This is a genomic window from Rhizomicrobium sp., from assembly GCA_037200045.1.
Classification (GTDB): domain Bacteria; phylum Pseudomonadota; class Alphaproteobacteria; order Micropepsales; family Micropepsaceae; genus Rhizomicrobium.
Window position 1 is genome coordinate 1754322 of the sequence record JBBCHM010000001.1, and the last position, 227618, is coordinate 1981939.

General features: G+C 64.0%; 225 protein-coding genes and 2 tRNA genes (2 of these 227 cut by a window edge). 109 read left to right on the forward strand and 118 right to left on the reverse strand.

Annotated elements, in window-relative coordinates; translation table 11 throughout:
* Positions 1 to 711 (reverse strand): IS5 family transposase gene (locus WDM86_08260; GenBank protein MEI9990015.1). Its coding sequence is split into 2 segments (ribosomal slippage): positions 1 to 339 and positions 339 to 711, totalling 849 coding nucleotides (it extends 137 nt beyond the left edge of the window); the frame shifts between segments, so codons are not numbered across the junction.
* A 261-nt stretch (positions 712 to 972) separates the two neighbouring features.
* On the opposite strand from WDM86_08260, the gene WDM86_08265 reads away from it, so the two are divergent.
* Positions 973 to 1461 carry a tetratricopeptide repeat protein gene (locus tag WDM86_08265; GenBank protein ID MEI9990016.1) on the forward strand — a complete coding sequence of 163 codons (489 nt, stop codon included), beginning with the start codon at positions 973 to 975 and terminating at the stop codon, positions 1459 to 1461.
* A gap of 106 nt (positions 1462 to 1567) precedes the next feature.
* Positions 1568 to 2230 carry a cell cycle transcriptional regulator TrcR gene (locus WDM86_08270; GenBank protein MEI9990017.1) on the forward strand — a complete coding sequence of 221 codons (663 nt, stop codon included), beginning with the start codon at positions 1568 to 1570 and terminating at the stop codon, positions 2228 to 2230.
* Here the strand turns inward: WDM86_08270 and WDM86_08275 are convergent.
* Both WDM86_08275 and WDM86_08280 read right to left on the reverse strand, forming a co-directional pair.
* Positions 2227 to 3471, reverse strand: a complete 1245-nt coding sequence (locus tag WDM86_08275) for an MFS transporter (GenBank protein ID MEI9990018.1) — start codon at positions 3469 to 3471, stop codon at positions 2227 to 2229. The genes WDM86_08270 and WDM86_08275 overlap by 4 nt on opposite strands.
* A 131-nt stretch (positions 3472 to 3602) precedes the next feature.
* Positions 3603 to 4214, reverse strand: coding sequence for a hypothetical protein (locus WDM86_08280; GenBank protein MEI9990019.1), 612 nt, complete (start codon positions 4212 to 4214; stop codon positions 3603 to 3605).
* Positions 4215 to 4338: 124 nt separating this feature from the next.
* On the opposite strand from WDM86_08280, the gene WDM86_08285 reads away from it, so the two are divergent.
* Both WDM86_08285 and WDM86_08290 read left to right on the forward strand, forming a co-directional pair.
* Positions 4339 to 6207 carry an acyl-CoA synthetase gene (locus tag WDM86_08285; GenBank protein MEI9990020.1) on the forward strand — a complete coding sequence of 623 codons (1869 nt, stop codon included), beginning with the start codon at positions 4339 to 4341 and terminating at the stop codon, positions 6205 to 6207.
* 152 nt (positions 6208 to 6359) lie between these two features.
* Entirely contained in the window at positions 6360 to 6545 is a 186-nt protein-coding gene (locus WDM86_08290; GenBank protein ID MEI9990021.1) for a hypothetical protein, read from the forward strand.
* Positions 6546 to 6569: 24 nt separating this feature from the next.
* Here WDM86_08290 and WDM86_08295 read toward each other — a convergent pair whose 3' ends face one another.
* Positions 6570 to 7835 (reverse strand): hypothetical protein, encoded by a 1266-nt coding sequence (locus WDM86_08295; GenBank protein MEI9990022.1) that lies wholly within the window; start codon positions 7833 to 7835, stop codon positions 6570 to 6572.
* A gap of 221 nt (positions 7836 to 8056) precedes the next feature.
* Between WDM86_08295 and WDM86_08300 the strand changes: the two genes are divergently transcribed.
* Positions 8057 to 9313: a TCR/Tet family MFS transporter gene (locus tag WDM86_08300; GenBank protein MEI9990023.1), complete on the forward strand. Its 1257-nt coding sequence runs from the start codon at positions 8057 to 8059 to the stop codon at positions 9311 to 9313.
* 6 nt (positions 9314 to 9319) lie between these two features.
* Here WDM86_08300 and WDM86_08305 read toward each other — a convergent pair whose 3' ends face one another.
* Complete coding sequence (locus tag WDM86_08305; protein MEI9990024.1) at positions 9320 to 9493, reverse strand: DUF465 domain-containing protein; 174 nt, start codon at positions 9491 to 9493, stop codon at positions 9320 to 9322.
* Positions 9494 to 9592: 99 nt separating this feature from the next.
* Here WDM86_08305 and WDM86_08310 point away from each other — a divergent pair, with 99 nt between their 5' ends.
* The 3 genes from WDM86_08310 to WDM86_08320 all read left to right on the forward strand — a co-directional run bounded on the left by WDM86_08310 (position 9593) and on the right by WDM86_08320 (position 11513).
* Positions 9593 to 10192 (forward strand): UbiX family flavin prenyltransferase, encoded by a 600-nt coding sequence (locus tag WDM86_08310; GenBank protein MEI9990025.1) that lies wholly within the window; start codon positions 9593 to 9595, stop codon positions 10190 to 10192.
* On the forward strand, positions 10189 to 10407 hold the full coding sequence (locus WDM86_08315) for a DUF465 domain-containing protein (GenBank protein MEI9990026.1): 219 nt from the start codon (positions 10189 to 10191) through the stop codon (positions 10405 to 10407). The genes WDM86_08310 and WDM86_08315 overlap by 4 nt, the downstream gene beginning before the upstream one ends.
* A 62-nt stretch (positions 10408 to 10469) precedes the next feature.
* Positions 10470 to 11513: an amidohydrolase family protein gene (locus WDM86_08320; GenBank protein MEI9990027.1), complete on the forward strand. Its 1044-nt coding sequence runs from the start codon at positions 10470 to 10472 to the stop codon at positions 11511 to 11513.
* Between the two features lie 186 nt (positions 11514 to 11699).
* On the opposite strand, the gene WDM86_08325 is transcribed toward WDM86_08320, so the two are convergent.
* A complete protein-coding gene (locus WDM86_08325) occupies positions 11700 to 12422 on the reverse strand; it encodes a GGDEF domain-containing protein (protein MEI9990028.1) in 723 nt (240 codons plus the stop codon).
* Between the two features lie 178 nt (positions 12423 to 12600).
* Between WDM86_08325 and purE the strand changes: the two genes are divergently transcribed.
* From purE to WDM86_08340, 3 genes are all read left to right on the forward strand, one after another.
* A complete protein-coding gene (gene purE, locus WDM86_08330; GenBank protein MEI9990029.1) occupies positions 12601 to 13092 on the forward strand; it encodes a 5-(carboxyamino)imidazole ribonucleotide mutase in 492 nt (163 codons plus the stop codon).
* Positions 13089 to 14186: a 5-(carboxyamino)imidazole ribonucleotide synthase gene (locus WDM86_08335; protein MEI9990030.1), complete on the forward strand. Its 1098-nt coding sequence runs from the start codon at positions 13089 to 13091 to the stop codon at positions 14184 to 14186. The genes purE and WDM86_08335 overlap by 4 nt, the downstream gene beginning before the upstream one ends.
* Positions 14187 to 14347: 161 nt before the next feature.
* A complete protein-coding gene (locus tag WDM86_08340) occupies positions 14348 to 15358 on the forward strand; it encodes an aspartate-semialdehyde dehydrogenase (GenBank protein ID MEI9990031.1) in 1011 nt (336 codons plus the stop codon).
* On the opposite strand, the gene WDM86_08345 is transcribed toward WDM86_08340, so the two are convergent.
* The 3 genes from WDM86_08345 to def form a co-directional block, all read right to left on the reverse strand.
* Positions 15355 to 15555 (reverse strand): DUF2283 domain-containing protein, encoded by a 201-nt coding sequence (locus tag WDM86_08345; GenBank protein MEI9990032.1) that lies wholly within the window; start codon positions 15553 to 15555, stop codon positions 15355 to 15357. The two genes, WDM86_08340 and WDM86_08345, sit on opposite strands and share 4 nt — an antisense overlap.
* Before the next feature lie 4 nt (positions 15556 to 15559).
* Positions 15560 to 16222, reverse strand: a complete 663-nt coding sequence (locus WDM86_08350) for a COQ9 family protein (GenBank protein ID MEI9990033.1) — start codon at positions 16220 to 16222, stop codon at positions 15560 to 15562.
* 64 nt (positions 16223 to 16286) lie between these two features.
* Complete coding sequence (def, locus tag WDM86_08355; protein ID MEI9990034.1) at positions 16287 to 16835, reverse strand: peptide deformylase; 549 nt, start codon at positions 16833 to 16835, stop codon at positions 16287 to 16289.
* A gap of 203 nt (positions 16836 to 17038) precedes the next feature.
* On the opposite strand from def, the gene rpsU reads away from it, so the two are divergent.
* Together rpsU and WDM86_08365 are read left to right on the forward strand one after the other, a co-directional pair.
* Positions 17039 to 17251, forward strand: coding sequence for a 30S ribosomal protein S21 (gene rpsU, locus WDM86_08360; protein MEI9990035.1), 213 nt, complete (start codon positions 17039 to 17041; stop codon positions 17249 to 17251).
* 74 nt (positions 17252 to 17325) lie between these two features.
* Complete coding sequence (locus tag WDM86_08365) at positions 17326 to 17919, forward strand: NUDIX domain-containing protein (GenBank protein ID MEI9990036.1); 594 nt, start codon at positions 17326 to 17328, stop codon at positions 17917 to 17919.
* A 5-nt stretch (positions 17920 to 17924) separates the two neighbouring features.
* On the opposite strand, the gene WDM86_08370 is transcribed toward WDM86_08365, so the two are convergent.
* From WDM86_08370 to WDM86_08410, 9 genes are all read right to left on the reverse strand, one after another.
* Positions 17925 to 18587 carry a DUF6629 family protein gene (locus tag WDM86_08370; protein ID MEI9990037.1) on the reverse strand — a complete coding sequence of 221 codons (663 nt, stop codon included), beginning with the start codon at positions 18585 to 18587 and terminating at the stop codon, positions 17925 to 17927.
* Between the two features lie 164 nt (positions 18588 to 18751).
* Positions 18752 to 20134, reverse strand: coding sequence for an efflux transporter outer membrane subunit (locus WDM86_08375; GenBank protein MEI9990038.1), 1383 nt, complete (start codon positions 20132 to 20134; stop codon positions 18752 to 18754).
* Positions 20131 to 21186: an HlyD family secretion protein gene (locus tag WDM86_08380; protein MEI9990039.1), complete on the reverse strand. Its 1056-nt coding sequence runs from the start codon at positions 21184 to 21186 to the stop codon at positions 20131 to 20133. Before WDM86_08380 ends, WDM86_08375 begins: the two co-directional genes overlap by 4 nt.
* Entirely contained in the window at positions 21183 to 22817 is a 1635-nt protein-coding gene (locus WDM86_08385; GenBank protein MEI9990040.1) for a hypothetical protein, read from the reverse strand. The genes WDM86_08380 and WDM86_08385 overlap by 4 nt, the downstream gene beginning before the upstream one ends.
* Positions 22818 to 23217: 400 nt before the next feature.
* Positions 23218 to 23973, reverse strand: coding sequence for a glutathione S-transferase family protein (locus tag WDM86_08390; GenBank protein ID MEI9990041.1), 756 nt, complete (start codon positions 23971 to 23973; stop codon positions 23218 to 23220).
* A 25-nt stretch (positions 23974 to 23998) separates the two neighbouring features.
* Positions 23999 to 24928 carry an SDR family NAD(P)-dependent oxidoreductase gene (locus WDM86_08395; protein MEI9990042.1) on the reverse strand — a complete coding sequence of 310 codons (930 nt, stop codon included), beginning with the start codon at positions 24926 to 24928 and terminating at the stop codon, positions 23999 to 24001.
* On the reverse strand, positions 24925 to 25839 hold the full coding sequence (locus WDM86_08400; GenBank protein ID MEI9990043.1) for an SDR family NAD(P)-dependent oxidoreductase: 915 nt from the start codon (positions 25837 to 25839) through the stop codon (positions 24925 to 24927). The genes WDM86_08395 and WDM86_08400 overlap by 4 nt, the downstream gene beginning before the upstream one ends.
* Positions 25840 to 25939: 100 nt before the next feature.
* Positions 25940 to 27511 carry an ABC transporter permease gene (locus tag WDM86_08405; protein ID MEI9990044.1) on the reverse strand — a complete coding sequence of 524 codons (1572 nt, stop codon included), beginning with the start codon at positions 27509 to 27511 and terminating at the stop codon, positions 25940 to 25942.
* Positions 27508 to 28434, reverse strand: a complete 927-nt coding sequence (locus WDM86_08410; protein ID MEI9990045.1) for an ATP-binding cassette domain-containing protein — start codon at positions 28432 to 28434, stop codon at positions 27508 to 27510. The genes WDM86_08405 and WDM86_08410 overlap by 4 nt, the downstream gene beginning before the upstream one ends.
* A gap of 231 nt (positions 28435 to 28665) precedes the next feature.
* On the opposite strand from WDM86_08410, the gene WDM86_08415 reads away from it, so the two are divergent.
* The 3 genes from WDM86_08415 to WDM86_08425 are packed head-to-tail and all read left to right on the forward strand — an operon-like array spanning position 28666 to position 32267.
* Positions 28666 to 30129 carry a CHASE2 domain-containing protein gene (locus WDM86_08415; protein MEI9990046.1) on the forward strand — a complete coding sequence of 488 codons (1464 nt, stop codon included), beginning with the start codon at positions 28666 to 28668 and terminating at the stop codon, positions 30127 to 30129.
* Positions 30113 to 30553 (forward strand): hypothetical protein, encoded by a 441-nt coding sequence (locus WDM86_08420; protein MEI9990047.1) that lies wholly within the window; start codon positions 30113 to 30115, stop codon positions 30551 to 30553. Before WDM86_08415 ends, WDM86_08420 begins: the two co-directional genes overlap by 17 nt.
* Positions 30554 to 30566: 13 nt before the next feature.
* On the forward strand, positions 30567 to 32267 hold the full coding sequence (locus tag WDM86_08425) for a M48 family metalloprotease (GenBank protein MEI9990048.1): 1701 nt from the start codon (positions 30567 to 30569) through the stop codon (positions 32265 to 32267).
* A 60-nt stretch (positions 32268 to 32327) separates the two neighbouring features.
* Here WDM86_08425 and dmeF read toward each other — a convergent pair whose 3' ends face one another.
* From dmeF to WDM86_08455, 6 genes are all read right to left on the reverse strand, one after another.
* Complete coding sequence (gene dmeF / locus WDM86_08430; protein MEI9990049.1) at positions 32328 to 33281, reverse strand: CDF family Co(II)/Ni(II) efflux transporter DmeF; 954 nt, start codon at positions 33279 to 33281, stop codon at positions 32328 to 32330.
* Between the two features lie 90 nt (positions 33282 to 33371).
* Positions 33372 to 33704: a hypothetical protein gene (locus tag WDM86_08435; GenBank protein MEI9990050.1), complete on the reverse strand. Its 333-nt coding sequence runs from the start codon at positions 33702 to 33704 to the stop codon at positions 33372 to 33374.
* 265 nt (positions 33705 to 33969) lie between these two features.
* Entirely contained in the window at positions 33970 to 34629 is a 660-nt protein-coding gene (locus tag WDM86_08440; GenBank protein MEI9990051.1) for a peroxiredoxin, read from the reverse strand.
* A gap of 42 nt (positions 34630 to 34671) precedes the next feature.
* Positions 34672 to 35361, reverse strand: coding sequence for an MIP/aquaporin family protein (locus tag WDM86_08445; protein ID MEI9990052.1), 690 nt, complete (start codon positions 35359 to 35361; stop codon positions 34672 to 34674).
* Positions 35354 to 35848 carry an arsenate reductase ArsC gene (locus tag WDM86_08450; GenBank protein ID MEI9990053.1) on the reverse strand — a complete coding sequence of 165 codons (495 nt, stop codon included), beginning with the start codon at positions 35846 to 35848 and terminating at the stop codon, positions 35354 to 35356. The genes WDM86_08445 and WDM86_08450 overlap by 8 nt, the downstream gene beginning before the upstream one ends.
* A 2-nt stretch (positions 35849 to 35850) precedes the next feature.
* Entirely contained in the window at positions 35851 to 36195 is a 345-nt protein-coding gene (locus WDM86_08455) for a metalloregulator ArsR/SmtB family transcription factor (protein MEI9990054.1), read from the reverse strand.
* A 123-nt stretch (positions 36196 to 36318) separates the two neighbouring features.
* Here WDM86_08455 and WDM86_08460 point away from each other — a divergent pair, with 123 nt between their 5' ends.
* Together WDM86_08460 and tauD are read left to right on the forward strand one after the other, a co-directional pair.
* Positions 36319 to 38382: a M13-type metalloendopeptidase gene (locus tag WDM86_08460; GenBank protein ID MEI9990055.1), complete on the forward strand. Its 2064-nt coding sequence runs from the start codon at positions 36319 to 36321 to the stop codon at positions 38380 to 38382.
* A gap of 184 nt (positions 38383 to 38566) precedes the next feature.
* On the forward strand, positions 38567 to 39445 hold the full coding sequence (gene tauD, locus WDM86_08465) for a taurine dioxygenase (protein ID MEI9990056.1): 879 nt from the start codon (positions 38567 to 38569) through the stop codon (positions 39443 to 39445).
* A 129-nt stretch (positions 39446 to 39574) separates the two neighbouring features.
* Here the strand turns inward: tauD and fliP are convergent, their stop codons facing one another.
* Positions 39575 to 40387 (reverse strand): flagellar type III secretion system pore protein FliP, encoded by an 813-nt coding sequence (gene fliP, locus WDM86_08470; GenBank protein ID MEI9990057.1) that lies wholly within the window; start codon positions 40385 to 40387, stop codon positions 39575 to 39577.
* Positions 40384 to 40692 (reverse strand): flagellar biosynthetic protein FliO, encoded by a 309-nt coding sequence (locus tag WDM86_08475; GenBank protein ID MEI9990058.1) that lies wholly within the window; start codon positions 40690 to 40692, stop codon positions 40384 to 40386. The genes fliP and WDM86_08475 overlap by 4 nt, the downstream gene beginning before the upstream one ends.
* Before the next feature lie 151 nt (positions 40693 to 40843).
* On the opposite strand from WDM86_08475, the gene flgB reads away from it, so the two are divergent.
* From flgB to flhB, 6 genes are read left to right on the forward strand one after another with little or no spacing between them, the layout of a single operon-like run.
* On the forward strand, positions 40844 to 41266 hold the full coding sequence (flgB, locus tag WDM86_08480) for a flagellar basal body rod protein FlgB (protein MEI9990059.1): 423 nt from the start codon (positions 40844 to 40846) through the stop codon (positions 41264 to 41266).
* Between the two features lie 11 nt (positions 41267 to 41277).
* Complete coding sequence (gene flgC / locus WDM86_08485) at positions 41278 to 41688, forward strand: flagellar basal body rod protein FlgC (GenBank protein MEI9990060.1); 411 nt, start codon at positions 41278 to 41280, stop codon at positions 41686 to 41688.
* Positions 41689 to 41699: 11 nt separating this feature from the next.
* Positions 41700 to 42026 (forward strand): flagellar hook-basal body complex protein FliE, encoded by a 327-nt coding sequence (locus tag WDM86_08490; protein MEI9990061.1) that lies wholly within the window; start codon positions 41700 to 41702, stop codon positions 42024 to 42026.
* A 24-nt stretch (positions 42027 to 42050) separates the two neighbouring features.
* Positions 42051 to 42314: a flagellar biosynthetic protein FliQ gene (locus WDM86_08495; GenBank protein ID MEI9990062.1), complete on the forward strand. Its 264-nt coding sequence runs from the start codon at positions 42051 to 42053 to the stop codon at positions 42312 to 42314.
* 2 nt (positions 42315 to 42316) lie between these two features.
* A complete protein-coding gene (gene fliR / locus WDM86_08500; protein MEI9990063.1) occupies positions 42317 to 43081 on the forward strand; it encodes a flagellar biosynthetic protein FliR in 765 nt (254 codons plus the stop codon).
* Between the two features lie 59 nt (positions 43082 to 43140).
* Positions 43141 to 44220, forward strand: a complete 1080-nt coding sequence (flhB, locus tag WDM86_08505; GenBank protein ID MEI9990064.1) for a flagellar biosynthesis protein FlhB — start codon at positions 43141 to 43143, stop codon at positions 44218 to 44220.
* Positions 44221 to 44435: 215 nt separating this feature from the next.
* Here the strand turns inward: flhB and WDM86_08510 are convergent, their stop codons facing one another.
* Positions 44436 to 45338: a polysaccharide deacetylase family protein gene (locus WDM86_08510; protein ID MEI9990065.1), complete on the reverse strand. Its 903-nt coding sequence runs from the start codon at positions 45336 to 45338 to the stop codon at positions 44436 to 44438.
* Positions 45335 to 46651, reverse strand: a complete 1317-nt coding sequence (locus WDM86_08515) for an SGNH/GDSL hydrolase family protein (GenBank protein ID MEI9990066.1) — start codon at positions 46649 to 46651, stop codon at positions 45335 to 45337. The genes WDM86_08510 and WDM86_08515 overlap by 4 nt, the downstream gene beginning before the upstream one ends.
* Before the next feature lie 142 nt (positions 46652 to 46793).
* Here WDM86_08515 and WDM86_08520 point away from each other — a divergent pair, with 142 nt between their 5' ends.
* The 3 genes from WDM86_08520 to WDM86_08530 are packed head-to-tail and all read left to right on the forward strand — an operon-like array spanning position 46794 to position 51442.
* Positions 46794 to 48911 carry an ATP-binding protein gene (locus WDM86_08520; protein ID MEI9990067.1) on the forward strand — a complete coding sequence of 706 codons (2118 nt, stop codon included), beginning with the start codon at positions 46794 to 46796 and terminating at the stop codon, positions 48909 to 48911.
* Between the two features lie 4 nt (positions 48912 to 48915).
* On the forward strand, positions 48916 to 49881 hold the full coding sequence (locus tag WDM86_08525; GenBank protein MEI9990068.1) for a 2OG-Fe(II) oxygenase family protein: 966 nt from the start codon (positions 48916 to 48918) through the stop codon (positions 49879 to 49881).
* Between the two features lie 43 nt (positions 49882 to 49924).
* Complete coding sequence (locus tag WDM86_08530) at positions 49925 to 51442, forward strand: hypothetical protein (protein ID MEI9990069.1); 1518 nt, start codon at positions 49925 to 49927, stop codon at positions 51440 to 51442.
* Positions 51443 to 51459: 17 nt separating this feature from the next.
* Here the strand turns inward: WDM86_08530 and WDM86_08535 are convergent, their stop codons facing one another.
* On the reverse strand, positions 51460 to 52155 hold the full coding sequence (locus WDM86_08535; GenBank protein ID MEI9990070.1) for an AraC family transcriptional regulator: 696 nt from the start codon (positions 52153 to 52155) through the stop codon (positions 51460 to 51462).
* A gap of 102 nt (positions 52156 to 52257) precedes the next feature.
* On the opposite strand from WDM86_08535, the gene WDM86_08540 reads away from it, so the two are divergent.
* From WDM86_08540 to WDM86_08555, 4 genes are all read left to right on the forward strand, one after another.
* Complete coding sequence (locus WDM86_08540; GenBank protein MEI9990071.1) at positions 52258 to 52473, forward strand: hypothetical protein; 216 nt, start codon at positions 52258 to 52260, stop codon at positions 52471 to 52473.
* Positions 52474 to 52635: 162 nt separating this feature from the next.
* Positions 52636 to 53721 carry a recombinase RecA gene (recA, locus tag WDM86_08545; GenBank protein MEI9990072.1) on the forward strand — a complete coding sequence of 362 codons (1086 nt, stop codon included), beginning with the start codon at positions 52636 to 52638 and terminating at the stop codon, positions 53719 to 53721.
* 227 nt (positions 53722 to 53948) lie between these two features.
* Positions 53949 to 56609: an alanine--tRNA ligase gene (gene alaS, locus WDM86_08550; GenBank protein ID MEI9990073.1), complete on the forward strand. Its 2661-nt coding sequence runs from the start codon at positions 53949 to 53951 to the stop codon at positions 56607 to 56609.
* A complete protein-coding gene (locus WDM86_08555; GenBank protein MEI9990074.1) occupies positions 56606 to 57829 on the forward strand; it encodes a cyclic nucleotide-gated ion channel in 1224 nt (407 codons plus the stop codon). Before alaS ends, WDM86_08555 begins: the two co-directional genes overlap by 4 nt.
* A 49-nt stretch (positions 57830 to 57878) precedes the next feature.
* On the opposite strand, the gene WDM86_08560 is transcribed toward WDM86_08555, so the two are convergent.
* From WDM86_08560 to WDM86_08570, 3 genes are all read right to left on the reverse strand, one after another.
* Positions 57879 to 58259 carry a VOC family protein gene (locus tag WDM86_08560; GenBank protein ID MEI9990075.1) on the reverse strand — a complete coding sequence of 127 codons (381 nt, stop codon included), beginning with the start codon at positions 58257 to 58259 and terminating at the stop codon, positions 57879 to 57881.
* A 107-nt stretch (positions 58260 to 58366) separates the two neighbouring features.
* The gene (locus WDM86_08565; protein MEI9990076.1) at positions 58367 to 59599 is read right to left on the reverse strand and encodes an ATP-binding protein; all 1233 of its coding nucleotides are present in this window, start codon (positions 59597 to 59599) and stop codon (positions 58367 to 58369) included.
* A 125-nt stretch (positions 59600 to 59724) separates the two neighbouring features.
* Positions 59725 to 60936 carry an NADP-dependent isocitrate dehydrogenase gene (locus WDM86_08570; protein ID MEI9990077.1) on the reverse strand — a complete coding sequence of 404 codons (1212 nt, stop codon included), beginning with the start codon at positions 60934 to 60936 and terminating at the stop codon, positions 59725 to 59727.
* Between the two features lie 65 nt (positions 60937 to 61001).
* Between WDM86_08570 and WDM86_08575 the strand changes: the two genes are divergently transcribed.
* Together WDM86_08575 and WDM86_08580 are read left to right on the forward strand one after the other, a co-directional pair.
* Positions 61002 to 61751, forward strand: coding sequence for an RNA methyltransferase (locus tag WDM86_08575; GenBank protein ID MEI9990078.1), 750 nt, complete (start codon positions 61002 to 61004; stop codon positions 61749 to 61751).
* Entirely contained in the window at positions 61748 to 62623 is an 876-nt protein-coding gene (locus tag WDM86_08580; GenBank protein MEI9990079.1) for a tetratricopeptide repeat protein, read from the forward strand. Before WDM86_08575 ends, WDM86_08580 begins: the two co-directional genes overlap by 4 nt.
* Here the strand turns inward: WDM86_08580 and WDM86_08585 are convergent.
* The 4 genes from WDM86_08585 to WDM86_08600 all read right to left on the reverse strand — a co-directional run bounded on the left by WDM86_08585 (position 62620) and on the right by WDM86_08600 (position 64628).
* The gene (locus tag WDM86_08585; protein MEI9990080.1) at positions 62620 to 62910 is read right to left on the reverse strand and encodes a hypothetical protein; all 291 of its coding nucleotides are present in this window, start codon (positions 62908 to 62910) and stop codon (positions 62620 to 62622) included. The genes WDM86_08580 and WDM86_08585 overlap by 4 nt on opposite strands.
* Positions 62911 to 63076: 166 nt before the next feature.
* Positions 63077 to 63346 carry a hypothetical protein gene (locus WDM86_08590; GenBank protein ID MEI9990081.1) on the reverse strand — a complete coding sequence of 90 codons (270 nt, stop codon included), beginning with the start codon at positions 63344 to 63346 and terminating at the stop codon, positions 63077 to 63079.
* Between the two features lie 222 nt (positions 63347 to 63568).
* Entirely contained in the window at positions 63569 to 64324 is a 756-nt protein-coding gene (locus WDM86_08595) for a molybdopterin-binding protein (GenBank protein ID MEI9990082.1), read from the reverse strand.
* A gap of 67 nt (positions 64325 to 64391) precedes the next feature.
* Entirely contained in the window at positions 64392 to 64628 is a 237-nt protein-coding gene (locus tag WDM86_08600; protein ID MEI9990083.1) for a hypothetical protein, read from the reverse strand.
* Here WDM86_08600 and map point away from each other — a divergent pair.
* The gene (map, locus tag WDM86_08605) at positions 64627 to 65259 is read left to right on the forward strand and encodes a type I methionyl aminopeptidase (protein ID MEI9990084.1); all 633 of its coding nucleotides are present in this window, start codon (positions 64627 to 64629) and stop codon (positions 65257 to 65259) included. The genes WDM86_08600 and map overlap by 2 nt on opposite strands.
* An 80-nt stretch (positions 65260 to 65339) precedes the next feature.
* Positions 65340 to 66095 carry a DNA repair protein RadC gene (gene radC, locus WDM86_08610; GenBank protein ID MEI9990085.1) on the forward strand — a complete coding sequence of 252 codons (756 nt, stop codon included), beginning with the start codon at positions 65340 to 65342 and terminating at the stop codon, positions 66093 to 66095.
* Positions 66096 to 66104: 9 nt separating this feature from the next.
* Here radC and WDM86_08615 read toward each other — a convergent pair whose 3' ends face one another.
* Positions 66105 to 66806, reverse strand: a complete 702-nt coding sequence (locus WDM86_08615) for a hypothetical protein (GenBank protein MEI9990086.1) — start codon at positions 66804 to 66806, stop codon at positions 66105 to 66107.
* Positions 66807 to 66896: 90 nt separating this feature from the next.
* A complete protein-coding gene (locus tag WDM86_08620) occupies positions 66897 to 67121 on the reverse strand; it encodes a hypothetical protein (GenBank protein ID MEI9990087.1) in 225 nt (74 codons plus the stop codon).
* A gap of 207 nt (positions 67122 to 67328) precedes the next feature.
* Between WDM86_08620 and WDM86_08625 the strand changes: the two genes are divergently transcribed.
* The 6 genes from WDM86_08625 (at position 67329) to WDM86_08650 (ending at position 73531) form a co-directional block, all read left to right on the forward strand.
* On the forward strand, positions 67329 to 68219 hold the full coding sequence (locus WDM86_08625; protein ID MEI9990088.1) for an ABC transporter permease subunit: 891 nt from the start codon (positions 67329 to 67331) through the stop codon (positions 68217 to 68219).
* The gene (locus tag WDM86_08630; GenBank protein MEI9990089.1) at positions 68216 to 69046 is read left to right on the forward strand and encodes an ABC transporter permease subunit; all 831 of its coding nucleotides are present in this window, start codon (positions 68216 to 68218) and stop codon (positions 69044 to 69046) included. Before WDM86_08625 ends, WDM86_08630 begins: the two co-directional genes overlap by 4 nt.
* Positions 69043 to 70602, forward strand: a complete 1560-nt coding sequence (locus WDM86_08635; GenBank protein MEI9990090.1) for an ATP-binding cassette domain-containing protein — start codon at positions 69043 to 69045, stop codon at positions 70600 to 70602. Before WDM86_08630 ends, WDM86_08635 begins: the two co-directional genes overlap by 4 nt.
* Positions 70603 to 70673: 71 nt before the next feature.
* On the forward strand, positions 70674 to 71975 hold the full coding sequence (gene purB / locus WDM86_08640; GenBank protein MEI9990091.1) for an adenylosuccinate lyase: 1302 nt from the start codon (positions 70674 to 70676) through the stop codon (positions 71973 to 71975).
* Between the two features lie 62 nt (positions 71976 to 72037).
* A complete protein-coding gene (locus tag WDM86_08645; protein MEI9990092.1) occupies positions 72038 to 72754 on the forward strand; it encodes a hypothetical protein in 717 nt (238 codons plus the stop codon).
* 57 nt (positions 72755 to 72811) lie between these two features.
* On the forward strand, positions 72812 to 73531 hold the full coding sequence (locus tag WDM86_08650; protein MEI9990093.1) for a hypothetical protein: 720 nt from the start codon (positions 72812 to 72814) through the stop codon (positions 73529 to 73531).
* Here WDM86_08650 and WDM86_08655 read toward each other — a convergent pair.
* The 3 genes from WDM86_08655 to WDM86_08665 all read right to left on the reverse strand — a co-directional run bounded on the left by WDM86_08655 (position 73490) and on the right by WDM86_08665 (position 77134).
* Positions 73490 to 73744 (reverse strand): SemiSWEET transporter, encoded by a 255-nt coding sequence (locus WDM86_08655; GenBank protein MEI9990094.1) that lies wholly within the window; start codon positions 73742 to 73744, stop codon positions 73490 to 73492. The two genes, WDM86_08650 and WDM86_08655, sit on opposite strands and share 42 nt — an antisense overlap.
* Complete coding sequence (locus tag WDM86_08660; GenBank protein ID MEI9990095.1) at positions 73741 to 75009, reverse strand: cytochrome P450; 1269 nt, start codon at positions 75007 to 75009, stop codon at positions 73741 to 73743. Before WDM86_08660 ends, WDM86_08655 begins: the two co-directional genes overlap by 4 nt.
* 208 nt (positions 75010 to 75217) lie before the next feature.
* Entirely contained in the window at positions 75218 to 77134 is a 1917-nt protein-coding gene (locus WDM86_08665) for a pyrroloquinoline quinone-dependent dehydrogenase (protein MEI9990096.1), read from the reverse strand.
* A 212-nt stretch (positions 77135 to 77346) separates the two neighbouring features.
* Here WDM86_08665 and WDM86_08670 point away from each other — a divergent pair, with 212 nt between their 5' ends.
* A complete protein-coding gene (locus WDM86_08670) occupies positions 77347 to 78099 on the forward strand; it encodes a LytTR family DNA-binding domain-containing protein (protein MEI9990097.1) in 753 nt (250 codons plus the stop codon).
* 27 nt (positions 78100 to 78126) lie between these two features.
* On the opposite strand, the gene WDM86_08675 is transcribed toward WDM86_08670, so the two are convergent.
* Positions 78127 to 78447, reverse strand: coding sequence for a DUF1476 domain-containing protein (locus WDM86_08675; GenBank protein ID MEI9990098.1), 321 nt, complete (start codon positions 78445 to 78447; stop codon positions 78127 to 78129).
* A gap of 195 nt (positions 78448 to 78642) precedes the next feature.
* Here WDM86_08675 and purC point away from each other — a divergent pair, with 195 nt between their 5' ends.
* From purC to WDM86_08705, 6 genes are all read left to right on the forward strand, one after another.
* Positions 78643 to 79407, forward strand: a complete 765-nt coding sequence (gene purC / locus WDM86_08680; GenBank protein MEI9990099.1) for a phosphoribosylaminoimidazolesuccinocarboxamide synthase — start codon at positions 78643 to 78645, stop codon at positions 79405 to 79407.
* A 15-nt stretch (positions 79408 to 79422) separates the two neighbouring features.
* On the forward strand, positions 79423 to 79665 hold the full coding sequence (gene purS, locus WDM86_08685) for a phosphoribosylformylglycinamidine synthase subunit PurS (protein MEI9990100.1): 243 nt from the start codon (positions 79423 to 79425) through the stop codon (positions 79663 to 79665).
* A gap of 163 nt (positions 79666 to 79828) precedes the next feature.
* Positions 79829 to 80497 carry a phosphoribosylformylglycinamidine synthase subunit PurQ gene (gene purQ, locus WDM86_08690; protein ID MEI9990101.1) on the forward strand — a complete coding sequence of 223 codons (669 nt, stop codon included), beginning with the start codon at positions 79829 to 79831 and terminating at the stop codon, positions 80495 to 80497.
* A complete protein-coding gene (gene purL, locus WDM86_08695) occupies positions 80494 to 82698 on the forward strand; it encodes a phosphoribosylformylglycinamidine synthase subunit PurL (protein MEI9990102.1) in 2205 nt (734 codons plus the stop codon). Before purQ ends, purL begins: the two co-directional genes overlap by 4 nt.
* Before the next feature lie 9 nt (positions 82699 to 82707).
* Entirely contained in the window at positions 82708 to 82941 is a 234-nt protein-coding gene (locus tag WDM86_08700) for a BolA family transcriptional regulator (protein MEI9990103.1), read from the forward strand.
* A 66-nt stretch (positions 82942 to 83007) separates the two neighbouring features.
* Positions 83008 to 83634: a hypothetical protein gene (locus WDM86_08705; protein MEI9990104.1), complete on the forward strand. Its 627-nt coding sequence runs from the start codon at positions 83008 to 83010 to the stop codon at positions 83632 to 83634.
* Here WDM86_08705 and WDM86_08710 read toward each other — a convergent pair.
* Positions 83631 to 84584 (reverse strand): small ribosomal subunit Rsm22 family protein, encoded by a 954-nt coding sequence (locus WDM86_08710; protein MEI9990105.1) that lies wholly within the window; start codon positions 84582 to 84584, stop codon positions 83631 to 83633. The two genes, WDM86_08705 and WDM86_08710, sit on opposite strands and share 4 nt — an antisense overlap.
* Before the next feature lie 105 nt (positions 84585 to 84689).
* On the opposite strand from WDM86_08710, the gene grxD reads away from it, so the two are divergent.
* Positions 84690 to 85022, forward strand: coding sequence for a Grx4 family monothiol glutaredoxin (gene grxD / locus WDM86_08715; GenBank protein ID MEI9990106.1), 333 nt, complete (start codon positions 84690 to 84692; stop codon positions 85020 to 85022).
* Here grxD and WDM86_08720 read toward each other — a convergent pair.
* The 3 genes from WDM86_08720 to rpsD form a co-directional block, all read right to left on the reverse strand.
* Positions 85019 to 86200: a hypothetical protein gene (locus WDM86_08720; protein ID MEI9990107.1), complete on the reverse strand. Its 1182-nt coding sequence runs from the start codon at positions 86198 to 86200 to the stop codon at positions 85019 to 85021. The two genes, grxD and WDM86_08720, sit on opposite strands and share 4 nt — an antisense overlap.
* Positions 86201 to 86306: 106 nt before the next feature.
* Complete coding sequence (locus WDM86_08725; protein MEI9990108.1) at positions 86307 to 86930, reverse strand: glutathione S-transferase family protein; 624 nt, start codon at positions 86928 to 86930, stop codon at positions 86307 to 86309.
* A gap of 131 nt (positions 86931 to 87061) precedes the next feature.
* Positions 87062 to 87679, reverse strand: coding sequence for a 30S ribosomal protein S4 (gene rpsD / locus WDM86_08730; GenBank protein MEI9990109.1), 618 nt, complete (start codon positions 87677 to 87679; stop codon positions 87062 to 87064).
* Positions 87680 to 88195: 516 nt separating this feature from the next.
* On the opposite strand from rpsD, the gene WDM86_08735 reads away from it, so the two are divergent.
* The 6 genes from WDM86_08735 to WDM86_08760 all read left to right on the forward strand — a co-directional run bounded on the left by WDM86_08735 (position 88196) and on the right by WDM86_08760 (position 93906).
* Positions 88196 to 89578 (forward strand): hypothetical protein, encoded by a 1383-nt coding sequence (locus WDM86_08735; GenBank protein ID MEI9990110.1) that lies wholly within the window; start codon positions 88196 to 88198, stop codon positions 89576 to 89578.
* 444 nt (positions 89579 to 90022) lie between these two features.
* Positions 90023 to 91132, forward strand: a complete 1110-nt coding sequence (locus tag WDM86_08740) for a DUF262 domain-containing protein (protein ID MEI9990111.1) — start codon at positions 90023 to 90025, stop codon at positions 91130 to 91132.
* Entirely contained in the window at positions 91133 to 91597 is a 465-nt protein-coding gene (locus tag WDM86_08745; protein ID MEI9990112.1) for a HEPN domain-containing protein, read from the forward strand.
* A gap of 740 nt (positions 91598 to 92337) precedes the next feature.
* Positions 92338 to 92559, forward strand: coding sequence for a hypothetical protein (locus WDM86_08750; protein MEI9990113.1), 222 nt, complete (start codon positions 92338 to 92340; stop codon positions 92557 to 92559).
* A complete protein-coding gene (locus tag WDM86_08755; GenBank protein MEI9990114.1) occupies positions 92556 to 92894 on the forward strand; it encodes a DUF3768 domain-containing protein in 339 nt (112 codons plus the stop codon). The genes WDM86_08750 and WDM86_08755 overlap by 4 nt, the downstream gene beginning before the upstream one ends.
* 211 nt (positions 92895 to 93105) lie before the next feature.
* Positions 93106 to 93906 (forward strand): hypothetical protein, encoded by an 801-nt coding sequence (locus tag WDM86_08760; protein MEI9990115.1) that lies wholly within the window; start codon positions 93106 to 93108, stop codon positions 93904 to 93906.
* Here the strand turns inward: WDM86_08760 and WDM86_08765 are convergent.
* Positions 93903 to 94286 carry a hypothetical protein gene (locus tag WDM86_08765; GenBank protein ID MEI9990116.1) on the reverse strand — a complete coding sequence of 128 codons (384 nt, stop codon included), beginning with the start codon at positions 94284 to 94286 and terminating at the stop codon, positions 93903 to 93905. The genes WDM86_08760 and WDM86_08765 overlap by 4 nt on opposite strands.
* Positions 94287 to 94289: 3 nt before the next feature.
* Positions 94290 to 94484 carry a hypothetical protein gene (locus WDM86_08770; GenBank protein ID MEI9990117.1) on the reverse strand — a complete coding sequence of 65 codons (195 nt, stop codon included), beginning with the start codon at positions 94482 to 94484 and terminating at the stop codon, positions 94290 to 94292.
* Between the two features lie 40 nt (positions 94485 to 94524).
* Here WDM86_08770 and WDM86_08775 point away from each other — a divergent pair, with 40 nt between their 5' ends.
* Positions 94525 to 95283: a site-specific integrase gene (locus WDM86_08775; GenBank protein MEI9990118.1), complete on the forward strand. Its 759-nt coding sequence runs from the start codon at positions 94525 to 94527 to the stop codon at positions 95281 to 95283.
* On the opposite strand, the gene WDM86_08780 is transcribed toward WDM86_08775, so the two are convergent.
* The 4 genes from WDM86_08780 to WDM86_08795 form a co-directional block, all read right to left on the reverse strand.
* Complete coding sequence (locus WDM86_08780; protein MEI9990119.1) at positions 95273 to 95614, reverse strand: hypothetical protein; 342 nt, start codon at positions 95612 to 95614, stop codon at positions 95273 to 95275. The two genes, WDM86_08775 and WDM86_08780, sit on opposite strands and share 11 nt — an antisense overlap.
* Positions 95615 to 95712: 98 nt before the next feature.
* Positions 95713 to 96132: a hypothetical protein gene (locus WDM86_08785; GenBank protein MEI9990120.1), complete on the reverse strand. Its 420-nt coding sequence runs from the start codon at positions 96130 to 96132 to the stop codon at positions 95713 to 95715.
* Positions 96133 to 96220: 88 nt separating this feature from the next.
* A complete protein-coding gene (locus tag WDM86_08790) occupies positions 96221 to 97192 on the reverse strand; it encodes a hypothetical protein (protein MEI9990121.1) in 972 nt (323 codons plus the stop codon).
* 17 nt (positions 97193 to 97209) lie between these two features.
* A complete protein-coding gene (locus tag WDM86_08795) occupies positions 97210 to 97521 on the reverse strand; it encodes a hypothetical protein (GenBank protein ID MEI9990122.1) in 312 nt (103 codons plus the stop codon).
* Between the two features lie 64 nt (positions 97522 to 97585).
* On the opposite strand from WDM86_08795, the gene WDM86_08800 reads away from it, so the two are divergent.
* The 4 genes from WDM86_08800 (at position 97586) to WDM86_08815 (ending at position 101257) form a co-directional block, all read left to right on the forward strand.
* A complete protein-coding gene (locus WDM86_08800) occupies positions 97586 to 99205 on the forward strand; it encodes a type IV secretory system conjugative DNA transfer family protein (protein ID MEI9990123.1) in 1620 nt (539 codons plus the stop codon).
* On the forward strand, positions 99202 to 99795 hold the full coding sequence (locus WDM86_08805; GenBank protein MEI9990124.1) for a hypothetical protein: 594 nt from the start codon (positions 99202 to 99204) through the stop codon (positions 99793 to 99795). The genes WDM86_08800 and WDM86_08805 overlap by 4 nt, the downstream gene beginning before the upstream one ends.
* A 151-nt stretch (positions 99796 to 99946) precedes the next feature.
* Complete coding sequence (locus tag WDM86_08810; protein ID MEI9990125.1) at positions 99947 to 100912, forward strand: hypothetical protein; 966 nt, start codon at positions 99947 to 99949, stop codon at positions 100910 to 100912.
* A 132-nt stretch (positions 100913 to 101044) separates the two neighbouring features.
* Positions 101045 to 101257, forward strand: coding sequence for a hypothetical protein (locus WDM86_08815; GenBank protein MEI9990126.1), 213 nt, complete (start codon positions 101045 to 101047; stop codon positions 101255 to 101257).
* 54 nt (positions 101258 to 101311) lie between these two features.
* On the opposite strand, the gene WDM86_08820 is transcribed toward WDM86_08815, so the two are convergent.
* Both WDM86_08820 and mobQ read right to left on the reverse strand, forming a co-directional pair.
* Positions 101312 to 101794: a hypothetical protein gene (locus WDM86_08820; protein ID MEI9990127.1), complete on the reverse strand. Its 483-nt coding sequence runs from the start codon at positions 101792 to 101794 to the stop codon at positions 101312 to 101314.
* Positions 101784 to 102758: a MobQ family relaxase gene (gene mobQ, locus WDM86_08825; GenBank protein MEI9990128.1), complete on the reverse strand. Its 975-nt coding sequence runs from the start codon at positions 102756 to 102758 to the stop codon at positions 101784 to 101786. The genes WDM86_08820 and mobQ overlap by 11 nt, the downstream gene beginning before the upstream one ends.
* A gap of 821 nt (positions 102759 to 103579) precedes the next feature.
* Here mobQ and WDM86_08830 point away from each other — a divergent pair.
* The 5 genes from WDM86_08830 to WDM86_08850 all read left to right on the forward strand — a co-directional run bounded on the left by WDM86_08830 (position 103580) and on the right by WDM86_08850 (position 111084).
* On the forward strand, positions 103580 to 104176 hold the full coding sequence (locus WDM86_08830) for a hypothetical protein (protein MEI9990129.1): 597 nt from the start codon (positions 103580 to 103582) through the stop codon (positions 104174 to 104176).
* Positions 104166 to 105128 (forward strand): nucleotidyl transferase AbiEii/AbiGii toxin family protein, encoded by a 963-nt coding sequence (locus WDM86_08835; GenBank protein MEI9990130.1) that lies wholly within the window; start codon positions 104166 to 104168, stop codon positions 105126 to 105128. Before WDM86_08830 ends, WDM86_08835 begins: the two co-directional genes overlap by 11 nt.
* 168 nt (positions 105129 to 105296) lie before the next feature.
* Entirely contained in the window at positions 105297 to 106751 is a 1455-nt protein-coding gene (locus WDM86_08840; protein MEI9990131.1) for an N-6 DNA methylase, read from the forward strand.
* Positions 106748 to 108745 (forward strand): restriction endonuclease subunit S, encoded by a 1998-nt coding sequence (locus tag WDM86_08845; GenBank protein MEI9990132.1) that lies wholly within the window; start codon positions 106748 to 106750, stop codon positions 108743 to 108745. The genes WDM86_08840 and WDM86_08845 overlap by 4 nt, the downstream gene beginning before the upstream one ends.
* Positions 108742 to 111084, forward strand: a complete 2343-nt coding sequence (locus WDM86_08850) for a DEAD/DEAH box helicase family protein (GenBank protein ID MEI9990133.1) — start codon at positions 108742 to 108744, stop codon at positions 111082 to 111084. Before WDM86_08845 ends, WDM86_08850 begins: the two co-directional genes overlap by 4 nt.
* 89 nt (positions 111085 to 111173) lie before the next feature.
* Here the strand turns inward: WDM86_08850 and WDM86_08855 are convergent, their stop codons facing one another.
* The gene (locus tag WDM86_08855) at positions 111174 to 113213 is read right to left on the reverse strand and encodes a DUF87 domain-containing protein (protein MEI9990134.1); all 2040 of its coding nucleotides are present in this window, start codon (positions 113211 to 113213) and stop codon (positions 111174 to 111176) included.
* Positions 113214 to 113235: 22 nt separating this feature from the next.
* Positions 113236 to 114624: an SIR2 family protein gene (locus tag WDM86_08860; protein ID MEI9990135.1), complete on the reverse strand. Its 1389-nt coding sequence runs from the start codon at positions 114622 to 114624 to the stop codon at positions 113236 to 113238.
* Between the two features lie 275 nt (positions 114625 to 114899).
* On the opposite strand from WDM86_08860, the gene WDM86_08865 reads away from it, so the two are divergent.
* Together WDM86_08865 and WDM86_08870 are read left to right on the forward strand one after the other, a co-directional pair.
* Complete coding sequence (locus WDM86_08865) at positions 114900 to 115205, forward strand: hypothetical protein (protein MEI9990136.1); 306 nt, start codon at positions 114900 to 114902, stop codon at positions 115203 to 115205.
* A gap of 80 nt (positions 115206 to 115285) precedes the next feature.
* The gene (locus WDM86_08870; GenBank protein MEI9990137.1) at positions 115286 to 115522 is read left to right on the forward strand and encodes a hypothetical protein; all 237 of its coding nucleotides are present in this window, start codon (positions 115286 to 115288) and stop codon (positions 115520 to 115522) included.
* 330 nt (positions 115523 to 115852) lie between these two features.
* On the opposite strand, the gene WDM86_08875 is transcribed toward WDM86_08870, so the two are convergent.
* The 3 genes from WDM86_08875 to WDM86_08885 form a co-directional block, all read right to left on the reverse strand.
* Positions 115853 to 116785: a TMEM43 family protein gene (locus WDM86_08875; protein ID MEI9990138.1), complete on the reverse strand. Its 933-nt coding sequence runs from the start codon at positions 116783 to 116785 to the stop codon at positions 115853 to 115855.
* Positions 116786 to 117129: 344 nt separating this feature from the next.
* Positions 117130 to 119202 (reverse strand): M13 family metallopeptidase, encoded by a 2073-nt coding sequence (locus tag WDM86_08880; GenBank protein ID MEI9990139.1) that lies wholly within the window; start codon positions 119200 to 119202, stop codon positions 117130 to 117132.
* Between the two features lie 314 nt (positions 119203 to 119516).
* On the reverse strand, positions 119517 to 120269 hold the full coding sequence (locus WDM86_08885) for an aldolase/citrate lyase family protein (protein ID MEI9990140.1): 753 nt from the start codon (positions 120267 to 120269) through the stop codon (positions 119517 to 119519).
* 111 nt (positions 120270 to 120380) lie between these two features.
* Between WDM86_08885 and WDM86_08890 the strand changes: the two genes are divergently transcribed.
* A complete protein-coding gene (locus WDM86_08890; GenBank protein MEI9990141.1) occupies positions 120381 to 121619 on the forward strand; it encodes an FAD-dependent oxidoreductase in 1239 nt (412 codons plus the stop codon).
* Here the strand turns inward: WDM86_08890 and WDM86_08895 are convergent.
* From WDM86_08895 to WDM86_08925, 7 genes are all read right to left on the reverse strand, one after another.
* Positions 121591 to 122073: a GNAT family N-acetyltransferase gene (locus WDM86_08895; GenBank protein MEI9990142.1), complete on the reverse strand. Its 483-nt coding sequence runs from the start codon at positions 122071 to 122073 to the stop codon at positions 121591 to 121593. The two genes, WDM86_08890 and WDM86_08895, sit on opposite strands and share 29 nt — an antisense overlap.
* Positions 122055 to 122300, reverse strand: coding sequence for a hypothetical protein (locus WDM86_08900; protein MEI9990143.1), 246 nt, complete (start codon positions 122298 to 122300; stop codon positions 122055 to 122057). The genes WDM86_08895 and WDM86_08900 overlap by 19 nt, the downstream gene beginning before the upstream one ends.
* A 21-nt stretch (positions 122301 to 122321) precedes the next feature.
* Positions 122322 to 123725, reverse strand: a complete 1404-nt coding sequence (lpdA, locus tag WDM86_08905) for a dihydrolipoyl dehydrogenase (protein MEI9990144.1) — start codon at positions 123723 to 123725, stop codon at positions 122322 to 122324.
* 133 nt (positions 123726 to 123858) lie between these two features.
* The gene (locus WDM86_08910; GenBank protein ID MEI9990145.1) at positions 123859 to 124035 is read right to left on the reverse strand and encodes a hypothetical protein; all 177 of its coding nucleotides are present in this window, start codon (positions 124033 to 124035) and stop codon (positions 123859 to 123861) included.
* 64 nt (positions 124036 to 124099) lie between these two features.
* Positions 124100 to 125839: a sensor histidine kinase gene (locus tag WDM86_08915; GenBank protein MEI9990146.1), complete on the reverse strand. Its 1740-nt coding sequence runs from the start codon at positions 125837 to 125839 to the stop codon at positions 124100 to 124102.
* Positions 125802 to 126464, reverse strand: a complete 663-nt coding sequence (locus tag WDM86_08920) for a sigma-70 family RNA polymerase sigma factor (protein MEI9990147.1) — start codon at positions 126462 to 126464, stop codon at positions 125802 to 125804. The genes WDM86_08915 and WDM86_08920 overlap by 38 nt, the downstream gene beginning before the upstream one ends.
* The gene (locus WDM86_08925; protein MEI9990148.1) at positions 126461 to 126643 is read right to left on the reverse strand and encodes a NepR family anti-sigma factor; all 183 of its coding nucleotides are present in this window, start codon (positions 126641 to 126643) and stop codon (positions 126461 to 126463) included. The genes WDM86_08920 and WDM86_08925 overlap by 4 nt, the downstream gene beginning before the upstream one ends.
* A gap of 228 nt (positions 126644 to 126871) precedes the next feature.
* Between WDM86_08925 and WDM86_08930 the strand changes: the two genes are divergently transcribed.
* The 5 genes from WDM86_08930 to WDM86_08950 all read left to right on the forward strand — a co-directional run bounded on the left by WDM86_08930 (position 126872) and on the right by WDM86_08950 (position 128884).
* Positions 126872 to 127669, forward strand: a complete 798-nt coding sequence (locus WDM86_08930; protein ID MEI9990149.1) for a response regulator — start codon at positions 126872 to 126874, stop codon at positions 127667 to 127669.
* A 78-nt stretch (positions 127670 to 127747) separates the two neighbouring features.
* Positions 127748 to 128101, forward strand: a complete 354-nt coding sequence (locus WDM86_08935; protein ID MEI9990150.1) for a hypothetical protein — start codon at positions 127748 to 127750, stop codon at positions 128099 to 128101.
* Between the two features lie 11 nt (positions 128102 to 128112).
* Positions 128113 to 128463, forward strand: coding sequence for a hypothetical protein (locus WDM86_08940; GenBank protein ID MEI9990151.1), 351 nt, complete (start codon positions 128113 to 128115; stop codon positions 128461 to 128463).
* A 56-nt stretch (positions 128464 to 128519) separates the two neighbouring features.
* Positions 128520 to 128693 (forward strand): DUF1328 domain-containing protein, encoded by a 174-nt coding sequence (locus WDM86_08945; GenBank protein ID MEI9990152.1) that lies wholly within the window; start codon positions 128520 to 128522, stop codon positions 128691 to 128693.
* A gap of 2 nt (positions 128694 to 128695) precedes the next feature.
* On the forward strand, positions 128696 to 128884 hold the full coding sequence (locus WDM86_08950; protein MEI9990153.1) for a hypothetical protein: 189 nt from the start codon (positions 128696 to 128698) through the stop codon (positions 128882 to 128884).
* Between the two features lie 112 nt (positions 128885 to 128996).
* Here WDM86_08950 and WDM86_08955 read toward each other — a convergent pair whose 3' ends face one another.
* From WDM86_08955 to WDM86_08980, 6 genes are all read right to left on the reverse strand, one after another.
* Positions 128997 to 130457 (reverse strand): glycosyltransferase family 39 protein, encoded by a 1461-nt coding sequence (locus tag WDM86_08955; GenBank protein ID MEI9990154.1) that lies wholly within the window; start codon positions 130455 to 130457, stop codon positions 128997 to 128999.
* Positions 130454 to 131542 (reverse strand): glycosyltransferase family 2 protein, encoded by a 1089-nt coding sequence (locus WDM86_08960; GenBank protein MEI9990155.1) that lies wholly within the window; start codon positions 131540 to 131542, stop codon positions 130454 to 130456. Before WDM86_08960 ends, WDM86_08955 begins: the two co-directional genes overlap by 4 nt.
* 58 nt (positions 131543 to 131600) lie before the next feature.
* Positions 131601 to 131762 (reverse strand): hypothetical protein, encoded by a 162-nt coding sequence (locus tag WDM86_08965; GenBank protein MEI9990156.1) that lies wholly within the window; start codon positions 131760 to 131762, stop codon positions 131601 to 131603.
* Between the two features lies 1 nt (position 131763).
* The gene (locus WDM86_08970; protein ID MEI9990157.1) at positions 131764 to 132006 is read right to left on the reverse strand and encodes a hypothetical protein; all 243 of its coding nucleotides are present in this window, start codon (positions 132004 to 132006) and stop codon (positions 131764 to 131766) included.
* 17 nt (positions 132007 to 132023) lie between these two features.
* Positions 132024 to 132179, reverse strand: a complete 156-nt coding sequence (locus tag WDM86_08975; protein MEI9990158.1) for a DUF3309 family protein — start codon at positions 132177 to 132179, stop codon at positions 132024 to 132026.
* A gap of 64 nt (positions 132180 to 132243) precedes the next feature.
* A complete protein-coding gene (locus WDM86_08980) occupies positions 132244 to 132546 on the reverse strand; it encodes a hypothetical protein (GenBank protein MEI9990159.1) in 303 nt (100 codons plus the stop codon).
* 146 nt (positions 132547 to 132692) lie between these two features.
* Here WDM86_08980 and WDM86_08985 point away from each other — a divergent pair, with 146 nt between their 5' ends.
* Positions 132693 to 133049 (forward strand): hypothetical protein, encoded by a 357-nt coding sequence (locus WDM86_08985; protein ID MEI9990160.1) that lies wholly within the window; start codon positions 132693 to 132695, stop codon positions 133047 to 133049.
* Between the two features lie 118 nt (positions 133050 to 133167).
* A complete protein-coding gene (locus WDM86_08990) occupies positions 133168 to 134418 on the forward strand; it encodes a TCR/Tet family MFS transporter (protein ID MEI9990161.1) in 1251 nt (416 codons plus the stop codon).
* A 54-nt stretch (positions 134419 to 134472) separates the two neighbouring features.
* Here the strand turns inward: WDM86_08990 and WDM86_08995 are convergent, their stop codons facing one another.
* From WDM86_08995 to WDM86_09040, 10 genes are all read right to left on the reverse strand, one after another.
* Positions 134473 to 136008, reverse strand: a complete 1536-nt coding sequence (locus tag WDM86_08995) for a DHA2 family efflux MFS transporter permease subunit (protein MEI9990162.1) — start codon at positions 136006 to 136008, stop codon at positions 134473 to 134475.
* Positions 136009 to 136014: 6 nt separating this feature from the next.
* On the reverse strand, positions 136015 to 137037 hold the full coding sequence (locus WDM86_09000) for an alkane 1-monooxygenase (protein ID MEI9990163.1): 1023 nt from the start codon (positions 137035 to 137037) through the stop codon (positions 136015 to 136017).
* 8 nt (positions 137038 to 137045) lie between these two features.
* The gene (locus WDM86_09005; GenBank protein ID MEI9990164.1) at positions 137046 to 137564 is read right to left on the reverse strand and encodes an isoprenylcysteine carboxylmethyltransferase family protein; all 519 of its coding nucleotides are present in this window, start codon (positions 137562 to 137564) and stop codon (positions 137046 to 137048) included.
* Positions 137561 to 138592 (reverse strand): hypothetical protein, encoded by a 1032-nt coding sequence (locus tag WDM86_09010; GenBank protein ID MEI9990165.1) that lies wholly within the window; start codon positions 138590 to 138592, stop codon positions 137561 to 137563. Before WDM86_09010 ends, WDM86_09005 begins: the two co-directional genes overlap by 4 nt.
* Positions 138593 to 138697: 105 nt before the next feature.
* Positions 138698 to 139378 (reverse strand): acyl-homoserine-lactone synthase, encoded by a 681-nt coding sequence (locus WDM86_09015; protein MEI9990166.1) that lies wholly within the window; start codon positions 139376 to 139378, stop codon positions 138698 to 138700.
* 82 nt (positions 139379 to 139460) lie between these two features.
* Complete coding sequence (locus WDM86_09020) at positions 139461 to 140177, reverse strand: LuxR family transcriptional regulator (protein MEI9990167.1); 717 nt, start codon at positions 140175 to 140177, stop codon at positions 139461 to 139463.
* 57 nt (positions 140178 to 140234) lie between these two features.
* Entirely contained in the window at positions 140235 to 141134 is a 900-nt protein-coding gene (locus tag WDM86_09025; GenBank protein MEI9990168.1) for a phytanoyl-CoA dioxygenase family protein, read from the reverse strand.
* Between the two features lie 33 nt (positions 141135 to 141167).
* A complete protein-coding gene (locus WDM86_09030) occupies positions 141168 to 141794 on the reverse strand; it encodes an acyl-homoserine-lactone synthase (protein MEI9990169.1) in 627 nt (208 codons plus the stop codon).
* Positions 141795 to 141873: 79 nt separating this feature from the next.
* Positions 141874 to 142638 (reverse strand): LuxR family transcriptional regulator, encoded by a 765-nt coding sequence (locus WDM86_09035; GenBank protein ID MEI9990170.1) that lies wholly within the window; start codon positions 142636 to 142638, stop codon positions 141874 to 141876.
* A gap of 221 nt (positions 142639 to 142859) precedes the next feature.
* Complete coding sequence (locus WDM86_09040; GenBank protein ID MEI9990171.1) at positions 142860 to 143822, reverse strand: zinc-binding alcohol dehydrogenase family protein; 963 nt, start codon at positions 143820 to 143822, stop codon at positions 142860 to 142862.
* A gap of 216 nt (positions 143823 to 144038) precedes the next feature.
* Between WDM86_09040 and pcaF the strand changes: the two genes are divergently transcribed.
* Both pcaF and WDM86_09050 read left to right on the forward strand, forming a co-directional pair.
* Positions 144039 to 145253 carry a 3-oxoadipyl-CoA thiolase gene (gene pcaF, locus WDM86_09045; protein MEI9990172.1) on the forward strand — a complete coding sequence of 405 codons (1215 nt, stop codon included), beginning with the start codon at positions 144039 to 144041 and terminating at the stop codon, positions 145251 to 145253.
* 2 nt (positions 145254 to 145255) lie between these two features.
* The gene (locus tag WDM86_09050; GenBank protein MEI9990173.1) at positions 145256 to 145684 is read left to right on the forward strand and encodes a cupin domain-containing protein; all 429 of its coding nucleotides are present in this window, start codon (positions 145256 to 145258) and stop codon (positions 145682 to 145684) included.
* Positions 145685 to 145703: 19 nt separating this feature from the next.
* Here WDM86_09050 and WDM86_09055 read toward each other — a convergent pair whose 3' ends face one another.
* From WDM86_09055 to gltB, 6 genes are all read right to left on the reverse strand, one after another.
* Positions 145704 to 146831 carry an acyl-CoA dehydrogenase family protein gene (locus WDM86_09055; GenBank protein ID MEI9990174.1) on the reverse strand — a complete coding sequence of 376 codons (1128 nt, stop codon included), beginning with the start codon at positions 146829 to 146831 and terminating at the stop codon, positions 145704 to 145706.
* Positions 146832 to 146855: 24 nt separating this feature from the next.
* Positions 146856 to 148073 carry an acyl-CoA dehydrogenase family protein gene (locus WDM86_09060; GenBank protein MEI9990175.1) on the reverse strand — a complete coding sequence of 406 codons (1218 nt, stop codon included), beginning with the start codon at positions 148071 to 148073 and terminating at the stop codon, positions 146856 to 146858.
* Positions 148074 to 148123: 50 nt separating this feature from the next.
* On the reverse strand, positions 148124 to 149329 hold the full coding sequence (locus tag WDM86_09065; GenBank protein ID MEI9990176.1) for an acyl-CoA dehydrogenase family protein: 1206 nt from the start codon (positions 149327 to 149329) through the stop codon (positions 148124 to 148126).
* A gap of 165 nt (positions 149330 to 149494) precedes the next feature.
* Positions 149495 to 152344: an insulinase family protein gene (locus WDM86_09070; protein ID MEI9990177.1), complete on the reverse strand. Its 2850-nt coding sequence runs from the start codon at positions 152342 to 152344 to the stop codon at positions 149495 to 149497.
* 123 nt (positions 152345 to 152467) lie between these two features.
* Complete coding sequence (locus WDM86_09075; protein MEI9990178.1) at positions 152468 to 153919, reverse strand: glutamate synthase subunit beta; 1452 nt, start codon at positions 153917 to 153919, stop codon at positions 152468 to 152470.
* A 2-nt stretch (positions 153920 to 153921) separates the two neighbouring features.
* Entirely contained in the window at positions 153922 to 158562 is a 4641-nt protein-coding gene (gene gltB / locus WDM86_09080; GenBank protein ID MEI9990179.1) for a glutamate synthase large subunit, read from the reverse strand.
* Positions 158563 to 158932: 370 nt separating this feature from the next.
* On the opposite strand from gltB, the gene WDM86_09085 reads away from it, so the two are divergent.
* Positions 158933 to 159009: transfer RNA gene (locus tag WDM86_09085), tRNA-Met, on the forward strand.
* 234 nt (positions 159010 to 159243) lie between these two features.
* Entirely contained in the window at positions 159244 to 160578 is a 1335-nt protein-coding gene (locus WDM86_09090) for a hypothetical protein (protein MEI9990180.1), read from the forward strand.
* A gap of 843 nt (positions 160579 to 161421) precedes the next feature.
* Here the strand turns inward: WDM86_09090 and WDM86_09095 are convergent.
* On the reverse strand, positions 161422 to 162180 hold the full coding sequence (locus WDM86_09095; GenBank protein ID MEI9990181.1) for a hypothetical protein: 759 nt from the start codon (positions 162178 to 162180) through the stop codon (positions 161422 to 161424).
* 323 nt (positions 162181 to 162503) lie between these two features.
* Here WDM86_09095 and WDM86_09100 point away from each other — a divergent pair, with 323 nt between their 5' ends.
* From WDM86_09100 to WDM86_09110, 3 genes are all read left to right on the forward strand, one after another.
* Complete coding sequence (locus WDM86_09100; protein ID MEI9990182.1) at positions 162504 to 162824, forward strand: hypothetical protein; 321 nt, start codon at positions 162504 to 162506, stop codon at positions 162822 to 162824.
* Positions 162825 to 163156: 332 nt separating this feature from the next.
* Entirely contained in the window at positions 163157 to 163576 is a 420-nt protein-coding gene (locus WDM86_09105) for a DUF3768 domain-containing protein (GenBank protein MEI9990183.1), read from the forward strand.
* A 103-nt stretch (positions 163577 to 163679) separates the two neighbouring features.
* The gene (locus WDM86_09110; protein MEI9990184.1) at positions 163680 to 164048 is read left to right on the forward strand and encodes a helix-turn-helix transcriptional regulator; all 369 of its coding nucleotides are present in this window, start codon (positions 163680 to 163682) and stop codon (positions 164046 to 164048) included.
* A gap of 449 nt (positions 164049 to 164497) precedes the next feature.
* On the opposite strand, the gene WDM86_09115 is transcribed toward WDM86_09110, so the two are convergent.
* The gene (locus WDM86_09115; GenBank protein ID MEI9990185.1) at positions 164498 to 166294 is read right to left on the reverse strand and encodes a DUF3422 family protein; all 1797 of its coding nucleotides are present in this window, start codon (positions 166292 to 166294) and stop codon (positions 164498 to 164500) included.
* A gap of 611 nt (positions 166295 to 166905) precedes the next feature.
* On the opposite strand from WDM86_09115, the gene WDM86_09120 reads away from it, so the two are divergent.
* On the forward strand, positions 166906 to 167121 hold the full coding sequence (locus WDM86_09120) for a hypothetical protein (protein MEI9990186.1): 216 nt from the start codon (positions 166906 to 166908) through the stop codon (positions 167119 to 167121).
* A gap of 38 nt (positions 167122 to 167159) precedes the next feature.
* On the opposite strand, the gene WDM86_09125 is transcribed toward WDM86_09120, so the two are convergent.
* Both WDM86_09125 and WDM86_09130 read right to left on the reverse strand, forming a co-directional pair.
* The gene (locus tag WDM86_09125) at positions 167160 to 167519 is read right to left on the reverse strand and encodes a hypothetical protein (protein ID MEI9990187.1); all 360 of its coding nucleotides are present in this window, start codon (positions 167517 to 167519) and stop codon (positions 167160 to 167162) included.
* Between the two features lie 520 nt (positions 167520 to 168039).
* On the reverse strand, positions 168040 to 168465 hold the full coding sequence (locus WDM86_09130; protein MEI9990188.1) for a hypothetical protein: 426 nt from the start codon (positions 168463 to 168465) through the stop codon (positions 168040 to 168042).
* 680 nt (positions 168466 to 169145) lie between these two features.
* On the opposite strand from WDM86_09130, the gene WDM86_09135 reads away from it, so the two are divergent.
* Positions 169146 to 169367 carry a hypothetical protein gene (locus WDM86_09135; GenBank protein MEI9990189.1) on the forward strand — a complete coding sequence of 74 codons (222 nt, stop codon included), beginning with the start codon at positions 169146 to 169148 and terminating at the stop codon, positions 169365 to 169367.
* Complete coding sequence (locus WDM86_09140) at positions 169364 to 169729, forward strand: hypothetical protein (GenBank protein ID MEI9990190.1); 366 nt, start codon at positions 169364 to 169366, stop codon at positions 169727 to 169729. The genes WDM86_09135 and WDM86_09140 overlap by 4 nt, the downstream gene beginning before the upstream one ends.
* Before the next feature lie 427 nt (positions 169730 to 170156).
* On the opposite strand, the gene WDM86_09145 is transcribed toward WDM86_09140, so the two are convergent.
* Together WDM86_09145 and WDM86_09150 are read right to left on the reverse strand one after the other, a co-directional pair.
* Positions 170157 to 171524: a type IV secretory system conjugative DNA transfer family protein gene (locus WDM86_09145; protein ID MEI9990191.1), complete on the reverse strand. Its 1368-nt coding sequence runs from the start codon at positions 171522 to 171524 to the stop codon at positions 170157 to 170159.
* A gap of 2 nt (positions 171525 to 171526) precedes the next feature.
* Entirely contained in the window at positions 171527 to 172162 is a 636-nt protein-coding gene (locus WDM86_09150; protein MEI9990192.1) for a twin-arginine translocation signal domain-containing protein, read from the reverse strand.
* Between the two features lie 507 nt (positions 172163 to 172669).
* Here WDM86_09150 and mobC point away from each other — a divergent pair.
* Together mobC and WDM86_09160 are read left to right on the forward strand one after the other, a co-directional pair.
* Positions 172670 to 173026: a plasmid mobilization relaxosome protein MobC gene (mobC, locus tag WDM86_09155; protein ID MEI9990193.1), complete on the forward strand. Its 357-nt coding sequence runs from the start codon at positions 172670 to 172672 to the stop codon at positions 173024 to 173026.
* The gene (locus tag WDM86_09160; GenBank protein ID MEI9990194.1) at positions 173023 to 174276 is read left to right on the forward strand and encodes a relaxase/mobilization nuclease domain-containing protein; all 1254 of its coding nucleotides are present in this window, start codon (positions 173023 to 173025) and stop codon (positions 174274 to 174276) included. The genes mobC and WDM86_09160 overlap by 4 nt, the downstream gene beginning before the upstream one ends.
* Before the next feature lie 882 nt (positions 174277 to 175158).
* Here WDM86_09160 and WDM86_09165 read toward each other — a convergent pair.
* The gene (locus tag WDM86_09165; protein MEI9990195.1) at positions 175159 to 176127 is read right to left on the reverse strand and encodes a hypothetical protein; all 969 of its coding nucleotides are present in this window, start codon (positions 176125 to 176127) and stop codon (positions 175159 to 175161) included.
* 174 nt (positions 176128 to 176301) lie between these two features.
* On the opposite strand from WDM86_09165, the gene WDM86_09170 reads away from it, so the two are divergent.
* From WDM86_09170 to WDM86_09180, 3 genes are all read left to right on the forward strand, one after another.
* On the forward strand, positions 176302 to 176793 hold the full coding sequence (locus WDM86_09170; protein ID MEI9990196.1) for a hypothetical protein: 492 nt from the start codon (positions 176302 to 176304) through the stop codon (positions 176791 to 176793).
* Between the two features lie 324 nt (positions 176794 to 177117).
* Positions 177118 to 177978: a hypothetical protein gene (locus WDM86_09175; GenBank protein ID MEI9990197.1), complete on the forward strand. Its 861-nt coding sequence runs from the start codon at positions 177118 to 177120 to the stop codon at positions 177976 to 177978.
* A 216-nt stretch (positions 177979 to 178194) separates the two neighbouring features.
* Positions 178195 to 179685, forward strand: a complete 1491-nt coding sequence (locus WDM86_09180) for a Fic family protein (protein MEI9990198.1) — start codon at positions 178195 to 178197, stop codon at positions 179683 to 179685.
* 228 nt (positions 179686 to 179913) lie between these two features.
* On the opposite strand, the gene WDM86_09185 is transcribed toward WDM86_09180, so the two are convergent.
* Positions 179914 to 180201 carry a hypothetical protein gene (locus WDM86_09185; protein ID MEI9990199.1) on the reverse strand — a complete coding sequence of 96 codons (288 nt, stop codon included), beginning with the start codon at positions 180199 to 180201 and terminating at the stop codon, positions 179914 to 179916.
* 223 nt (positions 180202 to 180424) lie between these two features.
* Complete coding sequence (locus WDM86_09190; GenBank protein MEI9990200.1) at positions 180425 to 180799, reverse strand: hypothetical protein; 375 nt, start codon at positions 180797 to 180799, stop codon at positions 180425 to 180427.
* Between WDM86_09190 and dcm the strand changes: the two genes are divergently transcribed.
* The 5 genes from dcm to WDM86_09215 all read left to right on the forward strand — a co-directional run bounded on the left by dcm (position 180707) and on the right by WDM86_09215 (position 189273).
* Positions 180707 to 181942 (forward strand): DNA (cytosine-5-)-methyltransferase, encoded by a 1236-nt coding sequence (gene dcm / locus WDM86_09195; GenBank protein ID MEI9990201.1) that lies wholly within the window; start codon positions 180707 to 180709, stop codon positions 181940 to 181942. The genes WDM86_09190 and dcm overlap by 93 nt on opposite strands.
* An 89-nt stretch (positions 181943 to 182031) precedes the next feature.
* Positions 182032 to 183513, forward strand: coding sequence for an ATP-binding protein (locus WDM86_09200; protein MEI9990202.1), 1482 nt, complete (start codon positions 182032 to 182034; stop codon positions 183511 to 183513).
* On the forward strand, positions 183506 to 186214 hold the full coding sequence (locus WDM86_09205; protein MEI9990203.1) for a Z1 domain-containing protein: 2709 nt from the start codon (positions 183506 to 183508) through the stop codon (positions 186212 to 186214). Before WDM86_09200 ends, WDM86_09205 begins: the two co-directional genes overlap by 8 nt.
* The gene (locus WDM86_09210) at positions 186201 to 187205 is read left to right on the forward strand and encodes a PD-(D/E)XK motif protein (protein ID MEI9990204.1); all 1005 of its coding nucleotides are present in this window, start codon (positions 186201 to 186203) and stop codon (positions 187203 to 187205) included. Before WDM86_09205 ends, WDM86_09210 begins: the two co-directional genes overlap by 14 nt.
* Positions 187195 to 189273 carry an AIPR family protein gene (locus WDM86_09215; protein MEI9990205.1) on the forward strand — a complete coding sequence of 693 codons (2079 nt, stop codon included), beginning with the start codon at positions 187195 to 187197 and terminating at the stop codon, positions 189271 to 189273. The genes WDM86_09210 and WDM86_09215 overlap by 11 nt, the downstream gene beginning before the upstream one ends.
* Positions 189274 to 189523: 250 nt before the next feature.
* Here WDM86_09215 and WDM86_09220 read toward each other — a convergent pair whose 3' ends face one another.
* The 5 genes from WDM86_09220 to WDM86_09240 all read right to left on the reverse strand — a co-directional run bounded on the left by WDM86_09220 (position 189524) and on the right by WDM86_09240 (position 195985).
* Positions 189524 to 190975 carry a helicase-related protein gene (locus tag WDM86_09220; GenBank protein MEI9990206.1) on the reverse strand — a complete coding sequence of 484 codons (1452 nt, stop codon included), beginning with the start codon at positions 190973 to 190975 and terminating at the stop codon, positions 189524 to 189526.
* A complete protein-coding gene (locus WDM86_09225) occupies positions 190944 to 192779 on the reverse strand; it encodes a DEAD/DEAH box helicase (GenBank protein ID MEI9990207.1) in 1836 nt (611 codons plus the stop codon). Before WDM86_09225 ends, WDM86_09220 begins: the two co-directional genes overlap by 32 nt.
* Entirely contained in the window at positions 192772 to 193575 is an 804-nt protein-coding gene (locus WDM86_09230) for a hypothetical protein (protein MEI9990208.1), read from the reverse strand. Before WDM86_09230 ends, WDM86_09225 begins: the two co-directional genes overlap by 8 nt.
* Positions 193576 to 193713: 138 nt before the next feature.
* Positions 193714 to 194474 (reverse strand): IS5 family transposase gene (locus tag WDM86_09235; protein MEI9990209.1). Its coding sequence is split into 2 segments (ribosomal slippage): positions 193714 to 194147 and positions 194147 to 194474, totalling 762 coding nucleotides; the frame shifts between segments, so codons are not numbered across the junction.
* A gap of 425 nt (positions 194475 to 194899) precedes the next feature.
* Complete coding sequence (locus tag WDM86_09240; GenBank protein MEI9990210.1) at positions 194900 to 195985, reverse strand: hypothetical protein; 1086 nt, start codon at positions 195983 to 195985, stop codon at positions 194900 to 194902.
* A 257-nt stretch (positions 195986 to 196242) separates the two neighbouring features.
* Here WDM86_09240 and WDM86_09245 point away from each other — a divergent pair.
* Positions 196243 to 196319, forward strand: a tRNA-Met gene (locus WDM86_09245).
* Positions 196320 to 196416: 97 nt separating this feature from the next.
* On the opposite strand, the gene WDM86_09250 is transcribed toward WDM86_09245, so the two are convergent.
* The 4 genes from WDM86_09250 to WDM86_09265 all read right to left on the reverse strand — a co-directional run bounded on the left by WDM86_09250 (position 196417) and on the right by WDM86_09265 (position 200901).
* A complete protein-coding gene (locus WDM86_09250; GenBank protein MEI9990211.1) occupies positions 196417 to 196803 on the reverse strand; it encodes a hypothetical protein in 387 nt (128 codons plus the stop codon).
* 103 nt (positions 196804 to 196906) lie between these two features.
* A complete protein-coding gene (hisS, locus tag WDM86_09255; GenBank protein ID MEI9990212.1) occupies positions 196907 to 198391 on the reverse strand; it encodes a histidine--tRNA ligase in 1485 nt (494 codons plus the stop codon).
* 6 nt (positions 198392 to 198397) lie between these two features.
* Entirely contained in the window at positions 198398 to 199408 is a 1011-nt protein-coding gene (gene hisG / locus WDM86_09260; protein ID MEI9990213.1) for an ATP phosphoribosyltransferase, read from the reverse strand.
* Positions 199405 to 200901 carry an ATP phosphoribosyltransferase regulatory subunit gene (locus WDM86_09265; GenBank protein ID MEI9990214.1) on the reverse strand — a complete coding sequence of 499 codons (1497 nt, stop codon included), beginning with the start codon at positions 200899 to 200901 and terminating at the stop codon, positions 199405 to 199407. The genes hisG and WDM86_09265 overlap by 4 nt, the downstream gene beginning before the upstream one ends.
* A 312-nt stretch (positions 200902 to 201213) precedes the next feature.
* Here WDM86_09265 and WDM86_09270 point away from each other — a divergent pair, with 312 nt between their 5' ends.
* From WDM86_09270 to dksA, 3 genes are all read left to right on the forward strand, one after another.
* Positions 201214 to 201615 (forward strand): DUF4260 domain-containing protein, encoded by a 402-nt coding sequence (locus WDM86_09270; protein MEI9990215.1) that lies wholly within the window; start codon positions 201214 to 201216, stop codon positions 201613 to 201615.
* Positions 201616 to 202317: a hypothetical protein gene (locus WDM86_09275; GenBank protein MEI9990216.1), complete on the forward strand. Its 702-nt coding sequence runs from the start codon at positions 201616 to 201618 to the stop codon at positions 202315 to 202317.
* Positions 202318 to 202455: 138 nt separating this feature from the next.
* Positions 202456 to 202821 carry an RNA polymerase-binding protein DksA gene (gene dksA, locus WDM86_09280; GenBank protein ID MEI9990217.1) on the forward strand — a complete coding sequence of 122 codons (366 nt, stop codon included), beginning with the start codon at positions 202456 to 202458 and terminating at the stop codon, positions 202819 to 202821.
* Between the two features lie 126 nt (positions 202822 to 202947).
* Here dksA and flgH read toward each other — a convergent pair whose 3' ends face one another.
* Genes flgH through flgF form a run of 4 tightly spaced genes read right to left on the reverse strand, consistent with a single transcriptional unit; the run spans position 202948 to position 205722 of the window.
* The gene (flgH, locus tag WDM86_09285) at positions 202948 to 203688 is read right to left on the reverse strand and encodes a flagellar basal body L-ring protein FlgH (protein MEI9990218.1); all 741 of its coding nucleotides are present in this window, start codon (positions 203686 to 203688) and stop codon (positions 202948 to 202950) included.
* An 11-nt stretch (positions 203689 to 203699) separates the two neighbouring features.
* Positions 203700 to 204176, reverse strand: a complete 477-nt coding sequence (flgA, locus tag WDM86_09290) for a flagellar basal body P-ring formation chaperone FlgA (protein MEI9990219.1) — start codon at positions 204174 to 204176, stop codon at positions 203700 to 203702.
* Positions 204177 to 204178: 2 nt separating this feature from the next.
* Positions 204179 to 204970, reverse strand: coding sequence for a flagellar basal-body rod protein FlgG (gene flgG / locus WDM86_09295; protein MEI9990220.1), 792 nt, complete (start codon positions 204968 to 204970; stop codon positions 204179 to 204181).
* 11 nt (positions 204971 to 204981) lie between these two features.
* Entirely contained in the window at positions 204982 to 205722 is a 741-nt protein-coding gene (flgF, locus tag WDM86_09300) for a flagellar basal-body rod protein FlgF (GenBank protein MEI9990221.1), read from the reverse strand.
* A gap of 228 nt (positions 205723 to 205950) precedes the next feature.
* Between flgF and WDM86_09305 the strand changes: the two genes are divergently transcribed.
* The 5 genes from WDM86_09305 (at position 205951) to WDM86_09325 (ending at position 212424) form a co-directional block, all read left to right on the forward strand.
* Positions 205951 to 206508, forward strand: coding sequence for a flagellar basal body-associated FliL family protein (locus WDM86_09305; protein MEI9990222.1), 558 nt, complete (start codon positions 205951 to 205953; stop codon positions 206506 to 206508).
* A gap of 11 nt (positions 206509 to 206519) precedes the next feature.
* The gene (fliM, locus tag WDM86_09310; GenBank protein MEI9990223.1) at positions 206520 to 207578 is read left to right on the forward strand and encodes a flagellar motor switch protein FliM; all 1059 of its coding nucleotides are present in this window, start codon (positions 206520 to 206522) and stop codon (positions 207576 to 207578) included.
* A 9-nt stretch (positions 207579 to 207587) separates the two neighbouring features.
* Positions 207588 to 208001 carry a DUF6468 domain-containing protein gene (locus tag WDM86_09315; protein MEI9990224.1) on the forward strand — a complete coding sequence of 138 codons (414 nt, stop codon included), beginning with the start codon at positions 207588 to 207590 and terminating at the stop codon, positions 207999 to 208001.
* A complete protein-coding gene (locus WDM86_09320) occupies positions 207998 to 209032 on the forward strand; it encodes a hypothetical protein (protein ID MEI9990225.1) in 1035 nt (344 codons plus the stop codon). The genes WDM86_09315 and WDM86_09320 overlap by 4 nt, the downstream gene beginning before the upstream one ends.
* A gap of 71 nt (positions 209033 to 209103) precedes the next feature.
* The gene (locus WDM86_09325; protein ID MEI9990226.1) at positions 209104 to 212424 is read left to right on the forward strand and encodes a hypothetical protein; all 3321 of its coding nucleotides are present in this window, start codon (positions 209104 to 209106) and stop codon (positions 212422 to 212424) included.
* A gap of 196 nt (positions 212425 to 212620) precedes the next feature.
* On the opposite strand, the gene WDM86_09330 is transcribed toward WDM86_09325, so the two are convergent.
* Genes WDM86_09330 through gpmI form a run of 7 tightly spaced genes read right to left on the reverse strand, consistent with a single transcriptional unit; the run spans position 212621 to position 220595 of the window.
* Entirely contained in the window at positions 212621 to 213418 is a 798-nt protein-coding gene (locus WDM86_09330; GenBank protein MEI9990227.1) for an alpha/beta hydrolase, read from the reverse strand.
* A complete protein-coding gene (locus WDM86_09335) occupies positions 213415 to 213909 on the reverse strand; it encodes an RNA pyrophosphohydrolase (GenBank protein ID MEI9990228.1) in 495 nt (164 codons plus the stop codon). Before WDM86_09335 ends, WDM86_09330 begins: the two co-directional genes overlap by 4 nt.
* An 11-nt stretch (positions 213910 to 213920) precedes the next feature.
* A complete protein-coding gene (locus tag WDM86_09340) occupies positions 213921 to 215021 on the reverse strand; it encodes a divergent polysaccharide deacetylase family protein (GenBank protein ID MEI9990229.1) in 1101 nt (366 codons plus the stop codon).
* A 51-nt stretch (positions 215022 to 215072) separates the two neighbouring features.
* Positions 215073 to 216362 (reverse strand): S41 family peptidase, encoded by a 1290-nt coding sequence (locus WDM86_09345; protein MEI9990230.1) that lies wholly within the window; start codon positions 216360 to 216362, stop codon positions 215073 to 215075.
* Positions 216363 to 216382: 20 nt separating this feature from the next.
* Positions 216383 to 217714 (reverse strand): S41 family peptidase, encoded by a 1332-nt coding sequence (locus tag WDM86_09350; GenBank protein ID MEI9990231.1) that lies wholly within the window; start codon positions 217712 to 217714, stop codon positions 216383 to 216385.
* Positions 217711 to 219003: a peptidoglycan DD-metalloendopeptidase family protein gene (locus WDM86_09355; GenBank protein ID MEI9990232.1), complete on the reverse strand. Its 1293-nt coding sequence runs from the start codon at positions 219001 to 219003 to the stop codon at positions 217711 to 217713. The genes WDM86_09350 and WDM86_09355 overlap by 4 nt, the downstream gene beginning before the upstream one ends.
* Positions 219004 to 219023: 20 nt before the next feature.
* A complete protein-coding gene (gene gpmI, locus WDM86_09360) occupies positions 219024 to 220595 on the reverse strand; it encodes a 2,3-bisphosphoglycerate-independent phosphoglycerate mutase (GenBank protein MEI9990233.1) in 1572 nt (523 codons plus the stop codon).
* Between the two features lie 135 nt (positions 220596 to 220730).
* Here gpmI and WDM86_09365 point away from each other — a divergent pair, with 135 nt between their 5' ends.
* The 4 genes from WDM86_09365 (at position 220731) to WDM86_09380 (ending at position 224025) form a co-directional block, all read left to right on the forward strand.
* Positions 220731 to 222002 carry an MFS transporter gene (locus WDM86_09365; protein MEI9990234.1) on the forward strand — a complete coding sequence of 424 codons (1272 nt, stop codon included), beginning with the start codon at positions 220731 to 220733 and terminating at the stop codon, positions 222000 to 222002.
* Positions 222003 to 222167: 165 nt separating this feature from the next.
* Complete coding sequence (locus WDM86_09370) at positions 222168 to 223295, forward strand: flagellar basal body P-ring protein FlgI (protein MEI9990235.1); 1128 nt, start codon at positions 222168 to 222170, stop codon at positions 223293 to 223295.
* Positions 223292 to 223606, forward strand: a complete 315-nt coding sequence (locus tag WDM86_09375; protein ID MEI9990236.1) for a rod-binding protein — start codon at positions 223292 to 223294, stop codon at positions 223604 to 223606. Before WDM86_09370 ends, WDM86_09375 begins: the two co-directional genes overlap by 4 nt.
* Positions 223603 to 224025: a hypothetical protein gene (locus WDM86_09380; protein MEI9990237.1), complete on the forward strand. Its 423-nt coding sequence runs from the start codon at positions 223603 to 223605 to the stop codon at positions 224023 to 224025. The genes WDM86_09375 and WDM86_09380 overlap by 4 nt, the downstream gene beginning before the upstream one ends.
* A gap of 6 nt (positions 224026 to 224031) precedes the next feature.
* Here the strand turns inward: WDM86_09380 and WDM86_09385 are convergent, their stop codons facing one another.
* Positions 224032 to 226893 carry a hypothetical protein gene (locus WDM86_09385; protein ID MEI9990238.1) on the reverse strand — a complete coding sequence of 954 codons (2862 nt, stop codon included), beginning with the start codon at positions 226891 to 226893 and terminating at the stop codon, positions 224032 to 224034.
* 114 nt (positions 226894 to 227007) lie between these two features.
* Here WDM86_09385 and WDM86_09390 point away from each other — a divergent pair, with 114 nt between their 5' ends.
* Positions 227008 to 227618: the beginning of a tetratricopeptide repeat protein gene (locus WDM86_09390; protein ID MEI9990239.1), read on the forward strand. The gene runs 910 nt beyond the window's last position; only the first 611 of its 1521 coding nucleotides appear in the window; its start codon is at positions 227008 to 227010; its stop codon lies beyond the right edge, outside the window.

The window sequence follows — 227618 nt, forward strand, 5'->3', positions numbered from 1 at the left end:
TTCTCTCGACCACCCATCGTTTGGGCAAGACAACGAAGCCCTTTGCGATGTCGGATCGTTTGACGATCTCGATCTTCCACGTGCCGGTTCTTGCGGCAGCGGCGCGAACGCGTGGCCCCCGATAACCGCCATCGGCGTAGATGCGCTCGATGAAGGGAAACAGCGCCCGCGTCCGTTTGTCGAGCACCAGCGCCGCGCCGTCGCGGTCCTGGATGCCGGCGGAATGAACGGCAACGCTCAGCAACAGACCGAGCGTGTCGACAAGGATGTGGCGCTTGCGGTCCGTAACCTTCTTGCCCGCATCGAAGCCCTGCGGATCGAGGCTTTTGCCCCTTTTTGAGCCGCCTTGGCGCTCTGGCTGTCGATGATGGCCGCGGTCGGGCTGGCCTCGCGGCCTTCCTTCTCGCGCACCGCCACATAGAGCGCATGGTGGATGCGCTCCAGCGTGCCGTCCCAATCCCACAGCATGAAATAGAAATGCGCCGTGCTCTTCGGCGGCAGGTCTTTGGGCAGCGCCTTCCACTGGCAACCGGTCGAGAGCACATAGAAGATCGCGTTCAGAACTTCACGAACATCGATCTCGCGCCGACGGCCGCCGCGCTTGGCGGGCGGAATCAGCGGCGCGATCAACGCCCACTCCGCATCCGTCAAATCGTTGGGATACCGCAATCCAACCAGCGCCGCCGCCCGGCGATGCTCCGGCTTCCACATCTGGTGCCTCCTTCCGAATCAGGCACCGTCACAGAATCACAACCGATTCCCTCGATTCAATAACTTCCTGGATTGGCTCTAAAGGAACGACGTCTTGAGCGAGTGCCCTTCCAATGGGCAGCAATTCAAAACAATTTGGGCAATGCACTTACAAGTCTAGGTGAGATCGAGAACGGAACGACTCGACTGACGGATGCTCTAGCCGCATATCGTGAGGCGTTAAGAGTACGCACGAGCGAAAGCGCGCCTCTTCAGTGGGCAATGACGCTGAACAATCTAGCGACAGCACTCACAAGCTTTGGAGAACGGTCGGAAGGCACTGCAATGCTTGAGGAGGCTGTTGACGCATGCCGCTGTGCATTGACGGTGTACACGCCTCAGCAAATGCCCCTCCAGTGGGCTGCCACTCAGAATAATTTGGGAACCGCGCTTTTGAGCTTAGGAGAACGGGTGGACGATCCTGAAATCCTGCTCGAAGCCGTCCAGGCCTTCCGCATGGCGCTGGGAAAGTATGCCCTCACGAATAACCCTCTTGACTGGGCGATGACCCAAAATAACCTGGGATTCGCCCTTCTGAGCCTTGGCGAACGCGAACCGGGAACGGCAAAATTAGACGCAGCGGCCAAGGCATTTTGCGAAGCACAATGGGTGTACGCTCACGAAAAAGCGGCCAGTCATTTGGAAATAGTTGCGGAAAACCTTGGACGAACAAAGGCTTTGATTGCCGCCCGACAAGCACAAAAACCCTAGCCAAACCGTCCCTTCCCCGCTAAAACCCCTGCCATTCCTCGAAAAGCTTGGCGCTTTAAGAGGTCGGTGGGTGCGGTGAACGCTCCCCCGGCAAGGGAGAAGATTTATGGCCGTCGATACCAAGCCCCTCATGCCCAAGGCGACCGCCGTCTGGCTGGTCGACAACACCTCGCTTACCTTCGAGCAGATCGCCGATTTCTGCGGCCTGCACCCGCTCGAGGTGAAGGGCATCGCCGACGAGGACGTCGCCAAGGGCATCAAGGGCCAGGACCCGGTGTCCTCCGGCCAGCTCACGCGCGAGAGCATCGAGGCGGCGGAGCAGAATCCCAAGCTGCGCCTCAAGATGGCGCCGCCCAAGCACAAGATGCCCAGCGTCAAGCAGAAGAAGGCGCCGCGCTACACGCCGGTCAGCAAGCGCCAGGACAAGCCCGATGCGGTCTATTGGATCCTGCGCAACCATCCCGAATTCGCCGACGCCGACATCATCCGCCTGATCGGCACCACCAAGGCGACGATCCAGAAGATCCGCGAGCGCAGCCATTGGAACGCGACCAACATCAAGGCGGTCGATCCGGTGACGCTGGGGCTTTGCTCGCAGCTCGAACTCGACCTCGCGGTCTCCCGCGCCGGCGCCAAGCGCGACCGGGCGGAGCAGCGCGCGGTCAAGCGCGGCGACACGCTGAAGCCGATCTCCGAGACGGTGTCGGCCGATTCCGCGCCGGAACCCGATGCGCTGGAATTCCCGGCCGACGACGACAGCCCGGGTTAAGCCGCCGCCTGTTCGTCGGCGCCACGCGGGTCGAGCGCGGCTTCGGCCTGGGTCGATTGCGGCGGGATCGGTTCGTAGCGCTCGCGCGATGTCGGCGATGCCGCCTCCTTCATCGTGATGCGGACAAGCGCGAACACCGCCATCGCGGCATGGATCGTCGCCGTGTAGAAGAACAGCGCGCTCGTCCCGAACCAGCCCATCGCCAGCGCCGCCAATGTCGGCCCGCTGACCGAGGCCAGCGAATTGATCATCAGCAGCGTCGCGGAGGTCTCCACGAACTCGTCGCGCGCGATGCGGTCGTTGGTGTGGGCGACCGACAGGCCGTAGAGCGGCAGTGCCATCAGGCCGAACAACCCGATCAGCGGCAGGATCGTCCAGCGATGCGCGCCGCCGAAGGTCGCCAGCGCGACGCCGAGCGCCGCCGCCACGACGCTGACGAAGGCGATGATGTAGCGCCGGTCCATCCGGTCGGAGATGCGCCCGAGCGGCAATTGCACGATGGCGCCGCCGAAGGTGAACACGCTCATGAACACCGCGATCCAGCCCTTGGCCAGGCCGTGCGCGTCGGCATAAACCGGCGCCAGCGTCCACACCGCGCTGTTGGCGAAGCCGACCGCGATGCAGCCCATCACGCCCACCGGCGAGATGCGATAGAGGCGGAGCGGCCGCAGCACCGGCACGGCCGCGGCGTTCGGCTGCGGCAGCCGCGTCAGCCCCATCGGAATCAGGCAGAGCGCATAGAACACCGCCGCCAGGCTGAACAGCGAGAAGCTGGTGGGCCTGGCCGTGCCGGACAGCATCTGGCCCACGATGATCGCCGAGAAATTGACCGTCAGATAGGCAGAGAAGATGCGGCCGCGATTCTCGTTGGTCGCGCGGTCGTTCAGCCAGCTCTCGATCACCATGTAGATGCAGGCCGCCGCCACGCCGAAGGCGCCGCGCAGCAGGATCCAGACGGGTATCGTCACGATCATCGATTGCAGAAGGATGGCGGCGGCCGAAATACCGGCGCCGACGCCGAAGGTCCGGCTGTGCCCGACGCGCGCCAGCAGGCGCGGTCCCAGGAAACAGCCCAGCACGAAGCCGGCGAAATAGAACGAGCCGATGACGCCCAGGGCCAGGTTGGAGAAGCCGCTGGCATGGCCGCGCACCGGAATGAGCACGCCGATCAGGCCGTTGCCCATGATGTAGAGCGCGGTGGAGAACAGGATGGCGCCGACGGCCAGGATTTGCTTGCGCATGGGGCTCTCGCGAGCCTCGCGGTATGACGCGCGATTGTGGCCAAGTCAAAGCAGGGCCGCGTTGCAAAAACGCAAGGCGCGGCGGCTAAATTGGCGATATGCGCCACTCTCCCGCAAGGGGAGGGTGGTTCTTACAGATATTTCAGCGCCACGAAGCCCAGCACGACCAGGACCAGGACCGCGATCAGCACCGCTTCCATGTAACGTTCCAGGAAGGCCTGGGCCTTGTCGCCGAAGACGTAGACCAGGATACCCTCCAGCACGATGAAGCGCAGGCTGCGCGTGATCGCGGAATAGAGCATGAACGCCGCGAAGGGCACGTTGGCGAGGCCGGCGGAGATCGTCACCAGCTTGTAGGGCACCGGCGTCAGGCCCTGGACGACGATCAGATAGGCGTGCTCGCTGTATTTCAGCCGCAGCGCCTCGACCTCGGCCAGCGGGATATGCAGCAGGCCGATCAGCCACACCCCGGCGGTGTCCCAGAACAAGGCGCCGATCGCGTAGCCGAGCATGCCGCCCATCACCGACCAGAAGGTGCACCAGGCCGCCAGCGCCAAGGCGCGCTCGCGATGCGCCAGCATCATCGGCAGCAGCATGACGTCGGGCGGGATCGGGAAAAATGACGCTTCCGCGAAGGCGAAGGCCGCGAGCGCCGCCCAGGCATGGCGGCCGCGCGCGTTCTCCATCATCCAGGCATAGAGGCGGCGTAGGCCGCGCGGCGCGGGTTGGACCTGTTCGGACATCGGATTTCTCTGAGGCGCCCGCATTCCTAGCAATCGCGCCTTGGCCCGTCCATCGCCCGCGCTTGCTGGTTAATGCGGCATTCTTTAGCGTTCGCGCGACTGTGGAAATTCCGGGCGTTCGAAGATGGCCAAGAGCAAAAACAAGAAGAAATCCGTGAAAGCCGCCAAGGCCAAAGCGCCGAAAAAGCGGATCGCGAAGACGGCGGCGAAGAAGAAGCCCGTCGCGAAAAAGGCCGTGGCGAAACCGGCCCAGCCGGTCACGCGCCTGCCCGTCGCCAAGCCGGGGATGCAGCGGCGGCCGAAATCGCTCGTCCGCCGCGCCGTCGAAGGAGCGATGCGCGCCGCGCCGCGGCTCGCCCCGCGCCGCGGCAAATACGACACCGATCTCGACCGCAACCCGGCGAACTACCAGCCGCTGACGCCGCTCTCCTTCCTGGAACGCGCCGCCTATGTCTTTCCCAACTACACCGCGATCATCCACGGACGGCAGACCGTCACCTATGCCGAGTTCTATGCGCGGTCGCGCCGGCTCGCTTCCTCGCTCGCCAAGGCGGGCGTGAAGAAGGGCGACACGGTCGCCGCCATGCTGGCCAACACGCCGCCGATGCTGGAAGCCCATTACGGCGTGCCGATGGCGGGCGGCGTGCTGAACGCGCTGAACACCAGGCTCGATCCCGCCGGGCTGGCCTTCATCCTCGACCATGGCGAGGCGAAGGTCCTGATCACCGACCGCGAATTCGCGGGCGTGATGGCCGAGGCGCTGACGCTCGCCAAGGTGAAGCCCATCGTCATCGACTATGACGATCCGGAATTCCCGCAGACCGGCGCGCGCCTCGGCCATATCGACTACGAGGCCTTCGTCAGCGACGGCGACCCGGATTTCCCCTGGGCCTATCCGGGCGATGAGTGGGACGCGATCTCGCTCAACTACACCTCGGGCACGACGGGCAATCCGAAGGGCGTGGTGTTCCATCACCGCGGCGCGGCGCTGATGGGCTACGGCAATATCCTGGCGGCACGGATGCGGTATCATCCGATCCTTCTGTGGACGCTGCCGATGTTCCACTGCAACGGCTGGTGCTTTCCCTGGTCGCTGTCGGTCGTGGCCGGCACGCATGTCTGCCTGCGCTGGGTGCGCGCCAAGGCGATGTTCGACGCCATCGCCGACCACAAGGTCACGCATCTGTGCGGCGCGCCCATCGTGATGTCGACCTTCGTCAACGCCAAACCGGAAGATCGCCGGCCGCTGCCGCATACGGTGGAGTTCATCACCGCCGCGGCGCCGCCGCCCGAAGCGGTGCTCGCCGCGATGAGCGATGCCGGGTTCAACGTCACCCATGTCTACGGCCTGACCGAGACCTATGGCCCGGCGGTGGTGAACGAGTGGAGCATGGACTGGGACGCGCTCGACAACAGCCACCGCGCGGCGAAGAAGGCGCGCCAGGGCGTGCGCTATCACGCGCTCGACGCGCTGACCGTGATGGATCCCGAGACGATGGAGCCGGTGCCGGCCGACGGCGAGACGATGGGCGAGGTGATGTTCCGCGGCAATGTCGTGATGAAGGGCTATCTGAAGAATCCGACCGCGACCAAGGAAGCCTTCGCGGGCGGCTGGTTCCATTCCGGCGATCTGGGCGTGATGTATCCCGACGGCTATGTGCAGCTCAAGGACCGCTCCAAGGACATCATCATCTCGGGCGGCGAGAACATCTCCTCCATCGAGGTCGAGGACGTGCTGAACAAGCATCCGGCCGTGATGTTCGCCGCCGTGGTCGCCAAGGAGGACGACAAATGGGGCGAGACGCCCTGCGCCTTCGTCGAGCTGAAGCCGGGCTATGAGACCGTCACCGCCGAGGAGCTGCTCGAATATTGCCGCGCCCATCTCGCGCGCTACAAATGCCCGCGCTACATCGTCTTCGTCGAGCTGCCCAAGACCTCCACCGGCAAGATCCAGAAATTCCGGCTGCGGGAGATGACCAAGGAGGTAAGCTGACGGCGGCGGAACCGAATTGGGTACACCTCATCGACGATGCGAAAGTTGCATTACTCAACCTGATGGCCATGCACGAAGTACCCCCGATTCAGTGGGGTTGGTTCGCGCGGCGGTAGTGGGATGCTCGTCCCAACTCTGTCTGGGGAGTGTGCATGTCATCCCGTCGCGTGCCCAAAACCGCCGCCCACGGCGGCGATCTGCTGCAGCGCCTGCAGGACATGCTCTATGAGTATCACGATCTCGGACACTTCGAGGAAGCGCGGCCGCACATCCTCTGGCTGATGGAAATCGCCGAGCGCGAAACGGCAATGGCCGATTCCTGCCCAGCCGTATCCTGATACGCCGAGGCCCGCGCGTTCGCGTCAGGTGCCGCGGCCGCTGCGTTTTTCCTCTTCGTGCAGCTGGGCGTGCTTTTCCTGGAACATGAATTCCTCGATCGCTTCGTGGAATTTGGAGTCCTTGGACCCCTTCATGTCGTTGGTCCGCAGGGTCCGCTCGACCAGATCGAAATCGGGCAGATAGGTCCGATAGGACATCAGCGCGAGCGCGAACAGCACCAGCGCGGCCATCAGATCGGCGAGGCCGAGTTCGGCCGCCGGAGCGCCCCACGGCAGGGCGAGCGCGAGATATTCCAGGATCGCGAGCGAGACCAGGAAGATCGCCGTCGACAGGCCGAGACCGATCAGCCTTGTCCAGGCATGGATCCGCCGGATCCGCCACATCTCGACCTGCATGAAGAATTCCAGATATTGCACGCGCATCGCCATCCAGAACGCCAGCCGCGACCACTTGCGCACCTCGTCGGGCCATTGCTTGAGCAGGTCGTCCTTCTTCAGTTCGAACTTGTCGCGGTCGATGCGGTGGAAGATCAGCGGGATGATGGCGACCAGTTCCTGCAGGCGGGTCTGCAATCCGGTGCGCACATTGCTGCAGGATTTCTCCACGGCATCGCCGTACTCGTTGTTGCTCCAGAACCGATAGATAAAGAACGTCGCGACGGTCAGGACCGCGACGAGGCCGGCAAGGCCCATGCTCAGCAGGCGCAGCATATGGCCGGTCACCGCCATGCCGGGCGGAAAGAAGGCCGCCGGATCGAACGAGACCGCGAAACAGGCGAAGGCGAGGAGCACGATCGCGGACACGAAGGCGCACCAGACGCGGCGCACCCAGACCAGCTGGCTGAAATTCCGCGCGAAGACGTAGCGCAGGCATGAAATCAGGTCGCGGATGTCGCTGTCGCCGATGGTTTGGTTCCGGCCGCCGGGAAAGCGGCGCTTGATCAGGTCCGCCTGGATTTGGAAGAAGCGGGCGGGAATCGCGAGATTGAGGCTGCGGTCGAGCGTGCGCCACCACAGGCCGCGCCGCCAGACGTCGCCCTGCGGCGTCGCCGCATCCTTCTCGCGCCGCTCCACGCCGCCCTCATAGGGAAACATGTCGATCGGATCGTCGAAATATTCGTCGAGCAGCTCGGCCTTGAGCGTGGCCCAGCGCGCCGGATCGCGCACGATCTCGCGATATTCGTCGATCGATCGCGTCCGCGATTTCTGCGGCGCGATTTCGACGAAGCCCCGGTGATCGTCGACCATGAAACCGGAGAATGTCCGGCGCTCCGCTTTGCTCCAGAACAAGCGACGCCCCCTCTGCTTCAATCCCGCCAAGTCCCCGAAGCTTATACGGTTGCAAGGCCCCGTGGCGACATGCGGCGATCATTCGATCCAGAGTGCCGCATTTATGCGACAATCGAAGGCGCGTCCTTCGGCACTTTCCGGGGCTCGCGGCGGCGGCCAAGTTTACCCAAGACAGGCGCCATCGGCGCGCCTTAATCTTCCCGCGTCTGGGAGGGCGGTTCTTGAGCGACGCATCGACACCCCTGGCCAGCCGATACGCGCTGGCGTTCGTTTTCGCGACCATGCTGATCGACACGATCGGGCTGGGCATCATCATCCCGGTGACGCCGGCGATCATCAAAGAACTCACCGGCGAGGAGTTGAGCGGCGCGGCCGGCTGGGGCGGCTGGCTGATGTTCGTCTATGCGCTGATGCAGTTCCTCTGCGCGCCGGCCATCGGAAATCTCAGCGACCGGTTCGGCCGCCGGCCGGTGCTGATCACCTCGCTGGCCGCGCTGGCCGTCGATTACGCCATCACCGGCGCGGCGCCGACCATCGCCTGGCTGTTCGTCGGCCGCGTCCTCTCCGGGATCGCGGGCGCCGCCTATCCGACGGTCAACGCCTATATCGCCGACGTCTCGCCGCCGGAGAAGCGCGCGGCGAATTTCGGATTGACCGGCGCCGCCTTCGGCATCGGCTTCGTGATCGGCCCGGCGATCGGCGGGATCATCGGCGACCATTGGGGCGCGCGGGCGCCGTTCTTCGTCGCGGCCGCGTTCGCGCTGGCCAATGCGCTGTTCGGTCTCGTCGTGCTGAAGGAATCGCTGCCGCCGGAGCGCCGGCGCAAATTCGAGATCTGGCGCGCCCATCCGGCGGGTACGCTGCGCGCCCTGCGCCGCTTTCCCATGATGATGGGGCTGCTCGGCGTCACGATCCTCATGCGGCTGGCGCATGATGCCCTGCCGTCGACCTGGACCTTCTACACGATGCTGAAATTCCATTGGACGGCGGCGCAGGTCGGCTATTCGCTGATGGCGGTCGGCGCTTTCACCGCGTTCTCCTTCGGCGTGCTGCCCCGGCTGATCGTGCCGCGCATCGGCGAGACCCGCGCGGTCTATGTCGGACTGTTCTTCACCGGCCTCGGCTATGCCGGCTATGCGTTCTCGGCCCAGCCCTGGATGCTCTATGCCTGGATGTCGGTGTGGGCGCTGGGCGGCGTCGGCGGGCCGGCGCTGAACGCGATCATGTCCCGCAGCGTGCCCGCCAACGAGCAGGGCGAGTTGATGGGGGCGCTGGCGAGCGCCGGCAGCATCACCTCCATCGTGGCGCCGCTGCTGCTGACGAACCTGTTCGCCTGGTTCACCAGCGGGCGCGCACCGGTCTATTTCCCCGGCGCGTCTTTCGCCGCGGCGGCGCTGTTCGAACTCGGCGCGCTGGCCGTGTTCATGGCGATGCAGCCGCGGCTTCTGGCCCAGCCGGTCGGTGCAGGTCGGACGTGAGAGGGACTAATGAACGCTGTTTCGGAGGCGTTCGAGCTCGTCTTTTATTCGGAGCTTTTCTTTCTTGAGCGCCGCGACCGCCGCCTGATCCCAGTCGGGATGGCCCATCTCGTCGTGGATGCGTTCTTCGAGTTTCTTATGTTTGTCGGACAGTTCCTGGATATGCCCTTGCAGTGCCATGCGTGCACCTCATCTCTTAGGCCACGGAAGTAGATCACTGTCGGGTGGGGCTGTCACGCCCTCTTCCGCCCATGGTCTACTTTCTGTAAACCGGCCCCCATGGCCAAGGTTGCGGAAACCCAGAAAAAAGAACGGCTTGTGGTGGGCATCAGCGGCGCCTCCGGCGTCGCCTATGGCATCAGGCTGCTCGACGCGCTCGCGGAACTGGAGATCGAGTCCCATCTCGTCGTCACCAAGGCGGCCGAGCTGACCATCGCGCTGGAAACCGACCTGAAACCCAAGGCGGTCGCCGCCAAGGCTACCCGCGCCTATGCGCCCGGCGATATCGGCGCGCCGATCGCGTCGGGCACCTTCAGGACCAAGGGGATGATCGTGGCGCCCTGCTCGGTCAGAAGCTGGTCGGAGATCGCCACCGGCGTGACGACCGGCCTTCTGACGCGCGCCGCGGACGTGACGCTGAAGGAACGCCGGCCGCTGATCCTGATGGTGCGCGAGACGCCGCTGCATGCGGGGCATCTGCGGACCCTGGCGCAGCTCGCCGAAATGGGCGCGATCGTGCTGCCCCCGGTGCCGGCGTTCTACGACGAGCCGCACAAGATTTCGGATTTCGTCGACCAGATCGTCGGCCGCGCCCTCGACCTGATGGGCTATGATTGGCCGGCGCATAAGCGCTGGAACGGGGCGCCGAAGACGCGATGAAAACCCAAGTCACACGGCCCGACGAGGTCGCGCTCCGGGCCAAGCTGGCGGAACTCACCCAGGAGCATCGCGACCTCGACAACGCCATCGCCGCGCTGTCCGAGACCGGCGGGCGCGACCAGCTTCAACTGACGCGGCTGAAGAAGCGCAAGCTGCAGCTCAAGGACGAGATCTCGAAGATCAATGATCGGCTGCTGCCGGACATCATCGCGTAGGGCCGCCCGTTCATAGGCCTCGCGGATTTGGTTTGGGGAAAATCGGATCGGGAGGAGGCATCGTGAGCGGCAGAAGAGACTTCAAGCGCATCGCCACCGAGGAAGCCTGGAGCATTCCGGAGATTCCCAAGGCCCAGCTCGAATTGTTGCGCGGCTCGTGCCCGCCGGACGATCCGTCGCTGCGCATGGGCGCGATGTTCGCCTCCTTTGCGGCGCTGCAGGAACAGCTCTGCGACATCGGCGAGGGCCGGATCCGGCGCATGGACGAGCTCGGCATCGACCGCCAGCTTCTGCTGCTGACCGCGCCGGGCGTACAGGTGCTGCACCCGCGCGAAGGCACCGAGCTGGCCGCCTTGTCTAACGACCGGCTGGCCGCGGCCTGCCGGAAATATCCCGATCGCTTCTCTGGCCTCGCCGCCTTTGCGCCGCAGGACGTCAAGGGCGCGGTCGCCGAGATCGAGCGCGGCATGACCGGGCTAGGCCTCAACGGCGCGGTGCTCAATTCGCATACCCAGGGCCATTATCTCGACGAGCCGGCCTTCGAACCGATCCTGGAAGCGCTGGAGCATTTCGACGCCGCGCTCTACATCCATCCGACCAGTCCGCCGGCCAAATGGGTCCATCCTTACGAATTCCGCAGCTTCACCGGCGCCCTTGCCGGCTTCTCCCACGAGGTGTGGATGCACACGATGGGGCTGATCTTTTCCGGCGCCTTCGACCGCCATCCCAAGCTCAGGCTGGTCATCGGCCATGCGGGCGAGGCGATGCCGCTGCTGCTCTATCGCTTCGACTGGATGCAATCCAACGCCGACGGGCGGCCGGGCCTGCGCGGCGGCCAGCCCGCCGTGAAGCTCAAGCACAAGGTCTCGCACTATTTCCGCAACAACATCTGGATCACCACCAGCGGCGTCGCCTGGGCGCCGGCGATCAAGTTCTGTCAGGAGGTGCTGGGTCCCGACCGCGTGCTTTACGCGATGGACTATCCCTATCAGGTGTCGGCGGACGAGGTCGCGACCTACGACGCGCTCGACATACCGCTCGAGCACAAGCGCATGCTGATGCAGACCAACGCCGAGCACGTCTTCCGCCTGCCGCCGCTGGGGTGACCGAGCGTTGCCGACGCTGGTCGCGAATTGAAAATTCATCCTACTTTGTCATCCGCCGCGAGTTCGTAGCGACAGCGTACGAACGGCGGACCCAGGTGACGCTTGGGCGGTGCGGGTGTCACCTGGGTGGCCCGCATTCGCGGGCCATGACAACCTTTTGCGTGATTTGAAGCACCAACTGTGGCGCTACCGCGCGCTTCTCTTATGCGCGTACATCGCCTCGTCGGCGCGGGCCATCGCGACGTCGGCGTCGTCGCCGGCTTTGAGCTCGAACGCGCCATAGGCGAAGCTGATCGGGATCGACTGGCCGTGCCATTGGGTCGGCGAGGCCCGCAGCCGCTCCGCCAGGATGTCGGCCTTCCTGTGCGCCTGTTCCTGGTCGGCGTGGCTGAGCAGCACGCCGAACTCGTCGCCGCCGAGGCGGCCGACGCAGTCGCTGTCGCGGACATTGGCGGAGAGCACGGCGGCGAAGTTCTTGAGCACCGCGTCGCCGCCGGCATGGCCGTTCGAATCGTTGATCGCCTTGAAACCGTTCAGGTCGAAATAGATCAGGCTCGCCGGCGTGCCGTAGCGCCCGGCGAAGGCGATGTAGCGCGTCAGCTCGCGCACGAAGGCGCGGCGGTTGAGCAGCGGCGGCACCAGATGGTCCTGATCGGCGTTCTTCTCCGCCTCGTCGAGCCGCGCCATGGTGGCGGCGAGCTCGCGGCGCAGATTGTCGACCTCGCCCATCAGGGTGACGATGGCGTCGCGCACGCGCGGGGTGAATTCGCTTTCCGGAATGCCGAGCACGCTGGCGGTCGCGCCGATGGTGGCGGTGCTTACCGGCTCGGCGACGGCGGACTGGCGCGCATAGGCCGCGGCGCCGACCGACCGCGCGCTCCTCGATGATCCCGTCCGCTCGATCTTCATGATCGACCCCAATCGGCCATTCTGGCGGCAAAAACAATACTAAGATCGCTTTAACAATTCGTTTATGAAACCGACCAAAAGGTAAACGAGTGGCAAACGGCCTCTTTTCCTCAAGGTTTGCCGCCCTATACTCCGGCGCTTCCCGGCAGGTGATTTGCCGGCCTACCCCAGGGGAAGCATGCCCGCCAAACCACTCGTCGGCCTGATCATGGGAAGCCAGTCCGACTGGCCGACGCTCAAGCCTGCCTCCGAGATCCTGAAAAACCTCGGCGTAGCGCATGAGAGCCGGATCGTCTCCGCCCATCGCACCCCCGACCGGATGAGCGCCTATGCCAAGCGGGCGGCGGGGCGCGGCCTGAAGGTGATCATCGCCGGGGCCGGCGGGGCGGCGCATCTGCCGGGCATGACGGCCTCGATGACGACGCTCCCGGTCCTGGGCGTGCCGGTCGAATCCAAGGCGCTGAAGGGCTTGGACAGCCTGCTCTCCATCGTGCAGATGCCGGGCGGCGTGCCGGTCGCGACCTTCGCCATCGGCGAGGCCGGCGCGAAGAACGCGGCGCTGCACGCCGCCGCGATCCTGGCGCTGAGCGACAAGGCGCTGGCCAAGCGGCTGGCGGCCTGGCGTGCGAAGCAGACCGACGCCGTGGCACGCGCGCCGTCCGACAAATGAGCGCGATAAAGACATTGGCGGCGGCCGTTCCGCCGGGCGGCACGGTCGGGATTCTCGGCGGCGGGCAGCTTGGCCGGATGCTGGCGCTGGCGGCGGCGCGGCTGGGCCTGAAGACGCGGGTGTTCTGCGACGATCCGAAATCGCCGGCGTCGCAGGTGTGCGACGCGCACACGGTCGGCAAGTTCGAGGACCTCGACGCGGTGGGCGCGTTCGCCGCGACCTGCGATGTCGTGACCTTCGAGTTCGAGAACATTCCGGCGGCGACCATCGCGCATATCGCGGGGATCGTCCCGGTGAATCCCGGTGCCAAGGCGCTTGGCATCACGCAGGACCGCTTCGACGAAAAGCGGTTCGTCGAAAGCTGCGCCTTGACGACGTCGCAATACCTCGCCGTGGGCAGCAGCGACGGCGCCGCCACGGCATTCACGGTGCTGGGGCGGCCCGGCGTGCTGAAGACCCGGCGCATGGGCTATGACGGCAAGGGTCAGGCGAAGGTTGCGACCGCGGCGGAATGCGCGGCGGCGTTCGACAGCTTCCGCGGCGCGCCTTCGATCCTGGAAGGCTTCGTCGATTTCGCCTTCGAAGCCTCGGTCGTGGCGGCGCGCGGCGCCGATGGCGGCTTCGCGGCGTTCGATCCGCCGGAGAACGGCCACGAAAACCACATCCTGCGGCGGTCTACGGTTCCGGGACGGCTGACGCCGGCGCAGAGCGCGGACGCCAAAATGATCGCGCGCAGAATCGCGGTTGCGCTCGACTATGTCGGCGTGCTGGCGGTGGAATTGTTCGTGCTGAAGGACGGCACGCTCCTGGTCAACGAGATCGCGCCCCGGGTGCACAATTCGGGTCACTGGACCATCGAGGCCTGCGCCGTCAGCCAGTTCGAGCAGCATGTCCGCGCGGTATGCGGCTGGCCGCTGGGCGATCCGGCGCGCCACGCCGACGCGGTGATGGAGAACATCATCGGCGCCGAGGCCGATGCCTGGGAACGCTATGCTCGGCGGGCCGGGGCGCTGCACCTCTACGGCAAGGGCGAGGCGCGGCCGGGCCGCAAGATGGGACACTTCACCACGCTGAGCCCGTTGACGAAGCGCTGAGCGCCCCATAGGGTCCGCCGCCATGAAAATGACGCTGAAGCGCAAGACGAAGACGACGAAGCCGGCCACGGCTTCGGAGCTTGCGCGCGCGTAAAACCCTCACGCATCGCCTGGTCCGAAGCTCCGCCGAAAGCGGGGCTTTTTTGTTTCTGGAGAAACCGATGAAGAAGAATCCCACCATTGCCATCGTCGGCGCCACCGGCGCGGTCGGCGCCGAATTTATCGGCTGCCTTGAGGCGCGCAACTTCCCGGTGGGCACGCTGAAGGCGCTGGCCAGCGCGCGTTCGGCCGGCAGGACGCTGGGCTTTCGGGGCGAGACGATCGTCGTCGAGGCGTTGACGGAGAAATCTTTCGACGGCGTCGACATCGCGCTGTTCTCGGCCGGCGGCGGCATCTCGCGCGCATTCGCGCCGGTGGCGGTGAAGGCGGGCGCGGTGGTGGTCGACAATTCCTCGGCCTTCCGGATGGATCCCGACGTGCCGCTGGTGATCCCGGAGATCAACGCGCGCCGCATCCAGGAGCACAAGGGCATCATCGCCAATCCGAACTGCTCGGCGATCACCGCGCTGGTGCCGCTGTGGCCGATCCATCGCAAGAACCGCATCAAGCGCGTGATCCTGTCGACCTATCAGGCGGCGAGCGGCGCCGGCGCGGCGGCGATGCAGGAGCTGGTGGATTCCACCCGCGCCTATCTCGACGGCAAGCCGTTCGCGCCCAAGGTTCTGCCGCATCCCTATGCCTTCAACGTGTTCAACCACAACACGGCGATCGATCCCGACACCGGCTACAACGACGAAGAGACCAAGGTCATCAAGGAGACCAGGAAGATCTTCGAGGACGACGCCATCGCCATCGGCGTGACCTGCGTGCGCGTGCCGGTGCTGCGCGCCCATAGCGAAGCCATCACCTTCGAATGCGAGAACCCGATCACCGAAGACGAAGTGCGGGCGATCCTGTCGGATGCGCCGGGCGTGAAGATCGTCGACGACCGGGCGAAGAATTATTTCCCGATGCCGCTCGATGCCAGCGGCCAGGGCGACATCCTCGTCGGGCGCATCCGCAGGGATTTGAGCGATCCGACGGGACATTCGATCGCGATGTTCGTCGCCGGCGACCAGCTTCTCAAGGGCGCGGCGCTGAACGCGGTGCAGATCGCGGAGTATCTGCTCTAAGCGACTTGCGGGACCAGCGTATTCAAATCCGTGTCGGCCAGGGTCTGTGACGCTTTCAGCACTTCGATGGCAACCACGCGCCCCGATGCATCGAGATCGAACATGACCCCTGGGCGCACCTCGTCGGTTTCAACGATGGCCTGATCGGAAAAGGTCAAGTACAGCGCATCGGTCTCGGGATCGAAGTGTATCTTCACAGCATCACCCACGCCGCGTGTTCAACGTCGCGAGCACATCCGCAAGCGATGGCAGCCGGCTCAGCGCCTCCTTCGCCTGCGCCTTGAATTTCTCGAATTGCATCACGTTCTCGATGCGGTCGGCGAGGAATTTCGCGGTCTCGCTCTCGTCCGCGCTGGTGTCGGTGAACCAGCGCATCATCGTGGCGGTGTAGACGCCGGCCAGGATCGTGCGCTTGGTATAGAAATTGAAATCCGTCGCGGTGTCGCCGACGGCGCGCCACATCGCGTCCGCCGTGCGCCAGACCAGCTTCGCGCCGAGCGCCGCGTGCGGCGGCAGCGTGAGGAAGGCGGCGGCCCGCCGCGCGGCTTCCTTGTGCGGGCGCAGCGCCTCGATGCGGGCCATCACGGCGGCGACGATGCGGGCGCGGATCTTCATTGCCTTCAAGTCCATCGCGGCCAGATGCTTTTCCATGGCCGCGTCGGCGTCTTCCGAGAACGCCTCGACCAGACCGAGCGCGCCTTCGGGGAAGAGCCGCGCCAGCCTGTCCTTGGCGACGCCGGCCTCCTTGGCCGCGTTCGCCAGTGTCTTGTCGGTGAAGCCGTCGAACACGATGTGCGGCAGCGCCGCCGCGAGCACCTTGGCCTTCAAGGCGGAATCGTCGAGCGGTTTCTTGCGCGGCGCCATGGCGGCCTTCGAAAAACGGACGCCGGCAGTATCGGCGCCTCGCGGGCAAAAGTCAGCAGCGGCGTCAGCCGCCCGACGTCCAATGTTTCGCTTCGCTCTCGAAGATCAGCTTGCCGAGGTCGGTCATGCGGCTGGGATAGAGCCGCCCGTCGAGATGATCGCATTCGTGCTGCACGACGCGGGCGTGGAAGCCCTTGGCGGCGCGCGACACGACGCGGCCATCGAGGTCGTGGCCGCGATAGCGGATGTGGAAAGGCCGCTCGACGTAGCCGCGCAGCCCCGGCACCGACAGGCAGCCCTCCCAGCCGCCGTCCAGCTCGGGTCCGACGATCTCGATCTGCGGGTTGATCAGCACGGTCAGGGGCGCGGTGTGGTCGAAGCGCTCGGCCTCCGACAGGCCCGGATCGCTGCGCCCCTCGGGCGCCTGGAACACCACCACGCGCAGGGGGACATGCACCTGGGGCGCGGCGAGGCCGGCGCCGTTGGCGTCGATCATGGTCTCGATCATGTCGGAGATGAGGCGGCGGATTTCCGGCGCCCCCGGATTGGCGACGGGTTGCGCCATTTGGGCGAGGACGGGATGGCCCATCCGGGCAATTTTTAAAATAGCCATATTTTTCAAACACTTACCTAAGTTTCGGCAATATAATTGTTTTCGACTTCGCGATTCTGAGGCTTTTTCCGCCGATCGCAACCGCTTTGCGGCCCCGGGGTCCGAAGTAGGAATGCAACGGCCGTCGCGCAAGGGCGGTGGACAGGCCTGGGGCCTTCTGATATCACCCGCGCCTCCCAAAAACGGGCCCCAAGGAGCGGAATTTGCAGATCATCGTTCGCGACAACAACATCGACCAGGCGCTGAAGGCGCTGAAGAAGAAGATGCAGCGCGAAGGCATCTTCCGCGAGATGAAGCTTCGGGGCCATTACGAGAAGCCGAGCGAGAAGCGCGCCCGCGAGCGGGCCGAGGCGATCCGCCGCTATCGCAAGCTGCAGCGCAAGCGCCTGCAGCGCGAGGGCCTCTTGCCGCGCTGAGCGGGACGGCGATACGAATTCGAAAAAGCCGCCGGGCCGTCCGGCGGCTTTTTTGTTGGAAGGGACATCGCGACATGACCGACATCTCCGACCGCGTGCGGATCGAGGACATCAAGATCCTCTCCGACAATTGGTATGTGCTGCGGAAGGTCACGTTCTCGTGGCGGCGCAATGACGGTAGCTGGCAGAAGAGCGAGCGCGAGGCCTATGACCGCGGCAATGGCGCGGCGATCCTGCTCTACGACCGGGCGCGGCGCACGGTGGTGCTGACGCGGCAGTTCCGCATGCCGGCCTATCTCAACGGCTATCGCGAGATGCTGATCGAGGCGGCGGCGGGATTGCTGGACGACGCCTCGCCGGAAGACCGCATCCGCGCCGAGACCGAGGAGGAGACCGGCTATCGCGTGCGCGACGTCGTCAAGCTGTTCGCGCTGTTCATGAGCCCCGGCTCGGTGACGGAGAAGCTGCATCTGTTCGCGGCCGAATACGATCCGAAGGACAAGGCGGGCGCCGGCGGCGGCAAAGAGGACGAGGGCGAGGACATCGACGTGCTCGAACTCTCCTTCGACACGGCGATGGCGATGGTCGAAGACGGCCGCATCTGCGACGCCAAGACCGTGGTCTTGCTGCAATGGGCGGCGGCGAAGGTGTTCGCGCCGAAGGCCTGAGCCTTCTATCTCGCGCGCGCCGACGCCCGCGCCAGCCGCGGCAATTCGAAATAGGCGCGAAAGAAGATCAGTCCGCTGGCCAGGGCCGCGAAGGAACACCAGACCGAGAACAGCGTGAAGTAGAAGAACCCCGCCGACACGATCAGCCCCACCAGGACGGCGATGCCGAGCAGACGAAGCGTCCGGACGGTCGACAAGAGCAACGGCGCGCAGGTGCACAGGCAGTACAGCGCTCCGGCCCAGAGCGGAAACGTCCTGCCATTCGAATAGGCGATACTGTGGCCGGCGATATGCGCCGCATAGGGGTGGCGAACCATCTCGCCGAGATAGAACGCGGAAAAGATCAGTCCGGCCACCAGAAGACAGCCCATCAGCGCGCGCCGCGTGCCGTGGCCCTCGAGCGACAGCGCCGCCAGAGGTGCAAGGCTGGGCCAGACGACGAGCGCCACGAAAACGAAGGCATCGGCGAGCGAGGCGTCCAAAGCGAGATGCGCGCCGCCGGGAAGGGTGAGCCATATGGCTCCCTCGATGGCCTGCTGCACCGCGAAGAGAAGCGGAAATCCGGCGAGGATCGATTCGGGACCGCCCTCGACCTTGGGCAGAACCGCCGCGCCGGCCGCCGCGTTGATCCCCGCCGCGATGAAGCTGCCCGTCGCCGAAAAGCACATGTCAGCCTCGCTGCCCCACGGCTCGGCCTATGCGCGATAACGGGATGCAGGACCGCCGGGGAGCGACGCTACGCCCAACGATCAACCCCGCGCAACCGGAAGAGAGCCGAACACAATCGGTCCCGACGATGCGCATCGCCATCGATGCGCCGTATTGATGCCCGTTATTTCTCCGCGATCGCGGCGTCGCTCCAGCCGCCGCCGAGCGCCTGGTAGAGCGTGACGGCGGCGGTGAGGCGGTCGGAATCGACCTGGACCAAAGCGAGGTCCGCCGCCAGCAGGCCGCGCTCGGCATCGAGCTGGTCGAGCAGGGGCGAATAGCCGGAGCGGTAGCGGCTGGTGGCAAGCCGCAGCGCGCGCGCCAGCACATCGCGCTGGGCGGCGATCGAGGCTTCCTGCTCCCGCAGGCGCCGCAGCGCGGCCAGCGAATCCTCGACCTCGCGGAACGCGGTGAGCGCGGTCTTGCGATAGGCGAACGCCGCCTGGTCGCGCCGCGCCGCGACCGTCTCCTGCTGCGCGTCGAGACGGCCGAAGTCCAGGATCGGTCCCAGGATGCCGCCGCCGAGGGTGAAGACCCCGACCGGACTGGAGATCAGCGTCGAGCCGACAAGGCCGCCCTCGGCGGACAGCCGCACATCGGGCATGAAGGCGGCGCGCGCGGAATCGAGCGCATGATCGGCGGCGACAAGCTGTTCCTCGGCGGCGATCACGTCGGGCCGCCGGCGCAACAGCGCGGCCGGCACCGCCGCCGGCACGCCGGGCAGCACGATCTTGTCCAGTTCGGCGCCGCGCTCGATGGCGCGCGGATTGTCGCCGAGCAGAAGACTGAGCCCGTCTTCCTGGCGCGCGATCGCCAGTTGCACGGCCGGGATCTGCTGCTCGGCGGTGCGGTAATCGGCTTCGGTCTGCGCCAGATCGAGCTGCGAGGCATAGCCCGCCTGGGCGCGGCGGCGCGCGATGCGCAGCGAATCGGCGCGCGCCGCGAGCGTCTTGCGCAGCACGTCGAGCCGCGCGTCGAGCGCGCGCAACGCGATATAGCCGCTCGCCGCCGAGGCCGCGACGGCGAGGCGGACATTGTCCCGCGCCGCCTCGCTCGACAGCAATTGCGCCCGCGCCGCCTCGCTCGCCTCGGACAGCCGGCCGAACAGGTCCAGGTCGTAGGCGATCGAGACCTCGCCCTGCCCCGCCGTCTGGTTCTCCGGAATGCCGAAGCCGGGATTGACGTCGCGCTGGCGCCCGCCCTCCGCGGCACCGGTGACGTCGGGCCAGCGTTGCGCCTGCGCATAGTGGAACTGGCCGCGCGCCTCCGCGACGCGCTGGACGGCGATCGCGACATCGACATTATGGGCCAGCGCGGTCTCGACCACGCGGGTCAGCGCCGGATCGCCGAAGGCCTGCCACCAGGCGGCGTTCACCTCGCCCGGCGCCGCGCCGGGATCGACGCGCCAGGCAGCCGGCGCGGTGACGGCGGCCTCGGGCGGCACCTCGGGCCGCGGGCCGGCGCAGGCCGCGAGCAGCGCGAGCGAAAAGATGGCGGCGCGCTTCATGGGCCGCCGCTGGTGTCGATGCGGGTTTCCACCGACATGCCCGGACTGAGGCGCTCGAAGCCCGGCTGGTCCGGATCGAGCACGATGCGCACGCCGATGCGCTGCGGCACTTTCACGAAATTGCCCGTCGCATTGTCGGGCTTCAGCACCGCGAATTCGGAGCCCGTCGCGGGCGACAGCCGGTCGACATGGCCAAAAAAGCGCATGCCGTTCAGCGCGTCGACGCGGAACGTCGCCGGTTCGCCGGGCGCGATATGCGCGGTCTGGCCTTCCTCGTAATTGGCGATCACCCAGCGGTCGCGCGGCACCAGCGAGAACAATTGCGTGCCGTTGGTGACGTATTGGCCGAGCCGCACGCCGACCTCGCCGAGCTGGCCGGCTTCCGGGGCGCGGATGACGGTGTGTTCGAGGTCGATCTCGGCGAGCCGCAATTGCGCCCGGGCGGCCTCGACCTGCGCCTTCAACCCGTCGCGCCCGACATCGACGGTGCGCACGTCCTGCACCGCGATCTGTCCGCCGGCCTGCGCCTGGGCGAGGGCGGCGCGCGTCTGGTCGCGCTCGCGGATCGAGACCGAGCCGTCGCTGACCAGATCGTTGACCCGCGCCATGTCGGCCTGGGCGCGCTGGAGCTGGGCCTGCGCATTGGCGAGGGCGGCGAGGCGGGCGGCATGCGCCTGGTCGCTGTTGGCGAGCGCGGCGACGGCGGCGGCGAGCGCCGCCACCGCCTGGGCGACGCGGGCGCGATAGATGCTGTCGTCGATCTGGACCAGCACCTGGCCGGGGGCGACATGGTCGTAGTCGTGAACCGGCACGGCGGCGACATAGCCGCTCACCTGCGGCGCGATCACGGTGGTGCGGCCGCGCACATAGGCGTTGTCGGTGACCGCGACGCCGGCGCCGAAGGGCCAGAAGCCCCAGGCCCAGAGGATCGCGAGAACCCCGATGACGGCCAACACGGCGATCGCCGCCGTCGTGCGCGTATCGCGCAGCGGCGGGCGCCACACCGGCGCCGGCGGCGGCGGAACTGTTTCGGTCTGTCCGGTAGCGCTCATGCTTCGACCATTGCCTCGTGTCGTCTTCGCCTTGCACCCGTGGCTATCAGATATCCGAGATAAAGCGCCGTCGCGAGCGAGAGCCACATCACGAGGCGGAATACGTCGTTGTAGGCCAGCGTGTTCGCCTCGTTCGCCAGCGAGCGGCCGAGAAGGCCGGCGCCCTGCGCGCCGCGCAGCGCCGGATCGGCCAGCACGCCGGACAGCGCGGCGCCGCCGCCCTGGATGCGCCCCGCCACCAGCGGGTTGGCGGCCATCATGTCGTCGGACAGCGGCGCGGCATGCGACTTGGCATAGATGACCTGGGCGGAGCCGAGGAACGCCGAGCCCGCGAGGCCGCCGATATTCTGCGTCATGCTGAACACCACGATCAGGCTGACCAGATGGGTGGGGCCGCGCCGCAGCATCTGGATGAAGCCATAGGCCAGCGTCGGGCCGATGAACAGCGTGGTGCCGAAGCCGATCAGCGACTGGCTGAGATAGAGCTGCTGCGGCCGCGTGATGCTGGTGGAATAGCCGTCGAGCCAGGCGCCGAGCGCGATGATCAGCGCCGCGACCAGGACCTGATAGGGCAGCCGCTGCTCCGACAGCGTCGCGCAGGCGACGGCCGCGCCGAGCACCATGGAGACGAGGACATAGAGGAACAACGTATGAAGCTGGTCGTTGGTCAGCCCGCCCGAAGTGAGGAAGCCGACCGAGCCATAGGTCTGTTCGGCCAGCGCGAGACGCACCAGCAGCGCCACCGCGATGAAGCGCAGGATGTCGCGGCTGCCGAGCCAGGTGGTCTGGATGAGCGGCCGCTCGCGATTGTGCTCGATGGCGACGGCGATGGCGACCAGGGGTATGGCGCAGACCAGCGACCAGCCGAGCCAGGCCCGGTCGGCCCACCACAGGAGCCGCCCCTCGCCCAAAACGATGCAGATCAGCAGGAACGCCGGCACCATCAGGCCGATGGTGACGAAATCGAGCGGCTCGAACGCCTTGCTGCGCTCGCTGGGCGGCAGCGGCACGGCCAGGATCGCGGCGGCGATGAGGAGCGGCGCGGCGAGTTCGATCAGCGACAGGCCGTGCCAGTGGTCGGTCGTCAGGACGTCCAGCGGAACGAGCCGCGCCAGCGGCGTGCCGAGCTGGGTGAGGCTGATGCCGATCACCAAGGCGAGCGGCCGGAGCGGCACCGGCATGATCTGGATCAGGTAGTAGATCGTCAGCGTGGTGAGACCGGCCGCCATGACGCCGCAGGTCGCGCGCGTCGCGATGGCGGCGGCATAGCTCGGCGCGACGAGCTGGACCAAGGCGGCCAGGGCATAGATGCCCAGAAGCACCAGCGTGACCTCGGGAATGCCGAATTTGGCGCGGGCGCGCACCAAGGTGAGATTGGCGGTCGCGTTCATCGCGATATACAGAGCGGGCAATACGCTCACCTGCGCCAGGGTCAGGCCGAGCGAACCGGCCAGATTGCCGGCATTCACGTTCACCAGCGCATTGGTGAAGGTCGCGGCGCAGCCGATGAGCGCGCCGACGCAGGCATAGGCGACGCGGCGGCCGACCGAAAGGCTCGGCGTGAAGGCCGAGCCGGGAAACATCGGCCGCTCGGTCGGCTTGAACTGATAGTCCATATCGGCCGCGCTCACGCGTCCCTCTCCTGCGGCCCAACCGTCCGAACTTGCCTTGATCCGAAGAGACAGACAAGCGCGTCCATCCGCCGAAACGGGCACGAATTTGCACAAGCTGGCGGCGATTTGCGCGAAGTGCGGCCGCCCTTACCAAGGCACGACCGGCCGATCCTGCCAAACTTCGTTTCGCGAGGGACGAGGAATATCTCTTCCGGGACAATGCGTCCTACTATGCGACAGCTCGGCCTGGCGAAGCAGGCGGGCGCAAAGCACGACGTTAGTGGCGACTCTGAGGTTCGCACCACTCGGTGTCATCCGCCGCGAATGCGGCGGACCCAGGTGAAATCGGCGCCGCCACAGCAGGTTTCACCTGGGTGGCCCGCATTCGCGGGCCATGACATCGATGTTGCGATCGCCGCTACGCCGTCGCGGCTTTCGGCTGGGGGGCAAGGATTTCGCGCTTCGCCTTGGCGAACATCTCCTTCGCCGCCGGGCGGTCGTTGATGCGGCGGAGCCAGTCCATGATGCGCGGCGTGTCCTTGTCGTTCACCGTGTCGGAAAAGCCGCGCTCCATGCCGTTGGCGATGGCGAAGTTGCAGATGTCGGCCAAGGTGTAGTCGGGACCCGCCAGCCAGGGGCTCTCGGCCAGCCGCCCTTCCAGCCGCGCGATCGAGACGCGGACCTTGCGCATCTCCTCCTCCAGGATCTCCTTGGGAAAGCCGTTGCGGGCGTTGCGCCATTTGGTGACCTGCTCGGGGATCGGAATGTGCTTCATCTTCTCCTCGAACTCCTCGTCGGAGATGGCGCGCGCCATCGGGCCGATCGCCCGCTCCCAGCCGATGGTCGAGACGCACCAGCAGAAATATTCGTCGACCCATTTGGTCCACACCCGCATCTGCGCGATCAGATAGGGATCCTTCGGCCGCAGCGGCTTCACGTCGGGGAAGACGTCTTCGAGGTATTCGCAGATCACCGTCGATTCGGTGATGATCTTGCCGTCGTGGTCGAGCGCCGGCACCTGGCCGCGCGGATTGATCTTCTTGAACCAGGCCTCGTGATGCTCGAACACCGCCGGATTGAGGAAGTGCGGGTTGAAGGGCAGGCCCTTCTCGTAAAGCGCCAGCATGGGCTTCAACGAATTGGCGCCGGGGCCGAAGCTGTAGAGCGTGAGCATGGGTCGTCTCCTGTGTTTTTTTTGATCAGAAGTCCTCGGCCGGGACCTTGGTCTGGGTGTCGTAGATCGGGTTGTACATCAGCGAGCCGAACTGCTTGACCAGCGCGGCGCGGGCCACATTGGGCTTCTCGTCGGGGATGGCGCGCAACAGCGCTTCGTTGCGCGCGACGATGCCGCCCTTGAATTCCGGATGGCTCATGATGAAGAGATCGTTGCGCAATATGCCGCGCAGCACGCGCTTGCCGACTTCCTCCGTCGTCATGAACAGGCTGGTGTCGTAGCCGGGCCCAGGCCGCGCGTCGCGCTGGCCGGGGATGTTGGTCGCGGCGGTCTGGTTCTGCAGATGCGCCGGCCGCACCTCATGCGTCGTCAGGCCGAGGCTGGTCTGCACCGGACCGGGGAAGAACACCGAGGCGCCGATGGCGGTGCCCTTCAGGTCGGTGGCCAGCGATTCCATCATGCCGGCGACGGCGAATTTGGACGTGCAGTAGAGCCCCGCGCCGCCGACCGCCGAGAAGCCGCCGGTGGACGATGTGGTGACGACGTGGCCTTCCTCGCCATGTGCCAGCATGCGCGGCAGCAAGGTGACGAGGCCGTTGACCACGCCGCCGATATTGACCGAGAGGTTGAAGTCCCAGTCCTTATACGTCGCCGCCTGCATCGGGCCGAGCACACCGACGCCGGCGTTGAGCGCCAGCACATGGACCTTGCCGAAATGGCGCTCGGCCTCGTCGGCCGCCTCGACCCAGCGGGCGCGGTCGGTGACGTCGAGCAGCACCGGCTGCACCGCGAGATTGGTATTGTCGAATTTCTTCATCGCCTCGGCGAGGGCGACCTCGCGCACATCGGCGATGATGACTTTCATGCCGGCCTCGGCGAACACCGTCGCCATGCCGAGGCCCATGCCGCTCGCGCCGCCGGTGATGAAGGCGGTCTTGCCGCTGACGTCTTTCATGACTTGGCTTGCTCCTTGTTGAACACCCGCGCGCGATCCGCCGCCCAGGCCTGCAGCGCTTCGGTGCGCTTTTTCGCGCCTTCGGGATCGGCTTCCATCGGCAGCACGGAGTCGACGATGGCGTCGAAATGCTTGCGCAGCCCCTCCTTCGCCTCGGGATAGGGGATGATGTAGAGCTGGTTGGCCTCGATGCCGCGCTTGACATGGCCGGCGAGCTCGACCGGCTCCATGCCGTGAATGTAGATCGAGTGCAGCGAGGCGATCGACGCCTCGTCCTCGACATAGCCGGACTTGCCGAATTTGGCCGGGCGGATGCGGACGGCCTCCGCGATGTTCGACTTGATGTTGGCCGGGCACAGCACCGAGACGCCGATGCCGTATTTCTCCAGCGACATGCGGTAGCCTTCCATCAGATTGATCACCGCCGCCTTGGCCGCCGAATAGGGCGCGGCCAGCGCGCTGCCCTGCAGGCCGCCGAGAGACGACACGGTCACGATATGCGCGGGCTTGCCACGCCTGATCATGCGCGGCACGAAAGTGACCATGCCGTTGATCACGCCGCCGAGATTGACGCCGATCAGCCAGTCGAAATCGTCATAGGTCGAGTTCTCCACGGGGCCGAAACTGTTCACCCCGGCGGTGTTGAACAGCAGCGTCGGCGGGCCGCCGAACACTTTTTCGACTTCGTCGGCGGCGCGGGCATAAGCGGCGCGGTCGGTGATGTCGAGCACGATGCCATGCGCGGCGATGCCGTCCTTCTTGAGATCGGCCAGCGCCTTCTCCACCGCCGGCGCGCGCACATCGGCGATCACGATCTTCGCGCCGGCGCGGCCGAACACTGTCGCCTGGCCGAAGCCGGCGCCCGAGGCGCCGCCGGTGATGAAGGCGATCTGATCCTTGAAGTCCTTCACTTCCGTCTCCCCGAATGTTTTCGGGCGCGATCCTGCAAGATCGCTTCGGCTGCCGCCCTCGCCGGGGCGAACTAGCTATGTCCGATAGGCGAACTCGCCGTCAGGTGCGCCGCAACAATCCGCGCAGCAGCGCGCCGAGCGAGGGCGGCCGCTCGGTGGTGAGCACATGCTTGGCGAAGACGCGGCCGGTCCACAGCACCATCAGCACCGTCGTCGCCAGCGCCAGCGCCAACGCGCCCCAAAGCTGCCAGGCGGGCGGATGCGAGGCGATGCGCAGCATCATGAAGAACGGCGTGTAGAGCGGGATCCAGGTCAGCGCGGTGGCGAAGGTGCCGTTGGGATCGTGCATCACGCCGCCGATCATCACATTGGGCAGCATCAGGATCAGCATGGCGGGCCCGAGCAGGGACTGCGCGTCGGCGAGGCTCGCCGCCATCGAGCCGATGGCGAGGAACAACGAGCCGTAGATCAGAAGCCCGCAGAGGAAGAAGACGAGCAGGAAGGGCAGCGTGTCGATCCCGGCGATCGCCTTCAGCGAGGCGAAGACCAGCGTCACCGTGTCGTGACTCGCCAGCGCCATCAGCACGAACAGGACCAGCGCCCAGATCACGAGCGTCGTCAGCGCCACGGCGATGACGCCGATCAGCTTGCCCGAGGTGATCTCGCGCGGCGTGGCGCAGGACAGCAGCACCTCGATCATGCGGGTGGATTTCTCCTCGACCACACCTTGCAGCAAGACCGAGGAATTCATCACCGAAACGACGAACAGGATGATGGCGAGCGCGATGGGCACGATGGAGGCATAGGGCGAAGCGCGGGCGCCGTCGCGGCTGGGATCGTGGCTTTGGAGCGTGACATTCGCATCCAGGATCGCGGCATCCGTCAGCTGCGGCGCGTAGACGTGGATGGCTTTCAACTGGAGAGCGCGCGCAAGTGCGGTCTGGATGAAATCGCGAAACTCGGGATCGGAGCGATCTTCGCTCCAGAAGCCGGCGACATCGATGCCGTCCTTGCCGAAATCTTCCGGGATTACGATTACGGAATCGAGATGCGGCGTGTCATCGAAACCGGGTGCGGATTGCGTGGCGAAGGCATGGCGGACGGCCGCGGGAAAGGTCGGCCCAAAGGAGCGCCCGAGATCGTTCGGGGGATCGATATAGGTGAGGTCATAAGACGGCTCGAAGAATGCCCCGGCACCTGGGTTGGCAGCCTGTCGCAAAGCATCCAGAACCGCGAATTCGCCGTCGCCGGTACAGGTGCGTGTGTTGGATGCGCCTCCGGCGGTGGCCGCTGGCGCTCCGTTGCTGTTCAGCGCCTGGAAGGCGGCGACGGCGCCCGGCGCGTCCGGATCGCGCAACAACGCGGCGATGTGCGGCGCGACGCGCGCGAGCTTTGCCATGTCGGCATTGGCGGCGGCGTAGCGCGCCAGCGCCTGAACGTGCTTCCTTTGGTACCGGCGTTCGGCGGCGCAGAACAACGCGTCGCGATATGCACCGCCACTGCGATCGACGACGGTGAAGACATGCACCTTGGACCCGCTCCCGCCGGTCCATTGCGGCACGAAGATCACGACCATGATCCACAGCGGGAACATCAGGATCGAGATAAGGAAGCCGCGCCGCGTGACGTATTTGATGAACTCCTGCCGCGCGATGAGAAAGACGTGCCTCATGCCGCCTCGCTTTGCGGATGCGGACCGACCAGGCTGACGAAGACCTCGTGCAGGCCGGGCGGCGCGACGTCGAAATGGGTGAGCGGCACGGAGCGCGCGAAACAGGCGGCGAGCAAGGCGCGGCCGTCATCGCCCTCCGTCAGGTCGAGCGTCCACCAGGGCTGGCCCGGCGAAGGCGGCGTGGCGCGTTCGACGCCGGGCACGCTCGCCAGAAAGCTCAGATCGGCGTCGGCGCCGATGCGGGCGCGGCGCGGCAAGAGCCCGCGCGCTTCGTCCAGCGTGCCTTCGAACACCTTTTTGCCCTTGGCGAGCACCAGCAGCCGGTCGCAGAGCCGCTCGGCATGCTGCATCGTATGGGTGGAGAACAGGATCGTCTTGCCCTCGCCCGCGAGGCGGCGGATGAAGGCTTCGAGTTCGCTCTGGTTGACGGGGTCGAGGCCACTGAACGGCTCGTCGAGGATGACGAATTCGGGATCGTGCGCGATGGCGGCCAGCACCTGGACCTTCTGCGCCATGCCCTTGGACAATCCTTCGATGCGGACGCGGGCGAAATCGCCGAGGCCGAAATCGGCCAGCAGCACGCGGGCGCGGGCCAGCGCCGCCGCGCCGTTCATGCCCTTCAGCGTCGCGATGTAGGCGATGGCGGCGTCGGCGCGCATGCGCTTGTAGAGGCCGCGCTCCTCAGGGAGATAGCCGATGCGCTCGCGCACCTGCGCGATATCGCGGCCGAGCACGCGGATCGTGCCCTCGTCCGGCGGGAAGATGCCCAGCATCATGCGCAGCGTCGTGGTCTTGCCCGCGCCATTGGGGCCGAGGAAGCCGAGGATCGAGCCCCTGGCGAGGCTGAAGGACAGATCGCTCACGGCGGTGAAATCGCCGAAACGCTTGGTGACGTGGGAGAGCTCGACGATGGGCGTGGTCACGGCGACGTCCCTTGGATCGCGCAGACTAGCCGAGCGCGGCGGCCGAGGAAAACCGGCGGCCCCGACGCGGCGACGACGCGATCGCGCGACCCCATACCGGAAACCGCGCGCAAGTTGCAGGACGGCGAAGGGAGTTTTCATCGCGTCATTTTCCTGCCAAGCTGGTGGGGTAGTTTCATGCGACCGGCGTGCTCTCGGTAATTTGCGAACGACTTCGCGCGAGGGGGGCGCATGTCGGAACCGTCCAAGAAGCCTGGCGCTGGCCTTTCCGCTTTCTTCGGCGGCTATATCGGTTTCGTGGTGCTGGGTTCGGCGCTTCAGGCGCTGTTCTGGATGGCCCTCATCCTGATCAATCCGTTCGGTATCTCGTCGGCCGCGGACCGGGTCTCCGAATCGATCTTCCTCAAATTCTACGCCTTCGCCTATCCGAGCTTCACGCATGCCTCGGCCCGGGACCAGATCCTGGTCGTGCTGTACGACGAAAAAACCGGGCTGCCGAAAGAGGGCGAGTGGCCGCTGCCGCGAAGCACCCATGCCGAGCTCATCCGGCGCATCCTGGACATGCAGCCGCGGGCGGTGTTCCTCGACATCCTGTTCGACACGCAAAAGGGCGGCGACAGGTCCCAGACATCGGCGATGCTGGACGCCGCGCGCGGCGCGCGGGCGCGCACGAAGCCGACCGCGCCGGTCTTCTTCGCGTCTTATGCGGAAGACGACACGCACAAGCTGGTCGACCTGATCGCGGCGCTGCCCGTCACGCGTACGGGCACGAAGGTGCTGCCCGGCCAGGCCTATCGCGCGCCGGTCGAGTATACCGCGCTCACCAATCACTATCCGTTGACCGATACGCACAAGGAGAACGGCGCGCTGACCGCGGCGGCGGCGCTGTACAACGCGTACAAGCCCGGTCCGTTCGACAAGAAGCTGGCGCCGCTCCATCCCGGCGAGGACGACATGCTCGTCGCCTGGGGCGCGGCGCTGCCGTCCAAGCACGGCCGCGACGCAAAGGCCTTTCCCGGCTGCCTGCACTATTTCGAAGACAGCAGCGACCGGTGGCACGGCATCGGCTATGCGCTGGGGACCGCGATATTCGGCCGGTTTCCCGACCAGGATTTCGGCTGGGACAAGCTGCAGCCCTGCGCCTATCACCAGATGGTGTCCGCCGCCGATTTCTTCGACACGAAGCCGGCGCGGGAGGCCGAACTCGAACGGCTGGTCGAGGGTTCCTATGTCCTGATCGGCGCGCGCGTGGCCGGCATCGGCGACGAGATCGTGTCGCCCGTCAACGGCAAGCTGCCCGGCGTCTATCTGCACGCCATGGCGCTCGACAATCTGCTGAGCTTCAATGCCAAGCCCATCGTCTTCTCGTCGGCCTATATGCCGATCCAGACGGTGCTGATCTTCCTCGCCTTGGTTTGCGGCCGGCTGCTTTACGAGCGCCGCATCCTGCCCAAGACGCGGCCGGGCGCGGCGCTGGCGCTTGCCGAGCGGCTTGGCGTGATCGCGCTGTTCGCCATCTTGTCGGCGCTGTTCCTGTTCGTGATGCTGATCGAATGGCACTGGCCGCCCTACAATTGGGGCGCGGTGTTCGCCGTGTCGACGACGGAAGTCCTCGCCGGGACCGGCCGGCTGTTCCTGATCCTGGTGGCCGGCGCGGCCGGCGCGCGATGGGGCGAACATGCGCCCGCGAACTGACCGGACCGGCGCGGCGCGCGCGTTCCTGCTCGCGGCCTGCATGGCCGCTAGTCTGGTCTGGCCGGCCAGCGCGGGCGAGATCAGGGCGTTCAAGTTTCCGGTCCCCACCTTCGACGAGGATGGCGGCGAACTGGACTATGAGATCGACGAGGACAACGCGCCGCCGGCCGACGGCGTGATCGTCTATGGCTGGCGGCCGGACATGAAGATGCTGCTGATCCAGCTTCGCCCCAACGATCCGCAATCCGCGGTCTATATCAGCTACGCCGCCGTGGAGATGCGCGATCAGGCGACGTGGGACGGCCGCATGCGGGCGACGGGCACGCTGTTCTGCGCGCGCGGCGGCAATCGGACGATCCTGGCCGCCGGCGCCAATCCAAACCAGTCGACGACGGGATCGAAGGGCTTCAAGAATCCTTGCTAGGGGGTACGCGCATATGCGCCGATTGTTGATGACGGGCATCGCCGCGGCGGCGCTGTGCCTGGTGCCGGCTGGCGTCTCGACCGCCAAATCGTCGAAGCCCGAGGTCAAGAAGTGGCAGGATTTGCGCGATCATCCGGTCGACTATTCCCGCTTCGAGACGCGGCGGGCGGACATCGCCAAGGAGAACGGCGCCGGCGCCATCGGCCCGCTCGCGCTCGGCCTGGCCGGCCGCAACGACATCGGCAACGACCCGGTCATCGAGGATGCGAAGCTGAAGGCCGCGGTCGAGGCCATGGTCAACAAGTTGATCCCGCCGGACATCAAGCCGCCGCACATCGAAATCATCCTGGTCGACGATCTGGGCATCTTCTCGCGCCTCAAGCTCATCCCGCCGGAGAACGCCGAAGACACGCTCGAGGATCTGAGCGCGAAGCTCAGCTCGGATTACGGCGCCGCGGCGACGCCGGGCGGCGCGCTGGTGCTGAGGCTGGGCACGCTGCGCGCGACCAAGAGCCCGGACGAGCTCAACTTCCTGCTCGGCCACGAGCTGTCGCATCTGCTCTACGACCATTTCAAGAACGAGGACCGCGAGAAGGCGATACAGAAGCTCGCTTCGATCGGCCTGATCGCCGCCAGCCTCATGTCGCGCCAGGGCTCGGCGGATTCGGCCAAGTCGACGGTCGAGGCGTCGCTCGGCCTGGCGCTCATCAACACGCTGTTGGCGCGGCAATGGGACCGCGAGCAGGAGGAAGAGGCGGACGAACTGGGGGCCGAGCTCGCGATCGAATTCGGCGGCTATGCGCCGGGCGGCGTCTACAATGTGATGCAGAAGCTCGAAGACCAGGAGAAGGAGCAGGAGGCGGCGCTCGACAGGCTGTGCGGGCCCGAACACGGGCTCGGCCATCTGGCCGAGGACGTCTTCGGCGGCATGACGGGCGTCAAGATCCCGCCGCGCGGCTCCAATCCGAACAGCCCGGCCTGCGCCGCCCGCAAGAACTTCGTCAGCGAGTTGCTCGACCAGCATCCCCCCGCCAAGGATCGCGACGACAATGTGCGCAAGCATATCGCGCTGTGGTACGCCGATCTCGACAAGCATCGCGTTCCGTCGCCGTTCCTCGACGCCAAGGGCAACAAGGTCGACAATTTCGTGGCCTTCGCCTCGCCGGGGGGCGACGCCAACCGGCTGGCGCTCGCCTATGACGGATTGACGGCGCTGCGCGAAGGCGACATGGCCAAGGCCAAGCGCATCCTCGCCTCGCTGGTCGGGAAAAAGGCCAAGGGCGAGAAGCTCGCGCCGGTCTTCCTGCTGCAATACGGCATCGCGAAGAAGGAAGGCCGGATGGCCGAGGCGCTGGAGGCGCTCGAGGGGGCGACGCGCACGCCGCAGGTCTATCTTCTGGCCTTCGACCTGCTGGCGCAGGAGTACGAAGGCGCCAAGCGCTGGGCCGACGCGGCGCGCACCGTCGCGCGCTGGCGCGAGAAGAGCGACGACGACACGCTCTATCCGCGCCTCATCGCCGATTGGCGCGAGGCGAAGGATACCGACAAGATGACCAAGGCGCTGAACGGCTGCCGCAGCAACAGTTCGGGCCAGCTCGTCGAACTCTGCGAGAAGGCGGCCCTGCCGCCCGACCCCGACAAGGACCACGATCCCGGCAAAGACCACGACAAGGACGCGGACAAGCCGTTCGATCCGAGCCGCCTGCTCCCCTGACGCGGCCCGCGCGGGCGTTCGCCGCAGAAGCGGCGCGGCCGCGGCGACGGCCGAGACGCTCTATGGCGCGCCGCAATCGGCGCAGACCGCGACCTCGACCGTGACGTGGCTGAGATCGGGGAAGTGCCGGCGCAGGCCCGTCTTGATCGCTTCGGAATCGGTATGCGCCGGGCTGACCAGCGAGACGATCAGCCCGCGATGGCCGGGTCCCAGCCGCCACAGATGCAAATCGCAGACGCGGGTGCCCTCGGCCTGTTCGAGATGGCCGCGAATCTCGGCCGCCAGGTGCGGGCTGTCTTCCGCGTCGAGCAGCACCAGCGCGCTGTCGCGGATCAGGCCATAGGCCCAGGAGGCGATGACCACGGCGCCGATCACGCCGACCAAAGGATCGAGGAAGCCGATGCCGAAGAACAATCCGGCCGCGAGCGCGACAATCGCGAGCACCGACGTCGCCGCGTCCGCCAGGACGTGGACATAGGCCGCGCGCATGTTGTGATCGGCGTGCTCGTCGTGATGGTGATGGGCGTGGCCGTGCTCATGGGCGTGTTCGTCGTCCTTCAGGATGAAGGCGCTGACGATGTTCACCACAAGGCCCAGCGTGGCGATGCCCAGCGCGTCGCCATAGTTCACCGGCACGGGCGCGGCGAGCCGCGCGACCGATTCGAACGCCACCCCGAGCGCGATCAGGCCGAGCACGATGGCGCTGGCGAAGGCCGCGAGGTCGCCGAACTTGCCCGAGCCGAAGGTGAAGCGCGTATCCTTGGCGTGGCGGCGCGCCAGCCAATAGGCGCCGGCGGCGAGACCCAGCGCCCCGACATGCGTCGCCATGTGGAAGCCGTCGGCGAGCAGCGCCATGGAACCGAACAGCAGGCCGCAGGCGATCTCCACCACCATGAAGGCGGCGGTGATCAGCGTGGCGAGCCGGGCGCGGCTTTCGGCGCGCGCATGGCCGGCGCCGAGGAAGACATGGTCGTGCGTCCAGATGCCGTGCTCGTGATGGTCGTGGATCGTCATGATCCTAGAATACGCCTCCGCGCGGCCAAAAGGAAAAGGGCCGCGCTGGGATCGCGGCCCTTTTCCCAACGGAGGAGGATGAAACTTCGTTTAGTGGCTGAGGACCACTTTGCGCTGGTCGGCGAAAGTCTCGCCTTCGAGCGCCTCGCCATGCGGCTTGAGCACCGCATAGATCTCGCCCGAGGCCGAGATGAGCTGATAGCCCGTGCCGGTCGGCGCCCATTTGATGAGCCTGGTGCTGCTGGAGCAATCGGCGCCCTGGGCGATCGCGCCATCGGCCGAGATCGTGAGGTCGCAGGGAGCCTTGGCGCCGACGGCGAGCTTGTAGGTGCCGGCGGCCAGGGCGGGCGCCTGGGCGTAAGCGGAGCTGAAACCGGAGATCGCGAGGACGAAGGAAAGGGTCAGGAGGCGGGACGTGTTCATGTGAATAATTCCTTCAAGGTTCAACATTCAGAAGATTAGTATCAGCCGATCCAATTTCAAGGATATTTTCTTCGCAGATGCAACAATTCGTTCTGCGGAATTTTGCGGCTGTAATTTAATTCAATTATATCAATGCATTATATGACGAAAAAATTTTGATGACTGGCCGGTTCTTCTCGCCCGCGCGGCATGCATGCCTGCAGTGCACAAGAGCGTTGGCGTGGGGTGGGCCTCTCCCCTGCGGGAGGGGAGAGGCGGAAAACCGCTACTTCGGCTGGGGCACGATGCGCAGATAGGGGCGCGGGGCTTTCCAGCCGCCGGGGTAGAGCTTCTCGGCTTCCTCGTTGGTCACCGTGCCGGCGATGATGACATCGTCACCCGGCTTCCAGTTCGCCGGCGTCGCGATCCGGTGCTTGGCGCCGAGCTGCAGCGAATCGATGACGCGCAGCACTTCGTCGAAATTGCGGCCCACCGTCATCGGATAGACCAGGATGAGCTTGATCTTCTTGTCGGGGCCGATGATGAAGACGTTGCGCACCGTCTGGTTGTCGGCGGGCGTGCGCTTCAACGGATCGCCGGAAATTTCCGCCGGCAGCATGTTGTAGAGCTTGGACACGTTGAAATCGGTGTCGCCGATGATCGGATAGTTGGGCGCGGTGCCCTGGGTCTCGGCGATGTCCTGGGCCCATTGCGCGTGGCGGTCCACCGGATCGACGCTGAGGCCGATGATCTTCACATTGCGCTTGTCGAATTCCGGCTTGAGCTTGGCCATGGTGCCGAGCTCGGTCGTGCACACCGGGGTGAAATCCTTGGGGTGCGAGAACAGCACGCCCCAGGAATCGCCGAGCCATGTGTGGAAATTGATCCGGCCTTCGGTGGTGTCGGCGTCGAAATCGGGTGCGGTATCGCCGATGCGCAGGGACATGGAAGCCTCCGTCTAGTGTTTCACTATACAACGGCGGCGAGCTTAGCCAAGTTTCATGTCAGGCGTGAGGGCCTCTTTGGGAACCGCGAAGAGCCAGGCGGAGACGAGGCTTGCCGCCAGCGCGCCCGCGATCTGCGCGGCGATGAAGGCGGGGACGTCCGCCGGACGGATGCCGGAAAAGGTCGGCGTCAGGGCCCGCGCCACCGTCACCGCCGGATTGGCGAAGGCGGTCGAGGCGGTGAACCAATAGGCCGCCGCGATATAGAGGCCGACGGCGAAGGCGATGACGCCTTCGCCCCGCGCCCGGCAGGCGAAAATCGCGAGCAGCAGGCCGAAGGTCGCGACGAACTCCGACAGCCAGATCGGCGGACCGCTGCGCGCGGCGGTGCCGGCCGCGATCAGCGGCAGGGCGAACATCGCATGGGCGAGCCAGGTACCGGCAAGGCCGCCGGCGAATTGCGCGAGCATATAGGCGGCGGCGGTCTTTCCATCGAGTTCGCCGCGCAATGCGAATGAGACCGTGACCGCTGGGTTGAAATGTGCGCCCGACACCGGCGCCAGCGACAGGATCAGGACCACGAGCAAAGACGCGGTCGCGGCGGTGTTGCAGAGCAGCGCCAGCGCGCTGTCGTGCGTCAGCGCCCGCGCCATGATCCCCGAGCCGACGATGCCGGCGACCAGCAGGCACGTCCCGAGCGCTTCGGCGAAGACGGCGCGGCGAAGATCAGCCACGGCCGATGGCGTCGACTTGGCTCTTCAAGGCAAGGCGATCGAGTTTGGCGATCGGCAGCGCGGCGAAGACGCGGATGCGGTTGGTCAGCAGGCGCAGCGTGTCGCGGAAGGCCTGGGCCTTCACCGCGTCGCTGCCCTCCACGGCCGCCGGATCGGGCATGCCCCAATGGGCGGTGACGGGATGGCCGGGCCATACCGGGCACACCTCGCCCGCCGCGTCGTCGCAGACCGTGAAGACGAAATCCATCACCGGCGCATCGGGCCGGGCGAACTCGTCCCAGCTTTTGGAGCGGTAGCCATCGGCAGCGAGACCGGCCTGCTTCAGCGTCGTCAGCGCGAAGGGATTGACCGCGCCCTTCGGGTAGCTACCCGCCGAGAAGGCGCGGAAGCGGCCCTTGCCTTCGGCGTTCAGCACGCCCTCCGCCAGGATCGAGCGCGCCGAATTGCCGGTGCAGAGGAACAGGACGTTGTAGACGCGCGCGCTCATGCCTAACCGCGACACGGGGCGGCCGGCGCGCAGGCATCCAGCGCGAAATCGCAGATCTCGGGGCGGCCGGCGCAGCAGTCTTCCATCAGGAAGGCGAGCAGCGCGCGCATGCCGTCGTAATGCGCGGCATAGATCAGGCTGCGGCTTTCGCGCCGCTGGGTGATGAGGCCGGCATGTTCCAGCTCTTTCAGGTGAAAGGACAGCGTCGGCGCCGGCGTCGCCAGCGCCTCGGCGATGGCGCCGGCGCTTTCGCCCGCCGGGCCGGCTTGGATGAGCCGGCGGAAGATCGCCAGCCGGGTTTCCTGGGCGAGCGCGGATAGTTTCGCGAGGGCGACGTCTGATTCCATATTTCCAGAATAATGGAAATGAAGAGTTTGGCAAGGGCCGATCCGGCCGGACACCTTGGCGTGAGCGCGTTGCCCTATCGGGCCGGGCGGGCGACAGTCGAACGCTTCGCGACGGGGACTTCGATGAAGACAAAACTTGCCTGGGCGCTCGGCGCCTTGCTGTCGGTCGCGTGCGTCGCGCTGGCCGAGGATGCCAGGCCGGTCTACGGCGATTTCGGGCTCGACCTCGCGGGCGGCGATCCGGCGACCAGGCCGGGCGACGATTTCTTCCGCTATGGCGGCGGCACCTGGCTCGACCACGCCACGATCCCCGCCGACAAGCCGGCGATCACCCTGCGCCTGATCGCCGCCGACCGCACACAGACACAGCTCCACGACATCCTGGAGCAGGCCGCGGCCCATGCGGAGCATGAGCCCAAGACCGTCGAGGGCAAGGTCGGCGCTTTCTACAAGGCGTTCATGGACGAAGCGCGCATCGAGACGCTGGGCGCGGCGCCGCTCGTGCCGCTGCTGGCGCGCATCCGCGCCATGACGACGAAATCCGACATCGCCGCCCTGATGGGCGAGAACGGCTTCGAGTTCGGCGGCACGGTGTTCGGGCTCGGCACCGATGTCGATCTGAAGGATCCGTCGCACTACGCCGTCTATGCCGGCCAGAGCGGGCTGACGCTGCCCGACCGCGACTATTACCTGCAGCCCAATTTCGCGGACACCAAGGCGAAGTTCGAGGCCTATGTCGCGGGGCTGCTCGGCCGGATCGGCTGGCAGGATCCGGCCGGCAGCGCCAAGGCCGTGGTCGCCTTCGAGACGGCCATCGCCGAGGCGAGCTGGACCAAGGCGCAGGACCGCGATCCGGTGGCGACCTACAACAAGATGAGCATCGCCGAGCTTGCCGCGCTCGCCCCCGGCTTCGATTGGGCGGCGTTCCTGAAGGCGGCGAAGCTGGGCAAGCTCCAGACCATCATCGTCGCCGAGAAATCGGCGTTCCCGAAGCTCGCCAGGATCGTCGCCGATACGCCGCTCGACACGCTGAAGGCGTGGCAGGCGTTCCGCACCGCCGACGACGCGGCGCCTTATCTGTCGCAGCCATTCGCCGACGCCTATTTCGAGCTGCACAACAAGACGCTGTCGGGCCAGGCGGAACAGGCGGTGCGCTGGAAGCGCGGCGTGCTCGCGGTGTCGGGCCAGAGCGACGGCGCCGACCGCATCGAGACCTTCGGCAATATGGGCTGGGCGGTGGGGCAGCTCTACACCGCGAAATACTTCCCGCCATCGGCGAAGGCGAAGATCGAGGCGCTGGTGCGCAACGTGAAGGCCGCGTTCCACGCGCGGATCGAGACGCTCGACTGGATGAGCCCGGCGACCAAGATCGAAGCGCTCAAGAAGCTCGACACCTATGTGATCAAGGTCGGCTATCCCGATCATCCGCGCGACTACTCCAATCTTACCATTCACGACGACGATGTGATCGGCGACGTGCGGGCGGCGGCGCGGCGCTCCTATGACTTCTACATCGGCCGCCTTTATGGGCCGGTCGACCGCGACGACTGGTCGATGACGCCGCAGACCAACGACGCCTATAACGGATCCTTGCGCGATATCGTGTTCCCCGCCGCGATCCTGACGCCGCCGATCTTCGATGCGGCCGCCGACGACGCGGTCAATTACGGCGGAGCGGGCGCGGTGATCGGCCACGAGCTGACGCATGGCTTCGACGACCAGGGCCGCCAGTTCGACGCGACCGGCGCCTTGCGCGACTGGTGGGCGCCGGCCGACGCGGCGATCTTCAAGGCGCGCGCGGCGATGCTGGGGGCGCAGTATTCGGCGTTCGAGCCGGTACCCGGCGCGCATATCAACGGCGATCTCACCATGGGCGAGAACATCGCCGATCTCGGCGGCGTCACGCTGGCGCTGGCGGCCTATCGCGCCTCGCTGAACGGCAAGCCGGCGCCGGTGCTGGGCGGGCTGACCGGCGATCAACGCGTGCTGCTCGCCTGGGCGCAGGCCTGGCGCGGCAAGGCGCGCGACGACTTCGTGCGCCGCCAGGTGGTGAGCGATCCGCATTCGCCGCGGCAATACCGCGTCAACGGCGTGGTGCGGAACGTCGATGCCTGGTACGCGGCGTTCGGCGTGACGCCGGGCGACAAACTTTACGTAGCGCCGGACAAGCGCGTGCACATCTGGTAGGCCGCTTACAGCGTTGACTATATCGATTTAGTAGAGTTTAAAGCGGGATCGGGCTTGCCCGGGCGTTTCCTCCCTGAACTTGGACCGCGGGCCGGAGGAACGAAATGCGGTGCGGCGCAGCTCCCCTTTTGCGCCGCCTCGCCGGCCGTCTTAAGCTCCGGCCCGCGCTTTTTCGGAGCAGACCATGGCGAAGATCACCACGCGCAAGCTGACGCCCACGATCGGCGCGGTCGTCGAAGGCGTCGACCTGTCGAAGCGGCTGGACGAGGAGGAGATCGGCCAGGTGCGTGACGCCCTGCTGAGGCACAAGGCGATCTTCTTCGAGGACCAGCACATCACGCCGGTGCAGCACCGCGACTTCGCGGCGCGCTTCGGCAAGCTGCACACCCATCCGCTCTATCCCGGCGTGCCCGAGGCGCCGGAGATGTTCATCCTCGACAACCACGGCGGCAATCCGACCGACAACGACGCCTGGCACACCGACGTGACGTTCATCGAGACGCCGCCGCTCGGCGCGATCCTCTATGCCAAGCTGCTGCCGCCGGAAGGCGGCGACACGGTGTGGGCCGACATGCAGGCGGCGTATGAGGGCCTGTCCAAGCCGCTGCAGCGGTTCCTCTCCGAACTCGACGCGGTGCACGATTTCGCGCGCGGCTTTCCGGCGCGCGGCGTGGTGGCCAAGGGGGCCGGCGCGGAGAAACACGCCAAGACGGTGGAGGAGCATCCGCCGGTGATCCATCCGGTGGTGCGCACCCATCCTGAGACCGGCGCCGACGGACTATTCGTGAATTACGGCTTCACGGATCGCATCAAGGGCCTGCGGCGGGAAGAGAGCAACGCGCTGCTGAGCCTGCTGTTCGCGCATATCCAGAAGCCGGAATACCAGGTGCGCTGGAAGTGGAAGGAGAATTCCGTCGCCTTCTGGGACAACCGCGTCACGCAGCACTACGCGGTGAACGATTATCTGCCCCACCGCCGCATCATGAACCGCGCGACGATCCTGGGCGACCGCCCGTTCAACCGCGCGCGCCGGCCGGCGGATGTGCGCCAGGCGGCGGAGTAGTGCCTACAGAACCAAGGCTCGCGCCGTCGGTTCGGATGCTCGATGGTGCGGATTTCACCTGGGTCCGCCGTTCGTACGCTGCCGCTGCGAACTCGCGGCGGATGACACCGAAGGATTGGTCCCGGAACCCTATGTCGGCGGCGGGGCGTGGAGGTAGCTCTCCACCAGGCTGCCGGCGACCAGACGCCAGCCGTCCACCAGCACGAAGAAGATCAACTTGAACGGCAACGAGATGATCACCGGCGGCAGCATCATCATGCCCATGCTCATCAGGATCGAGGCCACCGCCATGTCGATGATCAGGAACGGCACGAAGATCAGAAATCCGATCTCGAAGGCGCGCTTGAGCTCGCTGAGCATGAAGGCCGGCGCGATGGTGGTGACCGCCACGTCCTGCGGCTTGGCCGGCGGCTTGGAATTGCTCATGTCGAGGAACAGCTTCAGATCCGCCGCGCGGACATGGCCCAGCATGAATTTCTTCATCGGCGTGGCGGCGCGGTCGAACGCCTGCTCGGTGGTGATCTGGTTGTTCACCAGGGGCACGATGCCCTGGTTGTAGGCGTCCTTCAGCGTCGGCGTCATCACGAACAGGGTCAGGAACAAGGACAGCGAGACGATCACGCTGTTGGGCGGGCTCTGCTGCAGGCCCATCGCGGTGCGCAGGAGCGACAGCACCACGACGATGCGCACGAAGCTCGTCATCATGATGAGGATCGAGGGCGCGATCGAAAGGACCGTGATCAGCGCGATGATCTGCATAATCTTGTCGGTGAAGAGCCCGCCGCCCGACAGATCGATGTTGAGGCCGCCCGCCGCGGTCGAGGTCGCGCCGGCCGTTGCCGTGGCGATCGCGTTCGCCGCCGGCGAGGCGGCGAAGGCCGCGTGCGGCACCGCGAGCGCGGCCAGCACGACGGCGGCGAGAAGGAGGCCCGGGCGCTTCACGAATGCACCTCGGCGGTCATGAGCGACGCGGTGATCGGCATCGCCTGCGCCGGAATGCCGGATTCGATCACGCTGGTGCCGTCGGGACCCGAGAGCACGACATGTTCGACATTGTCGCGGCGCACGATCAGGAGGCGCTGGCGCGGACCGATCGTCAGCGTCTCGACCACCGCGAGGCGGCGCGTCGCGGCCGGCTTGACGAGCGAGCCCAGGCCGAAGCGGCGCGCCGCAAGCCCGGCGGCCCCGACGAGGCCGAGGACCAGAAGAAGGGCGCCGATGTAGCGCGCGAAATCCATGAGTTCCATGGGCGCATCAAACGTCGTCAACCTTAATCGCGCGTTAAAGCCGGGACGAAATTGCCGGGCAAGTTTTTCCATCAGCGTTAAGCGGCGCTTAATCGATCGGCGGCATCCTCGGTGCGGTTAAGGCTAATTTTCCGTATACGGAGAAGGACGAATGGCTCTCAACGTATCCGACATGCCGCTGATGGCGATGTTGAAGGAGCGCATGAGCTGGCTCAGCGCGCGGCAGAACGTGCTGGCGCAGAACGTCGCCAATGTCGACACGCCCGGCTATGGCGCCAGGGACCTCAAGCCCGTCAATTTCGAGGACATCCTGAAGGATTCCACGACGCCGTCGCAGTTCCAGGGCGGCATGGCGACGACCGATCCGCGCCACATCTCGCTCACCCCGGCGGGCGCCGCCGACTATACCGACTTCAACTCGCCCGACGCCGAGGCCAATCCCTCGGGCAACACCGTGTCGCTGGAGCAGGAGATGATCCGCGTCTCCGACACCCAGGCCGAATTCCAGGCCGCGAGCAACCTCTACGCCAAGGCGATCGACATGATGAAGACCGCCATCGGCCACGGCGGCTGAAGGAGCGCAAGATGGATTTCACCACCTCCCTCATCGTCGCCGCCTCGGGCATGCGGGCGCAGTCCGACCGCATGCGCGTCATCGCGGAGAACATCGCCAACGCCAATTCGACCTCGGCGACGCCCGGCGGCGATCCCTATCGCCGCAAGATCGCGACGGTGAAGAGCGAATTCGACCGCGAGCTGAACGCGACTCTCGTCACGCCGGGAAAGCCGGTGGCCGACATGTCCGACTTCACCACGCGCTACGATCCGGGCAACCCGAACGCCGACTCCAAGGGCTATGTCAAGCTGCCCAACGTCAACGCGCTGGTCGAAATCATGGACATGCGCGAGGCGCAGCGGTCCTACGAGGCCGACCTCACGGTGATGGACGCCTCCAAGTCGATGCTGTCGCGCACCGTCGATCTGCTGAGAAAGTAAGGAGCTAAACCATGGCCGTTCTTCCAGCCGCCGCGGCCGCCGCCTATCAGGCCATCGCCAATATCGGCGGCGCCGGTGCCGCGGGCGGCGCGACCACGTCGGGCGCGCTCGGCGCGGGCGCCGGCGATTTCACCAACTTCCTCCAGACCGCCCTCAAGGACGGGTTGGGCACGATGAAGCAGGGCGAGACCATGGCGGCGCGCCAGGTTTCGGGCCAGGCCAACATCGTCGACGTCGTGAACGCGGTGAACCAGGCGGAGATCACGCTCGATACCGTGGTGGCGGTGCGCGACAAGGTCGTCGCCGCCTATCAATCCATCATGAACATGCCGATCTGAAGACCGGACGTGGGGGCTAGACCAATGACAGCATCGGATTCCATCGACTTTGCGCGTTCTTCCATCCTGGTGCTGCTGGCGGTCATCACGCCGTCCATGCTGACCGCCCTGGTGGTCGGCCTGGGCATCGGCCTGCTCCAGGCGCTGACCCAGATCCAGGAGATGACGCTGGTCTTCGTGCCCAAGATCGTGGCGATCTTCGTGGTGCTCTTGATCACCCTGCCCTTCGCCGGCTCGGCGATGAACGGGCTGATGGTCGATATCGCGCAGCGCATCGCGGCGTACTAGCCGTGCACATCCACCTTCCCGCGCTTTCCGGAATGATCCTCACCTATCTGCTCGTCTTCGCGCGGACCGGCTCGCTCATGATGCTGCTGCCGGCGCTGGGCGAAGGCGGAATTCCCGCGAGCGTGCGCCTCGTTCTGGCGCTGGCGGTGACGGTGGCGCTGACGCCGATGGTGCAGAACCACTATCCGCCGACGGCGCCGTCCAGCGCGCTGCAACTGGGCCTTCTCATCGCGCAGGAGGCGACCGCCGGCATCCTGATCGGCGCCATGTCGCGCATCATCATGAGCGCGCTGCAGACCGCGGGCCTCCTGATCGCGACGCAGACCGGCCTCGCCTATGCCCAGACCGTCGATCCGACGCAGCACGACCAGGGCGCCGCCATCGGCAATTTCTTCTCGCTGCTGGGCGCGGTGCTGATCTTCTCCACCGATCTGCATCACGTCGCGATCGGCGCGATCGCCGGCAGCTACCGGATGATCCCGCCGGGCACCGCCCTTCCCACCGGCGACATGGCGGAGCTGACCGTGCGGCTGGTCAGCGCCTCCTTCGTGCTCGGCTTCCAGCTCGCGGCGCCGTTCCTGGTGTTCGGTTTCGCGCTCTATGCCGCGCTCGGCGTCCTGGCGCGGCTGATGCCGCAGCTTCAGGTGTTCTTCGTCGCCATGCCGATCAACATCATGTTCGGCTTCGTGCTGCTGGCGCTTCTGCTCGGCTCGATGATGACGCTGTTCCTGAATTTCTACGCGACGCAGATGGCGCAGTTCCTATGAGCGCTTGCAGGAAAAGTGTGCAGCGGTTTTCCGTCCGCAAGCGCGACCAAAAATAAGCCATGGCCGACGAGCGCGACGACTCGCAGCAGACCGAACAGCCGACACAGAAACGGCTCGACGAGGCGCGCGCCCAGGGCGACATCGTCAAGAGCCCGGAAGTCTCCGCCTTCGTGCTGCTGCTCGGCGGCACGGTGGCGATCATGATGTTCGGCGCCTCCACCGCCAAGTCGCTGGGCGGCGCGATGCGCATGTTCCTGGAGCAGCCCGACCGGATCGGCATCGCCGCTCCCGCCGACATCATGGCGCTGGCGCGGCAGGTGACGACCACGCTGGGCACGATCCTGGCGCCGGTCTTCGCGGTGATGATCGTCGCCGCGCTCGCCGGACACGTGTTGCAGGCGCGGCCGAGCATCACGCTGGAGAAGATCAAGCCCGACTTCTCCAAGCTCAACATCTTCGCCGGCCTCAAGCGCATGTTCGGCGTCGAGGGGCTGATGAACCTCGTCAAGGGCCTGCTCAAGATCGGCGTCGTCGGCTTCGCGGTGTGGACCCAGATCTGGCCCGAGCGGAACATGCTGCAATCGGTGCTCGACCAATCGCCCGTCGCGGTGGCGGGCGACATGAGCCATCTGCTCTACAAGGTGCTGTACGCCGCGCTGGGCGCGCTGGCCGCCATCGCCGTCGCCGATTATGTGCTGCAGAGCTACCGCTTCATGCAGCGCAACAAGATGTCGCGGCAGGAGATCAAGGAAGAATACCGCCAGAACGAGGGCGATCCCCAGATCAAGGCGAAGATCCGCCAGATCCGGATCGAGCGCGCCAAGAAACGCATGATCGCGGCGGTGCCGGAAGCGACCGTCATCATCACCAATCCGACGCATTACGCGGTCGCGCTGAAATACGAGCAGGGCAAGATGGCGGCGCCGATCTGCGTCGCCAAGGGCGTCGACGCGCTGGCGCTCAGGATCCGCGAAGTGGCGAAGGAGCACGACGTGCCGATCGTCGAGAACCCGCCGCTCGCCCGCGCCCTGCACGCCACCGTCGAGGTCGACGAGGTGGTGCCGGCCGAGCACTTCAAGGCCGTGGCGCAGGTGATCGGCTATGTCTATCGCCTCACCGGCAAGATCAAGGCGAAATAGAATCGATTCGCGCGGAGCCGTGGAGAAAGCATCACAGCAATCACACAAACAACTGTCATCCGCCGCGAATGCGGCGGACCCAGGTGAAGCAGCATAGCTTTGTCGATCAGGGGTCTCGTTCAACGCGCTCCGCCGGCGCAGATGTCAGCTGGGTCCGCCGCATTCGCGGCGGATGACACCGTTTTTTGATTTCGAAATTCTTCCGTCTTGGGACGCTACCGGCACAGCGTGTCGAAGGGCAGGACCTTCACGAGGCGCGGCGCGAAGCTCACGCCGCGCGCCACCAGCGCCTGTTCGAGATTCGCCGGCGTCGGCGGCAGGCGCGGATCGAGCTGCGCGGCGTAGAACGGATCGCGCTCGGCCTCTTCCAGCGGCACGTAGCCGACGCCCCGGCTCTTATAGAGATCGAGCAGGCGCGGCATCATCCGCGCGTCGAAGGCGCCCAGATGCATCAGGAGCACATAAGGGATGTCGCGGCCGAAAAGCTGCATCGACAAAGCGTGGTAGTAGGCAAGACTCGCATCCGCCGCCGATAGGAAGGCGGTTTCCATCGTCGCGATGGTCGCGTCGTCGTGCCGGGCTACGCAGCGCGCATAGGTGTCGTTCCACTGATAGTCGTCGAAGCTCATCGTCACCGCGGCGATGCGGTAGCCATGCGCCGCGAGGAAGGCGCGCGCCTCCAGATGCTTGGCCAGCGTGTCGCCCTCGGCGAGATAGGGATAGCGCAGCCAGTGCCAGTCCTGCCCCGTCATCAAGGGCGTGATCGCGGCCTCGCCTTGCAGCGTGTCGGCGCTCCACTCCGCCAGCGTGTGCATGTCGAGGCTCATATGCGAATAGGTATGGTTGGCGAGCGGAAAGCCGGCGTCGCGCCACAGTTGCAGCACCGGCGCGGCGGGCGGATCGTCCACCAGCCGCAGACCGTTGACGAAGCCGTAGACCGGCCCGGTATTCGCGGCCTTGAGAGCGGCGATGATCTTCGCCGCGATCTCGACCCGCGTCGTATCGGCGGGGAGCGCGGCGTGCGAGGGCAGATCGTCGAAGGTGATGGCGATCTTCATCTCGGCCTCCGCCGGCGCGGCGAACAGGCAGAGCGCGGCGGCCAGGATCAGCTTTCTCATTTCCGTTTTCCCCGAGGCGCCGGACGGGCGGGCGGCGCGAAGAAGGCGAGCGGGATCAACTCGGCCATCGCCTTATAGCCTTCGACCGAAGGATGGATATGGTCGCCGCTGTCGAACGCCGGCAGGAGATGATCGGGCGCGGCGGGATCGCGCAATGCCGCGTCGAAATCGACCACGGCGTCGGCATTGCCCGTCCCGCGGATCCAGGCGTTGAGCGCCTGGCGGTCGGCCTCGTTCGCGGCGGCCGGGTGGTAATAGGTGAAGCCCATGAACGGCATGACGGTGCCGGCCATCACCTTGATGCCGTGATCGCGCGCCCGCTGGACGATCTGGCGATAGGCCGCGATGGCGCGGGCCACCAGCGCCTCATGGTCCGGCATCGGCGCCGCCGCGTCGCGCGTCAGCATGCCGATGTCGTTGACGCCTTCGAGCAGGATCAGCCAATGCACGCCGTTCTGGCTGAGCACGTCGCGGTCGAAGCGCGCCAGTGCGTTGGGGCCGAGCCCGTCGAGCAGCATCCGGTTGCCGCCGATGCCCATGTTGAGCACGCCGATGCCGCGCGTGGCCGGATCGGCCTGGAGCCGGCGCGCCAGATCGTCGGGCCAGCGGTTGTTGGCGTTGGGGATCGAGCCGCGCCCATCGGTGATCGAATCGCCGAGCGCGACGACGGCGCCCCGCGCCCCTTGAACCTCGACGGCTTCGACCATGTACCAATGTTCGAGCATGGCGTAAGGCGCGAGCGTCGCCGCCGTGAGCTGGTCGCCCGGCGCCAGGAACGTCGCGGCCCGCGCGCCGGGATGGCCAGTCGGCTGGAAATCGAGCCGGTCGTAATGCAGCGTGATCGTCAGGTCCGACAGCGGCGCGACCGGGAAGGCGAGCGGATCGGACAGGAAATCCGCCCCGGCGGGCACGGTCACGTCGGCCTGGCCGGCGAAGGTCAGGGCGGCGTCGCTTTGCGGCACGATCGCGCCCAGCACGCCGGGCATCGGCCGGGCGATGTGCACCGCCGTCAGATGCAGCGGAGCGGTGCCGTAGGCGTTGGAAATCCGTACACGGATTACCGGCCCGCCGACCGAGAGATGCACGGTCTGCCGCAGCGTGGTGTCCTGCAACGCCTCGGCCGGAAGCTGGTTCGAGGGTTCGGGCAATTGCTGGGCCGCCGACCAGGTCCCGATCCATCCCAGAGTTTGGGCGGGCCGCGCCGGCCCGGGCGCGTGTGCCGCTCCCGCGACGACTCCGTGCGCCGGAGCGGCCGCCACATGCGCGCTCACCAGGACGGCGAACAGCGCCGCCGCGATCCCTAGCCGTCTCAACGCTTCCGCCCGCCCGTTCCTGGTACCGATACCAGAAGGCTATCCATTGGCATTTATCAATGCAATGCGACGGCCCGTTAACGGAGATTGCCGATTAGGCCCGGGCTCGAAAAGAGCCTACCTTGAAGGGGTACGAATCATGATGGCGACCCGCGTTTTCAACAGCAGTCTGGGCATACCGGCCGGCGCCTGGCGCTGGGCGGCGCTGGGATTCGTGTTCCTGGCGCTCGGATCGGCGGGACTGGCGGTGGCGACGCCGCACGCAGTCGGCTGGGCCGGCGTCATGCTGCTGGCGGCGATCGGCGCGGTCGCCAGCCTGTTCCTCTTCGCGGTCTGGCCCAAGGACAAGCTCTCCGCCGCCGACGCAAGGCGCGTCGCCGAGGCCGCGGCGCGGGCCAATATCGCCTGGGCGATCACCGCCACGGACGGCGCCGTGGTCGACTGCAACGACGTCTATCGCCGCATGTCGGGCGCCAAGGAGGGCGAGTCCGCCCCGCCGCCCGAACTGGCGCTGGCCGGCGAGCCTTCCGCCGCCGTGCTCTATCGCCTGACGCGCGGCGCCGCCGACGGCGTGCCGCGCGAGGAATCCTTCGCGGTCGGTCCGGGGATCGAACTCGTCGCCGCGGTCAGGCCGCTGTCGAACGGCCAGACCGCCTGGTGGTTCACGCCGCGCCTGTCGAATCCGGCGGTGCCGGCCGCACCCGCCAAGCCCACCGCCGCGCCGCCGCCGGTCACCGCGCCGGCCGCCGTCGGCGACATCTTCCGCGACGCGCCGGTCGGCGTCGCCTTCGCCGGCAGCGACGGGCGGGTCGTCGACGCCAATCCGGCCTTCGCGAAATTCTTCGGCGTGCCGGGCGCGCTGGCGGGGCGGCCGTTCGGCGAACTGGTCGAGGCCGCCGACCGCGACCGCGTGGTCGAGCTCATCGCCCAGGCGGCGCAGGGCGCGCACAATGTCGCCAGCGCCGAACTGCGCGCCGCCGGCATCGACGAGCGCACCGCGGAACTGTTCGCCAGCCCGATCAGCGGCGGGCGCGCCATTCTCTATCTCGTCGACGTCTCCGAGCAGAAGGCGCTGGAGACCAAATTCGCCCAGAGCCAGAAGATGCAGGCGGTCGGCCAGCTCGCCGGCGGCGTGGCGCACGATTTCAACAACCTGCTCACCGTCATCATCGGCAATTCCGAATTCCTCCTGATGCGCCACCAGGCGGGCGATCCCTCGTTCAAGGAGATCAACGAGATCCACCAGAACGCGCTGCGCGCCGCCACGCTGGTGGGCCAGCTTCTCGCCTTCTCGCGCAAGCAGACGATGCAGCCGCGCGTGCTGGCGGTGCGCGACGTGGTCGGCGAACTGGCGCTGATGCTGCGGCGCCTCTTGCGCGAGGGCGTGGACCTGAAGCTCGAGCACGGCGCGGATGTGTGGCCGATCCATGCCGACGAGGCGCAGCTTTCCAACGCGATCATCAACCTGGTGGTCAACGCGCGCGACGCCATGCCCAAGGGAGGTACGGTCACGATCCGCACGGCGAACGAGGCGGTGACGGCACCGGTCGCCTTCGGCACCGGCGTGATGCCGGCCGGCGATTACGTCCGCATCGAGGTCGCCGACACCGGCACCGGCATCGCCAAGGAGCATCTGGGCAAGATCTTCGATCCGTTCTTCACAACGAAACCCGTGGGCCAGGGCACGGGGCTGGGCCTCGCCACCGTCTACGGCATCGTCAAGCAGACCGGCGGCTTCATCATGGTCGATTCGGAAGTCGGCAAGGGCACGACCTTCCGCATCTACCTGCCGCGCCACCGCATCGACGCCAACGCGGCGCTGACCGCCGAGCCGGAACGCGCCGGCCCGCGCGACGTGACCGGCCAGGACACGATCCTGCTGGTCGAGGACGAAGAGGCGGTGCGCAGCTTCGCGGCGCGGGCGCTCAAGATGCGCGGCTACAGCGTGCTGGAGGCGAGCGGCGGCGAGGAAGCGCTGGAGATCGTCAAGAACGCCAAGGCGCCCATTGACCTGCTTATTACAGATGTCGTGATGCCGAACATGGACGGGCCGACCCTGGTGCGCGCCGTCAAGCGGATCAAGCCCGATATGGCGGTGATCTTCATGTCCGGCTACGCCGAGGAAGCCTTCCGCCGCAACGACGAGAAGGCCGAGGATTTGCATTTCCTGCCCAAGCCGTTCGGGCTGAAGCAACTCGCAGCCAAGGTGAAGGAAGTGCTGAGCGGCGCGCCGGCGCCGAAGCGGGTTGTTGGCGAGTAGCGCTTTGCAAATCCCCGTCATCGATATCGCGCCGTTTTCTTCCGGAGCCGGACCCGCGTCCGTCGCGGCGCAGTGGGACGCGGCGATGCGGGGGATGGGGTTCGCGCTGATCGGCGGCCATGGCATCGACAAGGAATTGATCGACGGCATCTACGATCATGCGCGGGCGTTCTTCGCGCGGCCGCTCGCGGAGAAAGCAAAGCTCACTTTTCCAGACAAGGGCCGCGGCCAGGGTTATCTACCGCTGCGTAGCGAGGTCGTCGGCGGCGGGCGCGATCCGGACGCGCGGCCCGATCTCTGCGAGTCGCTCACCTTCGCCAATCCGCGCTTCGACCGGGCGGCGCCAGACAATGCGCTCGACGCGCGGCTCTATCGCGCCAATCTGTGGCCGCACGTCATGCCGGGCTTTCGCGAGACGGTGGAGGCCTATATCGCGGCGGGCCGCGACCTGGCGCTGACGCTGATGCGGCTGAGCGCCGTGGCGCTCGGCCTGCCGGAGGACTATTTCGCGCCGTTCTTCGATCACATGGAACTGAACCTGCGTTGCGTGCTTTATCCCGACCAGCCGGAGGCACCGGACGCGCACGAACTGCGCTACGGCCCGCACACCGATTTCTCCGGCTTCACCATCCTGCGCCAGGACGCGGCGCCGGGCGGGCTTCAGGTGAAGAGCGGCGCGGACTGGATCGACGTGCCGGCGGTGCCGGGCACGCTGGTCATCAACGCCGGCGATCTGATCCAGCGCTGGACCAACGACCGCTGGGTGTCGAACGTGCACCGCGTGGTGAACCCGCCGCGCGATCGGACGAGCGGCACACGCCGGCTCTCCATCGTGTTGTTCACCGGTCCGAACAGCGATGCCGAGATCGCCTGCCTGCCGGGTTGCGGGCCGGCGCATTATCCGCCCATTCTCGCCGGACTCCATTCCGAAGAGAGGATGCGGCAGACCTATGGGAAGACTTCGGCCTGAGCGCTTGCGGCCCTGGATTCCCGCTTTCGCGGGAATGACAATTGTGTTTGTTGCACTGGCAGCGCAGGCCGCGCCTTTACCATCGCGCGAGGATCGCGTCGCGGCGGTGATCGCGCGCGCCGCCGCCTCGCCGCCGGCCTTGCGCATCCTGCTGCAGCCGATGCCGAAGGGCGGCGACCTGCACAACCATCTCGACGGCTCGGTCTATGCCGAGGACTATCTGAAATGGGCGAGCGAGGACGGCGATTGCATCGCGCGGGCGGCGCGGGCGATCACCCCGCCGCCCTGCGCCGCCGACCAGGTGCCGGCCAAGGACCTCGTCGGCCGCGATCCGAAATTCTACCAGGAGACTATCGACGCGCTGTCGATGCGCAACTGGTCTCCCGGCGGCGGCACCGGCGAGGCGTCGGGCCACGACCACACTTTCGCGGCCTTCGCGCGGTTCATCCCGGCCGGCGCGGGGCATCTGGGCGACATGCTGGCGGCGACGCGGCGGATCGCGGCGGCCGATCATGTGACCTATATCGAGCAGATGACCGATCCCGCCGGCGCGTTCTCGCTTGCGCTGTTCGGCGACGATGTTTCGTTCGACGCCGCCGATCTGTCCAGGAGCTTCGACGCGGTGGCGCCGAAACTGCCCGCCCTGGCGGCGGCCGCGCGCGCCGAATACGACGCGGCCGAGGCGAAGATGCGCGCGGCGCTGGCCTGCGGCACGCCGGGGGCCGACGCCGCCTGCGCCGTGACGGTGCGTTATCTCTTCTATGTCGTGCGCACCCTGCCGCCCAAACAGGTGTTCGCGCAGATCGCGCTGGGCTTCACGCTGGCCGCGACCGATCCGCGCTTCGTCGGTGTCGATCTGGTGGCGCCGGAGGACGATCCCGTCAGCCTGCGCGATTTCGAATTGCAGATGGAGATGTTCCGCTTCTTTAAGACCTGCTTTCCCGGCGTGAACCTGTCGCTGCATGCCGGCGAGCTGGCGCTGGGCCTCGTGCCGCCGACCGAGCTCGGCTTTCACATCCGCGACACGGTGGAGATCGCCGGCGCGCGGCGGATCGGCCACGGCTATTCGATCCCCTATGAACGCGACGCCGCCGGCCTGCTGGCCGAGATGGCGGCGAAGAAGATCGCGGTCGAGATCAATCTCACCAGCAACGCCATAACGCCGGGCATATCAGGCGCGGAGCATCCGCTGGCGCTCTATCGCCGCGCCGGCGTGCCGGTGACGCTGTCGGCGGACGACGAGGGCGTGTTCCGCATCGACCTCACCCACGAATATGTTCGCGCGGTGACGGAGCAGAAGCTCGGCTATCTCGATCTCAAGCGAATCGCGCGCAACGGGCTGGAATACAGCTTCCTGCCGGGGGCGAGCCTGTGGACCGGCGGCGACTATCGCAAGCCGGCGCCTGCCTGCGCCGGCAATGTGCCCGGCGCCGCGAAGCCGACCGCGCCTTGCGCGGCGTTCCTGGCGGCGAACGAAAAGGCTTCGGTGCAGTGGCCTTTCGAGCATGAAATCGCGGCCTATGAAGATGCGGTCCTGGCCGGTCCGTTCGCGAAGCCCTGACCCGTCCCGGCGGGTGCCTACGCCTCCGCCGCGATGTACATGTCGACATGGGAGCCCTTGCGCATCGGCTCGAAGTCGGAGGGGTAAAGTTCGAAGTCCGGCGCGGGGACCGTCTTGAGGCCCGAGCGCGGCAGAAGTTCGCCCCAGATCTTGCCCATCGCGGCCTGCATCTGCGGATGCAGGGCGGAGCCGTCGAGCGTCAGGCGGAAGACCGCGTGGACATGCGCGTCCAGCGCGATGCGCTCGAAGCCGTCGGGCAGCGGCGCGTCGCCCGTCACCTCCACGCCGGCGATGTATTTGAGGGCGCCCTCCTCCTTGTCCTCCATCCGGCATACGCCATAGCTGCGCGCATCGGCCTGGCCGGCCAGCGGCAGGACGCGGATGAGCCGTGGCCACAACCCGGGAATGCCGCTCTTGTTCTCGTCGGTGAACAGGGCGCCGACGCCGGCCACGGTGAAGGCGGCGCGCGGCACGCGATCGGCAAGCAGTTCGACTTTCGCGGTGGCGGGCATGACGGTCTCCTTCCTGGGTTGCTCGAGGGCTTCGCGCTTGAACTGGCCGGGCGGCACGCCATAGCGTCGATGAAAGGCGCGGGTGAACGCCTCCTGGCTTTCGTGGCCGCAATCGAAGGCCAGCTCCGCCACCGTGAGCGGCCCGCCCCGGTGCGCCTCGATATAGGCAAGGATATCGGCCAGGAAATCGGGCTCGGACATCGGCGGATCATGGCAGGCGGCCGAGGCGCCGTCCTGACGGGCTTGCGGCCACCCTTTGCCGCCCGATACGTTTGCTCAAGGACGCGCAGCCAGGAGACGCCGATGGCAGAGCCCAACGAGTCCAATTCCGCCCAGGAAAAGCAGGATCGGCGGAAACCCAAGCCGGTTGCGCTCGACCCGCTGGCCAACCACACGGTTCCGGTGGCCGACGGCGCGGTCCATGGCGGCGAGGAGACCAAGCCCGGCCAGATGGACGGCGACGAGGACATCTCGCCGAGCGCCCCGCAAAGCGAGGTCGAACGGGCGGTGCGGCGCTGAGCCGCCCGGCTTGGGAACGAGCCAAGAACAACATGTGGTATTTCCGCGGAAAACCATTGCTTTAACCAGTATCTTGCAAATGAGAACAAATCGTGTACTTTGATCGCCTCGTGGCGGCGGCTTGGGTTTTCCTTGCCGCTCTGAAATAAGGAGGCGCATCTCATGTCACAGGCGGCTTTGCGGGTAGTGGCCAAGGACGACAAGGAAAGTTCCGATCGCAAGCGGGCGCTCGACGCGGCGCTGAGCCAGATCGATCGCGCCTTCGGCAAGGGCTCCGTCATGAAGATGGGGGCCCGGGACCTGGGGGTCGCGACCGACGCGGTCTCCACCGGCTCGCTCGGGCTCGATATCGCGCTCGGCATCGGCGGGCTGCCGCGCGGCCGGGTGATCGAGGTCTATGGCCCGGAAAGCTCGGGTAAGACGACGCTGGCGCTGCATGTGGTGGCGGAGATCCAGAAGAAGGGCGGCATCGCCGCCTATATCGATGCCGAACACGCGATGGACCCCGGCTACGCCAAGAAGCTGGGCGTCGACATCGACGAGATGCTGATCTCCCAGCCCGACACCGGCGAGCAGGCGCTGGAGATCACCGACACGCTGGTGCGCTCGGGCGGCGTCGACATCGTGGTGATCGATTCGGTCGCGGCGCTGACGCCCAAGGCCGAGCTTGAGGGCGAGATGGGCGATTCGCTGCCCGGCCTGCAGGCGCGGCTGATGAGCCAGGCGCTGCGCAAGCTCACCGCCTCGATCTCCAAGTCCAACACCATCGTGCTGTTCATCAACCAGATCCGCATGAAGATCGGCGTGATGTTCGGCAATCCGGAGACCACGACCGGCGGCAATGCTCTGAAATTCTACGCCTCGGTGCGCCTGGACATCCGCCGCATCGGCGCGATCAAGGACCGCGACGAGGTGATCGGCAACCAGACCCGCGTGAAGGTGGTCAAGAACAAGGTCGCGCCGCCCTTCAAGCAGGTCGAGTTCGACATCATGTACGGCCAAGGCATCTCCAAGACCGGCGAACTGCTCGATCTGGGCGTCAAGGCGGGCGTGGTGGAGAAGTCCGGTTCCTGGTTCTCCCATGACGGCGACCGCATCGGCCAGGGCCGCGAACAGGCCAAGACCTTCCTTTCCGCTCATCCCGATATCGCCGACAAGATCGAGGCCGCGATCCGCGGCAATGCCGGGCTGATCGCCCAGAACCTGGCGCTGGGCGGCTCGGACAAGGATGACGACGACGAGGAATAGGCCGGTCCGGCAAGGCCGGCTTGTTGATTATCGCGCGGCTGATGCTGCGCTTTGTGTTCGTTCCTTTATTGGCATGAGGGAACGACTCCGGCGAAGGGGCGCCCCGCCACGGGCGCCCCTTCGTTTTTCTCCACCCTCCCTCGAGGAGAGGGTGAGGATTTCTCCGGATCGACCGCTATTCCGCCCCTGGGGATGACAGAAAAAGGCGCGACAGCTACATAACCCCCATGACCAGCCTCGCAGACGTCCGCACCTCGTTCACCGACTTCTTCCGGGACCGCCAGCATTCGGTGGTGCCGTCCTCGCCGCTCGTGCCGCGCAACGACCCGACCTTGATGTTCACCAATGCCGGCATGGTGCAGTTCAAGAACGTGTTCACCGGGGCGGAGAAGCGTCCTTACGTCCGCGCCACCTCGGTGCAGAAATGCGTGCGGGCCGGCGGCAAGCACAACGATCTCGACAATGTCGGCTATACCGCGCGCCACCACACCTTCTTCGAGATGCTGGGCAATTTCTCGTTCGGCGACTACTTCAAAGAAGTCGCGATCGAAAATGCCTGGGACTACATCTCCAAGACGCTGGCCCTGCCCAAGGACAGACTGTGGGTGACGGTCTATCCAACCGACGACGTCGCGCGGAACCTCTGGAAGAAGATCGCCGGCCTGCCCGAAAGCCGTATCGTCGGCCATGAGAGCAATCTGTGGGCGATGGGGCCGCTCGGCCCCTGCGGCTACTGCTCCGAGATCTTCTACGACCAGGGCGAAGCCGTCGCCGGCGGCCCGCCCGGCTCGCCGGACGAGGACGGCGACCGCTTCCTGGAATTCTGGAACCTCGTCTTCATGCAGTTCGAGCAGGTGGACGCGGACACCCGCATCGACCTGCCGCGCCCCTCGATCGACACCGGCATGGGGCTGGAGCGCATCACCGCGATCCTGCAGGGCGTCACCAACAATTACGACGTCGACCTGTTCCGCCACCTGATCGGCGCCTCGGTCGATCTTTCCGGCGCCAAGTCGGAAGGCGATGCGGTGTTCAGCCACCGCGTGATCGCCGATCACCTGCGCTCGACCTCGTTCCTGATCGCCGACGGCGTCCTGCCGTCGAACGAAAACCGCGGCTATGTGCTGCGCCGCATCATGCGCCGCGCCATGCGCCACGCCCATCTGATCGGATCGAAGGACCCCTTGATGCACCGGCTGGTGCCGGCGCTGGTCGCCGAGATGGGCCAGGCCTATCCCGAGATCAAGCGCGCCGAGGCGCTGATCGGCGAGACGCTGAAGCTGGAAGAGATCCGCTTCCGCGAGACGCTGGCGCGCGGCCTCAAACTGCTCGACGAGGCGGCGTCCGGCATTCCCGCCGGCGGCAAGCTGGCGGGCGATGTCGCCTTCAAGCTCTACGACACGTTCGGCTTCCCGCTCGATCTGACGCAGGACGCGCTGAAGGCGAAAGGCATCGACGTCGATACCGAGGGCTTCGACGCCGCCATGGCGCGCCAGAAGGCCGAAGCGCGCAAGGCATGGGCCGGAACGGGCGAGGCCACCACCGACGCGCAATGGTTCGCGCTGAAGGACGAACTGGGCTCGACCGAATTCCTTGGCTACGACACCGAGCATGCGGAGGGCGTCATCCTCGCGGTCCTGAAGGACGGCGCGCGGCTGGCCGCTGCCGCGAAGGGCGAGACCGTCCGCATTATCACCAACCAGACGCCGTTCTACGGCGAATCCGGCGGCCAGGTCGGCGACCAGGGCGCGATGACCTCGCCCAAGGGCGCCGGCCGGGTGATCGATACCGAGAAGAAACTCGGCAGCCTTTTCGTGCATGTCGTGACGGTCGAGCATGGCGCGCTGAGCGTGGGCGAGACCGTCGACCTGGCGGTCGATGGCGAGCGCCGCCGCGCCACCCGCGCCAACCATTCCGCGACGCACCTGCTGCATGCCGCGCTCAAGCGCGTGCTGGGCAACCATGTGCAGCAGAAGGGCTCGCTGGTCGCGCCCGAGCGGCTGCGCTTCGATTTCAGCCATCCCAAGCCGGTGACGCATGACGAGCTCGAACGCATCGAGCAGATGGTCAACGACGTGATCCGGCAGAATTCCGACGTGACGACACGGCTGATGGCGACGGAGAAGGCGATCGACGCGGGCGCCGAGGCGCTGTTCGGCGAGAAATACGGCGACGAGGTGCGCGTGCTGTCGATGGGCACCGATCCCGAGGCCGGCAAGGACTATTCGGTCGAATTGTGCGGCGGCACCCATGTGCACCGGCTGGGCGATATCGGGCTGTTCACGATCCTGGCGGAGAGCGCGGTGGGCGCCGGCGTGCGCCGCATCGAGGCGCTGACCAGCGAGGGTGCGCGCAAATATCTCTCCGGCCAGGCCGAGATCGCGCGCGAGGCCGCGGCGGCGCTGAAGACCACCGCGCCCGAACTGCCGGCCCGCGTGGCGCAGCTTTCCGAGGAGCGGCGCAAGCTCGAACGCGAGTTGGTCGAGGCGCGCAAGCAGCTCGCGCTGGGCAAGACCGTCGCGCCGCAAGCGGCGCGCGCGGAAGCGAAGGCCGGCGACGGCCCCGCCGTCGACGCGCGGATCGTCGAGGGCGTCGCGCCCAAGGACCTGAAATCGCTGGTCGACGGCGCCAAGGCGCAGATCGGCTCGGGCGTCGTCGCCTTCGTGGCGGTGGCGGACGGGCGAGCCTCGCTGGTCGTCGGCGTGACCGACGATCTCACTTCGCGGATCAGCGCGGTCGACCTCGTCAAGCTCGGCGCCGAGGCGCTGGGCGGCAAGGGCGGCGGCGGGCGGCCCGACATGGCGCAGGCCGGCGGGCCCGACGGCGCCAAGGCGCAGAGCGCGCTCGACGCGATCGCCGACCGCGTAAAGGCCCTCCCGGCGGCATGAAGATCGGGGCCGGCGAGAGCCTGCGCCGGCGCGCCTATCTCGCGCTGGAAGGCGGCCGGCTGGGCGGGCCGTTGGGCGCCGTCGTCGAGGGCACGCTGATCGCGCTGATCGTGCTCAACGTCGCGGCCTATACGATGCAGAGCGTTCCGGCCTTCGAGGCCGCGCACCGCCACACGCTCCACTGGTTCGAGCTCGTCTCGGTCGTCGTGTTCGCGGTGGAATATGCGACGCGGATCTGGACCGCGCCGGAAGACCCCATCGCGAGCGAGCGCGGGCCGGTCTTCGGGCGGCTCTATTTCGCGAGCCGGCCGGTGATGATCATCGATTTCCTGGCGATCGCGCCCGCGATGGCGGCGCTGTTCCTGCCGATCGCCGATCTGCGCGTGCTGCGCCTGTTCCGGCTGCTGCGTCTTCTGAAGATCGCGCGCTATTCCCCCGCCCTGTCGGCGCTGTCGCGCGTCTTGGTCGAGGAGCGCCGGGCGCTTTATGGCAGCCTGCTCTTGTTCCTCTGCGCCATGCTGCTGTTCGCCGCCGCGATGCACGCCATCGAGGCCGAAGCCCAGCCGGAGGCCTTCGGCACGATCCCGCGCGCGATGTGGTGGGCGGTGACGACGCTGACGACGGTCGGCTATGGCGATGTCGTGCCGCACACCGCGCTGGGCCGCTTCCTGGCCGGCATCGCGATGATCGTCGGCCTCGGCCTTGCCGCGCTGCCCGTCGGCATCGTGGCGACGGGCTTCGCCAATTCGATCCACCGGCGCGACTTCGTGGTGACCTTCGGCATGCTGGCCCGCGTGCCGCTGTTCCAAGGCTTCGACGCGCGCACGGTGAGCGAGATCATGGACCTGCTGCGCGCCAACACGGTCAGCGCCGGCGACATCATCTCGCCGGCGGGCGAGCATGCCGCCGCGATGTATTTCGTGGTGGCGGGCGAGGTGGAGGCGCAGATGCCGGGCACACGGCTGCGCTTCTCGGCGGGCGATTTCTTCGGCGAGCTCGGCCTTGTCGAGCACAGCATGCGCGACGCGACGATCGTCGCGGTGCAGACCTCGCGGCTGCTCGAATTGTCGGCGGCCGATTTCGAGGGGCTGCTGCAGAAGCGGCCGGGCCTGAAAGAGACGATCGAGAAGATGACGCCAAAATCGGCGCTCGATCCCTGGCTGTCGGAGTCCGAAGTGGACAAGGCGCATGTCTTCCAGCCGCCGGATCGAAAGCGGTAGGGCACGGACCCGTCCGGGCCGCCATTCCGGTCGCCGCAGCCCGCGCCGTCTATGGCGTGAAGAACACCGCGACCTTGTTGCCGGTGGGATCGCGCAGATAGGCGCCGTACCAGCTTCTCTTCTCCGGCGGGCGATAGCCGGGCGCGCCTTCGTCCGTCCCGCCATTGGCGAGGCCGCCCCGGTACGCGGCATTGACCGCCGCTTCCGAATAGGCCTTGAAGGCGATCATCATGCCGTTGCCCGGACAGGCCGGCTCCCTGTTGTAGGGCGGGCAGAGATAGACGCAGTGCGAATCCTTGCCCTTTGGGCCGTAACCGACCCAGCCGCCGTCGAAAAATTTCCGCTCATTGCCGCAGGCACCCAGCACCGCGTCGTAGAAACGGCCCGACGCCTCGCAATCCAAGGCGCCGATCGTGACATAGCCAATCATCGTCCCTCTCCCAAAATTGGCGCCTGAGCCTAGGGCAAAAATCTGGAACGAATCAAGAACGATTTTGCGCGACAGCTTCGCGGCAATCGCATGCGAACGACTGGCGGTCAGGCCGGCTTCGCGGAGGCCGGGTCGAGCGCGAGGGTGAAGGAGACCACCGTCCCTTTGGGCGTGTTGGGCGACACCCACAGCGTCCCCTTGTGCTCGCTGACGATCTGGCGGCTGATCGGCAGGCCGAGGCCCATGCCGATCAGCGTGGTGCTCGCGAAGGGCTCGAACAGCCTTCTGCCGACATCCTCGGGCAGGCCGGGACCGGTGTCAGCGACATCGAAACGCAGCGCGTTCTCCTCCAGCCGCGCGGTCAGGGCGATCTCGCGGCGCTCCCGGCCGGTGACGGCCTGCGCCGCGTTGGTCACCAGGTTGACGAGAACCTGCTGGACCTGGGTGCGATCCATCGGGACCGCGGGGAGTTCGGGCGCGACGGCGACGGCGAGCGTCGCGTCGGCGCGGCGGACGGCGGATTCGAACAGGCGCACCGCGTCGGCCACGACCGAACCGACATCCTCCCGGCGGTGGACCGTGGTGCCCGCCGACATGTAGCCGCGCAAGGTCTTGACGATGTCGCCGGCGCGGTCGATCTGCTGTGCGAGCTTGCCGAGCAGCTCCTCGGGCTTGGGGCCGGTGGGCGAGCCGCCGCGCTTCAGGGCGCTCAGATAATTCTTCGCCGCCGTCAGGGGCTGGGAGACGTCATGCGCCAGCGCCGACGCCATCATCGCCATCGTGCTCAGCCGCGACATCTCGAGCAGGGCGCTGCGCAGGGCGTCGACCTGCGCCAGTTCCTCGTTGCTCCTCTGCAGCTCCAGGATGAGCCTTTCGTTGTTCCGGGCGAGGCGGCGGCGCGCCTCGTCGGACTGCGGATCGGTGACGGCGGACGTCACGTCATAGACGCGATGGACGATCCAGCGGATCTCGCCGGCATCATCCAGGATCGGCACGTTGCGCGGGCTCCAATGCCGTTCCGCCCGCCCGCCGCCTTCGCTCGGCGGCAGGCGGATGTCGTAGCGGCTGATGGGCATCGAGTCGGAGCGGCGCAGGCGAAACACCCGCTCGATCGAGGCGCGAAACTCCGCCACGGCATTGGCGCCTTCGCCATCAGGATTTTCGGGAAACACGTCGAGGACGTTCAGCCCCAGAACCGCGTCGCGCGCGATCCGCATGGCGTGGCAATAGGCATCGCTCGCCGCGACGATGCGCAGGTCCGGATCGAGTACGAGATAAAGGCCAGGCGACTTCTCGAATAAAGCCTTGAAATCGACGGGCGCGGGTGAGTTCTGCGCCATGCAATTATACTCGCAGCGAACACTGGAACCGAGCACGCCGTTCCGCGCGGAGCGATACGGAATTGTACGTACCGCCGCATATGTTCGATACCGGACAAAGGCCTGGCCATTCGGCGCGAGCCGCGTCAGGCCATCGCCGCCTTGAGGTTCTCGTCGACCTTGTCGAGGAAGCCTTCGGTGGTGAGCCATTTCTGGTCCGGGCCAACGAGCAGCGCGAGGTCCTTGGTCATGAAGCCGGCCTCGACCGTTTCGACGCAGACCTTCTCCAGCGTGTGGGCGAACTTGTCGAGCGCCGCATTGCCGTCGAGCTTGGCCCGGTGCGCCAGGCCGCGCGTCCAGGCGAAGATCGAGGCGATGGAATTGGTCGAGGTCGAGCGGCCCTTCTGGTGCTCGCGGTAGTGGCGCGTGACCGTGCCGTGGGCGGCTTCGGCTTCCACCGTCTTGCCGTCGGGCGTGAGCAGCACGCTGGTCATCAGGCCGAGACTGCCGAAGCCCTGCGCCACGGTATCGGACTGCACGTCGCCGTCGTAGTTCTTGCAGGCCCAGACGTAACCGCCGCTCCATTTCAGCGCGGCCGCCACCATGTCGTCGATCAGGCGGTGCTCATAGGTGATGCCGGCGGCTTTGTACTTGTCGGCGAATTCAGCGTCGAACACCTCCTGGAACAGATCCTTGAAGCGGCCGTCATAGGCCTTGAGGATGGTGTTCTTGGTCGAGAGATAGAGCGGATATTTGCGCGCCAGCGCGTAGTTCATCGAGGCGCGGGCGAAATCGATGATCGACTGGTCGAGATTGTACATCGCCATGGTGACGCCGGCGCCGGGCGCCTGGAACACTTCGTGCTCGATCACCTTGCCGTCCTCGCCGACGAATTTGATCGTCAGCGTGCCCTTGCCGGGGAAGCGGAAATCGGTGGCGCGGTACTGATCGCCATAGGCATGGCGGCCGATGACGATCGGCTGGGTCCAGCCCGGCACCAGGCGCGGCACGTTCTTGCAGATGATCGGCTCGCGGAAGATCGTGCCGCCCAGGATGTTGCGGATCGTGCCGTTGGGCGACTTCCACATCTTCTTGAGCTTGAACTCGGCGACGCGCGCCTCGTCCGGCGTGATGGTGGCGCATTTGACGCCGACGCCGTGCCGGGCGATGGCGTGGGCGGCGTCGACGGTGACCTGATCGTCGGTGGCGTCGCGGTGCTCGACGCTGAGGTCGTAATATTCCAGGTCGATGTCGAGATAGGGCAGGATCAGCTTTTTCTTGATGAGGTCCCAGATGATGCGGGTCATCTCGTCGCCGTCGAGCTCGACGACCGGGTTGGCGACTTTGATCTTGTCCATGGGGGCCTCGAAAGTGCTGCTGGCGCGGGGTATAGCGGGGGCCCATAGACCCGTCAAAGCCGCAAATGACCGCCCCCGCCATCATCCTGTCCCATCCCCAGCTCGGCGAGAACATCGGCGCGGCGGTCCGGGCGATGAAGAATTTCGGGCTGGACGACCTGCGCCTGGTCAAGCCGCGCGACGGCTGGCCCAACGAGAAGGCGCGCCACATGGCGGCGGGGGCCTCCGACCTGCTCGACAAGGTGCGGTTGTACGACACGGCGGCCGCCGCGCTCGGCGACCTGCAGCTCGTCTTCGCGACCACGGCGCGCGAGCGCGGCGTCGCCAAGCCGGTCGTCACCCCGCCGGAAGCGGCCCGGCAACTGCACGCGGCGGTGGCTCGGGGAACGCGCTGCGGCGTCCTGTTCGGCGGCGAGCGGGCCGGTCTCGACAATGACGAGGTGTCGCTGGCGACCGCGATCGTGACGATCCCGACGGCCGAGTTCTCCTCCCTCAACCTCGCGCAATCGGTGATGCTGATCTGCTATGAGTGGTTCCGCACCATCGACGACAGCCCGCGCACCCGCATCGACCACGGCCCGGTCGCCAAGAAAGCGACACGCGAGGAAATGTTCCAGCTCTTCGAGCACCTGGAGAACGAGCTCCTGGCCTCGGGCTTCCTCTATCCGCCGAGCAAGGAGACACCGATGATCCGGCATATGCGGGCGCTCTTGAATCGCGCCGACCTGACCGACCAGGAGGTGCGCACCATCCGTGGCATGATCGTGGCGCTCGCCAAGGGCAAGTTCCGCCGCCGCCCGCCGGAGGGGGCATGACCGCTCTCGCCGTTTTCATCTTCGCCTTTGTCGCGCTGGTCGCGGCGGGGTTCGTCGTGGGTCCGGTGCTGCTGCGGCTCAAGAGCCGCCAGGGCCTGGTGCTGGGGGCCGCGGCGGTGCTGTTCGTGCTCGGCATCGGCGGCGCGCTGTACCTGACGCTCGGCCAGCCGGCGCTGGCGGTGCGCACGCTGAAGGGCAAGGACGACCGCAGCACCAACGCCCTGATCGGCCGGCTCGCCGCCGCGGTGAAGAAGCAGCCCGGCGATCCGCGCGGCTGGGCCTTGTTGGGCCAATACTATTTCACCGCGAACGACCCGCCCGATTCGGCCAGCGCCTTCGCGCGCGCCATCGACGCGGCGGCGGCGCAGGGCCAGCGTTATTCCTTCCTCTATTCGGCTTATGGGGAAGCGCTCACGCAAGCGTCCGCGGGAGCGGTGACGCCGGACGCGGAAGCCGCCTTCGCCCAGGCCCTCGCCATCGATCCCAAGGACCGGTCGGCGCGCTATTTCCTGGGGCTCGCTTCGGCGGCGCGCGGCAACGCGCCAGTGGCGCTGCAATACTGGAACAGCCTGCTCGCCGACACGCCGGCGAAGTCGGAATTGCACACCGACCTCGTGGACCGCATCGCGGCGCTCACGGCGCGCAGCGGCGGCGGCGCGCCGAACATCGCCGACATGGTCGCGGGGCTGGCGGCGCGGCTGAAAGCCAATCCCGACGACGCCGAGGGCTGGCAGCGGCTGATCCGCGCCTATGCGGTGCTGGGCGACAAGCCGAAGGCGCTCGCCGCCCTGGCCGACGCGCGCAAGGCATTCGCCGGCAGGGCGGACGCCCTCGCGATGTTCGACGCGGAGCGGAAGTCGCTGGGCCTCTAGGTGTCGGCGGCGTGGGCGCGCAGCTTGGACCAGTCGTCGTCGGTGTCCTCGACCACGATGGTGATGTAGCAATAGTTCATCACATATTTGAACAGGCGCGAGCGGACCTTGCCCTTCAGCGGCACGTTGCGCATGCCCGGATCGTCCCCCGGGATATCGACATAGTCGCCGACATTGGGGATCAGCGCGAACTGGTCGTGGTCGACTTCGACATCCACCGGCTGGGTATTGTCCACCGGCAAGGAGCCGCCCTTGGGCAAATAGCGATAGTCGATTCCGTATTTCACTGCGATGTCTCCATGCGACGGGAAAGCCTTGGTTGGCATACTTGCCGCGCCTACGTCCAAGTCAAGCGCGGAGCGGCGTCCGAAACGAAAACGGCGGCCTGAAGGCCGCCGTTCGGTACAAATTCCGCATTATTCAGCCGGAAACCCGGCCCTGCTTCCGCATTATTCAGCCGGAAACCCGGCCCTGCCAGACCGGCCAGCAATTGGTCTTTCCGGCGCGCTTTTCCGAATTGTAGAGCTTCATCTGGGCGTCGGCGGCGCTGGCGCCGGCCTGCATCGCGGTGAAATCCGTCCCGCCCGCGCACCAGACATAGAACTGATGCTGCCCGGAGGCGAAGAAATCGGCCTGCTTGGAGGAGGTGAGATTGGCCGCGAGCGCCACGCCCGCCACTGCCACCACGATGCCGCAAACGGCCGCGCCAATAACCCGCTTCATCGTCATACTACGCCCACTCCAAAAAAAGTTCGCGCGCGGGCCCTTGCCACGGGGCCCCATTCCTTTCGTCGGGCTCATCGCCCCTTGTCGTCTTGGTTCCCGCCCCGCGGGGCACGCCGTACATCGCGGCCTGCCTCTGTCCAGCGCGGGGAGGCTACACAAGGCGTTACACCTTGTCATGCTTAATGTCGCGTCTGGTGAACCGCCATCCGGGAAATTAACTTATGCGATTACCCGGAAAGCCTCGGCGCCAAGATCGCGCAGCATGGTCTCGATCTCGCGCGCCGCGGTCTCGACTTCGTCGGCATCGCGCCCGCGCGCGACAAGCTGAACGCCGGAGCCATCCTCGCGATAGAAGGGATAGCTGCCGATTGCGACATCTTTGTGAGCCTTCTGAATCGCCTCGAGGCCGGCGGCGAGGCGGCCTTCCGGAACTTTCGTCTGCACCGTCGCGGCGTGAACGACGGCGCCGCGCGCCAGCAGCGGCTCGATCGCATCGAGCATCGCGCGCATGATCATCGGCACGCCGGCCATGACGAAGACATTGCCGATATGCACGCCGGGCGCGGTGGAGACGCTATTGCGCACGAGTTCGGCGCCGACCGGCACCAGCGCCATGCGCTTGCGCGCCTCGTTGAACTCGCCCGGCTTGTAGCGCGCCGCCATCATCGCCATCGCCTCGGGATGGTAGTGCACGTCGACGCCGAAGGCCGCGGCGATCGATTCGAAGGTGATGTCGTCATGCGTCGGGCCGATCCCGCCCGTCGTGAAGACATAGGTGTAGCGGGCCCGAAGCGCGTTCACCGCGGCGACGATCTCCGCGCGGATGTCGGGCACCACGCGCGCCTCGCGCAGGTCGATGCCGAGCGCCGCCAGGAATTTGGCGATATAGGCGGTATTGGTGTCCTGGGTGCGGCCGGACAGGATCTCGTCCCCGATGACGAGGATGGCGGCGGTCACGGGCGCGGGCTGGCTCATGGGGCGAAGCCGGTGTAAGACTTTGTTGGTTCCGACGAGCCTAGAAAACAGGGCTTTTGCCCTTACATCAAGCGACCGAATAGACGGAATTGCAGCAATGTCCTTCATGCCCGACGCCGAAGCCTTCGAAGCCACCCGCCGCGCCCATTTTGCCGTGACGCTGCATAACCCCGCCGATTTCGAGGGCATGCGCCGCGCCGGACGGCTGGCGGCGGAAGTCCTGGACCTGATGGTTCCGGCGGTAAAACCGGGCGTCACGACCGAATATCTCGACAAGCTCGCCTATGATTACGTCGTCAGCCATGGCGCCATCCCGGCCTGCCTGGGCTATCGCGGCTATCGCCACACGCCTGTGCACCTCGATCAACCACGTCGTCTGCCACGGCATCCCGAGCGACAAGCCCCTGCGCGACGGCGACATCATCAACATCGACGTGACGGTGATCGTGGACGGCTGGCACGGCGACACCAGCCGCATGTATCTGGTCGGCGACGTGAAGCTGAAGGCCAAGAGGCTGGTCGACATCACCTATGAGTCGATGATGCGCGGCATCGCGGTGGTGAAGCCCGGCAACACGACCGGCGACATCGGCCACGCCATCCAGTCCTATGCCGAGGGCCAGGAGCGCTGCGCCGTGGTGCGCGATTTCTGCGGCCATGGCGTCGGGCGCATCTTCCATGCCCTGCCCAACATCGTGCATTACGGAAAGCCCGGGCACGGGATCGGGCTGAAGCCCGGGATGTTCTTCACCATCGAACCGATGATCAATCTGGGCGGCTATGGCGTGAAGGTCCTCAACGACGGTTGGACCGCGGTGACGCGCGACCGCTCGCTGTCCGCCCAGTTCGAGCATTCGGTCGGCGTGACCGAAGAGGGCGTCGAGATTTTCACGAAGTCGCCCAAGGGCTGGGACAAGCCGCCTTACGGCATCTGAGTCCGGCATCGCATTTTTGCCGCCGCCGGCTTCGTGGGCGGCGGGGCGCCTGATAAGCTTGGATCGTGGCGGGGCGAGCGATGGCGCGGAAGAACACCAAAGCTGCGGAAGAACGCGCGTCGGGTGCCGCCGACGCCGGCCTGCCGTTTCGCGCCGCGGAGACCGAGCCGCATCAACTGGGCCATCGCGAACGCCTGCGCGAACGCTTCCTCGAAGGCGGCGCCGGCGCCATGCCGGACTACGAATTGATGGAGCTGGTGTTGTTCGCGGCGATCCCGCGCCGCGACACGAAACCGCTCGCCAAGCAGCTCATAGCCCATTTCGGAAGTTTCGCCGAAGCCATCGCGGCGCCCCGCGCCCGGCTGCTTGAGGTGGACGGGGTTGGAGATGCGGTCGTCGCGCAGCTCAAGATCGTGGAGGCCGCGGCGCTCCGGCTGTCGCGCAATGCGATGCTGAACAAGCCGGCGCTGTCGTCCTGGGCCGCGCTGATCGACTATTGCACGGCGGCGATGGCGCGCAGCCCGAACGAGGAATTCCGCGTCCTGTTCCTGGACCGCAAGAACATCCTGATCGCCGACGAGGTGCAAACGCGCGGCACGGTCGATCATGCGCCGGTCTATCCGCGCGAGATCGTCAAGCGGGCGCTGGAGATCGGCGCCAGCGCGGTGATCCTGGTGCACAACCACCCGAGCGGCGATCCGACGCCCAGCCGCGCCGACATCGAGATGACCCGCGACGTGGCGGCGGCGGCCAAGGCGCTGAAGATCGCAGTGCACGATCACCTGGTAATCGGCCGCAGCGGCCATGCCAGCTTCAAGGCGCTGGGCCTGTTGTAGCCGGCTGCGCTACGATGGCGCGCACACGCCGCGGTCCGTCGTTTTCAACTCTGAAGCTTGGGCTTGTCCCGGCACCAGGCTTGCCCCGACAGAAAGCACAACGCCGCCCAATTGCTCCACCCAGGAAATTACGACATAGCCACGGTCTCGAACGGTAGGGCCCGAGAAGATCGTTCCGTCCATCGCCTCGCCGATGAGGCTTTGCAGCGCCGCGCCGATATTATCGCCTGCATCGTCGATCCGCGCGGCGCGAAAGACCGAAGGATGCAGAACACCCATGCCCGTCGACCACACGCGGCTCGGAACCGTGGTCGCGACCAAATACACATGATGAAGCGGAAGACCGGCGCGGCCCATCACGTCGGCGGCCTGCAGCTTGTCATAGTTGTCGCGCATAAAGTCTCCAACTTGATTTTCAGTGGGGTTGGGCCGGGCCAAGGATATCTTCGTTTCGCCGACGGGTATTAGCAGCGGGGCGACGTGAGCCGGATAACGCGTCGCCGACCGTATCGGCCCGGAGCCGACGCAAAGTACAGCCTTCAGCGCCTCATAGGTCTCGATCTGATCCGCGCTCTGATCAAAAAGAAGATAGAAATACAGCGGCGCATCCGCTTCCGACTGACCCTTGTGCCAATAATAGGGTTGCACGGTTTGGATACTGTAGGCCGCCGGCGCGGCATATTCCCGTTCGAGCGAGTCGATGCCCGACATGTCCGGGTCCGCCGACGAGCAGGCACAAAGGACCGTCAGCACTAGCGGCGTGGTGAGGCGAGGCCAGTTCATGGCGGAGTCCATTCCGATCTAGGGCCGGTCCTGTGGGGGATGGCGCAATCGCGCCCGCCAAATCGATAATGCGGCGATAGGAACGGCGACGATGAAGCTGACGCCCGCCTCCAATTTCGGTGAGGAGGATATGTGAAAATACTTTTGAACGAAGAAGACCACCAACACCGTGATCACGAAGACCACGGCGCCGACCGCCGCCGATAGACCGGCATTCTTAAGCCACGCCAGTACGACGCTCATCTTTCGCCACCTTTTGGCGCGGGCAATCGATGTGGTGACTTGGATCGGAATCGGGGCCGCATGCCCGTCCCGTACGCCGCTAGGACGACAGAGTAGCGCGCCGAATTCCCCTTGTTAAGCGAAGCCCAGAGATACCAAGCCTTGGGCAGCCGGCATTTACTCCCACTTAGCACCCACTGCTATAGTCGCCGTCAAATCGGGGATTTCATGCTGCGTTTCGTGCTGCGCGAGGCCGGGAGGACGGGGCTGGGCCTGGTGGGCGCCGTTCTGCTCGCCGCCGCCATTTCGGCGCTGGCCGCGCCTGACGCCGCCGGCGGGCTCTGGCATTTCCTGGTCGCCTGGGGACGCGCCCTCGACGCCTTCGCCCATCTCGATTTCGGCCACAGCGCCATGACCGGCGCCTCCGCCCGCGCGGAGCTCGCCGATCGCCTGCCGCTGACCCTGGGCCTGGTGCTGGAAGGCTTCGTGGTGGCGCTGATCGTGGGGATTCCGGTCGGCTTCCTGTTCGGCGCCGGACCGGCGCGGCGCGCGGCGGCGCCCTTGGTGCAGGTCCTGTCCGCGGCACCGATCTTCTGCGCCGGGCTGGCGCTCGCCTTCGTGGCGGCGAACCTGCTGCACTGGCCGGTGCCGCGCGGCACCGGCATCGCGGCCGGATTGGCGCTGGTGCCCAGGGACGCACGCGGGCTCGAAACGCTGCTGCTTCCCGTCCTGACCGTGGGCCTGTCGGGCGCGGCGGCGGCGCAACTGGCGCTGCGGCGCGCCGGCGCGGAATCGGCGCGCCAGCCCTGGCGGACGCAGCTTCGCCGCATGGGCCTGCCGGCCTGGGAGATCGAGACCGTCTATGGCGTGCCGCAGATCTTCGCCGGCCTTCTGACCGATCTTGGCGAGGTGATGCTGGCGCTGTTCTCGGCCGCCGCGGTGGCCGAGTGGGTGTTCAACTATGCCGGCGCCGCGGACCTTTTCGTCAAATCGGTGGCGCTGCACGACTGGGCGATCGTGTCGCCGATCCTGTTGAGCTTCGCCGGGCTGACGATGATCGCCGATCTCGTCGGCCGCTGCGCCGCCTATCCGCTGGTCGCGACGGGGACCGCGCCATGACCATCGCGGCAACCTCGCAGGCGCCGTCCGGCCCCACCTCGCTGCACGCCATGCTGCGGATCGTGGGGTGGATCGGGCTCGGCCTGATCGCGGTGGCGGTGAGCCTGTCGGACTTCCTCGCCAGCGCGCCGGCCGACGCCACGGGCATCGGGGCGCTGCTGGCGCCGCCCTCGGCGGACTTCCGCTTCGGCACCGACATCCTGGGCCGCGACATGCTGAGCGAGACGCTGCATGCGCTGAACGCCACGGTGCGCAGCGCCCTGCCCGCCACCGTGGTGACGCTGATCGCCGGCGCGCTGTTCGGCTTCGTGGCGGCGCGGCTGCCGCGGTCGCTGGCGCTGGCGGTGAGGAGCCTGGTCGGTATCCTCGCCTCGCTGCCGGCGCTGCTGCTGGCGGTGCTGGTCATCGGGCTTTCGACCCGCGACTGGGCGGCGGTGGCGGCGGGATTGTCGGCCGCGCCCTTCACCTTCGTGCGCGCCTTCGACCGGGCGCGGATCGAGGAGCGCGCGACGCATTCCGAATACGCCCGGGCCACCGGCATTTCCGCCTCCACGCTGCTCAGGCGCGATCTGGTCTACGAGTTCAGCGACACGATCCTGTCGAGCGCGGCGCGCGCGCTGGCGGCGGTGACGCTGGTCCTGTCGACGGTGAGCTTCCTCGGCTTCGGCGCGGTGCCGCCGCATCGCGACCTCGGCCTGATGATCGCGGCGGCCAAGCCCTATTTCCTGCATGCCTGGTGGACGGCGGCGTTTCCCGCCGCGGCGCTGACGCTGCTGATCCTGTTCGCGCGGCTGGCGGCCGGGCTCGATGAAGGCGAGCGCGCATGAGCGAGGCCCGGCCCATCGTCGAAGTGCAGGATCTCGGCGTCGTCCATGACGGCGCGGTCGAGCTGGAGAAGCTCTCCTTCCGGCTCGACGGCGGCGAGACGCTGGTGCTGCTCGGCGATGCGTCCAGCGGCAAGGACGCGCTGCTGCGGGTGCTCGGCGGCTATACGCGGCGCGGCGACGAGTGTTCCGGAACGGTCAGGTTCGGCGACGGCATGGCCGTATCGGCGGCGAAGCGCGTGAAGGCCAATCTGCGCATCGTCTATCTGGCGGCCGCCGCCGACGCGCCCCTCAATCCGCATGCCAGCGTCGTGACACAGCTTTCCCGCGTGATCGCGCGGCGCCATGCGAGCCCGCGCGCCAGCGCCCGCGAGGAGCTGCGCATCGCATTGGAACGCTTTCCCGCCGCCCCGCTCTTCGCGGAGATGAAGAAGCGGCCCGGCGAGCTGGATGCGATGGCCCTGTCCTGGGCGCTGCTCGCCGCCGCGATCGCGCAGGCGCCGGATCTGCTGATCGCCGACCACGCCTTCGGCGACCTGACGCCGCGCTCCATCCGCGCCGTCGTCGCCGCGCTCATGGAGGAGCAGAAGCGGCTCGGCTTCGCGCTGCTCTATGCCGCGCGCGGGCTGAAGGCGGCGTCGCGGCTCGGCAGCCGCGTGATCGTGCTGCGCCAGGGCAAGGTGATCGAGGAAGGCGCCTTCGCGAAGCTCGCGAGCGGCCAGAGCCACGCCTATACCCGCACCCTGTTCAAGGCGCTGCCCAAACCGCTGGGCCTGCCGCCGGGGCGCAACGCGACGCGCGGCGAGCCGCTGTTGCAGGTGCAGGGTCTCGATCTGGCCGGAGCCAAGGGCAAGGCGAGGCGCGACGGCATCACCTTCGAGCTGCGCCGCGGCGCCGCGCTGGCGCTGATCGGCGAGGAAGGCTCGGGGCGGCGCGCGCTGGTGCGCGCGCTGCTCGGGCTCGATCATGTCGCGGGCGGGCGCGTGGTGCTCGACCAAGTCGATATGAGCATCCTGTCGGCGCCGATGACCTCGCGCCTGCGCCGCCGCATCGCCTTCATCACCGGCGCTGACGACGCGCTCGATCCGCGCATGACGCTGTGGGACACGGTGGACGAGCCCTTGCGCGCCCATCTGCGTCTGTCGCGCGAGATGGTGGCGGGGCATCGCGAAACCGCGCTGAAGCGCGTCGGCCTGGCCAGCCATGACGGGCGGCGCGCCGTCGCCACCCTGTCGCCCTTCGACAAAAGGCGCCTGCAGGTCGCGCGCGCTATCGTGAGCGCCCCGTTCCTGGCGGTGATCGACGAGCCCTTGCGCGGGCTCGACGCCTTCGCCCAGTCGATCCTGACCGAGCTCCTGGAGGATTTCCGCCGCCAGGAGGGGCCGGCTTTCCTGGTCATCACCGCCGATGTCGGCGTGGCGCAGGCCCTCGCCGAGGACGCCATGTTCTTCAAGGACCGCAAGGTCGTGGAGCGCGGCCCGCTTAGGGAAATCCTGAAAAACCCGAAGGACGAGGAAACCCGCCTTCTGATCGAGGCCGCGATTCCGCCCGGCCTGTGACCGATTTGGCGGCGGCGTGGATTTGAGGGCAGGTTGGACCTATAAGGCCCCGTAACGAACCGGTTGCCGCGATGATCCCCCGCTATTCCCGCCCCGAGATGGTTTCGCTCTGGTCCGACGAAACCAAATACCGCATCCATTTCGAGATCGAAGCCCATGCCGCCGAGGCGATGGCCGAGCTCGGCGTGATCCCGAAAGAGGCCGCCGCCACGATCTGGGAAAAGGGCCGCGACGCGAAAATCGACGTCGCGCGCATCGAGGAGATCGAGAAGGAGACCCGGCACGAGACCATCGCCTTCACCACCCATCTGGCCGAGCTGATCGGCCCCGAAGCGCGCTTCGTGCATCAGGGCATGACCTCGTCCGACGTGCTGGACACCACGCTGTCGGTGCAGCTCGCGCGCGCCACGGACATTCTCATCGCCGATGTCGATCTGCTACTGGCGGCGCTCAAGAAGCGCGCCTTCGAGCACAAATACACCGTCACCATCGGCCGCAGCCACGGCATCCATGGCGAGCCGACGACGTTCGGGCTGAAGCTCGCGGGGTTCTATGCCGAGTTCGTGCGCGCCAAGGACAGGCTGATCGCGGCGAAGGCGGAGATCGCGACCTGCGCCATCTCGGGCGCGATGGGGACCTTCGCCAATGTCGATCCGCGCGTCGAGGAACACGTCGCCGCCAAGCTCGGCCTGAAAGTCGAGCCGGTCTCGACCCAGGTGATCCCGCGCGACCGGCACGCGGCCTATTTCGCGGCGCTGGGCGTGGTGGCGAGCTCGATCGAGCGGCTGGCGACGGAGATCCGCCATCTGCAGCGCACCGAGGTGCTGGAGGCGCAGGAATTTTTCGCCGAGGGGCAGAAGGGCTCCTCCGCCATGCCGCACAAGAGAAATCCGGTGCTGAGCGAGAACCTCACGGGCCTGGCGCGCATGGTGCGGGCCTATGTCATGCCGGCGATGGAGAACGTGGCGCTGTGGCACGAGCGGGACATTTCGCATTCTTCCGTTGAGCGTTTCATCGGGCCGGACGCGACCATCACGCTCGACTTCGCGCTGGTGCGTGCGGCGGGCGTCGTCGACAAGCTGCTGGTGCGCGCCGACCGGATGAAAAAGAATCTGGAGTCGACGCAAGGCATCATCCATTCGCAGCGCGCGCTCCTGGCGCTGACCCAGGCGGGGATCGAGCGCGAGGCGGCCTATAAGCTGGTGCAGAAGAACGCGATGCGCGCCTGGGCCGGCGAGGGCACGCTGCTGGAGCTGCTGAAGGCCGATCCCGAGGTGGCGAAATCGGTGCCGGCCAAGGCGCTCGAAGCGATGTTCGACCTCGAATACCACACCAAGGAAGTCGACACGATTTTCAAACGGGTGTTCGGCTGAGCGCCTTGTTTTCGCCCTATCCATAGCCAACTGATAGCGTGCCACTGGTTCGGAGAGGGGTCATGGGCTTTTCGGAAATATTGCCCAAGTGGCTGATTCCGCTGGGCGTGGTCGTGCTGTGCGCGGCGGGACTCGGCGGGTGCTTCGACCTCGGCCAGAAGGTCGCCATCGGGCGCGACGGCTCCGGCGGCTACGCGATTTCGGTGACGGCGGACGGCATCGTCGGCGACGGCCTGCGCAAGAAGCACGCGGAAGTCGATGTCGGCGACATGCGGATGACGACCCGGGTCTCGACCGTCGACGGCAAGACCGTGCAGACCAGCGGCACCGGCTTCCACGACCTGTCCGACCTGAAGCTTTCCGACGAGACCATCAGCCTGCGCGTCAAAGGCAAGGCCCTGCTCGGCCTCGGCGACACCCATGTGAATTTCCATCGCAGCTTCCGCGTCGATCGCGCACGCGACGGCCGCGCAGATGACGACAGCGATATCGGCCGGGACATCCTGACCAGCATGTTCGGCGATCACACCTATACCTTCAGCGTCTGGCTGCCGGGGACGATCGACCACGCGGCGCCGGTCGATATCGGCGGCCGCCTCATCGCTCCCACCGTGGCCGAGGTGGGTGACGGCCACAGCGTGACCTGGCGCATGAAGCTGACCGATATGTTCCTGGCGGACCGGCTCGATTTCGATGTCGACTTCTCGTCGCGCGGCGATTTCCACGACGCGGCGAGCCGGCCGGCCACGCACCACCGGCATCACACCGAGGATATCTGACGCGGCGGCGATGGCCCGCCGCCGTGGGGCGTGACATCATGGGGCAAAGGGGGCCCCATGATCTCGGCGAAACTGGCCTATCGCATCAGCCTGGGTGGAGCAGCCGTCATCCTGCTGCTCGTGCTGGCCGGCCTGTTCCAGCCGGCGCCGGCTGCTTGCGGCGATCTGGCGAGGAATTATCCGGCGGTCATCGCGGAAGAATTGGCGCGCAGCGTTGGCGACCTTCAGGCCATTTTCGGCGATGCGCCAAGCGCCTGCCGCACGGCGCTGGCGGCGAAATTGAACCTCGTCACGCTGATCGACAGCCTGGTCTTCATTCCGGCCTATGGCGCCTTCCTGCTGTTCTTCTTCCTCGCCATGGTGCCGCGCGACGAACACGCCGCGTTCCTCGGCTTCGTGCTGTCGGCGGCCGCGGTGGTGGCGGACTATCTGGAGAATGTCTGCCTGTTCCAGATCACGGCGGCGCCGGATGCGCTCGGCCTTTGGCTCCTCGTGCTGCCCTGGGCGACGGGGGTGAAATGGCTGGGGCTGGGGCTCGCCGGCGCGGTCGCGGGCATGATCCTGATCAAGTCGGGGCGGGTGAACTATCCGGCAGCGGCGGCTTGCGGATTGGCGTTCCTCGGCACCGTGGTCGGCATCGCCAATCCGCATTTGTTCGGGCCGTATATTTCGAACGCGGTGACGCTGTCCTGGATCGTGTTCCTGATCGTCGACATCCGCGGCGCGTTCTTCGCCTCAACCGTGCCGCAGTTTGAAGTAGAGGATGGTGCCCGATAGCACAAAGGTCGCGCCATTGGCGGCGATCAGCGGTATGTCGCCGATGATCGCGCCATAGACCAGCCACAGGAAGATTCCCGTGGTGAAGACCGCGAACATCGGCAGCGACAAGTCCTTGGTCGAGCGCGTGCGCCAGGTGTGAATCACCTGCGGCAGGAACGCGACCGTGGTGCAGAACGCGGCGGCCAGGCCGACAAGCGTGACCGGCGTCATGCCGCCCGCAATTTGTAGCGCACCGGCAGGGTCTTCAAGCCGCTCACGAAGGTCGCCTGCACGCGCTTGGATTCGCCGGTCATCTCGATTGCGTCCAGGCGGCCAAGCAGTTCCTTGAAGAAGGCGCGGATCTCCATCTTGGCGAGGTGCTGGCCGAGGCACAGATGCGCGCCATAGCCGAAGGCGACATGACGGTTGTTTTCGCGGTCGACGCGGAAGTCGAACGCGTCGGGCCACACCTCCTCGTCGCGGTTGCCGGAGATGTAGAGAAGCTGCACCGCCTCGCCGGTCTTGATCGTCTTGCCGCGCAGGATATAGTCGTCGCCGACATTGGTGCGCATGAAATGCTGCACCGGCGTGGACCAGCGGATCATCTCATCGATCGCCGTGCCGAGCAGATCGGGATTGTCCTGAAGCTTCTTGAGCTGGTCGGGATGCTCGATCAGCGCGCGCATGCCGCCGGCAATGGACGAACTGGTCGTGTCGTGGCCCGCCGTGGCCACGATGACGTAGTAGGACCCGGTCTCGATGGGCCCGAGCGGCGCGCCGTTCACCTGGCCGTTGGCGATGACGGATGCGAGATCCTCGCCGGGATGAGCGCGGCGCTCTTCCGTCATCTTGTTGAAGTACATGAAGAAGTCGGCGATGACGTTGGTGTTCGGATCGCGGTCCTTGCGCTGCATGTCCGGATCGCCACCGCCGAACAATTCCTGCGTCAGCTTGAGCATCAGGGGCTCGTCGCTCTCCGGCACGCCCAGGATCGACATGATGACATGCAGCGGATAGTAGACCGCGATGTCCTTGGCGAAGTCGCATTCCGGCCCGATCTCCATCATGCGGTCGACATAGCGCTTGGCCAGTTCGTGGGTGCGCGCTTCGAGGTTCTTGCGCAGGTTCGGCGGCATGAACCAGGACTGGGCCAGCCCGCGATAGGCGCGGTGATCGGCGCCGTCCATGTCGATCAGGGTGCGGAAGGGCGAGACACGGCCGGTCTTGGGATCGGGCCCGCCCCACATCGCGGCCATGTCCTGCTCGGCCTGCTTGCTCGCCAGCACCGAGCGCGGCTCGTTGTGGAACTGGTCGTTCAGCTTCTCGATCTCGAGGATGTCGGCATGCTTGGTGAGCGCCCAGAACGGGCGAAATCCGTCCGGCTCGGTCCAGTGCACCGGATCGTTCTTGCGCAGATCGGCGAGCAGGCCATGGATTTTCTTATCGTCGCCGAAGACGGCGCTGGAAACGAGGTCGTTGTCGAGGGCGGTCGCCATCGAAAAATCCTTCACGAAATTCGGCAAAGCTAACTGCGCCGATTTCCGCGACGGAAGTCAATTCCGTCCCATTTGTCACGGCCCGCGACTGCGGGCCGCCCAGGTGACGCCCGTTCGGCCGATTCAGGTTATGCCGTGATCAACTTTCAACACCGGCAAGATTTCAACTGGATGGCCCGCAGTCGCGGGCCATGACAACAAGGGAACGTCAATTCGGCAACGCGAACGCCAGTACCTGATCGCCGCGCTTGGTGTTCAGCTTGGAGTGGCCGCCGGCGGCGATGACGACGTATTGCCGGCCCTTCCAGACATAGGTCATCGGCGTCGCCTGGCCGCCAGCGGGAAGCCGCCCGCGCCACAGTTCCGCGCCGCTCTTCGCATCGAAGGCGCGCAGATAGTCGTCCATCGCGGCGCCGATGAAGACCAGGCCGCCGGCCGTGACCATCGGCCCGCCGAGATTGGGCGTGCCGGTCTTGCCGAGCAGATATTCGCTGAACGGCGCCATGTCTTCCGTCGTGCCGAGCGGCACCGACCACAGGATGCGGCCCGTATGCATGTCGATGGCGTGAAGCTGGCCCCAGGGCGGCGGATTGCACGGCATGCCGATGGGCGACAGCAGCATCTCGCGCATCATGCCGAACGGCGCGCCGTCGTTGGGCGAGACCTCCTTGTCGAAGAAGCGCTCGCGCGCCGCCTGGAATTGCTTCTGCTGGATCAGCGTCACCAGATGCATCGCGCTCGACGTGTTCACATAAACGACATCATGCGCCGCATCGAAAGCGAGGCCGCCCCAATTGGTGCCGCCGCCGGTGAAGGGATAGAGGATCGTGCCCTGCGTCGAGGGCGGGGTGTAGAGCCCGTCATGGCGCGCGCCGGCGATTCTGTCACGGCACGCCCCGCGATCCCAGAAGGTCAGGCCGAAGGCGTCGTCCGGCGAGATGCGGTTGGGCGCCAGCGGCCCGGGCGCGATGGGAAAAGGCTGCGTCGGCGACAGGTGCTCGCCCGGCACGCCGCCCTGCGGCACGGCACGCTCCACGACCGGGATCACCGGCGCGCCGGTGTCGCGGTTCACGGTGAACAGCAGGCCCTGCTTGGTCGGCTGCAGCACGGCGGCGACGGTCTTGCCGTTATAAGTCACGGTGCCGAGCGTCGGCTGGGCCGGGATGTCGTAGTCCCACACATCGTGATGCGTGGTCTGGAACGACCAGGCGACGCTGCCGTCGGCGACATGCAGTGCGACGATGGAATTGGCGTATTTGCCCGCGCCGGCGCGCAAGCCGCCGAAGAAATCGGGGCTGGCGCTCGACACCGGAAGGATCACCAGGCCGCGCGCCTCGTCGACGCTCATCGGCGCCCAGACATTGGCGGCACCGCCGCGGAAGGGCGGCTTCTGGTCGGACAGCGGATCGAAGCTCCATTTGAGCGCCCCGGTCACGGCGTCGAAGGCATGCACCGTGCCGCGCAATTCGTCGACCTTCTGGTTGTCGTCGATCGCCGAACCGACGATGACGAGGCCGTGCGTCACCACCGGCGCCGAGGTCGTGTGGATGCGGCCGAAGCGCTTGGTCCTGCCCTCGCGCTGCTCGCCGGGCGGGATCACGACGGTGCCACCGCCGCCGAAGCCGGCGCAGGGCCTGCCGCTCGCGGCGTCCAGCGCGATCAGGCGGCGGTCGGCGGTGTTGAGATAGATGCGCGCGGCGCAGGCGCTGCCCGGCGCGGCGAGATTGCTCGCATAGGCGACGCCGCGGCAGATGTAGTCGTTGGGATAGCGGATGTCGTCGTTCAGCCTGGGATCGAAGCGCCAGAGCTGCCGGCCGGTGCCGGGATCGAGCGCGCTGACCTCGTTGAACGGCGAACAGACATAGAGCCGGCCGTCGGCCAGGATCGGGGTGTTCTCGAACGAGGCGCGCTTCATCGCGCCGGCATGGCGGACCATGTCGCCGGTGGAATAGCTCCAGGCGACGGCGAGGGTCGCGACATTGGCCGGGGTGATCTGGCGGGCCGCGGAATAGCGCTGGCCGCCTTCGTCGCCGCCATAGGCCGGCCAGCCCGGCTCCCCGCCATGGGCCAGGCCGGGAAGGATGGCCAGGGCCGCGACCGCCGCACCGATAAGGACACTGCGCATTTTCCGCTCTCCGCTCTGCCGGCCCGACGGCCTATAGTGGCTTCATGTCAGGTTCCGATGCCCCTCAATCTGGTTCGCTAGGCCCCGCCGGAAAAGAGGCGCGGGGCCGGACGCGCCGGATTGGTGATATCTGGCAAGGGCTTGGGATAAGCGGCGACAAATCCGGGACGGACGGAGACGGCTGGAGGGCCTTCCTCTACGGGTTCGGCGCCATGGCGACCGTGGTCGGGGCGGTCAACATCATCAACGTCATCACCATGGGCCATGAGCGGCCGCAATACGGCCTGGCCGGGCCGATCGTGTGGGAGGGATCGAGCTGGATCACCTTCAACCTGTTCGTCTGGATCCCCTGGCTGGCGCTGCGCCTGGTGCCGCTGGGCAGCCGGCCGCGCTGGCGCGTGCCGCTGGTGCATGCCGCAGGGGCGGTGGCGTTCTCGTTCTGCCATGTCGCCGGCTTCGTGGCGCTGCGGGAACTTGTCTATGCGGCGTGGGGAGAACGCTATGAGTTCGGGCCGTTCGGGCTGCATTTCACCTATGAGCTTGGCAAGGACGTGTTCGGCTATGCGCTGGCCGTCGCGGCCTTCACGATCGCGGGCTTCATCGTGGAACATACGGCGCCGCGCCCGGCCGGCGGGAGCGACGCGGCCTATTCCATCCGCGACGGCGCGCGCATCCTGCGCGTGCCGATCGCCGATATCCTGGCGATCAGTTCGGCGGGGAACTATGTCGAGTTCGTGCTGCGCGACGGCCGCAAGCCGCTGATGCGCTCGGCGCTGAGCGGGATCGAGCTGGAATTCGCGCCTTACGGCTTCGTGCGGGTGCACCGCTCCTGGCTGGTCAATCCGGCGCGCATGACGGCGCTCAAGCCCGAGGGCTCGGGCGACTACACGGTCGAGCTGGGCGCGCTCAGCGTGCCGCTGTCGCGGCGGTTTCCCGAAGCGCTCGCGCGCTTGCGCGCGGCTTAATCAACCCGAAGCTGCGCGCGGCGTGGCTCAGGATTCCTTCAGGATCTGCTCGGCGGCGGTATCGAGCAGCTCGGCCATCTTGTGGCGGATGGCGTGGTCGGAGACCTTGGCGGCATCGAGATCGCCGCGCACCTTGCGGTAGACGTCTTCCTCGCCCGGCTCCTCGAAATCGGCGACCACGACTTCCTTGGCATAGGCGTCGGCGTCGGTGCCGGTCTTGCCCAGTTCGCCGGCCGCCCACAGGCCCAGGAGCTTGTTGCGGCGGGCGATGATCTTGAACTGCTTTTCGGCGTCGTGGGCCCATTTGCCCTCAAAACCCTTGCGGCGATCCTCGAACGATCCGCTCATGTCCTAACCCCTTGAATTGGAAAGATTTACCAAGCGCGCGCCGGCGTCCGGCCCGCACTTTAGCGCAAGCTTGTGGACAGCGCAGAGATAGGGGCGTATGCGCGCTTTCGCAACGTTGCCGCAGCCGGACGCGGTGGGTATTTTGCCGCTCCGACGGCCCCACGTTTCGCGTCATTGGCGGATTAAGGACACAAAATGAAACGCCGGCGCATGATCTATGAGGGCAAGGCCAAGATCCTCTATGAGGGCCCCGAGCCCGGCACGCTGATCCAGTATTTCAAGGACGACACCACCGCGTTCGACGCCACCAAGAAGGCGGTGCTCGACGGCAAGGGCATCCTCAACAACCGCATCAGCGAATATCTGATGACGCAGCTCAATGCGATCGGCGTGCCGACGCATTTTGTGAAGCGCCTGAACATGCGCGAGCAGCTCATCAAGGAAGTCGAGATCATCCCGCTCGAGGTCATCGTGCGCAACGTGGCGGCGGGATCGCTGTCCAAGCGGCTGGGCATCGAGGAGGGCACGGTGCTGCCGCGCTCGATCATCGAATATTGCTACAAGAACGACGCGCTGCACGATCCGCTGGTCAGCGAGGAGCACATCACGGCGTTCGGCTGGGCCAGCCCGCAGGACCTGGACGACATCGTCAACCTCACCATCCGGATCAACGATTTCCTCTCCGGCCTGTTTTTGGGCGTCGGCATCAAGCTGGTCGACTTCAAGGTCGAGTTCGGGCGGCTGTGGGAGAACGACTATATGCGCATCGTGCTGGCCGACGAGATCAGCCCCGATTCGTGCCGGCTGTGGGACGTGACCAGCAACGAGAAGATGGACAAGGACCGCTTTCGCCGCGATCTCGGCGGCGTGGTCGAGGCCTATTCCGAAGTCGCCCGCCGGCTCGGCATCATGCCGGAATCGGTGCAGGGCGAAAGCAAGGGACCGCAGCTTGTTCGTTAGTGGAAGTGAATGGCGATGAAGGCCCGCGTATTCGTCACCCTGAAGACCGGCGTGCTCGACCCCCAGGGCAAGGCGATCGGACACGCGCTGAACGGGCTGGGCTTCGGCGCGGTCGGCGAAGTGCGGCAGGGCAAGGTGATCGACCTCGAACTCGCGGAGACGGACGCGGCGAAGGCCAAGGCCGATTTGAAGGCGATGTGCGAGAAGCTGCTCGCCAACACCGTGATCGAGAAATACGAGATCGAGTTGAAGGGATGATAACCCCCACTTGTCATGGCCCGCGAATGCGGGCCAACCAGGTGAAAACGATCCGGCGCCCGTTTTGTGCGCGAAATCTCTCTCGCGCTTTCGCCAGTGCGCAATGTCCAACTGGATGGCCCGCAGTCGCGGGCCATGACAGTTTGGGTGTGGAGGCATCGAAATGAAATCCGCCGTCGTCGTCTTCCCCGCCTCCAATTGCGACCGCGATGCGCAGGTCGCGCTCAAGCAGATGACGGGCCAGGACCCGCACATGGTCTGGCACCAGGACAGCGAATTGCCCGATGTCGATCTCGTCGTGCTGCCCGGCGGGTTCTCTTATGGCGACTACCTTCGTTGCGGTGCGATGGCGAGCCAGTCGGCGGTGATGCGCGCGGTCAAGGAGCATGCGGATCGCGGCGGCGCGGTGCTCGGCATCTGCAACGGCTTCCAGGTGCTGACCGAGAGCCATCTGCTGCCCGGCGCGCTGATGCGCAATGCCGGCCTGAAATTCGTCTGCCGGCCAGTGGCGCTGGAGGTCGACGAAACCCAATCGGCGTTCACGCGCAAATACGAGAAGGGCCAGCGCGTCAGCTTTCCCGTAGCGCATGGCGAAGGCAATTACGTCGCCGACGAGGAGACGCTGAACCGGCTGGAAGGCGAAGGCCGCGTCGTGTTCCGCTATGCGGAGGGCGACAATCCCAACGGCTCGGCGCGCAACATCGCCGGCATCCTCTCCGAGAAACGCAACGTGCTGGGCCTGATGCCGCATCCCGAGCGGACGGTCGATCCCCTGCTCGGCGGCACCGACGGGCGTGCGCTGTTCGAGAGCCTGATCGAAACCCTGTCATGAGCGAGATCACCGCGGAGATCGTCCGCGAACACGGCCTTACCGACGAGGAATATGGCCGCATCAAGCGGCTGCTCAACCGCGATCCCAATCTCGTCGAGCTCGGCATCTTTTCGGTGATGTGGTCGGAGCATTGCTCCTACAAATCCACCCGCGTGCATCTGGCGAAACTGCCGACCAAGGCGCCCTGGGTGATCCAGGGGCCGGGCGAGAATGCCGGCGTGATCGACATCGGCGACGGCGATGCCTGCATCTTCAAGATGGAATCGCACAACCATCCCAGTTTCATCGAGCCCTATCAGGGCGCGGCGACCGGCGTCGGCGGCATCATGCGCGACGTCTTCACCATGGGCGCGCGGCCCATCGCGATGATGAACGCACTGCGCTTCGGCGAGCCCTCGCATCCCAAGACCCGGCATCTGGTGTCCGGCGTGGTCAGCGGCATCGGCGGCTATGGCAATTGCATGGGCGTGCCGACGGTCGGCGGCGAGGTCAATTTCCACAAGAGCTATAACGGCAACATCCTGGTCAATGCGATGTGCGTCGGCTTGGCGCGCACCGACAAAATTTTCCGCTCGGCCGCCAAGGGCGCCGGCAATCCCGTCGTCTATATCGGATCGAAGACGGGGCGCGACGGCATTCATGGCGCCACCATGGCGAGCGCCGAGTTCAGCGAGGACTCCGAAGAGAAGCGCCCCACGGTGCAGGTCGGCGATCCCTTCACCGAGAAGCTCCTGCTCGAAGCCTGCCTCGAACTGATGGCGACGGATGCGATCATCGCGATCCAGGACATGGGGGCGGCGGGGCTCACCTCGTCGTCCGCCGAGATGGCGGACAAGGGCGGCAGCGGCATCGAGCTCGATCTCGATCATGTGCCGCAGCGCGAAGCCAACATGACCGCCTACGACATGATGCTGTCGGAAAGCCAGGAACGCATGCTGGCGGTCCTGAAGCCCGGGCGCGAGGCGGAAGCCGAACGCATCTTCAAGAAATGGGAACTGGATTTCGCGGTGATCGGCGTCACCACCGACACGCACCGGCTGATCGTCAAGCACAAGGGCGCGGTCGTCGCCGATATGCCGGTCACGGCGCTGTCGGACGAGGCGCCGAAATATCAAAGGCCGTTCGAGCCGGCCGAACCGGCGCACGGCACGCCGGCCCATGACGCGTCGCGGCCGGTCATCGCGTCGCTGAAGACGATCCTGGCGGCGCCGGACATGTGCTCGCGCCGCTGGGTGTGGGAGCAGTACGACCACACCGTGATGGCCGACACGGTGCAGCGCCCCGGCGGCGATGCCGCCGTGGTGCGCGTCCACGGCACGAACAAGGGCCTCTCGATCACCACCGACGTGACGCCGCGCTATTGCCTCGCCGATCCGTTCGAGGGCGCCAAGCAGGCGGTTGCGGAAGCCTGGCGCAACATCACCGCGGTCGGCGCCAGGCCGTTGGCGGTGACGGACAACCTCAATTTCGGCAATCCGCAGAAGCCCCACATCATGGGCCAGATCGTGCGCGGCATCGACGGCATCGGCGAGGCCTGCCGCTTCCTCGACTTCCCGGTGATCGGCGGCAATTGCTCACTCTACAACGAGACCAATGGCGAAGGCATCCTGCCGACGCCGGCGATCGGCGCCGTCGGGCTGATGCGCGACGTCTCGAAGATGGCGACGATCGGCTTCAAGCGGAACGTCGATGTGATCATGCTGGTGGGCGAGACCAAAGGTCACCTGGGCCAGTCGATCTATCTGCGCGAGATCGAAGGCAAGGAAGAAGGCGCGGCGCCGCCGGTCCACCTGCCCAGCGAAAAGCGCAACGGCGATTTCGTCCGCCTGCTGATCGAGGCCGGCGGCATCGACACGGTGCACGACATCTCGGACGGCGGACTGGCGGTCGCGCTGGCGGAGATGTGCCTGGCCGGCGGCTGGGGTGCGAATATCCGCCTGCCCGAGGGCGCCGATCCGATCTCCTTCCTGTTCGGCGAGGACCAGGCCCGCTATGTCGTTGCCTTCCCCTCGGCGCTGACGATGCGCGTATCGGAAACGGCGCGCAATCATGGCGTGCCGCATGTCCTGATCGGCTGCACCGCGCCGGACAAGCTGTTGATCGAAGGCGTGGGCGAGATCGCGGTCGCCGCGCTGAAATCGGCGCATGAGGACTGGTTTCCGCGCTATATGAGCGGCGAAGAAATCCCGCCGAGCAACTAGGATGTCGTCATGGGCATGAAAGCCGCCGAAATCGAGACATTTATCAAGGAGGCGTTTCCCGACGCGGACGTAACGATGACCGACCTTGCCGGCGACGACAATCACTGGGCCGCGGTCGTGGCCTCCTCTGCCTTCAAGGGCAAGACCCGGGTGCAGCAGCACCAGATGGTCTATGCCGCGCTCAAGGGCAACATGGGCGGCGTGCTGCACGCGCTGCAATTGACGACGCAGGCAAAAGACTGAAGAGTCGCCCAAGGCTAGCGTGTTGCGTGTGGCGGCCACCCGACACTGCAACACGGAGCGGTTCTGATGCCGAAGAAGATCATCATCCTGCGTCATGGCGAAAAGCACGACGCCTATCAGCTCTGTTCGACCGGCGTGGAGCGCTCGCTGGCGCTGGAGGCGCAATATCTCGGCAAGAACGCGACCAACGCGGGCGAGCTCTTCAAGCATGGCGAGGTGCCGGCCGCGTTCTTCGCCATCACCCTGCACACGATCGAACTCGCCAGCCCGTCGGCGCAGAGCTGGAACCTGCCGCTGATCGCCTATTCGGCGGTGCCCGCCGGCAGCAGCCCGTGGAGCGATTCCGACGCGGTGCTCGACGCACGCACCGTGCAGGCCGCGGCGGACGTTCTCAGTTCCGCCTGGGACGACAAGGTCGTGGTGATGGTGTGGGAGCACAAGCACATTGCCGACAAGAAGCTCAACAAACAGAAGGTGACGCTATACAGCCTGCTCGGGCTGGATACGCTCGGGAGCGACGTGCCGGACAAATGGGAAGGCGCCAACTACGATTTCTTCTGGGTCGTGGACTATGACGGCAAGTCGCCGACCAAGTTCCGCAGCGTGCTGCAAACCTATACGGCGCCCTATGCCGACTTGCCGCAGAACGCCTGGGGCGTCGCCGCGACGCTGCCGTCGGATTGCCAGTCCTAGACGACGTCGCCCCATTCCGCCTTGCGCACCGCGGCGAACGTGTTCTTGTCGCGCTTGGTGACGAATCGGCTCTCCAGACCGGAGGGCGCGCAAAGCTTCAATTCGATTCCCGGTTTTGAATCCTTCGGCGGCGCCAGGACGCGTGCCTTGTCGTCGAAGGCAGAGCGGCGCGTGCGGCTGACGGCGAGCCAGGAATAGCGTTCGTCCTCGTAAGGCACGGAGGCCCCCTTGGCATGCATGTGGTCGCGCGAGCGCGGCAGGCGCTGCGAGAAATGGCACCAGTCCGGCGCAACGATGGGACAGGCATTGGCATGGGTGCAGGGACCGAGCACCTGGGCGCCGCCCGCGATCAATACGTCGCGCGCGGCGCGGATGCGGGCGAAGCCGTCCGGTGTGCCGGGCTCGACCAGGACCAGCACGTCGTTCGCGGCGGCGTATAGCCGCTCGACGACGGCGCGCTGCGCGGCGGTGGGAATTTCCGCCAGCACGAAACCCGCGACGACGAGATCGGCCTTCGGAAGATCGTCGCGGCGAAGATCGCGCGACAGGAACTCCGCGTCAGCCGCCGGCGAAAGCTTTCGCGCCAAGGCGAGGAAATGCGGATTGGAATCGGTTAGCGTCAGGCGCGCGATGGCCGGCCAGACCTCCCGCGCGGCCCAGCTCGCGGTCGCGGGACCCGCCCCCACATCCAGTAGGGAATTGGGCGCAAAATCGGATACCGCGGCGTGGGTATCGTTCAGCACGGCAAGCACGACCGCATAGGTCGCCGGCAACCGCGCAACCACATAAGCGAGCGTGTCCAATTCCTCCGCCACCGCGAGGGCCGAGCCGGAACCGCCGCGATAGAGCTTCGAGATCGCCTGCGCGCGCGCCGCCAAATCCTTGCGCGAGACGCCTTCGAGCAAGGCGTCCATCGCATCCCGCAGGCGTGCCGGAAGGGCCGGATTCACGGGCGTTTCCGCGGCTCTGCGGGCGCAAACCTTGACGCATTGCAGCATCGGGCATACATGGGAAGCGACCGATCAAACCGAGGGCGCCTCGCGGCGCGGCACCAGATGAGCGACATCCGCCAGCGTATCGACGCCGAAGTCAAAGCCAATCCCGTCATCCTCTTCATGAAGGGCACGCCCGTTTTTCCGCAATGCGGATTTTCGGCCGCGACGGTGCAGATTCTCTCGCATCTCGGCGTGAAGTTCAAAGCGATCGACGTCCTCAAGGATCCGGAGATCCGCCAGGGCATCAAGGAATACTCCGACTGGCCGACGATCCCGCAGCTCTATGTGAAGGGCCAGTTCGTCGGCGGCGCCGATATCGTGCGCGAGATGTTCGAGAACGAAGAACTCGGCGCCTTCTTCGCCGAGCAGGGCATCGCGCTCGAAACCGCCTAAGCCAGGCCCGAGCTTTTCATCACATCGTTCAAGGGCCGGCGCGGCGATGGCGGTGCCGGCCTTTCCGCATGGCCCAGGCGGAAGACAAAGGTCGGCTGCCAGCCCGGCGCTTTCGCCATCGCCACCAGCGCGCTCTGATAAGTGTCGGCGCGGCCCAGCATGGCGTCGCGGTCGATGCATTCCACCGGCTGGTTCAGCGGCTGCGCCGCGAGGCCGGCACCCGTGAGCGCGAGATGGATGCGCTGCCAGGCGCGGCCGGCGGCGATCGCCTGCGCCCTGTCGAGCCGGTCCTTCACCAGGATCGTGCCGAGTATCGGAGCATGAACCTGGATGTCTCGCGTTCCGGCGAGCCAGTATTGGTCCTGCGACGCGGGGCTGAGATCGGGAAGCAGCTTGGCCAGCATCACGGTGGCGAGGGACAAGCCCGCCGCGTCGACGGTGACGCCGTCGCGATGGTCCTCGACCTCGCGCCGTCCGGTGCGGATCCAATGGGCGCTGTCGGCCGACATCTGGGGATCGGCGACGATGCGCTCGGTGGCGGCGACGATCAGGTCGGCCATGTCCTGGCGTGCCTTGGAATCGTCGAAGAACACGACGCGGACGTCCAGATCCGCGACGAGCGCCGCGAGATCGACCAGCACGGCCTTCGCCACCGGCTTTTCGAGATACCGTCCGCGATTGGTGTGGCGATCGGGAATGGCTTCGTAGAGAAGGTCGCGGCCCGGCGCCCCCGGGTCCATCGTGATATGCGCGATCGCCTTGGGCTCGTTCGGTGGCGACACGGTCAGCCGGCCGCCGACGGGGCGCACATAGGCGGTGTAGCCGTAGACACCCGCGGCACGCACCAGGTTCTCGATCGCGGCGCCCAGGCCCAGATGCATCTCGCGGCGGAAGGGATCGAAGCTGCCGAGATTGCGCGCAAGGTCGGCATGGACGGTGATCGTCTCGTTGCCGATCTCGAACAGCCAGGGCTGGGTGTCGTGCGGATTGGCGGCGAGGATCGCGGCCGAGAGCGGACGGGCGATGCCGTCGATAACGCTGCCGCGCCATTGCGCCCAGGGTTCGTAGGCTGCACTGCCGGGGCCGGCGAAGACGCCGCGGTCCCAGACGCGATAGCCGAGACCGGCCGCAACGACGGCGCCCGCGCCGCCCGCAATCATCATCCGCCGCGAAACCATCCGGGCCTCCCCTCTCGTGCAGAAGGGACATAGTAGCGGTTCGCTGCGACCGAAGTGCGGCGCGCGCAACGAATTCGCATGGTCGTGCAACGGAAATAGGCGAGACCTAGCCGCCGAAATGGCGCCGCCAGACGGGTGCGATGGCGGGCCGTTCGGACAGGGACCTGGCGAGCGCGTTCAGTTTGGGCAGATGCGCGTCGCGCCATTCGCGGCCGATGGACCAGCGGCTGAACATCGCCGCGTAGATGTCGAGCACGGAGAATCCGTCGGGCAGGAACCAAGGCCCCGCCGTCATCCGCTCCACGATCAGGATGCGTTCGCGCACGCGCTCGCGCGCCCTTTGCTTGAGCGCATCGGCGGCGTCCGCCGGCGCGAAGCGTTCGGGATAATCGACGATCTCCACCATCGGATAGATTTCCGACGCCATGAAGGCGAGCCAGCGATAGGCCTGGGCCCGGGCCGAGCCGGCCTGAGGCGGCAGCAGCCGCGCATTGGGGAAGTGATCGGCGATGGTGAGCAGGATGGCGGCGGATTCAGTGATCACCCCGCCCTCGGGGAGACGAAGCGCCGGGATCTTGCCGCTCGGATTGATGCTCAGGAATTCCGGCTTCTTCTGCTCGTTCTTCTCCAGCGAGACGGAATAGAACTCGTAAGGCGCGCCGGCCTCGGCGAGCACCGCCTCGGCGGAGAACGCGCCCGAACCCTTGTCGCCGAAGACGGTGTAGGTCATTGATCTTTGCTCAAAGCCCGCCCCGCAAAGCTAGGGCGGCGCGCCACGAATACAATGCAAAAGGCCGCAGGACAGCCCCGCGGCCTTTCACGATTTGCTTCGCTCTGTCGCAAGGGCCGGGCCCCCGCCGCTCAGCGCGAATAGAATTCGACGATCAGATGCGGCTGCATCTGCGAGGCGTAGGGCACGTCCGACAGCTTGGGCGTGCGCAGCAGCTTGGCCGTCATCTTGTCGTGGTCGACGTTCACATAGTCGGGCGTGTCACGCTCGGCGCTCTTGGTGGCTTCGAGCACCAGCGCCATCTGCTTGGCCTTGTCGGAGAGCTCGATCTGATCCTTGTCGCCGACCTGGTAGGAGGCGATGGTGACGCGGCGGCCATTGACCTTCACATGGCCGTGGCTGACGAGCTGGCGCGCGGCGAAGGGCGTGGGCACGAATTTCGCGCGATAGACGACGGCGTCGAGCCGGCGCTCGAGCAGGCCGATCATGTTCTCGCCGGTGTCGCCCTGGCGGCGCGAGGCCTCCTGATAATATTTGCGGAACTGGCGCTCGGTGATGTTGCCGTAATAGCCCTTGAGCTTCTGCTTGGCCTGGAGCTGCGTGCCGTAGTCGGAGAGCTTTTTGGCGCGGCGCTGGCCATGCTGGCCGGGGCCATAGGAGCGCTTGTTGACGGGGCTCTTGGGGCGGCCCCAGACGCTCTCGCCCATGCGGCGGTCCAGCTTGTATTTCGAATTGGCGCGCTTGGTCATGCTTCTTCCGGTCTCAGGCGGTTGTCCGTGGTGCGGACAGGGGTCCGCGAAGGCGGCGCACTATAGTCAGGCACGTTGCCAAGTCAACGGCGCCGGATTTCCGCTTAAGCCTTGGAAAGACTTGGATTTCTTCCGCATACTCAACCGTGGATTGAAATCCCAGATCGCTATTTTCCGCGCCGGTAGGACAGGACCTGGAGGGCAAAGGCGAGGACGGCGACCACGAGTCCGGCCAGCGCGATGGTGGAGCCATGACCGTGCATGACGGTTCTCCCGCTCGACGACGCGGAATTTAGCGGCGAAGGGCCGGCCGAGGCAAGGCGGCGCGGATGTCTCTTAAAGAGCCGTCCGCTGCGCTATAGAACCCGGACGCGCCAGCGGGCGTGGCGGAATGGTAGACGCACCGGACTTAAAAACGGCATACAGAACAAAAATACTAATTGAAACAACGTACTAAGTCTGATATCTTTTAGCCCATAGCTAGCACAAACGGCTAGTTTAGCACGAGGCAGAAGGATGGACGCGACCCGCCATACGCTGTTGGACAACAAGGTTCAGGTCTACATACGGCCTGGCACGCCGCACTGGCAGTGCGCCTGCTCTATCGGTGGAAAGCAGCGCCGCTCAACGACCAAGGAAGAGAGCTTGGCGCGCGCGAAGGATGTCGCTCGCGATTGGTACCTGACCCTTCTGGGCAAATATAAGGCTGGCGGCCTGCGCGACGGCAAGACATTCCAAGAAGCCGCCGACCGCTTCATGGACGAGTACGAAACCCTCAATCGGGACCAGCGCAGCGCCATCTATATCAAGGCGCATCGCGACCGCCTCAAGAACCACCTCAAACCGTTCTTCGGCGAAATGGTCCTTTCGGAGATCACCGCTGGACGGGTGCAGGATTATCGCATCCACCGGACAAAGACTGGCCTATCTCGCCTCGATCAATTCAAGCTGGCGAATTGGGAAAAGGCCAAAGCAGAAGCAATTGAAAAGGCGAAGAAGAAGGGCCTGCCGCCGCCGGTCATCGAGCCCCTGAAAGAAGACCATAAGCCACCTGCACGCAGCTCCTTGCACCAGGAAATCGTCTGCCTTCGGCAGGTGCTCAAATTCGCCAACCGGCACGGTTGGCTAGAGCACTTACCAAACCTCTCTTCCCCCTACTCGGCTTCCTCGAAAATTTCCCACCGCGCGTGGTTTTCGCCGGAGGAGTACATAACGCTTTACACAAAGACCGGAAAACTAGCCGACGAGCCGCCCAGTGAACGGCTACGTTGGGCTTATGAGCAGCTGCACGACTTCGTGCTCTTCATGGCCAATACCGGTCTTCGGCCCGACGAAGCGCTCCGGCTTCAATTCCGCGATGTGGAAGTTGAGAAGGACGAGGCGACCAAGAAGACCATTCTGGTCATCACGGTTCGCGGCAAGCGTGGCGTTGGCTACTGCAAGAGCAGGCCTAATGCAGTAGAGCCATTTAGGCGCTTGGAGAAGCGCCGGCGTCCAACGCGGGTCCCTGAATTGTCGAAGGAGAAGTCCGCCGACAAAGCGAACGCGCCGAAGGGACCCGTTCTAACCACCCCGCAGCCGACCGACCTCGTCTTTCCGAAAACGCACCGCGACCTGTTAAGGGACATCCTCATCGACTTGGAGCTGGATGAGGATCGGGAGGGCAATCCCCGGACCAGCTATAGCCTCCGCCATACCTACATCAGCATGCGCCTCAGCGAGGGCGCCGACATCTACCAGATCGCCAAGAACTGCCGCACCAGCGTCGAGATGATCGAGAAATATTACGCCTCGCACATCAAGAACCGGCTCGATACGGCGGCCATCAACGTCGAGCGGCCCAAGCCGAAATCCTCGAAACGCAAGGCCAAGAGCGAGGGTGGCGAGGCTCGCCCATAGTCCCTGTTTTCAGTTTGTTCTTGGCGACTCATTGGCCTGTCGTTATAGACTTGGGCCACTAGCGGGCGTGGCGGAATTGGTAGACGCACCGGACTTAATCGATTGAGTGCTCGGCGGGAAACCGCAGATGCAGAACTGCTCAAAGTCGGGGAAACCTTTCAAATGGCAATCCCGAGCCAAGCCCCGCAAGGGGAAGGTGTAGAGACTAGACGGGCAGCACCTAACCTTCGGCGTATCGAAGCACGGTGAAGGGATAGTCCAGACCACGAATTTTCAGGCGCAAGCAACCAGCGCACTGAAAAGCGGCGAAAGCCGAAGTGGTACGAAAATCCGTAGGGCCGAAAGGCCTGTGCCGGTTCGAGTCCGGCCGCCCGCACCAAAGATGATAAGATATGAATTGCTCAGTCTGCGTCCACTAACGTCTAACTCCAAACGGTAATAGACATGGCTAACGACAAAGAAGCGCCACCGATCGAGATCGAGGACGAGTTTGAACTAGGGCTTGCAGCCGGAGTCGAAGACGAGAGCGCAACCGAATCCAGCAGCGGTAGCTTTACGATCACGAGCTACGGCGCGGACTATCCGGTAGATACGTTAGTAAAGCGGATGAAGGGCGAAGCGTTCTTTATTCCAGAGTTTCAGCGCAATTTCGTTTGGTCACAACGACATGCGTCGCGATTCATCGAATCACTTTTGATGGGGTTACCCGTACCTGGCATCTTTCTCTATAAGGAGGCTCAATCTGGCAAGCACCTTGTTGTTGACGGTCAACAGCGCCTCCGTACGCTGCAATACTTTTACGAAGGCGTTTTCGTTGAAAAGGCATTTCGCCTATTAGGTGTTCGGGCCGAGTGGGAAGGAAAAACGTACAAAGAGCTTCCGACAAATGAGCAACTCAAACTCGACGATTCGATAGTGCATGCCACCATCTTTCAACAAGACGAGCCGAAAGAGTCTACCAAGAGCCTCTATTTCGTTTTCGAGCGCATTAACTCTGGTGGAATTCGCTTGTCCGCTCAGGAGATCAGAAATTGCATTAGCGCTGGACCGGTCCTGAATACTGCAAAGAAATTGAACGATGACGTTAATTGGCGCGAGATCTTCGGTGAAAAGCGCAACAACCGCCTTAAGGACCAAGAACTTGTCCTGCGCGCATTGGCAATGATCCATGGACGCGCACATTATTCTGCGCCTATGCGCGATTTCCTGAACAATTTCACAACTAACGAAACTAACCCGATAAATGAAGGCACATTGAAGCAGCTTGGCGACCTTTTCTCAAAATCGATGGAGCTGATCTACGCGGCAAAGGGCAAACAGGCTTTTCGTCCGGTACGGGCGCTAAATGCTGCCGTGTTTGAAGCTGTCACCGTTGGAGTGGCTGAGCGCGTTCGAAGCGGAAAAACGCCGGCAGATACGGGCAAGCTTAGGCATGAGTACGAGCAGTTGCTACAAAATCCAGAATTCTTGAAGGCATGTAACAGCGCAACGGCCACTGACGAATCGGTGAAAACGAGGCAGCGGCTCGCTGTCGAGGCATTTGCGGGCATCTAATTGTCCTTCCCCATAGAAAATCGTTTCAATGCCGTTGAGAAGGTCGTCAATGCCGCTTGTGCGAAGGGCCTCGATGCTGAGATTGCTTCATACCACTGCAAGCTTGGCTGCGTGCTCATTTGCGGCGCAATTGAACGCTCCGTCGAGATATTGATTAGCGAGAGACTTGCGAGCAGATCGCCGCCACAAGTCGCAGAATTTCTGAAGGCTTACTTCAAGCGCGGCGCCAATTATGATTGCGAGGAAATTTCGCAGCTCCTTTTTAAATTCGACACGGCTTGGGGTAAGAAATTCGAGCTTTTCTTGATTTCTGACGAGCGGATCAAGTCAGGAGTGTCTTCTTGTTATGCCACAAGAAATTCTATCGCCCACGGAGGCGGCCAGTCGCTCGGGCCGAGGGCTCTTCGCGAATATTTTGATGCAGCGTTCGCACTCATTGCTGAGTTAGAGAAGATTCTTCGATAGCAATCGAGCCAACCTGGCGAAGTTCACTATCTATAGCCTTGCTGCTCTAATGAGCTGTGCCAACGCAGCAACCAGCTGCGCTAAGGCGACAAGTAGATAGGTAATCGTGCCGACAGTCACAATCGCCTCCGAGCGTGACCGCACGATCTGTCTGACGGTCGGGTCATTCGCGTGCGGACGCCCAAGCCATTCGCAGCTTGCAGCATCGATTCTCGTTGATGGTTCCATAAGTCCTCCTTCGGTTTTAGCCGCGACCATCGCGGCCATGCGCGAAGGAACTGCGCCGAAGGAGGCGGCTGCATCGCCCGCGACCGCAATCAAGAGGAGGAGTGCATCGCACTTGCTGCCCCAGCCGACGAAGGCGCTACCGATCAAGCCAGGCCGCACTATGGGCGCGCGTAACTCAAGGATGCCTGGACCGGTATCGACACGCTGCCGTGCTTCGCTTGGGTGTGTTGCCTCGGCCGAGCCGGTGGATTGGGCCGTTGAGCATTGCTGGCCCGTTCGCCGAGGCCTCCTCCCGACGCCAAGTTAGACCATTGCGTGCTTCTGTGTGGTGAGCGGTATGGCGCGGGCCCGCCGCCGATCAACCCAGCTCGCTTCCTCCGCCTTACTCCGTGCAGCTCCGCTCCCCGTGGGCGCGCATGCGCGCGGGGTGTGACCGCCGGCTCGGTGGCCCGCTCCCTTGGCTCCCCATGAAGCCGCGGAATGGTCCGTGGCGGAACTGGAAGGAGACCATCATGGCTAAACTGAAGAACCAACCGAAGCTGCCGGGGCGCAAGCCCACCCACCGGCTCTACCGCGTCATCGGCGAAGGCGACACCGCAAGCTGGACGCCCATCGGCGCAGCATGGGACCACAAGGACGGTCATGGCTTCTCGCTCGCCTGCGATGCCGTGCCGCTCCATGGCCGGATCGTCATGCGCACGATCCGCGAGACGGTCGAGGGAGGTCAGCAATGACCTCCACCGCTCGCAGCCGGGTCCGCGATCTCAACGACGCGTTCCGCACCGGCAGCCCCTCTTCGGAGGGGCGCTGGATGCTCACGCCGGGAGTGCTCGCCGAAGGACCCGAGTTCACCGCGCTGGCCATAGCGGCCGTGCGCGGCTTCACCGGGTTCGGACCGAACAACGATCCGTACGGCGAGCACGACTTTGGAGCCTTCAATCTGGCCGGACTTCATCTTTTCTGGAAGATCGACCACTACGACCGCGATCTGCGCTACGGCTCGGAAGATCCAGCCGACCCGGCCATCACCACGCGCGTGCTTACCGTTATGCTGGCCTCGGAATATTGACGCCGGCTTCCGCGCCACCTACGCACGCATAGGTGGCGCGTCTATCTTACCTTTCCAAGAAACACAGATGCTTACAGCGCGCAGAAGGTTAACGAGTTCTTAATATGCGCATGCGATGATAAGCACCAGTGGAGCTTTTATCGCCTTAGAGACTACACCGCCGCCAGAACCTTCCGGCAGGACAGAGCCTGCTCCTTCGGGCGACGCCGACTTGCTGATCTCGCTCGGCAATGCGCAGCAGCAAGTTGCGTCACATCTCGATGAGCTGCGTCTCGCCGACAGCCGTACCATGCGCGGCGATCTGATCGAGCAAGGCAATGCCCGGCTCCAGCAACTGAACCATCTGCGCGACCAGCTGGCCGGCGGTGTAAGCGGCCTGCCGGCGGCGGTTGTCCGTGCTATCGTCGCATCGGCCCTCGCGGACGTGCACGCCTTTGCATCGGAGGCGCGTAGCGCGACCGGCCAGAGCACCGCCGAGGCGCAAGCGGCGCTTCAGTCCGCCAGCGATGCCGCGCGCGCCGCCGTCGCAGGCTTCCAGGACGATTATTTTAACAAGCGCATCTTCGATCCTTACCTGCGATTTGCGTCCGACAAGGACGAGGAGGCCTATCGCCAGCGCGAGCAGGAGCGCCAGCGCGAAATCGCCGAGGCGTTGGCCGAGCACACGCCCGAGGGCGACTTGCGCGCGAACGAACTTGCCATCGACCAGTTGAAGGATGCGGGCGCGCACGGCGCCGACCGCAGCAAGGACTATCAGCCCAAGCTGGATGGGCTTGAGCACACACGCAAACAGCTGGAGGAAAAGCTTGCGGCAAGCCATAACGGCCCGGCGCACGGCAGTGCTGAGGCATCGACCGAAGCCGCGGCTGCACCGACCGCGGATTCGCCGGTGCCGCCCGATGTCGTGGCCATATTGCGTGCTGCCAAGGTCGCAGTCGGCGATCATTCCGCCGAGGGTCATGGCGTGACCACCGCGACGCCCCAGCAAGCGAACGCACTGATGCCGGGCTAAAGGCCCGCCAGCCCACACGTCGTTATGGTGCGGGCAAGATAGGTCCGGTCCTGCACGAACCTTGGTAGTTCTTGTGCCTGAGCCAGCGCGAAATCCTGATCCACCTTGGATTTCGGGTAGCCGAGAATGTCGGCTAGCCTCTCCGCAACGTCGTAGGCGCTGCGCGCACTCGCCTCGTACGCCGATGCTTGACGCAGATCGCCCACATCATGGCTATTGCCGCGCGCAGTCCCATACGCCACGAAACATTTGATGGCAGTGTTGTACGCCATTTCGTTGGCGCGCGTTGCCGGATTGTTAGCGCCGCGTGTCGCACCACCGGCAACAAGCAATGCGCATGCGATAGCAGCGGCAGCGATCTGCTTCGCTACACGCCTCATGGCCTACTTCTTGCCCTTATAGATGTAGAGCGTAATCAAAGCTGCAGCGGTGCCGCTTGCCGCGCCGCTCGCGCTGCCCTCGATGATCTTGTGCAGAATCTTCTTGAATTCGGTTTCCGTGTAGTCGCCGTGGTGATGATTGGTCTCGACCTGGTGCTTGCGGCCGTGGCTGGTATGCACCTCGTAGACATGCGCCATCTGCTTTCCCTGCCTTGAGCGACAAGGAATTCGTAACACTATGGCCAATTCGGTTGCGCCGAAGGCCGCATTGCTTCAGGACATGCACATGTCCTATGCGCTTGACGCTTTCGACCATCTTGAAGTTTTCCAAGCTTTCGGCGGTGTTTTAATCGGCCACTTGCAACACTATTGGCCAAAGTGTTTCACACGCCGGGATGCACCGATGACTTACACAAGCGGCCAACTAGGACTGTTCGACCGGCGAGGCGGTCGGAAATACCTTTCCGCTTCCGAGATTCCCCGCTTTCTTGACGCGGCAAGCGATGCCGATACCGGAACGCAGCTGCTATGCCGCATGCTGGCCTTCACCGGATGCCGGATCAGCGAGGCGCTGGCAATCACGCCGGCCCGCCTCGATGCGGAGACGAACCGCATCGTCTTTCGCACACTGAAGCGTCGCCGCACCGTCTATCGCGACGTACCCATCCCGCCGGAGTTGATGGACGCGCTGCGCCTCTATTGCCGCGAGCTGCCCGAAGGAACAGCTCTCTGGCCCTATTCCCGGCAAACCGCCTGGCGGCGCATCAAGGCCGTCATGTCAGCGGCCGGCATCACCGGTCCGCACGCCATGCCGAAGGGCCTGCGCCACGGCTTCGGCGTCGCCAACGCCGAAGAGAACGTGCCGATGGCAACGACGCAGAAGTGGCTGGGCCATGCAAAGCTGGAAACAACGGCCATCTATCAGCAGGCAATGGGACGTGAGGAGCACGCTCTTGCCAGCAGGATATGGACGAAGTGGAGTGAGTTCAGCGGTTGAGGCCATTGGCAGGGTCGATCCTGCTGGCCTGAACCCGCTCCCGCCAGTTGGCAGGTTCGGAATTCTTGCTTGGCCGTGTCAGCGCATAGACCGCTCCGCCGACGAGAACGACGCCTGCGACGATGGCGGTTATCGGTCCAGCAGAAGCCCTCAGGTCTTTGACAAGGCCGCTACCTAGGCTCGGCCGGGAACGCAACGCCTCGGACTGTTGCTGTAATAGCTGTTCCCTTAACGCTATGGTCGTCGGTGAATTCCGTTGTGCCAAGGCATAGGCGTCTTGAACCATCTCTGCAATCGGTCTGTCAGTCGGCGGAAAGATAAAATCCTCCAATACTGCATCCAGTTTAGCAGGCTGCAGAAATCTCAGTATTACAGTTTGAGGAAATTATGCGATCCGACCCAAAGAGCAAATCTCCTAACATCAGCAGGTTAGGCGGGCGGTAATTTCCGAATTGCCATCGGGCCGCCAGCCAATGCCTGGCGCGCCTCTAGGGCCTTATCGAGCGGACTCGTCTTGAGCAAATCCATCATCTTCATAGTCGCCGAGTGAGCCAGATCGTACTGCTCACGCTCTGTCCAGACATGCACGATCCGCTCAATCATGGCGACCTGTTCTGCGCGCTCCGAGTAAGCACGATCGAGAGCACTCATGATCTCATCGTGAACGTGCGAATTGACCTGCTCCAGATTTCTGTAGTGCAGATTTATTTCCTGGATATCGCGCTCAAGCGTAATTGTGAGACGATAAGCCTCCGCGACTTCTCGCAATAACGAAGTAACGTCGGTCGTTGAGGCGATGGCGTTTAGCGCCTGCACCATGTTTCCCGATGCGACATCCGATATACCCATTATTCTCTCCTATGCTGCACGCGCGGCGTGAACGCGCGCGAGAAGCGCGTAGCTGCAAAGACGCGTCAATTTTTGGCGAACTTCGTGCTCATCTGGCGCATCGGCATTTCGTATGCCGGCACTTCGACCACCATTGCCTTGAATCCAGTTGCGGCTGAAAAGTATCAACTCTCGCAGCTCCTCGGTCTGAGACGCCACCCTCGCGCGATATCACGGCGATCTCGCGATGTGCACGGCCGAGGGCCTCAAGGGTTTGTTCCGCCGATTGCATGTGTCTTCGCAGTAGGCCTGCCGATTCGTGCATTTCTCGCACCGATTTCTGAAAGAGAACAATACCCGCCGCCGCAGTGCCGACCACCGCCGCTCCGGCCACCAAAACATTGCCACTGCTCATCGCCGCTCGGTTCGCAACGGCCGATGCGCGACTGAGGCGGCCAAAGCGCTTTTCATAGTGCTGCTTGGTCAGCAGCGCAGGCGGCGCGACAGTTGGAAGCGGCTTAGCCTCGGGGACGGCCGTAAGGTCGGGCTTAATATCGGGAAATCGCTTTTGAATCTTGCGCGCCAGACCTTGGGCGATATGTGCCATACGATAGAGATCGATTTGCTGATTTTCGACTTCTGACCAATCTGATTCGAAGCGGGACACTACCTCTTGAACTTTCCAGTGTGTCCCCCATCGCAACTTGTTTAGCTGATCAAGATAGCTGGTCATTTCTCGTTCGTTACTGAGATATTCGAGCAAGCCGCTTTTCATTTCGGGTGGGTCGGGAGGAAGTGGCGGCAGACCTTCGCGCGCGAAGATCGTTGGGTTATCTTTGACCGCACCGCGCACCTTTGGCAGCGCCCGCAGCGCGACGGCGCGTCGGATTTTCCAAACCAATTTCGCTGAAGCAAGAAAGATTCCCACGAAGAATGAAATGACAGCGGCCAGTACGATTGGTCTGAAGAACTCTCCAACCAGAAACCAATCCGCAGGCCAGATATATGCCAAGACGGAAAAGGCTAGGGATACGGCAAATGCCGGCCATGCTGCCCGAGGCCTGGAATTGATCTTCCGCATCCCACTGGGTCTCTGAGCTATCGCTCTATATCGAAGCCTTGAGACTTGTGAAGCGCTTGGCCGTGCGAGCGGTCCGTTGGTGCCCACATTTCTTCTAGTGAAGGACGGTGTTCGCTGAGCCCGTCGCGAATGGTCGCGCGGTTACCCAAGCCGATGCCGTCGGGCCCTCCATGTCCTACTTCGATGACAGGAGCGGGCGTAGTCACGCGCCCGAACCAGCCTTCTTCCACGACGCGCTGGCGGATGTCCTGAAAGGCCGAGCGGATTTCGTTGAATAGAAACTCGCCAAGACCAGGAGGTTTGGTACGACTATTCTCGTTTCCGCTCATCAGTCCGCCCCGACGCCCAACAGCAGCTAATATTAAGCTGGTCTATACCTCCTTTTCTAGGGGCTTGTTTTTATTTACCCTGCCCAAAGCTGGGGGACTTTCTAGACAGCCGATGACCTACGTCAGCGACCTGGACACGCCGCTTCTTCAGATTTCGGCGAAGGACCGCTTTACCCTGCGCGATGCCTGCGCGGGCGTGCATATCTTTGGCGGGATCGGCAGCGGCAAGACCTCGGGATCAGGGCAGGCCATTGCAGCCTCCTACCTACGCGCCGGTTTCGGCGGCTTGGTGCTGGCCGCAAAGCCGGAGGAGGTGGATCTCTGGCTCCGCTATGCGAGGCAGCATGGGCGAGCGAACTCGGTGCTTCTCTTCGGCGAGCGCGCCGGCGGCGGCTTCAATTTCATTACTTACGAATTGGCGCGGCAGGGGGCCGACGGCACTGGCAGCGTTGTCGAGTGCCTGATGCGTATATTAGAGGCCACACGCCTCTCGAAGCAGAACAACAGCGGCGGCGAACCCTTTTGGGAGGATGCGACCCGGCAGGTCCTGCGCAACACCATCCCCATTCTCTACGCCGCCTTCGGAACGGTCGAGATTCCCGATATCATAAGTTTCGTCGCGTCCGCGCCGATGAGCCAGGATCAGCTGCAAAATCCCGAATGGCAGGCCGACTCGTTCATGTTCCAGACGCTGGCGCGTGCAAGGCGTGAGCCGGTCGCGCCCCTGCGCGATGACGATTTCGACAAGACGGCACGCTATTGGCGCTACGAGTTTGCACAGCTCGATCCCAAGACCCGAGGAAATATCTCGATCTCGCTATCCACCGCGCTCGACCGCTTCAATCGCGGGCGTCTCTTTCACGCCTTCTGTACCGAGACGACGCTCGTGCCGGAACTGACGTTCCACGGCGCGATCATCATCATGGATATGTCGGCGCTGACATGGAACGAGGACGGCATCATCGCGCAGCAGCTGTTCAAGTTCATGTGGCAGCGTGCCGTGCTCGCGCGCAACAAGCTGCCGCGCAAGCATGCGGACCGGCCGGTCTTCCTGTGGGCCGACGAAGCGCAGTATTTCGTCAACTCGTTCGATAGCGACTTTCAATCGACCTGCCGGTCCGCAAAGGCCTGCACGGTGTTTCTGTCGCAATCGCTGCCCACCTATTATGCGAAGATGGGCGGCGAGAACGCCAAGCACCGGGCCGATATGCTGCTCGCGAATTTTCAGACCAAGGTCTTTCACAACAACGCCGATCCCGAGACGAACCGCTGGGCGGCCGATACCATCGGCCGTGTTCTGCAGCGGCGCGGCACCTATAGCGAAGGCCAGTCCTATAGCCAGTCCATGGGCATGCAGGCCGGCGAGAACACGAGTTGGGGCAGCAATTCGAGTTATGGCGGTTCGAGTGACGGACACGGCCACTACTCATCGAGCTCCAGCGGAGGAAGCAATCGCGGCAGCGGCCAGAATTGGGGCCGCAACAGGGGCCGCAATACCGGCGAGAGCACCAGCGGCGGCTACACCGAGACGATGGACTACGAGATCGAGCCGGGCGCGTTCGCGCAAGTGTTGAGGACCGGCGGCCCGGCGAACAAGAACTGCGTCACGGCGGTTTGGTTTCAGGCGGGAAAGGTCTTCGCCGACAGTCGGCGCAACTACCTTGTGACGACCTTCCGCCAATGAATCGCCCGGCCATTTTCAACTACATCATCGGCAACCCCATCAGCCTCATCGCGCTATGGGTCCTGACGGCATTCCTCACCTATCGATGGTACGCGCTGAGCGGCCCGGTCCTGTTACCGATCATCACCGGGCTAGGCGCTCTCGCTGCATCAAATGCCGCTCAGCGCATCGGCAAATATCGCGATTGGAAGCGCGATTGGGATGCGATGAACGGCATCGCGCCCGCTCCAGCGGGCGCGTTTTTACGGACGCCCGCTGTCAGGCTGTTTGTGGGCGTGCCGCTTTGGTGCTTGTTTGCCTATGGCGCTGTCACCATGACGAATACGCTTGGCGGACGCGTCGCCGCCGCTCTGTTCTGGCTGGGATCTCTGTTGATCGTGGGAGGCTGGATTGTGCAGGGCCTGCGCCGCCGCCATGCGCGCGCGCCGAAGGTGCGACAGGTGAGGGATGTCCTTGTGACGCAATGCTTACGCGCGCCTATACGGTCGCCAGCGCTGCAACGAGCCCATGCTTCTATACCAGACTATTGTGCGGACCTTTTTGCAGATCGCGGGCGTGCCCCTCAACCACCCGCCGGCTCCTATCATTGAATGATTGATCCATAGGGGGCTCGTTTTTGCGTAAAATTGGTCTTGGGTTTTGATAGCCGCGGACTTGATCGGTTAGAGCTTTCGATTGTCCTGCTAGTTGGCATATATTGCCTTCTCGAAGCCTATTACCCACAAGTTCATTTAGAACTCCATGAACGGCAATCACTCTAAGAGCTGGCTGCGGCTTCTGGCGCCCATAGGCGTATATCTTCTATTTCTGCTCCAATTCTTGGTTCCAGCGGAATACACATCGGAGCTATTTACGCATGTGCTGAGCGCACATTATTTCGATACGCGGCAAATGCCGAGCAACGACAAGAACTTCTGGGTTGCAGTCGTTTTTTTCTTTCCCTATGTGCTTTGCGCGTGGATTTTCCAAAATGTCTTCGTCGCTGCCTACGGTCGACTGACGATGAACGACCGATTGGAGAGCTTTGATACCGCGATTGGAAAAATCGCACGCTATTGCGATAGACATCCGATTGCAGACATCCTCACGCGATTGAATGCGGGCAGCGCGGATAGCGCTGGGCAGGAATCACTGAGGGTAGTTTTGGTCATGATAGATCTAATGATTACGGACCTGCGGGACGCATTTCAGGATTTGTGCGCACATCCCGACATACGTGTGTCGATTTACATGGAGAGCGCTCAGGAGATCAATTATAAACAATCACCAGAGACCGTGCTGCACATGATGGCCACGACGGTTTTCGAAAAGGAATACGAGATGGCCACGAGATTTCGCCGCACCGGGCCCGACAAGCGTTACGAAGGCTTTTGTGGTGCTGCGTTTGATGGCGGCGGTGCGGTGTGTGGGACATATCGAAAGTTTGGCTTCGTCCACGATCCGAGATTTTCGCTCGGCAACGGCGAAACAGCAAATGTGCTTGAAAAGACCAGGTCTTTCCTTTGTTTACCCATAGCGAAGAGTTCTGCTCGCGGCGCTCCTGTTCGCGCCGTGCTCGCGATCGATAGCGGGCGGCGGTATGATTTTGTTTTGACACGCGACACGAGAGATTTGCTTAGCCTCAAGCTCACCCCGATAAAGACGAGGCTAAGCGGCTACCTAGACGCCCTCAAAAATCAGCTTGAATACATCGGTTCGGTCGGATAGGAAAATAAGGATATTTGAAATGTAGTGTTTCCAGGATGTATGCCGAAAGCCGTAAATTTCCTAAAGAGGCTCGTTGGTGTAAGAGATCATGCAGGTGATCCGATCCCTGCCTCGGATGACCAGAGGACCACTGTGACCAGGCCTGTTGTCAAAGAAGCGTACAAGCTGCCGCTGTCGCCGAATTATTCGATCAACGTGCTGTTTCCGAGAGAGCAGGGCGAGACGCCGATGGCTAGCATTCGACAACTTGGCAGTGACATGCGGGGTGTCGGCGAAGGCGACGCCAGCCGTAGCTATGCCGATCGGCTATCTTCAGACGAGGGTACGTCGAACCGGTCAAAATAGGCGAGTTTTTCTGGCTTAGGCTGAATAGGTGCATTTCACGTCGGCATGCCAATGTTAAGCGCTGTTGCGCCTGCTATCAGACCTAGGTTCGGGCCGCACTATCTCAATTTTCTCAACCACGGTCTCGCCCTTGGGCGGCATCGTCGGCCATACCTTCGATGAGAATTGCTGAATGAAGGTGACCTGCTTTCGCGCGAGCTTCTTGCGCAGGTCGCGCAGGTACATGCCTTCGATCACAACGATGCATTCCGGCAGGAAGAGCCGTATTTGCTCCTCACCCACGTAGCCGATTTGCATCAGAAACCGGTACTGAAACTCGATGCCTTCGGCGATTTGGGTATCTTCGAGCCAGCGCTGCACGTCGCATGTCTCGCCGACCGTAGAGGTGGGCAGGAATCCGTAGGGTTTGTATGGACCGGTGCCAACGGCGGTTTCGCCTGGCTCGGTGCGCGCGGCCGGCGGCTCCTTGCCGACACGGGTCGCAAATGACGGCCGCGCCGAAGTGCCGAACACCTTGTCGGCTTCGTTATCGGTCAAGGTTCACCTCCGGTATGGGGGCTGGTCGTCGGAATCCCGCCGCGAAGTCTTCCGCCATGTCGCTCAGGCGCAAGACGAGTTCGGCGATCTTCACCGGATCGCGGGACTGGTATTGCTCGACCTCCCGATAGAGCTGGGTCCGCTTCTTGACCGCGACCCACTGCGTTAGGCGCTCTTTCAGGTATGCGTATGCCTTCTCGACATGCCGCACGAGGCCGAGGCTCGGCTGAGGCGGCCGGGTGATGCCCTGCGCCTCCAGCGTGCGGTGATCGATCCGCGCCGAGGCCCCGACGGCCTCGAGGCTCTTATTGGCCTCTGCCGCCCATGCGGCCCGCCAGATATTCACGTTCCGCTGGGCCTCGGCGGCGTCGAGCGCCGCCTTGTCCTGCGGCAAGCCGGTGTCGTTGAACCGCTTGCGCGCCTCGGCGACCGCACGGGCCACGTCCTCGCGCTCGTTCCAGTCGCGCTCCTTGGTGGCGGCGAACCCGGTCACGGAGGCCGGGTCCAGCCGCCGAAGGGTCAGCAGGCAGTGGGCGTGGGGCTGCTTGGACCCGTCCGAAGCCATGGGCTCGTGAATGGACACGTCCGCCACCATGCCCTGGCTGACGAACCGCTCCCTGACGAAGGAGCGGACCAGCGCGATCTGCTGATCGCGCGTCAGCTCGCGCGGGAGGGTGATTTCCACCTCCCGGGCGAGTTGGGCGTCTTTCCTTTTTTCGGACTTCTCGACCATGTTCCAAAGGGCCTCACGGTCGAAGACCCATTCCGCCACCGGAACGTGTTCCGGGGCCATGATCTCGGTCCAGACCACGTCCGGTTTGTCGAACGAGAACCACCTGTCCTGGGAGCGGTCATAGAGCCGCTCGCCGGAGCGATAGGCGGCGGCAGCCACCACCGACCGGCGCGTAGCGCCGCCCGGCTTGGCAGCCCGCCCAAGGGCGCGTGAGACCAGTTTCAGTCTCAAGTGATAAATTGCCAACGCCCCTGAACTCCCCAAGAACTCGCCTGCCGAAGCGAAGCTGAAGGAAGGAAAGTAGACATGTGTGCACTTATACATTGCTGCGCAATGTGGCACCAAGAAGGACTCGCGCTTCGGTTGAGTTGGCGAGCAATTATTCGCCTGGGTGAGGCATCGAGCCCACACCCCGGCAACGGGGCGTTGAGGGGTTGGGGCCACCCCGTTTCACCCGGCCGATCCGGCTTGCAGCCGGAGCGGGGCGGCGCTGCCCCGCACCCCGCGCTCAGGTTCAGGCCACCCGAGACTGGCCATACTTCGACAGGGGCGATGCCAGCCGGGCGCACTCGGTCCCGCCGCTTCGCGGCTCCTGCGGGTGCTCCACTTCGTGCGCATGATGGCGCTTGCTGGCAGGCGACCCGGCGCGTCCCGCCCGCGCTGTTGCGCGGCTCCTTGCAGCCTTTGGCTAGGAGATCGGAGCGAGTGTTCCGGCCGGACCCGGTATCGGCACGACGTACCACCGAGCCGATACTCGTGTCCGGCCTCACAGCCATTCCTTGCAGCATTCCGTCTGCGCTGGCCTTCGACGGAACGGGACCTGTCCCGTATGCCCAGATCGGGGGTAGGCGCACCCCCGATACCCCCGCACAGTTACGGCAGAATTTGCGGCGATTAGAGGCCGTAATCACCGCAAGATGTGTGGTGAATAGGACTAGGGAATTTCCACGTTTCAGAAATGTGATTGACAGACCGAGCTAGTCTCAGGCTTTTTGCATGAATTCTCAAGTAAAATGCTTGCAATTTTGGCAAGGTTCCCCTATGTTACAGGCATGAGCAAGCTAGCCGAACTCAAGAAGCAACTGCGGCCTGGGCAGGTCTATCGGCGCGAGGATTTGGCCAAATGGTCGAACGCCGTTGACCGGCACCTCAAGCAGTTGCTCGCAGACGGAACGCTCACCAAGCTGTCGGGCGGGGTCTACTATTGCCCTAAGAAGACCGTCTTTGGGGACGCCCCTGCCGAGGACAACAAGCTGGTCGAGACCTTCCTGAAGGACCACCGCTTCTTGGTGGCCTCGCCCAATGCGTACAACGCCCTGGGGGTGGGTACGACCCAGCTCTACAACGAAACCGTGGTCTACAATCGCAAGCGGCATGGCCGCTTCGCGCTTGGCGGGCGCACGTTCGAATTCCGGGTGAAGCCGGACTTTCCCAAGACGCTGAGCCCCGAGTTTCTGCTGGTCGATCTGGTCAACAATCTGGACCGGCTCGCCGAGAACCAAGACCAGGTGCTGGAGCGCGTGAAGGCAAAAGCCGCCTCCTACGACGGCCCCCACTTGCAGCGGGTTGCGCGGGATTATGGGACCGTGCGCGCCAAGAAGTTCTTCGCGCACCTGCTCGCAGACGCAACGGCACATCATGCCGCGTGATTATCTCCATAATCGCGCCGACTTTGCCGACTTGATACGCATCGTTGCTGCCGACCCTGTCGTCACGGACGGCAAGCCGATCGATCCGGCCCTGGTGGAAAAAGACTACTGGATCATGCACTGCCTCTATGGCTTGCAGCAGTTGAAGATGCGGTTCGAGTTGAAGGGTGGAACGTCCCTCTCCAAAGGCTTCGGAATCATCAACCGCTTCTCCGAAGACATCGATATTCGGATTGAACCTCCCGAGGGCCGCAACGTAGCCACCGGAGTCAATCAGAGCAGTCCAGCGCAGGTGGCAAGCCGCAAGGCCTTCTACGACTGGCTGGCTGACACCATCCGCATCGATGGCATCGATACCGTCGCGCGTGATACAGCCTTCGATGACGAAAAATACCGCAGTGGTGGCATCCGCCTCAATTACCGCAACGCCATGGGCTCGCTCGCGGGCCTCAAGGATGGCGTTTTGCTGGAAGTCGGATTTGACGACGTAACGCCGAACCAGTCGCGAGACATCAGTTCATGGGCGTACGACTATGCAGCGCCCACCGTCGAAATCATCGACAATCGCGCGATGGCCGTGGCCTGCTACGACCCCGGCTATACGCTGGTCGAGAAATTACAGACCATCTCGACGAAGTTTCGCAAGCAACAGGCGGACGGCGCATTCCCCGCCAATTTCATGCGCCACTACTACGATGTCTATTGCCTGTTGCAGCGGCCAGAAGTTCAGGCCTTCATCGGCACGGGGGCGTATAAGGCGCACAAGAAAAAGCGGTTTCGCTCAGGTGATAATCCCGTCATCGCTGAAAATGACGCATTCCTGCTGAGCAACGCCGAGACGCGCGCGGCTTATGAAGCCGCCTATTCGGAGACACGCACACTCTATTATCGCGACCAGCCCACCTTCGCCGCAATCCTTGCTGCGATCAGCGCCGCCACACCGCGTCTCTGATTAGGCCTCAACGGACCAGGAGTCCCCATAAGCAGCTCGATTTCGATGATAGGGCGCCAGCAGAAATCAATTGCCCGAAAGACGCAGGCAGGCCATCTATAGAAGCGTTCAAGTCCGTTGGGGCGTGCAACACGCGCCATCGAGTAAAATGCGGGGGGCACTGTCAGAATGTTTGAACAAGCTTTCAGGAACATCGATGACGTGCTCCGAAAAGAGGCCGGTTGCACCACCGAACTCGATTACACCGAGCAGACCTCATGGCTCCTGTTCCTCAAATATCTGGATGGACTGGAACTGGACAAGGCCGACGAAGCAAAGCTCGACGGCAAGAAATATGCCTTTATCCTCGATGCACCCTATCGCTGGGAAAGCTGGGCCGCTCCTAAAGGTAAGGATGGCAAGCTCGACCACAACAAGGCCGTGACTGGCGACGACCTGCGCGACTTCGTTAACGACAAGCTCTTTCCCTACCTGCAAGGTTTCAAGCAGAAGGCCAGCGGGCCGAACACTATTGAATACAAGATCGGTGAAATTTTTGGTGAGATCAAAAACAGGATTTCCAGCGGCTACAATCTGCGTGAGATCATAGACCACATCGACGAGTTGCGCTTCCGCTCGCAGACAGAGAAGCATGAACTGTCACACCTTTACGAAGCCAAAATCAAGAACATGGGGAATGCCGGCCGTAACGGCGGCGAATACTACACTCCGCGCCCTCTCATTCGCGCCATCATTCAGGTCGTCAAGCCCAAGATTGGCGAGCGCATCTATGATGGCGCATGCGGCTCGGCGGGGTTCCTTTGTGAATCGTTCGAATTTATGAAGGCCAAGTCCGACCTCTCTACGAAAGAAGCCAAGACGCTTCAGGAACGTTCCTTCTACGGTAAGGAAAAGAAGTCTCTCGCCTACGTCATCGCGATCATGAACATGATCCTGCACGGCATCGACGCACCGAACATCATCCATACCAATACGCTCACCGAAAATCTCGCGGACATTCAGGAGAAGGACCGCTTCGACGTGGTGCTAGCCAATCCGCCCTTTGGCGGTCACGAGCGCCCGGAGGTCCAGCAGAATTTTCCTATCCGAACCGGCGAGACCGCATTTCTCTTCCTTCAGCACTTCATCAAGATGCTCAAGGCCGGAGGGCGCGGCGGCATCGTTATTAAGAATACGTTTCTCTCCAACACCGATAATGCCTCGGTTTCTTTGCGAAAATTGCTACTGGAGAGCTGTAATCTGCACACGGTGCTTGACTGCCCCCGAGGCACCTTCCAGGGCGCGGGAGTTGAGACGGCCGTGTTGTTCTTCGAGAAAGGCGCGCCCACACGCGAAATCTGGTTTTACCAACTCGATCCCGGCCGCAGTCTGGGCAAAACCAATCCGCTCAATGACGCCGACCTTGCTGAGTTTATCCAACTGCAAAAGAACTTCGCCGACTCACCAAAGTCTTGGTGCGTGGACACAAAGACCATTGATAGGGCCTCCTTCGATCTCTCGGTAAAGAACCCGAACGGCGACGAAGAAATCACGCATCGTAGGCCGCAGGAAATCATCGACGAAATCGCATTGTTAGACATTGAGAGCGCAGACGTGTTGGGAAGTATCAGGGCGCTGCTATGAGAACCGGGTGGAATCTTCTTACCTTTGGAGAGATAGGGCGTGTCTTCAACGGCAACAGCATCAGCGAGAGCGAGAAGAAAGCTAACTTCGCTGGGCTGGACCATGGCGTACCGTATATCGGAACAAAAGACGTCGGCTTCGATCACGAGGTCGAATATGAATCAGGAGTAAGAATACCGGGGGGGAAGCAAAATGGCTTTAAGTTAGCCCCTGCCAACACCGTGCTTGTATGCGCGGAAGGTGGAAGTGCGGGCCGAAAGATCGCGCTTACAAATAGGGAGGTCTATTTTGGCAACAAGCTCTTTGCAATCTGTCCGACACCTCCCAACAACAGCCGCTTTGTCTTCTACTATTGTTTAAGCGACGACTTTGGGAAGCAGTTCCGGGGAGCAATGGCGGGACTGATCGGCGGGGTGTCTCTTAACAAGTTCAAAGACTTCAGCATTCCCCTCCCTCCACCAGCGGAACAACAGCGGATTGTTGAGATCCTCGACAAAGCGCTTGTCGGCATTGCAACCGCCAAAACCAATACCGAAAAGAGCCTCCAAAGAGCCCACGCGCTTTTTGAAAACACTCTAAACATTGCTATTCAAGGAAAATTAATCGCGCAAAATTCTCGCGACACTTCCGTTGAAGACCTGGTTAGCCAGATCGAAAAAACTCGAAACGTTGCCATCATCCAAGGTAGGGCGAAATCCGAAAAAACAGAGCCCGCCGAAATTGACGCAGAGAGTCAAATTGAACTTCCGAGTAGCTGGAAGTGGGCTCAGCTTGAATCCCTAACCGTTGCCATCAGCGACGGCGTCCACAAGAAGCCGCGTTACGCTTCCAAGGGAATTCCATTTGTAACCGTCAAGAACCTAACGGCAGGTCCAGGCATTTCCTTTGACGATCTGAATTATATCACCCGAGAAGATCATCAAGAGTTTATAAAACGCACGCACCCAGAAAGAGGAGACATCCTAATCACCAAAGACGGAACTATTGGAGTAGTCCGGCTGATTGAGACGGATGTCGAATTTTCTATTTTTGTTTCTGTGGCGTTGATAAAGCCGGTGATGCAGGAGCTTGGACCATATCTTGCTTACGCGCTCCGCGCACAATGCGTGCAAAGCCAAATAGTGCCGCAGGGCGCGGCACTGAAACACCTCTACCTAGTTGATCTGCGAAGGCTTGCAATACCTCTGCCGCCGCTTTCTGAGCAGAAACGAATTGTCGCGAGACTCGACGGCGTGAACGTCGAAACTCAACGTCTGCAATCCATCTACCGCCAGAAGCTCGCCGCGCTGGATTCGTTGAAGAAGTCGCTGCTGCATCAAGCTTTTTCGGGGGAACTGACGAAGGACACTGTCAAGTCCAACGTTGTTCCGTTTCCAAAAACAATGCCAAACATAACGCACATAGATATGCACGCAGGCATATTGGCTATCGCCTATCAGCACCACGAAGATCATTCACGGCAAGATACGTTTGGGCATGTCAAAGCGGAGAAGATTGCCCACATGGTCGAAACCCATGTGGGAATAGACTGCGGTCGAACCCCAGTGAAGGATGCGGCGGGTCCAAATGATTACAGACATTTGAAAAAAGTCGAACACAGAGCGGAGAAGGCAGGGTACTTTTCGTTCAAGCAGAGTGCTGCGAGGAGCTACACATTTCGGAAGCTGAATAGATTCGATCAACTTACACAAAAGGCGCGCAATGCTTTGGGTAGTGCCAACCATGCCGTTGATGAACTCATAGAATTAATGGTGCCGATGCAAACACAACAAGCAGAGATTTTTGCGACCGTGTTCGCGGCTTGGAATAATTTGTTGCTTGACGGGCAAGAGGTGTCCGATGAGGCGATTGTCTCCGAGGCTAGGGAGAATTGGCATAGCGACAAGTTGGGAATTCCTCGGGACAAATTCTTCAAGGCCATAGTCTGGATGAAGGAGAAAAATATCGTTCCGGTGGGAAGAGGGAAAAAAGTAATCAACCGAGTTGGTGCATGAACGAAGCTGAGACCCGGGCCGAATACATTGACCCCGCCCTGAAGGCGGCGGGCTGGGGCGTGGTTGAAGGTAGCCGGATCCGGCGTGAATATCCCATCACGCTGGGCCGTATCGAAGGGCATGGGCGGCGTGGAAAAGCACTTACGGCTGACTACGTGCTGGAGTATCGCAACCATAAGCTGGCCGTCCTCGAGGCCAAGGCATGGGATGAAGAACTGACTGAGGGCGTGGCACAGGCGAAGAACTACGCGGGCAAGCTAGCTATCCGCTTTACCTACGCCAGCAACGGCCAGGGCATCTACGGTATCGATATGCAGGAGGGGACCGAAGGCGAGGTGCTTCGCTATCCCACCCCCGACGAACTTTGGAACCGCTCGTTCGCCAAAGAGAATGCTTGGCGCGACCGCTTTGCTGCTGTGCCATTTCCCGACAAGAGCGGAAGTTGGACGATTCGGTTTTATCAAGAGATTGCCGTCAATCGGGTGTTAGACGCTATCACCGCAGAAGAAGATCGCATACTCCTCACGCTGGCCACTGGCACCGGCAAGACTTCGATTGCATTTCAAATCGCCTGGAAGCTCTTTTCGGCACGCTGGAATCTGATTGAGCGGAAGGCGGGCGTGCCGTCGCGGCGGCCTCGAATCTTGTTTTTGGCCGATCGCAACACTCTCGCGACGCAGGCCTACAACGATTTCACTTCGTTTGCAGCGTTTGAAGACAACGCTTTGGTGCGCGTAAAGCCCGAGGACATCCGCCAAAAGGGTCGCGTGCCGACGAACGCCAGCCTGTTCTTCACCATCTTTCAGACATTCATGAGCGGACCGTTGAAAGACGGAAAGCCATCGCCCTATTTCGGTGAGTATCCGCCGGACTTTTTTGATTTCATCGTCGTTGACGAGTGCCATCGCGGCGGAGCAAACGACGAAAGCAATTGGCGTGACATCCTCGACTATTTCGCACCCGCCGTGCAGCTTGGCCTCACCGCCACGCCGAAGCGCAAGGACAATGTGGATACCTATAAATATTTCGGCGAGCCGGTATATGTCTATTCGCTAAAAGAGGGCATCAACGACGGCTTCCTTACGCCGTTTAAGGTAAAACAGTTCGCGACTACGGTAGACGATTATACCTACACGCCGGATGACGCGGTGGTGGAAGGCGAGGTCGTCCCGGGCAAACGATACGTCGAAAATGAGTTTAATCGAATCATCGTCATACCCGAACGAGAGGCGCATCGCGTCAAGCTGTTCATGGAGCAGATCAACCAGAATGAAAAGACTCTGGTTTTCTGCGCGACACAAGATCATGCGTTGGCTGTCCGCGATCTCATCAACCGGATGAAAACCAGCACGGACCCGAACTATTGTCAGAGGGTGACAGCCAATGATGGCGCGCTCGGAGACCAGCACCTGCGAGATTTTCAGGACAACGACAAGACTATTCCGGCCATCCTCACGACCTCGCAAAAGCTCTCCACCGGCGTGGACGCCCGCAACATCCGCAACATCATATTGATGCGGCCGATCAATTCGATGATCGAGTTCAAGCAGATCATCGGACGCGGCACGCGACTATATGACGGCAAGGATTACTTCACGATCTACGATTTTGTGAAGGCGTACCACCACTTCAGCGATTCCGAATGGGACGGTGAGCCCATCGAGCCGGAGCCGAAGGAGCCGCGATCGGCTGTTCCGCTGATTGACCCAACCGAGCCGCCGAAGGCAAAACCCGAGCCCAGCCCCCGTCCCCAGAAGATCAGAGTCAAATTCGCGGACGGCAAGGCCCGCACCATTCAGCACATGATGATCACCACGTTCTGGCATCCCGACGGGACGCCCATGTCCGCTCAGCAATTCATGGAAATGCTTTTTGGCAAGCTGCCCGAATTCTTCAAGGATGAAGCCGAGCTGCGCACCTTATGGAGCGCCCCAGACACACGGTCGAAGCTCCTGCAGGGGCTCGCCGAGAAAGGTTTCGGCAAGGAGCAGATGGCCGAGATGCAGAAAATCATCGACGCCGAAAAAAGTGATCTCTTTGATGTACTCGCGCATGTCGCCTACGCTTTGCAACCGCTTACCCGCGAAGATCGCGCCGCCAAGGCTAAGATGGCGATCAGCAATCGCTTCAACACCAAGCAGCAGGCCTTTCTCGACTTCGTGCTTTCGCACTATGTCAGCGAAGGCGTGGGCGAACTCGATCAGGACAAGCTAACGCCCCTGCTCCGCCTCAAATATCACGACTCCATTGCCGACGCGGTGGCTGACCTGGGCAGGCCTGACGAAATTGGGCGGGTGTTTGCGGGATTCCAGAAATATCTGTACCAAGAAGTGGCTTAGAAGTGCGACGCCTAAACCGCTGCGGACATACTTGAACGACAGATATACGCATTGCCTGAGTGCGAAGCGCAGCAGCGTTTATCGTGAGTCTAGGCGGTTTCCGGCGTCGAGAGTGGAGAGCTTGGCTTCGGATTCACGCCCCACGAAGTTGTGACGTCGGCTAGAGGAAACGGCTTCGGCTCCGTTCGCCACTCATGGTAGGGCGCCGCCGTCTGGCTAAATGGTCCAGGTGCTGGGCGATCGAATTGAACTCGTGTCGGCACATGAAAAGCGCTGCCGAATACGATTGCCTCACCCGATGCCAAAATCGTCACCTGATCGAGCAGGCGGCGCGCCTGCATCGGAATTATCCTCCGAAAGTGGTCGATATCGTCCGGGTTCTGGAGCCGATGGCTGACAAAGTTCGCACACTGACTAATGATGGTTTGGCTGATTTCACTTGGTCGCTGGCTGGCGATTATCAGCGATAAGCCAAACTTTCGGCCCTCTTTCGCAATTCGCTCGAATGCGAGACGAGATAGTGTCTGCCCCCTTTCTTCATCTGAGCGAGGTGGGCGCGCGTAGTTATGCGCTTCCTCTAGCACCAACACCCACGGGTGTTTGTATCGACGAGAGGCGGGCAGGTTTTCCCGCGCTTCTAGGAGAATACGACCAATGACAGTACAGGCATAAGGCAGGACTTCATGGCTCAGCATCGACAGATCGAGAACGGCGACACGCGGTCCTTCTTGCTTGCCTAGACCGAGCTTTCCCATCCAAGAGGCAAGAGAGTCGATGGTCGTCCCGGCGTCCTCGTAATTTAGAAAGGACTTCCATCGAGGGTCATCGAGGCGAGTTTTTAGCCGGAGCTTGAGCGTCGTTAGGTGGGCGTCAATCCGAGCGACATCCTCCGGTGCCGTGGCGCTGTCGAGCAGTGTCGGATCAACCAGTTTGTCTTTCGATATGTAGCGGGGGCTATCCGCCGTCGTGGCGCTCAATGTTGCTACGACCAGTTCCCCAACGATGAGCGCCTTAATTTCTTCGATGAGTGATTCCGTGGCCGCCCTAATCTCTGCTTCGTTGATAGGTGGGTCCCAATCAATGCCGTTTCCCGTCGCATTCAGTTGCGCTTTGTGAGGTTCGAGCGCGGTTCGCAGACTCACTATAGCCGCAAACTCGCGATGGCCGATGTAACTTTCAATAATCTTGTATTGCAAAAGGCAGGCTTTCTTTTTCGGTCGATTTGCATCGAGCGCCAGAAGAATGCCTTGAGCCTTTGTTATGGCGTGGCGCAGTGAGTTGGCATCGTTTGCCACTGCCGGATTTTCTGATTGCGCTTTGGCTAGCGCCCACCAATCTTTCAACACAGGTTCTTGCGTTTGTTCGGACGCACTCAGCCAGGCACACACTTCTGCGGCATTCAAAAACCAGAGCGGAATCCCGAATTCCGCGCCATTCAGATAGATGCGATCAGGCTTGCGCTCTTCCGGCGGAGCGCCACCGGCAAAAGCCTGACTGTACTCCCCGTTTATATCGAGAATGAAAACATGGGGCTCGTTTCCTGCTGCACCCAATGCGGTCATGGCCTTCTGGATGAGGCTGGAGACGGAATAGGATTTACCCGAACCGGTATTGCCAACAATCGCCAAGGGGCGAGACAGTAAGTCGTTATAGGAAGCGCTCACGGTACTGGTCGGCTGACCGGTGGGGCAGCCTATCCGGAGGTCGCAATCGTAGTCTTCGCCGTCAAAACCTTCCGGACGGTTCCGCCGTGGTGGAGTCTCGAATATCGCTTTGAGAATATCCGGCGCTCCTATTTCCGCCGGAGTGTCTAGGGTCGGCAGAATGGTGATCGCGGGACTAAATTGTCCGCGCGGTTCGCCTTGTTCAATAGTTCCGAGCAACTGCACATTGGCCGTGCGCCGAGGCTTCATCAGTTCGAGCGTGAGTTCATCTCCGTTCGATGGATCGTAGGCTTCTCGCGATTCGAGATCGGTAATGATGCCAATGGCCAACTGCCCGGCGCCAATCGAAAAGGTCAGGTAGGCGTTGATGGCTACGGCTGTTTGCACGCCGTCCAACGTCGCCCGCAGTGCAGATTTAGTCTCCGGTAGCAGCTCGACTTTAACCCGGAATCCCTGGACGGACACTATGTGGCCTATGACCCGAGGATTATCCATCGCTGTTGTCTTCAGGAGCCTTCATTCGGGATGCATGTATTTGCTTCTCGAACTTACGCAGCCGCAGGAAATCGTTTAGCCACTGAACATCCGGCATGATAGCGCGGGCAAAATCGTCAAAGGTGGCATTGCTGAACTTTGACGCAGCGAAAGCGGCTTCCGTTGGTGTCAGGACGAATGCACGTTTGCCGAGATCCTTGTAGCTCTGAATCCGCTTGATCGTTTCGCTGGTCGCGTCAGGCTCGACTACGAGCATCACTAGCGAAGGATTCATCAGTGCTGTTTCGATAAGCCGTGTCACATGATCGTCGCCGAATCCGTATCCAAGTACCAAGAGAAATGTCTGAGGCGCGCTGAGCCTGATCTGAAATGAGCGCAGCAGATGGGCGAACGGCATGGTCAAGGTCTGCGCAAATTTGTTCGCCGTAGGCAATATCCCTATCGGGGGAACCTGCCCTTTCAATTCCTTCAGCTTGGCCGCTTTCGTTTCCGGCGTCGCACCGTGATAGCCCGCAGCCAGAGGAGATAAATCAGGATGGCGCGCTCTTAGTTCGGTGCCGTCAATGTACCAATGGATTGAACCATGCAGCTTATAGAAATGCAGGAACTTATCGAACCTTCGCACCCGCCCTTCAGCGACCTCGCCAGGATAGTAGATGTCCAATCCATAGACGGACGGATCGAACCGCGCACCCGCTCGTCCGGTAAATCCGTCAAAATACTGAATACCGAGTCGCTCCAACGCTTGCTCGAAAAGGGTGTCATAATTCAGTGTGAAAAGATGCGCGCGCCCCAGATTGCTGTCCCTCGCAACCAGCTTGGCGAGAAACGCCAATTGCGGGGCAATGCCGTTACTGGTCGAGGCATCGGCCGCCGGCTCTGGAAGAACCAATGCACATTCTGCAAAGATGGCTCGTCCCAATTGGTCAATGAGCCACTTCATATCGGCAGCGGAGGGACTCGGATCACACTTCCAGGTTATCCCGGTGAACGGAGCATCCTCGGTCGCGGCGATGGCATGGGCGTTGACCAAATACGAAAGCCAAGCCTCGAATCCAATTTTGGGGTTTTGGCCTGCGGCCGGTTCTGCCTTGCGAGCCTCGATGAGTGCCTTGATTGACGCAGGTACTTTCTCGGCAGCTTCGACGACAGCTAGAACGGCTTTTTCGAGTGTCGCCATTGTGTGGCCGCCCGTTGAAACGGAACACCCAGACCCTGTCAGAACGACTAGGTTTTCCATTCCCAGCCATTCCGCGATCAGCGCCTGAAGACGTTGACGCGCATCCTTGTCGTTCATGCTCGCAAGCAAATCACTGCCCTGGCCATCATCCGAAGGGCCAAGCAGTCGATACAGGGAAACTGGGTCGATTTTTTCTGTCATTATGAACTACAAGTAGCAAATCCCGTTAATTTGGCACAGCAAAAGCTGATGATGCTTCAAACAAGGCCTCGGCAAGCGAAGGCATTCCAGCAAAATAAGGCTTTGGGGGCTGCGTCCCCTCGCCGTCAAGACCAAGGCGAGCGCAGATCGTGACCGGGTAGTCGCTTCGCTCCGGCCCGCACCATTTCACGCTCTGCGGTCTGTGACGGCTTAACCCCGCTCATTGCCGCTTGGCTAGTTCGGTTTGCATTGCGCAAACCATGAAGGAGCTAGTTATGAAAACAGAAAACCCCATTACCACCGAAATGCTGGAGTGGCAGGGCATCACCCTTTCCGTGTCCTGTCAGCGCGGATATGCGGGCATGGAAGGTCTGACCCACCTTTCCATCCATGTGCTGGAACCAAGCACATCAAAGCTACCCATCACCGAGACCGGCTATCGCTCGCACTTCCTAAGCGAGGCGGAGGTCGCCGAGTTGGGCGGGCCGCTCGGTTACGTTCGCGCGTGGCTCGACGCGGAAGCCGCAACGCCAGAGTGGCGAGCGCAGGAGCAAGCAGCGCGTCAGATGACGTTGCTCTAACTGCACGGGAAAGGAGCGTTTGCCGCATGGTTTCGGTAGACGCTTTCGATTTGTTCTGCCAAACCATTTGGAGAAGCGATATGGAAAAGATTACACACGAAGACGAGGACGAAGGCGCTTGGGTCTGCATCTGCTTTAATACCCCGCACACTGACGGCTTCGCCACTTGCAATGCGGATGGCGAAGAGATGGAGCCCGACATCGGAAGCGACTGGAATGACCTTTACGTCTGCAATCGGTGCGGTCGAATTATCGATCAGAAAGACCTATCGGTCGTTGGACACAAGCGCGCGCAAGACGCCGATGCTGGTCGATAGTCACCGCCTCCAGCGGCTCTAGAACTCAAAATGGCCGGTTTTGCGTGATTTCTTGGGTGTTTGCGCTTGCTTATCCCCAGCCAGTCGCGAATCTCCTTGCAGAATCAGATGTTTAGTGGTCAGTCTGTGCTAGCAAGTCCGGTGGGCTTTTCATAAAAAATTTAGCACATCGTCTAGCACATTAGCTCAGGGTAAGCCAAATACTACTATATAGAACAATAGCTTAGTGTTTTCGTATTCAGACTTAAAATCCGTAGGACCGAAGGGTCCGTGCCGGTTCAAGTCCGGCCGCCCGCACCACCCAACATGGCGCTCGCCTATGCCGCGCCGCTAATGTGCCGCCGCGGCGGCAACCGCCGCGACGTGCGGCGCGCTGCGGCTGTGATGCCAGCGCCATAGCAGATAGCCCAGAACCGCCGCCAGCACGAGAATCCCGCCGCCGATCAGCGGGCGGAAAGCCAGCCAGGCGAACGCGATCGTCACCAGCGCCACGGGAATCGTCAGAACGAAGGCGAAGAAGCTCGTCGCGCCGCGCACGATCGTGCCGAGGAACGGCAGCACCGCCGCCAGCGTCGCGATCGGCCCGAAGAACATCGCGAAGCCGATGAACATGACGACAAAGCCGACGGCGCGCAGGATCCAGGTGAGGAACGCCTCGGCCTGCTGCTGCGCCTTGATCATCTCGGTGGCCTGCGCGTTGCCGGCGCGCGCCAGATGGATGGTGTAGCCGTTGGACGTCGTATAGGGCGCGAAGCCGCTATGCGATTGCGCCGCCAGCACCGACACCGTCGTGCCCGACGGGATGCTCGTGTAATGCACGCGCACGTCGCCGACAGCCGGCGTCGCCGGGTTCGCGCCCTTGTAGAGATTGCCGCCGCTCGCGGCCCAGCCATCCGGGGCGGTGGGGGTCAGCGCCGTCGGCGCGTCGATCATGCCGACCGTGGTCTCGTCCAGCGTGAAGCCGCCGAGATGCGCGTCGCTCGCCGAATACTTATGCGAGGCGAAAGGCAGCTGCGGATTCTCGTGCCCTTCGGGATGGGCGAAGCTGCTCGAATCGGCGGGCGATTCCGTCCACTCCTTGTTGTAGGTGTAGGTCGTCGTGGTGGTCTGGCTGCCGCCGGTGTTGTCCTGCGTCTTTTCTTCCTTCTTCTCGTTCCAGGCATACATCTCGACAGTGCGGTCCACCGCGACCTGGCTGTCGAAGCTCAGGCTGAGATCGGAGGTCCTCGATCGGCGCGGCGGCCTCCGCCTTGCCGACGACATGGACGAGCTTGCCTTCATTGGTCGGCGCCACCGCGTCGGCGGAGGCTTCCACGACCACGCCCGACGCTTCCGCCAGGCCGCGGATCGCCTGCACCGCGCGCCCCTCGTTCCACGACAGAAGGACGATGGCGGCGATGACCAGGATCGGACCCAGCAGGATGCCGACGAAGGAACCCATCAGACGCGAGAAGAATCCCTGCGTCGATGTCGTGGTGAAACTATCCGGCATGGCGTATCCCCCTGTGCGCTGGACGCGAAACTAGCCTACTCGCTGCGCGCAAGCCACTGCGCCGCAAAGCGCACGCATCAACTTATGCCCTTATTTAATGTGGAATCGGAACCGATCACCACACACGCACGCGGTTCGCAGGTGCGAGATAGTATTTCTCGTCTGGCAAAATTTGGAACGCATCGTACCAGCCGTCGATATTGCGCACCGCCAGCGCGCGATACATCGCCGGCGCGTGGCCGTCGGTCAGGAGCTGCTGGCGCAGCGCCGCGTCGCGCGTCGCCTGCTGGCGCGTCTGGGCATAGGCGAGGAAGAAGCGCTGCTCGCCGCTGAGCCCGTCGATCACCGGTGCCGCGCGGCCACCGAGCGCGGCGCGCCAGCCGTCGAACGCGGCGGAGAGCCCGGCGATATCGGCGATGTTCTCGCTCAGCGTCTGGCGGCCGTTCACGAACTGGCCGGGGAACGGGCTGTATTGCGCGTACTGCTCCGCGAGCTTGAGCGCGGTGTCGTGGAAATGCGCGAAGTCGGCCTTGGTCCACCAATCGGTCAGCCTGCCGTCGGCGTCGAACCGGCTGCCCTGGTCGTCGAAGCTGTGGCTGATCTCGTGGCCGATGATCGAGCCCATCGCGCCGTAGTTGAACGCCGCATCGGCCTTGGCGTCGAAGAACGGCGGATCGAGGATCGCGGCGGGAAAGTTGAGCGCGTTCTGCAAGGGCAGGTTCACCGCGTTCACCGTTTGCGGCGTCATGCACCAGGTGGTGCGATCGACCGCCGTTCCGATCAGCGCGAGGACGCGGCGCCGTTCGAAGTCCTCGGCGCGCGCGATATTGCCAAAGGCGTCGCCGCGCACGATGTCGAGCGCGGCATAGGAGATCCACCGGTCCGGATAGCCGATGCCGACATAAAGCGTGGCGAGCTTGTCCTTCGCTTTCGCCTTGGTGGCCGGGCTCATCCAATCGAGCGCGTCGATGCGCCGGGCGAAGGCCGCCTTGATGGCGTCGACCATGGCCTGGGCCTGCGCCTTGTAGGCCGGCGGAAAATAGCGGGCGACATAGAGGCGGCCGACCGCCCAGCCGAGCGACTGGTTGGTCAGGCCCACCGCGCGCTTCCAGCGCGCCGGTTGCTGCGGCGTGCCCGAGAGCGTCGCGCCGTAGAAGGCAAAGCGCGCGTCGGCGAAGGCCCTGGGCAGGACCGCCGCATAGTGGTTGAGAAGATGGAAGGCGAGATAGTCCTTCCATACGGCAAGCGGCATGTCGGCCACCGCGGCGGCGACGCCGGGGATGACGCTGGGCTGCCAGACCACGATCCGGTCCTGGCCGTCGAGCGCGGCGCCCTGCAGGAACGCGCTCCAATCCAGGCCCGGCGCCTTGGCGGCGAAATCGGCGGGCGACCAGTCATTGGCGGCCTTCAGCACGTCTTCGCTGTCGGCGCGCGAGGCTTGCGCCTGCGCCAGGCGCGTCTCCAGCGCGACGATCGCCTTGGCGCGGACATCGCCATCGGCGAAGCCCGCCAGAGCGAATAGCTTCTCAATATGCGCCTCATAGGCCGACAGGATGCGCGCCGCGCCCGGATCGGTGGAGACATAATAGGAGCGGTCGGGCAGGCCCAATCCGCCCTGCAGCAGATAGGCCCGGTAGCGATGGGGATCCTCGAAGCCGGGCGCGACCCACAGGCCGAAGATATTCTCGGTGTAGAAATTGGTGTTGTTGAGCGCGTCGACATCGGCGCGCACCGAACGGCCCAGCGCATGGGCCAGTTCCGCCTTGTCCGCGATCGCGGCGATGGCTTCGAGCCTGGCCTTCAGCGGCGCGAGGCCCTTCGCCTCGATGGCGGCCTCGTCCATGAAGCTCGCATAGAGATCGCCGATCTTGCGTTCGTCGGAGCCAGGCGGCGATTTGGCCCTGGCGATGTCCTCGATCAGGTCGGCGGTGCGCCTGGCCGCCTTGTCGCGCAGGGTGGAGAACGAACCCCAGGCCGCCTGGTCCGGCGGGATGTTTGCGGTCTTGAGCCAATTGCCGTTGGCATAGAGGTTGAAGTCGTCGCCGGGGCGTATGGAGGTGTCCATGCCGGCGCGCTGCACGCCATGGACGACGGCGGGTACCCCCGCCGTCGCGGCGGCGCAGCCAAGCGCCAGCGCCACGAGCACGGAGCGAAGCCGCGCGAAGTTTCCGATGGATGGGTATCGCATGCCGCCCCGGTCCTAGCACAAAGGCCGCCGGCGCCGCATCACGTCCGCGGGCCCCGAAAACAAAGAAGGGCTGCCCTGTTCGGACAGCCCTTCCATTGTCTTACTGCGGTCCGCTAGGGCACGCGCAGGCGTCGCTTACGCGGCGCGGACCTCACCAGAGGCGAGGATCCAGGTCGCGGCCTTCGACGTCCGCAGGTAATGACAATGAGACACTGGATCACCTCCTTTCAAAGTTGTTGCGTCGCCAGATATAGGCGAATTCGGGCCGCTTGATAAGAGGCCCACCGGCAACACGGGAGGAGAAATTGCCGCTCCTAGCGGAACCGGGCCGCGACGGCCGCGCCGGCCGATAGCAGCGCCTCGTCCGAGGTGACGACCACGAGGTCGAAGCCCTTGGCGATCATCGCCTTGGCATAGTCCACCGACTTGCAATAGATCGCCGCGCGCTTGCCGGCCGATTTCGCGGCGCCGAGGATGTCGTCGATCGCCTGGACGACGATGGGATCGGTCTGGTCCGCCTTGGGCTCGCGCCCCAGCGACAGGCCGAGATCGGACGGGCCGACGAACAGGACATCGAGTTCCTCCACCGCCGCGATGGCCTTGACGTTGATCAGCGCCTTGGCGGATTCGATCTGTGCCATGGTGAGGATGGTCTCGTTGGCCCTGGCGAGATAATCGGCGCCGCCATAGAGCACGGCGCGCTTGGGCCCGACGCTGCGCGTTCCCCTGGGCGCATAGCGGCAGGCGGAGACGAAGCGTTCGCACTGGTCCGGCGTGTCGATGTTGGGGCAGATGACGCCATAGGCACCGGCGTCGAGGGCGCGGTTCACGTCGCCCGGGTTGTTCCACGGCACCCGCACCAGCGGCACCGTGTCGGTGGTGGAGACCGCAGTGAGCATCGCGACCATGCCGGCGAAATCGGCCTGGCCGTGCTGCATGTCGACGGTGAGGCTGTCCCAGCCCTGATGGCTGAGAATCTCGGCGCCGACCGATCCGTTCAGGCTGAGCCAGCAATTGGTCGCGGCGCGCCCCTCGGCCCAGGCTTCACGCAATCGGTTGGCGCGCATGCGATGGAACCTCCGGCGGTGCGCGGCGAACCTAGCGCAGGGTTTTCGTCTTGGCGATGCGGCGCGTTGGGGGCGCTTGAGCAGCGCGCGCCGTCCACCTAGCGTCGGTGCGTGGACAAGCTCGCGACTCATTGCGTGATCGCCGGCGGCGGCCCGGCGGGCATGATGTGCGGCCTGTTGCTGGCGCGCGCCGGCGTCGATGTCTGGGTGCTGGAAAAGCATAAGGACTTCCTGCGCGATTTCCGCGGCGACACGGTGCATCCCTCGACCCTGCAGATCATGGACGAGCTCGGGCTGCTGGAGAAATTCCTCGCCAAGCCGCACCAGGAGGTGACCGAGATCACCGCCGAGATCGGCAAGGAGAGCTTCAAGGTCGCCGACATGGCGCGCCTGCCGACACGGGCGAAGTTCGTCGCGCTGATGCCGCAATGGGATTTTCTCGATTTCCTCGCCGCCGAGGCGTCGCGCTATCCCAATTTCCATCTCACGATGGAGGCGGAAGTCGTCGAATTGCTCACCCGGCGCCGGCGCATCGTCGGCGTGCGGGTGAAGACGCCGGAAGGAACCGGCGACGTGCTGGCGCGGCTCGTGATCGGCGCCGATGGACGCCGATCGAAGGTGCGCGAGAAGGCTGGCCTGAAGGTGCGCGACCTCGGCGCGCCGTTCGACGTGCTGTGGCTTCGGCTTCCCACCGCGCCGGACGATCCGAAACAGCCGGTCGGGCGCTTCGTCGGCGGCAATCTGTTCGTGATGCTTTATCGCGGCGAGTATTGGCAATGCGCCCTGCTCATCCCCAAGGGCGGGCTAGCCGAGTTGAAGAAGGAAGGCCTTTCGGCGTTCCTCGCGCGGCTGCGCACGGCGGCCGGCTTCGCGCGTGACCGCGTCGAATCGATCAAGAGCTTCGACGATGTGAGCCTGTTAACGGTAACCGTCGACCGGCTGACGCGCTGGGCGCGGCCGGGCCTGTTGTGCATCGGCGACGCGGCGCACGCGATGAGCCCGATCGGCGGCATCGGCATCAACCTGGCGATCCAGGACGCGGTGGCGACGGCCAACGCGCTGGCGTCCATTCTGGCGACGCGACGGCCGCGTCTGTCCGAGCTGCGCCGGGTGCAGCAGCGCCGCGAATGGCCGACCCGCGTGGTGCAGCGCTTCCAGGTGATTGTGCAGAACACCGTGCTGGCGCGGACCATCCGCAGCCAGGTGACGCCGAGGCCGCCCTGGCCGCTCTATGTGCTCGACCGCTGGACATGGCTTCGGCAATGGCCGGCGCGCTTCATCGGCCTTGGCGTGCGGCCGGAGCATGTGAAGACCAAGCCGGTCACGCCAGCCGATAGCGCGCCCAGGTGATGCCGGCGTCGTCGACGCCCTGGTCGTCGAGGCCCGTCATGCGCTCCCAGCCCGTCGCCTCGTAGAACGCGATCGCCTTGCGGTTGGGGACGTCGAGTTTCAGCGTCAACGGCGCGCCGACGACGCGGCGGACGTGATCGACCAGCGCCCGGCCGACGCCCAGGCGCTGCGCGTCGGGATCGACATAGAGGCAATGCACGAAATTCTCGTCGCGGTAGATCGACAGGATGCCGACCAGCGCCTCGCCGATCCGCGCCAGCCAGACTTCTTCGTCCAGCGCGAACATCCGGAAGTCCTCGACGCGGAAATGGTTGTCCGGCCGCCAGGTGAACGCCGCCCGCCCGCTGCGGACATAGAGTTCGGCGGCTTCGTCGATCTCGGCCGCGTCGCGCGCGATGCGGATCGAAAGCGTGAACGATGAGCAGATCGGACGATTTAGACCGCTAGAGCCCACTTGCGATTGGACCTTCCTGGCATCGGCGCAAAGCGCTTATCTCTCCGCAAATGCTGCGCAGCCCACCGCATATCGTACTGCCAAGTATAAAAGAGGTCACCAGACTTTCTCAACTCGGCTTCGTGATTTTCCCAAATATGCCGAGCGACATCCTTGACCTGTGCTTCTCCGCCAAGCGCTTTGACGGCATCAAATACCCAATTCTTCAATAGCTCCCGATTTGCCATTATTGTCTCCCCGTTTAACATTCACATCTGCATCGTCCAGCCTTCGACGCCTTCCGCCGCCTGGCGGACGGCTTCGCTCAGCGTCGGGTGCGGATGGCTGGTGCGCGCGATGTCTTCCGACGAGGCACCGAACTCGATGGCGAGCGCGGCCTCGGAGATCATCTCGCCGGCACTGGCGCCCATGATGTGCACGCCGAGGACGCGGTCGGTCTTGGCGTCGGCGATGATCTTGGCGAAGCCGTCGGTCGCCGCGATGGTCTTGGCGCGCGCGTTCGCGGTGAAGGGGAATTTTCCGACCTTGTAGGCGATGCCGGCGGCCTTCAATTCTTCTTCCGTCTTGCCGACGCTCGCCACTTCCGGCGCGGTGTAGACCACGGCGGGGATCGCGTCGTAGTTCACATGGCCGGCCTTGCCGGCGATGCGCTCGGCGCAGGCGACCGCTTCGTCTTCCGCCTTGTGCGCCAGCATCGGACCTTCGCGGCAATCGCCGATCGCCCAGATGCCCGCGATGTTGGTGGCGTAATGCGCGTCGGTGACGACGCGGCCGCGCGGATCGAGCTTCACGCCGGCCTTCTCCAGGCCGAGATTGTCGACAAAGGCCCGCCTTCCGATGGAGACCAGCATGATGTCGGTCTCGATGGTCTGCTTGTCGCCGCCCGCCGCCGGCTCGACCGTGACGCGAAGCGCGCCGCCCGTCTTTTCCACGCCCACGACCTTGGTCGAGAGCTGGAATTTCATGCCCTGTCGCGAGAGGATGCGCTGGAACTGCTTGCCGACCTCGCCGTCCAGGCCGGGCGTGATGCGGTCGAGGAATTCCACCACCGTCACCTCGCTGCCGAGCCGGCGCCACACCGAGCCCAGCTCCAATCCGATATAGCCGCCGCCGACGACCAGGAGGCGCTTGGGCACTTCCTTCAGCGACAGCGCGCCGGTCGAGGACACAATCTGCATCTCATCGATGGTCACGCCGGGAAGCAAGGCGACCTCGGAGCCGGTCGCCACGACGATGTGCTTGGTTTCGAGCGTGCGGAGCGCGCCATCCTTGCCCTTTACCTCGACCTTGCCGGGCGACGCGATACGCGCCTCGCCGACGATCGCCTCCGACTTGGCCTTGCGCAGGAGGAATTCGACGCCCTTGGTGAGCTCGCCGACCACCTTGGTCTTGTGCGCCATCATGAGGCCGAGATCGAGCTCGGGCGTGACCTTGATGCCGAGCTTCGGAAGATGGCTCTTGGCTTCCTCGAACAACTCGCTGGTATGCAACAGGGCTTTGGATGGTATGCAGCCGATATTGAGGCAGGTGCCGCCGAAAGTGCCGCGCTTGTCGACGCAGGCCGTTTTCAGTCCCAACTGGCCGAGCCGGATCGCGGCGTTGTAGCCGCCGGGGCCGCCGCCGATGACGACCGCGTCGAAAGTATCCGCCATGAAACGCCGTCCTCAAAAAGGAAGGCAGCGTTATGCGCCGGAGCGCCGCGCGAGACAATTGCCGAAGGGACGCGGCCGGTCCCGCGAGAAGACCGACCCTCGCGGGGCCGGTCTTCCCGCCGATCGCTGCGGCTTAGTGGCGGCTCAACCGGTCGTTTTCGGCAGACCGGTCGCCGTCCTGACGGGCCTGGTTCGGCTGACCCTGCTTGTTGTCCCGCTTCTTCGCGCTCTTGTCGGCGGCCTGCTCCTGCTGCGGAGGCTGGCGGCGGATGTCCTGATCGCGGCTGCGGGTATTGTCCTGGTTGCCCATGCTTCATTCTCCCTTTGCTGAGGCGCGTGGGGCCGCGCCCGCCTCTGTAACGAGATAGGGCAATTCACGTTTCGGCGGTTCCGGCAGGAACCTCGTTCGGCGCGCCGAGCGGATCGCGGAAGATGACCTCCACCATGGTTCCCTTTCCCGGCTCGGAATGCAGCGCCGAGACGCCGCCGATCTGCGCCCCGAAGGTCCGGATCAGCCGCGTGCCCATGCCGGTCTTGCCGCCATGGTCGGTGAAGCCGGCGCCGTCATCGCTGATCGCGAGCCGGAGCTTGCCGTCCGCGGTCGGGGCCAACTCGATCCGCACCAAGCCGCGCTGACCCGGCTGGAATGCGTATTTGAAGATGTTGGTCAGGGCCTCGACCGCGAACAGCGCGAGCGGCACGGCGACCTCGCCCGAGACGTCGCGTTCCACCAGGTCCTCTTCCACCCGCACGCCGACATTCTCGCCGCGCATGCCCTCGGTGATCTGGTGCGCCAGTTCGTGCAGGAGGCGCTTCAGGTCGATGGTCGTCTGGTCCTCGATCTCGTGCAGGATGCGGTGCACCAAGGCGAGCGCGTTGATGCGGACCTGGGCCTGCATCAGCGCGTCGCGCGCCGCCGGATCCTTGAGCTGCCCGGCCTGCAGGCTGAGCAGGCTCATGACGATCTGCAGATTGTTCTTCACGCGGTGGTGGATCTCGCGGATGAGCAGCGATTTCTGGGTGAGCGCGTCGCGCAGCTTGCGGTCGCGGTCCTGGATCGAGTCGGCCATCGCCGACAGCCCGTCGCCCAGGCTGCGGAATTCGCGCGGCGCATCCTCGAGTTGCGGCCGGATCGCGTAATGGCCCGACCGGTAGGCGGCGGAGATGCGGCGCAGATAGGCGATCCATTGCGTCACCTGGCGCTCGGTGGCGAACCAGATGCCGGCCCAGGCCAGCCCGATCATCAGGATGGGCATCAGGAAGTCGGTGCCGACATGCAGATAGGTGTCGCTGAACAGATGGCTCTCGCGCATCGCGAAGGCGACGTTGATCACCCCGCCGCGCAACGGCGAGGTCGAGAAGGTCCAGTTGTTGCCCCGCGCGTCGTTGGCGGAATAGACGTCGCCCGGCCGGGCATAGCGGCGGGCGGCATCGACAAGGGCGTGGGCGACGCCGTCGTCGTTCGAGGCCAATATGTGGCCGTCGCTGTCGTAGATGAACACCACCGCGCCCTTCGGCAGTCCGTTGCCGCGCACCATGAAATCGAGCCAGTGGAGCTGAAGCACCACCGACAGCGCGCCGTCGAAGCGCCCCGTGGCGTCGCGCAGCGGCAGCATGCCGATGATCACCGGCTGCTTGAGGACCTGGCTCATCGTCAGGCCGCTCACCACGAAGCTCCTGGAGGCGCGGGCGCGTTCGAAGATCGGCCGACCCGAGGCGCTGAGCCCCTTGGCGCGCGGCAGCGCCGAACACAGCTTGGTGCCGTCGGCCCCGAGGCGGGACAGATTGGCGAAATATTTCACGCCGATCAGCGCGTCGCCCAGGACCGAATCGCAGGCCCGCGTGACGTTGCGCACGTCGCTGACATTGGCGAGCGCGCGCGCGATCTGCTCCGCCGAGGACAGGAGATTCTCCTCGTCCTTGGCGGCGGCGTTGGCCGAGCGGATGAGGCGATCATGCACCTGCGCGACGTCGGCGCGGGCGCGATCCACGCCTTGCAGGATGCTGACGACGGCAATGGGAAGAAGCGCGACGGTTACCGCGATGAGCAGCGTGATGCGGAGCGGCCAGCCCCGCTCACTCGGCGGTTCCCTTGCGTCGCCTGCGGGCGGCATCGGGACCGTCTTGCGGCGCGAGGCGATCCAATTGCGCCATGATTTCACGGGCAGCTTCCCCTTCGGGCGGTCGGTCCGATTGCGGCAATGCCTCATCGCCGTCGAGGATTGCAATAAGCGCCTTTCGCGCGCGCGCAACCCTGCTCTTCACCGTGCCCACGGCGCAGTTGCAGATTTCCGCAGCGTCTTCGTAGGAGAAGCCGCCGGCGCCGACCAGGATCAGCGCCTCGCGCTGCTCGTCGGTGAGCGCGCGCAACGCGCGGGCTGTGTCCGACAGTTCGGCGGACCAACCCTGGTCCTGCCCACCGCCGGGAATCTTCTCGGCGGCTTCCTGGTCCCATGGCGCCTGGCGCCAAGCGCGGCGGCGATCCGAATAGAACTGGTTGCGCAGGATGGTGAAGAGCCAGGCCTTCAGGTTGGTGCCGGGCACGAAGGAGTCTCGCGACTGCCACGCCTTCACCAGGGCTTCCTGCGCGAGGTCGTCGGCGCCTTCATGGCTGCCGCAAAGCGAGCGCGCGAAGGCGCGCAGGAAAGGGACAAGCCCCAACAGCTCGGTCTTGAAGTCGTCCGGCTGTTCGGAGGCGGGGGCGCTGTGCGCGGTGGGGACGGTGTGGGGGGCGGTCATGAGGATTTCTTCCCCGACTCGTCCTTCGCATCGATCCGACGCAACAGGTCCATAAATTCGTCGGGCACGGGCTCCTGCGCCACGGCATCGTAGATGCGCCGCAACTCTCGGCCGATGACCCTCTGGCGCGCCCGTATGGCGCGCGCTTTTTCGCGGTTGGGGTTCTGTTCTTTAGACAAATTCCAATTCCGCTGCTGCGGTGCGCCTGACAAAGCCGTTCTCCGATCGAGGCCGATTATACTGAAAAATCAGCCCCTTAATTTGACTCATCCGCCCACCAACTCCCTCCGAGGAAGCCAACGTCCGCCGCCCGCCAATGGTTCCGCCCCGATATGGAACTTTTCTTCTCAAGGAGCATTCCCGTCTGAGAGCGCCGAGGATAGCCCCGTCGAAGGAGCCCGTTTTTCATGAGCATGTCCCAGACCCTTGCCCCGCACCTTCCCTATCTGCGCCGCTATGCCCGCGCGCTGTGCGGCTCCCAGGCCAGCGGCGACACCTATGTCCGTGCCGCCCTGTCCGCGCTGCTTGCCGGCGACCAGACGCTGGTTGAGGGCGTGGCGCCGCGGGTCGGCCTGTACCGCGTCTTCCACGCCATCTGGCAATCGGCCTCGGGCCGCATCGACGAGAACACGACGCGCATCGCCGAGACCAAGCCGTCGCCGGAAACCCGCCTGAGCGCGCTCGATTCGAACAAACGCGCCGCGCTGCTGCTCACCGCCGTGGAGGCTTTCAGCCTCGAAGAGGCCGCCTTCATCCTGGACGAGACCGCCGAAGAGGTGGAACGCGCCATCGTCGACGCGCAGCAGACCATCGACCGCCAGCTCGCCAGCCGCGTGTTGATCATCGAGGACGAGCCGATCATCGCGCTCGACCTGGAGAATCTCGTCACCGAACTCGGCCACAAGGTCGTGGCGACCGCCGCGACGCGGGCCGAGGCGGTGGCCAAGGCGCATTCCGAGCGCCCCGGTCTGGTATTGGCCGACATCAATCTCGGCGAAGGCGGCTCGGGCATCGACGCGGTGGCCGAGATTCTCAACAGCTTCGACATTCCGGTGATCTTCATCACCGCTTATCCGGAGAAGCTCTTGACCGGCGAGCGGCCGGAGCCGACCTATCTGATCGCCAAGCCCTTCCTGCCCGAGACGGTGCAGGCGACGGTTGGCCAGGCGTTGTTCTTTCACTCGGCGGCTAAAAAAGCCGCATGATTCCAAAGTTCCCTTGCTGGGAACTTTGAGGCATGGTGGGGCCGTTCCCCCCAAAGTTCTGGGAAATTGGAGAGACGTATGAGCGCCGCCGGCAACACGGAAATCGACGCGAGACTGTCTGCTTTGCGGACCGACCTGGAGACGCTGCAGAAGGACCTTCGGGCCCTGGCGGGCGACGTCGGCGACGTCGCATCGACCCAGGCCAAGGACGCCCTGAAGAAAGCCGAAGCGGTGGCCGAGCGCGCCTACACGCTGGCCGAGGACGCCGCGGCCCAGGCGAGCAAGACCGCGTTCGAGGCTGCCGAGGACGTCGAGGAATGGGCGGCGGAGAACGCCGAGACCTTGCGCGCCACGGTGCGCGAACAGCCGCTGACCTCGCTCGCCATCGCGGCAGGCGTCGGCGCGTTCCTGGCCCTGTTCCTTCGCCGCTGACGGGATCCGTCATGGGGGCGAAAATCGCCGCGGCGGCGGTGCTTGCGGTCATCGGATTGCTGCTCGTCGTCTTCGGCGTGGGCTTTCTCAGCTATGCGCTGGCGCTTGCCCTGACGCCGCTTCTGGGCGCGGCCGGCGGCGCGGCGGTGACCGGCGCGATCTTCGTGGGGCCGCCGGTGCTGTGGGCCGGCATCGTGCTGATGCGCGGGCCGTCCAGGCCCAAGCCGAAACCGTCGGCGCCGTCCAGCCTGTGGATGGCGCTGTTCGCGGCGATCGCCAAGGAGACGCCCTGGATCGCGATCGTCGGCGCCATCGTCATCGCCGGCGCCGAGATGTTCTTCGGCAGCCGGACGCGGAAATAACCGGAACTCGCGCTTTTGCCTGACGTTTCCTTTGCAAGCAGCAAAGGAAACCGGAAATGCTCGGCTATGCGGTTCTGTTCTTGATCCTGGCGCTCGTCGCCGGCTATCTGGGCTTCTTCGGCCTGGCGGGCCTCGCGGCCAGCATCGCCAAGATCCTCCTGATCGTCTTCGTGGTGCTCCTGATCGTCAGCGCCTTCTCGAGCGCGCTGCGCGGCCGCCCACCGGTCTAGCGATGCGCCTGCCGCCGCGCGGCGCCCATCCGCTCGAAAATGCCATCGCGGCCGCCGTGCCGGCGGCCCTGCCGCTTGGCGGCGCCGATCCGTCCTCGGAAAAAAGCAAGCAAATCAAACTGCTGCGTCCGGCACCGCGATCTCTTGCAGGCATGGCTAAATTATTTTTGAGAAGCCGCAACCCAAATTAAGCCCGTGCATTTTCTTCCACGAGCGGACGTCTGATCCGGAACGCCCCAGCCCCTTCGACAGCCCGCATTGGGTGTCCGCTCGACTTTCTCCCCCTCCGAAAAAAGCAAAGCCCTAAGGCAGGCGGCCGAAGCGCACGCCATGCCAGTCGCGCAGGACGTAGGCGATGTAATGCGCGATCGGCACGCCATGGCGCAGCCGGTCGAACCGCGCGACCTCGCGGACCTGTCCGAAGCGGCCCGCCAGCTCGGCATGCTTGTCCAATCTCTGCTCCACGACATAAAGCGCCGGCTTGGCCAGGAGCTCGCCGCCGGGGACCGGCGCGTCGAGATAGCGATAGTCCTCATTCGCCTGGAGCACCGGCGGATGGCCCGGCAGGTAGAAAGCAAACCACGACGTCGAGGCGTAGTCGGTCGTGACGATGGCGGCGGCTCCGTTGGCCCGCTGCACGGTCTCGATCTTCGCCGCCACGCCGTCGAAGCCGACGGCCAGCAGCCGCGCCAGGGGATCGCTGCGTCCAAACGGAATGACGCCGAACAGCGCCTGGGCATAGATCGCCAGCAGCAGCACCGCCGCCACGGGCGTCGCCGCTGGCCGCGCGACGCGCCACACCGCCGCCATCCAACCCGTCCAGTCGCTCTGCTTCCAGGCCTGCGCGGCGGCCATCGCGAGCGCGGGAAATAGAAAGGACGGCCAATTGCCCTGGATGCGGTCGTGCAGCGAATGGATCAGGAAATAGAGCACCGAGGGAAAGACCAGCGCGGCCAGCAGGAATTCGGCACTGTCGCGGTCGCGCGCGCGGAAGGCGAGCGCCAGCGTCGCCAGCACGAAGATGAAGGGCGAGGCGAGCACGAACTGGGCGCCCAGGAATTCGAACAGGAAGCGCAGCGTGAAATGCCCGCCGGCGATGCGGCCGAACTGGAAGGCGAAGGTCGCCCAGCCATGGGTTTCGTTCCACAGGACGTTTGGCAGGAAGATCAGGAGCGCGACCAGCGCGCCGGCCCAGGGCCAAGGCGCGGCGAACCAGCGCCGCGCCACCGGCGAGAGCAGGAGCCACACCACCATGCCGGCGCCGAGGAAGAACATCGTGTATTTCGACAACAGACCCAGCCCGGCGGCGACGCCGACGCCGAGCCACCACGCACCCCTGCCCGTCTCGTGGACCTTGGCCAGGGCATAGAGCACCGCCGCCGCGGCGGCGACGGACGGCCCGTCCGGCGTCGCGGCCAGCGTCTCGACCGAGATCATCAAGGTCAGGTTGAAGAACAGGCTGGCGCGCGCGCCCGCATCCTCATCGCGCAGCAGGCTCGCGCCGGCCCGCCAGACGAAAAAGCTCGCCAGGACCGACAGGACGATGCCCCCGGCGCGCACGCCCAGCGCCGTGTCGCCGAAGATCAGCGTTCCTGCGCGGATTGCAAAAGCGATGGCGGGCGGGTGATCGAAGTAACCCGCCGCAAGATGGCGCGACCACAGCCAGTAATAGGCCTCGTCGGCCGAGAGCGGCAGAACCGCGGCCGCCACCACGCGCAGCACCGTCAAGGCGAGGATCGCGATGAGGATGTGCCGGCGCGTCATCGCGTGCGCCACACGAACAGGCTCGACATCGCATAGTTCCAGAACAGGCCCATCACCGCGCCAGCGGCGCCGGCAACCCACCACACCGGCTCCTCCGCGTAGAGCCAGTTCGCGATGCCGACATTGGTGAAGGCGCCGATCGAGCAGAACAGGCAGAACACGATAAAGCCCCAGAACATCGACGCGCCCTTGAGGCGGTGGTCACGATAAGTGAGCTCGTTGTTGAGGAAGAAATTGCTGGTCAGCGCGACGAAGGTGGCGATGGCCTGGGCGGTATAGAAATTGTCGGCGCCCGCGAGCAGCGCCGATTTCAGCACGATCAGGTGGACCACCAGGCCGAGCGCGCCGACCAGCGCGAAGAACAGAAAGCGCGGCTCGACCAAATCGCCGGTCAGCTTGGCGAAGATCAGCCCGAGGAATTCGACGCCGATCTGGACGTTGAACTTGCTCTCGCCCTGCTCGCGTTTGCCGAACACATAGGACTGTTCCGCCACGCGCAGCGACGGACCGGCCGTGGCGACGATGTCGAGCAGGATCTTGAAGCCGGCCGGCGACAGGCGCGCCGCGACCGCGTCGAACCGGTCGCGCCGCAGCATGAAGAAGCCGCTCATCGGATCGGACAGCGGCACGTCGAGGATATTGCGCGTGATGTCGGTGGCGAGCCGGCTCAGCCTGCCGCGCGCCGCATCGAACGAAGCGGCGCTGCCGCCGGCGATGTAGCGGCTGGCGGCGACGAGGTCGCAGGTGCCGCTGCGCAGCTTTTCAAGCATCGCCACCAGGGCGTGCTCGTCATGCTGGAGGTCGGCGTCCATCACCGCGACGAAGGGCGCGCTGGAGGCCAGCATGCCCTCGATGCAGGCCCCGGCGAGGCCGCGGCGGCCGACCCGGCGCAGGCAGCGTACCCTGGGATCGCGCGCCGCGATCGCCTTGGCGGTCTCGGCGGTGCCGTCCGGCGAATCGTCGTCGACGAAGATCGCCTCCCAGGCAATGCCGGTCAGCGCGGCGTCCAGCCGGCGCACCAGCTCGGCGACGTTGTCGCGTTCCTTGAAGGTGGGAAGGACGATGGAAAGCTCGACAGCGGGCACGCAGATCTCCTGGCGCCGCCTTGGTGGCAACAGGCCAGGACGGCGTCAAGGGACGCGTCTAGAGGAAAGTGACCGACCAGAGGACGGCGCCGGCGACCACCGCCAGCGCCAGGCTGACGATCAGCACCCAGCGCACATGGCCGGAGGTCTCGCCCTGACGGGCCTGCTCGGTGGAGACGACCCGTTCGCGGGCCCCATTTTCGGTCGTTTGCGTCGCCATTTCATGCTCCCTGCGCGCCGACCGGGCGGGCGCGGCGCTCCAGTTCCTGGCGGGCGTCGATGACGAGCTGCATGCGCTGCGTCTCGCTTTCGCCGTCCTGCTCGCGAATCCGCCGCTCCCACGCGGTCAGGATTTCGCGGCGCTCCTCATCGTTGAACCGCCGGTCGCGCATCACGTCCACCGGCGCGCGGTGGAAGCGAAGCGGCTCCCGCACGATGTCTTCGATGAGCTTCTTCTTGGTCATCAGATGGGCATGGGGGGTCAGAATCGCCCGATAAGGACGAGCACCAGCACGACGATGAGAACCAGGCCCAGCCCGCCGCTCGGGTAGTAGCCCCAATTGCGGCTGTGCGGCCAGGACGGCCAGGCGCCGAACAGCAGAAGAAGAAGGACGATGATGATAATTGTGCCGAGCATTGGAAATTACCTCGCGGACATCTGAACTGGGAACACCAAGGTGACGGCGGAGTTCCGCCGCTCGTCAGTGCTCGCGCCGTTTGCGGGTCGCGGCGGCCTTCTTCGCCGACGCCGAACGCTGCGCCGCGCTGCGGCCGGGCGCGGCGGTGCCGCTGAGACGTCCGCCCTTGCGCGACGGCGCGTGATCCTCGGCGCGGCCGCGGCCGGAGCCGCTTTTCTTGCCGCCATGGGTCTCGGCGTTCACTGTCGCCCAGGCGCGCCGTTCGGCTTCCTTCTTCGCCGTTCCACGCTTCTCGTAGCCTTGCTCGATATGTTCGGCCTGGCGTTTCTGCTTGTCGGTGTAGCTCGACTTGTCTCCACGCGGCATGGCTGTCTCCCTTTCGGATGCAAACGGATCGGCGGCGAAACGGGTTCCTGGAACCCGCGCCGCGATCCCCGCGCGGGTTCCCTGGGGAACGGGTGGCGCGCCCCGGCGTTCAAACACGCGATGGGCGCGCCTACAGGAGAACAATCATGACGATCCAGAAATTCGCTTCGGGCAGTGCTGCGGTTTTCGCATTGGTGACGCTGGCCGCGCCGGCCTTCGCGTTCACGCATCATCCCGCGACGCCGGCCGAGAACGCGCAGACCGACCAGTTGAACGCGCAGGCGCTCGCCAATGCGCAGGGCGGCGCGGCCCCGACGACAGGCGCCGCCATCGATACCGGAGCGACCAGCAACACGATGAGCAATGGCGGCATGGTCACCGGCTCGGGCATGAACGCCGGCGGCACCGACGAGAACGGCAACGCAAACGCCCCGACGCCAAACAAGCCGACCCCGCCGGCCAAGCCGAACGACACGGACAGCGCGCCGCCGAACGGGCAGTAACGCGGCGCAATCGCGGCGTGCGAAAAGGCCGGTGCGCGAGCGCCGGCCTTTTCTATCGGCGACGGCATCGAAGCTTCCCGCGATTGCCTGGCCCGGCGCGATGGACCATCATCGTGCCATGAGCGACGCCGCCGATCCCGCGTCCGGGCGCCGGCGCGCGGCGTTCGGATTCATCTTCGCGAGCGCGGTCGCCTGCGCGGTGACGATCGGCATCATGGTGCCGGTGCTGCCCAACCTGCTCAAGCAGTTCAACGGCGGCGACACCGCCGCGGCGACCGATTGGAACGTCGCCTTCGCGGTGTTCGGCGGCGCGATGAGCTTCTTCGCCGGGCCGGTGCTGGGGCTGTTGTCCGACCGCGTCGGACGCCGGCCGGTGCTGCTCCTGTGCATCGGCGGGCTCGGCCTCGATTTCCTGTTCATGGCCTTCGCGCCGAATCTCGCCTGGCTGTTCGTCGGCAGGCTGGTCAGCGGCGCGACCTCCGGCGTGTTCTCCACCGCGAACGCCTATGTCGCGGACGTGACGCCCGCCGAGGATCGCGCCCAGGCCTTCGGCTGGATGGGCGCCGCGTTCAGCGTCGGCTTCCTCGCGGGCCCGGCGATCGGTGGCTATCTCGGCGACATCAATCTGCGCCTGCCCTTCATCGTGGCGGCGGCGCTAACGCTGGTCAACGCGCTCTACGGCTTCCTCGTCGTCCCCGAATCGCTGCCGCCGTCCAAGCGCACGAGCGCCTTTCATTGGCACCGCGCCAATCCCTTGGGCTCGCTCAAACTGCTTCGCTCGCATCACGAATTGCTGCCGCTGGCGAGCGTCGGCTTCCTCAACCAGCTCGCCAACATGGTGTGGCCGAGCGTGTTCGTGCTCTATTCCGGCTATCGCTTCCACTGGACGGCGGGCACCACCGGCCTGTTCATGGCCGCCTTTAGCTGCGTCGGCGTCGCGGTGCAGAGCTTCATCGTCGGACCCTTCGTGAAGCGCTTCGGCGAGCGCGCCTGCCTGATCGCCGGCGCGGCGTTTCCGATCATCGGCCTGGCGTGGATATCCTGGGCGCCGACGGTGTGGCTCTATCTGCTCGCCGTACCGTTCAACGCGCTCTGGCAGTTGCTGGTGCCGGGCCTGCAGGGACTGATGACGCGGCGCGTCGGCCCTTCCGAGCAGGGACAATTGCAGGGCGCCAACCAGAGCCTGGCCGGCGTCGCCTCCGTCGCGGGACCGATTGTTTACGGCCTGGCGTTCGCCTGGGCGGTGCGCCATCCGCAATGGAACGTTCCGGGCCTGCCTTTCCTTCTGGCCTCGCTCACCATGGCGCTGTGCCTGGCCATCGCGATCCGGTCGGGGCAGATGGCGCGCGCCGCGGAAGCGGCGGCTTGATTTAATTGACGCGCAATTTACGGGCGAACCGGAAGTCGGTTCGCCCGATTGCGCTCAAGGCACTTCCGGCCCCAACGCCGAGCGGCGGATATGGCGCATGAAGGGCAGCACCAGAAGCGACAGCGCGAAGAACACGCCGATCGCGATCCACGCCTCGTTGAACGACTGCACCAGCGCCGCCTTGCGGATCAGGGGCTCGGCGAAGCTGCGCATGGTCTCGTCGACCGGGCCCATGTCGTGGCCGTGGAAGAACTGCGCCGGCAGGCCGACGAGCCGCGCCGTGTCGGCGTCGCCGGCCTGGAGCCTCGCGGCCAGGGCCTGGGCATGCGTCGGCGTGCGCTGGTCCAGGATCGTGTCGACCAGGGCGATGCCGATGGCGCCGCCCAGGTTGCGCATCAGGTTGAACAGCGCGCTGCCGTCCGCCACCTGGCCCGGCATCAGTGTATCGAGCGCGAGCCGCGTCGCCGGCAGGATGCAGAGCATCACGCTGGCGCCGCGCATGACCTGCGGCCAGAACAGCCCGTCATAGTCGGTCGCGGCCGTCTCATAGCCGTTGGCGATCAGGCCGGCGGCGAACAGGCTGAAGCCGAAAGCGGTCAGGATGCGCGGATCGATCTTGCTTTCCAGCCAGGCGGCGATGGGCGCGGTGGCGAGCTGGGCCGCGCCGGAGACGATCATGATCGTGCCGATCTGCCACGGCGAGTGCTCGCGCACGATGCCGAGGAACAAAGCGAGCAGATAGACCGAGCCGTAGAGCCCCAGGCCCAGCACGAAGCTCAATGTGCAGCCCAGCGTGAAAGTGTGTTCGCGGAACCGATAGAGGTCGAGAAAAGGATGCCGGCTGTAGAGGCTGCGCCAGATCGCGCTCGATCCGGTGACGAGGCAGATGGCGATGGCGCCGTAGACGAAGGGCCCGCGCCATTCGTATTTCGGCGCCTCCTTCAGCACCAGTTCGAGCGTCGCGAGGAAGGTCGCGGCCAGCGCGATGGCGAAATAGTCGATGCGGCGGAATTCGGAGATGTCGCCTTCGCCCAGCCGCACGAAGCCGATCACCAGTCCGACGATGGCGATGCCCGGCACCAGATTGATCAGGAAAATCCAATGCCAGTTGTAATACTCCGTCAGATAGCCGCCGATGGCGGGCCCAATGGTCGGCGCGATCACCGCGAGCGTGCCGGCCAGCGCGGTGGCGGCGATGCGATGCTTCTCCGGCATCATGACGAACACCGAGGTGAACACGCCGGGGATCAGCATGCCGCCGCAGAAGCCCTGGACCACACGCAGCGTGATGAAGGGCGGCAGCGAGGTGCACAGGGCGCAGGCGACGCTCGCCAGCGTGAAGCCCAATGTCGCGGCCGCAAACATCCAGCGCAGGGACAGCGCTCTGGTCAGCCAGCCGGTCAGCGGAATGGCGATCACCTCGGCCATCAGATAGCCGGTCTGGATCCAGCTCAGCTCGTCGGGCGAGACTTTCAGGGACGCCTGGATGGTGGTGAAGGAGCTGGCGACGATCTGGATGTCGAGCACGGCCATCGCCATGCCGACGCACATCGCCGCGAAGCCGATCCAGATTTTGACAATGGGCGGCATCAGGACTCAGGCAGGTGCGTTGCTGACGCCACTTTGAAACTTTTGGACCTCTGGGTCCATGACGCGGCGCCACAGGGGCGGCACCAGCGCCAGCAGGATGCTGCCGGCGTAGCCCGCCGGAAGCTCGGGCGCCGCCGCGACCCATTCCAGCCGCTCGAAGGACGATGCCGGCCGCGCATGGTGGGAGGAATGCCGGCCCATGTTGAAGATCAGGGCGTTGGCCATGGCATTGCTCGAGTTCCAGCTATGCGCCGCGGTGAAGGGCTCGTAGCCCCGCCCCGTGCGCCGGCGCGCCAGGCCGTAATGGGCGATGTAGTTGAACAGCTCCAGGACGACGATCCCGATCGCGCTCTCGGCCGCGAGCAGCGCCGCGCTGCGCGGGCCGAGCACCGCCCAGATCGCGGCATAAAGCGCGAGCATCGCCACGACGTCGCGGAAGATACGATTGTCCCAGATCGCCCCGCCGTTCAGGCGCCGCGCCTCGAACATCCAGGCATCGGCAAACTGCGCCGCGATGGTGCGCGGCAGGAAGGCATAGAAGCTTTCGCCGAGCCTGGCGCTGGCCGGATCGCGCTCGGTCGCGGCCCAGCGATGATGGCCGAAGATATGCGCGACGCGAAAATGCCGATAGCTCATGCCGGTGAGCATCAGAAGGCCGAGGAAACGCTCCGCGCGGTCATGGCCGTGCACCAGCTCGTGCGCCGCGAGGACGCCGAACACGCCCGTCGTCACGCCGACCGACAGCGCCAGCGCCGCGAAGCCCGATGCGCTCGCATCGCGCGCGGCGACGACCGCCCAGCCGATCACACCGAGCTGCACCGGCACATAGAGATTGGGCAGGACCCGGAACAGCCGCGCGTCCCGCGCAATCGCCGGACCCTGGCCGCGCCGCGAAACGAACTCGGCGGCGATCAGCGCGCCCAGGAGCGCCGCGACGGTGAGGAACGGCGCCGGCGGGCCGGCGAGGTAATAGAGCGCCGGGATCGACAACGCGAAGACAAAAGGCCCGATGAAGCGCAGCGCTCCCATGGACGGCCTCACGCCGGGCTGGCCGGCAAGGCACGGCGCGCGGCCAGCGCGGTCTCTTCCTGGCGGATGCGCCAGGCGAGCACGGCGGCGTTCAGGATGGTGAAGACGATGGCGACGCCGACCTCGCCGAAGGCGAGCGGCAGCACCGCGATCTCGCCGGCCACGACGAGATAATTGGGATGGCGCACGAAGCGGTAGGGCCCCTTGCGCACCAGCGGCGCCCCATCGAGCGTGATGATCCGCGTCGTCCAATAGGGACCGAGCGTGGCGATGACCCAGACCCGCGCCAATTGCAGCGCGATGAACAGCCCCAGCGCCCACCAATGGATCGTCGCATCCGGCGGCAGGACGAGCACGATCATCAACAGCCAGACGGCATGCAGGGTGACGATCAGCGGATAATGCGCGCGGCCGACCTCCACCGCGCCCCGCGCCAGCAGCGCGCGGGTGTTGCGCTCGGCATAGGCGATCTCGATCAGCCGCTGCAGGGCGACGAGAAAGAGGATGAGATAGATCGCCAGCCTCACGGCCCGCCGACCGCGAGAAAGACGGCGGAGAAGCCCGGGCCGAGCGCGGTCATCAGCGTATGCTGGTCGCGCCACGCCATGCGTTCGAGCACGAAGAGCGCCGTCACCGCCGACATGTTGCCGAAATTGCGCAGCGTGGCGCGGCTGTCGACAAGGTCGCCGCGCTGGATGTCGAAGGCGTCCTCCAGCGCATCGAGCACCTTGGCGCCGCCCGGATGGCAGGCGAAGCGGTCGAAGCAGGCGAGCGTCAGGCCATTCGCCTCGAGATAGCCGTGCAGGATCGGCTTGAAGTCGTTGGCGACGAGCGAGGGGATGCTCTGCGAGAAGATCGCCTTCAGCCCGTCGTCCTGCACGTCCCAGCCCATGATGCCGAGCGAATCGGGCCAGGTGTATTCGCCGCTGGCGCCGACCTTGGGCCCGTCGCCCTCGGTCGAGAGGATCGCGCCGGCGGCGCCGTCACCGAACAGCGCGGTGGCCACGATGTTGCTCTTGGAGGTGTCGTCCTTGCGGAAGGTCAGGGCGCAGAGCTCCACCACCAGGAACAGCACCTTGCTGCCGGGATAGGCGCGGGCAAGCTCGGAGGCGCGGGCGAGGCCGACCACGCCGCCGGCGCAGCCCAGCCCGAAGATCGGCAGCCGGCGGACATTGCGGCGCAGATCGAGCCGCTCGATCATCAGCGCGTCCAGGCTCGGCGTGGCGATGCCGGTGGTGGAGGACACCACGATGGCGTCGATGTCCTCGCGTACCAGGCCGGCCTCCTCCAGGAGCGCGCCGGCCAGCTTCTCGAACAGCGCGACGGCGTTTTCGAGGTAGAGCGCGTTGCGGTCGGTCCAGCCATGGGGCTGGCTGTACCAGTCGATCGGAACGCAGGAATAGCGGCGGTTGATGCCGGTATTCTCGAACACCGGCATCAGCCGGGTCATGTCGCGGTGGCCCTCGAACAGGGCCGCGGCGCGTGCCGAGACATCTGTCTGGTTCAAGACATAGGGCGGAACGGCACTTTTCAAAGCCAGCAAACGTGCCTGCATCGTCGCTCCCGGGGCGCGGATCGCTGCCCATCTAACGGTCAGTATAGCGACTGTCGGGCGAAAGACCACGCGAGGCGATTTTGCGCTCTGCCGGTGGCTGGCGGGCTATTCCGCGGCTTCCAGCGGACGGGCGGGAATCCGCGGCGGCGCGAGGACCAGGGGATCATCTGTCGGGGCCCCGACATAGTGGACGAGCGGCTCGAACACATCGAGCGCCAGGCGCATGGCGTCGAGCGCGTTCTGCCCCACGGTTACCGCGACCGCGACCTGCTTGGTTCCCTCGCGCACCACCGTCAGGCCCAGCGGCTTGACGTCGACGCCCATCACGAGATGGCGGAACAAAAGGTCGGTCGGCATCAGGGTGGTGAATTTCTCGCAGCCGGCGCGCACGCAGAACTCGAACAGGCCGACCAGCAGGGTCTTGCGGGCGGTCTCCATTTCGGCGCGACCGAGCCCATCCTCGTCGACCAGGGCGCGACTCAGTTCCAGGATCCGCGGGCCGCGCTGCACGCCCTTGACCTCGCACAGATCGGGCGCCGCGTCGGCGAAGACGTGCGGCCCGGTCGTCGGCAAAAACCGCGCGACGCCGCGCACCAGGCCCCCCTCTTCGGTCAGGAGAAGATAGATGGCGTCGGGCGTGTCGAAGCGATCGGTCTGCCGCCCGTCGCGCTTGCGCAGGCGGTTGAGCCCCCTGCGCTCCACCAGGATGCGGTGGCGCAGCCGGAACATGTCGCGCAGGGCGTCCTCGTAAATCGGCGCGTTGCGGCAGGTCACCACTTCGATCATCGTGCGCCCTCCCATGGGGCGGCGTGGAAGCTCGCGCCGTGGAAGCCCACCGTCATCCCCCCGGTATGAGGGGGGCGCGCGGTCAGGGGCTGATCTGCCTTGTGGAGATGGCGATCGCGACGGCCTGGGCGCGCGTGGTCGCGTTCAGCTTGATCAAGGCATTCTGCACATATTCGTGAACGGTCTGCTCGGCGATCTTCAGGATCTGCGATATCTCCCAGTCGGTCTTGCCGGCGGCGACCCAGACCAGACATTCGCGTTCCCGCGGCGTCAGGCGCGGGCCGCGCGGCGGCGGCGCGCTTTGGGCACGCAGCCTTTCGAGCGCCGCATGGAGATAGATCGACGCCATGTGCAGGCAGATTTCGTCGGTCTTGCCGAGCTCGTAGTGTTCGGTCCCCATCGAGACGATCACCGACAGGCCCTCGCGGCTGTAGATCGGCACGGCATAGCCGGCATTCATGCGGAATTCGCCGGCCTCCTCGAGGATGCGCGTGCCCTGCTCGTCGCTGGCACGCGCGGTGGGACCCCAGCGGAGCGGCTGGTTCTGCGCCCGCAACTGCCGGACCACCGGATCGACGACGACGTAGTTGCGGTCTCCGAAACGTAGCAGCCACTCCTCCGGCCAGGTCGTCGCCCAGACGCGCTCGCGCGGCAGCCCGACGGGCGGCCTGGGATCGCCGATCATGAAATAGGAAATGCCGAATTTGCGAATGAACCGTTGAAACGCTTCGATCAGGGAAGACGGGTCGCGATAACGATCGATCTCCTCGATGAATTCAAACGTAGAAGCCGTCAGCATGGCCGAGATAGGTTCCGCGTGTTCGATACGGCCCAAGCCGTATGAAGGCGGTACCGATCAGTCGGCCAGGCTACCGTCCGGGCGCCGCTGCCGCGCCTTGTACCCGGCAACTTCCGCGACGTGCTCCGGCCGTAGCTCGTCCACCGCCTGAAGATAGTCTGGCACAGGCCCGCGCAGCAGAATAGAGGGGCATTGTCCCTCATAGTTGCCGATATTCGGCCGGTGCTGCTGATAGCCGACCAGCGCCGCCAGTTCGGGCGAGAAGGTTCGCGCCACCTCGGGCGGGTAGACCAGCCACTGGTTCTCGTAGGGCTTCAGCCAGCCCAGCATGTAGCTGAAGACGACGCCGGTGCGCGGCACCGTGGTGCGGTTGGCGCCCGCCCCATGCAGCGTCGAGCCCAGGAACACCAGGGCCGAGCCCGGATCCATCTCCGCCGAGATCGCCTGGTCGCGCTCCAGGAAGTAATTGTCCTGGCAGCGATGGCTGTCCGGCCACACCACCGTCGCGCCGTTCTCGCGGCGATAGGGCGTGAACGGCCACATCACGTTGATCAGGTATTCGATCTGGCCCTTGGTGCCCTGCCACATGTCCTGGTCGCGATGCGGCCGCTGCTCGGCCTCGCCGGGCCACACCTCCAGCGCCTGCGCCAGGTTGAGCTGGAAGCGGTCGCAATTTGGGCCGAGCACCGCCTGGACGATCTCCAGGATCACCGGGTTCTGCGCGAAATCCGCCGCGTTCGGCGAGCGCTTGAGCAGGCTGCCGAAGCGCTTGGTGTGGCGGCCGTAGAAGTCGCCCTCGCTGAACGGCGTCTTTTCGAAACGCTCCTTCAGGTCGTTGTGGAAGGCCGCGACCTTGGTCCGGGGCATGAGGTCGGGAATGACGCAATACCCGTGTTCGAGAAGTTCACGCGTCCAATCCGACGCGGATTTCCGTTCCTGTGCGAAGGCGACTGACATGGCTTTATCCGATCCTGCGGTTGAATGGCGGCTTCAGGCGGCTCTGGCGACCGCGTCGAGTTCCAGCACGGGCAGGCGCCAGCCCATCTTCATGCGGAAGAGCTGCAGCGTCGCCGGCGAGACCTTGATCTTGAGGGCCCCGACCGTTTCGCCGTTGATGTCGCGCGGCAGGCCGAGCGGCTCGCACTCCCAGCCGACCGCCATGACGATCGACAGGAAGGACGGCGCGCCGAGGCAGGTGTAGGTGTTGAGGCCGTACAGAAGCGCGAACTCCACCATGCCGACGGCCAGATAGCTCTGCACGTAGAAGGACTCGCGGCCGCGGATATGCGGCGCGACGCAATAGCGCGTGATCTCCCAAGTGTCGTCGGCGACCGGAACGCCGCCGTCGCAGGCCATCGGGAACACTTCGCTCATCAGATGCGGTCCCTTGGTCGGGAGCAGCCGGACGGATCCCAGATGGGTCTCCTTCTTGTCGTCGAGCACGATCAGATAGGTCGCCTGGTCGTTGTCGAACTGGTCCATCTCGAATTTGCCGTCGACGATGGGAAGGTCCCATTTCATCGAGTCGACGAAGACCTTCTTGCGATCGGCATGCATCGAATCGATCGCGGGACCGAATTTGTGGCGATTGTTGGCGTTGACGACGACGATGACCATGGATTGTTTCCCTTCGGTAATGAACCGAAGGGTCGCATCGAACGCGGAGCCGGAGAATTCCCCTAGTTAGGGGAGGCGCTCAACCCACCAGGTCGGCGAACGCGACCTGGTTGTCGAACAGCACGCGGACGATGAGCTGCATGCGCGTCGCCACGTCGTATTTCCGCTTGGCGTCTTCCATGTGCTGGTGCACCGAATGGTTCGAGATGCCGAGGATTTGCGCGACGTCCTTGTCGCTTTTCCCGCGCCCGGCGAGCAGGACGCAGTCGAGCTGGCGGCGCGACAGCTTGGGCTGGCCCGCGGTCGCGCCGCCCGACTTGGCCTTCTCCGACATGCGCTGCACAACCCGGCGCGCCGCCTCGAAGGCGAAGCTTGCGACATATTGCGCGGCCGGCAGCGTGGTCGACGGCATCTCCCGGCCATAGCGCGTGCCGAAGGAGCACGAGCCGGTATATTCGCCGGGAATGTGGATCGGCACGGTGAAGCCGCCGCCCAGGCCGGCCAGTTTGGCGGAATCGAGAATCTGCAATTGACGCTCGGTCAGCGCCAGCAGGCTCGGCACCTCCGACCAGATGAACGGCGCCGCCGATTTCTGGCAGGCCATCAGGACCGGATCGTCCGAGAAATAATCCTTGCTTTCCATCATGTCGGCCCAGGCCTGGGGATAGTTGAACAGGTAGATGGCGTCGCCCTTGGTCTGACGGATGTGCACGTGATGGACGAGCGCGAAATAGTCGAATCCCAGTTCGGGAACCGTCACCTGCAGGAGCGTCTCGAGATCCTTGATGTCGGATACGCGGTTCGCTTCGCGGACAAACGCCTGCACGTCCTGCAGAAGATTCATGAAGGCCTCCAGCAAGCTCAAATCGTCGCGCGATGTTTGATCATCGCTGCGGCGTCGAACGCGAGCTTTCCCCATGTCACAACTATATGCAGCGGCCACAGCCGAAGACGAGTCCTTTCGCCCGCGCCGATGATCGCGCCTGTGCATCAACGATCTGCCCACCGAATCATGGATTTAGAGAGCGATCCGCGCGAACCGAAATCGCGGTTCGCGCTGCCCGTTCAAGGTATGAGCAAGACGCGGCCCACGGCTTTTCTGCTTTCGATGTAAGCGTGTGCGGCCGCTGCTTCCGAAAGCGGAAAGGTCCGGTCGATAACGACTCGCAACGTCCCCGCCGCGACCTCGTTCACCAGCGACTGGATCATGTCGTGCACGCGATCGGACGCGATCTCCGCGCCGAGGAAGACGCCGGTGAGGCTGCGATTGCCCGCCATCAGCGAGCCGACATCGACCTGCATCGGCTCGCGCCCCGCATTGCCGACCATCGATACCCGGCCGCGATAGCCGAGCGACAACAGCGAGCCCTGCAGCGTCGAGCCGCCGACGGAATCGACGACCAGATCGACGCCCTTGTTGTCGGTGATCCGCATCACCGACTGCACGACGTCGGAGGTCCGGTAGTTGATGCCGTGATCCAGGCCGAGCGGTTTCAGCTTCTCGAGCCGCTCGTCGCTGGAGGCGGTCGCGAGCACCCGGGCGCCGGCGCGCTTGGCGAGCTGGATCGCGGCGACACCGACGCCGGAGGCGCCGGCCTGCACCAGCACGGTCTCGCCCGCCTTGAGCCGGCCGAACTCGAACAGGCAGTCATGCGCCGTGCCGAACGGCACCGGCACCGCTGCCGCCGCCTTCACGTCGCAGCCCGGCGGAATCTTCCACGCGGTGCGCGCCGGCACCGAGCGCAGCTCGGCATGGCTGGCGTTGAAGCCGACCGTCACCGCCTTGTCGCCGATCCTGAAATCCGCGACCTCGTCGCCGACCGCGACGACTTCGCCGGCCGCCTGATAGCCGACGATATGCGGCACCGTGAACAGCGGACCGCCCTGGCGGTTCAGCGTATCGCCGCCTTCGATCGACACCGCCTCGACCCGGATGACGATGCCGTTGGACATCGCTTGCGGATCGGGGACGTCTTCGTATTTCAGGACGGACGGAGGACCGTTCTCGTAATAGACGGCGGCTTTCATGGCATGCTCCCGATGGTGGTTGCGAAAAGCCTAGCCGCTCCCGAACCCCATGCAAGGCGGGCGAATTCTACACGCCGCATTTGTCCTTGCGGCGCCGTGGCCCACGCCGCGCGACCTGACAAAGTCAGCCGGCGCAAGGGTTTATGACAGCGGGCGGATTGGATAAGTGGGACACAATGGGGCTAATCTAAACGTCACAAAGCATCGGGGAAGACCATGTCCGCTCTCACAGACGCCTATATCTGCGACGCCGTGCGCACGCCCATCGGGCGCTATGGCGGCGGCCTCGCCTATGTGCGCACCGACGATCTGGCGGCGCTGCCGATCAAGGCGCTGATGGCGCGCAACAAGGATGTCGATTGGAGCCAGGTGGAAGAGGTCTATCTCGGCTGCGCCAACCAGGCCGGCGAGGACAATCGCAATGTCGCGCGCATGGCGGCGCTGCTGTCCGGCCTGCCGCAAACGGTGCCGGGCACGACGATCAACCGGCTGTGCGCCTCCGGCCTCGACGCGGTGGGTTCGGCGGCGCGCGCGGTGAAGGCGGGCGAGGTGTCGCTGGTTCTTGCCGGCGGCGTCGAATCGATGACGCGCGCGCCCTTCGTGATGGGCAAGGCCGAGAGCGCCTTTCCCCGCGCGGCGGAGAATTACGACACCACGATCGGCTGGCGCTTCGTCAATCCAAAGATGAAAGCGGTGTACGGCACGGACTCCATGCCGGAGACCGGCGAGAACGTCGCCGAGGCCTACCAGATCTCCCGCACCGATCAGGATGCGTTCGCCTTGCGCAGCCAGCAGAAGGCCGGCCGCGCCATCGCGAGCGGCTTCTTCGCGGAGGAAACCATCGCGGTCGAGGCCAAGGACGGCAAGGGCAAGCCCGTGCCGTTCACCGCCGACGAACATCCGCGCCCCGCGACGACGGCGGAAGACCTCGCCCGCCTCAAGACGCCGTTCCGCAATCCGGGCACGGTGACGGCGGGCAACGCCTCGGGCGTGAACGACGGCGCCGCGGCGATGATCATCGCTTCGGAGGACGCGGCGAAGAAGAACGGGCTGACGATCCGCGGCCGCGTGCTCGGCATGGCGACGGCCGGTGTGGCGCCGCGCGTGATGGGCATCGGGCCGGTGCCGGCGACGCAGAAGCTTCTCGCCCGGCTCGGACTCGGGATCGGCGATTTCGACGTCATCGAATTGAACGAGGCCTTCGCCAGCCAGTCGCTGGCGGTGCTGCGCGGGCTGGGACTTCCCGACGACGCCGACTTCGTGAACCCGAATGGCGGCGCCATCGCGCTCGGCCATCCGTTGGGCATGAGCGGCGCGCGGCTGGCGCTGACAGCGCTGCATCAGTTGGAAAAGACCGGCGGCAAGCGGGCCCTGGCAACGCTGTGCGTCGGCGTCGGCCAGGGCGTGGCGCTGGCGATCGAGAGGGTCTGACGATGCGAAATCGACTTCTTGCGACGGCGTTCGTTCTCGCGTGCGGCGCGGCGCAGGCAGCGGATGCGCCGAAGGTGGACGTCCAGCCGGTCGCCCGCACCAACACCACGATCACCGGCCAGCCCATCGTCGTGCCGGACAAGCCCGATGTGGTGGTCTCCCTCGTGACCTTTCCGCCGGGGGCGCGGCTGCCGGAACACCAGCACCGCTTTCCGCACTATGTCTATGTGCTGGACGGCGTGCTGACGGTCATCAACATCCAGACCGGCAAGATCTTCGACGTGAAGGCGGGCGACTTCGTCGTGGAGATGCAGGACACCTGGCACTACGGCATCAACAACGGGTCGGTCCCGGTGAAGCTGCTCGTCATCGACCAGGTGCCGGCGGGCACCAAGAGCAACTCGGTGCCGAAGGCTCCGCCCTCCCCTTGATCAGGGGGCGGGTCGCCTCTCAATACCCCAGCAGCGTCGCGTAGCGGTCGCGGTGGTAGGACGAGCCGCCGAAGATCGCTTCCTGGGCGCGGGCGCGCTTGAGATACAGCCCCGCGTCATGCGCGTCGGTCATGCCGATGCCGCCATGCATCTGCACCATCTCGTTGGACACCAGATGCACCAGGTCGCCGGCCTTGGCCTTGGCCAGCGAGGCGAGCTGCGCCACGTCGTTGGCGTCGCGGTCGATCGCCGCCAGCGCGCCCTCGACGCAGGAGCGCGCCAGTTCGAGGTCGGTGAACATCTTGGCGGCGCGGTGCTGCAGCGCCTGGAAGGCACCGATCTTCTGGCCGAACTGCTCGCGGGTCTTGAGGTATTCGAGCGTGATGTCGAAGGACTGCATCGCCTGGCCAAGCATCTCGGCGGCGAGGCCGGCGCGGGCGCGGTCGAGCGTGGTCTCCAGCACGCCGGCGCCCTGATCCAGCGTGCCCAGGACTTCACCTTCGACATCCTTGAACGTCAGGTTGGCGTAGCCGCGGCTGTCGACGGTCTTCAATTTCTCGCGCGTCAGTCCGCTATCCTTGCCATCAACCAGCACCAGCGTGATGCCGCCCTTGTCGCCCGGCTTGCCGCTCGTACGCGCGGCAACGATCACCAGATCGGCCGTGCCGCCGTCGAGCACGAAGGCCTTGCGGCCGTTGAGCTTGACCTTGCCGCCCGAGACGGTGCCGGCCAGCGCGATCTTCTCCGGCGCGTGGTGCGGACCCTCATCGACGGCGAGCGTCGCGATCAGCTTTCCCTCGGCGATAGCCGGCAGGTATTTCTGCTTCTGCGCGTCCGAACCGGCGAGCAGCAGCGCCGTCGTCGCGGTCAGCGCCGTCGAGATCAGCGGCGAAGCGGTCAGCGTGCGCCCCGTCTCCTCCAGCACCAGGCCGAGGGTGAGATAGCCTAGGCCCACACCACCGAATTCCTCCGGAACCAGGATGCCGGCCCAGCCGAGCTCGGCCATCTCCTTCCAGGCCGTGCGGTCGAAGCCGTCTTCATTGCCGCTGTCGCGCAGCTTGCGGAAGGCGGTGACGGGCGATTTCTCCTGCACCCACGACTTCGCGGCGTCGCGGATCATGGACTGTTCTTCGTTCAAGACTGCCATTTTCGGATACCCCGGTGATGTCGCTTATTGATGATCGAGCAGGCCAAGGATGCGCTTGGCGATGATGTTGTTCTGGATCTCCTGGCTGCCGCCATAGATCGTCGTCGCCTTGCCGCCGAGCCAGCCGCGCACCGTGTCGAGCTCGCCGCGGGTGAAGCCTTCGCCTTCCCAGCCCAGCCCCTGATAGCCCATCATTTCGATCAGCAGCTCGGAGCGCTCCTGGCCGATGCGCGAGCCGGCGTTCTTCATGATCGAGGTCGTCGCCGACGGGCCCTGATTGCCCTTGGCTTCGGCCTGGGCGCGGAACACGGTCAGCATGAAGGCGCGGGAATCCATCAGATGGTTGGTGACGCGGACGCGCAGGTCGGCGTCGGCGATGCGGCCATTGTCGTTGGCGCCGACATAATCCTTGGCGACCTGATCCAGCGTGCGGGTCTCGCCGCTGCGGCCGAGCCCGGCGGCGCTGCCGATATTGCCGCCCAGGCCCGCGCGCTCGAACTGCAGCAGGCGCTTGCCGATGGTCCAGCCGCCGTTGAGCGGGCCCATCAGGTTCTCCTTGGGCACCTTCACGTCGGTAAAGAAGGTCTCGCAGAACGGCGAGTTGCCGCTGATCAGCTTGATCGGCCGCACTTCGACGCCCGGCGACTTCATGTCGATCAGGAGGAACGAGATGCCCTCGTGCTTTTTCGTGTTGTCGGTGCGGACCAGCGCGAAGCACATGTCGGCGTATTGCGCGCCCGAGGTCCAGATCTTCTGGCCGTTGACCAGGAAGTGGTCGCCCTTGTCGAGGCATTGCGTGCGCAGGCTGGCGAGGTCGGAGCCGGCGCCGGGCTCGCTATAGCCCTGGCACCACCAGGTCGTGCCCTGCACGATGCCCGGGACGTATTTCTTCTTCTGCTCGTCCGAGCCGTATTCCAAAAGCGTCGGGCCGAACATCATCACGCCCATGCCGCCGATCGGGTTGAAGGCGCCGAGGCGGGCGATCTCCTGTTGCAGCACGCGCGCCTGCGCGGGCGAGAGCCCGCCGCCGCCATATTGCCTGGGCCAGGTCGGCGTGCCCCAGCCCTTCTCGCCCATCGCCTTCTTCCATTTGGCGAAGTCGCCGCCGCCGGCCGGGCCGCCCTCGCCCGCCATCATCGCGCCCTTGCCCTTCAGCGATGGCGGGAAATTCTCTTCGAGCCATTGGCGCGCGTCGGCGCGGAAGGCTTCCAGATCGGTATCGACTTTTTCGGCGGCGCTCATGCGTGACTTCCTCCGGTTTGGCGAACAGGGCTTCGGCTATTCGCCGTTCTTCATTGATGATCCATCAGCCCCAGCACGCGCTTGGAGATGACGTTAAGGTTCACCTCCGACGTGCCGCCTTCGATGGAATTGCCCTTGGCGCGCAGCATGCCGCGCATCGCGGCGATCTCTTCGGGCTTGTAGCCCTCGCCGTCCCAGCCCAGGCCCTGCGTGCCCAGCGCCTCCACCAGCAGTTCGGTGCGCTCCTGGTTTATCTTGGCGGCGGCGTATTTGATGATCGAGGTCGCGGCCGACGGACCTTTGCCTTGCTTGGACTCCTCCTCGGCGCGGCGCACGGTGAGCGCGAAGGCGCGCGCTTCCATCTTGTGCGCCGTGATGCGGCCGCGCAGGTCGGCGTCGGCGAGCCGGCCATCCTCCGTGCCGATATAATCGAGCGCGGCGTGTTCCAGATCGTAGCCGCCACCGCTGCCGAAGCCGCTGGCGGAGATGTTCTGGCGCTCGTACTGCAACAGGCGCTTGGCGATGTCCCAGCCGCCATTGAGCTTTCCGACAAGCTGGCTCTTGGGCACCTTCACATCGGTGAAGAAGGTCTCGCAGAACGGCGAGTTGCCGCTGATCAGCTTGATCGGCCTGGGCTCGACGCCCGGCGACGCCATGTCGAACAGCAGGAACGAGATGCCTTCGTGCTTCTTCGTGTTGTCGGTGCGGACGAGACAGAAGATCCAGTCCGCCTTGTCGGCATAGGAAGTCCAGATCTTCGAGCCGTTGAGGAGATAGTGGTCGCCCTTGTCGACCGCCTGGGTGCGCAGCCCCGCGAGGTCGGAACCGGCGCCGGGCTCGCTATAACCCTGGCACCAGCGGATCTCGCCCTTCACGATCTGGGGCAGGAAGCGCTTCTTCTGGTCTTCGCTGGCATATTCGAGCAGCACCGGTCCCAGCATCCAGATGCCGAAAGACATCAGCGCGGGACGCGCCTTGAGGCGGCCGAGTTCCTGGCTCAACACGCGCGCCTCGGCATTGGAGAGGCCGCCGCCACCATATTCCCTGGGCCAGGTCGGCGCCGTCCAGCCTTTGGCCGCCATGCGGTCGAGCCACAGCTTCTGTTCCGGATTCTTGAACGTCGCCTTGCGGCCGCCCCAGATGGAATCGTCGTCGCCGTCCGTCACCGCCAATTCGGCGCCGCCGCGCATCGAGGGCGGGCAATTGGCCTCCAGCCAGGCGCGCGTTTCGCTTCGGAATGTCTCGAGATCGCTCATCGTCCTCACCCATCCGGGCACATGTTTGTCGGCGCGCGCGGCCCGGTGCGCCCCGACTCTAGCGGGGCCGGCGGCCGCCTTCCATACCGGCGTTTCTAAAAACAGGCGCTAACACAAAGCCGCGCCGTCGGTCCATGGTGACGCAGCGACAGGTTTCGGCCCGGCTCAGTGCGCCAAGGCCGGCGGCGTGAAGCCCTGCGGCACCACCACCGCGCGCCAGGCGCGGTCGTCCTTCAGCCAATCCTTCGCGGCGGTCTCAATATCGGCGGCGGACACGCTCGTCAGGTCGGACACGGTGGAGCGGACGACGTCGAGCAGGCGCGGATTCACCTGGGACCCGGCAAGCAACGAGAGCCAGTACTCGTTGGTCTGCTGCTGGCGCTGGATGTCTTCGATGCGCGGGCCGCGGGCGCGGTTGAGCTCGTCCTCGCCGACCGGCTTGTCGCGCAGATCGGCCGCGACCGCGTCGGCGGCGGCGTAGAAATTCGCCAGCTTGTCCGGCGGAAGCTGCGCCAGCGCGTAGAGATAGCCATAAGTCTTCGAATCGATCGAGGAGACCGTCGAGGCGCCCGGCGTGTAGGTGATGCCCTCGCGGGTGCGCAGATCGTCGAGCAGGCGCTGCGAGAAGACCTCCGACAGTACGCGCAGGGTGCGTTGCAGCTTCATGTCGGGCAGGAAGCCCTCGGTCGGCCAGGCGATCAGGCCGATCGCCTGGTTCGCCGCGCCGCGATGCGTCAGCACCACGGGCTGCGCCGTCGGATCGGGGAAGCGCTGATCGCCCTTGGCCGGTCCGTCGGGCGCCCGGCGCGAGGGGAATGCGCCGAAGGTCGCCGCCACCGAGCGGATCGCGGCATCGACGGTAGTGTCGCCGACGATGGTGATGTCGAGCGGCCCCGAAGCCAGCGCCGGCGCGATCAGGGCCGTGGCCTGGTCGAGCGTCGTGGCCGAGACCGCGGCCGCCCCTGGCTGGTCCCAGCGTGGATCCCTGTCATGGATCAGGCCGGGAAAGGCATGGCCGAGCACGCCGGTGGGCGAGGCCTGCTGCTCCTCCAGGCTCGTGCCATAGGCGACGCGGACCTGGTCGAAGGCCTGCGGCGACCAGGCGGGATCGCTGACATAGGCGGCGAGCACCTGCATCTCGGCGTCGAGATCGGCGGCGCGCGCCTGCCCGGTCAGGACGAAGGCATCGTCGAGGGCGCTCAGCGTCGCGCCCCACATCTTGTCGGCCATGCGCTTCTGCAGGTCGTCGACGCTGTATTTGCGCAAGCCCCCCTGGACCAGGGAGCCGCCGAGCGCCCAGGCCGGCGCGATGTGGTCGCGCGGCAGGCCGAACCTGCCCTTGCCCAGCCGCACGCTCATCAGGATCTGGCCGACATGGAGCTGGGTCGGCTTGACGGTGAGCAGGACGCCGTTGTCGAAACGGACATAGGTGACGCCGAGATCGTCCACCGTGCGCGTCGCCGCGACGGCGCCGGGCTTGCCGAAATCGCCATAGGGCCAGGGCGGCAGCGTGGTCTGCGCCAGCGCCGCGAGCGGCGCGGCATCGGCCTCGCCGATCGCCGTCTTCACGCCGGCCTCGCCGCCCGGCAGAGGCGCAGCGGCGCTCGCGAAATAGAGCGGGCCGTCGCCGCCGAAGACGAATTTCAGCGCCGCGTTCACCTGGTCGGCCTTCAAGTCCCGCACCACGTCCTCGTAGAGCGCGAGATCGGAGGACGGCGAGGTGAACACGGTGCCCTCGTCCACCGCGCGCAGCAGCGCGGTGATGACCTGCGGCGACGGCGTGGTGTCGGCGGCGGCGGCATTGCCCTGGAAGAAGGTGCGGAACTGGGCGACGATCTGGTCGACCTCGTCCTGGCGCACGCCGTTCTTGACCGCCTCGCGCCACGCGGTTTCGGCGGCTTTGAGGCCATCATCCGCCTGGCCGCCGCGATAGGTGACGACGATGTTCGTGGTGTCGGCGACGGTTGCGGTATGATCGTGGCTGGCCGAGGCGTTGACGAAGGGCGGATGGGTGCCATGCGCCAGCACCGCCAGGCGCTGGTTGAGCACGCCGAGCGCGATGAAGCGGATGACGTCGCGCGCCTCGTTCGCCTTGTTGTCCGGCGAGGCGTCATAGGGCCTCAGCCAGCTATAGATGAGATAGGACTGCGACCCCGCTTCGGTGAACAGCTTGAAGGGATCGGGATGGCTGAGCGGCGGGGCATATTGCACGGCGGTGCGCGGCGGCGCCTTGGCCTGCCAGTCCGAGAACAGCGCCTTGATCCTGGCTTCCATCTCGCCCGGATCGACATCGCCGACGATCATCAGCGTGGCGCGCTCGGGCCGGTACCAGGCTTCGTAGAAGCCGCGCACCAGCTTGTCGGTCGCATGCGCGACGATGGCTTCCTTGCCGATCGGCATCAGGGCGCCGGCGGCACGGTCGCCATAGAGGAAGGCCCAGTCGGATTTCTGCAAATGCTGGATCGGCACGTCGTTCAGATGCGCCTCGGCGAGAACGACGTTGCGCTCGGTGTCGAGGGCGGCTTGCGCGATGGTGAGATTGCTGGCGATCTCGCGCATCAGCGTCAGCGCGGTATCGACCGACGCCGCGTCGTCCTTGGGCATGTCGAAGGAATAGACGGTCTGCGTCGGAGCGGTGAAGGCGTTGGTGTCGGCGCCGAAGGTGAGGCCGAGGCTTTGCAGCTTCTTGACCATCTCGCCGTCGGGCACGTGCGCCGAGCCGCGGAACGCCATGTGCTCCAGCATATGGGCGATGCCCTGCTCGTCGTCGCGCTCCATGAGCGAGCCCGCGGCGATGCGGAAACGCAGGGACACCGCGCCCTTGGGCGTCGCGTTGCGCTTGATCGCGTAGCGCATGCCGTTGGGCAGCGTGCCGAAGCGGACCGAGGCGTCGGCCGCCAGGTCGCTGGCGGCCTGGGGCCAGGGCTGCGACGGCGGCGTCGCATAGGCGGCGGGGGCGGCGAGAACGAGACAGGCAAGAAGGGCGCGGAGCATCCAGCGCGAAAATACGGTCATGGGTGTCCCTGGGGTGCACGCGATGGGCGAAGACGGTAGGGAAGGATTGTCAGCGGTAGCGCCGCCCGGTCAAGCCCGGCAGGGTTAATTGCAGAACATAACCTCCACACAAGGGGGAGGTGATTATCGCGGCAGTTCCGAGGCGCCCATGAGGAACTCGTCCACCGCGCGGGCGCATTGGCGGCCCTCGCGGATCGCCCAGACCACCAGCGACTGGCCGCGCCGCATGTCGCCGCAGGCGAACACCTTCTTCACGCTGGTCTTGTAGTCCACCGTGTTGGCCTTGACGTTCTTGCGGGCGTCGAGCGCGACGCCCGACTGTTCGACCAGCCCGTGATGGCGCGGGCTGACGAAGCCCATCGCGAGCAGGACGAGATCGGCCGCGAGATCGAAATCGCTGCCCTCGATCTCCTTCATCTGGACGCGGCCGTCGGCGCCCTTGACCCATTCGACGCGGACGCATTCCAGCGCCACGATCCGTCCGTCCTCGCCCCGCGCGCGCTTGGCCAGCACCGCCCAGTCGCGGATCGCGCCTTCGTCGTGGCTCGACGAGGTCCGCAGCTTGAGCGGCCAGTCGGGCCAGGTGAGCGCCTTGTTCTCCTTCTCCGGCGGCCTGGGCATGATCTCGAGCTGGACGATCGAGGCCGCGCCCTGACGATTGGAGGTGCCGATGCAATCCGAGCCGGTGTCACCGCCGCCGATCACGACAACGTGCTTGCCCTTGGCGGAGATCGTGCCGCCGGGGGCGGCCTTGGACTCGCGGTCGCCCGCGACGCGCTTGTTCTGCTGGGTGAGGAAATCCATCGCGAAATGAATGCCGTCGAGCGCGCGGCCGTCGCATTCCAGGTCGCGCGGCAGCTCGGCGCCGCCCGCCATGACCACCGCGTCGTAATCCTGGTGCAGCATCGAGACCGACATGCCGGCGCCGACCTCGACGCCCGGGCGGAAGGTGACGCCCTCGGCCTCCATCTGGCGCAGGCGCCGGTCGATGGGATGCTTCTCCATCTTGAAATCGGGAATGCCGTAGCGCAGCAGCCCGCCGATGCGGTCGTTCTTCTCGAACACCGTCACGCCATGGCCGGCGCGCGCGAGCTGCTGGGCGCAGGCGAGGCCCGACGGGCCCGAGCCGACGACGGCGACGTTCTTGCCGGTTTTCACGCTTGGCGGCTGCGGCTGGATCCAGCCTTCCTCCCAGCCGCGATCGACGATCTGGCATTCGATGGTTTTGATCGTGACCGGATTGTCGTCGATGTTCAGCGTGCAGGACGCTTCGCACGGCGCCGGACAGACACGGCCGGTGAATTCCGGGAAATTGTTGGTCGAATGCAGATTGTCGAGCGCCAGCCGCCACTGGTCGCGATAGATCAGATTGTTCCAGTCGGGGATCTGGTTGTTGACCGGGCAGCCATTGTGACAATAGGGGATGCCGCAATCCATGCAGCGCGACGCCTGCTTCACGACCTCAGGATAAGCCAGCGGCTTGATGAATTCGCGATAGTTGTGCGTGCGCTCGGCCGGCTTTTCATAGCCGCGCTCATGCCGTTCGACGGTGAGGAATCCGGTGGGGTTCGCCATGGCTACTCCGCCGCCACGGCGCGCAGCGACGCCTTTTCGCGATTGAGATCGGCGAGCGCCTTGGCGTAATCGGTCGGCAGCACCTTCACGAAGCGCGGCAGCGCCGCGTCCCAATTGTCGAGGATGTCCTTGGCCCGCGCGCTACCGGTATAGAGCAGATGGCGCTCGATCAGGATGCGCAGGCGCTCCGCGTCGAAGCGCAACGGATCGCCCATGCCGGAATCGGCGACGCTGACGGCGCGCTGGCGCGGCGCGTCTTCGTCAGTGTCGCCGCCGCTTGCCGGTTCGATCCGTTCGAGCTTCACCATGGCGGTGTTGCAGCGCTCGGCGAACTTGCCTTCGGCGTCGTAGACATAGGCGATGCCGCCCGACATGCCGGCGGCGAAATTGCGCCCCGTCATGCCGAGCACCGCGACGACGCCGCCGGTCATGTATTCGCAGCCGTGATCACCGGTGCCTTCGACCACCGCGACGGCGCCCGAATTGCGCACCGCGAAGCGCTCGCCCGCCACGCCCTCGATATAGGCCTCGCCGGCGATGGCGCCGTAGAGCACGGTGTTGCCGACGATGATGTTCTCGGTCGGCTCGCGCCGCGTCGGCTTGGGCTGGCGCACCACGACGCGCCCGCCGGAAAGCCCCTTGCCGACATAGTCGTTGCCGTCGCCGGTGAGTTCGAGGCTGACGCCGCGCGAAAGAAACGCGCCGAAGCTTTGCCCCGCCGTGCCGGTGAAGCGCACCACGATGGTGTCCTCCGGCAGGCCGGCATGGCCGTGGCGGCGCGCCACCTGGCCCGACAGCATCGCGCCGACCGTGCGGTCGAGATTGCGGATGGTGCGGTCCAGCCGCACCGGCTGGCCGCTTTCGATGGCGGGCTTGGCCGCCTCGATCAGGTCGCGGTCGAGCACGGTCGCCAGATTGTGGTTCTGCTGTTCGACCTGATAGATCGCGATGCCGGGCTTGGGCACCGGCTGATAGAGCAGCCGCGACAGGTCGATGCCCTTGGCCTTCCAGTGCTCCACCGCCTTGACCATGTCGAGCCGATCGGTGCGGCCGATCATTTCGCGCAGCGTGCGGAAGCCGAGCTTGGCCATGATCTCGCGCAGTTCTTCGGCGACGAAGAAAAAGAAGTTGATCACATGCTCGGGCTGGCCGGTGAAGCGCTTGCGCAGCACCGGGTCCTGCGTGGCGACGCCGACCGGGCAGGTGTTCAAATGGCATTTGCGCATCATCACGCAGCCGGCGGCGATCAGCGGCGCGGTGGCGAAGCCGAATTCGTCCGCGCCCAGTAGCGCGCCGATGGCGACGTCGCGCCCGGTGCGCAATCCGCCGTCGACCTGCACCGCGATGCGGCCGCGAAGGCCGTTCAGCACCAGCGTCTGCTGGGTTTCGGCCAGGCCGATCTCCCAGGGCGAGCCGGCATGGGTGAGCGAGGTTAGCGGCGAGGCGCCGGTGCCGCCTTCATAGCCGGAGATCGTCACATGATCGGCGCGGCATTTGGCGACGCCGGCCGCGACGGTGCCGACGCCGACCTCCGACACCAGCTTGACCGAGATGCGCGCGTCTTCGTTGACGCTTTTCAAGTCGCGAATGAGCTGCGCCAGGTCCTCGATGGAATAGATGTCGTGATGCGGCGGCGGCGAGATCAGCCCGACGCCCGGCGTGGCATGGCGCACCTTGGCGATGTTCTTGTCGACCTTGTGGCCGGGAAGCTGGCCGCCCTCGCCGGGCTTGGCGCCCTGCGCCATCTTGATCTGGATATCGTCGGCGTTGACGAGATATTCGGTGGTGACCCCGAAGCGGCCCGAAGCGACCTGCTTGATCTTCGAGCGCATCGAATCGCCGTTGGGCAGGGGCTTGTAGCGGTCGGATTCCTCGCCGCCCTCGCCCGTGTTGGAGCGTCCGCCGATCCGGTTCATCGCGATGGCGAGCGTCGTGTGCGCCTCACGGCTGATCGAGCCGAAGCTCATCGCGCCGGTCGAGAATCGCTTGACGATCGACGCTGCGGATTCGACCTCGGACAGTGGGATCGCCTTGTCGGCATATTTGAACTGCATCAGCCCGCGGATGGTGAGCAGCCGCTCGCTCTGTTCGTTGATCGTGGCGGCGAAGGCTCTGAAGTCCTCCACCACATTGCCGCGCACCGCGTGCTGCAGCTTCGACACCGATTCCGGCGTCCAGGCATGGTCCTCGCCGCGCAGGCGGAAGGCATAGTCGCCGCCGACATCGAGCATGCCGCGGTAAATGGGATTGTCGCCATAAGCGTCGCGGTGGCGGCGCACGCATTCGGCCGCGATCTCCTTGATGCCGATGCCTTCGATGGTCGTCGCGGTGCGGGTGAAATATTTCTCGACGAAATCGGAGGAGAGCCCGACCGCGTCGAAGATCTGCGCCCCGCAATAGGACTGATAGGTCGAGATGCCCATCTTGGACATCACCTTCAAAATGCCCTTGCCGATCGCCTTGATGTAATTCTTCTGCACTTCATACGGCGTGAGCGACAGGCCGCGCTGCACGCGGATCTGCTCCAGCGTCTCGAAGGCGAGATAGGGATTGATCGCCTCGGCGCCATAGCCCGCCAGGGCGCAGAAATGATGCACCTCGCGCGCCTCGCCGGTCTCCAGCACCAGGCCGGTCTGCATGCGCAGGCCCAGCCGGACCAGATGATGATGCACGGCCGCCACGGCAAGCAGCGCCGGCACGGCAATGCGCTCCGCCGACACCGCGCGGTCCGACAGGATCAGGATGTTGGAATCGAGCAGGACGGCGTTGACCGCCTCGTTGCAGATGCGCTCCACCGCGCGCTCCAGCCCCGCGGCGCCCTCGGCGACATCCCAGGTCGTGTCGATGGTGGCGGTGCGGAACGCGCCGTCGAGCAGCGTCTTGATGCTGCGGACCTTTTCGAGATCGGCATTGGTGAGCACCGGCTGGTGCACTTCCAGCCGCTTATGCGTGCCGGCCTGGCGGCCATAGAGGTTGGGACGCGGCCCGATCATCGAGACCAGGCTCATCACCAGTTCCTCGCGGATCGGATCGATCGGCGGATTGGTGACCTGGGCGAAGTTCTGCTTGAAATAGTTGTAGAGCAGCTTCGGCTTTTTGGAGAGCACCGCCAGCGGCGTGTCGGTGCCCATCGAGCCGATGGGATCGTCGCCCGACTGCGCCATCGGTTCGAGGAAGAACTGGATGTCCTCCTGCGTATAGCCGAAGGCCTGCTGCCGATCGAGCAGCGCGGCGGGATCGTTCGACGGCACCGATTGCTCTTCGGGAAGATCGAGTTCTTCGAGCTTGAACTGCGTGCGCTTCAGCCATTCCTCATAGGGCTTGGCGTCGGCGAGGGTGCGCTTGATCTCCTCGTCCTCGATAATGCGGCCTTCTTCGAGGTCGATCAGCAGCATCTTGCCCGGCTGCAACCGCCATTTGCGCACGATCTTCTCGTCCGGCACCGGCAGCACGCCGGCCTCGGACGCCAGGATGCAGACATCGTCGTCGGTGACGATGAAGCGCGCCGGGCGCAGGCCGTTGCGGTCCAGCGTCGCGCCGATCTGGCGTCCGTCGGTGAAGGCGATGGAGGCCGGGCCGTCCCACGGCTCCATCAGCGCCGCGTGATATTCGTAGAAGGCGCGGCGGTTGGCATCCATCTGCTTGTTGCCGGCCCAGGCCTCCGGGATCAGCATCATCACCGCATGCGCCATCGGATAGCCGCCGGCGATGAGCAGTTCGAGCGCGTTGTCGAGGCTTGCGGTGTCGGACTGGCCGTGCGGGATCAAAGGCCACATCTTGTCGAGATCGGCGCCGAGAAGCTCGGACTCCATCGTGCGGCGCCGGGCGTTCATCCAGTTGACGTTGCCGCGCACCGTGTTGATCTCGCCGTTATGCGCGATATAGCGATAGGGATGGGCGAGCTTCCAGGACGGGAAGGTGTTGGTCGAGAACCGCTGATGCACCAGCGCCAGCGCCGACTTGGTCAGCGGGTTCTTGAGATCGAGATAGAAGCGCCCGACATCGGGGGCGAGCAGCAGGCCCTTGTAGACCACCGTGCGCGTCGAGAAGGACGGCATGTAGAACTGCGCGATGGAGGGCAGGCGGTGCTTCTTCGCCAAATCCTGCAGCGGGTTCTGGGCCTGCTTGCGGATCGTGAGCAGCTTGCGCTCGAAGGCGTCCTGGTCCTTCACGTCCGGCCCATGCGCGACGATCGCCTGGCGGATCAGCGGCATCTGCTCGATGACGGTCTTGCCCAGGCCCGTCGGGTCGGTCGGCACGTCGCGCCAGCCGATCAGCCGCTGGCCCTCGTTCTTGATGAAGCGCTCGAACTGCTTGACGACGATGTCGCGCGCCTTCTGCTCGGGCGGCAGGAAGCACATCGCGACCGCGTAGTGGCCGGGCCCCGGCAGGGTCACGCCGGCGCCCTTGGCCCAATCGCGCAATAAAGCGTCAGGTATCTGAATGAGGCAGCCGGCGCCGTCGCCGACCAAGGGATCCGCGCCGACCGCGCCGCGATGGTCGAGATTTATGAGGAGCTGGAGGCCTTGGGCGATGATTTCATTGGATTTTTCCCCTTTGATGTTGGCCACGAAGCCGACGCCGCACGAGTCATGCTCGTTGCGGGGGTCGTAGAGACCCTGTTTCGGCGGCAGGCCCAGCATCGGCGATCAAATCCAAACCCAGAGGCGCAGAGCAATCAAACTGCTCATTCAAGGGTCCACTAGATCATAAATTGCCGTAGGGCAAAATGCGAAAATGCCGCGCTGCAGCACATAGCTGTTAGCCGCCAGGCTCAAGCCGCCGCGCCGGCGACGGCCGGGCGGCCAGCGTCGGAGAGACCGCTTGTATCTTGTATAATGCAAGAGCCCCATGTTCGCCTGGCCCAATGCCTGCCGAGAACACGCTCGGACTCCACGGTCGAGCGGACGGGAATGCGGTTCTTTGCTGTTCCTTGTCGCCGGTTTTCGGGGTGGACAGGGTATGGACGATGGCCTATATCCGCGCACCCTTCGCGTGAGCGAAGGCCCATGACGCGGGGTGGAGCAGCCCGGTAGCTCGTCAGGCTCATAACCTGAAGGTCACAGGTTCAAATCCTGTCCCCGCAACCAATTACTAAGAAAAACAAGGGGTTAACGGAAACGTTGACCCCTTTTGTTCTTCCGATATACTTCCCCAGCACTTACCCAAATCGCTCCAGAGCAGGGTCGGTTTTGCCTCCATGCCCGTCAGGGGGCGAAACCTGAAGGCTTTCGGAACGATGACGGTGGTGCGGAAAGAGCGCGTTTTTGCATCGACTGCCGTCAGGGCCCGAAACCTGAAGGCTTTCAGAGCGGAGGACACAAATGCCTACGCATTCGATCCTTGGCGGAAAGGTGAACCTCTATCGTCGCGACGACAGCGGCGACAATTGGTTCTGCTCGACCTACTTCCAAGGCAAGAACAGGCGCTTCAGCACGAAGACCGATAGCCTCCCCCACGCGGAAGAGATTGCCGAGGGCTGGTATCTCGAATTGCGCGGCAAGAGCCGCGCCGGACTTCTCGACGGTCCGACCGGGCCGACGTTCGACCGGGCCGCCGATATCTTCGAGGACGAATACGAAGTCAGCACCAACGGCGAGCGCAGCAGCCGTTGGGTGGCCGAGCACAAAGCCCATCTCAAAAATCATCTCCGCCCCTTCTTCGGAAAGAAGGGCGTCGCCGAGATCACGTCCGATACCGCGCAGGAGTACCGGATTCACCGGGCCAAGAATCCTTATGTTCGGCCGAAGGCAAAAAAGAAAAAAACCGATGGGGTGGAGGAGCCCGAGGTCAGGGTCGAACCGAAGACACCCAAGCCCCCTGCCCGCAATACGCTCGACAACGAAGTAATCACCTTGCGCCTCGTGATGAAGGTTGCGCTTCGTAAGGGGTGGATTATCGGCCTCCCCAATTTCGCCGCTCCCTACAAGAAGCAGATGAAGATCGTTCGTCGGCCTTGGTTCGCGCCGGAGGAATACAAGGCGCTCTATACGGCGACGCGCGCTTATGCCCGCGCCGCGAAGAGCGAACGGCAGCGGCATGAGGCCGAAGAGCTGCACGACTACGTTCTCTTCATGGGCAATACCGGCTTGCGGCCCGACGAGGCGAAGAACCTCGAACATCGCGACGTGAAGATGGTGAGAGACGATGCGACGAAAGAACTTATTCTGATCATCGAAGTTCGCGGCAAGCGGGGCATCGGCCACTGCAAGAGCAGGCCGGACGCCGTGAAGCCCTATCAGCGCCTCTTGAACCGCCCGAAGTGGACGCCGCAGGGTCGCAAACCGAGATCGAAGAAAGCGCTTGCGGCAGCCGCGGCGGTTGAGCCGACACCGGCCGAGTTACCGAAACCCACCGACAAGGTCTTTCCCGGAAATCACATCAAGCTGTTCAACAAAATCCTCAACCTGAAAACGGTGAATCTGAAATTCGACCGGGAAGGCAAACCTCATACCTTCTATTCGCTCAGGCACTATTACATCAGCCAGCGGCTCATGGAGCGGGCCGACATTTACGCGCTGGCAAAAAACTGCCGTACCTCCGTCGAGATGATCCAGAAAAACTACGCCGTCCATATCGCCGACATGCTCGATGCCGCCGCGATCAACACGAAACGACCGCGCCGCCGAAACCCTGCCGCGCAACCCGCCGTGACCTGACGATGCCGATCCTTCAAACATGGGGAAATGAGAAGCTTGCAGAAGCTTCCCCCATGTTCAGCGGGACGTTTAGCGGCCCGCCAAGAGAGCGCCCCTTGCGGAGCGCGAACGCCCGGGGTTCAGCCCCGATCTCTTCGTGGCGCGAAATCCCTCCCCTTGGCTTCCTGAGAGCGATTTAGTGACGCTCAGTGTCATACCCGCAGTTTGACTACGATATTGGGTAGGCTGCCACCCACCTAACGCTACATATTGAAATTTCTGACCGAGTCACTATGCTTCGCAGCGACTCGTAGTGACTCGGTGAAGTGGCAATACCAAAGTACCGGCGCAAGAAACTCTCTCGAAGCACGGGAGACGACCATAACGAGCGGCGCTTGACCGTTACGCTCGATCCCGAGCTGAAGACTCGACTACGGATGCACGCCGATGCTCGAAGCGAGTCGATGTCTTTGATCGTCAGCCGCGCAATCGAAGACCATCTGACGAAGTTTAGAGCTCAGCGACGAAGACAACCCTCTTAGAGGTTCAGGCCATGGCAATACAGCCGCTATCCGCAGATGGACGCGTGTCCGGTCAACCTGGATGGGAGGGGAGAAGACACTTCCGCCGCGATGGCGACGGAAGGCATTTGGGAAACTCGCTAAGCCAACCCTTTACCCGGGATCAAGCCTTCGAGGAATTCCTGATATATCTGAACGGACGCGGCATACGATCATTTCGCAATTTGATCGGCAGATCTTCGGCGTCCATATTTGTTCGATCAAACCTGGATTTCACACATCGACGGAAGTTTTTGCTCGTCGCCCAGCGACATGGCGCTACGCTCGGCTAATATGCAAATGCTCACTTCCCTCGTGCCTTTACCTCTTTCCTCTTGGACTTCGCGTCCGTCGCGACTAGTTCTTCGATGTCGTAGCTAACCTGCTCAAGTTCATTCTTGATGGGACGAGTCGGTCGGCAGATGACCCGACCCATCGAGGCGAACCCGCGCTCATTCTTGAAAAAATCTCTTAGGGCGATTGCCGAATTACGCGTGATGACGCCTTGCGCAGCGGCCATCAGTAGAAAGCGGCGCTCGATCTGCCCGCATGCGGATAGCGCATCGTTTTCCAGCTTTTCATTTCGCGCGATGTTGGCGTCATAAAAGTCCTTGTCGAAGCCTTCGACGGCAAAAAGCGCAGGACGGATTTTGACGTAGTGGAACAGATCGAAGAAATCATAGAGCTCCGCGACCTTGTGACCGGCGATGTCTCGCAAGGCAGCGTAGAGATACAGGACCGACATGCACGCCTTGTCGAACCTTTGAAAGCCGGAATCCTTGGCCCAGGTCACCTGGTCCTTCTTGAAAGAGGACCAATCCGCAGGCGGTCGCGGAAATTCCCTCTTCCAGCTCTCGGGGACCAAGTCGATCGTTGCCTGCTTGAGGTCGTCGTTGTCGAAAATATCGGCAAAGCGGATTCCCGCGTGCTTGAGTACTTCGTCGAAGCCGACCACTCGATAGAAGTAATACTGGCCGACCTTTTCTTGCCACTTGGCGAAAAAGGCGCCTTCGCTATCTTGCTCCACCAAATCCATGAAATCGTTGGGAATCTTGGGCAGCATGGTAAGTCCCCATCAGTTGAATACTGCAAAGCTAGCTTGTTTCGTCTGTGGGAGGAATAGCAGCTAGAAGAGTAGGATAATCGGTCTATGAACGGGGGTAAATGGCGGGAAACGGCGGGAAACGGCGGGAAACGAGTGACAACCCTTTGCAGAGGCCACAACCATCAATACTGCCCACGATGTAACTGATTGTTTCTAAAGGGGTATCTTTGATTTTCCCCGGAGGAGATGCGAGAACGACGGTGCCAAGGCACCGTCGTTCTCAACCCTGACCGACTGCCGAAACTAGTCTCGCCAAGGCTCGCAACCCAAGGCTAGTTCTGGTGCCAAGGCAAGTAAAGGCGGCAGTCGGTCCAAAAGCGGTGGAAAAGATGCTTGCCTCACCGAATGCCAAACAAAATGCCGGATTTGATGCCTTTCACGCGCTCCACTATCTCGCTGCTTGTGTGCTGTTGCTGAGTGTGTGTACGCCGCATATCGATATGCTCACGTTGCTTCGGCACATGTCTCCGCTTGAGAAATACGGCTTCATTATCCTTTGTCTCGTTGTTGCAGACGGCACGCGCTACTACATGGGCCATGCCTTCGAATATGGTCGTGACTTCGTGAGAAGATTGGCCAAGTTGTGGAAGTCGTTGGCTTGAGGCGTGAAGCCGAAGGGGACTTCAGCCGCGCTCGATCTCTTTACGCAGGATATCGAGCAGCAGCCATCCCATTTTTTGCGCCTACCTGCAGCTTCGAACCGTGTAGCGAAAATGCATAAGACCACCTGGGGTCCGAACTCCATGCGCTGCGCTCGCGCACACGGGTCAGTCTGGAGCCCGGCGCGCTGTTCGCCTTCATAAGCCGCGCTTTCCATTCGCAGCCTCTCTTCTTTGCCGCCTTCCTGCCGAAGGGCGCGCGCCGGTCAAGGCCGCTCGCTTCCTCACCTTCGGCTCGTGCAGCTCCGCGCCTCGCGGTGGCCGGAGGCCAACCTTTGACCGTCACGCTTCGACCCTTCGGCCTTCCGGCCGGCATCGAGGCCGCGATTGGCGCGGGCTCAGTGTCGAAAGGCCGAACAATGTCCGCTCAATCCCGAACCGACCGTATCCGCGATCTCAACGACGCATTCCGCACGACGCTCAAGGGCGGTCAGTGCCTCTTCACTCCCGGCGTCTCCGATATGGGTGTGCCGTTCGCGACTGCCGCCTTGGCAGCGGTGAAGGCGTTCTCCGACTTCGACGCCGACAACGATCCCTACGGCGAGCATGACTTCGGCGCGTTCCGGATCGGCGAAGAGCGCCTCTTCTGGAAGATCGACTATTACGATCTCTCGCTGGAATCTGGATCGAACGATCCCGCCGATGCGGCGCAAACCAAGCGCGTCCTGACGATCATGCTGGCGGAGGAGTACTGACCCGCAATCCGCACCACGGCTAGGCTCGGTGTCGAACGTCACGGACGTATCGGCCTCCGAATGTTCTTGATCGGAATATGGCAATCTTGCCATATTGGAACGGATGTATTCGAAGAACCGAAAAAACCTGGTGCGAAGAACGAAGGAAGAGGCGCCCGTCCGCCGTGGCAGCGGAAGCGTATTTCGTGATATGGGCTTTTCGACATCCACGGCTGCAGAGCTTGGCGCGAAGAGTTTACTTATCGACGCGATCGGCGATACCATCGAGCATCGCAAGCTTACGCAGAAAGAAGCAGCAAAGCTTTGCGACACCGACCAGCCGACGCTTTCGAAAGTGCTTCGCGGGCGTATGGAAAGCGTAACCATCGATCGCCTTGCCGGTTGGCTGACCGCGCTCGGGCGCACCGTCGAAATCCGTGTCCGCCCCTACAATGGGAGCAAGAAGGAGGGACATCTGGTCGCCGTTTTCTAGCGGCCTCACAAACAGCAAACGTGCGCTTTGGCCGAAGGAGACTATTCCTCTCGCATCATTCTCTCCTCCCTGGAGACCGGATCAGCTAGACCAAAGATCAGAATCCAACGCCCGTCGATCCGCATGGCCATCTCTTTGATTCTATTGAGAAAGTTTGCAACCATTACTACTACATCATATTGTGTGTATAATATACTTGCGTGCTCTGTTGAGCGACCGCATCCTGAAACATATTTTGTGTTCTTTCGTGAATCCCTTTTTGCTCGGAACTATTACAGGTGCAGCTACAACAGCCTATCTTATAAGGCTCGTGTATCTGGGGCAGCGTGCACAAGAAGCGTCGCAACAATACCGTGCTACATGCGTCGAAATTTCAGCACGGCTTGAAGCTTCTGAAGCCGCTGACCCGAGCACTCCCAACACGGCGCCGCTTGCGAGTTCTAGCGTCCTCAAACTTTAGCGCTTCGGCGAAACAAGCGCAGGCCAAAGACGAGCATAAAATAGAGGACAATTCCTGCCAAAACGCCCCAGCCCTCAGCAACGGGCTTGGACGTGAGAATCGACACATAGTGAATTCCCATGCCAGCATAATAAGCGATAGGTGCGGCAATGAACCATTCGGCATACTCAAGAAGCGAATTTGTTTGAACCTGCTGCCTTGTCATTCTCTTGAGAAAATCATCCATACTGGTTTGTAGACTCACCGTCTTATCGGTGCGGCTTCGGTCGAGAAGGAGTTGGATCTCAGATCGCAGTTCCACATAACGCCTACCTAAGCGATCTATGAAATCGAAGGTATCGAACAATTTGCGTTTAACAAAGTCCTCATACTGCTGATACCCTTCGACTCGGGTGGACCGGAGTTGTCGCATTAGCTCGATATATTGCGCGACGTAGTAGCGCGAACGCTCCACGCGATACATCAAGCCATCCTCGAAGGCCTTGCCAAGATGCGTGAGCTCAGAGGCGTAGGCCGACGCGGCCACGGGTGTGGTCGAATTTATCTTGCGCTCCAGTTCGCGCATCTTCTCACTGGCATCTGACAACTTCTGAAGGTCCCGCAATGCGGCCAACCTCAGTGTGCCCAGCGTATTTATTCGGTCAACAAGCCGCCCGAGCTGCCAACGAGTCCTGTATGACGGAATAATAGTATAGATCACTGGATCGGATTGGAGCGCAGCGCGGGCATCCGGATTTAGCCGACCTAAAGCAGAAATATAGATAGAACGACTATTTTGAAATAGTGAAACCGTGAATTCTGGCTTGCCATACAAGGTCTCCTCCGGCTGCGATCGATGGAGCTCTTCAATCACAGGCCAGAAGGCATCAACCGAATACAACGCTGTCCTAGAGGCGAACCTGGCGTCGCCTATCGACTGTGGAAAAGTTCGATCTACGAGCGCATCCCCTACTTGGACACAAGCCAATTTGGGCGCGATTGGAGAGCTCAACTCTCCTGGGCCTATTTCGACGCCGAATACGTTGCCAAAGAACTCTGCAAACACGCCTCCCACCGACTCCAAGGATAAGTCATCCTGTTTGGGGAAATTCGTCTCGCAAACAGCGAGGATTCGTGTCGCGACAAGCGCCCGGAACTGATCGACTAGGGTAATTCGTGCCTGACTAAGAGGTATTGGTATCTCCTCCCCCGGTTTCGAAACGATTCCTCCCCAGCGCGACTGAAATCGTTTCTCAACAAATTTAGAAATGCTTCGATACAAGTTAAAGATTGAAAGAGCTTCCGGCCCCGCATCCTTCAAATTTTCTGCCGACAGATCACTAAAATCGCACCAAATGCTCAAAGACCAATACTCGGTATGAAGCGTGGCACGCACCGTGAATCTAAGTCCATGAAGGAGCGCCCGTATCGAAAATACATTGTGCCGAACAAATCGTTCGTGGGTCGGCGTCTTTTCAAATGGTTGAAGTTCGGTGCGCCAGTTTTCAAATTTCGTGTTTGCCACGAAGTGATTTCGAAAGGCGAACAGGCGGGAGGAGCTACGATCGAAGTTCGGCGCCGTAAATTCCTTTTCCAGCGTTCCGCATGTCTGCGCCTCATAATGCATGTGCATAAATAGACGAAACAGGTAGTAGTCGATACTCCTGTGCCAAACATCCTCGGTGACTTTCTCAGGCTTCCACAGCGCCCTATGCCATATAAGGCCAGGCGCCCCCATTACGGGCGCGGGCCGCTGAAGCGCGCCCGCGTTTTGTACTCGATACTGGTCATCCTGGATGAACGGCATTTTCTATTGGCCCCCACCAAAGTAGGCAAGAAAGTCAAAGGCAAGATTGGTCTGTATGCTAGCGAGGTTATTTGGTTTCGCGTCCAATTTTCAAGCGACCTATAACGGCTGTTCGGGGAAACGAATATCGGAACGCCATGGCTAAAATGGGCTAGTGGTAAAGGTAGTCCGCCGAAGAGTGCGGAGGCGTACCTCCGCGCCATCCGCGTGTGCCTGTACTTCCTCCGCTTCCGCCAACGCCCAGCGGACAAGCTATTTCGTAGAGAACGGACGATTTGCTGATTCGCCAGCCGAAACCAATCCGCGTGTTCCCGTCTCAACTTGCGTCGCTGAGTGCAAATATCTCGGCTCAAAAGGCCACGCTTGCGAAACGACATGAAACCTCCCCGCTGGTTGGCTTATTCCTACTTTCCTTTCGATCCAACCGCCACGCTACGGGCCTCCGAAACATGCGCGTTCTATGCGGGCGCGCTCGCCGTCAAAACCGAACAGGGGCCCCCGCCCCATTACGGCAGGGCCTTCGGCTTTTGACCGCTTCGCTTTTCCGCCCGCATGGCCGAACCGCATCGAGGCCGCGATGAGCGTGGCTTCAAAATCGAAAGGAACATCACATGAAGAAAACGACCAAACCCGAAGACAAGAAGCTTCCCTCCTATCGCATCTTCAGCGTCACCAAAGACGGCGAGAAGTCGGTCTGGTGCGAAATCGGCGCTGCGTGGAAGCACAAGGACGGCAAGGGCTTCAATCTTCAGTTCAAGGCCCGTCCGCTCCCCGACGGCGAGATCGTTCTGCGCGAGCCGAAGCCAGCCGAGAACGTCGAGGTCTGATGATCGACCAGCCGGAGCGGTTCGCCGCTCCGGCTTTGCTAGTCCTTAAACTTCAACGCGGATGGAATGCGGCTGATGACCCGGCCAGTCCCGCGTTCCACGAACTCGATATTCGTCAGCATCAAGGTGTCGGTTGTTGCCGAGAATGGAGCTTTCGCGAAGGGGCTGGTGTTGACGGTTGCGCGCACGACGGAATTTCGAGGTGGATTGATAATATCGCTTTGGCTGTCGAGAAACGCGATCTGTATGGCAATTTCGGTTTCGCGCGACAACGTCGCAATCCTTGTCACGAGAAAATCGGCGAACGTAAAATACGCATCCATGAGCAAATTGCGGTGCAAGTTGCCGGTAACGCGTCCCTCGATAATCTGTCCTTCGACAAATGTGGTGTCCGTCATTGTGCCTCTGCCGGTAGAATATCCGGCAACAGGCGCAACTAATAGAACTTCGTCTGTGTACGTCCTATGTATTGATTTGTAAGGGAAATCGGCCTGGAAGGATTAACGGGTCATGCCGCGCCGCGTTACGACCGACGAACTGCTGAAGCGCATCGGAATCGAGCTGGGAGGCGACGAAGAGAAGGCATGGAAGCGGAGACACGATGCCGCTCATGGCAATGATATGGCCCCGGAGGACGCGCCCCCGAGCTAATCCGGGACATCAAGCTGCTCAAGGGTCTCTTCCACCGCATGCTGCTTAAGATCGTTGATGGTAGCGACCGGTATTACGACTACGCCACGCTGGATTATCCGTTGAGGCCATAGCGCGAACCCGTGCCGCCGGCCGAGCCGGTATAACCCCGAAGGTGCGCCGTCAAAACGGGAGACAGCAGTTAGGAGAGAAATGTTTGGGCGCCCTTTAAGGACCGGGCTCTAGGCGCTTCGCGTAAGGATAGAGAAAATGCCATTCCCGCGATACTTACAGCTTTAGGTGGGCTCCTATCCAGCTTGCGATCTGGGCCAGAAGCGGATGGTTGGTCGCGTTTAGAATCATCCCGATGATCGTTACGACCAAGGTGTATTGCATTACGCCGCTACCAAAGGGCTCACTCCAGATTCGAGCAGCTAGCGTCGTCGCCCGGTTTGGGCAGGAACCGCAATCGGGTTTCGCGCCCCTTGTTGACGCTCCGGCAGTCGAAGCTTCGCGCGCCTTGCGCTCCGATTCTTCCCGACGGATCCGTTTCAAAAGTTGGGTGGCTTCGGCTTTCGTGCGCTCGTAGCTCTTTGTCGCTTCGTCAGAAGCTCTTGTTTCGGCTTCGCGCTTTTCTCTTTCGCGGCGCAACTCTTCCGGCGTCGGCTCTAGCCTGACACCCGCAATACCCTGGGAGTTGACATAGACGCACATGACCCGCCGCGATCATGACAGCAGTCACCCGAAATCGTCGTACCAATTCTTGAAGATTTCAAGACAAACCGGCTTCAGGGAGCCGGTGGTGCAATATTCTGGCTTTTATTGGCCCGTCTCGACCGGACGATTGCCGCTACCACGATCGCGGCACCTAGGGTGCAACACGCAATTGCCGCGTCGGCCACATACTCGACCTTCACCGAATCCTTGCCCTGGCGATAAGCTAATATCGCAGGCGCGTTTGTGGCGAGTGATCCGACGGTGAGACCAACGGCGAGCGCACTAACCGTGCGGCCCGGATATCTGTTTTGAGAATCGGCCATATGTATGCGCTCGTTGTCATACTCCTTGGAGTCACCCCTTTCTTGCAAACTGCTAGCAGTTTGTCACTCGGGTCTAAGTAACTCGACAACCACGTACTTTTTGAAAGTATTCGAGGACGCTTTCGGATTTTGTCGCTCGTGTTGTTCCTTTGGCAAAGCCACGCTAGCGGCCTTCCAAAGATGCGTAGTTCTGCACGGGCGCGCGCCGCCATCAAAACCGAACAGGGGCCCGCCCTTCGGGCACCCATTACGGCAAGGGCCTTCGGCTTTTTGACAGCACCGCTTGACCGCCCGTGCGGACGAACCGCATCGAGGCCGCGATGAGCGTGGCTTCAAAATCGAAAGGAACATCACATGAAAAAGACGACAAAACCCCAAGAGAAGAAGCTTCCCGCCTATCGCATCTACAGCGTGACGAAGAACGGCGAAGACAAGTCGAACTGGTTCGAGATCGGCGCAGCGTGGAAACACGGCGACGGCAAAGGCTTCGGCCTCCAGTTCCGGGCCCTCCCGCTACCCGGCGCGGAAATCGTCCTCCGCGAACCGAAGCCGGTAATCGTCGGAGACGACAAGTGAGCCGCGCCGCGAATAAGGCTTCCGGCCGTTCTCCCCGCCGCAAGGCGGGGAGGGCTGCGCCGAAAAAGCAGAAGGTTCAGCACTTCATGCTCGCCGTTGACGGGCAGGAAATGCGGGTGAGTTACACTCCCAACTGGTCCGACGGAGAGTTCGCCTACGGACATTTCGAATTCCGAAGTCGCCATGAACCTGCGAGACGGATTCCCATCAGCGAAACCGGCTACTTCAGCCACTTCGCGCCAATGGGCGATATCCTGGTGGCGGAGACGCCGCAGGACTACGCCCGTTCCTACGTCGAAACCGTTATCGGTCTTGGCCGAAAAGGAGCACATGGCGACAATAGCCAGCTCTCCCTGTTTTAACTCGGTAAAGCCGGAGCGGTTCGCCGCTCCGGCTTTGTTTTCGCGTTCTAAATCGCTGATCTGGCACGGTTTGCATGAAAGTAAACCACGGCGGCTTCTTGCAGCTATAATCCTCCGGCAACCCCCGGAGACCCATGGCCTGTCCTCCACGCGTTATTTTTCTGCCCGGCCCCGTCGAAGAGCCGAAGAGGCCGGACGAAACCCCAAAGGGCGAAACCGGCAAGCATGGAGTCCATGGTGCAACAGAGCCGCGTCCGAACGGACAGTTCGACGGAGGCGAAGACCCTGACAGCAAGAGGACTTATCCATCACAGGGTCGCGGCGGACGCGAGCGCTGGATCGGCGACAATACCTACGACCCCGAATTCGAACTCGAATTTCCCCATGCGCGCCGCGACCGCACACGCCGCCGTCGCTGGTCGCAGCCTCAGCCGATGCGGCTCCGCTTCTGATAGTAGGGATTGGGATCGGCCCTGCTCTTCCACACCGGGTTGTCCCAATAGTTCATGCCAAAGAACGGCACCGGCTTCATGCTGCCTGCGACGAAGAGGATGCCTTGTCCTTCGCCCATATCAAGAAGCTCCTGCGGCAGAAACACGGGCCGCCCGAACTGCTGATAAGTCAGCCCTTCATTGGAGCTTTGGTTTTTCGGCGAAAGGCTGTCGCCCGTATTGTAGCCGAGCGCGACTTCCGTTGCCTTCGTCGCGCGCTCGCTCATCCAGCCGGCGGTAGTGAGATCGTTCGGCGCAAAGCCCTGAACGATCCCGGCGTTGGCGACGAAGGTTTCCCACCGTTCCTTGTAGAGGGCTTTTAGCTGGGTCAGGTCTTGCAAGATCGGCCAGACCTGGACGCCGTATCCGCGCACGAGACCGAGCGCATCCTCGATTGGCGGCAGATGGTCGAGTTGCGCGAATTCGTCGAGGATAAAAAGCGTTCGCAAGCCTCCGGGCGAATAAAGCGCGCGGAGCGCGCTGACGATCACGAGCCGGAGCCAGACACTGTGCGTCCGCATTTGCTCGGCGGGCAGTATGAGATAAACCGTCGTCGGCTTTTTCTTGAGCGCGCGGAAATCGACATCGTTGCGCGCTATGTTTTCGCGCAGCGGCAGCGAAAGTATCCACTGCGTTTGCGAGTCCGCCGACGACTGAATGCTGGAGATTTCATTGCTATCCCTCCCAAATCGCGAGGCGAGGCTGGCGATCTCGTATCCGCCCTCGGCCACCATCTGCTCGATTGTCTTTCGTAAGCCCCCTACGAGTTTCTTTTTGCCGTCGCCATCCGGCTCGTGCCGATCTCCCTCCGTCAGCATGAAGCGGACATTGCCGAGTTGGGGCACGCGCTTCTGGCGGTTCGCCAAAATGCACTCCCACATGATGAGGGCGATAACGAGACTTCGCGCGCTCTGCGTCCAATGCGGGTCGTTGCCCTCGATCTTGATGAGCGCTTCGCCAAGAGCGGCCGCATCGTCGAAGAAAGTCCGAGACGAAGGATCGAGAAAGGCAAGCGGATTGAACCCGGACGAGGGGATGCCGAGAACCCCGAACGGATTGAGGATCAGCACGTCGCCGATACTGTGGCGGTATCGCGCCGTGATGGCGGCAAGTTCGCCTTTCGGATCGATGACGATGATCGACCGCCCCGTGATCGAGAGAAGATTTGGAACGAGGACGCGCGTTGCCTTGCCTGACCCGTTCGGCCCGAAGAGCAGCAGGTGACGCTCTCCCTCATAGGTGAGTTCCGAACCAAGGCTTCCATCTTCGTGGCGATATCTGCCGAGATAGATGGAATCGGGCATCGCTAGCGCTTCGACTTTAAGGCCGCGAGCGCCTCTTCTTCCGAAGCCACGCGCCCGCTGCCGTGCGCCTTTTGCTCCGCGACCTGGCCGAGCCCCGCGCGTAGCGGCGAAGGGTCGAGGACTTTAGCGCCGGGTATGTCCTGAAAGCCGGATTGGTAGACGACCTCGACAGCGGCAAGACGCAAAGCAGAGATCAGCGGGGAGATTGCAGCTAAAGCCGCCAGACCGCCCGCCAGCCACCAAACGCCGAACGGCTTGGTGGCAAAGATGCCAACCGCAATCCCTGCGGCGATGGCAGTGGCGGCAGACATTTGCAGCAAATCCCTGCGCCGGTCGGCCTTGACCACAGCTTCTTGTTCGACCCTCTGCTTGTGCGTCGTCGGGCTATAGATCGGCTGGCCCCGATTGACGTGTTCGACCTTTTGACGCTCACCCCGCTCATCGATGATCCAGCCGAGCGATTGCCGCCGGACAAACGGGTAGATCGAAACGGCGCCGCAGAGCAGCCCGACGAATATCATCGTGGGGAGGAACGCGCCGTTGACGGCGGCAGAGATCGACAGGAGCAGAAAGACGGCAATCGCCCCTCGGGTGTACCCAGTAACTTGTTGCCAGAAATTGGTGGACTGCCCGCTCATCGCCAACCTATCGCAATATAATTACTCGCTTTTTCATACGCCGCTATTCGCACGTTACCTTTTTTTGGGCCCGCAAGTATTTCTGGTCTGGTATAAATCCCACATGCCGAGCGACCGCCGGAATGTGAGGTGACTGCCCTTCCTCACACGTCGTATCCCCCTAAATTTGGGGGTGCGATGCTCTGGTTCAAAAACTCAAAGGAAGGGTAGATTCGGAAAATAAGATTGAGGGCAAGCCATGCGCGGTAATACGCGGCGCAGTCCCGGCAGTGCCGATCCTGCTTGCGCTCCGCGCGGCTTGGCAGGGGCTCTCCGGCCCCGTGCACCCCGGCCAAGAGGAGCCTTGCCCCTCGTTGGATCACCCGCGCGGGAACGCTCCGCCTCCCGCCCCACAGGCCGAAGGGTACGCCCCCTCGGCGCCCGCGCTCAAGGAGCCTTGCTCCCCGAGACCCCAGCGCGGAGGGGGCCCAGCCCCCTTCCGCACCACCCCTACATGGGATGTTTCCCATGACGAGCGGCAGCGAAAAGCGGGTTCGCACCCGCATCTTTCCGATCCGGCTGTCCGATGAGGAGCGCGCCATCGTCGAGGCCAAGGCCGAAAGAGCCGGTCTCACGCCGAGCAGCTATGCGCGCCAAATCCTTCTCGACGCACCTGCGCCCCGGCAGGTGAGGCGCCCGCCGGTCGAGCGCCGCGAGCTCGCAAGGCTCCTTGGCGAACTCGGCAAGATCGGCGGCAACCTGAACCAGCTAGCCAAAGCGGCCAACCAGGGCCTCACCGTCTACCAGAACGAAATCCTCCTCGCGCTTGGAGGCCTGAAAGTGGTTCGCGAAGCCATACTTCGCGCGCTGGGCCGCGAGCCATGATCATCAAGGGCAAATCGCGCGCAGGGCCCGCAGCTCTGGCAAAGCACCTCGGCAACGCGGAAACCAACGAGAGGGTCACGCTTCTCGGCACACGGGGAACAGTCGCCGAGGATCTTCGCGGCGCGCTTCTGGAAATGGACGCCTACGCGGCCGGAACGAGATGCGAGAAGTCTCTTTATCACGCGGCGATCAGCCCCGGCCCGCAATATCGGCTGACAGAGGAGCAACGAGAACAGGCCTTCGATGCTTTGGAAGCGAAACTCGGATTTGAGGGGCATGCGCGCGTCGTTGTGCTGCACGAGAAATTAGGAAGGCAGCATTTCCACGTCGTGTGGTCGAGGATCGACCTCGATCAGATGAAATCCATTTCGGACAGCCACAATTATCGGAAGCACGAGGAAGTCTCCCGCGAACTGGAAAGATTGTTCGGGCATGAGAAGGTACAAGGCGCGCACCATGAGCGCGACGGCGTGAAGCGCCCCGACCGCACGCCGAGCCGTTCCGAACTCCGGCAGGAAGAAAGGACGGGCATCAAGGGCAAGCAGGTCAAAGAGGAAATTACGCAGGTGTTCCGCTCCGCCGACAACGCAGAAACGTTTCGGGCGGCCCTTGAAGATGCAGGATACGTCCTTGCCAAAGGCGACCGTCGCGACTTCGTGGTGATCGACCGTGGCCGCGGTATTCACAGCCTTGCCCGACGCATTGATGACATTAAAGCTGCCGAGCTTCGGGGATTTATGTCGTCGATCGATCGTGAAGCATTGCCCGATATCGAGAAGGCGAAGGAGATAGCCGCAAGCCGCCGCGCCGCAGTTGAGGAACTCGAAGAGGTGAGATCGAAGAACCTCCAGGACAAAGCTTATGCGCGCGGGGACGACTACGTTAGTCAAAGCAGTGCCGCCCAAAAGGATCACAAGAAGCGTCAAGCCCGACTCAATGAGCAGGGAGAGGCGATAAGAATGTTCGACTACGGCGACCCCGATCGCCAGGAAGAAGAGAAGCAAAAGGCGCGGCGTTCGGAGGAAAACGACCGAAGGCGGCGCGACCAGGAAGACAAAGACAAGAAGGCTGCACCGAGCGAAGGGCGCGGATCAAAGCAAAACACGAAGGAGCCTCCGGGCGAAGTTACCGATCAAATGGCGCGCGCTTTTGAGAAGTTGCAGGAGAAGGAGGAAAGCGGCGATGGCCATGACGACGACCCCGACCGGCAACGCGAGGCTCCCGGTGGAGGCCGCACCCGGAGCCGCTAAGGGCAGCGTTTGGCCAATGCTGGAAGCGGCTTTGCGGGATGGGTTTGCATGGGCTCCTCAAAATGAGTGATGCCATTCGGACGTTATTCCGAGCTGCCAGTTCGAATTTGACCATGCGGCATTGTTCGAGCCTTCAGCTATCGCAGCGCTGGCCATTCATCCGTGTACAGAGTAAACACTATGGCCGATAGTGTTCACTTCGGATTCAGCGAGTCAATGGGCCGATTTGGCTTTTGAAAAAATTTTCCTTCAGTGTTTTGCGATGCAGTTGTCACTTCATGATAAATTGGGCCGGAGAAAATACCTGACTCCGCAACAGCGGGCCGAGTTTATTCGTGCCGCGCTGCGCAAAGGGGGCGCGCACGGATCATTCTGTTTGGTACTCGCGCTAACTGGAGCCCGGATTTCAGAGGTTCTACGGCTTACATGCGCTCGGGTCGATGTCGATGATGCGGCCATAATATTTGAGACATTGAAACGCCGATCTCGGGGCGTGTTTCGAGCGGTGCCCGTTCCCGACATGGTAATGCGAATGCTGTGCAACGTGCACTCGATCCCGAATAGAATGAGTGCCGATGCGGGAGATCGAAGACTGTGGCCTTGGTGCCGCACAACCGCATGGAAATGCGTCAAGGATATTGGCGTTTCGGCAGGGCTCCCGAGGCAACTTGTTCAGCCGAAGGCCTTACGACACGCATTTGGCATTAATGCCGTGCAGGAGAAAATTGCGCTGACGCTTATCCAAAGATGGCTTGGTCATGCAAAAATTGAGACCACAGCGATCTACGCTACACCAATTGGTGATGAGGAACGTGCATTAGCGAAGTTGCTGTGGTCCGCATTGCCTACGGAGACTACTGGACGCAAGAACCCCTAGTGGCCTCACCTGAGGTCGGCGTCCGTTATCGAAACGGTCTCCGGTTGAATTCCGCTCATGTCGCCAACAGTTCGTGCCAACCCAAAGAATAGCAACATCAGCTGGCGGAAGTGAGCCAGGGCATCGACATACGATCCATTCGGATCGGCTATCGGGTCAAGCGGCACTCCAAGATGGATTTGATAAAATTCCTTCCCTTGAATGTCGATTGTATTTGCGGTCAACCAACGATCTTTCGCGATCTTGTTGATAGGCGCGCTGTGAATGATCAGATTCCGAAATCTACTAAGGCGGGCCAACCAACCGTCGCTGCTAGATTCGTCGCACATCTTCAGCACGAGGTCTTGAATAGGCGTCTGATCGGGCGGAAATTTTTTGAGCGATCCATACAATTGAGCCATCGTTCGAACATCTTTGGCTTTGAGAAAATGAACAGCCATAAATTGCGCCAAATAGTCCCGCGCTGAACAAATTTCTGCGAGGAACGAATGAAGTGCCATGTAGAGCTCGAAAATTCGGATATTTGCGAAGCGGCGTCCGGGCACAACATGTTGCTTGGTTGCTTGAAGATTCTGGAAGGCATATTCGCGGCAGATATCCCGCATTCGTAGACTGGCGGTTAGGAGAGAGAACGAGATGGATCGTGCGAGCTCTTCTAGTTCGACGTTTTTTGCATTGTGCGATGCGTAAGCGATCCCATTCCAGAAATCTGAAGGGGATTTGCCGTCAGCACTTTGGGGGAAGACGTGCCATACGGAATAGTCGGGGCCTACCGACTCCCATCCGAGAAGATCCAAGCCAAACTTCCGAAAGGCTGTGGCGTAACCTCTCTTATCCTGAAGTTCGAACCGAATAAGGTTGCCCTTGGTATCCGGCGCAATGAAGAGACGGCCGTCCTGGTGTGTGCCTGCTGTTAGGCCGCCGAGGAGATACAATACGTCAGAAATCGTAACCGTGGATTGGGTGATGGTCATGGCGGCGCCATAAATAGACCCTGTAAAACTAGCCCCAGATCAACGCATTTCACAGTATGGATTCCGCGTTGCGCGATCAATGAACACTATCGGCCATAGTGTTTAGCGGTTTTTCGCAAACTGGTAGGCATGTGGCCGCCCAAGACAACCGCCAAGCACTCATGGAGAGATGCGATGGCGATCTTGCCTTTCTGGAAGTCGAACCGGATTTTGGGCTTCCTTGATGAGAATACCCACGCTTCGTTTTTTCCAAAATCCGATATCCCAGACTATCCGCATGCAGTTCCGGGTGAGTGGGTAAGACTTCGGTCCGGCGACATCGGGCTCGTGCTCAAGCGTGAACGCGACGGTGCCCTGCTCACCGCGGTGCAGAGCTATTCAAATCTTCGAGGAATGAGCGCCGAACTGGCGAGGCCGGCCTACGAGGGTCTGCTAGGAGCCACAGCGTTTCTTCTCGGCGTTCCCATAGTGATCTTTCTGCTTAGGGATTATATCTTTCGCGCGTTTGTCTTCCTCGGGCTGATCAATAGCTGGATCGCGCTGATTCTTATCGGTATTGGCGGGTATCTAGCACTCCAAGCTCTGCTGACCATCCGCGCATATTTTCAGAAATATTCGTGGTGGAAGCGACTCGATCGGACGGTCGCGCGATATTCCGGGTCGTGATTGTCATGCGACCCGATCGATCGCAATAAGTAAGCTTCCCGAGCGGGAATAAAGAGGCGGATTTGGCCGCTATCATCCGAGGATGTTACCGATCGGGAATGTTTCGACTGGGTCCGGATGACGAGAGCCTCGCGGAAGGGAAACGGCTTCTATCGATCATTCGTCACGGCATTTATGATCGATAGGATTATTTCTATCGATCACGTTCTATCGGTCTATACGGATTTCCGTATATCCGCCGTTTATACGGAAATCCGTATATCGCGCGACGGCGCCGAATTTCCGGCTTGAATTCCCCGCCTAGCGGCGTATGCGGATTTGTTCATGCCACGCGTTTTGCCTCGCCCGATTATTCCTCCCCTTGTTGCACTTCCGGCCGATCCCCATCCGATCGTCGCGGCCTGGATCGAACATGCCAGAGCCGAGGCGCCGGAATGGTTCGAGTCTCCAGGTATGGCGCTGCATCGGCGGAGGTGGCGGATACAGGACGCATTGCTCAAGACCGCCGAAAAGCGCGGACACAAAGTGGGGCACCCGAAAGACGGCGTGTGGCCGGTATGGCTGTGGATCGGCGGAGAGCGTGTGGACTGGTCGATCTACGAGCGGGACAGGTTGCGGAAGATCCCGCTGACGAAGGCGGAGCTCAAGAGCCCGTTCAACACACCCGGTAGAACGTGGAAGCAGATCGCGGAGCCCTCCGGACTTTTCACGATCACGATCTCTGCCGAGTACAATGGGAAACGCCGTCTCGACGAGCAGCCCCGGCGCCTTTTCGAACGCCGGATCGATGCTATCGTCGACAAACTGGAGGCTGCGGCGGCGCGCACGGTCGAGGGAAAGAAATGGCAGGCCGACTTCGAACGGCGGCAGCGGCGACGCGCATATAGGCGCAAGATAGCGGGCATCGAAGCCGACCGCTGGGAGCGATTGCGGGAATTGTCCGCCGCGTGGAACGAGGCCGAACGGTTGCGCGCATTTGTGAGTACAGTCGAGCAGCGCATGAAAGACCTGACGCCGCGTCCGCCGCGTGTCGATGCCTGGCTTGGTTGGGCGCGCTGGCGCATCGACGATCTCGATCCCCTTGCCGAGGATACGGAAGCCGTATTTGCAAAGGTGATACAGCGGCCTCGGCCGATGTCGGAATACGAACGGGAATTCGGCGAGGAAGAAGATGACGAAGAATGATCGGGTTTTTCGTTGTAGCCGAGGATCGGCCATCGGGACGGCCTTGGAGCTCGGATCGGTTTACGAATTGCCGAATTTGCGGCGATGATCGCCGCAAATTCTCGATTTCTTAAACCGCACTGAGGCACGGCCATAAGATTTATATAGCCAGAAAATTCGCCTTTTGCTATGGCTTAAGGGGAGAAAATTCTACTTTACCCCCGAATCCGAGGCTTAGTGGCCAGAAATTCCCTCGACGACCTGCCCGAAACATTCGTCTCGACGACCGGCACCAGCAGGCTGGTTTCCAAGGCCGTCCGCGCGGGCAAGGTTCGGCGGCTGGCTTCCCGCCTTTATACCAAAGACCTGACTTCAAATCCCGAATCCCTGGTGCGCGCCGGTCTCTGGCAGATCGTTGCAGGCTACTTTCCCGACGCGCTGATCGCCGACCGCACGGCCATCGAGGGCGGCCCCGCGCGGAACGGGTCCGTCTTTCTCGTGTCGCAAAAGGGCCTGAGCGATATCGCCTTGCCGGGTATCACACTGAAACCCCGGCGCGGAGCGCGCGCCCAGCCCGGCGATCTTCCCTTCATGGGTGTCGTCCACTTCTCATCGCGTCCGCGCGCCCTTCTCGACAATTTTGCGCAAAGCCGAGGAAGAGGTTCTGTCTCCCGCACGCTATCGAAAGCGGAAATCGAAACCTATCTCGACAATCTTCTGCGCCATTCCGGCGAGGATGAGCTGAACCGCCTGCGTGACGAAGCGCGCAAGCTCGCACCGCGGATCAAAAGAGAGAAGGAATTTGCCGCGCTCAATGGAATGATCGGCGCCCTGCTCAACACCAAGACCGACAAGCTGCGAACCCCATCTGCTCGCGCACGCAGGAAAGGATTGGCCTACGATCCGTCGCGTCTTGCGCTGTTCGAAAGCTTGCGTGCCGAGTTGCACCGCTCGCCCCCGCTTGCCAGGCCCGAAGCGCCAGGCGACGGCACAACTCTGCCCTTTTTCGAGGCCTATTTCTCCAATTTCATCGAAGGCACTGAATTCGCGGTGGATGAGGCCAAGGCCATCATCTTTGAAAATCGTATCCCGAAGGCCCGGCCGCAGGACGCTCACGACATTCTGGGTACCTATCGCATCGTCGCCGACAAGAACGAAATGAAGCGCGTGCCGCAGACCTTCGCTGAATTCGAGCGGCTGCTGAAGCGCCGCCATGCCGAAATCATGCACGCACGGCCCGACAAGGCTCCCGGACAATACAAGGAGGATGCCAACCGTGCCGGCGCGACCATGTTCGTGGCACCGGAACTGGTTCGCGGAACCCTCGACCAGGGGTTCAAGATATTCAAGACCCTGGAAGTGCCGCTGTACCGCGCGGTCTTCATGATGTTCCTCGTTGCCGAAGTCCACCCGTTCGCCGACGGCAACGGCCGCGTGGCACGCATCATGATGAATGCCGAGCTTGTTGCTGCCAAAGAGCAGCGGATCATCATTCCGACGATCTATCGGGCCAACTATCTCAGCGCCCTGAAGGCGATCTCCAACCGCACCAGCCCCGAGCCGCTCATCCGGATGCTGGACTTCGCCCAGCGATTCTCACTGACTATCGATTGGACAGATTTCCGCCGTGCCGAGGCCGAACTCAAGGCGGCCAACGCCTTCATGGACAGCACCGAAGCCGAAGAGCGCGGGATAAGGCTGCGACTGCCGGAAACAGGCGCTGCCTGATGCGACCGCAATTCACAGCTGTCGGAATGATTGCGTCCGCCAAACCAGTCTGCCCGACCCTTTTCGGAAATGCTGTTCACTCAACATCATCCTGCTTTCGCCTTTCTGCCTGGGGCCGGAACCTCCAGCGCGCGTGCCGACGACTTGAGCCAGCGGGCGAGTTGTTTCGCGACCCGATCAGCCTGCCTTTCCAAGGCACATTCCCAGACGATCGCCACGCGCCATCCATCACGACCGAGCCGCTCCCTGACGAGGGAATCCCGGGCAAGTGTTCCTGTGAATTTGCTCTGCCAGAATTCGACATTCGACGAGGGCATCGTTGCAAATCGGCACCCCCTCGTGCCGGTGCCAAAAGCATCCGTGAACAAACACGGCAGCACGGTATTTCGGAAACACGAGGTCCGGTCGCCCCGGCAGGGATCCGACATGGGTCCTGTATCGGAACCCGAGCGCATGGATCAACTTTCTGAGTTGCAGCTCAGGCGCCGTGTCCCGGCCTCGTATCCGCGACATCATTCGCGATCTTGTCTGCCTGTCCACAATGTCTGCCAAGTTTTTTCCTCGTGTCTCTGTTCTTCGATCACAGACTCCGACCTGTCTATCTGCACATGGATTCGCACAAGTCGCGCGGGAAGAGAAGCGCGTTCATGAAGGCATCCTACGCAGTTGTTGACCTATTCGCAGGTCCGGGCGGTCTTGCAGAAGGCTTTGCAAACGTCAGACAGGATGATCACCGGCCCTACTCCATCGTCCTGTCTGTTGAAAAGGACGAACACGCGCACAAAACCCTGCTGCTAAGAAGCTTTCTGAGGCAGTTCGAGGGGGCCTTCCAGCCGAATACTATCAGTTTCTGAATGGCAGACTCGATAGCGAACCGGACTGGAAGAAGCTGTATCCGGAACAGTGGGCGACCGCCTGCCGCGAGGCGCTCCATCTCGAACTTGGAAACGCGAAGCAGATTTCGGAGCTGGACGGGCGACTCGATGAAATCCGAAAAGAATACGGCGACAGAATAATCCTGATCGGAGGTCCGCCTTGCCAGGCTTATTCTCTTGTCGGCCGCGCCCGCAACAAGGGCATCGAGGACTACGTCCCGGGCGACGACAAGCGACACTTTCTCTATCAGGAATACATCCGGATACTGAAACGTCTGCAGCCGGCAGCGTTTGTCATGGAGAATGTCAAGGGACTGCTTTCGTCCTCGATAGATGGCGAAAAGATATTCGAGAAGGTTCTCGACGATCTGGCGCATCTGGGCACGGGCAGACACAGCTACAAGCTCGTTCCGCTCGCGCCGAAGACAAACGGCTCCGCGCCGAACAGCAAGAAGAAGAAAACTCACGCAAACGATTACGTCGTCCGTGCGGAAGATTTTGGCATCCCGCAAGCGAGACACCGCGTCATTCTGGTTGGCATTCGCAAGGACTGTCTCGGCAATTCCGACAGCATCGAACGCGCGCTTCCAAGGCGTTCCGCGAGGGAGGTTGCTGTTCGTGCTGTTCTATTGGGAATGCCGAGGCTGCGCAGCGGATTGAGTGAAACAAAGGACACAAAGCAGGCCTGGAAGAAGGCAGTCCGCGACGCCATCACGGCCGTTGCAGGCCTCGACCACAACCTCTCGGGCAAGGAATTCGACCGCTTCACACAAGAGGTCGCGTTATATGCGAGGAAGGCCAAGGGTTCCCGTTTGCCGCGATCACGAACCAAGTCAATTCCGGTCGGAATTGGCCGTACCTGTCCGCGAAAACTGAGAGCCTGGATCGTCGACCCGCATCTGAAGCGTCTGCCGAATAGCGAGACGCGCGCTCACATGAAGTCCGATCTCAGGCGGTATTTCTTCGTCAGCGTATTCGGAGAAGTGACTGGCACATCGCCAAAGGCCGCGGATTTTCCCGATGCACTTGCACCAAAACACGAAAACTGGGGTTCGGGTGATTTCTCAGATAGGTTTCGTGTCCAGCTTTGGGACCAACCTTCGACGACGATCACTTCGCACATATCGAAGGACGGCCACTATTTCATTCATCCCGACCCTCTGCAGTGCCGAAGTCTGACCGTCCGCGAAGCCGCGAGGCTCCAGACCTTTCCAGACAACTACCTTTTCAAGGGAAATCGGACGCAACAGTACGTGCAGGTCGGCAATGCGGTGCCTCCGTTCCTGGCACAAATCATCGGCGAATCTGTACTTCGACTACTGGGTCATACCATTGAAAGGAAACGAAAAAAGAGACGCGGACCCGAACAAAAACAGAAGTAAGCATTTCAGGGATGCAAATGAAGGGCGCCAAAGCTAGTAGTTGTCGGATCAATATTTGCCCCTCCCTCTGGCTATTCATGAGCTGAATGATGGAAACGGTAGAAGCCGCGCCAAGAGCTTCTGTGCTTATCGAAAGCATGCGGGACATCGGTTATTCCCTTGAGACCGCGCTCGCAGACATCATTGACAACTCGCTTACCGCAGGTGCGCGAAACATCCAGATACTCACGCCGCCGGACAGGTCATCTCCGAGGATAGGAATTCTCGACGACGGCGATGGCATGACGCGCGAGGAATTGCTCGCTGCGATGCGTCTCGGGAGCAGAAGCCCACTTGAAGAAAGAGAGCGTACGGACCTCGGGCGCTTCGGTCTTGGATTGAAGATCGCGTCATTTTCTCAATGCCGCCGACTTACAGTCGTTACTCGGCGGAGCGGCGAGACCCACGCAGCAATCTGGGATTTCGAACGTGTGGCAAAGACCGACGAGTGGCTGGTCGAGATTCCGGACGACCCTGACACCATCCCCTGCGCAGACAGCCTCGGTGAAAAGGGCACCCTTGTTCTTTGGGAAAATCTCGACCGTATCGTCCGGGACACCTCCGAGGAGGGTTTCGCGCACTTTGTTCGAAGAATGGACGAAGCACGCTCGCACCTTGAGCTGGTCTTTCACCGCTTCCTCTCGGGCGAGCCCGGTCACCGCAAGATCGCAATCGTGCTCAACAATCGGCCACTTGAACCCTACGATCCTTTTCACTCATCGCATCCCGCCACCATCGCGGGGCCGATCGAAAAGATCAGGGTGGGCATGCAGGAAGTCGTCATCCAGACATTTACGCTGCCCCATCATCGCAAGGTGACTCCTGAGGAGTGGGAACGGCATTCCGGCGCGGCTGGATACGTCAAGAACCAGGGCTTCTATCTTTATCGGCAGAGGCGCCTGATCATCTACGGCACCTGGTTTGGACTGGCCCGGCAAACGGAACTGGCAAAGCTTGCGCGCGTACGCATCGACATCCCGAACGGACTGGATTCCGAATGGAAGATCGATGTCAAGAAGGCCTCGGCCCAACCACCCTATCAGGTACGCGAACGGCTGCGGCGCATCATCGAGACCATGGGCGCGAATTCAAGACGCATATACACGGCACGCGGACAAAAACTCATATCCGACAATCGTCTCCCGGTCTGGAATCGCATTCAGGACAAGGGTGAGATCATCTATCGGATCAATTGCGATCACCCACTCGTCTCCGCATTTCATTCACAGCTTCAATCGGCCCAATTGCAAAGAACGTTCAAGGATATCCTGGAGATCATGGGTTCAGCTCTGCCGATGGATTCGCTGTTCGCCGATCTTGGGGGCGAGCCAGACAAGGTCGGAGGCAACCAGTTGTCGGATGAGGCCCTTGGCCATGCAGTGACCATCACCGTGGCCCAGCTGCAGAGCTCGGGCCTCGGAATGACTGATATCAAACGCATGCTTCCCTTTGCCGAGCCGTTTCGCTCGAACTGGGACCGTGCCGAAAGCCTGATTGATCACATGAATGCCGAGGGGGATGAAGATGCCTGAGAATGCTGCAAATCTCGAAAATCTTGAGATCGCCGTCGAGGGCTTCCTCGCACGGGAAGCCAATCCGACCCCCGAACGGATTCGTGAACTGATTGCACAATTCCGTGTAATCCCGACATGCAGCGTCGATGACGAAACTGCAGAGTTTCTCGCAAGGCGATTTGAAGCGCGGCACGGGGTAACGATGACAATCGGTTCCGTCCTCACCGAAGAGGATTTCGAACCATGGCTTGACAGCGCGAAGCCCGGCATCAACCCCTATTACTGGTCGAGATACAAGAAGCTTCTTGCAGAGAAGCACTTCTCGACCCAGGTCATGGCGACACTCGACGATGTCACCGACCGCATTCTGGGTCTTCTCGAAAATCCATTGAAGCCGGGGCCGTGGGACAGACGAGGAATGGTCGTGGGCCACGTCCAGTCGGGGAAAACTGCCAACTATACCGGTCTCATCTGCAAGGCGGCCGATGCCGGTTATCGGCTTATCATCGTTATCGCCGGCATTCACAACAATCTGCGAAACCAGACCCAGCTTCGTATAGACGAGGGCTTTGTCGGTCGTGACAGCGCCCGCCTTCTCTCCCGAAATGATGAAAAGTTTGTCGGCGTCGGCCGGTTTGATCAGACGCGCAGGCCCGTGACATTCACGAATTCGCTGAGGGATTTCAGCAAGGCCATGGCGACGAGCGTGGGCGTACCGCTGCAGAATCTCAATGAACCGGTCATCTTCGTCATCAAGAAGAATTCGAGCACGCTCAAGAACCTCCTCGAATGGCTCGCGGAGCATAACGCCAGCAGAGGCGGACAGACCGTCGATACACCCATGCTCGTAATCGACGACGAGGCTGACAACGCTTCCATCAATATCGGTCATGACAAGGGCGAGGTGTCACGGATCAACGGACATATCAGGAGTCTTCTCCGGATGTTCGCCCGTTCCTGCTACATCGGATATACCGCAACACCTTTCGCCAACATCTTTATCGATCCGGATACCGACGACGAGATGTACAAGGCGGACCTGTTCCCGCGCAATTTTATCGTCAGCCTCGATCCGCCGACAAACTATTTTGGCCCCAGTCGTGTGTTCATTCAGGAGCCGGGAAGCTTCGTTCGGCACATCGATGACAACGAGGACACTCTGCCGCTTCTGCATACCAAGGAGCTGCCCGTCGCCGGATTGCCGGCAAGTCTGGTGAAGGCAATCAGGTCGTTTGTCGTCGCCCGTGCAATTCGGCTCCTGAGAGGGCATGTCAATCAGCACTGTTCAATGCTGATCAATGCCTCGCGCTTTACCGAAGTCCAGCGACAGATAAGGAATGAGGTGCACAACAGGCTTGAGCGGATGCAGTCGAGCGCCCGCATCAACGGAGCGCTGCCGGAATCAGACGCCTTGAAGGATCCCGAAATCGCGGCCCTTCATGACGTCTTTGAGGCGGAATATGCCGAGGCGACAGAGTTCTCCTGGCTGGACGTCCAGCAGAAGCTCAACGAAGCCGCCGCACCGATAAAGGCCGTCGAGGTCAACAGTCGGTCCTCGGGTACCCTCAACTATGCCGAGCATGAGAAGACCGGCCTGAATGTGATTGCGGTTGGAGGTTTCTCACTGTCGCGGGGACTGACACTGGAAGGGCTGATGATCAGCTACTTCCTCAGAAACTCAATGATGTACGACACCCTGATGCAGATGGGTCGGTGGTTCGGTTACAGGCCCGACTACGATGACCTTTGTCGTATCTGGATGCTTGAGGAAGCCGAAGGATGGTACTCGTATGTTGCGGAATCCATCGAAATGCTGCGCGAGGAATTGCGCAGGATGGAGGTGGCCGGCGGCACACCCGAAGACTTTGGCCTCAAGGTCAGAAGCCATCCGACCACCCTTATTGTGACTGCGCGCAACAAGATGGGGTCGGGTGAAGAGCTGGTTGTCAACATCGGTCTTGGCAACAGCTTCGTTGAGACCGTGGTGCTCAGGCGCGACAGAGACAGCCTTGAAGCCAATCGTGCCGCCGTTGATCGGTTCGCGAAACGGCTCGCAGGCGAAGGCAACCCGTTGACAGCAGCACAACGCGTTTCCGGCGGCTGGCTCCTTGAGGACGTAAACGTCGAAGCCATCCTTGGCTTTCTATCCGGTTTTCAAAATCACCCTGGCTCCATTTATACAGACCCCGGCCCGGTACGTCGCTATATCCAGGACCGTGCCGCCTCGGAACTGTTGTCGTGGGATGTGCTCTTTGCGAGCCTGCGCAATGAGGGTCCGGAATCGCTTGTCGATAACGGCCTTGGCGTGCCGATCATCTGCCAGTTCCGGAAGACCGGGCGAAGAAGCGACACACGCACACTTCGCATTACGGACAATGCCCGCGTCTCATCCCGAGGTGTCGAAAAGGCCGGTCTGACGGACGATCAGCGCCGGAATGCCGAACAGGCCTATCGCGCGGCCAATATTCTCGAAGAGGAACCGGGCAAGACACTCAATTATCCTGACCGCATATATCGCGAACAGCGCATTCGCCCTCTTCTCATTGTTCATCTGCTGCAGATCAGGGAAATGGCAGAGCCCGTCGTGGCCTGGAGCATCAGCTTCCCGAAGACTGCTGTCGAGGAAACTCGCGTCGAGTTTGTCGTGAACACGACCTGGATGCGCGAGAATTATCCGGAGGAGGCCGAAGACGAAGAAGCCGGGGATGATGATGAGTGATCCATGGACCGATCTCGCGACGCCTGATGAGACGACCAAGGTAAGCGCACGCCGCGTCGACGAGCGTCTGCGGTGGAATTTCTACTGGGCGAAAAGCGCCGATCGAAAATGCCTGCTCGTTCTCAGACATGCTCCCGACTCGCAGCCGGCGTCCCGTCTTCCGACCCTCAACGGCCTTGAGATATCCGAAACGGAGGCTGATGACGGCCAGAACAGAATGCTGGTCTTTCGTCTGTCGGACAGCAGTCAACGCGTCATCTTCGAGCAGCTCTGCCGGGACATCGTGTCGGCAACGTCCGTTGCAGAGTCCGAACCGGAAGCAGTCGAGTTTGCCTTGGCCAGAACCTGGCGCTGGCATCACCTCTTGCGCGGCGGAAGCAGCGGTCGACTCTCCGAGGAAGAGCAGAAAGGCGTCATAGGAGAATTGCTGGTATTTGAGCGACATCTTCTTACCCGCTTTTCACCCGGCGAGGCGCTGGAGGCATGGCGCGGCCCGCTCGGTGCCCCGAAGGACTTCGAGATCGGACAGATTTGCATCGAGGCGAAGGCGAGACGCGGAGGAGCCACACCCTTCGTCGTCATCTCGTCCGAACATCAGCTTGATAGTGAAGGTCTGGAATTTCTTTTTCTGCACGTGGTCGACCTGAGCAGCGCTCCATCGAGCGACGCGCTGGCATTCACGATCACCGACATCGCACGACGGGTTCGCGAACGTGTCGAAACCGCAGATCAGGGGGCAATCGAACTGCTCGATTCGCGTCTGCTGGCTGCCGGGTTTGACTGGCGGCAGGACTATTCGGCGTTCCGATGGGTATCCGGACGATCGCGCATCTATCGCGTCGGGGATGAATTTCCGCGTCTGTCCGCACATGACGTGCCAGCCGGTGTTTCCGATGTCCGGTATTCGCTCTCGCTCATGGAGTGTGAAGGATTCGCCGTGACGCCGGAAGTTCTCGATGAAGCATTGGCCGGAGGGGACAATGGCGATTGAGATCGGCGAATTCTATCAGGAGTTCTTTCAGGACATCCTGGCGTCTGCCGACGCTGACGGCCGCTATGCCGAGGACGCCTTTTTCAGCCTGTTCTGCGAGCAGCTTGTGGATGCAGGCGAGCTCGAGACCGCAGATCGCGCGCCATATGTTTCGCCGAATCGCGCAACAAGAGTGGACGGCTACGGTGGCGATCCGGCCGGAGCCGACGGCGTTCTGAGTCTGATCATCGCCGACTTTCATCAGTCGGCCGAGATCGCAACACTTACGGCCACCGAAATGGAGGCTCTGTTCAAGCGCGTCTACAGCTTCCTCTCAAGATCGCTTGATCGGTCCTTCAGGGATGGACTTGAGGAAACGACACCGGCCTTCGGACTTGCCGATCTCATCGCTGCGAGATGGCCATCGGTTTCCAAGGTCCGACTTTTCCTGGTCAGCAATCGCATGCTGAGCACCCGGGTTGACGGCCGCGAAGCGGACACGCTCAGGGATATACCCGTCACCTATAGCGTGTGGGACCTCGGTCGACTCCACCGTTTTTCCACGTCAGGTCACGGCCGGGAGGAAATCGGAATCGATCTTGAAGCCGACTTTGGCGGAGCGATGTCGGCGCTTCCCGCCCACCTGACGAATGCAGGCTACGAGGCCTATCTGGTTGCCGTGCCAGGCATGCAGCTCGCAAAGATATACGACAGGTGGGGTGCGCGCCTGCTTGAGCAGAATGTTCGCGTCTTTCTTCAGGCGCGAGGAACCATCAACAAGGGAATCAGAAACACCATCGAGAACAATCCCGAAATGTTCTTCGCCTACAATAACGGGATCACCGCAACCGCCGAGGCGGTCACGACCCGGGAGTCGGAGAGTGGACTTCTCCTGACCGGATTCAAGAATCTTCAGATCGTGAATGGCGGGCAGACAACTGCCTCCATCCATGCCGCCAGCCGGAAGAAGGGCGTGGACCTTTCCAGGGTCTTTGTGCAGATGAAGCTATCCATTGTGGACCACGAGAAGGCTGTTGAGATCGTTCCGAAGATTTCGGAGTTTGCCAATAGCCAGAACCGGGTCAACGCAGCCGACTTCTTCGCGAACCATCCTTTCCACGTCCGAATGGAGGATTTCTCTCGTCGCCTCTTTGCGCCGTCTCCTGACGGTACCTTCAGGGAGTCGAAGTGGTTTTACGAAAGAGCGCGCGGCCAGTATCAGGATGCGAGAGCCAACCTTACCGACGCGCAGAGAAAGAAGTTTGATCTCGAATATCCGAAGTCACAGCTCTTTTCGAAAACCGATCTCGGAAAGTACCTCAATGTCTGGAAGCAGCATCCGGATATCGTCAGCAGGGGCGGACAGAAGAATTTTGTCCATTTCGCCGACGCGATCGGCAAGGAGTGGGACAGGAACGCCGATGCGTTCAACGAAAGCTTTTTCCGCCATTCCATTGCCAAGGCGATCATTTTCACGGAAGTCGAGCAAATCGTTACCGAACAGCCGTGGTATCAGGGTGGTTTTCGCGCGAACGTGGTCGCATACGCGATATCGAAGCTTGCCCACGACGTGGACAAACTCGGCCTCTCGGTCGATTTCGACGCCGTCTGGAAAAAACAGGCGATAAGCGCGGTTCTGCGCGAGGCGCTGACAATAGCTGCGAAGGAAGTTCACGATGTCATCGTCGACACGCCGCCCAACGTCAGCAACGTCACGGAATGGGCCAAGCAGCAAGCCTGCTGGAACCGGGTCGCCGGCGTGGGAATCCAATGGCCGGCCAGGCTGAAGGACGAGCTTGTCAGCAAGGAAGAGGCACAGGAAGGGAAGCGTTCCGCCGTCAGGGATCAAAAGATGCTGAACGGCATTGACGCGCAGAGCGCGGTTGTCAAGGCGGGTGCCGCACTTTGGAAGGACGTACTCGATTGGGGTCTGGAGCGAAAGCTTCTCACCCCGATGGAACGCGGGATTCTCGAGACCGCCGCAGCGATGCCGCGAAAGCTTCCAAGCGAAAAGCAGTGCGTGATCACCATTGAGACATTGAGAAAGCTTCGCGCGGAAGGCTGCCAGCTCGGAGTTGGCATTGTCTGACGCACGGAGAACATAGTCGATGCGCGCGTGGGCACTTCCCCTTCGGACTCCGGCGTCGTTTCCCCGTTCTTCCTCCACTGCGCTTCGTGCCGAACAGGTGATCGCCCTCATCGCCTTTGTCTTTCATGCCCCTCCAAACCCAGTTCATTTTTCGCCCACTCGGCGCGAATTCCGGATTGCCTTTGGTGGAAACTCTAGCGCCTGCGACGCTTCTAGAGTGCTGAAAACTTGAACAACGACTCTGCTTCTCTCATGCGTTGCCTGGTCTCTTCAAAGCCTTCGGTATCGCTTCCGATGGAATTTGCTGCCTTATTTCGTCGTAAAGACGCCTAGCAGCTACGCGCGATACGCTACGGCCACAGTTGATACGTGTCGCGAAAGACTCCGGCCCGTCACACCCTTCACGAACTGCGCCCCCGAGGGTAGCCAACACCGTCTGGATTGTCGGCGTTTCACCAGCAGCTTTGGACCTAGCCATTAACAGACGAGCGGGCAGACCGGCTAAGAATGCGAGGTCTGCAACAATTCGAGAGACAAAATGTCGTGCGTGCTCGCATCGACCCAGTTTGTTCGGGCGACCAAGAAACGCGACTTCCAACTGGCAAAGCGGAACGCCCGACATCCACAACGGCCAGAGCGTTGCCAACACAGGAAGCGCTAACTCCGCGCGTTCTTTATCGATCGATAGCTTCTTGTATTCCTCGCCCAGAAGCCCTTCCAAATTTTCGGGGCGAATCAACTCCATAAGCATGGCTGGGCTGCTTTCGAGCCACTTTATCAACGACGCAACTATCTGTGTTGCGGACCCATCAAACGAACCAGAATCAGCAAGATCGAGCAGTTGTTGGAGAAGCTTTATCGAGAAGCCTGTTGAGGCGGCAAGGTGCTCGATCCACTTGTCCTTGTCGGGGAGATCGACTGTAGCGCGCGCCGCGATGGTAGACTTAATCCTTGTGTCGATCCACTGTTCATCACCCGCTACCTTCGCTCTATATGCAGCGAATGAGCGCTTCAGCATCGCAACGGCGGGATCTTCCACCTCACCAGCAATTGCTAATGGAAGCTTGCTCAGCAGATAGGCCGGAGTGCCGTTCTTCGTTATGCCGTTGTGAATTTGGTCTAGGACGACTTTCATCGGATCATCAATGGTCAGGCATTGGTCTGCCTGTTCGAAGATCGCCTGCAAGTCCATCCAATGATTGCTGATCTCACTTTTTGCGTCATCGAAGCCGATGACCTTGCTCGGTACGAGGAGGACGAACCCTTCAGCCCCCTCGCCTGCCCGCCCCGCCCGGCCCGCTGCGTTAAGTAGTTCATGAGCTTCAAGCCGTTTCATCTTGTCCGCGCCTGGATCGAAGCGGCTATCACCTGAGATTATGACTACCTCGCTTGGTAGGTTCATTCCCTGAGCGAGCGTAGATGTGGCAAACAACGCGCCAATTCCGTCGCGGCGTTTGAATAGACTTTCATGAAGATCGCGTTCCTCGCGCAATAACAACGAATGATGGCTCGTCGCGCCGGTCCTGAGCACGCCATCGTCGTCAAGGCGAAGATAGCAGTATTCTGCGCCTCCCATTTCCTCGACCGATAACAGTCGCCACGCCTTCTCTTCGTCCGTCAGGACGACGGGCTGAGCGTCGAGACGAGCAGGAAACTCTTTGACGCAGCTCTCACAAAAAAACGGTCGTCTGAACGAAAACAAGCGTTTTCATCCCTGCGGTGACCGATGCTGCCGCGATTGCTCCGCTTGATTCGTTCCCGTTGGGAGTTAACTGCCAAACACGACCGTTGTTGGCTTTTCGTGTGGCAAGCAGAACCTGCGATGACAACAGAGGGAGCAACGCGTAATCTTCGCGATGCGTCGTGCTCCACGTTTGCAATAGACTGAAGAACCCATATGGCGAGGCATGAAGCTCTCTCTGAACCCAAGTTGGTGCAGCTTTTTGGGTTGGGTGCAGCTTTCTGGCGCCGCGCAGTTTCTTATCTAACGCTGTGATTTGCTCAGCCGGATAAACCACGCATCCGCGAACCTGTCGGGTTGGTTTCCACGACAGATCAAGGGTCAAACAATCGCGGCCAGTAAGCTCCTTGAGCCAGCCTGCAATCTCGCCAGTATTTTTCATCATGGCGGATAGCATCAACAAATCTGCCGCTGGGGCCGCTCTTGTCAGTCCTAGAATTGTGAGCATAGCATCGAGCCCTCGACGACTTCTGTCTTCCTCCCGCGGATGGAGAAGGTGACATTCGTCGAAAACAATAAGCCCAAGACCCTCGAACGCTTCGGGTTGCATCGAAAGCAGCATAAGGCAGCGTTCCGGAGTGGTCACTGTCACTTCAGGAAGTACATAGATTTCAGCGAGGGTAACGTCGTCATCAACGTCACCAACAATGTCGAAACTTTGAAACGTACGCTTCAGCGCCCGCGTGGTTTGTGCGACAAGTGCGTGGGTTGGCGCTAAGAAAACAACTTTCTCACCGCGAAGCAGAGCCGTTACGATCTTTAATTCGGCAAGAGTTGATTTGCCCGCTCCAGTGGGAAAGCTGATTGCGGACGATATCCCTTGTTTGAGATAACCCGCCGCTATGGCTTCGCGATGATTGCGCCACAAGTAGGGGCGTTGCCGTGCCATCCTGCGCAAAACCTGCCACCATCCTGCCTCATCTACGCCGCCGGGCGTCGGGATTCGGGTTAGTGCCGTTCCCAAAAGATCGCGCTCTACCGCAAGGAGCAGATTTGCGAGATGAAGCGGCCCCGGATAGAGACTGTAAACTTGATCGCCGGAGTCCAGTACACCGTCTATTGCCTCGACGCAGAGTTCCCGCACCTTACGAAATATCGCCACTGCGGGTTCTAGTCCTCCTGCGCTAGGTTCAAGATCGAATCGTAACCGAATTTGCTCTGCCAGCCGTCTAATCCCTTTCAACAACATTAGAAGAAGCGACTGGACTGCACGGTCTCCCATATCGGCTGTCAGACTGATTTTTGGAATATCGCTCCTTAGGATCGAGATGAGCCTCCCGTGTGCTAGGTCTCTGATAGCGGTGAGAAGGGCTCTCTCAATAGGGCTTGTGTGATCGGGATGCAGCACGATCCGCTTAGCCGCCTCCGTCGCATCTGCATAAGACTCGGCAACGAGAAACAACAAAGTAGTGCACACGTCGGGAGAAACGGTGGAAGCGTCGATGCGGCTTGTTGCTGCTTTGCCGAAGTGACCGTGTGTAAACGCTTGATGTGCTGATGCCGCGACAAAGGCTGCTGCGGCTCGGTTTGCTCGGTCTGGAAGCAGCGACACATATGCTTCGTATGTAAGTGCAAGTCGCCGTAGCTCGTACAGATTCCTTTTAGTCTCGTCCGGCGGCGTACTCTCGGTCGCAGGCTGTAACCTTATCCGCGCCGAAACAACGTCGGCGAAGGCCTCCGTCAATCGTTTCGGCAAGCTTTCAAGATCAAGGCCGTCGAGCGCGGGAGCAGACTGGATGAGTGCCGAGGTGACCGGATCAAACATTCGCCACCGCCACCGACTTAATGTGTTCGATCACGCGATTGGCAAACTGATCCATCCATTTGCGTAACTCGGGAACGTACATCGTTTCGGCGCGGCGACGCTTGACATCTCCCGGCGCGTTTTCGTCGAACCCTTTGAATAGCTTTGCCCGCCGCGCAGAAGTCGAGTGGGTCTTTCCCACTGTGATGCTGACACGGTAGTACCGTGCCTCCTTCCACATGATGTTTGAAATCGCGGCGTCTACATCCAGGCCGGGATCGAGCCTCGCTTGCGCATCAAGGACGCCATTCACTTCATGAGTAAGTTCGTTTGCCCTATCTCCCGCTTCCAGTGCTGCGATTCCCGGCAGAACGTCCTCGCGAATTGTCTGGCGCGCATTGTCCGTCGCCTTATCTTCGAATATGACGACGGCCGTTATGGCCTTGCCGTCCGCCGACAATTCGAGCTGCAATCCATCGAACCCTTTGTGGGCTTTGATGATATGCGGCGGACGCGTGACGACGCCTTTTGTATCCCGATGCGCCGCGATCCAAGAAATGGTCTGAAATATCCAGCCGTCGCGATGCCATGGGTCTTCGTTAGGCTCGACGGTTAAGAGCGAGATGGCCGCTTTGGCTTGCTCCGCGCTCGTGCTGGGTCCATCAACTCCGGCGCCACCTAGAATTTTTGAGACATGGCGATATTGGCCAAGGGCCACGCGCGCAACACGCTGCGACAGCGTGTCTTCGTCCGTTATGGTCCAGCTAAAACCATGACAGAGCTGACCATGATCGATGGCTGAAAGAGTAAGCGACATGCGCGAAAACTTGCTGGCTGATTGTAGGTCTGCTGGCTAGGAGTTGGATACCGTCGGTGTTACTTTCTGAGTATCCAGTCAAAGGCCAGAAATTACCTCTAGCACCTAATATTGTTGGATCAAAACTAGGGTCCAGACTCATAAAGTCCACCACACGATAGCAGCGACGAGGCATACGGAGGCTAGGAAGTTTCTGGCGAGCCTGTCGTAGCGTGTGGCGATGCGCCTGAAGTCCTTGAGGCGGCAGAAGGCGTTCTCGATCTTGTGTCGCTGCTTGTAGGATTTTCTGTCGAAGCTGAAGGGCTGCTTGCGGTTCGATCTGTTGGGCACGACGGGCTTGGTGCCGCGCGCCGTCAGCCATAATCGCAGTTCTTCGCTGTCGTAGGCTTTGTCGCCGAGCAGCCTCTTGGCGATCTTGCTTCGGCGGATGAGACGCTGGGCCGGCGGGCAATCGTGCGCCTGGCCGCCGGTCAGGAGGATGGAAAGAAGACGGCCCTTAGCATCTGCGATTGCGTGGATTTTCGTGTTTCGCCCGCCGCGCGAGCGGCCGATCGCCTGCTTAAGCTCCCCCTTTTTGCGCCCGAGGCCGAGCGGTGGGCTTTGACATGCGTCGAGTCGATCATCTGGGTATCGGTGGATCGTCCGCGCTCCGCCAATTTGCGGAACAGCCGCTCCCAGATGCCGCGCTCGGCCCAGCGCACGAAGCGATTGTAGATTGTCGTATGGGGGCCGTATTCCGGCGGGCAGTCGCACCACCGGCAGCCGCTCTTCAAGACATGTAGGATGCCGCTGATCACGCGACGGTCGTCCACACGATCTTTGCCGCGCACGTCCGTCGGCAAGTGCGGCGCGATCCGAAGCCATTGCTCGTCGCTCAGCCAAAACAGGTTGTTCCGCATCCCAATGCCTCCGAATCACGAAGCAACGGAATCATCAACCGATTCAACCGACAATGACTTTTTTGGGTTTCGGCCCTAGTTTGATAGCGCGGCGCTTAACCCGCGAAAACTGCCTATTCTTTGGTGGAGACTTCGCGCTCTCATGACGACGACAGCCTTTCTCGGCGGAAGCTATCCAGATAACGCCCGCTAATCAGCCGGCCATGCAGAGCGCTGGCATCTGACTCGACGGCCAAGGGGCGCTGCCCCTCGCGAGCGGAAGGATTCCCCTTTGGGCTCCGGCGTCGTTTCCCCCGTTCTTCCTCCGCTGCGCTCCGTGCAGAACGGGTGATCCCCTTCGCCGACTTCGTCCTTCCCCTTGCTACCCCCGGTCTCGCCGACGGGCAGGGGTTCAGCCCGGAGGCTCGAACCCTTAGACGACGAAGTCAGGCCTTCATGTTTCGCTGCCGATCCAACTCGGTGAACCAATCCAAGACTTGTTGAGACATTCTAAGCCGCCTTGCGGCCGCCAAAGTACGCTCGAGCGAGTACGCAAACCGTGTCATCGGAATTCCGCGCGCATTGATTTCGAGTAGCAGGTGACTGGACCAGCGCAGGTTATCGGTGATTTGCTGCTGCGTCGGTTTGATAGGCGAGTTGATCATCATCGAGAGCATGCTCATCACAATCGACTCGTCGAAATGTTCGCGAAGGCGCTCGTCTTTAATGTCCTTCATGTAGCGATTGCGGCGGTATTCCAGATTCCAAAGGTCTTGCCGCCTCATTCGTTCCGGAATGTGATCCATGGCCTCGAATTCGTCGGGCCGTGATCCATTATCGTACAGCGGATTGCCGTTCCAGGCCGCCCAGCCGTCGGTGAAGCGATGAAGGAAGGCTTCCTTCCAAGGATCGATGTCGATCCCTCGCCCATGAATGGCCAGGAGCGGAAATGCGACCTTTCCGTCGATTTGCGTCGCATGGCGCTCCGTCATGTAGATCACAGCATCGATGTTTCCATAGGCTGGCTTGCCGTTGTCGTCCAACCTGGAGAGCGCCCTATGGACGATGAATCCGACGATATTCGGCTCGTAGAGTTCGTGGTCTTCGTTCACCAGAATGACCAGACGGACGAGGTTCTTTCTCGGAAATCGTTCGGCATGTGCAGCCAGTTGCCCGTCTGCCTTCCTGAGGTGGGTGACAATCGCGCGCCCGATCCTGTCGGACAGCTTGCGCCGCACAGCCTCCGGATCGGACAGGTTTTTGAGCAGCGATTCAACGGGAACCTTGCCGTAGAAAGGCGGATAGTCCTCGCGCTCGCGCAATTGATCGTTCAGATTTTCGATGCGCTCTGTTCCGTCCCCTTCGAGGGTTTTCACCTCAACGACGAGAATATCCTTGAGGCACACATAGTCCGGGCGTCGTTGCTCGGACGAGTGAGCATCATCGAGCGATCGAGCGCTGAGCGCCTCCTTGAGGTAGCGCTCGATGCGCGGCGTCAGCGGCTCGATCTTTCCGGTTCGCTCAATTCGCATTGGTGGGAAATAGGCGCGGCGAGACGTGCAGGAAAGTCAATTTGACGCATCAAACTGACTCTTTGGTGTATCCGATTGATTCTTATGGATATTTTTTACTCGCCCGCATAGAGCGGCGGGAGTACTGTCCCGGCGAGTGAAGAAAGACGCCTTCGGCCGGGTTCTTACCCAAATACTTACCCAGGCTAGAATCAGTCGAAGCGATTTGAAATTTCGAAGCAGTGTAAGTCTCTGTTTTTTAATACTAAAATATGTGACGCGAGGTGGAGCAGCCCGGTAGCTCGTCAGGCTCATAACCTGAAGGTCACAGGTTCAAATCCTGTCCCCGCAACCAATGTGAGCCCACGATCTTAGGCCCGGCCCTTCGCCGGGCCTAAGTCGTTTTTGGGCGAACATTGCCCCCACGCAGGGGGCCCCAAGACCCATACCCGCTATTGCGTCGGCTTGGCCGTGACGCGGATCTCGACGCGCTGGTCGCCGACCACGCCCGCATCCATTCCGTCATCGGCGATCGACGAGCGCGCGATCAGCGCGCTTTCGACGCCGTCGGCGACCAGCGCGTCGCGGACCGCCGCGAAGCGCGGCTGGCTCAGATGCGGATCGCTGCCCGAAGACACGCCGGCGCCGATCGTCACCGCGTCCGGGTGCATGTGTCTGATGTCGACCGCCGCCTGGTCCACGATCTTCTTCGCATCGGTCGCAAGGTCGGTACTGCCCTTGGAGAAATAGACGACATAGACCGACGGCACGTCGCGCTGAAGGACGGAGCACCCGCCAAGGCAGGCGAGCGCAACCAGACCGATGTATCGATACCGCATATGTCCCCGTTCGGTCCGGTCGGACCTGATGGGGTGGGAACCACCGAAGCGAGCAAGGGTTCCGGGACAGGCGCCGGCCGGCGAAGAATCTTCGCTGCCGAAACTAAGACCGCGCGAGAATCTCGCGCACGCTTTGCAGCAGATCGCCGCGTTTCACCGCCTTTTGCGCCCGCGCCGTCCAGTCTTCCTTGGTCTTGGCGTCGGCGGCGCCCTGGGCGCCGAGCGCCAGGTCGCGGATCGTCACCTCGCCCTTCGCCCGCTCGTCGCTGCCCTCGATGATCGCGATGGGCGCGCGGCGGCGGTCGGCGTATTTCAACTGCGCCCGCATGCCGCTTTCGCCCAGATAGAGCTCGGCCGCGATGCCGGCATTGCGCAATTCGCTCACCATCGCCTGGTAGCCGGGCAGCGCCGCCTTATCGAGCACCAGCACGACGACGGGCGCGCGGTCGACGCCCTCCGGAACGATGCCGCGCGCCTCGAGCACGTCGACCAGGCGCGAGACGCCGATGGAAACGCCGGTCGCCGGCACCTTGCGGCCGAGGAAGCGCTCGACCAGGCCGTCATAGCGCCCGCCGCCGCCGACCGAGCCGAAGCGGACGGGGCGCCCCTCCTCATCGACCGTCTCGAAGGTGAGCTGCGCCTCGAACACCGGGCCCGTATAATAAGCAAGGCCGCGCACCACGCTGGGATCGATGGCGACGCGCGCATCGCCGAAACCGGCGGCGGTGAGGACCGTGTCCATCTGCGCGAGTTCCGCGACGCCCTCCTCGCCCGTCTGGCTGCCGGCGACGAGCTGGCCGAGCGCGGCGCAGGATTGGGCGCGGCTGGCCGCGCCCGCGCTGAGGAAGCCCAGCACCCGGTCGATGCCCGCGCGCTCCAGACCGGCTCCCGGCGTGAAATCGCCCGACTCGTCCTTGCGACCCTTGCCGAGAAGAAGGGCGACGCCGTCCGGCCCCAGCCGGTCGAGCTTGTCCATCGCGCGCAGCACGGTGCCGCGTTGTTCGTCGCCGCTTTCGTCGTTCGGAATGCCGATCAGCTCCAGCACGCCGTTCAGGATCTTGCGATTGTTCACCTTGACGACGTGCTCGCCGTCCTTGAGGCCGATGGCGTTCAGCGAATCCGACACCAGCATGCAGAACTCCGCGTCCGCGGCCATCGAGGCGGTGCCGACCGTGTCGGCATCGAACTGGATGAATTCGCGGAAGCGGCCCGGCCCCGGCTTCTCGTTGCGGAACACCGGGCCCGTCTGGAAGCGGCGATAGGGCAGCGCGATGCGGTTGATGTTCTCGGCGACATAGCGCGCCAAGGGCGCGGTCAGGTCGTAGCGCAGCACCAGCCACGGCGCCTTCTCGTCGTCCTCGCCGTCGCGGAAGAAGAAGACGCCGTCATGCGGCCGGTCCTTGTCGGGCAGGAACTTGCCCAGCGCATCGGCATATTCGACGATCGGCGTGCTCAGCCGCTCGAAGCCGTAGCGGGCATAGACCTCGGCCAGCTTGCCGATCAGCCAATCGCGCTGCGCCAGCTTGCGGCCGCCGATGTCGTGGAAGCCGCGCGGCAATTCGGCGATGGGGCGAGCACTATCGGTCACCGATTCTCATCCTTCCACGGCGCGCTTGAGCACTTCCTTGAAGCCTGCAATGGCCGCCGAGCCGCCTTGATAGAGGAATTCGCTGCGGTCGACGATGGTTTCGCCGGCTCCGGCATGGCGCAGGAAATGGACGGCGCCATAGACCTTGGCCGGGCCGCACAGCGCCACGACGAAATCGCGCTGGCCTGACAGCTCGTTTTCGGTGCGCACCGAGGTGACGGTGCAGCCATGCTTGGCCGTCAGCGTCCGCAGGGTCTGTGCCGCCGTCTCGTGCGGGATCGAGAAACGCAGGACCTGGGTGGCCTTGGCGCGGGTGCGCGCTTCGATCTGCTCGACCACCTGTTCAAGCGCCGCTAGCGTATCGTGCGACCACAGCCGCGCCTTCAGCGCGGCGATCATGCAGCAATGCGATGCGATCACCGTGCCGCCCTCGATCTCCTTGAGATGGTTTTGCGTCATCGTCGCGCCGGTCGAGGTGAGATCGACGATCAGGTCCGCGACGCCGGCGGCGGGCGTGCCTTCGGTGGCGCCGGCCGATTCCACCAGCGTGTATTCCACGATGCCGTTCTCGGCGAAGAAGGCGCGGGTGAGCCGCGCGAACTTGGTCGCGACGCGCAGGCTGCGGCCGTGCTTCTGGTGGAACACCATCGCCGCCTCGTCCAGATCGTTGAGCGACGAGACGTCGATCCAGGATTGCGGCACGCCGACCACGAGCCGCGCGGCGCCGAAGCCGAGATTGGGCATCAACAGGTGCGAGGCATGCTGGCCCTCGCCATATTCGCGGTAGAGGTCCTCGCCGGTCAGGCCGATATGCGCGTCGCCGAGATCGATGCGCGCCGGAATCTCGTCGGGGCGGAAATAGATGATGCTGACGCCCTCGATGCCGCTCAGCTTGGCGACATATTCGCGCCCGTCGCCCGATTTGCGCACGCCAAAGCCGCAATCGTTCAGGAAATCGATCGCCTGGTCGTGCAGGCGGCCCTTGCTCGGCAGGGCCATGATGAGGGGGCCGCTCATGACCGCGCTTTCGCGACATAGGCGGCCAGCTCCGCCAGCGCGACCGGCCGCTCCTCGCGCTCGTCCAGCCGCTTGATCAGCACGATCCCCTTGGCGATCTCTTCCTCGCCGACGAAGACGACATGCGGCACGCCCCGCTTCACCGCCTCGCGCACGACGTTCTTGGGGCGGCGGCCGGACAGCTCCGTCTCCACCGACCAGCCCGCCTCGCGCAGCGCGACGCTGACGCGGACGCATTCGCGCCGGTCGACCTCGCCGGCGGCGACCACGATGGCGTCCGGGCCGCTCGACGCGACGCTCGCGCCCTCGCTTGCCAGCAGCAGCCGGTCCACGCCGATGGCGCAGCCCACCGCCGGGATCGCCTCATGCGCGCCCAGGGCCTGCAGCAGATTGTCGTAGCGCCCGCCGCCGCACAGATGGCCGATGCCGGGATTATCGGCCGCGTAAATCTCGAACACGAAGCCGGTGTAGTATTCCAGGCCGCGATGCATGCCGACATCGAAGCTGATCGCATCGGCGCCGCCGCGATAGACCTTCAGAAGCTCCAGCCTTTCGCGGCAATCGCCAAGCACGTTGCCGGCGAGCGGCACGCCGAGCGCCTTGAAATGCTCCCCGACCTTGGCGAGCACCGCATCGGGCTCGCCGCGGATTTCCAGCAGCGTCGCGATGCCTTCCAGCAATTCGCGCGACACGCCCTCGAAGGTCGCGAGCGCGGTGCGCGTCACCAGCCGCTCCACGATCTCTTCCGGCGTGCGGCCGCCGACATGGCGCAGATCGACCAGGGCATAGATCTCGCTGAGCAGCTTCTCGGCCTTGTCGGTGCCGATCGAGGCCAGCAGCGTCGCCAGTTCGTCCGGCGCCGCGTCGGGCGACGGGGCCACCCGGTCGGCGGCGGCCTTCATCAGCCGCTCCGTCGCGTCCTTGCGCGAGGCGATGCGGCGCAGCCGCGCCTTGGTCACCTCGTCCACCGCCAGGCCGGCGATGAAGGCGAACAGGATCGCGATGTCGCCGGTGACGATGGAGAGCCCCTTCACACCGCCGCGCTCGATCGCGTCCAGCGCCAAAGCGAGGATTTCGGCGTCGGCCGCCACGCGGTGATCGGCGCCGATCAGCTCGACCCCCGCCTGGTAGAACTGGCGATAGCGGCCCTCTTCCGGCGAGTCGTAGCGGAAGGCCGGGCCCATATAGGCGAGGCGCGCTTCCTGGTCCGACACCCGGGTCCGCAAATAGGCGCGACAGGTGGGGATGGTGAGCTCGGGCCTGAGGCAGACCTCGCGTCCGCCGGGATCGGAGAAGATGTACATGCGCCGGCGGATGGTCTCGCCCGAGCGGTCGAGAAAGGGCGAGGAGCGCTCCAGGATCGGCGGATCGACGATGTTGTAGCCGTAGCGCAGAAACGTCGCTTCCAGGGACGTGCGCGCCCGGCGCAGCGCGACGGCATCGTCGCCCGCGTAGTCGCGCGTTCCCGAAAGCCGGCTTTGTATCGTCTCCATCCGCCTGCCGCCCGCATATCCCCGCGGTTTAAAGCCGATGCGGCCGCCGCGAGGGGCCTTTGCATATACCGGGACGGTGCCCCGTTCCAGTACGGCCTATCCCGCGGTTTTTCGGGGGCTTTGGCCCCGGAAAGGACCGCCCCGACCCTCGCGATTCACCCCGTTGCCTGCCCGGCCGTGGCGCTCGGCAACGCCGTCGCGGGCCATGACGCCCCTCCATACAAATCCGCATAGAGACCCTACGGACTTCGCCAATTCCCGTTTGACCGCCCGACGCCCATCTTCCGTTCGTCAGCAAGGACGGAACGGATCATGGCGACGGACTATCAAGGAACGGTCGAAGGCGGGGTGCGCGGCCTCTTGCGCGCCGAGGGGCTGGCGCTCATGGCCGGCGCGGCGGCGCTCTATTGGCGGGTGGGCGGCGACTGGAAGCAGTTCGCCATCCTGTTCCTCGTCCCCGATCTCAGCTTCGCCGGCTATCTCGCGGGCCCGCGCCTCGGCGCCGCCGCCTACAACACGATGCATTCCACGCTGCTGCCGCTCGCCCTGGCGGCTTTGGGCATCGCGCTGAATACACCGCTCGCGACGCAGATCGCGCTGATCTGGCTGGCGCATATCGGTTTCGACCGCGCCCTCGGCTACGGCCTGAAATACGGCCACGGCTTCGGCTTCACCCATCTCGGCCGCATGGGCCGCAACGCCAAGGAGAGCTAGATGTTCGTCGGACATTATGGCGTCTCGTTCGCCGCCAAGGCCGCCGACAAGCGGCTGCCGCTATGGCTTCTGTTCATCGCCGTGCAATGGCTGGACGTCGTGTGGTCGGGCCTGGTGATGCTGAACGTCGAGAAGCTGCGCATCGTGCCCGGCTTCACCGAGGCGACCTCCTTCGATCTCTATTACATGCCTTATACCCACGGCCTGATCGGCGCGCTGGCCCTGGCGGCGGCGTTCGGCGCGGTGACGGCGCTGTTCTATCGCGACAGGCGCGCGGCGGCGGGCGCGATGCTGGCCGGCGCGGTGTTCTCCCACTGGTTGCTCGACCTCGTCGTCCATGTCGAGGACCTGCCGCTGCTGGGTGATTCGTTCAAGGTCGGGTTCGGCCTGTGGCGGCATGTCTGGATCAGCTTCCCGCTGGAGATCGCCATCCTGGTGGCCGGCGCCGCGATCTATGCCCGCGCCATGCCCGCCCGCGCGCCGGGCGGCGACCGCTGGCTGTGGGGTTTCGTCGCGGCGATGACGGCGCTGCAGGCCTATGGCAATTTCGGCCCCGCGCCGGCCTCCGGCCTCGCCCAGGCGCAAATGGCGCTCGCCGCCTATGCGATGTTGGCCGCGCTCGCCGCGCTGGTCGACTGGCGGCGCGGAACCGAGGGAACCGGGGCGCACGCAAGGCCGCCGGGCCTTGAGTCCGCCCGGTAACCGCGTCAACGAAATGAGATTGACGGGCCGGGGGGCATCGCTATAACCCCGGCCCTCTGTCACGCGTTCCAGTCGAAGGGAGTGCGCATGGGTACCCAACTTCCAGCCGGCTACAAGCCGTCTGAGAGCGAGCCGTTTATGAATGAGCGGCAACGGGAGTACTTCCGCCGCAAATTGAACACCTGGAAAGACGAGATCCTCCGCGAGAGCCGCGAGACGATCCAGAACCTGCAAGCCGAAACCGTCCCCCATGCCGATCTGGCCGACCGCGCCTCGACCGAGGCCGAGCGCCAGCTCGAACTGCGCACCCGCGACCGCCAGCGCAAGCTGATCGCCAAGATCGACGCGGCGCTGCGCCGCCTGGAGGACGGCTCCTACGGCTTCTGCGAGGAGACGGGCGAGCCGATTTCCTTGAAGCGCCTGGACGCGCGCCCGATCGCGACGCTGTCGCTGGAAGCCCAGGAACGCCACGAGCGCCGGGAAAAGGTCTATCGCGACGACTGAATATGGGCGTGGCCGGGCTCTTGCGAACCCGGCCACCGCCTCGGCCCCTCCGCCCCGTTTTAGAGCGGAATTTCGTATGGATCCCGGATCGCCTTCGGCGTCCGGGATGACCGCGCTGCCGCGCGGTCAGAACGGCATCAGGATGTCGAAGAGCTGCGAGCCGTAGCGCGGCTGCTGCATGTCGCTGACCGTGCCGCGCCCGCCATAGGAGATGCGCGCCTCGGCGATCTGGCTGAGATCGACGGTGTTGGCGCTGGTGATGTCCTCGGTGCGCACGATGCCCGCGACCTGCAGATCGCGCAGCTCGTTGTTCACCCGCACCTGCTGATGGCCGCCGATCACCAGATTGCCGTTGGGCAGGACCTGCGTCACCAAGGCCGCGAGCGTCAGGTTGATCGCCTCGGAACGGTCGATCGATCCCGAGCCGGCATTGGAGGTGTCGGAGCCCATCTTGACCAGGCTCGACGGGTCGGCGCCGGTGCCGGCGGCCAGCGGCGTCTCCAGGCCGAAGAAGTTCGTCAGGTTGGCGTTGTCGGAATTGGTCCGCGCCCGCGTCGTCGAGTTCGACAGCTTGGCGGTGTCGGCGACCGAGATGTTGACCGTGATGATGTCGCCGGGCCGGCTGGCGCGCGGATCGTGGAAGAAGCTGTGCGCCCCGCTGGACCACAGCGAGTTCGGCGCCCGGCTCGGCTCGGGCGGCGGCAGCGGCACGTTCGGCGTCGTGGCGTGCACCGGCGACGTGGGATCGGCGACGCCCGCCATGGTGGGCGCATCGCCAAGCTCCTTGATGCGGTCGACCGCGGAGCAGCCGGCAAGGGCGGCGGCGCAGGCCGTCAGGCTCAGGACTTTCAGGAGGGATCTGGTCATGGACATATCTCTCAGCGGGAAGCGGTGACGGCGAGAGCCGAACTCGCGGCGCGCACCGCGCCGGGGCCGGTGACGATGCAGCTGATCTGGCGGAACGAGGCCGGATTCTGCACGGTGATGGTGTCGCCGACGCCGCCATCGTTCATGGCGCGGCCCGAGGCGGTGAGCGTCACGCCCGGCGCCAGGAAGGTCATGGTGACGGTCGCACCCTTGGCGATGACCACGGGATGGCGCACGTCGTCGCTGCGCACGATCTCGCGGGCGCGCAGCATGCGCCGCGCCTCCATGCCCTTGAGCGTATCCATCGAGGTGACGACACCGGAGAACACGTTGGTCGACGGGATCGTGCCGTAGACGAGATCGCTTTCGGAGATCGTCTCGCCGCGCGCGATATCGCGGTTGGGGACGACGACCCGCATGCCGGGATCGGCGAAGGCCGGCAATGCGATGAGCAGGGCCGAAACGAAGAGGGCGAGGCGGAGCATCATGATCAGGAACCTCCCAGGCGCGCGGTTTCTTGCAGCATCTCGTCGGCCGCGGTGACGACCTTGGAGTTCATCTCGTAGGCACGCTGCGCGGTGATCAGCGAGGTGATCTCGTCCACCGCGTTGACGTTCGATGTCTCGAGAAAACCCTGTTGCAGCGTGCCGTAGCCGGCCGAGCCCGGAACGCCCGATTGCGGCGAGCCGGAGGACGGGGTTTCGAGATAGAGGTTGTTGCCGATCGGCTTGAGGCCGGCCTCGTTGGCGAAGCGGTTGAGCTCCAGCGTGCCGACGACCTGCGGCGCGGTCTGGCCCGGCACGGTGACCGAGACCTGGCCCTGGGCGTTGACCGCGACCGACAGCGCGTTGGTCGGGATCGCGATGCCCGGCGCCACGGTATAGCCCTGGTCGGTGACGATCTGGCCCTGCGGCGACAGGCCGAAATCGCCGGCGCGGCTATAGGCGTCGGTGCCGTCGGGCTGGGTGACGCGGAAGAAGCCCGGCCCCTGGATCGCGACGTCGTAGGGATTGGACGTGCTCTTGAGGTCGCCCTGGGTGGTGACACGATAGACCGAGGCGGTGCGCACGCCGGCGCCGAGCTGCACGCCGCTGGGCAGCAGCGTGCCGGAATCCGACGAGTTGGCGCCGGGCTCGGAGATGTTCTGGTAGAGCAGGTCCTGGAAGTCGGCCCGCTGGGCCTTGAAGCCGGTCGTGTTCATGTTCGCCAGATTGTTGGCGATGACCTCGACATTGGTCTGCTGGGCCAGCATTCCGGTCGCGGCGATGGAAAGGGCGCGCATGTCTAAGTCTCCTAGCTCGGCATGGCGCCAAGCTTGTCGATCGCCTGGCGCATGAGGTCTTCCTGGGTCTGGGTGAGCGTCGCGGTCGCCTGATAGGCGCGCATGACCTCGATCATGTGGCTGATCTCGATCACCGGCTCGACGTTCGAACTTTCGAGCATGCCCGAATGCAGCGTGAAATTGTCGGCCGAGGCCGGCGACTGGCCGTTCGCGGCGTAGAGGCTGGCGCCTTCCTTGACGAGGCCGCGCTCATTGGCGAAGTCGACGACGCGGATCTTGCCGATGATGCCGTTCTTGCCGCTGACCGTGCCGTCCTGGGCGATGTCGATGTCGCCGTCGTCGGGCGTGATGGTGATCGCGCCGCCGTCGCCCTGCACCGGATCGCCGTTCGAGGTGACGATCTGGCCGCCGGCATCGAGCGTGAAATGGCCGTTGCGGGTATAGCGCTCGCCCTGCGCCGTCTGCACCGCGAAATAGCCCTTGCCGTGGATCGCCAGGTCGAAGGGCGCGCTGGTGGTGTCGAAACGGCCCTCGGTCAGGTCGCGCACCACGCCGGCATCCTGCACGAAGCTCAGCGTCTGCGTCCCGGTCTGGCCCTCGGCGGGCGCGACCTGGGTGACATATTCCTGGAAAGTCTGTTCCTCGCGCTGATAGGCGGGGGTCGACAGGTTGGCCAGATTGTTCGCGATCACGTCCATCGAGCGATAGGACGCGACCTGGTGCGACAAGCTGATGAGCAGCGAATTATCCATTGGGGGCCTTTAGAACCGTTCTGGTCCTTTGCGTGGCAGAACAGGTGCAGCCGGCGTGCCACGCTAAAAGCCGCGGATTCGCTGGCTTTCTTCCCAGGGGCGCGGCGCGGGCGACCTCGAATGCCCGGCAAGAAATTCCACATGGACGGTTTGCGGCCCCCGATTTGAACCAGTCCTTAACCACGTCTGCCCAATTCTGCCCCCCGAGACATGCGGGGGCCGCGCATCGTGGCGAAGAAGGAAAAGCAAGCGCCGGACGAGGAGTCCGAGAAGACCGACGGCGAAGCCGCGGCCGACGCGCCCAAGCAAGGCCTCATCGGCAAGATCCTCGGCAACAAGCTCATCCTGTTCGGCGGCATCGGCGCGCTCGTGCTGCTTCTGGGCGGTGGCGGCGCGGCCTATTGGTTCCTGTTCGCCGACGCTCCCAAGCCCACCGAACTGGCGGCCGGAGCGCCCGAGCCCCTGCCCGCCACACCGCCCAACATCGCCTATTTCGACGTTCCCGACATCATCGTGAACATCCAGGGCGCCGATGCCGCGCCGGCCTATCTGAAGCTGTCGGTCTCGCTGGAGCTCGACAATGCCGAGGAGAAGGCGGGCATCCAGGCGCTGATGCCGCGCGTCGTCGACCAGTTCCAGGGCTATCTGCGCGAGCTGCGCATGGACGACCTCAAGGGCTCGGCCGGCATCGTGCGGCTCAAGGAAGAGCTCCTGCGCCGCATCAACACCTCCGCCGCGCCCTATCGCGTGCGCGACGTGCTGCTCAAGCAAATGATCGTTCAGTAAGGCAGGCAGGCATGGCCGACGAGACTCTCGACAAGAACGAAGGCCTGGACGGGGCCGAGACCATCGCGCCGCCCGGGCCTTCCCAGGCCGGCACCGCCGAGCGCATCCTGAACCAGGAGGAGATCGACAGCCTTCTGGGCTTCGACGTCAATTCCGACCAGCTCCAGGACAAATCCGGCGTCCGCGCCATCATCAATTCGGCGCTAGTCTCCTATGAGCGCCTGCCGATGCTGGAAATCGTCTTCGACCGCCTGGTGCGGCTGATGACGACCTCCCTGCGCAATTTCACCTCCGACAATGTCGAGGTGAGCCTGGACAGCATCACCTCGATCCGCTTCGGCGACTATCTGAACTCGATCCCGCTGCCGGCGATCCTGGCGGTGTTCCGCGCCGAGCAGCTCGACAATTACGGCCTCTTCACCGTCGATTCCAACCTGATCTATTCCATCGTCGACGTGCTGCTCGGCGGGCGCCGCGGCTCCTCGGCGATGCGCATCGAGGGCCGGCCCTACACCACCATCGAGCGCACCCTGGTGCAGCGCATGATCGAGGTCATCCTCGCCGACATGTGCGCCGCCTTCGAGCCGCTGGCGCCGGTGAGCTTCACGCTCGACCGCCTGGAGACCAATCCGCGCTTCGCCGCCATCGCGCGCCCGGCCAACGCCGCCATCCTGGTCAAGCTGCGCATCGACATGGAAGACCGCGGCGGGCGCACCGAACTCCTGCTGCCCTATGCGACGCTGGAGCCGATCCGCAAGCTCCTGCTGCAGCAATTCATGGGCGAGAAATTCGGCCGCGACTCGATCTGGGAGAGCCATCTCGCCACCGAGCTGTGGTCCACCAATGTCGAGATCGCCGCGATCCTCGACGAGCAGACCCTGCCGCTCAACCGGGTGATGAACCTGGAAGTCGGCCAGACCATCATGCTGAACGCCACGCCCGATTCGAAGATCGAGATGCGCTGCCGGGGCGTGCCGCTGCTCAGGGGACGGATGGGCCGCGTCGGCTCCTCCGTCGCCGTGCGCATCGAGGAAGCCGTCGAGCGCACCGACGCCTCCAGGGGCCTTTAGGAGACCGCCATGTCCATCGCCATGAATTTCGGCCTGATCGTCGAACTCGCGCTGACCGGTCTTCTGGCCGTCACGCTGGTCTATTGCATCGTGCTGGAGCGCCGTCTGGCCGCCGTGCGCCGCGGCCAGGAGGGCCTCAAATCCACCATCGGCGAGCTCAACGGCGCCATCGCCAATGCCGGCGGCTCGATGCGCGCGCTGAAGGCCGCGGCAAGCGGCGCCGCCGAGACGCTGGACGAACGCCTGAGCCGCGCCCGCGCGATCATCGACGAACTGTCGCTGCTGACCACGTCCGGCGAGCGAATCGCCGAGCGCTTCGACCGCGCGGTCTCCACGCCAGGTCCGGCGCGCCCGCAGCCGGCTTCCGACCTGCCGTCCGGCAGCATCATGAAGCGCCTCGACGCGCTGAGGGCCGTGCGATGAGCGGCCTGCCGCGCTATCTGCGGCTGCTGCCCGCCGTCGTCGTGCTCGGCACGGGCCTGCTCGTCCTCAAGGGCGTCGATATCGCGCGCGCGGCGCAGGCCGCGACCGCCGTCGATCCCGACGAGCCCGACAATTCCGGCCTTGCACCGGCCGATGCCGGCACCAAGCCCGCGCCCGACTATGCCGACGACGACACCGCGCTGGCGAGCCCGGCGGAAGCCGATGTGCAATCGAGCCTGACGCGGCGCCGCGCCGAACTCGACGCCCGCGAACGGACGCTGAACATGCGCGAGAACGTGCTCAATGCCGGCGAAGGCCGCGTCGACCAGAAGATCGCGGCGCTGAAGGACCTGCAGACGCAGATCCAGTCGCTTCTTGCCCAACGCGACGCCAAGCAGGACGCGCAGATCGCCGCGCTGGTGAAGACCTATTCGGCGATGAAGCCCAAGGACGCCGCCCGCATCTTCAACGCGCTGAGCGACGACGTGCTGCTGCCGGTCGCGAAAGGCATGAAGTCCGACGTGATGGCGCCGATCCTGGCGGCGATGAGCCCCGATGCGGCGCAGAAACTGACGGTCAAGCTGGCCGCGCTGCTGAAGCTTCCCGACACCGCGCCCGCCGCCATCTGCCCGGCGCCGCCGACAGTCGCCGACGCGACGACGCCCGCGCCGGGCACCGCCGCCACGCCGCCCTTGCAGACCGCCGCGCTGACGCCGCCGCCGGTCGTCACGCCCGAGCCCTCCTTGCCGACACCGCCGCCGCCGGCCCAGCCGACGCCCGCCGCCGCGCCGCCGCCGGCCCAAGCCGCCGTCGCGCCGCCCAAGCCGGCGCCGCATCACGTCGCACCGGCAAAGCCGGCACCGGCCAAGCCGGCAACGGCGAGCGCCCCGCCGCCCAAGCCCGCCACCGCCGCCGCAACGCCTCCCGCGACACCGCCGGCAGCGGCTCCGGCGCCCGCCGCGGCGACACCGACCAAGCCTCCGGCGCAGGCAGCAAGCGGCCCGCCGACCGCGCTCACCCCGGGCGGCTGACGCTTTAGGGTTTACGGAGAGTTAACGCCGGCCCGCCACACTGACCGAGGACAAGGACCGTCCTTCCGACCATGAAGTTCCTGTTCTCCCGCATCGTCCTCCTCCGGCTCGCGCTGTCGGCGTGCGCCTTCACGGCCGGATTCTGGAGCCAAGCCAAGGCCGACACGCTGAACGTCAGCACCTCCGCCGGCTATGCGCGGCTGCTGTTCACCTTCACGCCCAAGGCGCATGTCACCGCGACGGTCGATGGCGGCGTGCTCACGCTCGGCTTCGACCGCAAGACCGACGTCACCGCCGCGATGCTGGCGCAGAACATGTCGGGCTTTGCCGGCGGCGGACGCGTCGATCCCGACGGGCTGACCTACCGCTTCGCGCTGGCCCAGCCGATGCGCATCCATCAAAGCCAATCGGTGAACCAGGTCGCGGTCGATCTCGTACCCAACAGCTTCGCCGGCACCCCGCCCGATCTTCCGCCGCCCCCGCCGCCCAAGACGGTGGACGTCGCCACTTTGCCGCTGATCGCGGTGCGCTCCGGCGCCTATCACAATTTCACCCGGCTGGTGTTCGACTGGCCGCAAACCGTCAAATATTCGGTGTTTCCCGGCGCCGGCAAACTCGGCATCCGGTTCGAGACGCTGGCGCGCGTCGACGTCTCGACCATCGCGCGCTTCGCGCCGCCCTGGGTGAGGAACGCGGCCTGGCGCGTCGAGAACGGCGGCACCATCGTCGAGTTCGGCACCGACCAGGCCTCCGGCTTCCACGATTTCCGCGACGGGACCAAGATCGTCCTCGACGTGCTGGCGCCCAAGACCGACGCCGACAGCTACCGCCCGCCGGGCGACGGCAAGCCGACCGTCACCGCGCTGACCGCGCCCACGAACAAGCCGTCCGCGATATCGGGCGCGCAAGCCGCCGAGATCGCCGCAACGGCGCAGAAGCTGGCCGACGCCAACAAGCCCGCGCCGCCGCCCACGCCGCCACCGGCCGCGACGCCGCCCGCCGCAACGTCACCCGCGACACCTCCTTCACCCGCCGCCGATCCCGCGGCGCCGCTTCAGGACGCCAACGGCCAGCTCACGCGCGGCGGCGCGCTCCTGACCTTCGCCGGCGCCGCCAATCGCGGCTCCGCCGTGTTCATGCGCGGCCTGACGGCGTGGATCGTGCTGCAGGGCGCCGCCCCGCTCGACGCGTTGAAACTCAAGACATCCCTGCGCGACTTTCCGCTGGCGGTGGAAGCGGCATCCGCCGACGGCGTCGCCGTGCTGCGCATCACCTTCGCGCAGCCCGAGCAGATCGGCGCCCATGCCGACGGATCGAACCTGAAGGTCACGATCGCGCCACAAGTGAGTGAGGAACCGATCGCCATCGGCTTCTCCCGCAACCAGGACGACGCGACCCATTCCTCGCTGAGCACGCTGCTGCCCGGCGCGATCCATCCGGTCATGCTGACCGATCCCGTCGCCGGCGACCAGCTCGTGCTGGTGCCCGCCGCCGCCGGACGCGCCATGCTGGCGCCGCATGACTATGTCGAGTTCGGCGTCCTGCAGACAGCCTCCGGCCTGGTGCTGACGCCCTATATCGACGATCTCTCCGTCACCATCGACCGCACGCGCGTGACCATCACCCATGCCGGCGGCCTCGCTTTGACGCCGCCGACCATGCCGGCCGCGGTGTCGCCGGCCGCCATCGCGGCGCGCGGCGGCAGCCCATCCTTCCTCGATTTCGCCGCCTGGGCGAAATACACCGGCGGCAGCTTCCTCACCACCGAGCGGCGGATGCGCGCCGCGACCGCGCGGCTGAAGCCGGAAGACGCCCAGCATGCGCGGCTGGTGCTGGCGCGGTTCTATCTCGCCAACGGATTTTCCGCCGAGGCGCTCGGCCTGATCAACCTGATGCAGGCACAGGATCCGGCGCTGCAAAGCGACCAGCAGCTTCAGACCATGCGGGCCGCGGCGGAATACGCGATGGGCCGCTATCGCGATGCGCATAACGACCTCTCCGCCGCCGCCTTCGACGCCGACCGCCACGCCGCCTATTGGCGCGGGCTGATCGAGGCGGCGCAGGAGGATTGGGACAATGCCCGCGCCGACCTCGACCGCGCCGAGCCGGTGCTGAACCAGTACCAGCCGGACGCCCAGGCGCGGCAGCGCATTGCCAAGGCGCAGGCCGCCCTTGGCCAGGGGCATCTCGAAGTCGCCGACGCGGCCATCGCGCGGCTGCCCCAGGCTATCGCGCCGGAACTTCAGATCGAGGCCAATGTGGTACGCGCCCGCCTGCTCGCGGCAGAGAATCGCGGCCATGAGGCGGGCGTGCTGTTCGACGCCATCGAGAAAAGCGGCAATGCGCATGCCGCCGCCGAGTCGCTCTATTACCGCACCGACGCCGCGCTGAAGGCCGGCGTGATGACCAGCGACGCGGCCATCGCCGCGCTGGAAAAGCTGCGCTTCCGCTGGCGCGGCGATCTGCTGGAGATGAAGACGCTGCGCAAGCTGGCGTCGATGTATTTCGCCAAGCAGCGCTGGCGCGACGGATTGCGCACGCTGCGCATCGCGGCCACCGCCTTTCCCAATGACGACATCTCGCGCAGGGCGCAGGACGACATGCGCGCCGCTTTCGCCGACCTGTTCATCCGCGGCCGCGCGGACAGAATCGCGCCCATCGAGGCGCTGGCGATCTTCTACGATTTCGTCGATCTGACGCCGATCGGCGCGGACGGCGACGAGATGATCCGGCGCATGTCGGAGCGCCTCGTGGCGCAGGACCTGCTCGGACCGGCGGCCGATCTCCTGAGCTATCAGATCGACAAGCGCCTCGACGGCATCGCGCGCGCCCAGGTCGCGACGCGGCTCGCCATGATCTATCTCCTCGATCAGAAGCCGATGAAGGCGCTCGACGCCATCCGCACGACGCAGATCAGCACCCTGCCCGACGATATCGGCCATCAGCGTCTGCTCCTGGAGGCGCGCGCCTTCGCGGCGCTCAAGCAATGGAACAACGCGCTCGACCTGATCGCGGTCGATCCCGGCGCCGACACGGCGCGGCTGCGGGCCGATATCTATTGGGAGAGCGGCAATTGGGCGGTCGCCGCACAGAAGGCCGAGGAGTTGCTCGGCCAGCGCTGGAGCGATGCCGCGCCGCTGGGCGCGGACGAGCGCGAAGAGGTGATGCGCGCCGCGGTCGCCTATTCGCTGGCGAATGACGAGGCCAGCCTGGACCGGCTGCGCGACCATTTCGGACCGAAGATGAAGGTGAGTCCGGATGGCAATGCCTTCACGGTGATCGCGCAGCGCATCGACGAGCATGGCGTCGCCTTCCGCGACCGCGCCGCGCAGATCGCCTCGATCGACACGCTCCAGGCGTTCATGAAGGACTTCAAGAAGAGGTACGATTGAGCGGTGTGTTGCCGGCCCAAGCCAGACTGTCATGGCCCGCGAATGCGGGCCACCCAGTTGAAATCCGCGCTGCTTGCGAGTTTTGAGTCTTCACGAAGTCTGCGAAGTTTGGCCTTGTATCACCTGGGTGGCCCGCATTCGCGGGCCATGACACCGGTGTTGGGTGCAGGCACCGAACGACAATGCCTCGCGCGAATTACTTCGAGAGCTTCACCTTCTTGACCGGCGCGGCCGTCACCTCGTCCACCCATGTCACCGCGCGCGCCGCGATCTTCTCCCAGCCCGGCTCGCCGACCAGCCAGTGACTGTGACCATCGACTTCCTCGAAAATCGCGCGGCCCTTGTAGCGCTCGGCGATGCGCTTGACGGTCGAGGGCGGGTTGATGCGGTCGTGGCTGCCGGCAAAGGCCAGGATCGGACAGGTCACGCTCTCCGGATGCACCAGCGCGGCGCGCTTGGCGTCGAACGCCCAATGCATGATCTCGAACGTGGCGAGGCCGGACTCCGGCACGAAGCGCGCGAACACCTTGTGGCGCTCCGCCGGCGGCAGGCGGTCGAGCGAATTGGCCGCCGCGATGCCGTAATCGGGCTTCAGCGGCGCGTTCCAGAAATCGCCCGCCAGCAGCATGGTCTGCGCCGAGGCGATCTCGAAGAAGGTCGAGGGCAGCACGCCCCAGGGCGGCGATGGCGCCAACAGGACGAGCGCCCGCGCCAGCCCCTTCGCCGCCAGCATCTGCGCCAAGAGCCCGCCGAGCGAATGACCCACAAGCACCGGCGGCGCGTCCAGCCCCTCGATGAGCTTCGCCAGATCGTTCGCGTAATCGACAAGGCTCGTCGTGCCCAGCGCGCGGTTCACCGGCACGCCGTGTTCGTGGAAGCGCAGCGCCGGCGCGTGCACAGGGTGGCCCACCGCCTCGAACGGCTTGCGGAATTTCTCGAACGCCCAGGGCCCACAAAAGGCGCCGTGGATCATCACGATGTCGGAGCGGCTCACGCTTCCGGCCCAGCGACGTCGCGGAACGCCGCGATCACCTTGGCGTAGGTGTCGCGCTTGAAGGGAACGATGAGCCGCGGCAGCGCCTCGGGCGCCAGCCATTTCCAGGCGGCGAATTCCGGCTCCGGCGTCCTCACGTCGATATCGCTGTCCTCGCCCAAAAACCGCATCGCCAGCCATTTCTGGCGCTGGCCGCGATAGCGCCCGTGCAGCGCGACGCCCAGAAGATGCGTCGGCAGGTCATAGCACAGCCAGTCGTCCATCGCCGCGAGGAGCCTCGCCTTGTCGGTGCCGATCTCTTCCTTCAATTCGCGCAGGCCCGCCTGTTCGGGCGTCTCGCCGTCGTCGATGCCGCCCTGCGGCATCTGCCAGCCCTCGACCGTCTGGTCGATGCGGCGGCCGACGAACACCAGCCCCTCGCGATTGATCAGCATGATGCCGACGCATGGGCGGTAGGGCAGATCGTCATGCGAGAGGATGACACGCGCCATGGATGGGTTCGCTATTTCTTCGGAAGAACTATGGCGGAAGCGGGCACCAGAACAAAGCCCCGTGCCGGCAGGCCCTGTGCCCATTGCGCCACGCGCTCGATCGTCACGGGATAGAGAAAGCCGGCGCCGGACGCGCTGCCTTGGGCGCGCGCGGCGGTCTCCAGTTCCGACAGCTCGCGGTCGATCTCCATCGCGGTCTGGATCTTGTCGATGGTGGCGGTGGCCTGGGCGAAGGAGGTGCCGGCGCGGGCGGCGACATCGGGCGCCGAGGAATGGCTCGCCGCGCCGTTGTCGTAGAACAGAAGGCCGCGCCGCGCGAGATAGGTCATCATCGGCTCGAGCGAATCGGGATCGGACAGGAAGCGCCCGCCCAACAGATTGGTCACGCCGGCATAGCCGGTGAAGCGCGTCAGGGCCCAGACCAGCCGCTCGGTGTTGGCGTCCTCGGCGGCGCCGGAGCGCAGCGTGTGCGAGCCCGGATCGCTGTCGGGAAAGTCGAACGGCTCCATCGGAACTTCGAGCAGCACTTCATGGCCCTCGCGCCGCGCCTCGGCGACCCAGCGCTGCACGTCGCTGGCATAGGGCGCGAAGGCGAGCGTCACCTGGGGCGGCAGGCTGGCGAGCGCGGCGGCGGTCTGCTTGGCGCTCATGCCGAGGCCGCTGATGACGATGGCGATGCGCGGCTTGCCGTTGTCGGCTGCCGGCGCCGCATAGGCGCGCATCGGCGCCGTGCCGTCGACCGCGATCCGCGGCAAGGGTCCGTTCGCGGTGCTCTCGATCAGCGCCGGATCGGCGACCAGGGCACGCCCGGCATAGACCGGCTGGGTGACGGTCGGCGGCACGATGGCGGGCGGAACGGCGGTCTCGCCGGAGGCGGTCGCCGGCGCGGGTCTCGGCGTGGCGGGATGGGCCAGCGCCGCGGCCTTGGCCGGCGTCTGGTCCAGGCGCAGGCGCACCACCGGATCGCCGGCGCGCGGGTTGCCGAACAGCGCCACCGCGATGCCGAACAGGATGAGGATCGCGAACAGCGCGAAATAGGCGAAGACGAGCGGTCGCGCCCCGCGCGTTGGCCGGGCGTCCGCGTAGTCGCCGGTCGTGCCGCTCGCCGCCATGGATCAGAGACTAACGCAAGTCACGGTTACGATGACGTTAACGATCTTCTCTCAAGCGTGATCGGGCGACGTGCTGTCGACCGCCAGCGTCTTGTGCAGATAGGCCAGCCCCATCGCGAGCTGGAAATCGTCATAGGCGCGGCCCGGCGCCGGCTCGATCGGCTTGCCCAGCGGCTTGGCGGGCGGGCCTTCGGCGAGCAGATGGTGCGGCAGTTCGACCTCGCGCTGGTAGTCCGGCGCGTCGGGGCCGCCGTCGACGACGATGTCCGGCACGATGCCCGTCGCCTGGATCGAGCGGCCGGCCGGCGTATAATAGCGCGCCGTGGTCATGTGCAGCGCCCCGCCGGCGCCGTTGTCGAGCGGCATGATCGACTGCACCGAGCCCTTGCCGAAGCTGAGCGTGCCCATGACGGTGGCGCGGCGGTGATCCTGCAGCGCGCCGGCGACGATCTCCGACGCAGAAGCCGTGCCGCCATTGATCAGCAGCACGACCGGCAATCCACCCGCGATGTCGCCGTAATGGGCGTCGTAGCGCTCGATGGAATCGGCGCCGCGGCCGCGCACCGAGACGATCTCGCCGGTGCTGAGAAAGTCGTCCGACACGTCGATCGCGGCCTGCAGCACGCCGCCGCCATTGTTGCGCAAATCGATCACGAAACCCTTGAGCGAGGGACCGATCACCCGCTTCAGCGTCGCGACCGCGACGCGCAGATCCGGATCGGTGCGGTCGCTGAAGGCGACGATCTTGATGTAGCCGACATCGCCTTCGCGGCGGAAAGTCAGCCGCTCGACCTCGATCGCCTCGCGCGTCAGCTTCACGTCGAACGGCTTGTCGGCGCCGCGCCCGACCGAAAGCGCCAGCGAGGTGCCGATCGTGCCGCGCATGCGCGCGGACACGTCGTCCAGCGTATGGCCCTTCATCGCCACGCCGTCGATGGCGACCAGCACGTCGCCCTTGCGCAGCCCGGCGCGCGAGGCCGGCGTATCCTCGATCGGCTCGACCACCTGGGCGCTGCCGTCCTTGACGGTGACGATGAGGCCGATGCCGCCATAGGCGCCCGCCGCCTTGGTCTGGATCGCCTCGTAGGTCTCCGGATCGAAATAGCTCGAATGGGCGTCGAGATTGCTCAGCATGCCGCCGATGGCGTTCTCGACCAGTTTGCGGTCGGCCGGCTTGTCCAGGTAGTTGTCGCGCACCGCCTGGAACGCCTCGCCGAAGCGCACCAGCGCGCTTTGCGTCGAGCCGACCGGACCGATCGCGCCATAGGCGAAATGCGACGCCGCGACGGCGAGGCCGAAACCGCCCGCCACGCCCAGCACCAGCAGGAAAAGCCTGTTCATCGTCCCCCCGGACCGGCCTTTCAATTCGCCGCGGCGGTGCCGGCGGGGATGGCCGCCACCTTGCCGTGCAGCAATTGCAGCGCGTAGGTGAGCTGGAAGTCGTAGGGCTTGCCGTCGGCGCCGGTCTTGGGCGCGTTGGCCGGCGCACGGATCACCGTCTGGTTCGGCTTTTTCGGCAGCGGCTCGCCGGCGAGATGGCCGGGCAGGTCGGCCTCGCTGGGCCGGGCGATCTTCGGCACGTCGTCCTCGTCGCCGGCGGCGACCGCCACGTCGGGGATGATGCCCTGGGCCTGGATCGAATGGCCGGACGGGGTGTAGTAGCGCGCCGTCGTCAGGCGCAGCGCGCCGCCGCCTTCGCTAAGCGGGATGATGGTCTGCACCGAGCCCTTGCCGAACGAGGTCATGCCCAGGATCGTCGCGCGGTGGTGATCCTGCAGCGCGCCGGCCACGATCTCCGACGCCGAAGCGGTGCCGGCATTGATCAGCACGATGACCGGCTTGCCGTCGGTCACGTCGCCGGCATGGGCGTCGTAGCGCTGCGTGTCGTCGGGATGGCGGCCGCGCGTCGAGACCACTTCGCCCGCGGTCAACAGGTCGTCGGACACCTGCACCGCCTGGTCGAGCAGCCCGCCGGGATTGTTGCGCAGGTCGAGGACATAGCCCTTGAGGCCCGGGCCGATCTGCTTCTTGAGATCGCGCACCGCGGTCTCGAGCCCGCTCGCCGTGTTCTCGTTGAAGCCGGGCATGCGGATGTAGCCGACATCGCCCTCGCGGTGCCAGCGCACCTCGTCCACCGCGACGACCGCGCGCGTCAGTGTCACGTCGAACGGCTTCTTGGGCGCGTTCTTGTCGGAGGTGCGCAGGATCGTGAGCGTGATCTTGCTGCCGGCCGGGCCGCGCATCTTGTCGATGGCGTCGTTGAGGTTGAGCCCCTGCACCGAGGCGCCGTTGATCGCGGCGATGTAGTCGCCAGCCTTTAGGCCGGCCTTGGCGCCGGGCGTGTTGTCGATCGGCGAGATGATCTTGACGAGGCCGTTCTCCATCGTGACCTCGATGCCGATGCCGCCGAACGAGCCCTTGGTCTGGATCTGCATGTCGGCGAACGCCTTGGCGTCCATGTAGCTGGAATGCGGATCGAGGTTGGAGACCATGCCTTCGATCGCGGCGTTGATCAGTTCGCTGTCGTCTACGGGGCGGACGTAATTGGCGCGCACCCGCTCGAACGCGTCGGAGAACAGGTCGAGCTGGCGATAGGCGCTCATGTCGTTGGCGCCATGGGCGGCGGGAAGGATGCCGAGCGCGGCGACGAAACCGATGGCGATGCCGGCGCCGACGAATGCATATTTGTTCATGTTCTTCTTGCCTTCCTTAGATCGGGTCCCAGGAGGGACGCGGGGCTGGATGCCCGCCCGTTCTGACGCAGTTCGAAGTAAAGCTCGCCATCTTGGCTCATTTGCGGCGCTTTGTCCGTTCGCATGCCTGACGGCATGACGCCCACCGGCTCACCCGCCAGCACCTGGTCGCCTGGCTTGACCACGATCCGGTCGAGCCCCGCGAGCACCAGATCGTACCCAACGCTGACTTCCAGGATCAAGACTTGGCCGTTCTTATGGTAAGGACCGGCGAAAAGCACCTCGCAATCGGCCGGTGCGACCACCTGCGCCCCGGGCGCGGCGGCAAACGTCACCCCCGGCGCCTTGGCGGAGCCGTCCGCCGGCAAGATTGTTCCCACCACGGGCTGGAGCAGCGAGCCCCGGCCGCCCGCTCCGCCGGAATTCTGGGCCGTTACAACCACGACAGATTCCTGCGCCGGCTGGGTGCGCAGCGCCGCGACCCGGGTCAGCAGGACCTCCAGATTGGCGGCCTCGCCCGCGATCGCCTGTAATTTCGTGCGAAGACCGGCATAGGTTACATCGGCGCTGGCGGCCTGGGCGTCCTTGATCGCGAGGAGTTGATCGAGTTCCACCCGGGCATGGCGCAGCTCGGTCGTGATGCTCAGGGCCTCGGCCCGCCTTTGCACCAGCGCCGCGCGCGTCTGCTTCAAGGTCTCGATGCGCCGAGCGAGCGCCGCCGCCTTGCCATAGACATCCGGCAGCGAGGCGCCGATCAGCATCGCGCCGCGCGCCGCGCCCAGCACATCGTCGGGCCGCATCGCCAGCGCCGGCGGCGTGTCGTGCTGCAGTCTTTCGATCACCGCGAGAAGCTGCGCGACCTCGACGCGGTCGCGCAGGAAGCCGGCGGAGAGTTTCCTGTCTTCCGCCGCGAGCCGCACGATCTGGGCATCGAGCACGATCTTCTCACGTTCCAGGCTCTGCACCCGCGCCGCCGTCGCGATCAGCTTGCGGCGCAGGGCCTCGGCCTCGGCCTTGAGGGAATCGCGGCGGGCCTTGGCCGCGTCGGCCTCCGGCTTGCCCTTGGCCAGGTCGCCCTTGAGCTGGCGGAACTGGTCGGCGGTCGAGGGCAGCTTGCCGAGGACCTTCGCCGGCAGCGCATGGGAAAGATCGGGCAAGGCTTCGACCGTCGGCGCGACGACTGGCTGCGGCACGGCCTGTTCCGTGCCGGGCTTGGCGCGCGGCCGGGGCGGCGACGGCTTCCTGGCGCCCGTCATCAGAAGCGCGGCCGCGATGGCGGCGGCCAGCAAGGCGCGATGGGTGAGCGCGTTCAGGCCGCGCTCTCCGCCGGCTGCTTTTCGATCAGCGAATGGCCCGTCATCTGCGGCGATTTCGGCAAGCCCATCAGGTCGAGCAGGGTCGGCGCGACATCGGCGAGGCGGCCATTCACAAGCCGCGTGCCCGCCGGCGCGTTCACCGCGATGATCGGCACGTCGAGCGTGGTGTGCGCGGTGTGCGGCTCATGCGTCACCGGATCCTTCATCATTTCGATATTGCCGTGGTCGGCGGTGACGAGCAGCACGCCGCCGGCCTTCTCCACCGAGGCGCGCAGGCGGCCGAGGCATTCGTCGATCTCGTCGACCGCCAGGATGGCCGCCGACATGATGCCGGTGTGGCCGACCATGTCGGGATTGGCGAAGTTCACGACGATGAGATCGTATTTGCCCGACGCGATGGCCTCTTCGAGCTTCGATATCACTTCCGGCGCGCTCATTTCCGGCTTCAAATCGTAGGTCGCGACCTTGGGGCTGGGCACCAGGATGCGGTCCTCGCCGGCGAACACGGTCTCGCGGCCACCGTTCAGGAAGAAGGTGACATGGGCGTATTTCTCGGTCTCGGCGATGCGAAGCTGTTTGAGCCCGCGCCCCGCGACGATCTCGCCCAGCGTGCCGGTGATGTTCTCGGCGGGGAAAAGCTGGGTCATCAATTTGTTCAGCGCGTCGGAATATTCCGTCATGCCGGCGGCGGCGCAGAAATGCACGACGCGGCCGCGCGCAAAGCCGGCGAAGCCCGTATCGAGCAGCGCCAGCGAGATCTCGCGCGCCCGGTCGGCGCGGAAATTCGCGAAGATCATCGCGTCGCCGTCGGCCATGCCGGCATAGTCGCCGATCACGCGGGGCACGACGAACTCATCGGTGACGCCCTCCTTGTAGGAGGCTTCGACCGCGGTATAGGCGTCGGGGAATTTCGTGCCCTTGGCATCGACCATCGCGTCATAGGCCTTCTCGACACGGTCCCAGCGCTTGTCGCGGTCCATCGCATAGTAGCGGCCGGACACCGTCGCCAGGCGCACGCCCGCGAGGCCGGCCACGGCATCGGCGAAAGTTTTCAGGAAACCCAGCGCGCTCTTCGGCGGCACGTCGCGGCCGTCGAGAAAGGCGTGCACGAAGACCGGCACGCCAGCGCCGGCCAGCACGCGCACCAGCGCCGCGATCTGGTCCTGGTGGCTGTGCACGCCGCCGGGCGACAGCAGGCCCATGACGTGGACGGCGCCCTTGCTTGCCTTTGTCCTGGCGATGACATCGAGCAGGGCGGGCCTTGTGGCGAAGCTGCCGTCCTCGATCGCGAGGTCGATGCGCGGCAGGTCCTGGCTCACGACCCGGCCGGCGCCGATGTTCATGTGGCCGACTTCGGAATTTCCCATCTGCCCAGCCGGCAGGCCGACGGCGCGGCCCGAGGTCGCCAGAAGGGCGTGCGGACAGTCCGCCAGCATGCGGGTGTAGTTCGGCGTCTTGGCTTCGGCGATCGCGTTGTCGGTCGGATCGGGCCGCCAGCCCCAGCCGTCGAGGATGCACAGCACCGCCGGACGCGGGCGGGGGGACGGCGAGGCGGTGGCGGACATGCGAAACCTTTAGGACGGATCGCCCGAAAATAGAAACCGCGCCGCGCGATGTCCATGCAGCCGCCGCGATCGCGCGCATCCCCCATGCAGGAAGCGGCTTTGACAGGGCCAGTTCCCGCACCCTGTACTCCACCCATGCGCTCTTTGCTCGTCGTCCGCCGCGGGCCGTTCGGCCGGCCTTACGCCTTCGTCGTCGTCGCCATCGTCTTCCTGGCGCTGCTGGCGGCGGCCGGCCTGCGCGCCACGCCGGCCGTGCTGATGGTGCCTTGGGAACACGCCTTCGGCTGGTCGCGCGCCACCGTCTCTTTCGCGGCGGCGACCGGCATCTTCCTGTTCGGCCTGACCGGTCCCTTCGCGGCCGCCGCCATGCAGCGCTTCGGCGTGCGCCGCACCGTGCTGGCGGCGCTGGCGCTGATGAGCGCCTCGACGGCGGCGAGCCTTTGGATGACCGCCGCCTGGCAGCTCGAACTGCTCTGGGGCGTGCTCGGCGGCATCGGCAGCGGCGCCATCGCCAATGTCCTGTCGGCGACCATCGCCAACCGTTGGTTCGTGCGCCATCGCGGCCTGGTGACGGGCCTGCTCGCGGCCAGCACCTCGACCGGCACGCTGATCTTCTTCCCGGCGCTTTCGGCCATCCTGGAACAGGGCGGCTGGAAATCCGTGATCATGGTGGTGTCGCTGGGCCTGGCGGCGCTGATCCCGCTGGTCCTGTTCTTCCTGCCGGAAATGCCGGCCCATGTCGCCGAGCGGCCGTTCGGCGCCGATGCCGATCACCATCCGCCGCCGCCGCCCACCGCCAATCCCCTGCGCATCGCCTTCGCCGGCCTGGCCGAGGGCGCGCGCAGCCGCGACTTCTGGCTCCTGGCCGGCACCTTCTTCGTCTGCGGCTTCACCACCAACGGCCTGATCGGCACGCATATGATCGCGCTCTGCGCCGATCACGGCCTGGCCGAAGTGACGGCGGGCGGCCTGCTGGCGATGATGGGCCTGTTCGATCTCGTCGGCACCACCGCCTCGGGCTGGCTGACCGACCGCTTCGATCCGCGCAAGCTGCTCTTCGCCTATTACGGGCTGCGCGGGCTGTCGCTGATCTACCTGCCCTATGCCGATTTCACCTTCTACGGCCTGTCGCTGTTCGCGATGTTCTATGGCCTGGACTGGATCGCCACCGTGCCGCCGACCCTGGCGCTCGCCAACAAGGCCTTCGGCGACCAGCGGGCGCCGGTGATCTTCGGCTGGATCTCCGCCAGCCATCAGATCGGCGCCGCCACCGCGGCCTTCCTCGCCGGCATCTCGCGCACCGCGACCGGTTCCTATCTCGATGCGTTCGTCGTGGCCGGCCTGGTGGCGGTCGGCGCCGCCTTCGCCGCTTTGGCGATCCGCGGCCGGCGCCTCGTACCGGCCTGAACGAACATACCGGCCGGACCTGCCGGGAAGAACTTGCCGGGGGAGCGGAAATCGTCCAGGGAGCGATATCTAACCTATTGGAGAAACAGGAATAATTCCAGCAGAGGGGCGGCACGATCCTGGCAAGAAGGAAGCCGGATCAGTGTCAGAGAGCAGAACCAGCTCATGCGCCGCGCACTCTATATACGACTTGCCTGCCTCGTTTTGGGGGCGGCGCTGGCGGCCGCGCCCGCGCCGGTGATCGCCTTCAGCCGGGTCAAGGACCTGGTCGAGATCGAGGGCATCCGCGACAACATGCTGGTCGGCTATGGCCTGGTGGTCGGCCTCAACGGCTCGGGCGACAGCCTCAAGAACGCGCCGTTCACCCAGCAGAGCCTGCAGACCATGCTCGAACGCATGGGCGTCAACACCCGCGGCACCACGATGCAGACCAAGAACGTCGCCGCGGTGATGGTGACGGCGAACCTGCCGCCTTTCGCGGCCCAGGGCACGCGCATCGACGTGTCGGTCAGCGCGCTGGGCGACGCCAAGAGCCTGCAGGGCGGCACGCTTCTCGTCACCAGCCTGTTCGGCGCCGACGGGCAGATCTACGGCCTCGGCCAAGGCCCGGTCGCGATCGGCGGCTTCACCGCCAGTGGCGACGCGGCCAGCGTCACCCGCGGCGTGCCGACGGCGGGGCGCATCTCCAACGGCGCCATCGTCGAGCGGGAGATTCCCTTCAACCTCGGCGCCCAGCGCTCGCTGCGCCTGTCGCTGCGCAATCCCGACCTGACGACCGCCACGCGCATCGCCAGCGCCGTCAACGCCTACATGGGCGGCGGCATCGCGGAGGCGACCGATCCCTCGACCGTGCGCCTGACCGTGCCGGAGGGCTATCCGCACGGCGTGATGGGCGTCCTGACCGACCTCGAACAGGTCAAGGTCGATCCCGACGAGACCGCGCGCGTGGTGATCGACGAGCAGTCCGGCGTGATCGTGATGGGCGCGGATGTGCGCATCTCCACCGTCGCCATCGCGCAGGGCAACCTCACCATCCGCGTCACCGAGACGCCGCAGGTGAGCCAGCCCGAGCCGTTCAGCCAGGGCGGCACCACCACGACCGTGCCGCGCACCCAGATCAACATCGACGACAGCAAGGGCAACCGCATGGCCGTGCTGCACGAGGGCGTCTCGCTGCAGAGCCTGGTCGACGGGCTGAATGCCTTGGGCGTCGGCCCGCGCGACATCATCTCCATCCTGCAGGCGATCAAGGCGGCCGGCGCGCTCCAGGCCGACATCCAGGTGATCGGATGAGCGGCGACATCGACACCAGCGCCGCGCTGACATCGCTGCAACCGGGCATCCCCACCGCGCCGCGCGCCGCCGATCCGGCATCGGCCAAGAAGGCGGCCGAGCAGTTCGAAAGCGTCTTCATCACCCAATTCGTCGGCGAGATGTTCAACGGCATCTCCACCGACGGCCCGTTCGGCGGCGGCCAGGGCGAGCAGATGTTCCGCTCGCTACTGATGGACGAGTACGGCAAGCAGATGGCGGCGCAGGGCGGCTTCGGCCTCTCCGACGCGATCCAGCGCGAATTGCTCAAGACCCAGGAGACCTCGCATTGAACCCGGACAGCGAAAAGATCGAGCGGCTGGTCAAGCTCGCCGAACGCCTGATCGAGGCGATCGAGGGCGATATCGCGGCGCTGAAGGACGGCAAGCCGCAGGCGATGCGCACCACCGATCCGGAAATCCAGCGCCTGTCGGCGCTCTATAGCCGCGAGGCGCACGGCTTTTCGCCGAACACGGTCAAGGCTGCGTCCGCGTCCTTGCGCGGCCGCTTCACCGAAGTGACGGCGAAATTCCGCGAGACTCTGCAGCTCCATGCGCGGATGCTGACGCGTGTGCGCAATGCCAGCGAAGGCATGATCAAGGCGATCGCCGCCGAGGTCGACCGCTGCGCCGCGCCGGCCCGCACCTACAACCCGCAGCGCCAGGCCTATGGCAAGCCGGCGCAGGCGATGGTGTACAACAACGTCGTTTGAAAATTCTCAGGCCGTCAGCCCGAGCAGCGACGAGGAACTCGTCGAACTCGACGCGCCGCCAGTCAGCATGTTCAGCGCGAGCGTATAGCTCGACATCTGCGCCGTCAGGTAAGCCGGCGCGGTGCCCGTGGTGTTGCCCGGCGTCGCGGCCGGCGCCGGCGGCGCGTTCGTCGTCTGATAGGCGCTCTGGATCTTCGACAGCACGCCGAGAAGCGCCGAGCGCGCCAGATCGGCGCCGGTCTTGGTCGATAGGTCGAAGCTGGTGCCGAGGCCGAGGCCGAAGGACTGGTTCGCGGACGTCGAATTCGTCGTCGCGGGGTCGCTCGATGCGCCCTTCGCGGCCGGCGCCGTCAGCGTTCCCGGCGCGATGCCGAGGCGCGCCAGCGCGTCGGACTGCGCCGGTCCGGAGACCAGCGAGATCGTCTGGCCGGGATTGGCCACGATTTTCAGCCCTTCCGCGCCGCCGGTATAGTTGACCGAAGCGCTGCCATGGGTCTGGAGCTGGATGTTGATCTTGGTGGCCAGCGACTGGAGCGTCTCGCCCTTGTCGATGGTCACGGTGGCGGTGCGCGCCCCGACGCCCCGGATCTGGATCTTGAAGGTATCGCCGGCGCGCAGCGTCGTCTGCGCCGTCAGATCGACCGACTGGTTCGGATTGACCGTGCCGCGCGGCAGGCCGAGCGCGTCCAGCACGCTCGATCCGTTCGGGTCGACCGCGAGGCTGGCGCCGGACGAGACGCCGTCGATGCCGGCATATTGCTTGGTCCAGTTGATCGCGCCCGTCGACGACAGCGCGGTGGCGAAGCTGTTGCTGACATTGGCGATGTTGCGCGTCTGGCCGGCGAAGGTGCCGGTGGTCGAGCCGGTCAGATAGATCGTGCCGTCGCCGCCGACCGTCACAGCGCCGCCCTTGTCCTGCGCCGCCGTGCCGACATAGGAGACGAAGTTCGGTGCCGCGGTCGTGCCCTGATCGGTCAGGGCGAACACGAAGGCATCGCTGCCGCCCGAGGATGGGGTGGCGACCGTCGCGGCACCGCCCGCGGTCAGGTTTGGGTTCTGTGTCGTGCCCGAGACATAGACCTGGCCGCCGGAGACGGTGAGGCCGCCGATGGCGCCGCCATTTTGCAGATCGCCGAGATCCTGCGTCCAGGTCGGCGGCGTGGTGATGTCGCCGCCGGCATACTTCGCCACCACGGCGTGGCCGTTCTGCACGCTGGCGACATACAGGCTGCCGTCGCTGCCGGTCGCCGTCGCGGCGACTGAATCCGCGGCGGACGTGCCGAACTGGTTTTCGGAAATCAAATTGCCCTTGGAATCGAATTTCGCCAGATAGGCGTCGCCGCCGCCCGACGCGGTCTGCCCGTTGCCGATCACGCCGCCGGGCATCGAGACTGCCTTGCCGTCGACATTGGCGGTATAGCCGCCGACCGCGCCGCCGATATAGACATTGCCGCTGGCGTCGACGCTGACGGCGTTCGACTGATTGTTGATCAGGGTCTGGATCTGCTTGACCCAGGTCTGGTTGCCGTTGGCGTCGTATTTGGCGACGAAGCTGTCATTGTTGCCGTCGGCAATCGCGGTCGTCGTCAGATCGGCCGTGGTCGTGCCGGTGATGACGACGCCGCCCTGCGGATTGAGCGCCAGGCCGCCGGCCGTCGCCGTTCCGGCGCTTCCCAGCATGCGCGTCCACAGCACATTGCCGGCGGAATCGTATTTGGTGAGATAGGCGTCCTGCTGGCCCTGATTGACCTGGTTGCCGAAATCGCCGGTGGCGTTGCCGAGCACATAGACGTTGCCGCTCGAATCCACGACGGTGGACGATGCGGTCGTCGTGCCGGTGGTCGGCGCGGCGGTGACGCTGACCGTGTTGGTCGGCGTGGCGGTATCGAGATCGGAAAGCTTGATCAGGCGGCCCTGCTGATCGGCGGCCTGGGACGAGGTGGTCGTGGTTCCGGCCGTCGTCGTGCTGGTGGTCGTCGCGGTTGCCTGGCCGGACGAGCCGGCGAGATAGAGCGACGGCGTCGCCGCGGCCGAGGACAGGCTCACGGTCTCCGTGCCGCCGGGCGAGACCTGAAGCCCGTAGGTCGCCTTGGTGGGATCGAGCACCGATCCGGATGTCAGCACCTTCTGGAAGCGCGTCGAGAAGCCGCCGGCGGAAAGCTGCTGGTTCACATAGGAGACGACATTGTCGAGCGTCAGCGGGCCCTGGATCTGCGACAGGTCGATCGCGACATTGGTCGTCGTGCTGCCCTTCTTGACCGCGATGGTGAAGCTGTCGGACGGCGACAGGCCCGGCAGGGCGCTCCCGAGATTGGCGTTGCTCACCAGCGTCTTGGTCTGATAGTCGAACGAACCGAACGGCACGACCACGGTGGACGTGACGCTGGACGACGGCGCCGCCGCCTGCAGCGTGAAATTGTTGAACGTCGTGTTCGAAATGTAGTTCTCGACCTGCGTGAGACCCGCCTGGAAGCGCGTGTTCAGGCCGGCGAGCTGGCCGGACGTCATGCCGTCGCGCTGACCCATCTTGGCGATATAGGCGAGCGTGTTGACCGCGCTGTAGAGCGAGAAGAGCTTCTGGTTGTCCTGCTCGGTCTTCTGGTCGGCCGTGGTCGTGGCCGCCAAGGGCACGTTGCTGGTGTCGAGGAAATTGGTCGTCGATAGGACCTTCGCGTCTTCCACGCTCTGGTCAGGCTGGGTCGCTTCCCAGGGCGGAGAATCGTTGGCCGTCGCGCTGTTGCTTGCGGTTGCCGTCGACGATGTCGCCGCGGATGCGCCAGCCGATTGCGCCGTGAGAGTCGACACGGAGCTCGTCAGCTTCGCCTGATAGAAGCTGAGCAGCACATTGGGATCGAGACCGACCGACACACGAGAAGCCTTTGCGGACCAACGCGGAATTCTCCCGCGTCGCGGTTAAGACGACGCTAAGTCGACACGATCGTGCTTAATCGAGCCTTAACGGCCGTCGGCGACAATCTTGCCATGTCAGCGCCCCTCTCGACCGATTCCTACGAACACGGCCTTCGCCTGTCCGGCCAAGGCCGTCACGCGGAGGCCATCGACCATTACGAGCGGGCGCTTGCCGCCAGGCCGGACGATTCGCGCGTGCTGTTCGCGCTCGGCAATACGGCGCGGGCGCTGGGCATGGCGAAGCCCGCCGAGGAATTCTATCGTCGCGTGCTGGCGCGGGAGCCGGCGCGGCTCGAAGCGCTCGTCAGCCTGGCGAATTTGCTGCGGGCGCAGGGACAATTGGCCGCCGCCGAAGCGCTGCTCGCGCCGGCGCTGGCGCGGACGCCCGATGCACCGGAGCTATGGCTGACGCTGGGCTCGACCTATCGCGAAATGGGCGATTTCGCGCGGGCGGCGGAACATTATCGCGAAGCCCTGGCGCTCAAGCCGGACTATGCGCCGGCGCTCGTCAACCTGGCCGATCTCTTGACCGACGACGGCGATGTCGACGCGGCCCTGGCGCTGTACGGGCGGGCGATCGCGCGCGAGCCGGACAATGCGCAGGCGCGGCTCAATCGCGCGGTGCTGCATCTTCTCAAAGGCAATCTGAAGGAAGGCTGGCGCGACTACGCCGCGCGGCTGAA

Bases quoted from the DNA above. Each gene is read 5' to 3' on its own strand.
- WDM86_09145 (MEI9990191.1), bottom strand. From the start codon at position 171,524: ATGCCCGATTCCATCTATCTCGGCAGATATCGCCACGAAGATGGAAGC.
- grxD (MEI9990106.1), top strand. From the start codon at position 84,690: ATGAGCGACATCCGCCAGCGTATCGACGCCGAAGTCAAAGCCAATCCC.
- WDM86_08270 (MEI9990017.1), top strand. From the start codon at position 1,568: ATGGCCGTCGATACCAAGCCCCTCATGCCCAAGGCGACCGCCGTCTGG.
- purS (MEI9990100.1), top strand. From the start codon at position 79,423: ATGAAGGCCCGCGTATTCGTCACCCTGAAGACCGGCGTGCTCGACCCC.
- WDM86_09160 (MEI9990194.1), top strand. From the start codon at position 173,023: ATGATCATCAAGGGCAAATCGCGCGCAGGGCCCGCAGCTCTGGCAAAG.
- WDM86_08390 (MEI9990041.1), bottom strand. From the start codon at position 23,973: ATGCTCACGCTCTACAGCTTCGGCCCCGGCGCCAATTCGTTGAAGCCC.
- WDM86_09370 (MEI9990235.1), top strand. From the start codon at position 222,168: ATGCGCCGCGCACTCTATATACGACTTGCCTGCCTCGTTTTGGGGGCG.
- WDM86_08290 (MEI9990021.1), top strand. From the start codon at position 6,360: ATGTCATCCCGTCGCGTGCCCAAAACCGCCGCCCACGGCGGCGATCTG.
- recA (MEI9990072.1), top strand. From the start codon at position 52,636: ATGTCACAGGCGGCTTTGCGGGTAGTGGCCAAGGACGACAAGGAAAGT.
- WDM86_09060 (MEI9990175.1), bottom strand. From the start codon at position 148,073: ATGAGCGCCGCCGAAAAAGTCGATACCGATCTGGAAGCCTTCCGCGCC.
- gpmI (MEI9990233.1), bottom strand. From the start codon at position 220,595: ATGTCCGCCACCGCCTCGCCGTCCCCCCGCCCGCGTCCGGCGGTGCTG.
- WDM86_08765 (MEI9990116.1), bottom strand. From the start codon at position 94,286: ATGAGGCGTGTAGCGAAGCAGATCGCTGCCGCTGCTATCGCATGCGCA.
- fliM (MEI9990223.1), top strand. From the start codon at position 206,520: ATGGCCGACGAGACTCTCGACAAGAACGAAGGCCTGGACGGGGCCGAG.
- WDM86_08555 (MEI9990074.1), top strand. From the start codon at position 56,606: ATGAAGATCGGGGCCGGCGAGAGCCTGCGCCGGCGCGCCTATCTCGCG.
- WDM86_09055 (MEI9990174.1), bottom strand. From the start codon at position 146,831: ATGGCAGTCTTGAACGAAGAACAGTCCATGATCCGCGACGCCGCGAAG.
- WDM86_09050 (MEI9990173.1), top strand. From the start codon at position 145,256: ATGCGAAATCGACTTCTTGCGACGGCGTTCGTTCTCGCGTGCGGCGCG.
- purE (MEI9990029.1), top strand. From the start codon at position 12,601: ATGCCCGCCAAACCACTCGTCGGCCTGATCATGGGAAGCCAGTCCGAC.
- WDM86_08875 (MEI9990138.1), bottom strand. From the start codon at position 116,785: ATGTCGTCGGCAAGGCGGAGGCCGCCGCGCCGATCGAGGACCTCCGAT.
- flgA (MEI9990219.1), bottom strand. From the start codon at position 204,176: ATGATGCTCCGCCTCGCCCTCTTCGTTTCGGCCCTGCTCATCGCATTG.
- WDM86_09350 (MEI9990231.1), bottom strand. From the start codon at position 217,714: ATGAACAAATATGCATTCGTCGGCGCCGGCATCGCCATCGGTTTCGTC.
- WDM86_08425 (MEI9990048.1), top strand. From the start codon at position 30,567: ATGCGCCGATTGTTGATGACGGGCATCGCCGCGGCGGCGCTGTGCCTG.
- alaS (MEI9990073.1), top strand. From the start codon at position 53,949: ATGACCAGCCTCGCAGACGTCCGCACCTCGTTCACCGACTTCTTCCGG.
- WDM86_08395 (MEI9990042.1), bottom strand. From the start codon at position 24,928: ATGAAAGACGTCAGCGGCAAGACCGCCTTCATCACCGGCGGCGCGAGC.
- WDM86_09325 (MEI9990226.1), top strand. From the start codon at position 209,104: ATGAAGTTCCTGTTCTCCCGCATCGTCCTCCTCCGGCTCGCGCTGTCG.
- WDM86_08420 (MEI9990047.1), top strand. From the start codon at position 30,113: ATGCGCCCGCGAACTGACCGGACCGGCGCGGCGCGCGCGTTCCTGCTC.
- WDM86_08650 (MEI9990093.1), top strand. From the start codon at position 72,812: ATGATCTCGGCGAAACTGGCCTATCGCATCAGCCTGGGTGGAGCAGCC.
- WDM86_09015 (MEI9990166.1), bottom strand. From the start codon at position 139,378: ATGATCGAAGTGGTGACCTGCCGCAACGCGCCGATTTACGAGGACGCC.
- WDM86_08700 (MEI9990103.1), top strand. From the start codon at position 82,708: ATGGGCATGAAAGCCGCCGAAATCGAGACATTTATCAAGGAGGCGTTT.
- WDM86_09340 (MEI9990229.1), bottom strand. From the start codon at position 215,021: ATGGCGGCGAGCGGCACGACCGGCGACTACGCGGACGCCCGGCCAACG.
- WDM86_08995 (MEI9990162.1), bottom strand. From the start codon at position 136,008: ATGCCGCCCATTGTCAAAATCTGGATCGGCTTCGCGGCGATGTGCGTC.
- dksA (MEI9990217.1), top strand. From the start codon at position 202,456: ATGAATGAGCGGCAACGGGAGTACTTCCGCCGCAAATTGAACACCTGG.
- WDM86_08705 (MEI9990104.1), top strand. From the start codon at position 83,008: ATGCCGAAGAAGATCATCATCCTGCGTCATGGCGAAAAGCACGACGCC.
- mobC (MEI9990193.1), top strand. From the start codon at position 172,670: ATGACGAGCGGCAGCGAAAAGCGGGTTCGCACCCGCATCTTTCCGATC.
- WDM86_09345 (MEI9990230.1), bottom strand. From the start codon at position 216,362: ATGAACAGGCTTTTCCTGCTGGTGCTGGGCGTGGCGGGCGGTTTCGGC.
- WDM86_08405 (MEI9990044.1), bottom strand. From the start codon at position 27,511: ATGAGGCACGTCTTTCTCATCGCGCGGCAGGAGTTCATCAAATACGTC.
- WDM86_08775 (MEI9990118.1), top strand. From the start codon at position 94,525: ATGGCCAATTCGGTTGCGCCGAAGGCCGCATTGCTTCAGGACATGCAC.
- WDM86_08870 (MEI9990137.1), top strand. From the start codon at position 115,286: ATGGAAAAGATTACACACGAAGACGAGGACGAAGGCGCTTGGGTCTGC.
- WDM86_08845 (MEI9990132.1), top strand. From the start codon at position 106,748: ATGAGAACCGGGTGGAATCTTCTTACCTTTGGAGAGATAGGGCGTGTC.
- WDM86_08575 (MEI9990078.1), top strand. From the start codon at position 61,002: ATGACCGCCCCCGCCATCATCCTGTCCCATCCCCAGCTCGGCGAGAAC.
- WDM86_08675 (MEI9990098.1), bottom strand. From the start codon at position 78,447: ATGAGCGGATCGTTCGAGGATCGCCGCAAGGGTTTTGAGGGCAAATGG.
- WDM86_08490 (MEI9990061.1), top strand. From the start codon at position 41,700: ATGGCCGTTCTTCCAGCCGCCGCGGCCGCCGCCTATCAGGCCATCGCC.
- WDM86_08540 (MEI9990071.1), top strand. From the start codon at position 52,258: ATGGCAGAGCCCAACGAGTCCAATTCCGCCCAGGAAAAGCAGGATCGG.
- WDM86_08985 (MEI9990160.1), top strand. From the start codon at position 132,693: ATGACGATCCAGAAATTCGCTTCGGGCAGTGCTGCGGTTTTCGCATTG.
- WDM86_08375 (MEI9990038.1), bottom strand. From the start codon at position 20,134: ATGAAGCGCGCCGCCATCTTTTCGCTCGCGCTGCTCGCGGCCTGCGCC.
- WDM86_08725 (MEI9990108.1), bottom strand. From the start codon at position 86,930: ATGACCTACACCGTCTTCGGCGACAAGGGTTCGGGCGCGTTCTCCGCC.
- WDM86_08795 (MEI9990122.1), bottom strand. From the start codon at position 97,521: ATGAGCGGAAACGAGAATAGTCGTACCAAACCTCCTGGTCTTGGCGAG.
- WDM86_08635 (MEI9990090.1), top strand. From the start codon at position 69,043: ATGAGCGAGGCCCGGCCCATCGTCGAAGTGCAGGATCTCGGCGTCGTC.
- WDM86_09165 (MEI9990195.1), bottom strand. From the start codon at position 176,127: ATGACCATCACCCAATCCACGGTTACGATTTCTGACGTATTGTATCTC.
- purB (MEI9990091.1), top strand. From the start codon at position 70,674: ATGATCCCCCGCTATTCCCGCCCCGAGATGGTTTCGCTCTGGTCCGAC.
- WDM86_09375 (MEI9990236.1), top strand. From the start codon at position 223,292: ATGAGCGGCGACATCGACACCAGCGCCGCGCTGACATCGCTGCAACCG.
- WDM86_08920 (MEI9990147.1), bottom strand. From the start codon at position 126,464: ATGACCGCCCCCCACACCGTCCCCACCGCGCACAGCGCCCCCGCCTCC.
- WDM86_08645 (MEI9990092.1), top strand. From the start codon at position 72,038: ATGGGCTTTTCGGAAATATTGCCCAAGTGGCTGATTCCGCTGGGCGTG.
- WDM86_08865 (MEI9990136.1), top strand. From the start codon at position 114,900: ATGAAAACAGAAAACCCCATTACCACCGAAATGCTGGAGTGGCAGGGC.
- WDM86_08460 (MEI9990055.1), top strand. From the start codon at position 36,319: ATGAAGACAAAACTTGCCTGGGCGCTCGGCGCCTTGCTGTCGGTCGCG.
- WDM86_09090 (MEI9990180.1), top strand. From the start codon at position 159,244: ATGCCTACGCATTCGATCCTTGGCGGAAAGGTGAACCTCTATCGTCGC.
- WDM86_08450 (MEI9990053.1), bottom strand. From the start codon at position 35,848: ATGAGCGCGCGCGTCTACAACGTCCTGTTCCTCTGCACCGGCAATTCG.
- pcaF (MEI9990172.1), top strand. From the start codon at position 144,039: ATGTCCGCTCTCACAGACGCCTATATCTGCGACGCCGTGCGCACGCCC.
- WDM86_08670 (MEI9990097.1), top strand. From the start codon at position 77,347: ATGGCGACCGTGGTCGGGGCGGTCAACATCATCAACGTCATCACCATG.
- WDM86_09315 (MEI9990224.1), top strand. From the start codon at position 207,588: ATGTCCATCGCCATGAATTTCGGCCTGATCGTCGAACTCGCGCTGACC.
- WDM86_08350 (MEI9990033.1), bottom strand. From the start codon at position 16,222: ATGGCGCCGCGCAAGAAACCGCTCGACGATTCCGCCTTGAAGGCCAAG.
- WDM86_09150 (MEI9990192.1), bottom strand. From the start codon at position 172,162: ATGAGCGGGCAGTCCACCAATTTCTGGCAACAAGTTACTGGGTACACC.
- WDM86_08665 (MEI9990096.1), bottom strand. From the start codon at position 77,134: ATGCGCAGTGTCCTTATCGGTGCGGCGGTCGCGGCCCTGGCCATCCTT.
- WDM86_08965 (MEI9990156.1), bottom strand. From the start codon at position 131,762: ATGGCGACGCAAACGACCGAAAATGGGGCCCGCGAACGGGTCGTCTCC.
- WDM86_08945 (MEI9990152.1), top strand. From the start codon at position 128,520: ATGCTCGGCTATGCGGTTCTGTTCTTGATCCTGGCGCTCGTCGCCGGC.
- gltB (MEI9990179.1), bottom strand. From the start codon at position 158,562: ATGCTGGGCCTGCCGCCGAAACAGGGTCTCTACGACCCCCGCAACGAG.
- purC (MEI9990099.1), top strand. From the start codon at position 78,643: ATGAAACGCCGGCGCATGATCTATGAGGGCAAGGCCAAGATCCTCTAT.
- WDM86_08810 (MEI9990125.1), top strand. From the start codon at position 99,947: ATGAACGGCAATCACTCTAAGAGCTGGCTGCGGCTTCTGGCGCCCATA.
- WDM86_08970 (MEI9990157.1), bottom strand. From the start codon at position 132,006: ATGACCAAGAAGAAGCTCATCGAAGACATCGTGCGGGAGCCGCTTCGC.
- dmeF (MEI9990049.1), bottom strand. From the start codon at position 33,281: ATGACGATCCACGACCATCACGAGCACGGCATCTGGACGCACGACCAT.
- WDM86_08275 (MEI9990018.1), bottom strand. From the start codon at position 3,471: ATGCGCAAGCAAATCCTGGCCGTCGGCGCCATCCTGTTCTCCACCGCG.
- radC (MEI9990085.1), top strand. From the start codon at position 65,340: ATGGCGCGGAAGAACACCAAAGCTGCGGAAGAACGCGCGTCGGGTGCC.
- WDM86_08565 (MEI9990076.1), bottom strand. From the start codon at position 59,599: ATGGCGCAGAACTCACCCGCGCCCGTCGATTTCAAGGCTTTATTCGAG.
- WDM86_08595 (MEI9990082.1), bottom strand. From the start codon at position 64,324: ATGAGCCAGCCCGCGCCCGTGACCGCCGCCATCCTCGTCATCGGGGAC.
- WDM86_08435 (MEI9990050.1), bottom strand. From the start codon at position 33,704: ATGAACACGTCCCGCCTCCTGACCCTTTCCTTCGTCCTCGCGATCTCC.
- WDM86_09210 (MEI9990204.1), top strand. From the start codon at position 186,201: ATGATGATGAGTGATCCATGGACCGATCTCGCGACGCCTGATGAGACG.
- WDM86_08840 (MEI9990131.1), top strand. From the start codon at position 105,297: ATGTTTGAACAAGCTTTCAGGAACATCGATGACGTGCTCCGAAAAGAG.
- WDM86_09130 (MEI9990188.1), bottom strand. From the start codon at position 168,465: ATGTGCGTCTATGTCAACTCCCAGGGTATTGCGGGTGTCAGGCTAGAG.
- WDM86_08740 (MEI9990111.1), top strand. From the start codon at position 90,023: ATGGCTAACGACAAAGAAGCGCCACCGATCGAGATCGAGGACGAGTTT.
- WDM86_08580 (MEI9990079.1), top strand. From the start codon at position 61,748: ATGACCGCTCTCGCCGTTTTCATCTTCGCCTTTGTCGCGCTGGTCGCG.
- WDM86_08415 (MEI9990046.1), top strand. From the start codon at position 28,666: ATGTCGGAACCGTCCAAGAAGCCTGGCGCTGGCCTTTCCGCTTTCTTC.
- WDM86_08340 (MEI9990031.1), top strand. From the start codon at position 14,348: ATGAAGAAGAATCCCACCATTGCCATCGTCGGCGCCACCGGCGCGGTC.
- WDM86_09120 (MEI9990186.1), top strand. From the start codon at position 166,906: ATGAAGAAAACGACCAAACCCGAAGACAAGAAGCTTCCCTCCTATCGC.
- tauD (MEI9990056.1), top strand. From the start codon at position 38,567: ATGGCGAAGATCACCACGCGCAAGCTGACGCCCACGATCGGCGCGGTC.
- hisG (MEI9990213.1), bottom strand. From the start codon at position 199,408: ATGAGCGGCCCCCTCATCATGGCCCTGCCGAGCAAGGGCCGCCTGCAC.
- WDM86_08380 (MEI9990039.1), bottom strand. From the start codon at position 21,186: ATGAGCGCTACCGGACAGACCGAAACAGTTCCGCCGCCGCCGGCGCCG.
- WDM86_08755 (MEI9990114.1), top strand. From the start codon at position 92,556: ATGACCTCCACCGCTCGCAGCCGGGTCCGCGATCTCAACGACGCGTTC.
- WDM86_08885 (MEI9990140.1), bottom strand. From the start codon at position 120,269: ATGCGCGCCAACCGATTGCGTGAAGCCTGGGCCGAGGGGCGCGCCGCG.
- WDM86_09215 (MEI9990205.1), top strand. From the start codon at position 187,195: ATGGCGATTGAGATCGGCGAATTCTATCAGGAGTTCTTTCAGGACATC.
- WDM86_09070 (MEI9990177.1), bottom strand. From the start codon at position 152,344: ATGACCGTATTTTCGCGCTGGATGCTCCGCGCCCTTCTTGCCTGTCTC.
- WDM86_08915 (MEI9990146.1), bottom strand. From the start codon at position 125,839: ATGCCGCCCGCAGGCGACGCAAGGGAACCGCCGAGTGAGCGGGGCTGG.
- flgC (MEI9990060.1), top strand. From the start codon at position 41,278: ATGGATTTCACCACCTCCCTCATCGTCGCCGCCTCGGGCATGCGGGCG.
- WDM86_09025 (MEI9990168.1), bottom strand. From the start codon at position 141,134: ATGTCAGTCGCCTTCGCACAGGAACGGAAATCCGCGTCGGATTGGACG.
- WDM86_08315 (MEI9990026.1), top strand. From the start codon at position 10,189: ATGAAAACCCAAGTCACACGGCCCGACGAGGTCGCGCTCCGGGCCAAG.
- WDM86_09170 (MEI9990196.1), top strand. From the start codon at position 176,302: ATGGCGATCTTGCCTTTCTGGAAGTCGAACCGGATTTTGGGCTTCCTT.
- flgH (MEI9990218.1), bottom strand. From the start codon at position 203,688: ATGACCAGATCCCTCCTGAAAGTCCTGAGCCTGACGGCCTGCGCCGCC.
- WDM86_08850 (MEI9990133.1), top strand. From the start codon at position 108,742: ATGAACGAAGCTGAGACCCGGGCCGAATACATTGACCCCGCCCTGAAG.
- WDM86_08630 (MEI9990089.1), top strand. From the start codon at position 68,216: ATGACCATCGCGGCAACCTCGCAGGCGCCGTCCGGCCCCACCTCGCTG.
- WDM86_09270 (MEI9990215.1), top strand. From the start codon at position 201,214: ATGGCGACGGACTATCAAGGAACGGTCGAAGGCGGGGTGCGCGGCCTC.
- WDM86_09250 (MEI9990211.1), bottom strand. From the start codon at position 196,803: ATGCGGTATCGATACATCGGTCTGGTTGCGCTCGCCTGCCTTGGCGGG.
- WDM86_08770 (MEI9990117.1), bottom strand. From the start codon at position 94,484: ATGGCGCATGTCTACGAGGTGCATACCAGCCACGGCCGCAAGCACCAG.
- WDM86_08370 (MEI9990037.1), bottom strand. From the start codon at position 18,587: ATGTGCTTTTCGGCGACGGGCAGCTTCATCGCGGCGGGGATCAACGCG.
- WDM86_08280 (MEI9990019.1), bottom strand. From the start codon at position 4,214: ATGTCCGAACAGGTCCAACCCGCGCCGCGCGGCCTACGCCGCCTCTAT.
- WDM86_08335 (MEI9990030.1), top strand. From the start codon at position 13,089: ATGAGCGCGATAAAGACATTGGCGGCGGCCGTTCCGCCGGGCGGCACG.
- WDM86_08930 (MEI9990149.1), top strand. From the start codon at position 126,872: ATGAGCATGTCCCAGACCCTTGCCCCGCACCTTCCCTATCTGCGCCGC.
- WDM86_09020 (MEI9990167.1), bottom strand. From the start codon at position 140,177: ATGCTGACGGCTTCTACGTTTGAATTCATCGAGGAGATCGATCGTTAT.
- WDM86_08785 (MEI9990120.1), bottom strand. From the start codon at position 96,132: ATGGGTATATCGGATGTCGCATCGGGAAACATGGTGCAGGCGCTAAAC.
- WDM86_09030 (MEI9990169.1), bottom strand. From the start codon at position 141,794: ATGGTCATCGTCGTCGTCAACGCCAACAATCGCCACAAATTCGGTCCC.
- purL (MEI9990102.1), top strand. From the start codon at position 80,494: ATGAGCGAGATCACCGCGGAGATCGTCCGCGAACACGGCCTTACCGAC.
- flgG (MEI9990220.1), bottom strand. From the start codon at position 204,970: ATGCGCGCCCTTTCCATCGCCGCGACCGGAATGCTGGCCCAGCAGACC.
- WDM86_08660 (MEI9990095.1), bottom strand. From the start codon at position 75,009: ATGGCGACCGCCCTCGACAACGACCTCGTTTCCAGCGCCGTCTTCGGC.
- WDM86_08590 (MEI9990081.1), bottom strand. From the start codon at position 63,346: ATGAAGCGGGTTATTGGCGCGGCCGTTTGCGGCATCGTGGTGGCAGTG.
- WDM86_09000 (MEI9990163.1), bottom strand. From the start codon at position 137,037: ATGGGAGCGCTGCGCTTCATCGGGCCTTTTGTCTTCGCGTTGTCGATC.
- WDM86_08570 (MEI9990077.1), bottom strand. From the start codon at position 60,936: ATGGACAAGATCAAAGTCGCCAACCCGGTCGTCGAGCTCGACGGCGAC.
- flgB (MEI9990059.1), top strand. From the start codon at position 40,844: ATGGCTCTCAACGTATCCGACATGCCGCTGATGGCGATGTTGAAGGAG.
- WDM86_09010 (MEI9990165.1), bottom strand. From the start codon at position 138,592: ATGCAGGCACGTTTGCTGGCTTTGAAAAGTGCCGTTCCGCCCTATGTC.
- WDM86_08510 (MEI9990065.1), bottom strand. From the start codon at position 45,338: ATGAGAAAGCTGATCCTGGCCGCCGCGCTCTGCCTGTTCGCCGCGCCG.
- WDM86_09065 (MEI9990176.1), bottom strand. From the start codon at position 149,329: ATGAGCGATCTCGAGACATTCCGAAGCGAAACGCGCGCCTGGCTGGAG.
- WDM86_08600 (MEI9990083.1), bottom strand. From the start codon at position 64,628: ATGGCTGACGACGTAATCATAGGCGAGCTTGTCGAGATATTCGGTCGT.
- WDM86_08735 (MEI9990110.1), top strand. From the start codon at position 88,196: ATGGACGCGACCCGCCATACGCTGTTGGACAACAAGGTTCAGGTCTAC.
- WDM86_09275 (MEI9990216.1), top strand. From the start codon at position 201,616: ATGTTCGTCGGACATTATGGCGTCTCGTTCGCCGCCAAGGCCGCCGAC.
- WDM86_09265 (MEI9990214.1), bottom strand. From the start codon at position 200,901: ATGGAGACGATACAAAGCCGGCTTTCGGGAACGCGCGACTACGCGGGC.
- lpdA (MEI9990144.1), bottom strand. From the start codon at position 123,725: ATGGCGGATACTTTCGACGCGGTCGTCATCGGCGGCGGCCCCGGCGGC.
- WDM86_08935 (MEI9990150.1), top strand. From the start codon at position 127,748: ATGAGCGCCGCCGGCAACACGGAAATCGACGCGAGACTGTCTGCTTTG.
- map (MEI9990084.1), top strand. From the start codon at position 64,627: ATGGCGCCATCCCGGCCTGCCTGGGCTATCGCGGCTATCGCCACACGC.
- WDM86_08975 (MEI9990158.1), bottom strand. From the start codon at position 132,179: ATGCTCGGCACAATTATCATCATCGTCCTTCTTCTTCTGCTGTTCGGC.
- WDM86_08720 (MEI9990107.1), bottom strand. From the start codon at position 86,200: ATGGTTTCGCGGCGGATGATGATTGCGGGCGGCGCGGGCGCCGTCGTT.
- WDM86_08495 (MEI9990062.1), top strand. From the start codon at position 42,051: ATGACAGCATCGGATTCCATCGACTTTGCGCGTTCTTCCATCCTGGTG.
- WDM86_09205 (MEI9990203.1), top strand. From the start codon at position 183,506: ATGCCTGAGAATGCTGCAAATCTCGAAAATCTTGAGATCGCCGTCGAG.
- WDM86_08900 (MEI9990143.1), bottom strand. From the start codon at position 122,300: ATGGCAAATCGGGAGCTATTGAAGAATTGGGTATTTGATGCCGTCAAA.
- WDM86_08365 (MEI9990036.1), top strand. From the start codon at position 17,326: ATGACCGACATCTCCGACCGCGTGCGGATCGAGGACATCAAGATCCTC.
- WDM86_09095 (MEI9990181.1), bottom strand. From the start codon at position 162,180: ATGCTGCCCAAGATTCCCAACGATTTCATGGATTTGGTGGAGCAAGAT.
- WDM86_09075 (MEI9990178.1), bottom strand. From the start codon at position 153,919: ATGGCGAACCCCACCGGATTCCTCACCGTCGAACGGCATGAGCGCGGC.
- WDM86_08520 (MEI9990067.1), top strand. From the start codon at position 46,794: ATGGCGACCCGCGTTTTCAACAGCAGTCTGGGCATACCGGCCGGCGCC.
- WDM86_09230 (MEI9990208.1), bottom strand. From the start codon at position 193,575: ATGTCGCTTACTCTTTCAGCCATCGATCATGGTCAGCTCTGTCATGGT.
- WDM86_09175 (MEI9990197.1), top strand. From the start codon at position 177,118: ATGCCACGCGTTTTGCCTCGCCCGATTATTCCTCCCCTTGTTGCACTT.
- WDM86_08830 (MEI9990129.1), top strand. From the start codon at position 103,580: ATGAGCAAGCTAGCCGAACTCAAGAAGCAACTGCGGCCTGGGCAGGTC.
- WDM86_08620 (MEI9990087.1), bottom strand. From the start codon at position 67,121: ATGAGCGTCGTACTGGCGTGGCTTAAGAATGCCGGTCTATCGGCGGCG.
- WDM86_08655 (MEI9990094.1), bottom strand. From the start codon at position 73,744: ATGACGCCGGTCACGCTTGTCGGCCTGGCCGCCGCGTTCTGCACCACG.
- WDM86_08475 (MEI9990058.1), bottom strand. From the start codon at position 40,692: ATGGAACTCATGGATTTCGCGCGCTACATCGGCGCCCTTCTTCTGGTC.
- WDM86_08285 (MEI9990020.1), top strand. From the start codon at position 4,339: ATGGCCAAGAGCAAAAACAAGAAGAAATCCGTGAAAGCCGCCAAGGCC.
- WDM86_08625 (MEI9990088.1), top strand. From the start codon at position 67,329: ATGCTGCGTTTCGTGCTGCGCGAGGCCGGGAGGACGGGGCTGGGCCTG.
- WDM86_08955 (MEI9990154.1), bottom strand. From the start codon at position 130,457: ATGACGCGCCGGCACATCCTCATCGCGATCCTCGCCTTGACGGTGCTG.
- WDM86_09225 (MEI9990207.1), bottom strand. From the start codon at position 192,779: ATGTTTGATCCGGTCACCTCGGCACTCATCCAGTCTGCTCCCGCGCTC.
- flhB (MEI9990064.1), top strand. From the start codon at position 43,141: ATGGCCGACGAGCGCGACGACTCGCAGCAGACCGAACAGCCGACACAG.
- purQ (MEI9990101.1), top strand. From the start codon at position 79,829: ATGAAATCCGCCGTCGTCGTCTTCCCCGCCTCCAATTGCGACCGCGAT.
- WDM86_09240 (MEI9990210.1), bottom strand. From the start codon at position 195,985: ATGCGAATTGAGCGAACCGGAAAGATCGAGCCGCTGACGCCGCGCATC.
- WDM86_08880 (MEI9990139.1), bottom strand. From the start codon at position 119,202: ATGCGATACCCATCCATCGGAAACTTCGCGCGGCTTCGCTCCGTGCTC.
- WDM86_09185 (MEI9990199.1), bottom strand. From the start codon at position 180,201: ATGATGTCGCGGATACGAGGCCGGGACACGGCGCCTGAGCTGCAACTC.
- WDM86_09040 (MEI9990171.1), bottom strand. From the start codon at position 143,822: ATGAAAGCCGCCGTCTATTACGAGAACGGTCCTCCGTCCGTCCTGAAA.
- WDM86_09125 (MEI9990187.1), bottom strand. From the start codon at position 167,519: ATGACGGACACCACATTTGTCGAAGGACAGATTATCGAGGGACGCGTT.
- WDM86_08535 (MEI9990070.1), bottom strand. From the start codon at position 52,155: ATGTCCGAGCCCGATTTCCTGGCCGATATCCTTGCCTATATCGAGGCG.
- WDM86_09365 (MEI9990234.1), top strand. From the start codon at position 220,731: ATGCGCTCTTTGCTCGTCGTCCGCCGCGGGCCGTTCGGCCGGCCTTAC.
- WDM86_09110 (MEI9990184.1), top strand. From the start codon at position 163,680: ATGTATTCGAAGAACCGAAAAAACCTGGTGCGAAGAACGAAGGAAGAG.
- rpsD (MEI9990109.1), bottom strand. From the start codon at position 87,679: ATGACCAAGCGCGCCAATTCGAAATACAAGCTGGACCGCCGCATGGGC.
- WDM86_09135 (MEI9990189.1), top strand. From the start codon at position 169,146: ATGAAAAAGACGACAAAACCCCAAGAGAAGAAGCTTCCCGCCTATCGC.
- WDM86_08615 (MEI9990086.1), bottom strand. From the start codon at position 66,806: ATGTCGGGCATCGACTCGCTCGAACGGGAATATGCCGCGCCGGCGGCC.
- WDM86_08835 (MEI9990130.1), top strand. From the start codon at position 104,166: ATGCCGCGTGATTATCTCCATAATCGCGCCGACTTTGCCGACTTGATA.
- WDM86_08980 (MEI9990159.1), bottom strand. From the start codon at position 132,546: ATGCCGCGTGGAGACAAGTCGAGCTACACCGACAAGCAGAAACGCCAG.
- WDM86_08805 (MEI9990124.1), top strand. From the start codon at position 99,202: ATGAATCGCCCGGCCATTTTCAACTACATCATCGGCAACCCCATCAGC.
- WDM86_09335 (MEI9990228.1), bottom strand. From the start codon at position 213,909: ATGGCGCGTGTCATCCTCTCGCATGACGATCTGCCCTACCGCCCATGC.
- WDM86_08990 (MEI9990161.1), top strand. From the start codon at position 133,168: ATGAGCGACGCCGCCGATCCCGCGTCCGGGCGCCGGCGCGCGGCGTTC.
- WDM86_08910 (MEI9990145.1), bottom strand. From the start codon at position 124,035: ATGGGCAACCAGGACAATACCCGCAGCCGCGATCAGGACATCCGCCGC.
- WDM86_08940 (MEI9990151.1), top strand. From the start codon at position 128,113: ATGGGGGCGAAAATCGCCGCGGCGGCGGTGCTTGCGGTCATCGGATTG.
- WDM86_09115 (MEI9990185.1), bottom strand. From the start codon at position 166,294: ATGCCGTTCATCCAGGATGACCAGTATCGAGTACAAAACGCGGGCGCG.
- WDM86_09035 (MEI9990170.1), bottom strand. From the start codon at position 142,638: ATGAATCTTCTGCAGGACGTGCAGGCGTTTGTCCGCGAAGCGAACCGC.
- flgF (MEI9990221.1), bottom strand. From the start codon at position 205,722: ATGGATAATTCGCTGCTCATCAGCTTGTCGCACCAGGTCGCGTCCTAT.
- WDM86_08560 (MEI9990075.1), bottom strand. From the start codon at position 58,259: ATGATTGGCTATGTCACGATCGGCGCCTTGGATTGCGAGGCGTCGGGC.
- WDM86_08860 (MEI9990135.1), bottom strand. From the start codon at position 114,624: ATGACAGAAAAAATCGACCCAGTTTCCCTGTATCGACTGCTTGGCCCT.
- WDM86_08750 (MEI9990113.1), top strand. From the start codon at position 92,338: ATGGCTAAACTGAAGAACCAACCGAAGCTGCCGGGGCGCAAGCCCACC.
- WDM86_08790 (MEI9990121.1), bottom strand. From the start codon at position 97,192: ATGCGGAAGATCAATTCCAGGCCTCGGGCAGCATGGCCGGCATTTGCC.
- WDM86_09200 (MEI9990202.1), top strand. From the start codon at position 182,032: ATGGAAACGGTAGAAGCCGCGCCAAGAGCTTCTGTGCTTATCGAAAGC.
- WDM86_08455 (MEI9990054.1), bottom strand. From the start codon at position 36,195: ATGGAATCAGACGTCGCCCTCGCGAAACTATCCGCGCTCGCCCAGGAA.
- WDM86_08305 (MEI9990024.1), bottom strand. From the start codon at position 9,493: ATGGCACTGCAAGGGCATATCCAGGAACTGTCCGACAAACATAAGAAA.
- WDM86_08950 (MEI9990153.1), top strand. From the start codon at position 128,696: ATGCGCCTGCCGCCGCGCGGCGCCCATCCGCTCGAAAATGCCATCGCG.
- WDM86_08310 (MEI9990025.1), top strand. From the start codon at position 9,593: ATGGCCAAGGTTGCGGAAACCCAGAAAAAAGAACGGCTTGTGGTGGGC.
- WDM86_08440 (MEI9990051.1), bottom strand. From the start codon at position 34,629: ATGTCCCTGCGCATCGGCGATACCGCACCCGATTTCGACGCCGACACC.
- def (MEI9990034.1), bottom strand. From the start codon at position 16,835: ATGGCTATTTTAAAAATTGCCCGGATGGGCCATCCCGTCCTCGCCCAA.
- WDM86_09320 (MEI9990225.1), top strand. From the start codon at position 207,998: ATGAGCGGCCTGCCGCGCTATCTGCGGCTGCTGCCCGCCGTCGTCGTG.
- WDM86_08265 (MEI9990016.1), top strand. From the start codon at position 973: ATGACGCTGAACAATCTAGCGACAGCACTCACAAGCTTTGGAGAACGG.
- WDM86_08325 (MEI9990028.1), bottom strand. From the start codon at position 12,422: ATGAAGATCGAGCGGACGGGATCATCGAGGAGCGCGCGGTCGGTCGGC.